Source organism: Coprococcus sp. AM14-16 (genome assembly GCF_003434675.1).
Classification (GTDB): domain Bacteria; phylum Bacillota; class Clostridia; order Lachnospirales; family Lachnospiraceae; genus Coprococcus; species Coprococcus aceti.
The window spans coordinates 288,358-519,043 of the sequence record NZ_QTLL01000002.1 but is presented as its reverse complement, the minus strand read 5'-3'; the positions used below and the strand labels follow the sequence as shown (position 1 = coordinate 519,043).

Annotated in this window: 179 protein-coding genes, 6 tRNA genes and 1 other annotated feature (2 of these 186 running past the window's edge); of the genes, 95 read left to right on the top strand and 90 right to left on the bottom strand. The window is 44.0% G+C overall.

All coding sequences use genetic code 11. The features are described 5' to 3' along the window. On the top strand, positions 1 to 59 hold the 3' end of the coding sequence (locus tag DW159_RS08360) for a CPBP family intramembrane glutamic endopeptidase (protein ID WP_117550006.1). The gene continues 724 nt to the left of window position 1, outside the view; 59 of the gene's 783 nt are visible here — the last part of the coding sequence; its start codon lies off the left edge, out of view; its stop codon occupies positions 57 to 59. Here the strand turns inward: DW159_RS08360 and DW159_RS08355 are convergent. The 11 genes from DW159_RS08355 to DW159_RS08305 all read right to left on the bottom strand — a co-directional run bounded on the left by DW159_RS08355 (position 42) and on the right by DW159_RS08305 (position 9,922). Further along, positions 42 to 659, bottom strand: a complete 618-nt coding sequence (locus DW159_RS08355; protein ID WP_015534489.1) for a histone methylation protein DOT1 — start codon at positions 657 to 659, stop codon at positions 42 to 44. The genes DW159_RS08360 and DW159_RS08355 overlap by 18 nt on opposite strands. A 10-nt stretch (positions 660 to 669) precedes the next feature. Further along, the gene (locus DW159_RS08350) at positions 670 to 1,092 is read right to left on the bottom strand and encodes a DUF1934 domain-containing protein (RefSeq protein ID WP_055280406.1); all 423 of its coding nucleotides are present in this window, start codon (positions 1,090 to 1,092) and stop codon (positions 670 to 672) included. A gap of 31 nt (positions 1,093 to 1,123) precedes the next feature. Continuing rightward, positions 1,124 to 2,176 carry a D-alanine--D-alanine ligase family protein gene (locus DW159_RS08345; protein WP_117550004.1) on the bottom strand — a complete coding sequence of 351 codons (1,053 nt, stop codon included), beginning with the start codon at positions 2,174 to 2,176 and terminating at the stop codon, positions 1,124 to 1,126. 87 nt (positions 2,177 to 2,263) lie between these two features. Next, positions 2,264 to 2,794 carry a hypothetical protein gene (locus DW159_RS08340; protein ID WP_242992647.1) on the bottom strand — a complete coding sequence of 177 codons (531 nt, stop codon included), beginning with the start codon at positions 2,792 to 2,794 and terminating at the stop codon, positions 2,264 to 2,266. Then, entirely contained in the window at positions 2,787 to 3,956 is a 1,170-nt protein-coding gene (locus DW159_RS08335) for a hypothetical protein (RefSeq protein ID WP_117550000.1), read from the bottom strand. The genes DW159_RS08340 and DW159_RS08335 overlap by 8 nt, the downstream gene beginning before the upstream one ends. 407 nt (positions 3,957 to 4,363) lie before the next feature. Then, entirely contained in the window at positions 4,364 to 5,854 is a 1,491-nt protein-coding gene (locus tag DW159_RS08330; protein ID WP_117549998.1) for a spore germination protein, read from the bottom strand. 151 nt (positions 5,855 to 6,005) lie between these two features. Then, positions 6,006 to 6,677 (bottom strand): GntR family transcriptional regulator, encoded by a 672-nt coding sequence (locus DW159_RS08325; protein ID WP_015534484.1) that lies wholly within the window; start codon positions 6,675 to 6,677, stop codon positions 6,006 to 6,008. Beyond that, positions 6,677 to 7,558: a 4-(cytidine 5'-diphospho)-2-C-methyl-D-erythritol kinase gene (gene ispE / locus DW159_RS08320; protein ID WP_117549996.1), complete on the bottom strand. Its 882-nt coding sequence runs from the start codon at positions 7,556 to 7,558 to the stop codon at positions 6,677 to 6,679. Before ispE ends, DW159_RS08325 begins: the two co-directional genes overlap by 1 nt. 47 nt (positions 7,559 to 7,605) lie before the next feature. After that, positions 7,606 to 8,169: a flavin reductase family protein gene (locus tag DW159_RS08315; RefSeq protein WP_015534482.1), complete on the bottom strand. Its 564-nt coding sequence runs from the start codon at positions 8,167 to 8,169 to the stop codon at positions 7,606 to 7,608. Between the two features lie 283 nt (positions 8,170 to 8,452). Continuing rightward, positions 8,453 to 8,929 (bottom strand): DUF4358 domain-containing protein, encoded by a 477-nt coding sequence (locus tag DW159_RS08310; protein WP_117549994.1) that lies wholly within the window; start codon positions 8,927 to 8,929, stop codon positions 8,453 to 8,455. Positions 8,930 to 8,944: 15 nt separating this feature from the next. Beyond that, positions 8,945 to 9,922, bottom strand: coding sequence for a hypothetical protein (locus DW159_RS08305; RefSeq protein ID WP_117549991.1), 978 nt, complete (start codon positions 9,920 to 9,922; stop codon positions 8,945 to 8,947). 218 nt (positions 9,923 to 10,140) lie between these two features. Here DW159_RS08305 and DW159_RS08300 point away from each other — a divergent pair, with 218 nt between their 5' ends. The 3 genes from DW159_RS08300 (at position 10,141) to DW159_RS08290 (ending at position 13,955) form a co-directional block, all read left to right on the top strand. Then, on the top strand, positions 10,141 to 11,145 hold the full coding sequence (locus DW159_RS08300; RefSeq protein ID WP_015534480.1) for an aldose 1-epimerase: 1,005 nt from the start codon (positions 10,141 to 10,143) through the stop codon (positions 11,143 to 11,145). A gap of 134 nt (positions 11,146 to 11,279) precedes the next feature. After that, positions 11,280 to 13,481 (top strand): InlB B-repeat-containing protein, encoded by a 2,202-nt coding sequence (locus tag DW159_RS08295; protein ID WP_117549989.1) that lies wholly within the window; start codon positions 11,280 to 11,282, stop codon positions 13,479 to 13,481. A gap of 243 nt (positions 13,482 to 13,724) precedes the next feature. Next, complete coding sequence (locus tag DW159_RS08290) at positions 13,725 to 13,955, top strand: substrate-binding domain-containing protein (protein ID WP_242992646.1); 231 nt, start codon at positions 13,725 to 13,727, stop codon at positions 13,953 to 13,955. Between the two features lie 93 nt (positions 13,956 to 14,048). On the opposite strand, the gene DW159_RS08285 is transcribed toward DW159_RS08290, so the two are convergent. Continuing rightward, positions 14,049 to 14,681 carry a nuclear transport factor 2 family protein gene (locus DW159_RS08285; protein WP_117549985.1) on the bottom strand — a complete coding sequence of 211 codons (633 nt, stop codon included), beginning with the start codon at positions 14,679 to 14,681 and terminating at the stop codon, positions 14,049 to 14,051. 270 nt (positions 14,682 to 14,951) lie between these two features. Between DW159_RS08285 and DW159_RS08280 the strand changes: the two genes are divergently transcribed. Further along, positions 14,952 to 17,435 (top strand): GH36-type glycosyl hydrolase domain-containing protein, encoded by a 2,484-nt coding sequence (locus DW159_RS08280; protein ID WP_055145855.1) that lies wholly within the window; start codon positions 14,952 to 14,954, stop codon positions 17,433 to 17,435. Between the two features lie 198 nt (positions 17,436 to 17,633). Here the strand turns inward: DW159_RS08280 and DW159_RS08275 are convergent, their stop codons facing one another. Together DW159_RS08275 and DW159_RS08270 are read right to left on the bottom strand one after the other, a co-directional pair. After that, a complete protein-coding gene (locus DW159_RS08275) occupies positions 17,634 to 18,395 on the bottom strand; it encodes a M23 family metallopeptidase (protein WP_117549984.1) in 762 nt (253 codons plus the stop codon). Positions 18,396 to 18,478: 83 nt separating this feature from the next. Further along, complete coding sequence (locus DW159_RS08270; RefSeq protein WP_242992645.1) at positions 18,479 to 19,429, bottom strand: SpoIID/LytB domain-containing protein; 951 nt, start codon at positions 19,427 to 19,429, stop codon at positions 18,479 to 18,481. Positions 19,430 to 19,690: 261 nt separating this feature from the next. Between DW159_RS08270 and DW159_RS08265 the strand changes: the two genes are divergently transcribed. Then, positions 19,691 to 19,906 (top strand): cold-shock protein, encoded by a 216-nt coding sequence (locus DW159_RS08265; RefSeq protein ID WP_015534471.1) that lies wholly within the window; start codon positions 19,691 to 19,693, stop codon positions 19,904 to 19,906. A 107-nt stretch (positions 19,907 to 20,013) separates the two neighbouring features. Here the strand turns inward: DW159_RS08265 and DW159_RS08260 are convergent, their stop codons facing one another. The 16 genes from DW159_RS08260 to DW159_RS08185 all read right to left on the bottom strand — a co-directional run bounded on the left by DW159_RS08260 (position 20,014) and on the right by DW159_RS08185 (position 48,644). Next, on the bottom strand, positions 20,014 to 21,090 hold the full coding sequence (locus DW159_RS08260) for a glycoside hydrolase family 5 protein (RefSeq protein WP_117549980.1): 1,077 nt from the start codon (positions 21,088 to 21,090) through the stop codon (positions 20,014 to 20,016). 153 nt (positions 21,091 to 21,243) lie between these two features. Further along, positions 21,244 to 23,685, bottom strand: coding sequence for a glycogen/starch/alpha-glucan phosphorylase (locus tag DW159_RS08255; RefSeq protein WP_117550562.1), 2,442 nt, complete (start codon positions 23,683 to 23,685; stop codon positions 21,244 to 21,246). 301 nt (positions 23,686 to 23,986) lie between these two features. After that, the gene (locus DW159_RS08250; protein ID WP_117549978.1) at positions 23,987 to 24,796 is read right to left on the bottom strand and encodes a J domain-containing protein; all 810 of its coding nucleotides are present in this window, start codon (positions 24,794 to 24,796) and stop codon (positions 23,987 to 23,989) included. A 3-nt stretch (positions 24,797 to 24,799) separates the two neighbouring features. Beyond that, on the bottom strand, positions 24,800 to 25,699 hold the full coding sequence (locus DW159_RS08245; protein ID WP_117549976.1) for a DUF5685 family protein: 900 nt from the start codon (positions 25,697 to 25,699) through the stop codon (positions 24,800 to 24,802). Positions 25,700 to 25,753: 54 nt separating this feature from the next. Continuing rightward, positions 25,754 to 26,149: a hypothetical protein gene (locus tag DW159_RS08240; protein WP_015534466.1), complete on the bottom strand. Its 396-nt coding sequence runs from the start codon at positions 26,147 to 26,149 to the stop codon at positions 25,754 to 25,756. Positions 26,150 to 26,174: 25 nt separating this feature from the next. Continuing rightward, complete coding sequence (gene dnaK, locus DW159_RS08235) at positions 26,175 to 27,935, bottom strand: molecular chaperone DnaK (protein ID WP_117549975.1); 1,761 nt, start codon at positions 27,933 to 27,935, stop codon at positions 26,175 to 26,177. A 203-nt stretch (positions 27,936 to 28,138) separates the two neighbouring features. Beyond that, the gene (locus tag DW159_RS08230) at positions 28,139 to 29,857 is read right to left on the bottom strand and encodes an alanine/glycine:cation symporter family protein (RefSeq protein WP_117549973.1); all 1,719 of its coding nucleotides are present in this window, start codon (positions 29,855 to 29,857) and stop codon (positions 28,139 to 28,141) included. Between the two features lie 195 nt (positions 29,858 to 30,052). After that, positions 30,053 to 31,258, bottom strand: coding sequence for a metallophosphoesterase (locus DW159_RS08225; protein ID WP_117549971.1), 1,206 nt, complete (start codon positions 31,256 to 31,258; stop codon positions 30,053 to 30,055). Between the two features lie 300 nt (positions 31,259 to 31,558). Further along, on the bottom strand, positions 31,559 to 34,729 hold the full coding sequence (gene ileS / locus DW159_RS08220; RefSeq protein WP_117549969.1) for an isoleucine--tRNA ligase: 3,171 nt from the start codon (positions 34,727 to 34,729) through the stop codon (positions 31,559 to 31,561). 646 nt (positions 34,730 to 35,375) lie between these two features. Then, the gene (locus DW159_RS13695) at positions 35,376 to 36,455 is read right to left on the bottom strand and encodes a hypothetical protein (RefSeq protein WP_187115861.1); all 1,080 of its coding nucleotides are present in this window, start codon (positions 36,453 to 36,455) and stop codon (positions 35,376 to 35,378) included. A gap of 252 nt (positions 36,456 to 36,707) precedes the next feature. Then, positions 36,708 to 42,008 carry a hypothetical protein gene (locus tag DW159_RS08210; protein ID WP_117549967.1) on the bottom strand — a complete coding sequence of 1,767 codons (5,301 nt, stop codon included), beginning with the start codon at positions 42,006 to 42,008 and terminating at the stop codon, positions 36,708 to 36,710. Between the two features lie 153 nt (positions 42,009 to 42,161). Next, positions 42,162 to 44,354 (bottom strand): alpha-galactosidase, encoded by a 2,193-nt coding sequence (locus DW159_RS08205; protein ID WP_117549965.1) that lies wholly within the window; start codon positions 44,352 to 44,354, stop codon positions 42,162 to 42,164. 73 nt (positions 44,355 to 44,427) lie between these two features. After that, a complete protein-coding gene (locus DW159_RS08200) occupies positions 44,428 to 45,132 on the bottom strand; it encodes a hypothetical protein (protein ID WP_055272033.1) in 705 nt (234 codons plus the stop codon). A 248-nt stretch (positions 45,133 to 45,380) separates the two neighbouring features. Beyond that, positions 45,381 to 46,223, bottom strand: a complete 843-nt coding sequence (locus DW159_RS08195) for a carbohydrate ABC transporter permease (RefSeq protein WP_117549963.1) — start codon at positions 46,221 to 46,223, stop codon at positions 45,381 to 45,383. A gap of 15 nt (positions 46,224 to 46,238) precedes the next feature. Further along, positions 46,239 to 47,225, bottom strand: coding sequence for a carbohydrate ABC transporter permease (locus tag DW159_RS08190; protein ID WP_015534456.1), 987 nt, complete (start codon positions 47,223 to 47,225; stop codon positions 46,239 to 46,241). A 117-nt stretch (positions 47,226 to 47,342) separates the two neighbouring features. Beyond that, the gene (locus DW159_RS08185; protein ID WP_242992644.1) at positions 47,343 to 48,644 is read right to left on the bottom strand and encodes an ABC transporter substrate-binding protein; all 1,302 of its coding nucleotides are present in this window, start codon (positions 48,642 to 48,644) and stop codon (positions 47,343 to 47,345) included. A 272-nt stretch (positions 48,645 to 48,916) separates the two neighbouring features. Here DW159_RS08185 and DW159_RS08180 point away from each other — a divergent pair, with 272 nt between their 5' ends. Beyond that, entirely contained in the window at positions 48,917 to 49,684 is a 768-nt protein-coding gene (locus DW159_RS08180; protein WP_022217363.1) for a YesL family protein, read from the top strand. Positions 49,685 to 49,779: 95 nt separating this feature from the next. Here DW159_RS08180 and DW159_RS08175 read toward each other — a convergent pair whose 3' ends face one another. From DW159_RS08175 to dnaA, 34 genes are all read right to left on the bottom strand, one after another. After that, a complete protein-coding gene (locus DW159_RS08175) occupies positions 49,780 to 50,703 on the bottom strand; it encodes an AraC family transcriptional regulator (RefSeq protein ID WP_117549961.1) in 924 nt (307 codons plus the stop codon). Between the two features lie 142 nt (positions 50,704 to 50,845). After that, positions 50,846 to 51,997, bottom strand: coding sequence for a YIP1 family protein (locus tag DW159_RS08170; protein ID WP_055145904.1), 1,152 nt, complete (start codon positions 51,995 to 51,997; stop codon positions 50,846 to 50,848). Between the two features lie 122 nt (positions 51,998 to 52,119). Beyond that, complete coding sequence (locus tag DW159_RS08165) at positions 52,120 to 52,335, bottom strand: hypothetical protein (protein WP_015534452.1); 216 nt, start codon at positions 52,333 to 52,335, stop codon at positions 52,120 to 52,122. Further along, the gene (locus tag DW159_RS08160; RefSeq protein WP_117549959.1) at positions 52,323 to 53,729 is read right to left on the bottom strand and encodes a hypothetical protein; all 1,407 of its coding nucleotides are present in this window, start codon (positions 53,727 to 53,729) and stop codon (positions 52,323 to 52,325) included. Before DW159_RS08160 ends, DW159_RS08165 begins: the two co-directional genes overlap by 13 nt. Positions 53,730 to 53,922: 193 nt before the next feature. After that, entirely contained in the window at positions 53,923 to 54,873 is a 951-nt protein-coding gene (locus tag DW159_RS08155; RefSeq protein WP_117549958.1) for a glycosyltransferase family 2 protein, read from the bottom strand. Beyond that, positions 54,870 to 56,570, bottom strand: coding sequence for a hypothetical protein (locus DW159_RS08150; RefSeq protein WP_117549956.1), 1,701 nt, complete (start codon positions 56,568 to 56,570; stop codon positions 54,870 to 54,872). The genes DW159_RS08155 and DW159_RS08150 overlap by 4 nt, the downstream gene beginning before the upstream one ends. Positions 56,571 to 56,724: 154 nt before the next feature. Further along, positions 56,725 to 58,476: a phospho-sugar mutase gene (locus tag DW159_RS08145; protein WP_117549954.1), complete on the bottom strand. Its 1,752-nt coding sequence runs from the start codon at positions 58,474 to 58,476 to the stop codon at positions 56,725 to 56,727. Between the two features lie 153 nt (positions 58,477 to 58,629). Next, positions 58,630 to 59,622, bottom strand: a complete 993-nt coding sequence (locus DW159_RS08140; RefSeq protein ID WP_242992643.1) for a hypothetical protein — start codon at positions 59,620 to 59,622, stop codon at positions 58,630 to 58,632. Positions 59,623 to 59,799: 177 nt separating this feature from the next. Then, positions 59,800 to 61,131: a CCA tRNA nucleotidyltransferase gene (locus DW159_RS08135; RefSeq protein ID WP_117549950.1), complete on the bottom strand. Its 1,332-nt coding sequence runs from the start codon at positions 61,129 to 61,131 to the stop codon at positions 59,800 to 59,802. Positions 61,132 to 61,222: 91 nt separating this feature from the next. Beyond that, positions 61,223 to 62,656: a proline--tRNA ligase gene (proS, locus tag DW159_RS08130; protein WP_117549948.1), complete on the bottom strand. Its 1,434-nt coding sequence runs from the start codon at positions 62,654 to 62,656 to the stop codon at positions 61,223 to 61,225. A gap of 143 nt (positions 62,657 to 62,799) precedes the next feature. Further along, positions 62,800 to 63,501 (bottom strand): RluA family pseudouridine synthase, encoded by a 702-nt coding sequence (locus DW159_RS08125; RefSeq protein ID WP_022217372.1) that lies wholly within the window; start codon positions 63,499 to 63,501, stop codon positions 62,800 to 62,802. Between the two features lie 211 nt (positions 63,502 to 63,712). Beyond that, the gene (locus tag DW159_RS08120) at positions 63,713 to 64,402 is read right to left on the bottom strand and encodes a response regulator transcription factor (RefSeq protein ID WP_022217373.1); all 690 of its coding nucleotides are present in this window, start codon (positions 64,400 to 64,402) and stop codon (positions 63,713 to 63,715) included. After that, positions 64,395 to 66,095: a sensor histidine kinase gene (locus tag DW159_RS08115; protein ID WP_117549946.1), complete on the bottom strand. Its 1,701-nt coding sequence runs from the start codon at positions 66,093 to 66,095 to the stop codon at positions 64,395 to 64,397. Before DW159_RS08115 ends, DW159_RS08120 begins: the two co-directional genes overlap by 8 nt. A gap of 67 nt (positions 66,096 to 66,162) precedes the next feature. After that, entirely contained in the window at positions 66,163 to 66,822 is a 660-nt protein-coding gene (locus tag DW159_RS08110; RefSeq protein WP_117549944.1) for a helix-turn-helix domain-containing protein, read from the bottom strand. Between the two features lie 236 nt (positions 66,823 to 67,058). Further along, a complete protein-coding gene (locus tag DW159_RS08105) occupies positions 67,059 to 67,934 on the bottom strand; it encodes a hypothetical protein (RefSeq protein WP_117549942.1) in 876 nt (291 codons plus the stop codon). 30 nt (positions 67,935 to 67,964) lie between these two features. Continuing rightward, positions 67,965 to 69,386 carry a L,D-transpeptidase family protein gene (locus DW159_RS08100; RefSeq protein WP_117549940.1) on the bottom strand — a complete coding sequence of 474 codons (1,422 nt, stop codon included), beginning with the start codon at positions 69,384 to 69,386 and terminating at the stop codon, positions 67,965 to 67,967. A gap of 30 nt (positions 69,387 to 69,416) precedes the next feature. Beyond that, entirely contained in the window at positions 69,417 to 70,613 is a 1,197-nt protein-coding gene (locus DW159_RS08095; protein WP_015534440.1) for an FtsW/RodA/SpoVE family cell cycle protein, read from the bottom strand. Positions 70,614 to 70,627: 14 nt separating this feature from the next. Further along, a complete protein-coding gene (locus DW159_RS08090; RefSeq protein ID WP_242992642.1) occupies positions 70,628 to 72,019 on the bottom strand; it encodes a hypothetical protein in 1,392 nt (463 codons plus the stop codon). Continuing rightward, entirely contained in the window at positions 72,000 to 72,323 is a 324-nt protein-coding gene (locus DW159_RS08085) for a hypothetical protein (protein ID WP_070098442.1), read from the bottom strand. The genes DW159_RS08090 and DW159_RS08085 overlap by 20 nt, the downstream gene beginning before the upstream one ends. Before the next feature lie 18 nt (positions 72,324 to 72,341). Then, on the bottom strand, positions 72,342 to 74,033 hold the full coding sequence (locus tag DW159_RS08080; protein ID WP_055272027.1) for a tetratricopeptide repeat protein: 1,692 nt from the start codon (positions 74,031 to 74,033) through the stop codon (positions 72,342 to 72,344). Positions 74,034 to 74,173: 140 nt separating this feature from the next. Continuing rightward, the gene (locus DW159_RS08075; protein ID WP_242992641.1) at positions 74,174 to 75,643 is read right to left on the bottom strand and encodes an FHA domain-containing protein; all 1,470 of its coding nucleotides are present in this window, start codon (positions 75,641 to 75,643) and stop codon (positions 74,174 to 74,176) included. 116 nt (positions 75,644 to 75,759) lie between these two features. After that, a tRNA-Cys gene (locus DW159_RS08070) sits at positions 75,760 to 75,830 on the bottom strand. A gap of 17 nt (positions 75,831 to 75,847) precedes the next feature. Continuing rightward, positions 75,848 to 75,919, bottom strand: a tRNA-Asn gene (locus DW159_RS08065). Positions 75,920 to 75,950: 31 nt separating this feature from the next. Beyond that, positions 75,951 to 76,038, bottom strand: a tRNA-Ser gene (locus DW159_RS08060). Positions 76,039 to 76,221: 183 nt separating this feature from the next. Continuing rightward, positions 76,222 to 77,490, bottom strand: a complete 1,269-nt coding sequence (locus DW159_RS08055) for a fibronectin type III domain-containing protein (RefSeq protein WP_117549938.1) — start codon at positions 77,488 to 77,490, stop codon at positions 76,222 to 76,224. A gap of 192 nt (positions 77,491 to 77,682) precedes the next feature. Continuing rightward, positions 77,683 to 78,279 carry a Fe-S-containing hydro-lyase gene (locus DW159_RS08050; RefSeq protein WP_055145942.1) on the bottom strand — a complete coding sequence of 199 codons (597 nt, stop codon included), beginning with the start codon at positions 78,277 to 78,279 and terminating at the stop codon, positions 77,683 to 77,685. 18 nt (positions 78,280 to 78,297) lie between these two features. Then, positions 78,298 to 79,140: a fumarate hydratase gene (locus DW159_RS08045; protein ID WP_055145945.1), complete on the bottom strand. Its 843-nt coding sequence runs from the start codon at positions 79,138 to 79,140 to the stop codon at positions 78,298 to 78,300. Positions 79,141 to 79,168: 28 nt separating this feature from the next. Further along, positions 79,169 to 79,444, bottom strand: coding sequence for a hypothetical protein (locus DW159_RS08040; RefSeq protein WP_015534433.1), 276 nt, complete (start codon positions 79,442 to 79,444; stop codon positions 79,169 to 79,171). A gap of 225 nt (positions 79,445 to 79,669) precedes the next feature. Next, positions 79,670 to 82,228 carry a DNA gyrase subunit A gene (gyrA, locus tag DW159_RS08035; RefSeq protein WP_117549936.1) on the bottom strand — a complete coding sequence of 853 codons (2,559 nt, stop codon included), beginning with the start codon at positions 82,226 to 82,228 and terminating at the stop codon, positions 79,670 to 79,672. A gap of 60 nt (positions 82,229 to 82,288) precedes the next feature. After that, the gene (gene gyrB, locus DW159_RS08030) at positions 82,289 to 84,208 is read right to left on the bottom strand and encodes a DNA topoisomerase (ATP-hydrolyzing) subunit B (protein WP_117549934.1); all 1,920 of its coding nucleotides are present in this window, start codon (positions 84,206 to 84,208) and stop codon (positions 82,289 to 82,291) included. 2 nt (positions 84,209 to 84,210) lie between these two features. Further along, positions 84,211 to 85,311: a DNA replication/repair protein RecF gene (recF, locus tag DW159_RS08025; RefSeq protein ID WP_055145954.1), complete on the bottom strand. Its 1,101-nt coding sequence runs from the start codon at positions 85,309 to 85,311 to the stop codon at positions 84,211 to 84,213. Positions 85,312 to 85,343: 32 nt separating this feature from the next. Continuing rightward, on the bottom strand, positions 85,344 to 85,553 hold the full coding sequence (locus DW159_RS08020; RefSeq protein ID WP_015534430.1) for an RNA-binding S4 domain-containing protein: 210 nt from the start codon (positions 85,551 to 85,553) through the stop codon (positions 85,344 to 85,346). Between the two features lie 14 nt (positions 85,554 to 85,567). Then, positions 85,568 to 86,674 carry a DNA polymerase III subunit beta gene (gene dnaN, locus DW159_RS08015; protein WP_022217382.1) on the bottom strand — a complete coding sequence of 369 codons (1,107 nt, stop codon included), beginning with the start codon at positions 86,672 to 86,674 and terminating at the stop codon, positions 85,568 to 85,570. A 398-nt stretch (positions 86,675 to 87,072) separates the two neighbouring features. After that, a complete protein-coding gene (gene dnaA / locus DW159_RS08010; RefSeq protein WP_022217383.1) occupies positions 87,073 to 88,440 on the bottom strand; it encodes a chromosomal replication initiator protein DnaA in 1,368 nt (455 codons plus the stop codon). 672 nt (positions 88,441 to 89,112) lie between these two features. Here dnaA and rpmH point away from each other — a divergent pair. The 8 genes from rpmH to rsmG all read left to right on the top strand — a co-directional run bounded on the left by rpmH (position 89,113) and on the right by rsmG (position 96,089). Further along, on the top strand, positions 89,113 to 89,247 hold the full coding sequence (gene rpmH / locus DW159_RS08005) for a 50S ribosomal protein L34 (RefSeq protein WP_004852723.1): 135 nt from the start codon (positions 89,113 to 89,115) through the stop codon (positions 89,245 to 89,247). Positions 89,248 to 89,324: 77 nt separating this feature from the next. After that, positions 89,325 to 89,666 carry a ribonuclease P protein component gene (gene rnpA, locus DW159_RS08000; RefSeq protein WP_117549932.1) on the top strand — a complete coding sequence of 114 codons (342 nt, stop codon included), beginning with the start codon at positions 89,325 to 89,327 and terminating at the stop codon, positions 89,664 to 89,666. A gap of 4 nt (positions 89,667 to 89,670) precedes the next feature. Then, a complete protein-coding gene (gene yidD / locus DW159_RS07995; RefSeq protein ID WP_022217385.1) occupies positions 89,671 to 89,883 on the top strand; it encodes a membrane protein insertion efficiency factor YidD in 213 nt (70 codons plus the stop codon). 11 nt (positions 89,884 to 89,894) lie between these two features. Further along, the gene (locus DW159_RS07990) at positions 89,895 to 91,229 is read left to right on the top strand and encodes a YidC/Oxa1 family membrane protein insertase (RefSeq protein WP_117549930.1); all 1,335 of its coding nucleotides are present in this window, start codon (positions 89,895 to 89,897) and stop codon (positions 91,227 to 91,229) included. After that, positions 91,229 to 91,855, top strand: coding sequence for an RNA-binding cell elongation regulator Jag/EloR (gene jag, locus DW159_RS07985; protein WP_022217387.1), 627 nt, complete (start codon positions 91,229 to 91,231; stop codon positions 91,853 to 91,855). The genes DW159_RS07990 and jag overlap by 1 nt, the downstream gene beginning before the upstream one ends. Positions 91,856 to 92,038: 183 nt before the next feature. Next, positions 92,039 to 93,418 carry a tRNA uridine-5-carboxymethylaminomethyl(34) synthesis GTPase MnmE gene (mnmE, locus tag DW159_RS07980; protein WP_117549928.1) on the top strand — a complete coding sequence of 460 codons (1,380 nt, stop codon included), beginning with the start codon at positions 92,039 to 92,041 and terminating at the stop codon, positions 93,416 to 93,418. Positions 93,419 to 93,455: 37 nt separating this feature from the next. After that, on the top strand, positions 93,456 to 95,336 hold the full coding sequence (gene mnmG / locus DW159_RS07975; RefSeq protein ID WP_117549926.1) for a tRNA uridine-5-carboxymethylaminomethyl(34) synthesis enzyme MnmG: 1,881 nt from the start codon (positions 93,456 to 93,458) through the stop codon (positions 95,334 to 95,336). A 45-nt stretch (positions 95,337 to 95,381) separates the two neighbouring features. Beyond that, positions 95,382 to 96,089 carry a 16S rRNA (guanine(527)-N(7))-methyltransferase RsmG gene (gene rsmG, locus DW159_RS07970; protein ID WP_117549924.1) on the top strand — a complete coding sequence of 236 codons (708 nt, stop codon included), beginning with the start codon at positions 95,382 to 95,384 and terminating at the stop codon, positions 96,087 to 96,089. 35 nt (positions 96,090 to 96,124) lie between these two features. On the opposite strand, the gene DW159_RS07965 is transcribed toward rsmG, so the two are convergent. From DW159_RS07965 to trmB, 10 genes are all read right to left on the bottom strand, one after another. Then, the gene (locus DW159_RS07965) at positions 96,125 to 97,087 is read right to left on the bottom strand and encodes a 3'-5' exonuclease (RefSeq protein WP_022217390.1); all 963 of its coding nucleotides are present in this window, start codon (positions 97,085 to 97,087) and stop codon (positions 96,125 to 96,127) included. 38 nt (positions 97,088 to 97,125) lie between these two features. Next, positions 97,126 to 97,199: transfer RNA gene (locus DW159_RS07960), tRNA-Arg, on the bottom strand. 37 nt (positions 97,200 to 97,236) lie between these two features. After that, positions 97,237 to 98,109, bottom strand: a complete 873-nt coding sequence (locus DW159_RS07955; RefSeq protein WP_015534425.1) for a DUF3881 family protein — start codon at positions 98,107 to 98,109, stop codon at positions 97,237 to 97,239. Between the two features lie 38 nt (positions 98,110 to 98,147). After that, entirely contained in the window at positions 98,148 to 99,440 is a 1,293-nt protein-coding gene (serS, locus tag DW159_RS07950; protein WP_055145972.1) for a serine--tRNA ligase, read from the bottom strand. A 256-nt stretch (positions 99,441 to 99,696) separates the two neighbouring features. Further along, positions 99,697 to 100,227: a DUF4446 family protein gene (locus DW159_RS07945; protein ID WP_022217392.1), complete on the bottom strand. Its 531-nt coding sequence runs from the start codon at positions 100,225 to 100,227 to the stop codon at positions 99,697 to 99,699. A gap of 49 nt (positions 100,228 to 100,276) precedes the next feature. Beyond that, on the bottom strand, positions 100,277 to 101,245 hold the full coding sequence (locus DW159_RS07940) for a ParB/RepB/Spo0J family partition protein (protein WP_022217393.1): 969 nt from the start codon (positions 101,243 to 101,245) through the stop codon (positions 100,277 to 100,279). Positions 101,246 to 101,257: 12 nt separating this feature from the next. Then, positions 101,258 to 102,028: a ParA family protein gene (locus tag DW159_RS07935; RefSeq protein WP_022217394.1), complete on the bottom strand. Its 771-nt coding sequence runs from the start codon at positions 102,026 to 102,028 to the stop codon at positions 101,258 to 101,260. A 1,352-nt stretch (positions 102,029 to 103,380) separates the two neighbouring features. Continuing rightward, positions 103,381 to 105,072: an arginine--tRNA ligase gene (argS, locus tag DW159_RS07930; RefSeq protein ID WP_055222373.1), complete on the bottom strand. Its 1,692-nt coding sequence runs from the start codon at positions 105,070 to 105,072 to the stop codon at positions 103,381 to 103,383. Positions 105,073 to 105,210: 138 nt separating this feature from the next. Then, positions 105,211 to 106,341, bottom strand: a complete 1,131-nt coding sequence (locus DW159_RS07925) for an ATP-binding protein (protein ID WP_117549922.1) — start codon at positions 106,339 to 106,341, stop codon at positions 105,211 to 105,213. 83 nt (positions 106,342 to 106,424) lie between these two features. After that, complete coding sequence (gene trmB / locus DW159_RS07920) at positions 106,425 to 107,072, bottom strand: tRNA (guanosine(46)-N7)-methyltransferase TrmB (RefSeq protein WP_015534422.1); 648 nt, start codon at positions 107,070 to 107,072, stop codon at positions 106,425 to 106,427. Positions 107,073 to 107,311: 239 nt separating this feature from the next. Here trmB and DW159_RS07915 point away from each other — a divergent pair. Both DW159_RS07915 and DW159_RS07910 read left to right on the top strand, forming a co-directional pair. Beyond that, a tRNA-Lys gene (locus tag DW159_RS07915) sits at positions 107,312 to 107,384 on the top strand. Positions 107,385 to 107,556: 172 nt separating this feature from the next. Then, positions 107,557 to 107,629: transfer RNA gene (locus DW159_RS07910), tRNA-Lys, on the top strand. Positions 107,630 to 107,727: 98 nt separating this feature from the next. Here DW159_RS07910 and DW159_RS07905 read toward each other — a convergent pair. Then, on the bottom strand, positions 107,728 to 108,642 hold the full coding sequence (locus tag DW159_RS07905) for a radical SAM protein (protein ID WP_117549920.1): 915 nt from the start codon (positions 108,640 to 108,642) through the stop codon (positions 107,728 to 107,730). Positions 108,643 to 108,691: 49 nt separating this feature from the next. After that, positions 108,692 to 109,537 (bottom strand): Mrp/NBP35 family ATP-binding protein, encoded by an 846-nt coding sequence (locus DW159_RS07900; RefSeq protein ID WP_022217397.1) that lies wholly within the window; start codon positions 109,535 to 109,537, stop codon positions 108,692 to 108,694. Between the two features lie 271 nt (positions 109,538 to 109,808). On the opposite strand from DW159_RS07900, the gene DW159_RS07895 reads away from it, so the two are divergent. The 6 genes from DW159_RS07895 (at position 109,809) to DW159_RS07870 (ending at position 117,113) form a co-directional block, all read left to right on the top strand. Further along, positions 109,809 to 111,323 carry an aminoacyl-histidine dipeptidase gene (locus DW159_RS07895; protein WP_117549918.1) on the top strand — a complete coding sequence of 505 codons (1,515 nt, stop codon included), beginning with the start codon at positions 109,809 to 109,811 and terminating at the stop codon, positions 111,321 to 111,323. A 35-nt stretch (positions 111,324 to 111,358) separates the two neighbouring features. Further along, positions 111,359 to 112,450, top strand: a complete 1,092-nt coding sequence (locus DW159_RS07890) for a PTS transporter subunit IIC (protein ID WP_055272015.1) — start codon at positions 111,359 to 111,361, stop codon at positions 112,448 to 112,450. Positions 112,451 to 112,844: 394 nt separating this feature from the next. Beyond that, complete coding sequence (locus DW159_RS07885; RefSeq protein ID WP_015534419.1) at positions 112,845 to 113,573, top strand: flavodoxin; 729 nt, start codon at positions 112,845 to 112,847, stop codon at positions 113,571 to 113,573. Between the two features lie 87 nt (positions 113,574 to 113,660). Continuing rightward, positions 113,661 to 114,524, top strand: coding sequence for an aldo/keto reductase (locus tag DW159_RS07880; protein WP_117549916.1), 864 nt, complete (start codon positions 113,661 to 113,663; stop codon positions 114,522 to 114,524). A 136-nt stretch (positions 114,525 to 114,660) separates the two neighbouring features. Further along, on the top strand, positions 114,661 to 115,503 hold the full coding sequence (locus DW159_RS07875) for a hypothetical protein (protein ID WP_022217400.1): 843 nt from the start codon (positions 114,661 to 114,663) through the stop codon (positions 115,501 to 115,503). A gap of 245 nt (positions 115,504 to 115,748) precedes the next feature. After that, complete coding sequence (locus tag DW159_RS07870; RefSeq protein WP_117550554.1) at positions 115,749 to 117,113, top strand: MATE family efflux transporter; 1,365 nt, start codon at positions 115,749 to 115,751, stop codon at positions 117,111 to 117,113. On the opposite strand, the gene DW159_RS07865 is transcribed toward DW159_RS07870, so the two are convergent. Further along, positions 117,079 to 118,458 (bottom strand): MATE family efflux transporter, encoded by a 1,380-nt coding sequence (locus DW159_RS07865; RefSeq protein WP_022217402.1) that lies wholly within the window; start codon positions 118,456 to 118,458, stop codon positions 117,079 to 117,081. The genes DW159_RS07870 and DW159_RS07865 overlap by 35 nt on opposite strands. A gap of 782 nt (positions 118,459 to 119,240) precedes the next feature. Here DW159_RS07865 and DW159_RS07860 point away from each other — a divergent pair. The 10 genes from DW159_RS07860 (at position 119,241) to DW159_RS07815 (ending at position 132,407) form a co-directional block, all read left to right on the top strand. Next, complete coding sequence (locus tag DW159_RS07860; protein WP_117549914.1) at positions 119,241 to 120,728, top strand: anthranilate synthase component I family protein; 1,488 nt, start codon at positions 119,241 to 119,243, stop codon at positions 120,726 to 120,728. 20 nt (positions 120,729 to 120,748) lie between these two features. Next, positions 120,749 to 121,315: an anthranilate synthase component II gene (locus DW159_RS07855; protein ID WP_117549912.1), complete on the top strand. Its 567-nt coding sequence runs from the start codon at positions 120,749 to 120,751 to the stop codon at positions 121,313 to 121,315. 28 nt (positions 121,316 to 121,343) lie between these two features. Further along, positions 121,344 to 122,357: an anthranilate phosphoribosyltransferase gene (gene trpD / locus DW159_RS07850; protein ID WP_117549910.1), complete on the top strand. Its 1,014-nt coding sequence runs from the start codon at positions 121,344 to 121,346 to the stop codon at positions 122,355 to 122,357. 49 nt (positions 122,358 to 122,406) lie between these two features. After that, a complete protein-coding gene (trpC, locus tag DW159_RS07845; RefSeq protein ID WP_117549908.1) occupies positions 122,407 to 123,291 on the top strand; it encodes an indole-3-glycerol phosphate synthase TrpC in 885 nt (294 codons plus the stop codon). Between the two features lie 147 nt (positions 123,292 to 123,438). Beyond that, positions 123,439 to 124,623, top strand: a complete 1,185-nt coding sequence (gene trpB / locus DW159_RS07840; RefSeq protein ID WP_117549907.1) for a tryptophan synthase subunit beta — start codon at positions 123,439 to 123,441, stop codon at positions 124,621 to 124,623. Beyond that, positions 124,616 to 125,386: a tryptophan synthase subunit alpha gene (trpA, locus tag DW159_RS07835; RefSeq protein WP_187115859.1), complete on the top strand. Its 771-nt coding sequence runs from the start codon at positions 124,616 to 124,618 to the stop codon at positions 125,384 to 125,386. The genes trpB and trpA overlap by 8 nt, the downstream gene beginning before the upstream one ends. A gap of 477 nt (positions 125,387 to 125,863) precedes the next feature. After that, a complete protein-coding gene (locus DW159_RS07830) occupies positions 125,864 to 126,238 on the top strand; it encodes a hypothetical protein (protein ID WP_117549905.1) in 375 nt (124 codons plus the stop codon). A 195-nt stretch (positions 126,239 to 126,433) separates the two neighbouring features. Continuing rightward, on the top strand, positions 126,434 to 128,422 hold the full coding sequence (gene uvrB, locus DW159_RS07825; protein WP_117549903.1) for an excinuclease ABC subunit UvrB: 1,989 nt from the start codon (positions 126,434 to 126,436) through the stop codon (positions 128,420 to 128,422). A gap of 126 nt (positions 128,423 to 128,548) precedes the next feature. After that, complete coding sequence (gene uvrA, locus DW159_RS07820) at positions 128,549 to 131,443, top strand: excinuclease ABC subunit UvrA (protein WP_117550550.1); 2,895 nt, start codon at positions 128,549 to 128,551, stop codon at positions 131,441 to 131,443. 40 nt (positions 131,444 to 131,483) lie between these two features. Then, positions 131,484 to 132,407 carry a hypothetical protein gene (locus tag DW159_RS07815; protein WP_147323110.1) on the top strand — a complete coding sequence of 308 codons (924 nt, stop codon included), beginning with the start codon at positions 131,484 to 131,486 and terminating at the stop codon, positions 132,405 to 132,407. 181 nt (positions 132,408 to 132,588) lie between these two features. Here the strand turns inward: DW159_RS07815 and fba are convergent, their stop codons facing one another. After that, the gene (gene fba, locus DW159_RS07810; protein ID WP_022058049.1) at positions 132,589 to 133,458 is read right to left on the bottom strand and encodes a class II fructose-1,6-bisphosphate aldolase; all 870 of its coding nucleotides are present in this window, start codon (positions 133,456 to 133,458) and stop codon (positions 132,589 to 132,591) included. A 338-nt stretch (positions 133,459 to 133,796) separates the two neighbouring features. Here fba and DW159_RS07805 point away from each other — a divergent pair, with 338 nt between their 5' ends. The 18 genes from DW159_RS07805 to DW159_RS07720 all read left to right on the top strand — a co-directional run bounded on the left by DW159_RS07805 (position 133,797) and on the right by DW159_RS07720 (position 161,212). After that, positions 133,797 to 136,448, top strand: coding sequence for an ABC transporter ATP-binding protein/permease (locus tag DW159_RS07805; RefSeq protein WP_117549899.1), 2,652 nt, complete (start codon positions 133,797 to 133,799; stop codon positions 136,446 to 136,448). Between the two features lie 405 nt (positions 136,449 to 136,853). Next, entirely contained in the window at positions 136,854 to 137,909 is a 1,056-nt protein-coding gene (locus DW159_RS07800) for an iron-containing alcohol dehydrogenase family protein (protein WP_117549897.1), read from the top strand. 110 nt (positions 137,910 to 138,019) lie between these two features. After that, positions 138,020 to 139,159: a rhomboid family intramembrane serine protease gene (locus tag DW159_RS07795; RefSeq protein ID WP_117549895.1), complete on the top strand. Its 1,140-nt coding sequence runs from the start codon at positions 138,020 to 138,022 to the stop codon at positions 139,157 to 139,159. A gap of 156 nt (positions 139,160 to 139,315) precedes the next feature. Then, positions 139,316 to 140,944: a hypothetical protein gene (locus DW159_RS07790; RefSeq protein ID WP_117549894.1), complete on the top strand. Its 1,629-nt coding sequence runs from the start codon at positions 139,316 to 139,318 to the stop codon at positions 140,942 to 140,944. Positions 140,945 to 140,974: 30 nt separating this feature from the next. Then, entirely contained in the window at positions 140,975 to 141,694 is a 720-nt protein-coding gene (locus tag DW159_RS07785; protein ID WP_117549891.1) for a DUF6063 family protein, read from the top strand. Beyond that, entirely contained in the window at positions 141,636 to 146,162 is a 4,527-nt protein-coding gene (locus DW159_RS07780) for a hypothetical protein (protein WP_242992640.1), read from the top strand. Before DW159_RS07785 ends, DW159_RS07780 begins: the two co-directional genes overlap by 59 nt. A gap of 138 nt (positions 146,163 to 146,300) precedes the next feature. Beyond that, positions 146,301 to 147,854, top strand: a complete 1,554-nt coding sequence (locus DW159_RS07775) for a DUF975 family protein (protein ID WP_117549887.1) — start codon at positions 146,301 to 146,303, stop codon at positions 147,852 to 147,854. Positions 147,855 to 147,901: 47 nt separating this feature from the next. Beyond that, the gene (locus DW159_RS07770) at positions 147,902 to 148,693 is read left to right on the top strand and encodes a TraX family protein (protein ID WP_117549885.1); all 792 of its coding nucleotides are present in this window, start codon (positions 147,902 to 147,904) and stop codon (positions 148,691 to 148,693) included. A 59-nt stretch (positions 148,694 to 148,752) separates the two neighbouring features. Beyond that, the gene (locus DW159_RS07765) at positions 148,753 to 149,364 is read left to right on the top strand and encodes a zinc-ribbon domain-containing protein (protein WP_015534396.1); all 612 of its coding nucleotides are present in this window, start codon (positions 148,753 to 148,755) and stop codon (positions 149,362 to 149,364) included. Between the two features lie 539 nt (positions 149,365 to 149,903). After that, positions 149,904 to 151,175: a substrate-binding domain-containing protein gene (locus DW159_RS07760; RefSeq protein ID WP_117549883.1), complete on the top strand. Its 1,272-nt coding sequence runs from the start codon at positions 149,904 to 149,906 to the stop codon at positions 151,173 to 151,175. 187 nt (positions 151,176 to 151,362) lie between these two features. Then, a complete protein-coding gene (locus tag DW159_RS07755; RefSeq protein ID WP_015534393.1) occupies positions 151,363 to 152,871 on the top strand; it encodes a sugar ABC transporter ATP-binding protein in 1,509 nt (502 codons plus the stop codon). Positions 152,872 to 152,888: 17 nt separating this feature from the next. Further along, positions 152,889 to 154,541: an ABC transporter permease subunit gene (locus tag DW159_RS07750; protein ID WP_117549881.1), complete on the top strand. Its 1,653-nt coding sequence runs from the start codon at positions 152,889 to 152,891 to the stop codon at positions 154,539 to 154,541. Positions 154,542 to 154,676: 135 nt separating this feature from the next. Then, a complete protein-coding gene (locus DW159_RS07745) occupies positions 154,677 to 154,913 on the top strand; it encodes a hypothetical protein (RefSeq protein ID WP_147323109.1) in 237 nt (78 codons plus the stop codon). 131 nt (positions 154,914 to 155,044) lie between these two features. Then, positions 155,045 to 156,652 (top strand): response regulator, encoded by a 1,608-nt coding sequence (locus DW159_RS07740; protein ID WP_117549877.1) that lies wholly within the window; start codon positions 155,045 to 155,047, stop codon positions 156,650 to 156,652. Positions 156,653 to 156,684: 32 nt separating this feature from the next. Continuing rightward, positions 156,685 to 158,589, top strand: coding sequence for a cache domain-containing sensor histidine kinase (locus DW159_RS07735; RefSeq protein WP_117549875.1), 1,905 nt, complete (start codon positions 156,685 to 156,687; stop codon positions 158,587 to 158,589). Then, complete coding sequence (locus DW159_RS07730; RefSeq protein ID WP_015534391.1) at positions 158,576 to 159,538, top strand: substrate-binding domain-containing protein; 963 nt, start codon at positions 158,576 to 158,578, stop codon at positions 159,536 to 159,538. The genes DW159_RS07735 and DW159_RS07730 overlap by 14 nt, the downstream gene beginning before the upstream one ends. Next, on the top strand, positions 159,531 to 160,571 hold the full coding sequence (locus DW159_RS07725; RefSeq protein WP_117549873.1) for a galactose ABC transporter substrate-binding protein: 1,041 nt from the start codon (positions 159,531 to 159,533) through the stop codon (positions 160,569 to 160,571). Before DW159_RS07730 ends, DW159_RS07725 begins: the two co-directional genes overlap by 8 nt. Positions 160,572 to 160,630: 59 nt before the next feature. Next, a complete protein-coding gene (locus DW159_RS07720; RefSeq protein ID WP_117549871.1) occupies positions 160,631 to 161,212 on the top strand; it encodes a DUF6553 family protein in 582 nt (193 codons plus the stop codon). A 104-nt stretch (positions 161,213 to 161,316) separates the two neighbouring features. On the opposite strand, the gene DW159_RS07715 is transcribed toward DW159_RS07720, so the two are convergent. Continuing rightward, positions 161,317 to 162,792 (bottom strand): PH domain-containing protein, encoded by a 1,476-nt coding sequence (locus tag DW159_RS07715; protein ID WP_117549869.1) that lies wholly within the window; start codon positions 162,790 to 162,792, stop codon positions 161,317 to 161,319. Next, a complete protein-coding gene (locus DW159_RS07710; protein ID WP_117549867.1) occupies positions 162,789 to 163,208 on the bottom strand; it encodes a GntR family transcriptional regulator in 420 nt (139 codons plus the stop codon). Before DW159_RS07710 ends, DW159_RS07715 begins: the two co-directional genes overlap by 4 nt. Before the next feature lie 490 nt (positions 163,209 to 163,698). Here DW159_RS07710 and DW159_RS07705 point away from each other — a divergent pair, with 490 nt between their 5' ends. The 7 genes from DW159_RS07705 to DW159_RS07675 all read left to right on the top strand — a co-directional run bounded on the left by DW159_RS07705 (position 163,699) and on the right by DW159_RS07675 (position 171,415). After that, the gene (locus tag DW159_RS07705; RefSeq protein ID WP_117549865.1) at positions 163,699 to 164,076 is read left to right on the top strand and encodes a hypothetical protein; all 378 of its coding nucleotides are present in this window, start codon (positions 163,699 to 163,701) and stop codon (positions 164,074 to 164,076) included. A gap of 13 nt (positions 164,077 to 164,089) precedes the next feature. After that, a complete protein-coding gene (locus tag DW159_RS07700; RefSeq protein ID WP_117549863.1) occupies positions 164,090 to 164,737 on the top strand; it encodes an alpha/beta hydrolase-fold protein in 648 nt (215 codons plus the stop codon). Positions 164,738 to 164,944: 207 nt separating this feature from the next. After that, positions 164,945 to 166,618 (top strand): hypothetical protein, encoded by a 1,674-nt coding sequence (locus tag DW159_RS07695; RefSeq protein WP_117549862.1) that lies wholly within the window; start codon positions 164,945 to 164,947, stop codon positions 166,616 to 166,618. Positions 166,619 to 166,755: 137 nt separating this feature from the next. After that, the gene (locus DW159_RS07690) at positions 166,756 to 167,376 is read left to right on the top strand and encodes a flavin reductase (protein WP_117549860.1); all 621 of its coding nucleotides are present in this window, start codon (positions 166,756 to 166,758) and stop codon (positions 167,374 to 167,376) included. Positions 167,377 to 167,518: 142 nt separating this feature from the next. After that, positions 167,519 to 168,412 (top strand): Fic family protein, encoded by an 894-nt coding sequence (locus DW159_RS07685; protein WP_117549858.1) that lies wholly within the window; start codon positions 167,519 to 167,521, stop codon positions 168,410 to 168,412. 16 nt (positions 168,413 to 168,428) lie between these two features. After that, positions 168,429 to 169,562, top strand: coding sequence for an alpha/beta hydrolase (locus DW159_RS07680; protein ID WP_117549856.1), 1,134 nt, complete (start codon positions 168,429 to 168,431; stop codon positions 169,560 to 169,562). 47 nt (positions 169,563 to 169,609) lie between these two features. After that, positions 169,610 to 169,851, top strand: a binding site (T-box leader). Between the two features lie 349 nt (positions 169,852 to 170,200). Continuing rightward, on the top strand, positions 170,201 to 171,415 hold the full coding sequence (locus DW159_RS07675; protein WP_055146066.1) for an aminotransferase class I/II-fold pyridoxal phosphate-dependent enzyme: 1,215 nt from the start codon (positions 170,201 to 170,203) through the stop codon (positions 171,413 to 171,415). A gap of 102 nt (positions 171,416 to 171,517) precedes the next feature. Here the strand turns inward: DW159_RS07675 and DW159_RS07670 are convergent, their stop codons facing one another. The 3 genes from DW159_RS07670 to DW159_RS07660 are packed head-to-tail and all read right to left on the bottom strand — an operon-like array spanning position 171,518 to position 174,139. Next, positions 171,518 to 172,819 carry a sensor histidine kinase gene (locus DW159_RS07670; protein ID WP_117549854.1) on the bottom strand — a complete coding sequence of 434 codons (1,302 nt, stop codon included), beginning with the start codon at positions 172,817 to 172,819 and terminating at the stop codon, positions 171,518 to 171,520. Between the two features lie 5 nt (positions 172,820 to 172,824). Continuing rightward, positions 172,825 to 173,568: a LytR/AlgR family response regulator transcription factor gene (locus DW159_RS07665; protein ID WP_117549852.1), complete on the bottom strand. Its 744-nt coding sequence runs from the start codon at positions 173,566 to 173,568 to the stop codon at positions 172,825 to 172,827. After that, on the bottom strand, positions 173,558 to 174,139 hold the full coding sequence (locus DW159_RS07660; RefSeq protein ID WP_117549850.1) for an accessory gene regulator ArgB-like protein: 582 nt from the start codon (positions 174,137 to 174,139) through the stop codon (positions 173,558 to 173,560). The genes DW159_RS07665 and DW159_RS07660 overlap by 11 nt, the downstream gene beginning before the upstream one ends. A gap of 239 nt (positions 174,140 to 174,378) precedes the next feature. Between DW159_RS07660 and DW159_RS13620 the strand changes: the two genes are divergently transcribed. From DW159_RS13620 to DW159_RS07640, 5 genes are all read left to right on the top strand, one after another. Beyond that, positions 174,379 to 174,528: a hypothetical protein gene (locus DW159_RS13620; RefSeq protein WP_158547594.1), complete on the top strand. Its 150-nt coding sequence runs from the start codon at positions 174,379 to 174,381 to the stop codon at positions 174,526 to 174,528. Positions 174,529 to 174,551: 23 nt separating this feature from the next. Continuing rightward, positions 174,552 to 174,869, top strand: a complete 318-nt coding sequence (locus DW159_RS07655) for a hypothetical protein (RefSeq protein WP_117549848.1) — start codon at positions 174,552 to 174,554, stop codon at positions 174,867 to 174,869. A 46-nt stretch (positions 174,870 to 174,915) separates the two neighbouring features. Beyond that, positions 174,916 to 177,678, top strand: coding sequence for an FtsX-like permease family protein (locus DW159_RS07650; protein ID WP_117549846.1), 2,763 nt, complete (start codon positions 174,916 to 174,918; stop codon positions 177,676 to 177,678). A gap of 8 nt (positions 177,679 to 177,686) precedes the next feature. Further along, positions 177,687 to 178,355, top strand: a complete 669-nt coding sequence (locus tag DW159_RS07645; protein WP_055271992.1) for an ABC transporter ATP-binding protein — start codon at positions 177,687 to 177,689, stop codon at positions 178,353 to 178,355. A gap of 1,078 nt (positions 178,356 to 179,433) precedes the next feature. After that, on the top strand, positions 179,434 to 184,068 hold the full coding sequence (locus DW159_RS07640; RefSeq protein WP_117549844.1) for a glycosyl hydrolase: 4,635 nt from the start codon (positions 179,434 to 179,436) through the stop codon (positions 184,066 to 184,068). Positions 184,069 to 184,163: 95 nt separating this feature from the next. Here DW159_RS07640 and DW159_RS07635 read toward each other — a convergent pair whose 3' ends face one another. Continuing rightward, complete coding sequence (locus DW159_RS07635) at positions 184,164 to 185,510, bottom strand: MATE family efflux transporter (protein ID WP_117549842.1); 1,347 nt, start codon at positions 185,508 to 185,510, stop codon at positions 184,164 to 184,166. 201 nt (positions 185,511 to 185,711) lie between these two features. Here DW159_RS07635 and DW159_RS07630 point away from each other — a divergent pair, with 201 nt between their 5' ends. The 12 genes from DW159_RS07630 to rsmI all read left to right on the top strand — a co-directional run bounded on the left by DW159_RS07630 (position 185,712) and on the right by rsmI (position 200,735). Beyond that, positions 185,712 to 187,106 carry a L,D-transpeptidase family protein gene (locus tag DW159_RS07630; protein WP_117549840.1) on the top strand — a complete coding sequence of 465 codons (1,395 nt, stop codon included), beginning with the start codon at positions 185,712 to 185,714 and terminating at the stop codon, positions 187,104 to 187,106. Positions 187,107 to 187,115: 9 nt separating this feature from the next. Then, positions 187,116 to 188,441, top strand: a complete 1,326-nt coding sequence (gene hflX / locus DW159_RS07625) for a GTPase HflX (protein ID WP_117549838.1) — start codon at positions 187,116 to 187,118, stop codon at positions 188,439 to 188,441. Positions 188,442 to 188,591: 150 nt separating this feature from the next. Next, the gene (locus tag DW159_RS13690) at positions 188,592 to 191,126 is read left to right on the top strand and encodes a hypothetical protein (RefSeq protein WP_187115858.1); all 2,535 of its coding nucleotides are present in this window, start codon (positions 188,592 to 188,594) and stop codon (positions 191,124 to 191,126) included. Positions 191,127 to 191,173: 47 nt separating this feature from the next. Continuing rightward, complete coding sequence (aroD, locus tag DW159_RS07615) at positions 191,174 to 191,944, top strand: type I 3-dehydroquinate dehydratase (RefSeq protein ID WP_117549836.1); 771 nt, start codon at positions 191,174 to 191,176, stop codon at positions 191,942 to 191,944. A 157-nt stretch (positions 191,945 to 192,101) separates the two neighbouring features. Then, entirely contained in the window at positions 192,102 to 193,148 is a 1,047-nt protein-coding gene (gene rsmH / locus DW159_RS07610; RefSeq protein ID WP_117549834.1) for a 16S rRNA (cytosine(1402)-N(4))-methyltransferase RsmH, read from the top strand. Between the two features lie 277 nt (positions 193,149 to 193,425). Then, entirely contained in the window at positions 193,426 to 194,454 is a 1,029-nt protein-coding gene (locus tag DW159_RS07605) for an aldo/keto reductase (RefSeq protein ID WP_117549832.1), read from the top strand. Between the two features lie 160 nt (positions 194,455 to 194,614). Then, positions 194,615 to 196,261, top strand: a complete 1,647-nt coding sequence (locus tag DW159_RS07600; RefSeq protein ID WP_158547593.1) for an aminotransferase class I/II-fold pyridoxal phosphate-dependent enzyme — start codon at positions 194,615 to 194,617, stop codon at positions 196,259 to 196,261. Between the two features lie 94 nt (positions 196,262 to 196,355). Next, positions 196,356 to 196,979 carry a dTMP kinase gene (gene tmk / locus DW159_RS07595; protein WP_055146089.1) on the top strand — a complete coding sequence of 208 codons (624 nt, stop codon included), beginning with the start codon at positions 196,356 to 196,358 and terminating at the stop codon, positions 196,977 to 196,979. Between the two features lie 69 nt (positions 196,980 to 197,048). Beyond that, positions 197,049 to 198,041 carry a DNA polymerase III subunit gene (locus DW159_RS07590; RefSeq protein WP_015534369.1) on the top strand — a complete coding sequence of 331 codons (993 nt, stop codon included), beginning with the start codon at positions 197,049 to 197,051 and terminating at the stop codon, positions 198,039 to 198,041. Next, positions 198,041 to 198,949 (top strand): PSP1 domain-containing protein, encoded by a 909-nt coding sequence (locus DW159_RS07585; RefSeq protein WP_015534368.1) that lies wholly within the window; start codon positions 198,041 to 198,043, stop codon positions 198,947 to 198,949. The genes DW159_RS07590 and DW159_RS07585 overlap by 1 nt, the downstream gene beginning before the upstream one ends. Then, entirely contained in the window at positions 198,924 to 199,817 is an 894-nt protein-coding gene (locus DW159_RS07580; protein WP_117549828.1) for a tRNA1(Val) (adenine(37)-N6)-methyltransferase, read from the top strand. The genes DW159_RS07585 and DW159_RS07580 overlap by 26 nt, the downstream gene beginning before the upstream one ends. A gap of 78 nt (positions 199,818 to 199,895) precedes the next feature. Further along, positions 199,896 to 200,735 carry a 16S rRNA (cytidine(1402)-2'-O)-methyltransferase gene (gene rsmI / locus DW159_RS07575; RefSeq protein ID WP_117549826.1) on the top strand — a complete coding sequence of 280 codons (840 nt, stop codon included), beginning with the start codon at positions 199,896 to 199,898 and terminating at the stop codon, positions 200,733 to 200,735. Between the two features lie 118 nt (positions 200,736 to 200,853). Here rsmI and DW159_RS07570 read toward each other — a convergent pair whose 3' ends face one another. Both DW159_RS07570 and alr read right to left on the bottom strand, forming a co-directional pair. Further along, positions 200,854 to 201,153: a helix-turn-helix transcriptional regulator gene (locus DW159_RS07570; protein ID WP_117549823.1), complete on the bottom strand. Its 300-nt coding sequence runs from the start codon at positions 201,151 to 201,153 to the stop codon at positions 200,854 to 200,856. 25 nt (positions 201,154 to 201,178) lie between these two features. After that, entirely contained in the window at positions 201,179 to 202,312 is a 1,134-nt protein-coding gene (gene alr, locus DW159_RS07565; protein WP_117549821.1) for an alanine racemase, read from the bottom strand. Between the two features lie 396 nt (positions 202,313 to 202,708). Here alr and mgtE point away from each other — a divergent pair, with 396 nt between their 5' ends. From mgtE to DW159_RS07530, 7 genes are all read left to right on the top strand, one after another. Then, complete coding sequence (mgtE, locus tag DW159_RS07560; RefSeq protein ID WP_022217442.1) at positions 202,709 to 204,103, top strand: magnesium transporter; 1,395 nt, start codon at positions 202,709 to 202,711, stop codon at positions 204,101 to 204,103. A gap of 147 nt (positions 204,104 to 204,250) precedes the next feature. Next, entirely contained in the window at positions 204,251 to 206,044 is a 1,794-nt protein-coding gene (iorA, locus tag DW159_RS07555; RefSeq protein WP_187115857.1) for an indolepyruvate ferredoxin oxidoreductase subunit alpha, read from the top strand. Further along, positions 206,037 to 206,609, top strand: coding sequence for an indolepyruvate oxidoreductase subunit beta (locus DW159_RS07550; protein ID WP_055222410.1), 573 nt, complete (start codon positions 206,037 to 206,039; stop codon positions 206,607 to 206,609). Before iorA ends, DW159_RS07550 begins: the two co-directional genes overlap by 8 nt. Positions 206,610 to 206,651: 42 nt before the next feature. Next, entirely contained in the window at positions 206,652 to 207,893 is a 1,242-nt protein-coding gene (locus DW159_RS07545) for a phenylacetate--CoA ligase family protein (protein ID WP_004852568.1), read from the top strand. Positions 207,894 to 207,918: 25 nt separating this feature from the next. Beyond that, positions 207,919 to 208,635 carry a prepilin peptidase gene (locus DW159_RS07540; protein ID WP_117549819.1) on the top strand — a complete coding sequence of 239 codons (717 nt, stop codon included), beginning with the start codon at positions 207,919 to 207,921 and terminating at the stop codon, positions 208,633 to 208,635. A gap of 212 nt (positions 208,636 to 208,847) precedes the next feature. Further along, a complete protein-coding gene (locus DW159_RS07535) occupies positions 208,848 to 210,482 on the top strand; it encodes a class I adenylate-forming enzyme family protein (RefSeq protein WP_015534358.1) in 1,635 nt (544 codons plus the stop codon). 45 nt (positions 210,483 to 210,527) lie between these two features. Continuing rightward, on the top strand, positions 210,528 to 211,784 hold the full coding sequence (locus DW159_RS07530; protein WP_117549817.1) for a diaminopimelate decarboxylase: 1,257 nt from the start codon (positions 210,528 to 210,530) through the stop codon (positions 211,782 to 211,784). Positions 211,785 to 211,874: 90 nt separating this feature from the next. Here DW159_RS07530 and DW159_RS07525 read toward each other — a convergent pair whose 3' ends face one another. The 3 genes from DW159_RS07525 to DW159_RS13615 are packed head-to-tail and all read right to left on the bottom strand — an operon-like array spanning position 211,875 to position 214,721. Then, complete coding sequence (locus tag DW159_RS07525) at positions 211,875 to 213,140, bottom strand: sensor histidine kinase (protein WP_117549815.1); 1,266 nt, start codon at positions 213,138 to 213,140, stop codon at positions 211,875 to 211,877. A 21-nt stretch (positions 213,141 to 213,161) separates the two neighbouring features. Beyond that, complete coding sequence (locus tag DW159_RS07520; protein ID WP_117549813.1) at positions 213,162 to 213,905, bottom strand: LytR/AlgR family response regulator transcription factor; 744 nt, start codon at positions 213,903 to 213,905, stop codon at positions 213,162 to 213,164. Between the two features lie 33 nt (positions 213,906 to 213,938). Beyond that, positions 213,939 to 214,721 (bottom strand): sensor histidine kinase, encoded by a 783-nt coding sequence (locus DW159_RS13615; RefSeq protein ID WP_158547592.1) that lies wholly within the window; start codon positions 214,719 to 214,721, stop codon positions 213,939 to 213,941. An 838-nt stretch (positions 214,722 to 215,559) separates the two neighbouring features. On the opposite strand from DW159_RS13615, the gene DW159_RS07510 reads away from it, so the two are divergent. The 6 genes from DW159_RS07510 (at position 215,560) to DW159_RS07485 (ending at position 219,924) form a co-directional block, all read left to right on the top strand. Beyond that, complete coding sequence (locus DW159_RS07510; protein WP_117549809.1) at positions 215,560 to 216,057, top strand: hypothetical protein; 498 nt, start codon at positions 215,560 to 215,562, stop codon at positions 216,055 to 216,057. A gap of 52 nt (positions 216,058 to 216,109) precedes the next feature. Further along, entirely contained in the window at positions 216,110 to 216,991 is an 882-nt protein-coding gene (locus DW159_RS07505; protein ID WP_238051178.1) for a hypothetical protein, read from the top strand. A 31-nt stretch (positions 216,992 to 217,022) separates the two neighbouring features. Continuing rightward, positions 217,023 to 217,580, top strand: a complete 558-nt coding sequence (locus tag DW159_RS07500) for a hypothetical protein (RefSeq protein WP_117549807.1) — start codon at positions 217,023 to 217,025, stop codon at positions 217,578 to 217,580. A 14-nt stretch (positions 217,581 to 217,594) separates the two neighbouring features. Then, entirely contained in the window at positions 217,595 to 218,386 is a 792-nt protein-coding gene (locus tag DW159_RS07495; protein ID WP_055271978.1) for a hypothetical protein, read from the top strand. Between the two features lie 61 nt (positions 218,387 to 218,447). After that, positions 218,448 to 219,278 (top strand): hypothetical protein, encoded by an 831-nt coding sequence (locus tag DW159_RS07490; RefSeq protein ID WP_117549805.1) that lies wholly within the window; start codon positions 218,448 to 218,450, stop codon positions 219,276 to 219,278. 13 nt (positions 219,279 to 219,291) lie between these two features. Then, positions 219,292 to 219,924: an ABC transporter ATP-binding protein gene (locus DW159_RS07485; RefSeq protein ID WP_055146125.1), complete on the top strand. Its 633-nt coding sequence runs from the start codon at positions 219,292 to 219,294 to the stop codon at positions 219,922 to 219,924. 126 nt (positions 219,925 to 220,050) lie between these two features. Here DW159_RS07485 and DW159_RS07480 read toward each other — a convergent pair whose 3' ends face one another. Beyond that, the gene (locus DW159_RS07480; RefSeq protein WP_015534342.1) at positions 220,051 to 220,569 is read right to left on the bottom strand and encodes a peptidylprolyl isomerase; all 519 of its coding nucleotides are present in this window, start codon (positions 220,567 to 220,569) and stop codon (positions 220,051 to 220,053) included. A 94-nt stretch (positions 220,570 to 220,663) separates the two neighbouring features. Between DW159_RS07480 and mltG the strand changes: the two genes are divergently transcribed. The 7 genes from mltG to DW159_RS07445 all read left to right on the top strand — a co-directional run. Next, the gene (gene mltG / locus DW159_RS07475; RefSeq protein WP_055146128.1) at positions 220,664 to 221,797 is read left to right on the top strand and encodes an endolytic transglycosylase MltG; all 1,134 of its coding nucleotides are present in this window, start codon (positions 220,664 to 220,666) and stop codon (positions 221,795 to 221,797) included. A gap of 157 nt (positions 221,798 to 221,954) precedes the next feature. Beyond that, a complete protein-coding gene (locus DW159_RS07470; protein ID WP_117549803.1) occupies positions 221,955 to 223,595 on the top strand; it encodes a DUF6382 domain-containing protein in 1,641 nt (546 codons plus the stop codon). A 116-nt stretch (positions 223,596 to 223,711) separates the two neighbouring features. Next, positions 223,712 to 225,610, top strand: coding sequence for an FHA domain-containing protein (locus DW159_RS07465; RefSeq protein ID WP_117549801.1), 1,899 nt, complete (start codon positions 223,712 to 223,714; stop codon positions 225,608 to 225,610). Between the two features lie 46 nt (positions 225,611 to 225,656). Further along, complete coding sequence (locus tag DW159_RS07460; protein WP_117549799.1) at positions 225,657 to 226,427, top strand: PP2C family protein-serine/threonine phosphatase; 771 nt, start codon at positions 225,657 to 225,659, stop codon at positions 226,425 to 226,427. 13 nt (positions 226,428 to 226,440) lie between these two features. Beyond that, complete coding sequence (locus tag DW159_RS07455) at positions 226,441 to 228,576, top strand: serine/threonine protein kinase (protein ID WP_117549797.1); 2,136 nt, start codon at positions 226,441 to 226,443, stop codon at positions 228,574 to 228,576. Between the two features lie 17 nt (positions 228,577 to 228,593). Then, complete coding sequence (locus DW159_RS07450; protein ID WP_117549795.1) at positions 228,594 to 229,355, top strand: hypothetical protein; 762 nt, start codon at positions 228,594 to 228,596, stop codon at positions 229,353 to 229,355. 12 nt (positions 229,356 to 229,367) lie between these two features. Next, positions 229,368 to 230,686, top strand: partial view of an Ig-like domain-containing protein gene (locus DW159_RS07445; RefSeq protein WP_117549793.1) — the start only. The gene runs 3,862 nt beyond the window's last position; 1,319 of the gene's 5,181 nt are visible here — the first part of the coding sequence; its start codon is at positions 229,368 to 229,370; the stop codon falls past the right edge of the window.

Here is a 230,686-nt window from a genome sequence, read left to right as displayed (position 1 = left end):
GCTTCATCGCCCTATATCTGCTGCTGCGCCGAAGTGGCAAATCACACAAAGTATCTTGACATGTGATACACATACACTTTTTCATCGGGATCCTCTTCGTATCCTGACAGCTTGATGATATTCTTCAACACAAAATACCTGCTGTCCCTCATGACTCTCTGATATTCAAATGTCGGGTAGTACAGCATCAGATATATATTTCTCGGTGCCCTGCGCACGGAATCTATTATATTGTCTATGACCTTCTTGAACACCTCCGGGGAAAATGGATTGAAGAAATAGAAATAATTATCTTCATCTGCAACCTCATACTCCTGCGCCGGAATGTTATAGAAGTTCATCCTGTCTTCCTGATCATAAAATCTGCTCTGATAACCCGCGGCATTTTCCAGAAGCTTCTCGTATATGTCAGCATCTGCCTCTATACCCGTGGCGCGGCAGTAATGCCTTGAGTTGCCATAGAACAACACACGCCCCAGTCCGCAGCCAAAATCAACAAGTGTATCCTCCGGCTCCATGGACACGGCATTGAACAGGGTCACAAGATCCCTGTAGTAAGTCGCCTGATATATATTATTCTCCTCTGTGGGCTGCTCCGCACCTATACACAGCGTCGTATCTATAGACAGAAAATCATCAAACGCCTTCTCGTCATCCATATATCTATCCTCACTCCACGGTTATCCTAAGTACATTAAACGATACACATTCATTGCCATAATCCATCACATACACCACGACCAGACCAAGCCCCTTTTCCGTCTCCACGAGCTGATAGCCTTCAGTGAGTATGCTTATATTCATCATACCAACCGGAGTGGAATAAAATGCCTCTCTGGTCTCTCCCGGTCTGAATGACATGGCAGCACTGACTTCGCCCTTCTTTGTCAGGTCAAGTCCTAATTTGTCAAACTTCAGCAGATTTCTCGCCGGTTTCTCAAGATCCTCATAATACTCATCGTATTTCAGGTAAAATACCCCGTCCTTCTCATGAAGGCTTCCCCTGGTAACAAGCTCTATGGGTTCAACATTGTTCTCTTCCCTGCTCGTCCTCTGCTCTCCAACTACTGTCACAGTAACATTCTTTACCATATAAACTTCCAATCTATGTAATTTTATAAATTTATCTCTCTTTTGCCATCTCAATAAGCGTTGTGACGAGAGTCTTTATATCGTATCCCTGAGCATTCCACAGCATTGGATACATGCTTATTCCTGTAAATCCAGGAAGTGTGTTGATCTCATTGAATACAACTCTGTTTGTTCCATTCTCAAGGAAGAAATCCACTCTGGAGAGTCCGAAGCCGTCAAGTGCTTTGAATATCTTCACAGCGTCTTCCCTTATCTCGTTCTCTGCTTCCTTAGGGATGTCGGCGCCGATAACCGTTCTCGACTCAGCATTGTTGTACTTTGCATCGAAATCGTAGAACTCAGCAGCGGCAAGTATCTCGCCAACTCCCGAAGCCTTAGTATTGTCCTTGTAACCGAGGACTCCGCACTCAAGCTCACGTCCAACTATCGTCTCCTCAACGAGGATCTTGTTGTCGTGCTTTACGGCCTCATTCAGCGCATACAGAAGGCTTGCTCTGTCAGTCGCCTTATTTACACCCTTTGATGATCCGGCCTTTGACGGCTTTACAAATACAGGGTAATCAAGCTCAGCCTCAACTCTGTCCATAGCACTGTCTATGTCGCTGAAATCCTCTGCAAGCACAGGTACAAATCTCGCCTGTGAAACACCGACGTGATCAACGATTATCTTCGTATAGAATTTATCCATGGATGCTGCCGATGCCAGAACGCCACATCCAACATATGGAATATCTGCCATCTCGAACAATCCCTGTATAGTTCCATCCTCGCCATACATACCGTGAAGTACAGGGAATATGACGTCCACCTTCTGGCGCTCCACACCTGCATCGGAAAAAACTATAAGCTCTCTTCTGGTGTCCGGTGAGATCACTGCTGTGACCTTGCTGTCATACCAGCTTCCATCCGCTATACTCTCTATATTATCTGCCTTTAACCATCTTCCATCCTTGGTAATGCCAACCAATGTCATATTATACTTTTCAAGATCAACCCCCTTGGCAACTGTCTGTACCGATATACATGAAACCTCATGCTCTGATGATCTTCCTCCAAATATTACAACCAAATTTTCCTTAGCCATGACATGTGCTCCTTATACTTTAATCCGCGGTGCACCCGGGGCACACCACAGGTCAAAGTATAACACCTGGGAATCAACTTTTCAACGTCACTTATCCCCCAGATCTATACATAATGTCTCATACATTCCGGGCGGACAGTCCTCCCCGGAATCGCCAAAATACTCATAAGAAAATCCAGAGTTTGCATCGGCATCCACGCCCCACGCATTTGCCGCGCTCTGGGCAATGTCATTTATATCCTCCATCGCCATGACAAGATTGTGGCGCATCTGTATATAACTCAGATTCTCATTGTAGTCGTCCCCAAGCCACATGCCGATCTGCTTCATGACTGTGTTGCCCACATAGCTCTCAAGCTCATCTCTCTCATCCTCAGACTTCATATCGCCATCATAATCGACCTTAAGCCTTATGACCCTTCCACTGTCATCCAGTGAATTGTTGTACATGACCGCATCCGCCATTATCTCCCTCGCCACCTTATCCTTATATTTCTTCACATAAGAAACCTGTCCAAATATCACACCGCCGACAATTCCTATGAGGACACCCAGTATGGCTGCCCTGAACATTCTCCACATAAACAATACCTCCTGATCATCTAAGTCTCTATTCACCTATCCCATCTCTCGCGTATGTCGCCAGACACTGGCCTTCATAGTGTGTCTTAAGATATTCATTTGTATTGTTATCCCCGGATTTCTCCAGTATATTCTGTTCTATCACCACAGTCACATAGCTTGTAGCAAATTCCTTCTCAAGTTCGGCTGCAGCCTCGTTCATTACCTGGGTATTCTCCGCTACTATATACTCCACATGACTCGTATCGAGGGACTTCGCATGACTCTCATTATAACTTCTGCAAGCATCGGCAAATGAACCGGCGTCCACCTGGTACACCCCCTCCTCGGTCAGGGAATCCTCATCGTCGTCCAGTCCTGTTATGACCAGACTGTACCTCAACCCGCCGTCGGCAGAATTCTCCGTACTGCGCTCTATGATGACCGCATTCACATAGTCCACATCCTCCACCGGCTTGTATTCACACCCACTCAATATACACGCCGTCAATAACACCGCCGCCAGTCCGGCAGATTTTTTTACAGGCCATTTCCCGGCAAGTGATGCCGCCGGCAATATTATCGACAGGGGTACATCCACCAGAATAAGATATCCAGAGATGATCTTTATACGGTCCTGCTGTCCGGGCAGCATCCCGGCCCACAGGCATACGGCAAATGCAAGGACTGCCCACAATGTCTTCCACAGCCATCTGTGCCGAACACCCAGTCTGTCCACAGCGCCCCATCCACCTATGACGTTTGGAACCAGTGCCATCACACCGAACACGATGACAAGGTAACACACCAGCATGAGCGGCCTGAGCTTCACTCCGCCAGGCAGTTCCATGGCTCCAACTATATATAGTATATTTTTCTCCTTAGCCATGAGCGCACCCGTGCCCAATGTACATATCACAATTATCGAACACATAATGCCTATTATGGTACTTGTGCCTACGGCTGCACACAACATTCCTCTTCGCCTCCGAATGACGTGTATATACACCAGCATCACCGTCTCCATAGCCGAGAATCCAAGAAAAAGCAGTCCTCCCCTAGCCATGACACGGCTTATGGTGAGATTCGCCCCGCCCTCGTCTCCTATCTCAGTCACAGTCTTAAGCACTGACAGATCAAGGTTACTCACAGAAGACAGAATGACCACAGCCCCCGCCGCGACAGCGAACCAGAACACGGACTCCGCAAACCTGACCATCCCCCTTGTGCCACGGCTACCCATATACAGACATGCAAGCAACAAGGGGATTGAGATAGCAATTACCGTGTATCTTTTCAACATCAACTGCCTGGAACACTCGGCAAGGACAAACAGCAGCAAGCCCATCCTAACGGCAGTTCTTGCCCCATAAATCAATGCAATAGTCCTATTTTTGACTTTACCGCTTTCGCTGTTCCCTCTCTCATCAATCTTCATGTATACAATATATAGTGCTATCACGTAAGCAAAAGCCATGCATAGCATCAAAAAAAGTGACAAAATCAGGCAATTTCTTCCAAAATATGAGGGTATTAATGTAGCCACAAAAGTTATCATCCCCGGCAAAACGAGCAAAGCCATCTTAAAAAAGGCAGAAAACGTCACATTATATTTATCATTCATATCTATTTTCTCTTTCTGACCAACCTGCGCCGCTCGTCAGGATTGCTCCATTTAGGTCTGTTGATCATTTTCTTTATAGGCGCGCGGACAACAAAGTCCTTATATCCCTCGCCAGTGTATCCACAGGTCACGACAGGGGACATATACGGCACGCCAAAGCTGTCCATGGATGCAAGATGAAACACGAGAACCAGCATCGCAAGGATAAATCCAAGTATTCCATAAAGTGCGCTGGTGATTATAATTACGAACTTAAGCAATCTGAAAACAGACGCAAACGCCTCATTCGGAATGGCAAATGAAGCTATAGCCGTGAGTGCCACAACTATCACAACCATGGTGCTGACTATCCCCGCCTCCACGGCTGACTGACCAACTATCAGACCGCCAACCACTCCTATCGTATTTCCAAGCTGGCTCGGCAGTCGTATCCCGGCCTCCCGGAGCAATTCAAACAAAAGCTCCATTATCAGCACTTCAACTACAACGGGGAACGATAGCTGGCTTCTCGCATCGGCTATCGCATACAGAAGCTTGTCGGGTATCAGCTCCCTGTGATAACAGGTGATCGCAATATAAAGTCCCGGTAGTCCCACCGCAATGAACGCTGCCACATACCTTATCATTCTGGCAAATGTCGCCACCGGCCATCTGTTATAATAATCGTCCGCCGTCTGAAACAGAGTGTTGATGGTGGCTGGAGCAATTATGACCTCAGGGGAATTGTCAAACACAACGACAACCCTGCCCTCCACCAGAGCCGCGGCCGCCTTGTCAGGTCTTGTGGTCGCCTGGTATATCGGAAATATCTCCTGCCATTTCTTCTCCATCAGATGTTCAGCCATACCGCTGTCAAACACCGCATCTATCTCATACTTATCGATGGTGTCCCTTATCTGCTGTACCAGCTCAGGCTCCGCTATATCTTCCATATAGAATATCCCGTACTCTGTTCTGGATCTGACGCCCATTGTCCCCTGTTCCAGCTTCAGATGTACGTCCTTGATCCTTCTCCTTATCAGAGCTGTGGATGTCCTAAAGTTCTCATTGAAGCTGTCCCTCGGCCCTCTCATTCCTCCCTCGGTGGAGCTTTCCTCTATACCTCTCACAGGGAAATGTTTCGATGACACTACTATTGCCTGATCGCTCCCGGATACAAATATGGCCGTATCCCCCCTGAGAACCGCCCTGACAACGTTGTCCATGTCACTTTCCTGGGTATAATCCGCCGTCTGACCCTCGCAGGAGATTATATGCTCCCACAGATCTGCCGTGTCTTTATTCCGCCATTCCCAGGTTATTGGTTTTATTAATGTGTTCTCAATCAACTCATGATCGCACAGTCCATCTATATACACCACGTATATTGCCGGATCATCTCCCCAGGCACAGCGGTCCAGATCAAACCTTCGCTCCACGATATCGCTCCAGTTACCGAACATTGTCTCAATTTGCGTGATGTTTTCGTCTATTTTTTTACTGATTGAAGCCATCGTCCGCCGTAAACACCTCCAACATACCGTTTATCTCCTGTAATCTATCTTGTCCAACGGATGTGTTTTTATTCAGACATACACATAAAAAGGCGGAACACGTTTTCACGCATTCCGCCTCTTATACAGGTATTTATTATTATGCATATTGTTATTTCTGTGCTATGACAACATTTGCGATCACGATCTGTTCCTGATCGTATATATGTATACGGGTTATCTCCTTGGCTTTCTCTTCATCCCTGGCTATTATCGCATTCATGAGAGCCTCATGCTCCGCTATAAGCTTGTCGTGATAGCTGAAATCCTTTACATACTCCACGCGGTATCTGTACACCTGCTCACGAAGACTCTGGGACATGCTGATCAGTCTCGGATTGTTCGTCATGTCCATTATAGTATTGTGAAATGCAACATCCGCATCTACTATCTCCGGGATTATCTTGGAGCTTACCGCTTTCTTGAAGTCGGCATAGGACTGCTTCAACCGCTCTTTTCCCTCGTCGTCTATCCTCTTGCAGGCAAGCCCTGCCGCAAGATCCTCAAGCGCCATCCTGATCTCAAGCGCATCGCTCAGATCCTTTGCCGTTATCCTGGCAACCTCTGCTCCCCTTCTCGGGATCATGACCACAAGCCCTTCAAGCTCAAGCATTCTCATGGCCTCCCTGACAGGGGTACGGCTTACGCCAAGCCTCTTCGCAAGAGTGACCTCCATAAGTCTCTCCCCCGGCTCAAACTCACCGTGAACTATAGCATTCCTCAAAGTCTTAAACACTACCTCTCGAAGAGGCAGGTACTCATCCATATTCAATCTAAGATCCATCACATACCTCTTCTTATGTTATACGGGCTGACGGCATACGCAGCCTGTATCTCGTCCTTTTCACGCAGCATATCTACTACCCTTTGTGCCAGTTCTTTATCCCTGTTGTCATATATTCCGAACACTGTCGGCCCACTGCCACTCATGAGCACTCCCATGGAATCGTTCTCCGCTATGAGCTTCTTGACTGAATCTATCACAGGATTTGCAGGTATCGTAACCGTCTCGAGCACATTTGCCATTCTGTCTGTTATTCCCTTCAGATCTCCGGTCTTGAGTGCATCCGCCATGCCATCGATATCTGGATGCTCCTCCAGCAGATCCACCTTCAGGTTCTGGTATACCCATTTTGTGGACACTCCGATCGCCGGCTTCGCTATGACGATCAGGCAGTCCGGCATAGGTGGAAGTGGTGTAAGGATCTCTCCTATTCCCTCCGAGAGTGCCGTACCCTGCATGATACAGTAAGGCACATCTGCGCCGAGCTTCACTCCATGTTCCATGAGCTGTTCATCGGAAAGGTTCAGTCCAAACAGCATATTCATCGCCTTGAGGGCTGCCGCTGCATCAGCGCTTCCCCCTGCCATTCCGGCTGCAACCGGTATGTGTTTATCCACGGTTACATGAACACCCTTGTCTATTCCATATATATCCTTCATCATCCGGCACGCCTTGTATATGATGTTATCCTTCACATCCGGCAGCTCCGACGAATCCGATGTTATAACGATCTCGTCTGTGGTGACATCGCAAAATGTCAGTTCATCCCTCAGATCGACCGTCTGCATGATCATTTTCACCTCATGATATCCATCCTCGCGTCTCCTGACCACGTCGAGACCGAGGTTTATCTTTCCATATGCCTTTAATGATATTTCCATTTTCTCTCCTGTCCGTGACATTTCCCCTGCAGCTTTTCAGCCTGCAATCACTTTTTTCTAACAGAATATCCAAATTTGCCGAGTTTGTCGCCAAGTGCAAAATACTCTCCATGTGAATATGCGACAAGTCCCGTGCTGTTGAGGTTGAATTTGCCGGTCTTATCCATGTATTCATCACTTATCTGGACTCCGACCACCTCAGCGATAAACATGTGGTGGGATCCAAGCTCAACTACCTGCTTTACCTTGCACTCTACGTTCACCGGACTCTCCTCTATAGCCGGGCATGACACATTCACGCCGTCACATGCATGGAGGTTCATCTCCTTGAATTTATCCACGTCTCTTCCTGACTTCACACCACAATAATCAGTTGCAAATGCCAGTTTCTCGGTGACGAGATTTATGGTAAATTCTCCTGTCTCCTTGATTATGTCGTAGGAATATCTCTCCGGACGCACCGATATGGACACCATTGCAGGATCGCTGCATATGGTACCGGCCCACGCTATCGTCACTATGTTTGGCTTCTCTCCCGGTCTCTGGCAGCTCACCATAACTGCCGGAACCGGATACAACATATTTCCTGGTTTCCAATTCTGTTTTGCCATTTCTATACCTCTTTCTCTATTGACCTTCAACTCATTTTCAGCCACTTTCAGTCACTGTGGCGCAACGCACCACAGTGCTGATATCTCAAGCTGTCAATTGTTCGTATTTTGTATATTGTATACATTATACATAATAATACATGCCAGTGCATAAAATTACAACCGCATACAGCGCTCTTTATTTATCTTATTTTATTGACAGCGGATTTATTACTATAATATGAATGATCTGTCCCGGTGTTACACAAGGAAATGCAGACAAAAAAAATGATCACCCAGAAGATCATTCCAGATAATCACTTATTATTCCCTGTGCCGTTTCGCTGTCATCGGACACCATGTATACCACAAATGTATCATGCACATACAGAACCGCATCATCAAGTCTGGCGGTCTCCGACGATTTGTAATCAAGGTACATCCGCAACTGTGAGTCGCGTCTTTTCTTCATGTCCGCCAGTATGCCCTGGGCATCGACCGTTGACGACGCCTGAAATACTGCGAGCTCCTCGGCGGTGGCTCCCGTTGACATGTACACTGCACTGTCCTGCACCTGAGCGCTGTCTATACCATAATATCTGAGCGCCGTCTCAGAGGAGACCTCCTCCACGGAATCCTCAAACTTCACGTTCTGCATGAGCATATCAGCCAGAGAGTGCACATCCGGCGTATCTGCCTCGTCGTCTCCATTTCCTGCGCATCCCGCAAGCGAACAGATCATCAGACAGCATGCAAACAAATATATTATTCTTTTTATCATATGCCTCCGTCTCCACTATCTTCTGACATACACGTTCTTTCTGATGTATTCCATCATCTTGAGACAATATTTCTTATTACAATGTTTTCCATCTATTCCCGCATCCTCCGGCAGAACACCATCCACAGACACGCTGTGAGCCACATCGAGATAGATCACCTGATCGTAGCTGCCACACATCTCCTGCATGAGAGAATTGAGCTTGTCCACACCCGGGTTGTTATACACCTGGTCTTTTGATGAAAGCTCCGCCGATACAGGAAGTACTGACATCACATATACATTTGCCGCAGGCTGTAACTGGGAGATCTGATCCAGTAAAGTCTTGTAGGCCGACATGTACCGCTTGTTATACCACGAAAGCTCCTCAAGCCCAAATGAAATGTATATATTCTCATAGCTCTTCATGCCAAGCATCTCGACAACCGTACACTGTTCTCCTGAATCGCAGGTGAACATCTTGGTATTAGCGACCTTCTCTATGTCCAAATTCTTCGCCACACACATATCCCAGTTGTCTACACCGCTGTACAGTCCCAGCGCCTCGGCTCTGGAATCACCTATGAGCAGAGATGTCGAGAAATACTGGTCATCCGTAGCATTCGCCGGCATGTATATATTGCTGTCATATTTGTCCGCTCCCTTGCCGCTCACATCAGGGTTGGTGTAATTGACAAATTGTACATACTGACCATTCCGCTGATCCGGAATGGCCGCATCCTCCGCAGTTGCCAGATACTGCTGTGCAGCCTCCTCCGTGTCACTGTATGACATATTCTGACTGCTGCTCTCACTTATATCTGCCGATGTTCCGCTCTCAGGCTGGAACTCCTCCTGACCGTTCACATTCTTTTTCAGGTTGCCCTGTCCAAGCGCAAATATCATTATGACTGCGACGATCACTCCTATTCCGCTCTCGACGAGTTTCATTCTGCGGTGATGCCGCTGTCTGTATATCTTTTTTCTATAATCAGTGTTATTATTCTTAGTCACCTTCGACCTCCGAATTAACTAACTTTCATGTCTTTCGCAAAATATCCTATGATAGTATAGCAATTAATGATAAAATAATCAAGAACGCCGCGTTTTGTGAACCTCATTGTTGCCATACAATTTTTTCCGTGTTACTATTTTACATAGGAAAGTTCACTGTTTTTGTGGATTTCAGCATACAACTTAAACACAACATATTTATAGAAGAGGAGAACACGATGAACACTACAGCACGTACAATAGACTACAAGGGCGAGACTTGTATTGAACTTATATCAGGCGATTACCGTGCACTGATCGCACCATTTAACGGAAGCAACATTATGAAGATGGAGAACACCGCTCTGGATATTGATATATTCAGGAACGATCCTTCCTTGACTCCTGCACAGCTCAAAGCAGCAGCAGAGATCTACGGAATGCCTACCCTGTATCTCCCTAACAGACTGTCACACGGCAACTTAAGAACCTCCGATGCTATGTATCATTTCCCATGCAATGATCCTCTCGGCAACCATCTCCACGGTTTCCTTCATCTCAGAAACCACAGCATAGAGAGCGTGTCAGTGGATGGAGACAAGGCCATCGGCAAGACTTCATATGTATATGATGAGAAGGATGAGTTTTTCGCTACATACCCTGTGAGCTTCAGAGCAGACTTCACATTCACTCTTGCTCCGGACGGTATGCACTACGAGTTCACACTCACCAACCTCTCCGACAAGCAGATGCCATACGGCGTATGTAACCACGTTGCATTCAAGGGGCCTTTCACAAGCACAGGAAAGGGCGAGGATGTACGTCTCTGTGTACCTGTTGGAGACAAATGGGAGCTTGATGAGCACGCTATCCCTACAGAGAAGAACCTTCCTATAACAGATTACGATCTCCAGTACAAGAACGGAACCATGGTACCTGTTCTGAAGGACATCGACAACGATCTCTACACAGCGGAGATGAACGAGCTGGACGGCAAGCCTTTCTACGGAGTATACGCAACTGATGTTGCCACAGGCAAGAAGGTCTGCTATGAGGTTGACGACACAATGAAGTTCTGGATCATGTGGAACGATCACGGCGACAAGGGTTACTTCTGTCCTGAGCCAATGAGCTGGAATATTGACGCTCCAAATCTCTCAGGAGCACCGGAGATCACAGGCTACACAGAGCTTGCTCCAGGCGAGTCCAAGACAGTAAAAGAAAGAATATTCACAATGGCATAAAACATGACATTTTCTATGGAACGGTCTCCCGGCGGAGGCCGTTCTTTCATATTATTAATTTTTCCCCTGTCTCGTTGTTTTTCTCCCCCCGGTATAATAAAATTATTATAATACCATATGCAAGGAGGGATTCTATGAAAAAGATACTTAGATTTTTACTGGTTTTCGCGGCAATGTTCTGTATGACATGCTTCACAGCATTTGCAGAAGATACCGACGATCCAGACACATACTATCTGGAGTTTGATGCAGCAGGAGGACAGTTATCGGGGGAGACTTCCACTGTGATAAGCAGCCCATCAGCAGAATTTACGACTGTTGACCTGTCAAAGTACAAGCCGGAGAAAGACGGCTTTACATTCACAGGATGGTACAACGACAAGACAAAGGTCACCAGCATTGACACATCATACTTCCAGTCTACAAACCGTATAAAGCTGACAGCGATGTACACCAAGGACAGCTTCTCCGGTTCAGGGCTCACCTTCACACTGAATGCAAATGGAGGCAAGCTCGGAGATGCGGACAGCGGAACATATGACTTTGATGTAGCAGGATCAGGATATGGCGTGGCACTGAACGACTACCCACCGACCCGTGAGGGCTATGAGTTCAAGGGCTGGAACACGAAGTCCGACGGATCAGGCAAGACCGTGAACATCATATACACCTCTTCCTTTGAGAAGGCGGCAGATAACGGATATGAGTATTCCGATACTGATGACTCATCGGCTAAAAGAAACCTGGTATTTTATGCGATGTGGAAATCAGACTCTGCTCCTACAGGCACCATCAGCATGGGCGATAAGAGCTGGAACGGTCTCCAGGATGTATCATCATTTGAGCAGTATTACAACAAGGCCCAGAAGGTTACCATCACCTGTGACAACAACTCCGACCCTTCCATCACAGTCGGCTACCTGATAAGCGACTCAGCTCTGTCATCGGACGATCTGGGTGCAGCAACATTTACCGAGTATAAGAAAGCATTTTCCATAAAGGACGAGGGCAAATATGTTGTATACGCAAAGCTTTCATCAGAGGACGGCAAAACAACATACTTATCCACAGATGGTTTCATCATCGACACACACGCGCCAAAGGTCACAGGAATCGCCGACGGAGAGACTTACTGCCTGTCAGCCGTGATGACCGTGAAGGAATCCCATCTGGCAAAGGTCACAGTGAACGGCGAGGAGAAACCCCTTGACGACGATCACTCACTTGCTCTGGAAGCCACAGATGGTGAGCAGACCATCATCGTATCCGACAAGGCGGGAAATGAAACCAAATTGACTGTAACAGTAAACAAGAAACACACCGCAGAAACCGACGACGGTGACTGCACGACACCTCAGAAATGCCGCTACTGCGGTGAGATCGTCGTGGAGGGCAAGAGCAGCCACGACCTCGGCAACTGGACAAGTGATGGCAACGGCAAAACCCACTCCCGCAAGTGCAAGAACAAGGGCTGTGGATATAAGGTCATCCAGGACTGCTCCGGCGGAACCGCAACCTGCCAGAAGAAGGCAGTGTGCTCTGTGTGCGGCAAGAGCTACGGCAAACTCAGCACAACGAACCACACAGACCTTAAGAAAACTGATTATGTAGCAGCAACCACCTCCAGCAAGGGCAATATAGAATACTGGTATTGCTCAGCCTGCAAGAAATATTTCAGCAACAAGGGCTGTACAAAGGAGATAAGCAAGGCTGACACAGTCATCGACAAGGCAGCACCCGAGATCATCGGCGGCAAGGGAAGCAAATGGAGCAAGGCCAGCAAGAACACTATCAAGTTCAGATCGAACGCTGAGTACGCTGACTTTGTCTGTGTCCTCATAGATGACAAGGAACTTGACCCTTCATATTACAACAAGAAAGAGGGAAGCATCATAATCGAGCTCAAGACGAGCTATCTTGAATCCCTCTCGGTCGGAAGCCACACCATAACCATCAGATCCAAGACCGGAGATGCTGTGACAACATTTACAGTGTCCAAGAAGAAGACTTCCACAACCACACAGACAACTACCAGAGCCACAACCGAGGCGACAACGGCAAGTACGACCGAGGTCACCACAGAGTATAGAAATACATTTACCCCTGTGACGACCGAGGCGACCACAACTGAGATATCCACGATAGAGCGTACCACAACCGAGACGACCACTGAGGTCACAACAGAAAAGAGCACACTCACCGTGGGCAGCTACTCTTCCACTGATAAGAGTAAGAGTAAGGTACATAACCTTCAGCTCATAATCCTTATAACAGTGCTTGCGACCATTCTAATCTCGTTTGTGATAATCATAATTTCAGGTATGAAGAAGAAATAATACCGAAAAGTTCAATAAGGCAGCACGTCAGAATAGTCAGCGGCATAGACTGAAGGTAGGTAACAGCATGAACATAAGAAACGACCGTGGCATCCATAAAAGACATCGCCCAGAGCGTCGGACCCATTCTTTACAGAACTGCTGCATGTCATAGAGAGTGAGATCCACAAGAACGGATGCATCCTGTCCAAGGCATGGTATCGGTCCATCTTCTCCGACGACAGGAGATGCAGGTATGAGAACGTGGATTCTGTAATCCGCAGGATGTGCGAGGAAGCCCAGTACACAACTCCGATGCTGACCACCGTGGAGATATCCAAGACGGACATGGGGCATTTCGCCCTGCAGCTTCTAATGGACAGCCTCAAGGGCGGTCACAAGGGAGTCGCAAGAATTGAGTTCCAGTGCAAGCTCATCAAGAGAGATAGCTGCACACTGGCAGAAGACAGCAAATGGTGCGAATATTACATTTAATATCCGCACCATTTGTCGTCTGTTCACGTATCCATGTCCATATATTCAGTTTCTGTATTCAATATCTGTATCCAGCAGTTGTCCTTCTCGTGACTACTCTGTCGTATCATCTGTAGTCGTATCTCCCGTAGTCATAACTGTTCCGCCGAGATACCACTCTCCATCCTTCTCATAACAAATGATATCCATGTCCAGATCATACGGTGAAGTCTGACCCTGGAATGTCATCATTATCGTTCCGGTAACCGGAATGACATAACCCTTTGATATACCTGCTTCCTTCTGGGTCTTTCCATATACAGTGCTGCTGACTGCCGCCAGATCGCCGGACTCTGCCACATGCCCATCACCCATGGTATAGCTGACTGTATATTCTATATTATTTTCCTTATAAGTCTGGAACACAGTGACCAGATCCTTTGACGAATCGCTGTCTATGGTATCAGGATCCATAACACTCTCCACCTTGTCAAGATCCGCCTCCTCAAGACCCTCCATGTAGGTCTTTATCAGTTCCTCGCTCTCTGATTTTCCGGTCATATTTTTTTTGACAACTATGTATATCACCACTACTATCACTGCTAACACGATCGCACCAAGCGCTATAAACAGCTTCTTTTTGCCTTCTTTTCTGCTCTCCTCCATAAGCTGTATATCACGCTCGTCCAGCTCCATATCATCCATTCCGCTTCCGCCTACATAATTCTTAGTTTCATTTTTTCCCATAGTAAATAACTCCTATACTGTTTTGATATTACACAGTATAACACAGCATAAGCATCAATTAATTACTCAAATACAGGAATTAATACATTTAGTAATTGTGCAATTTTCACTATAACTTTGTTGTGTTTTAAAGTCTTTTATTATATAATCAGAGTGTATGGCTGACTTTAAGGGAGAATTTAGCACAAGTCGATACAAAAGCGGCTTCAGGGGGGCTGGCATAGCCATCTGGAAGCCTTCACAAAACATTGGAAGGAAGGTATATGCTACATGAAATTTGGTTATTTTGATGATGCCAACAAGGAGTATGTCATCACATCTCCTAGAACTCCTTATCCTTGGATCAACTACCTTGGAACACAGGATTTCTTTTCACTGATCTCCAACACTGCAGGAGGTTACAGCTTCTACAAGGACGCTCGTCTTCGTAGAATCACAAGATATCGTTATAACAACGTGCCTATAGATATGGGCGGACGTTATTTCTATATCAACGACAATGGTACAATATGGAATCCGGGATGGTCACCGGTAAAGACAGAGCTTGACGAGTATCAGTGCCGTCATGGTATGGGATATACAATCATCACAGGTAAGAAGAATGACCTTAAGGCTGAGGTTACTTTCTTTGTTCCTCAGAACTACGCTGGAGAGGTTCAGCAGGTCGTTCTTACAAATGAAGGCTCAGAGGAGAAGACATTCTCATTCTTCTCATTTGAGGAGTGGTGTCTCTGGGATGCACAGGATGACTGCACCAACTTCCAGAGAAACTTCAGTACAGGTCGTGTAGAGGTTGTCGGATCAACTATCTACCACAAGACAGAGTACAGAGACAGACGTGACCACTTCGCATTCTACACAGTGAATGACGAGATCGATGGTTACGATACAGACAGAGATTCATTCATCGGACTTTACAACGGCTTCCACAACCCACAGGCTGTTGAGGCTGGCAAGTCAAATGATTCATTTGCTGATGGATGGTCACCTATCGCTTCACACTACAAGAAGATCACTCTTGCTCCAGGCGAGACAAAGACTCTTGTATTTATACTTGGATATGTTGAGATGCCTGTTGACCAGAAGTTCGAGGCAGACGGCAAGACTATCAATAAGGTAAAGGCTCTCGAGATGATCGAGAAGTACAACACTCCTGAGAAGGTTGCTGCAGGTCTTGAGGAGCTCAAGGAGCACTGGAACAGACTGTTGAGCATTCTCAACGTTAACACACCTGATGACAAGGTTAACCGTATGGTCAACATCTGGAATCAGTATCAGTGTATGGTTACATTCAACCTTTCACGTTCAGCTTCATACTTCGAGTCAGGTATCGGCCGTGGTATGGGATTCCGTGATTCCAACCAGGATGTGCTTGGATTTGTTCATCAGATCCCTGATCGTGCAAGAGAGAGAATCATCGATATAGCTTCAACACAGTTCCCAGACGGTGGATGCTACCATCAGTACCAGCCACTTACCAAGAAGGGTAACGCAGATATCGGTGGAGACTTCTCAGATGATCCATTATGGCTGATCCTTTCAGTTTCAGCTTATATCAAGGAAACTGGTGACTGGGGCATCCTTGACGAGATGGTTCCATATGACAACGATATGTCAATTGCAAAACCTATGCTTGACCACCTCAAGGTTTCATTCTACAAGATCGTAAACAACCTTGGACCACACGGACTTCCACTTGCAATGAGAGCTGACTGGAACGATTGTATCAACCTTTCATGCTTCTCAGATACACCAGGTGAGAGCTTCCAGACATACACCAACCCTAAGTTCGCTGCTGAGGGTGGATACTCAAAGGTTGCTGAGTCAGTTATGGTTGCTACACTCTTCACATATGCAGGTCCTAACTACGTTGCTATCCTTAAGCACCTTGGAATGGACGCTGAGGCTGATGCTGCTCAGGCTGAGATCGACAAGATGAAGGCCAACATCATGGAGTCAGCATGGGACGGCGACTGGTTCCTCAGAGCTTACGATGCAAACGGTGAGAAGATGGGATCCAAGGAGTGCGAGGAAGGTCAGATCTTCATCGAGCCACAGGGATTCGCTATCATGTCAGACATCGGTAAGGATCAGGGCTGCGACAAGAAGACTCTTGCTGCAATCGATGAGAGACTTAATACACAGCACGGACTTGTACTCAACAACCCAGCATTTACAAAGTATTACATCCAGTATGGTGAGATTTCTACATACCCAGGTGGATACAAGGAGAATGCCGGAATCTTCACACATAACAATGCATGGATCATCTGTGCTGCTGCTTACGCAGGTGCCGGTGATCAGGCATTTAAGTACTACTCAGAGATAGCTCCAGCTTTCACTGAGGAGACATCAGATATACACAAGACTGAGCCATATGTATACGGCCAGATGATCGGTGGTAAGGATGCCGGATCTGATATCGGCAAGCCGGGCAACCACTTCGGTCAGGGTAAGAACTCATGGCTGACTGGTACTGCTGCTTGGAACATGGTAGCTATATCACAGTACATCCTTGGTATCTCAGCAGACTTCGATGGTCTGAAGATCGATCCATCAATTCCTGCTGCATGGGATGGAATGACAGCTACACGTCAGTTCCGTGGTGCTACATACGACATCAAGGTTTCTAACCCAGATCACATCAACAAGGGCGTTAAGAGCGTACTCGTTGATGGCAACGCTATCGAGGGCAACGTTATCCCAGCATTTGGCGATGGCAAGACTCACTCAGTAGAGGTTGTAATGGGCTAATATAGACCGTGGATTATAAAGCACATTTAAGAAAATATACGTAAGTATATAGTGCAAAAGCCCCACAATATCTATTTTAGATATTGTGGGGCTCTTTTGTTTATATGGCCTATCTTCTTCATCCCGCCACGGGATTGTTGCAAAACGCTATGTTATCATCACAAAAGATACAACTTAGCAACCTGTCCAACCCTCCCTCTACTGTATAAGCAGCATTGGATCCACAGGATTGCCGTCCTTCTCGACTGCAAAATAGAGATTGCTTCCTTCCTCGCTGTAGAATCTGCTTGGCTCGCCAATGGTTCCCACTACCTGGCCGGCGTCCAGATGCTCGCCAAGTGCAACCTTCACATCCTGAAGCTGTCCAAGTGTCACGGTGTAGCCGTCTCCAAGCTCAAGCTTGACGTAATTGCCCAGCTCTGGGTTGCTTGAGACCTCCGCTACCTTGCTCTCATATACAGCCTTGACCTCATCGCCCGTCTGCGCCTCAATTACCATTGCAGGGCTGCACTTGTATTCCTTGAGTGTCTCAAAATACACTGTCATATCCATGCTGTAAGGAATTATCACATTGCCATTTATAGGCCATGATATGCTATCCTTTGGATCGTAATGCAGGCTGTCATTTGAAACTCCTGAAGCTCCAGTCTCAGCACTCTCACTCTCCGCTGTGGATGCAGCGGAATTCTCTATGGTATTATCCGTCTCAATATCTTTCTGCTCTGATGTACCTTCATCCGACACTCCGCTGTTCTTATCATTTTTCTTATCGTTCAAAGCTTCCTTAGCATCGGCTTCCGTCGTACTGTCATTCGGCGTATTCTGTCCTATTGTTATGGTCTTCTCCTTTGAATTGGTCTGTGCGTTATAAAGTCCGAGCACTGTCACAAGCACTGCCATGCCTGTGATGAGCGAGATATAAAATATATTCTTCTTTATGCCGCCCAAAAATTTCTTCATATTCATCACCTCATCTGTATCATGTCCACTTATTGGCACTTATATACAGATGATTTGAATGTGTAAATGTTTTTTATCAGCCTTTATTTTGCAATCTCTATTCCAGTATAATAATACCTGAGGATCTGATCATACTTCTCTCCATTTTCCGCCAATACAGACGCCCCATACAGTGACATTCCCAGAGAATCTCCAACGCCCACCGTTATGATCCTGTATCCATCCTTAACCTTATCTATGTGTATATTCGTCGAGGCAAGTCCCAGTTGTTCTTTGAAAACATCAGCCTCCAGCTCGCTCCCAAATACATTTATGGTCTGTGCAAATCCAGATTCTGTGGCTGTCATAACCTTGACCTCATCCGTCATATTGTCAGCGTCTATCCATTTTCTGAATATCTTCTGAAGCCTGTCCCCGCTGTATATCTCAGTGGTCGAAAAGTCCTCCGCCATCTGATCCACATCACTTGCCACCTGCCTGAGATACGGTATGTCATGCCCATATATTTCCTGTGCACTCACAGTATGCCCTGTACTTATCATATGATACGCCGGAAGTATTACCTCTCCACCGTATTTCATAACCTGTCCACCGGTCGCATACACCGCCTTCTCCGCCCTTCTCATTATCCCGGAGCACTCGCCTCCCCATTTCTTCTTGAGCTGCGATTCCGTATATCTTATCTCCCGGAGCTGGGACTCATTTATAAGATTCTTTGTCTGCCCCTGTGTGGCGGAATTCCTGTCATTTTCATCCATCTGGTAATAGATTCCGGTCCTAACCACAACTGCGACCGCCTTGAGCATTTCATCGCTCCATTTGTCACTCATCATTCCCGCCAGCGTCGATGCTGTATACTCTTCCACATCCACGAGGGAATACTCCCCATTATCATAAATACACACATTGCGTCCGCTTTTTGCCGATCCGTCAGTGTCATCTCCCCCAACCGCCTTGTCGTATATTCCTGATATTATGTAAGCAAGTGCCATAGCACACGCAATCCCTATAATGATCGTCTTTGCATTTCTCATTTCACCCTCCCGCATTTTTATACCTCTTATATATATATCGTTTTTACACTGCTCATATACCCTTTTTACTGAGAAATCTTAACGCAAATTTTAGTCGTATCGTTTATTGACAAATGCAACATGACATAATATGATAATAGCGTATTCAAGATTAACGGTTCGATTGCTATATAAGGTAAGCTTTTCTTTGGAGTATTCTCTATAAGGTATATTGTAGTGTTTTCATTGAGTACAAATTTTCATTTTTAGGAGGTACTCGTGATGAAGAACGGTACAGTTAAGTGGTTCAACGGAGAAAAGGGTTATGGATTCATCTCAGATGATGAGACAGGAAAGGACGTATTTGTTCATTTTTCAGCAATCAACTCTGATGGATATAAGACTCTTAACGAGGGACAGAAGGTTACATTTGACGTAGAGGCTGATCCTAAGGACGCTTCTAAGGAGAGAGCAACTAACGTAACAGTTGTAGCTTAATTCACATATAACCATTAACACAAGAACAGGCGCTATACAGATCTTTGATCTATATAGCGCCTGTTTTTTATTGCTTGTTAATATCACGGTTTCCTCACGGCTTCCCGTTACGCCCTGCTTCCGAGAGCCTTCTTGCGGGCTCTGTATTTCGCTCTGATATAACGGCCTGCCTCAGACAGTTCACTCGTCTTCCACCGGCTCGTCTTGCTCGTCCACGACGCCAGGAGGGATGCCGATTCATTCTTTTTGCTGAGACTCCAGCAGAAATAGCTGACATTCGCCTTGTTGAGTCTGGTCAGCCATTTGCCGGTGTAGGCTTTGCTTATGCCTCCATCGCCGCTTGCCGCGGACATTCCGAACTCTGTGACTATGACCGCTATCCCCTTCTTCCTTGCGTATGCAAGCTTCGCAGGAAGATACCGGTTGTGGCTCCACTCATTAGCATAGAAATGGAGTGAGTACATTATATTCTTGTAGCCCTTGATAGGGTTATCCGCAACCTCATTGTGTGTGCCATCCGAACCGAGCTGGGACCATGTCGGCGTTCCCACTACGATGATCGCCTTCTTGTCATACTTTCTTATGACCTTTATGACCTGGGACGCATATCGCTTGACGGTCTTCCAGTCGCAACCATTTGGCTCATTGCATATCTCATAAATGATATTTTTCTGTTTCTTATACTTCTTCGCCATAGTTGCAAAGAATCTTCTTGCCTCTGCAACCTGTGTCATAGGATTCCCGTCGTTGAGTATGTGCCAGTCGATGATCACATACATGCCGAGGTCGGTCGCATATTTCACGCCCTTGTATATCTGATTTCGAAGTGCCGCTTTGCTGCCGCCCGCGCAATAGCCGTTGTATTCAGATGTATACATGGCAAGTCTTACCGCATTAACTCCCCAGTCGTCTCTCAGAGTCTTGAACGCCGCCTTGTTCACATAAGGATATCCCACATCCCAGTTGATACCGTGTGTGCTGATTCCCCTGAGCTGGAATTTCTTGCCCTTGGCATCCACCAGATCTGCTCCCTTCACAGACAGTCTTCCATGTGTCGCCACCGGCGTCTTTACCTTCGTAGCTGCAAATGCATCACAGTTCGGCTGTACGGCAACCGCTGTAAATATCATTACAAATGCGAGCAGCAGAGCCGTGAGTCTGTGTCTCAATTTTCTACCTTTCATATGTTTATAGCCCCCTTTTCATCACAACGTAACATATATATCTATCATAACATAGGCGCGGATGTATTAACAGATGCAAAATAAAAACGGACACCATACGATCATTACCATATGATGCCCGTTTGTTATTTATTATTTCATTCTATCTGATAATTACTTATCAAGGGAAACCTTAACCTTCTTAAGCTTCCAGATCTCCTTTGCATACTCCTCGATAGTTCTGTCTGATGAGAACTTTCCAGCGCATGCTGTGTTGAGCATAGCCATCTTTGCCCAGCCCTTCTCATCCTGGTATGCCTTGTCAACCTTCTGCTGAGCCTCTGCATATGAATCGAAGTCCTTGAGGATGAAGTATACATCTTCCTTTGTGAGAGAATCATAGAGATCTCTGAATCTGTCCGGATCATCCTTTGCATAAGTGCCATCGATAAGCTGTGTGAGAACTCTTCTTACAGCCTGGTTGTTATTGTAGATATCCATTGGGTTGTAGCCGCCCTCGCGCTCATACTTCATAACCTCTTCTGCTGAGAGACCGAAGATAAATGCGTTCTCGATGCCAACTTCCTCAACAATCTCTACGTTTGCTCCGTCCATGGTTCCAAGTGTAGGTGCTCCGTTCAGCATGAACTTCATGTTACCTGTACCTGAAGCCTCTCTTGAAGCTGTTGAGATCTGCTCTGATACATCTGCTGCTGCGAAGATGATCTCGGCATTGGATACTCTGTAGTTCTCTATAAATACAACCTTGATCTTGCCATCGATTGAAGCATCGTTGTTGACAACATCTGCAACTGAGTTGATGAGCTTGATGATAAGCTTAGCTCTCTTATATCCTGCTGATGCCTTTGCTCCAAAGATGAATGTTCTTGGGTACATATCGAATTCTGGCTCTGTCTTCAGTCTGTTATACAGATGCATAACATGAAGGATGTTCAGGAGCTGTCTCTTGTACTCATGAAGTCTCTTAACCTGTACATCGAAGATTGAACGAGGATCTACATCCACATTGTTGTGCTCCTTGATGTACTTTGCAAGACGGATCTTGTTCTGGTACTTGATGTTCATAAACTCCTGCTGGCACTTCTCATCGTTCACATATACCTTAAGCTTCTTAAGGTGTGAAAGATTGGTTATCCACTCGTCACCGATCTTGTCTGTGATCCAGTTTGCAAGAAGTGGGTTAGCATGAAGCAGGAAACGTCTCTGAGTGATACCATTTGTCTTGTTGTTGAACTGCTCTGGTCTCATCTCATAGAAGTCTTTAAGCTCTCTCTCCTCAAGGATCTTGGTATGAAGAGCTGCAACACCGTTTACTGAGTAAGAACCTGCGATTGCAAGATGAGCCATCTTAACCTGGCCATCGTACAGAACTGCCATATTCTTAACCTTATCCTGGTTGCCCGGATACATCTCCTGGATCTTGAGAACGAATCTTCTGTTGATCTCCTCAACGATCTGGTAGATACGTGGAAGCAGTCTTGAGAACAGCTCGATAGGCCACTTCTCAAGTGCCTCTGCCATGATCGTATGGTTGGTGTATGCACATGTTCTTGTTGTAATATCCCATGCGTCATCCCACTCAAGGCCTTCCTCATCCATGAGGATTCTCATGAGCTCGGCAACTGCTACTGTTGGGTGTGTATCATTCATCTGGAATGTCACCTTCTCTGGCAGCTTGTGGATATCCTTGTTGAGCTCCTTGAACTTGAGGATTGCTCTCTGAACTGATGCTGAGATGAAGAAATACTGCTGTCTCAGTCTAAGTTCCTTACCTGCGTAATGATTGTCATTTGGATAGAGAACCTCAACGATAGTCTTTGCAAGGTTCTGCTGCTCTACTGCCTTCTCATACTCACCCTTGTCAAATGAGTCAAGGCAGAACTCCTGGATTGCCTCGGCATCCCAGATTCTAAGTGTATTTACAACGTTGTTGCCATAACCGATGACTGGAAGGTCATAAGGTACGGCACGAACTGACTGATATCCATCCTGTATAAAGTAGTTTCTGCCATTCTTGTTCTCAACTCTGACATATCCACCGAACTTAACTTCAACAGCGTACTCTGAACGCTTAACCTCGAATGGGTTGCCATCCTTGAGCCAGTCATCCGGCATCTCAACCTGATATCCATCCTTGATACCCTGCTTGAACATACCATACTTGTATCTGATACCACAACCGTATGCAGGATAACCAAGTGTTGCCAATGAATCAAGGAAACAAGCTGCAAGACGTCCGAGACCGCCATTACCCAGAGCGGCATCAGGCTCCTGATCCTCTATAAAGTTCAGGTCAAATCCTAACTCGTCAAGTGCTTCCTTAACTGCATCGTAGTAAGTCAAGTTGATAAGATTGTTACCGAGTGCTCTACCCATAAGGAACTCCATAGACAGATAATAAACTGTCTTGACGTTCTTCTTCTCATACTCCTTGTGTGTAGCAATCCATCTGTCAATGATGTCGTCCTTTACTGCGTAGCTGACTGCCTGGAATACCTGCTGTGGAGTAGCCTCCTCGATAGGCTTGCGGAAAAGGGTCTTTACGTTAGTAATGACTTCCTTCTTGAAGCCTTCCTTATCGAAATCTGCTAACATCTTCATCTGATTCATTCCCTCCTTGGATAAATAGATATAATTTTTTCCATTTTCACTGTTTCATTCTATCATCAACCTTTTTTTTTAACAATACATGAGAAAAAATTTGTTAAATAACACTATAAAATTAGACTATAGTCAAATAGAATTTGCAGTTTTTTTACATAAAAGGCGATAAATGTCTGATAATATCGAGATTAATTGGGGGTTCTTGCGTTTTCAATGATTACCAGAATATTGTAAATGCACCACGTATACGATATAAAACCCCTGGGAGAGGCAACTCCCAGGGGTTTTATATCTAACTTCGTCCGTATCCACTCGGCATGCAGCACACGCAAGGCATACCGCCCATGCAGCACGACATGAGAGCACATATGGTACAAAGGTTGTTGCAGAACTTTCCGCCGGTCGGCATATCCATTCCATACCCGGCACCTCTGTCCATGTACCACTGACGGCCGCTCTTGATGGACTCATACGCCTGGCGGTATTCCTGATTGCCCGGCTCAAGCTCCATTGCACGCTTCAGCATCTCCATGGCTCTTATCTGATTGCCAAGTCCGGCGTTGCACACGCCACTGTAATAGTGCCACTTGGCATCGTGATTCTCTATCTGATTGAGGACGTTCTTCGCCTCCTCATAGCTTCCGCTGTTCATATAGTTCTTCGCGGCCTGAAAATATCTGGAATCTTTATCATTCGGATCGTAGTCATTCTGTCTCTGATAGCCACCGAAACCAAATGGGCCAAATCCTCCGAAACCGCCAAATGGATCATCATACTGTCCGTAGCCTCCTGACGAACCGCCGTAAGAACTTCCACCATACGGACCATATGAACCGCCAGATCCATAACCGCCGCCGTAGCTCTGCGAGCTTCCAGTTCCATACCCACCAGCACCACCGTAACTTGCACGGTCAGCCTCGCCGCTCACTATGGACTTGTACGCCTGCTGTATCTCCTTGAACTTTTCCTCAGCCTCATCCTTGTGAGGATTGTTGATGTTCGCATCCGGATGATACTTCCGGCTCAGCCTTCTATATGCTTTTTTTACTTCTTCTTCGCTGGCACCTCTTTTGAGTCCCAGCACCTCGTAAGGATCTTTCATAATTTATTCCTCATCGCCGCATCTTCTATTTGTAGTCGAATAATATGCTTCCCATATTCCTGAGTATATTATGTTCCTGAGTATACCTACATTTTCAATAATAGGAAGCATCTCATACTCTTTTGCAAGTGGTGCCACCATCATCATCAGAACATCCTTCGTCCACTCTGCAAGCTCCTGCCATTTGTCCTGTTCTATGGTTTTATCCGCACCCACTGATTGTACCTCAACACCCAGCTCATGCGCAAGCCTGCACACGAATGGATTGTAATTTCCAGCACCTATATCCTTCTCTATATCGTCATACGCGTCCATTATGTAGACAAATTTGCCCAGATAATAGCCTATGGTGCGGAGATATGTTTCCCACTCATCATGTTTCGGGGCACATATCTCTGCCATTATATTGCCAAAATGCCCCGACAATGCGTCCATATCATCGGATCCCACCTCCTCCAGCTCGCTTATCGCCTTGAGGTTCTCCGCTATAACCTGGATCTTCTGTGGATAATCTTCCTTGAGCCTCCTGCCATTTTTCCCGGCGAGCAGCACATCCGCATACAGCTTCCGGGTAAACATATGCTCATCATCCCAGTCGTCTATGCATTTGTAATAGGTAAGTATCACGTTCATGTCCGCCACATAGTCCGTGTACTCGTTCTGTACATAAGTATGCTTCGATGTAGGGTGTGCGATACATCTTCTGCGGCCCGAAAGCTTCTCCGGTTCGTACAGTCCCGTCAGAAGAAGGACCAGAAATGTCATATCATAGCTGAGACTTATCTGTCCTCTCGCACCGTATCTGTCCTTCAGCGATTTGCACAGGCCACAGTAATACCTACGGTATTCATCGTATTCTTTCATCTTAAGCTCAGGCTGGTTCACCACTATATATCCAAACATCTCTCAATCTCCACACTGTATTTCAACTCAAAATATCTAAAGTCCGCATCATCACTAAGACTTCTTCACAAATCTGTTGCCGCACTTAGGGCATCTGATCTCTATCTTGCCCTTTCCCCTTGGAACTCTGATCATCTGCTGGCATTTGCTGCAGACAAATATCTTGTATTCCTTGCCGGCTTCCTTCTGTTTCTTCGCGCGCTTGAATATATTCCTCACGCCCGCGGTATGCTCCATGAACCATCTGTTCTGCGCCGCGCGCTTGTCATAGTTCTTGGACATGATCCTGACATATCCATATATGAACATGAGAAGTCCAAGGAAATAAAATATCCCTGTCTTGATAAATGCATCCAGCACCATAAATATCAATCCGCCCCAGGTAAGGAATGATGACAACTGATCGTTGCCGTACCTGGATCTCATAAATCTTATAAATTTGTCTTTCATAATTCACCATTCTCCTCGCAAATTCTTACATTGTCTCCAGCTTCTCTGCGGATTCCTGGAGCTGTCTGTAGGCTTCCTTCATCCTGCCCATCTCCACGTCATCTACATGATTCATGTCTGTTCGTGTCACAAGCTTTCTCAGATACTCGCAGTCGCTCTTGATCCGTTTCATTTCTTTTTTATCGAGCTGTGCGCCCTTGGTCTCAAGAAGATTCTCTACCTTATATACATACGCCTCGGCCTCGTTCATAATGTCTTTGAACTCTCTGGCTCCAGCCACATCATCCTCGTACTTCTTCGCATCCTCCCTTGCTCTGCGGATCTCCTCCTCCGAGAGGTTGGTGCTGGATGTGATCACTATCTGCTGTTCCACGCCCCTGCCAAGATCCTTAGCTGAAACCTTGAGGATACCATTTGCATCCATGTCAAATGTGACCTCGATCTGAGGAACGCCCGCCATGGCTCTCTTGATACCGCTGAGTCTAAAGTTGCCTAGCAGCTTGTTGTCCCTTGTGAAATGTCTCTCGCCCTGGTACACCTTGATCTCGACATCCCTCTGGAAATTGCCCGCCGTGGTAAATATCTTTGATGCCCTGGTCGGAATGGCAGAATTTCTCGGAATGATGACATTTGCCACGCCTCCAAGGGTCTCAATGGACAGCGAGAGAGGTGTCACATCCATGAGAAGAATGTCATTCACCTTGTTCGACACGGTGAGCTCGCCGCTGAGCTTGCTTCCCTGGACTGCTGCACCCATGGCAACGCACTCGTCCGGGTTCATATTCTTGGATGGTTCCCTGCCGGTTATGGCACGAACCTTATCCACAACCGCCGGTATACGGGTAGAGCCACCCACCAGCAGCACTTTGTCTATCTGATTTCTCGTTATGCCCGCATCGGATAATGCCTGGTTTACAGGTCCCGCCGTTCTCTCCACCAGATCATAGGTCAGCTCGTTGAACTGTTCCCTTGTTATCGTCATATCCAGATGCACCGGCTGATTCTTCACTGTCGATATAAATGGCAGATTGATGTGTGCAGTCTGCGCAAATGAGAGCTCCTTCTTGGCATTCTCACAGGCTTCCCTCACTCTCTGGGATGCCGTGATATCCTTCGCCAGATTGACCTTTGTCTCCTTTTTAAAGGTCTTGATGACGTAATCCAGCAATCTCTCATCAAAATCATCTCCGCCCAGATGATTGTCTCCCGCGGTGGCAAGAACCTCTATAACGCTGTCCCCTATCTCTATAACAGACACGTCAAATGTTCCTCCGCCCAGATCGTATACAAGTATCTTCTGCGCCTGTCCATTGTCAAGACCATAGGCGAGAGCCGCCGATGTAGGCTCATTTATGATTCGAAGCACATTCAGTCCCGCTATTCTTCCGGCGTCCTTTGTGGCCTGTCTCTGGCTGTCGTCAAAGTAAGCCGGAACTGTTATGACTGCATCAGATACCGGTCCGCCCAGATAACTCTCAGCATCGCTCTTCAGCTTTGCAAGTATGATGGCGGATATCTCCTGCGGCGAATAGTCCTTGCCGTCTATCCTCTTTCTGTATGTTGTTCCCATCGCTCTCTTGATGGATGTGATAGTTCTGTCCACATTCACAGTCATCTGTCTCCTGGCAGCCTCACCCACCAGTCTCTCTCCATTCTTTGTGATGGCTACTATGGAAGGTGTGGTCCTGCCGCCCTCCGAATTCGGTATGACAGTTGGCTGATCGCCCTCAAGCACTGCCACACAGCTGTTTGTTGTTCCCAGGTCTATTCCTACTACTCTGCTCATATATGTCAACCTCTCTGTAATGTTATTCTAATCTACTCATGGGGACGGAGGGGTCTGACACCTCCGTCCCCATATATTGTATATAATAACCATCACTTATGAACATAATTTGGACAAAAAATAAAGTAAGTATAAAGTTAGGTTAAGAGAGTATAAAAAAGGGGACGGAGGTTCCAGACCCCTCCGTCCCCGGACTTAATATTCTACTTTGATGCTTTCTCTGCCTTGATGACAGACTGGAATTCCTTCATATCCTTTGCGATCTCTCCGCTAAGTGCCAGCAGGCAGATAAGGTTCGGAATCGCCATGAGCGCATTCGCTATATCTGAGAAGTTCCATACAAGATCCAGCGATATCGTCGCGCCTACGTATACAACAAGTGAGAACACTATCCTGTATATCATATTGTACTTGTGCGACTTGAACAGGTACTCGAACGCCTTCTCTCCGTGATACTCCCATCCAAGGATCGTGGAGAATGCGAAGAGCACAATTCCTATAGTTACGAGCCAGCCTCCCACCTTGCCAAGCGCAGAGCCAAATGACAGGATCGTGAGAGCCGCACCCTTTATGACGGTTGAGCAGGCAAATGTCCCATTCTCAGCAAATGTGTAATGGTTTCCGGCTACATCAGTCCATGTACCGGTAAGACTTCCTATGGCGGCCCGACTCTCCTCCACCGCAAGCTCACTTGCAAGCTTTGTATTCTCATCCTTGTTCAGTTCATCGGATGGAAGAACTGAAAGCGTAAGGGTATTTGACGAATTGGATGTATCTGTCAAAATAAGCTGGTCATCTGCGAATTCATATGTATAGTCCGTCGTGGTAGTCTTGTTGTCAGAATCAACAGCCTCCACAGTGATCTCCGTTCCGCTCACCTGATAGCTGCCCTTTGTACTGTTCTCCGTGATCCCAAGCACACCCGACGATGCAATACAGAGACCTGTGATGGTACATACTACTATGGTATCCCAAAATGTACCTGTCATATTGATGTAACCCTGACGGACAGGATTGTCTGTTGTGGCAGCTGCCGCCGTGATGGCCGCAGAGCCCATTCCAGCTTCATTTGAGAATACTCCTCTGGCAACACCGAATCTCATGGCATTCATCATAGCTGCTGTGATCGTACCACACAGACCGCCACCGACTGCCTTGACTGAGAATGCCATCTTGAATATCATGGCAACTCCTGCCGGAAGATTCTGGATATTGATGATTATTACAATAAGTCCGGCTGCAACATAGAATATCGCCATCAAAGGAACAACAACTGATGACACCTTAGATATAGTCTTGATTCCTCCAACTATTATAAGAAGGGCAAAAACCGTAAGTATGATTCCTGTCACATATGTAGGCACGCTGAATGTGCTGCTAAGAGATTCAGATATGGAATTGGCCTGTGTCATATTTCCTATTCCAAATGATGCGATGACTGCAAAGAGTGCGAACAGCCAGCCCAGCATTGCGCCGAACTTCTTATGCTTGAATGCCTTCTTCATAGTGTACATAGGACCGCCGCTCATCTCGCCCTTGGCATTCACCTCACGATACTTGATAGCAAGCATACACTCTGAGAACTTGGATGTCAGACCAAATGCTGCGGATATCCACATCCACACCAGTGCTCCCGGACCTCCCGATACCATGGCCGTTGCAACACCAACGATATTTCCCGTTCCTATGGTTGCAGCAAGCGCGGTGGTCAGTGCCGAAAATGGTGACACGTCTCCGGTTCCTCTGCTCTTTGTCCTTGCCTCCTTGCTAAGTGTACTCTTCAGCGCATAGCCGAGGTTCCTCCAAGGAAGAAATCCTGTTCTGATCGTCAGAAATATTCCCGTTCCAACCAGAAGCACCAGCATGACCGGTCCCCAGACAAATCCATCCACCGCCGACACGATCTCATTTAACTTTTCCATACAACCGCCTCCTCTTTCCAGGTTATCCATATCATCCGACCCGGCACTCCCCTCATTTTTATCCCGAATCAGTTTATATACCCGTAAATTTACTGTATTTTTGCCACAAAGTCCAGAGTATTGTGGTGTTATGGTTATTTTCCTTTATTAATTAAGTTATGCGAGCGGTTGGCGAAATATTATGTGGTGTGGTGGTCATTTAAAATTCACCGTTATCGGGCATATCTCCGCCTTGGTTCCAACCCGCATATCTGGGCCAAACACACCGACTCCGGATGTCACTATGTTGTGCATGCCGTCAACGTTCAGGTAGCCGCAGGAATTTTCCCACATCATCGCCACAAGTATGTTGCCTGGGAACATTTGTCCGTCATGGGTGTGTCCACACAGATCCATATCCACACCTGCCGACGACAGCTCCTCCAGCTCCTTTGGCTCATGATCAAGGACTATGATAGGTTTTGATTTGTCCACATTTTTCGTGATCTCGTCTGCGGATGCTCTGTCTGTGACTCCACTTCCCGGTCTGTGGGCATCGCGGCGGCCATAGATATATATGGAATCGTTTATCAACACTCCCTCGTCGCGAAGAAGTGTGATTCCCGCTTTCTCTATAAACTCGTCCATCTCCGGGCTGCTGGTCTTCTCCTTCTGCCCGCCAAATGTAAATCCGGCAAGCACCTGCTCCTGTATATCGTGGTTGCCATAGCATGCATACACTCCATACTTTGATTTGATCCCCCGGAGTATTTTCTCAAGCTCCTCCGGCTGGTCAACGGCTTCCCATTCGTTGTCAAATATATCACCCGCTATCAGCACCAGATCTGCGTCCTGCTTATTTATAGAATTCACTATTCTTTGAACCTGCCTGACGCCTATGTTGTATCCAAGATGAAGATCTGCAACCAGCACTATCTTCATGGAATCCATCTTCTTACCATTCTCATCCCGTGCTTCCTTATTGATGGTCACATCATAAGGCGTCACCCGCACAAGTCTCGCATTTACCACTCCCCAGAATGATATACACATGATAAGTGTTGCGCACACACAGCCTACTATCCTGCGAACCCGCGGCACACATATCTTATCTTTGCTCACTCTGAATACATGAAGCAGTAGGAATCTTCCAAGCTCGGCTATCACTATGAAGAATATCATATAAAGCAGAACACCCAGCCAGTAATTTCCCACCAGCTTCATGCCACGTTTGAACCTTCCCTGTGGCAGGAAGAATGCGATCACCAGCGCCGACGCCAGAAATGCATATAGCACTATCGGGACTATCCAGCCCTTCTTGCCTTTGAGTTTCGGGAAATATGCCTGTACCCAGCCCTTTATTCTCCAGAACAAATATATATTTAACGCTATGTAAAAAGGTGCAATGAAAATTGCTATCATCTTTTTTCTCCTTTGTTTTTCTGACTGGCCAATATACATATTGACGGCAGTCCTTTGTACGATTTATTCATACAATAATATACTCCCAACACCACACATACACAAACTTAATAAATCGTAATTCCACCGTCATCCCCTAATATCCAAATATATTTAAAGAAAGTACAAAATTTTCCTAAATCACATAAAAATAGCCCGAAAGATACAAAATCTTTAAGATTTGTACCTTTCGGGCCGTATTCTCTTGATCAGGGATAATTTTTTCCAAAATGCCTGTTTTAAACCCTAATATTATATCCCTTAGTCGTTCTTCTTCACTCCAAGAGTTACCTTCTCGCCGTTGATGTTCCACTCCTTGGAATATCCATCAACAGAACCGGTTACGATCTCTGTTGCCATAACGTCACCGATGATAGCGTCTGCATTTGCTGCGATGATGTCATTTGCCTTCTGGCTTCCGTCTGCGTATACAGTGATCTTGTCCATAACCTCGAATCCAGCCTCTTTTCTCATAGTCTGAACCTTGGATACTATCTCACGGACAAATCCTTCCTCAAGAAGCTCCTCTGACAGGTTTGTGTCGATGACTACTGTCACACCGCCGTCTGCCTCAGATACGAAACCGTCCATCTGAGCCATGTCGATCAGAAGATCAGCCTCAGTGAGTACGATCTCCTCTCCGTCTGCCTCAAACTTCAGAGCGCCCTCTGCCTTGAGCTCTGCCATGGCTGCGTTGCCATCCAGTGCTGACAGATGCTCCTTGATCTTACCAAGGTGCTTGCCGTACTTAGGTCCGACTGTACGAAGCTGTGGCTTGAAGCTGTATGTTGTGTAAGCGCTTACATCATCATCGAACTCAACGTTCTTCACATTAAGCTCATCCTCGATGATAGCCTTCTCCTCACCGAAAAGCTTCTTGTCAGCCTTGACATACATCTTGCCGATTGGCTGTCTGTTCTTGATATTTGCTGTATTTCTTGCTGCACGTCCCAGAACAACGATCTTCAGGATCTCGTCCATAGCTACCTCGAGCTCTGGATCGATCATCTTCTCATCCACCTCAGGGAATGAGCACAGATGAACTGAAAGAGGTGCATCCTTGTCTATATTTCTAACCAGATTCTGGTAAATATCCTCTGCCATGAATGGGAGCATAGGAGCTACTGTCTGTGCTATAGTAACGAGCGCTGTGTAAAGTGTCATGTAAGCATTTACCTTGTCCTGCTCCATGCCCTTTGCCCAGTATCTCTCACGTCCACGACGGACATACCAGTTACTCATGTCATCCACGAACTCCTCAAGAACTCTTGTTGTCTCAGGGATCTTGTATGCGCCAAGGTTTGCGTCAACTGCCTTGACTGTTGAGTTCAGCTTGGACAGGAGCCACTTATCCATAAGTGACAACTTATCGTACTCTAGCTCATGCTCAAGTGGATTGAAGTTGTCTATATTTGCATAGAGTACATAGAACGCATATGTGTTCCACAGTGTACCCATGAACTTTCTCTGACACTCAACAACCGCATCCTCATGGAATCTGTTAGGAAGCCATGGTGCTGAATTGCTGTAGAAGTACCATCTGATGGCATCTGCGCCGTACTTGTTCAGAGCATCCATAGGATCTACCGCATTTCCCTTGGACTTACTCATCTTCTGTCCGTCCTTATCCTGGACATGTCCGAGAACGATTACGTTCTTAAACGGAGCCTTGTCGAACAGCAGTGTTGAGATCGCCATAAGTGAGTAGAACCATCCTCTTGTCTGGTCAACAGCCTCACTGATGAAGTCAGCAGGGAAGTGCTTCTCAAATATATCCTGATTCTCAAACGGATAGTGCCACTGTGCAAATGGCATTGATCCTGAATCGAACCAGCAATCAATAACCTCTGTAACTCTGTGCATCTGCTTGCCACACTCAGGACACTTGATGGTTACAGCGTCGATGAACGGACGGTGAAGCTCGATGTCCTCAGGGCAGTTGTCACTCATTGAGCGGAGCTCTTCCTTTGATCCGATGGCATGTCTGCAGCCGCACTCACACTCCCAGATGTTCAGCGGAGTACCCCAGTAACGGTTTCTTGAAAGTCCCCAGTCCTGAACGTTCTTCAGCCAGTCGCCGAAACGTCCCTTACCGATGCTCTCCGGGATCCAGTTTACAGTGTCATTATTCTTAACCAGCTTGTCTCTTACCGCTGTCATCTTGATGAACCATGTATCTCTTGCGTAGTAGATAAGTGGTGTGTCACATCTCCAGCAGTGTGGATACTCATGCTCGAACTTAGGCGCATCGAAAAGAAGTCCCCTTGCGTCCAGATCCTTCAGTACCTCAGGGTCTGCATCCTTTACGAACATTCCAGCAAATGGAGTCTCCTCAGTGAGATCACCCTTGCCATCTACAAACTGTACAAATGGAAGATCGTAGTTTCTTCCGACATTTGCATCGTCCTCACCAAATGCGGGTGCGATATGAACGATACCGGTACCATCTGTCATAGTTACATAAGTGTCACATGTGATGAAGTGGCCCTTCTTGTGCTGCTTCTCACATACAGGCTTTACGCACTCATAGAGTGGCTCATACTCCTTGTACTCAAGATCCTTACCGACATATGTCTCAAGAACCTCGTATGCAGGAACTGCTGCCTGATCGTCTGCTGCTTCCTTTGCAAGACCGCCGAGAACCTTGTCTGCAAGCGCCTGTGCAAGATAATATGTGTAGCCGTCTGCTGCCTTAACCTTCACGTATGTCTCATCTGGATTTACACAGAGTGCTACGTTTGAAGGAAGTGTCCAAGGTGTTGTTGTCCATGCGAGGAAATATGCATCCTCTCCGATAACCTTGAATCTTACTACTGCTGAACGCTCCTTGACTGTCTTGTATCCCTGTGCAACCTCATGGCTTGAAAGAGGTGTTCCACATCTTGGACAGTAAGGCACGATCTTGAAGCCCTTGTACAGAAGTCCCTGATCCCAGATCTTTTTCAGCGCCCACCACTCTGACTCGATGAAGTCATCATGGTATGTTACATATGGGTTGTCCATATCAGCCCAGAAACCGACCTTGCCTGAGAACTCTTCCCACATGCCCTTGTATTTCCATACGGACTCCTTACATTTCTGGATGAATGGCTCCAGTCCGTATTCCTCTATCTGTTCCTTGCCGTCGATTCCCAAGAGCTTCTCAACCTCGAGCTCAACAGGCAGACCGTGTGTATCCCATCCGGCCTTTCTGACTACGTTATGTCCCTTCATTGTCTGATATCTAGGGATCATATCCTTGATTACACGTGTAAGAACGTGTCCGATATGTGGCTTACCATTTGCTGTTGGAGGGCCATCATAGAATGTGTATGTTGGCAGATCCTTTGTCTCTTCAACACTCTTCTCAAATACCTGATTTTCTTTCCAGAAGTCCAATACCTTCTGCTCTCTGTTCACGAATTCCAGTTTAGTCGAAACCTTGTCGTACATGTCGTCTTTCCTTTCTGTGATAAATATAAAAAAGCCCTTCGTCGTAATCAGGACGAAGGGCTTTAAGTTCGTTATACCACCTATTACTTACATACTAACATATGCGCTCCCCTTAACGCAGGAAATACGTCAGAGCCTACTTGAGCAAATCTCTTTTGGTCTGCAACTCCAGAGTGATATTCCGAAAGTCTCTACTGTCACCGGGCTCGCACCGCCCCCGGCTCGCTGCTGATCTCGCAGACTCCGTACTGTCTCTGTCATCGTTTTTAACTTATATGATCCAGAAAACCGCCTGTATAAGCCATTTCTGAACCTATCCATTCATTAGTATAGCAAGTATTTGTGGTTTGTCAATCGCAATATGCGCAAATACTTTACTATTCTACTTCTTTATAACCACATTCTTTGTTGTGCTCCATGCCGAATAGTATGTCACTCTGCCGGACTTTCTGTATACGATATATCCACCAGCTCCATTATTAAGATACATATAAAAATTTCTTACGTTTTTTATATTATCACCATGCATATACAAATACAATTTGTTTTTTATGCATATTTACTATAAAACACGTTCGCATCTATCTAATATATACAAAAATCTCATGGACTGAGAAATCAATCCTCAATCCATGAGATTTATTTTCTAATATACGTAGAGATCATAGTCTACAAGATACCACTTACCGCCAGTCTTTATAACTGTGTATATGATCTCGCCATCTGATTCGTCAGTAGATCCTTTTATCTTGACATCAAGATCCACCTCGTAGCACTTGTCAACCGTCATGTCGACATCCAGCATGTCAAATGTATCATTTACATCCTTAAGCTTATCCTCGTCATATTCCTTCTCTGATCGGTCCTCGACCTTGATACTCTTGACCTTGCCTACCTCATCTACCATGTCGCTGACCTGCTCGTTGAATGTATCCTTGACATAGTCATCACTGCCTGTATAGCTTCTTATCCTGTTATACAGCTTGTAATATTCCTTGTCCATCAGATCAACCATGGCATCGGCATCGCCTTTTTCATAGGCTGTCACCAGCTTGTCTCCGACCTTCTTGGCACTTCTCTCACCGGGACCACCCGCCAGGATCAGAACAACGACTATTATCGCGATCAGGACTGCCGCTGCGATTCCGCCTATTATTGCTATAAGCTTCTTGTTCACCTTTTTGCCCGGCTCCATAACACCCGGAGTCATGCCCGGCTGCTGGCTGTACTGTGGCTGACCATACTGTGGCTGCCCAAATCCTCCATACTGTCCACCTGTCGACTGGACATTTCCACCAAACTGCTGACCCTGACCGTACTGCGGCTGACCATACTGTGGCTGTCCAAATCCTCCATACTGTCCACCTGTCGACTGGACATTTCCACCAAACTGCTGACCCTGACCGTACTGCGGCTGACCATACTGTGGCTGTCCAAATCCTCCATACTGTCCACCTGTCGACTGGACATTTCCACCAAACTGCTGACCCTGACCGTACTGCGGCTGACCATACTGTGGCTGTCCAAATCCTCCATACTGTCCGCCCATCGGCTGTCCAAATCCACCCGGCTGCTGATTCTGCTGTGGCTGACCTGGGTTCGGCTGCCCTTGTGCACTGTTCTGCACCGAAGAAAATGCGCTCACTCCCGGAGTCGTGAGGACAGTAGTTCCCTCGTCCTCATCGTCGTCCATATCATTAAATCCATTTACGTTATTCTCGTCCATTTTTCTCTCCTTATTCTGCTCATCCCTTTTGCTGCTCTGGAACAATAATGTTCCCATAGAATCATGGTAGCATTTTATATCTGCCATGTCCAACCAAAAACATCACATTATCTCAAATTTTACACTTTATTACCTGTTTTCTTTCGCTATTATGTAATAAAAGGCGTTATGATGATGAACACACAGAATAAAAAAACAATCCGCCACGGATACAGATTGTATCCATGACGGATTCTTCTATTTCTTTTGATATTATCTCTTCTTTATTACAACCGATTTCTTTCCACTCCATGCGGAATAGTAAACCTTACCATCAATCTTCTTAAAGCTTCGTACTCTGACATAATATCTCTTGCCCTTAGTAAGTCGTTTGATGGTCTTACTTGTAACTGAACCTCCGTTTACATTGGCCGTCTTTGCAGATTTAAACGATGCATTGTCTGCATACTGTATCTGATATCCGGTGGCCTTGACTGCCTTATTATATGTAACCTTGGCTGTTCCGGCCGATGCACTTGTGAATTTCTTCAGCTTCACGGCAGGTACATAACTTCCTGTCTTCTCGCCGCCAAATGCCGAATTGTATGTCACATCGCCAAATGTCTTATAAGTTCTTATCTTATATGTATACTTTACACCCACATTTTTAGCTGTGACGTCCACGAACGATGTTGTATCCGGATTCTGAACAACACCTGCTATCGTATATGCTTTTCCATTTACTCCTCTGTAAACAACATATCCCGATGCCGCTTTATACTTCTTCCAGCTCAACTTTATTCCATTTGCTGTGTTGTCAACGGACTCAACTTTTCTCACACCCATCTTGATGTCAAATGTGAGTGTCTTCTCCCCTTCATAGTCACCCTTGAATTTGATGACAACTTTGGCCTTGCCGATATTCTTGTTATTTGAATATGAAACGCTGTAATTTCCTGCGGCAACCTTTCTGCCCTTTGAGTCTTTGACCTCTACCGCAGGCTTCTTAGCTGTACCATCATACTCAACAGCGCTGTATGCAAGCCTGATACTCTTTATCCTGTATATACTCTGAGTTTCCTTGCTGGCTGACTTGCAGTTTTTGCACACATGCACCTTATATCCGTCACGGGTCTGTGATGCCTTTTTCTTAACCGTCCACACCGTCTGATAATCGTGAGGAACTGTGGTCTCATCGTCTATGATAGTATCCTTTTCTCCGCAGTTATTGTCACACTTTGCCGTCTTGGTTCCCTTCTGCGAACATGTGGCATTTCCATCTGACTCATACTTTGTGAAGCTGTGTCCTGTAGCAGGGATCACCTCGGTCTCATATATATCCTCATCCTCAATGTACCTTGTCTTCTCTCCGTTCTCAGTACATGTCGGAGTCTTGGTTATGATCCATCCCTCGTCATCTCCAGCCCCAAACTTCTGGGTCTTTGACTCAGCATATATCCACTCTGATGAACCCGTATTCTTATATCTGAGATCCAGGGTCACATCTGTGTATGTGTCATTTTTCACAACAGACATGATTCCCTGAATGGTATTTCCATATGCATCTGTCCATCTTCCGCTGACAAATGGTGTCTTCTGACTCTCATTATTTGCATATGTTATCTCTATATCTCCGGTTACACTGTATCCGTCCTCCGTCTTCTTCACCTTGCATCCTGATATGCTCACAGCGGAGATATCGTACTCGTTCTCTACCTCTGCCTCCACCTTCTCAGGAGTGATCGTCACGCTTCCTGTCTGCTGCGACGCAAGGCTGATCCTGAATGTATAACTGCGGTTCGCCTCAAATGTCCTATCTATAATGAGTTGTCCGCCGTTCCGTGAGTATGTCTTTTCCAGAACTCCATCAGCATAGATTCTGGTGTATACTGTATTATCTCCGCAGTCCACCGTAAATCTGTACTCTCCGGTCTCCGTTGGGATAAATTCATACTCGATGCCCTCTCCGTCATAGCTTATATCCGCTGTTATCTTCTGACCCGGTGTTATTTTTCCATTACCTGTCACATACGAATCGTGATATGTAAATGTTATCTGATCATCTTTCTCTCTCGCATAGAGTGCTATAATATAGCTTCCCTTTTTCAGAGAGAAAGCATCTCCACTGCTATATGTATCTGAAAAGCTGCCATCATCCTCAATGGTATATATACCCTTAAGCTCAAAGCCCTGTCTCTGAAGGGATACCACTCCATCTGACGCAATATCAAATCTGTACAGCTTTACATCCCCAGTGTTCTCAACACCTGAAAGCACCACAGGCTCATCTGATATCAGGTACTCCAGCTCATCCACATTCAGATCTACGACGTCAAATGATGCTCCCTGAACTTCACAATCGTCAGCCATTCCCCATATGGAAGGTATTATCTCATATAATCCGGTCTGTTCTGTTATCGTGTCGATGCTTAAATAGCTGCTCACCCTGCCGTTTTTCTTGATCGTAAAGCTTATATCATCGTCATCCGCGCCAAATGTTCTGGTACTTCCATCAGAATATGTGACAACGGTTTTTATGCTGCCCTTGATCTCATCAAATTTCCTCAGATATTCAGTCTTAGAAACGGTTGTGCTTACACTTACAGCCTTGACGATATCCTTCATTGTCACGCCGCATTTATTTACATTTTTTCCCGGATACACACATACATACAGATCCCCGCCTGCTGTGTCAAATCCCGCACTGCCAAATCCATCAGATGAATAAGCCACGTTGTTAGTCGTTATCTCTGTTCCATTTGCATCTAAAATCCTGATGCCATCGATCTTCTCATCAGCGGATACCACATACGAACCCGCCTGGGCACTTACCTTATATACATACACATATCTGTCGCCGGAAATATCCAGCGTCTTTGAGCCGTCCCATGTTCCAAGGCTCATGCTCTGTGCAGTCTTCACTGCAAATGGTATATCAACCGTATCCATGCCATCCGCACCAGCGATTGCAAGTTCAACCATGTATCTGCCAGTATCAACCCTGCTGCCAAAGCCTGCGATCTCGACATACTTTCCAGTTTTCTCGTTATATCTGTACCATGTACTCGTGATCAGCTCATTATCCTCGCTGTCACCGACACTGGCCTCTTTTACACTGCCATCATCATATACAAACTGGAGAGTCTCTCTATCCAGAAGGTTTTTGATACCTGATAATTTCATATCTGGAAGGAATTCATAGGTTCTGTTATCTCTCAGCTTCCATGAACTGATCTTTGAATTTGACAAAGTTTCTCCCCTTGTCACATTCATGCTCCAACTGGTCTGCGTATCTCCCCACTTGTCCTCTACTCCGCCATCGAGACAGATATAGTATGTATTGCCGCTCTCAAGTGCAGCCTCGCCATCCGATACACTAAGTTTCTTCAGATCATACATTGTCTCATCGTCAGCGTCGATCTTGCTGTAGATCTCCATACCGCCCACTGGGGCAAATGTATACCTGGCAGATATCGAAGGCTTAAACGTATAATATGCACTGCCATTCTCCGACAGACTTACCTGGTTAGATCCCTCCGCAAGACTTCCGGCAGCAACATCCTCTATATCCTTTATCTCTATGTCATATGCATAAGAGTCCTCACTATACAGTGTGTATATCCTAATCTGTGCCGCTCCGACAGGGCACTCATTTTCTATATCTGTAACTATCTCAGCACGTACCTCGTCTCCTCTGGAGGTTTCCACACTGTCCGAATCGTCAAACACCAGCTCCTCTGTTTTTCCGTCAGCATACGAGATCTTTACTCTGGTTCCATCTACATAACTGCTGATATCCTTATCGTAGCTGCCCATTCTGATGAAATCTGTGTTCTCGGGAACAGCAATCATATCTGTCACTTTCGGAATAAAGCTCAGTCTCACATTTGTCTTGGATGTAGATAACTCATTATACAGGCCTACGTAATAGGTGCTGCCTCCGGTAAGTTTTCCTGTAACCTCTACCGGGCCCTCATCACCGGACTCATATACACAATAAGGACTGTCGCTTTCTATTACCACACTTCCGTCAAATGGCATGACAAAACTGTAATAAGCCTTGTCATACTCATCCGTTCCGACACTCACATTGTTGACACCTTCGAAGAGCTGTCCTGCGCTCAGCTTGTCTATGGACACTACCTTAAGCACTGCCGTGCCGAGCAGCTCCTGATCTTCCTCAGCCGCATCATATCCCACAGCTACTTTGTACTCGCCCTCTGAAAGAGTTACACCTTTTTCATATTCGTACTCTTTCCAGTTATCATCAGATGACGAATAATATACTGTATATCTGTTTCCATTACTGTATCCACTTCCACCGGTCAGATCTATGCTTTCCGTGGACTTATCATTATACTTTATTGTACTGCTCGCACCATTCATGAAGCTTATCGGCGTTCCGGCTGCCCATTCGCTCTTTGCCAGCTTCAATGTCACCCCTGAAGGTGCCACATACTTCTTCGCCTTGAGCCTGACCTCATTCAATGTTTCATTGTCATCATCCGTTGTTCCTGAAAGTCTGACATAATAGGTCTTTCCCTTGACAAATGAATACCTGTCATTATCGGTCTCAACCACCGCCATGTCCGAATCATATACATCTATAAATGCAGTTGATGATTCATCTACTTCAAACACAAAGTCAGCAGTTGCAGATGGTATAAATCTGTAATACTCGTAACCGTCCACCCTGGTATCATATGCGTAGGTATCCGTCTCACTGATATTCCTTTTTCCTACAAAATATTCAGCAGGAGTCTGCACCTTTGCAGTGTACGAATCATATATCTTGGTCGACTGGTCCGGCTCACTATCCATTTTGTCTGTAAGCTGAACGGTATATGTACCGGCCGGAAGCTTTTCCGCATCCGCATACGATACCATATCCCCTGCATCGCCCTCATAATAATAATTTCCCTTGGAATCCTTCACCCACAGACTGTATGTAACTCCATCTATCTTACAGTCTGAGCCGCTGATACCTGAACTGCGCACCTTTCCACCGGAATAGGTTACCGTTGCGTACGCCGATGTTATGGAGTCTGGTGTTCCCTCCAGTATCGTTGTATTATCCGGCACCATTTTTATTGCCGCCACATCCGGAAGCTTTCTCACGCTTATATTTGCACTTTCGGAAACTGTATAAGAACGGGCATACTTAGACCCAAGAATGTATTTCTCCCCCGCAGTGCACTTGTATACCAGCCTGCAGCATCCACTGCCATCCTTTTTACCTGTAGCAAGGCGCTTACTCTTACTGTTATACAAGGTCTCCTGAAGCATCAGCCGTGACTGGCTTCCCTGCAATATTATCTCATAATATCCTGTCTCATCCGTGACAAATGATATTTTACTCTCCTTGCCATTAACTATGTTCACAACCCCATAGTCACCCTCAAGCTCTGAAATATCCTCTGTAGCTGCTGATATCTCAGCTTCATTCATCTGTACGGCATACGCTGTCATATTTGACAGTAAAGTCTGTGCCTGTGCAGTCGTCATCGGCATAGGACTGCACGACGACACCATGGCTACAGTTACAGCCGCAGCCATTATCCCCTTCAATTTCATATGTAACCTCCCTTTTTCTCCCATACATATTCAGCACATTTATGCCGAATATATAAGCACAAAAAATTACAGCCTCATATTATCATGAAGCTGTAATTTAATACAATATAATTAATATTTATGTATAAATAACACAATATCACTTATGCAATTTTACTTTCTAACCAGATGGATCTGGTAAGCATTGTACTCGCCGAACTTGAGTGGTACAGGAAGTCCTATCTGGTCAAGTCCCTGTCCGCTGTACTCTGCGCCAGTCTCCTCGTCAACATATGTGGCATCCGCATCAAGTCCCTTTACTCTGACAAAAGGTACAGGGGCATTGCAGAAGCTCTCCACCGTCACGATATTGACAAGGGTCTCTGACTTGTCCCTTGCGACAAATGACCATGCAGCTACACCTTTGCTCTTATCCGCATCCGTCAGTCTGTAGTAAAGTCCATTATGAAGAAGATCCCAGTACTTCTTGTAGTTTTCTACCTGAGCCTTTACCTCTTCCTTCTCCTCATCGCTGACCTTGTTCAGATCAAGCTCGTAGCCAAAGCTTCCTGCCATGGCAACAACGGCTCTTGTATTGAATGGAGTTGTCCTGCCTGTCTGATGATTTGGAACCGCTGATACGTGTGAACCAACCACCGATATAGGATATCCAAATGAAGTTCCATACTGTATGTCAAGTCTGCAGATGGCATCTGTATCATCACTGCACCAGATCTGTGGTGTGTAATACATCATTCCGGCATCAAATCTTCCACCGCCACCGCTGCAGCCCTCGATGAACATCTTTGGATATCTCGCCTGAAGTCTCTCCATGAAATCATATACACCGAGAACATACTTGTAGAGGATAGTTCCATTGTTCTGGATTCCCTCTGTCATGGAGTATACATTTAAGATGCTTCTGTTCATATCCATCTTTATATAATCAACATCTATCTTGTCAAGCACCGCTGTCAGCTGATTAAATATACAGTTTACGACCTCTTTTCTTGAGAAGTCCAGATTGAGCTGGCTTCTTCCCATGACAGGCTTTCTTCCAGGGATCACAAATGCATAATCTGGATGCTCCTTGAAAAGCTCGCTCTTCTCGGATACCATCTCAGGCTCGATCCAGATACCGAACTTCATGCCGAGATCCTTAACCCTCTTGACAACATCAGCCATAGGGCCGCCCATCTTATCCTCATTTACAAACCAGTCGCCGAGACCTGACTTGTCATCATTTCTCACACCGAACCAGCCGTCATCCAGAACCAGCATCTCAACGCCGAGCTCTGAAGCCTGCTTTGCTATATTAACTATATCATCACCGTTGAAGTCGAAGTATACTGCCTCCCAACTGTTGATGAGAATAGGTCTTCTCTTTGTCTTGTACTCGCCGCGGCAGATATTGTATCTCACAACATCATGCATCTTGTGTGACATGTCGGCAAATCCATCAGGTGTATATACCATAACTACCTCAGGTGCCACAAACTCACTCTCAGGATAGAGCACATACTCAAACATCTCATCCTGAACGCCCATGTTGAGTCTCACCTGATCTGTCTGATCCTTCTCAACCTCACAGTTGAAGCTTCCACTATAGAGAAGTGAGATTCCGTAGCAGTCGCCCGCATCTTCATTTGCATCCTTGCCTGCTATAACCACAAATGGGCTGTGCTGATGGCTTGATGTACCCCTTGTGCTTCCGATCTTCTTCACACCATGATTTATAGCTTCTCTCTCATACATGCGCTCCATAGCATGTCTTCCGTGGAAGTGGATGAGATCATAATCACCTGTCACAAAATCCAGGCTCACACTTGATGCCTTTGCCACAAATATATCCGCATCGCTTATATTTCTGACTATAGCTGATCTTGTGATCAGATCCTTATCCTTTATAATTCCATACAGAAGATCAACCTCCACTCCCACCTGAGGATCCTGAAGAACGATCTTAAGGGTCTCACCCTTCTCGCCGTCATTTGTGTAAGCAGCAGGAAGTCCCTTGAGACTATACTTACTGTCCATCACCTCATATGAAACATATCTGAGATCACATCCATGTATTCCCTCTATGTCCTTTATGTTGAATGCCGGAGTCCTGAAATCTCCGTTGCCGTAGCAGCTATATTCCAGTGGAATGTTGTCCAGAGAGAATTCTCTGTGCTCCTGTGCTTCATAAGGATTGCCTGAGAATCCTCTATCGTAATGAGTTATGACATATGACATATCCCCGTCCATTTTCTTGCCATAATACAGATGAGCCAGATACCCATAGTCAATCACCTTCATCTGATATGTAGTATTTTTGGTGTTCAATGTGAAAAGCTTTTTCTCTTCATTTATCAATATTGCCATGCCCAAGTCCTCCTTTTCGTGATCTCCAGTTTCTCTACAGCCAAATTTCATTTGACTGGTCTTTCCTCATAATTTATCTACAACCGGCTCCGCCGGATTGTATTCCAAGTTCCACCATGTAGTCCACAAATTTCTCCACATATCCATAATCCGCCGCATATGCTGACAATCCAATATATGCCTTGCCATCTGTGTACTCAGTAAGTCCTGCCGCCTTGTATCCTTCAGATACATCTATTCCGACAGGTATCTTCTTCCCCTCTTCATCCTCGTAATAAATTATCCTATCCTTATACTTATCATATATATCGCCGACCTTCTCATCCGACAGGTCTGCAAGTCTGCCGCTCTTCGCCAGACCTATGAGATTGTCATACTGGCACAAGACTGCCTGAGCAGTGTCCGCCTCAAGGTATGCCAGCACCTTCATATAGTAACTGTTCTTATAATCTGAGTTATTTGCCAGATTAAAAAATGCATTGTTGTCAAATGTAACCCTTCCCGGGAGATTTTCTTCCCCTACATACGACACAAATCCCTGTGTCAGCCTGCAGTCCTCTGAAACATCATCGTAGTTGTTCACAAGGACGACATCCAGTATCGGCTTGTCCTCCCTCGTTGCAAACACAACAGTGAAATACACTACAAGTCCCACGAGAACGACCGCACCGATTATCCAAAGCTTGTAATAATCCCAGATATATCCTATTTTTTTGCGTGTGGAGTCCATCTCTTTTATCTTCTGTTTTTCTTCTTCCGTGATTATCGGCTTTTTCATAGACGTCCTCCTTTTGTTTCGCACTTACGATATACTTTGGAGTGGACGCATGAGAGGCGCTCCGCGCGGCGTCCACGGCATCGTAAATACTTCGTATTTACGATATATTTTGGAACAGACGCATGGGAGGCGCTTCGCGCGGCGTCTGCAGCATCGTAAATACTTCGTATTTACGATATATTTCACAAGGGTGGCGTCATTAAGTGACGTCACCCTGTGAGCATATATAATATCTTCTTTAACTTTCTTTAGAGCTTTCCACCTGATGTTGCAATACCTTCTACGAACTGCTTCTGGAATATCAGGTATATAACGATCATTGGTATACATGATATAAGAGATGCAGCCATCAGCTGTGGATAATTGGACTGATACTGTCCCTGCATTGTTGCAAGAGCTGCTGAGAGCGGCATCTTGTTTGCACTGCTGTTTACAACCAGTGGCCACATCAGATCCTTGAATGCGAACACTGCTGTGAATATACCGAGGGCAACCATCGATGATCTTGCAAGCGGAGCCATGACGAACACGAATGTCTTTGGAATGTTACATCCGTCAAGTCTCGCTGCCTCCTCGAGATCTCCAGGAAGTCCCATGTAAGCCTGCTTGAGCAGGAAAGTACCGAACGCTGTTACAATTCCCGGGAATACCAGAGCAAACATTGTATTTGTCATGCCCATCTTACTGATCATCAGGAACTGTGGGATGATGAATATCTGTGAAGGAATCATCATCTGGAAAAGTATCAGAGAGAACATAAAGTCTCTGCCCTTGAACTTAAGTCTTGCAAATGCATATCCTGCGAGTGTTGCTGTGAGACATGCACATACAACTCTGAAGAATATGAGCAGTAATGTGTTCTTGTAAAGGACAAGGAAGTTCATGTTATTCCAAACAGTTGTGAACGCGTCTGTACGCCACTGTGATGGGAATATTACGAATGGACTTACCGAAGTTGCCTCTGTTACTGTCTTAAATGCTGTGAGTGTCATCCATACAAATGGCACTATCATAATAATTGAGAATATGATCAGAATGAGGTGAATCAATAATTTCTGCATTCTTCTCTTAAACTGTACGCCTCTTGTCATATCGATTCCCCCTTCCTAGTTATAATGAACCCACTTCTTCTGACCTATCATCTGGAATACTGTGAGTACCATGATGACTGCGAGAAGAAGAACTACTATTGCTGATCCATAACCCTTGTTACCATTCTGGAACGAATACTGGTAGAACAGATATACGATGGACTCTGTCTTCTTGAGGGCCGGATTGGAAATATCCATTACCATGTATACAAGGTCGAATACCTGAAGTGCTCCGATTACTCTTGTTACGAGTACGAAGAATACTGTAGGTGAGAGAAGTGGAAGAGTAATCTTGAAGAATGCTCTTACTCCTGATGCTCCGTCAATATCCGCTGCCTCGTAGTAATCCTTAGGTATCTCCTGAAGTCCTGCAAGGAACAGAACCATGTTGTAACCAATGATCGACCATACACCGATGATTGCAACTGAGATCCATGCGATCTTTGGATTGGATATCCACTCGATCTTTGTACCGAGGATGTGGTTTAACAGACCGAACTGTGAATTGTATAACCATCTCCATACCATGGCTACAGCTGCAGGTGCAACTACCATTGGCAGGAAGAATATTGCTCTGTATATTGTTCTTCCGTGCATCTTGCGATTCAGGAATACCGCAAGTATAAGTGCGATGGCGATTGAGAATGGAACCTCAATGATCGCATACTTGAATGTATTGAGAAGTGACTGCCATACCTCAGGGTCAGCAAACATCTTCTTGTAATTTGCAAATCCTGCAAATGATGAATCTCCGAATGAACCGACCTTGCAGAATGACTGATATATTGTCTGTACTATAGGCCATAAGTTAAGTACGATGATTCCTATCATTGTTGGGAGGATGAATGCCCAGCCCCATTTGCGCTGGTTTCTTTCCCATGTTGTTGACTTCTTTTTCTTGAACTCTTTATCTTCTGCTGCTGCCGGCTTAACTGTCTGTGTCTCTGTAGCCTGAATTATCTCAGCCGCTTTTTCTTCAACTTTCTTGTTGTTATCTGACATAAAATCCCTCCTCTTATTCATTTATATTGTAATTAACACCCCACCTGTTTCTGGTAAGCAATGGGCAGGACCTCCATCCTACCCACTGTTATGTTATCTTATAAATGCTCTGTAGGATTACTTGTCTTCCTCTGCGATGTACTCGTTCATCTGTGTTGCGAAGTCCTTACATGACTGCTCCATCTTTGATGTGTCTGCCCATGCATCTGCGAAGAATGTCTGTGCTGCCTGTGACCATACTGTTGAATTGTATGTGTAAGGTCTGAGTATAAGCTCATTTGTTACGCCTGGAACTGTTGACTCCTTTGTGATATCAAGGTAAGCGTTGAGGTTGAACTTGTCTGTGCAGTTAACCCACTTATCTGATGTGTTATTGTAAGCTGACATTGTTACACCAAGCTCAGCCTGCTTCTCCTGCATCTCCTTTGAACCTAACCACTCGATAAGCTTCCAACAGTCATCTGGTCTCTTTGTGTCTGCTGATGCAGCCCATCCAAGTCCGTTACAGATAGAAGTTCTCATACCTGTTGTCTTGTCGTATGGAAGAATTGCTACGTCACAGTTCTCAACGAGATACTCGTTGTCAAGGAATCCTGCTGTCATCCATGAACCCTGTGTGATCATTGCTACTGTACCTGACTGGAACATAACGTCTGTACCTGTCTCTGACATTGTTGTTGCCGGTGGGCAGCAATCCTTGAGGAGCTTTCCTACATAATCCATAGCCTTGATAGTGTTGGCATCGTCATATCCTGACTTTGTGTGATCGTCATTTACGATGTAACCGCCCATTGAGTAAACCATGTTGTAGTATGTGTCCTGATCGTTTGATGTGTTCATACAGAAACCGTACTGATCGCCATTAGTAAGCTTCTTAGCTGCATCATAGAGGTCATCCCATGTCCATGTCTCATCTGGATAAGAAAGTCCTGCATCATCAAACATCTTCTTGTTGTACCAGAGAGCGATTGTATCGTAATCCTTTGGTACTGCGTAATATGAGCCATCATATGTGTAGAGCTCTGTGATCTCTGACATGTAGTTGCTCATATCAACCTTATCGCTCTTCTCAATGTAGTCATCGAGCTTTAAGAGCTTGTTGTTCTTCATGTACATCTGTGAGTTGTTGGAGTGCATCCAGAATACATCCGGCATATCTCCACCTGATGCTCCAGCCTCAAGAAGTGTCCAGTATGAATCCCACTCCTTAACCTGTACATCAACCTTGATTCCTGTCTCTTCTGTGAAGAGATCACATATCTGCTGCAGACCCTTCTGCTGGTTGTTATCCCAGATAACTACCTCAAGTGCATCCTTGCTGCTACCCTTGCTTCCATCACCGCCACCACATGCGCACAGTGAAAATGCTGTTGCCGCTGCAAGCCCTACTGCTACTGCTTTCTTCATTGTTCTTCTCATAAAACCTTCCTCCTTAAAAAACGTTCTGTGTGCTTCCTATGATTGAATTATAAAATTTTGGTGAAGTTTTTTACATGGTAAAATGTCAAAATATCATGGGTTTTTGTCACAAATGTATATTTTTAAGTAGTTAAGTTCGCTGTTTTTGTGCTATTTTATGGTAAATTGTAGAATACATATGGTAAATTGTAAAATTCGCTATATATTGGCATACCTTTTTGTGCTATAGTTAAACAAACGATATTATCACTTTTTACATCAGGAGGATTTTTATGAACATTTTCAGCAGTGACGGCTGGTTTTCCAGATTTTTTGGAACGCTCGGCGATATTATAATAGTGAACATTCTATTCATATTGTGTAGTATTCCCATAGTCACCATGGGAGCTTCCATGAGCGCAATGTATTTCACTCTGTTAAAGAAGCAGAGGACAGGCGAAAATGGAGGTGTAGTGAAATTATTCTTCAAAGGCTTCAAGGATAATTTCAAACAGTCAACGATTTCATGGCTGCTATTCCTTCTTATATCATTTATATTCACTCTGGATTTCAACCTTTTTGGCAAGGGTGGTCCACAGGAGAACAAGCTCATGTACTACACCAGTGTCGTGCTTATGATATTGACTTGCTTCATCGCAATTTACCTGTTCCCTGTCATAAGTGCCTTTAAGAACACATTGAAGAACCTTCTCTTGCAGTCCATTTACCTGGCAGCCAAGAACTTCATATTTACAATAGTGATCATGGTTCTCTACACTCTGCCTGCATATGTTCTGCTATCCAGCACTCAGGTATTTATGGTAGGTATATTCGTGTTCATAGTCTGTGGCTTTGGCCTTATAGCATATGTATCATCATTCATGTTTTTGAAGGCATTCACCCCATATCTGGATGAGGTTACAAAGAAGTACACGGACGATGATCCTGCTTCATGGATGCACAGCGATGACCAGACATCTGAATCAGATGAGGATAATCCTGAATCCACAAAGGTTACCAAGAAGCTTATCGTTGACAATTCATATCATGGCAGACAGTAGTTTTTACCGTATATCGTAAATACAGCAAAGGCGGATGTGCGACAAATCGCACACCCGCCTTTTGCTTAATTCAAATTTTTTGATTCAATTATATCTTACAGCTTCGAAGCCTCATGTCCAAACTTGGCATCATTCGTCTCAAGCTCAACCTCAAGATTCCTGAATGACTTAGGACTCATTCCAAACTTCTGCTTGAATGCTTTGGAGAAAGAAAGAGAATCCTCATAACCACACTGATATGCGATTATATTGATCTGCTCCTTTGAAGATCTAAGCAGACTTGCAGCTTTCTCCAATCGGAAATTAATCAGATATTCCTGTGGTGATACACCCATCTCCTTCTTGAAGCTTCCTGTCAGATGACTTCTGCTTATTCCTATGAAATCAGCAATATCATCTATCTTGATCTTGTTCATATACTTCTCAGTGATGAAATCAACTGCCGCCTTGACGTATATCTTGCTTGGATACTCTACATTGTCATTCTCCTGCTGATCAGATGTATTATCCTCCATAATAGTAGCAAACAACATCATAAGCGCACTCTGTCTCTTCACCTCGTTTATACGTGTGATCTGGGAATATTCGAGCATCTTGTTGATACATTCTGTACATATGTCCATCTGCTCGATCTTTATGATAGGCGAATCTTTCTTATAGCCCATAGATTCTATAAAATCTTCAGCTCTGTAGCCATGAAATCCAACCCACATGTAACTCCATGGATCATCATCGTCAGCCCTGTAAGTAGTCTCCTCACCAGGTCTGATGATAAACGCCTGTCCAGGTCCCAGTTCATAAGTCTTCCCCGCAATTGTAAATGTACCCTTGCCCTTCTTTACCATATGGATAACATATGATTCTCTGACGTATGGACCAAACTTCCAGCCTTTTATACAATCCTCTCTGCCACAATAGTCCAGACTGATTGCGGTACCCCACATATAGGAGTTCGACAACTGTAGATCTTCCAGACAAGCAAAACCAACACTGTCAGTTAAACCAACCTTTCTTACCATAACCCGTCCTTTCCTTTACTATATCTTTGCCACCCTTTTATATAAGTTAACACCAAAAACACCTTTATATTTTAACAAAAGCAGACAAACCTGTCAATTTTCAGATCTGTCTGCTTCCTGTAAAATATCTATAAATTATGTCTTACCAGTGACGGTAACCAAATACTGTTGCAGCGTTCTTGAAGTAGCTGAGTACCTGCTCTGCACATGTTGCGCTGTCACTGAATATCTTTTCTGCGATGTTATCTATAACAGTGATGAGGAATACTGAGATAACTATAGCAGCGATAACTGCAAATATCTTTGAGTTGTCATTTGTCTCAAGGTTATCGAATAACGCATGAGCTGCGATCACGATTCCGCAAAGGCTTATTCCGAGGAAGAGTATGTATCCAAAGCCTCCGATGATTCCGCTGAGGAAATCAACCTTGTGGAAGAGTGCTGAGATGATCTCAAATATGATTCCTGCAACCATTGCTATTGCCTCATAAAGTGCAAATACACCAACGGCGTTAAGTGCTTTTCCAAATGTGATTCCACCCTTGAATATAATTCCTCCGGCGATAAATACCGCTGCTGTCATGATGACTGCTGCGATTATAGTGAAGAAGAACATGTAGAAGCCCTTTGCTATTGAATCGCCAAAGTCAAATCCCATTATGAGGAATCCGACAGTTACAAATATAAGTGAGAGGATGGCATTTACCCCTGCAAGTATTCCGCCAGGAACCATGTTGTCACTCTGAACCATCTCACCCGCTGTATCTGCAGGGCTCTTGAAAAGACCTATCACATTCTTGAGAAGATCATTTATCATATTGCCCGCTGCTGATGGCTTCTTCGGCTGTGGCTGTGCATAGCCCTGCTGGCCGTACATCTGCTGGTTCATCTGTGGCTGGCCGTAGCCCTGCTGACCATACATCTGCTGGTTCATCTGCTGACCGTAGCCCTGCTGATTGTATGCTCCCTGGTTCATCTGCTGGCCATAACCCTGCTGATTATACATCTGCTGGTTCATCTGCTGACCGTAGCCCTGCTGGTTGTATGCACCCTGCTGGTTCATCTGCTGGCCATAACCCTGCTGATTGTATGCACCCTGCTGGTTCATCTGCTGGCCATAGCCTTGCTGATTGTACACTCCCTGCTGACTCATCTGCGGCTGGCTGTAAGCCGCTGCCTGCTGATCTGCCTGTGGCTGGCTGTTCTCCGCCGCCTGCTGATTTGTCTGTGCCTGATCTGCCACCTGCTGTTCTCCCTGTGGCTGACCAAACTGCTGATCCTGATTCTCGTTCATTCCTGTTACCTCCAATTCCTTTCCCTATGTGAAAATATATCAAAAATATGATACCAAATCCCCCTGGTTTTGTCATCATATCATTGCTCTATAAACTTCTGTGCGATATCGAAGGATCTGACTCAATCCTTATAATATCCATCGAAATAGTTAATCGGGCTGTGGCTGTCATACTTTGCATGATACACAAATGTAGTATAATCAACATATTCCGCTTTCTTCTCCTCATTCTGTCCAATATTGTTGGATCTTACAAGAGCAGAAATCACTATGGATACCGTTAAGCATATCCCGCACACGATACCTATTGCAACATACAAAAATACTATCGAACCCATGTCTTATCCTGCCTTTCCTTCACGTATTCTATAGTGCCATAACTTCTGAATCTGTGAATATCTATCCTTGATCTGTGAAGCTTGTTGATCGCACGCCAGAAGCTCACCAAACTATATATAACTCCAGCCACATACGCGGAAAATACCATAAAGGCTCCACTTGAATCATCCACACCTGCACTTATCCTATACAGATCCGTCATAAGTCCCCCAACAAATACAGATACATATGTACACAGCACAACCATCACTGTCATAAGTATCGCTATGGATGCCCCAACCTTAAATCTGTTGGATGGGACATTTCCCACGACCTTGCCGGTCTGCCCATTCACCGCCACGGTATAGAGTATTCCCTGATAACGAAAAGTCATGAACCACGCTGGCAGCAATGCATACTCGATATCTGTCATCTTTATATCCGTTTTTTCCTCAGTAACCCGGGCGTTTTTCGGAACATCGCTCATCATCTCTTCCTTCACCGCATCATTGCTCTTTCTCTTTGCAACGGCTGCGATCTCGGCAGCTGGTACATCGTACCTGTCCGTGTAAAATCCGGACAGATATTCTGGGGAAAACGTCAAAGCCTTCTCTAAATCATAAGGCTCCAGTCTTGCCGAAATGTGATCATTCAATCTTCTTGTTGCATCACCAGGTACCCTTGGAACTGTACACTCACAATCTCTCATACAATTGTGTGTGACTGTTTTGTCTGCAGTTTTCTGTGCAACTGCTGCTATAGAACCAAAGCATTTTTCATAATTACTAACGCGCTCGCCTTTTTCATTCTCCTGAAATACATACTTGAGCTTTTTTCTAACATGATAAGATGCCAGCCAATATGGTATATATATTCCTCGTATCTTATCAATCTCAAATTTCTTTATCTCATCCGGAACAAACCACCCCTTACAGAACCTGTCACGTATAAGCTGTTCTGCTCTCTTCTGAGAAATTCCAAATGGAATAATAAGGTCCGGCTCCAGTTCATCCTTAACTCTGTCAACCAATATCATCGGCTGCCCACAATACGCACAGAAACTGGAAGTTTCCGTGGATTTCACCATAAGTCTTGCACCACAGGATGTACATTCATATAGATTCATATCCATATACCTTGGTGATTCATCATCCTTTCCAATATTGATCTCATCCAATGTGTATATCGTATCCGTGGCATCAGTTATGTATCTTTTTATTCTGGCAATCTTCTGAATTGCCTTATAGCTTCTCTTATCTACAAGCTCTCCATCCTCATTCCTGGTCATGGCAGAGTTTTCTTCTCCTATGCCTCTGCTGATCACCGAATCACACTGCGTACACTGCAGCTGCCTCGTCTTAGGATTCAGTACCACAACACCGCCGCAGGATGGACATTTTACTGTAAGATTCATTGCATGTTACCCCCATGTCTACCAAACATAAGCCCCATTTGACTAAAACAGTATCATCTAAATTATAAGCTATCAAGTAGTCAAATTACAACTATATGTACCTGTAACGGATGTAAATATTACATAAAACGTCTTATCATCCAAATAAAGCTGTATCATAACCATTCCATCACAATACAGCTTCATAATGTTATCAATTTATCTTATTCACGTCGTCTTTATTGGTGTCGGAAATTATATAATGTGGTCTGCTCTTGGTCTCCATATATGTCTTGGCGATATATTTACCCATTATTCCTATGCACAGGAACTGGAGTCCTGATATAAACAGTATGATGCACACAAGTGACGGCCATCCCGCAACAGGGTCTCCCCACACCAGCTTTCTTATGAAGAAGAACAGCATCATGACAAATGCGACAAATGTACAAAATATTCCAAATCCTGAAGCTATACTCATCGGCGCCTCGGAGAAGTTGATTATTCCGTCCAGTGCGTATTTGAAAAGCTTCCAGAAGTTCCACTTCGTCTCGCCCGCAACTCTCTCCACATTCTCGTATTCCAGCCATTTTGTCCTGAACCCGATCCAGCCAAATATTCCCTTGGAGAATCTGTTGTACTCGCACATCGACACGATGGCATCCTTCATCTCTGCCTTCATAAGCCTGAAATCCCTGGCGCCATCCACGACATCGGCGTCGGATATCTTGTTGATGATCTTGTAGAACATCCGCGCAAACCATGATCTTATCGGCGGCTCGCCCTTTCTGGTGACTCTTCTGGTCGCCACACTGTCATATTCTCCCTGCTCAAGTATACCGAGCATCTCCGGGAGCAGACTTGGCGGATCCTGCATGTCGGCATCCATCACCGCCACGTAATCCCCATCTGCATTGCAGAAGCCCGCATACATTGCAGCCTCCTTACCAAAGTTTCTGGAAAATGACAAATACTTGAAATAATCGTATTCCTCTGAGATCTTTTTCATGGTCTCAAGAGTCTTATCCGACGAACCATCATTAACCATAAGAACCTCAAAATCATACTGCCTGAGTTCCTGTCTCACCTTGTCCAGCTCCCCTGCAAATATCGGAAGAGCCTGCTCTTCGTTATAGCATGGAATTATCAAGCTAACTTTTTTCATTTTGTTTCACCTGCTTTAAATTTATAAATTCGTATTCCTGAAAATCTGTATTCTATAGATTTCTTTGTATACTTTGTTATCTCTGCTATTTTCTCAGTCATCTTGTGTATCTTTTTCTTTTCAAATTTTGGATCATTGATGACCGCCACATATATCTCATCGCCACAGTCCTCCACCAGGTCTGCGATGCTGTCTATATCATCCTCATACACATACCTGCATCTTCCCATCTGGGAAAATACGTTCATTCCCGCGTACACGTTGTTCCATTTGCCATCTCCGTGACACAGTATGATACAGTCCTGTCCCTTCATCTCCTCCATGGCTGTGCTCCAGTCGCTGTAGCCCATGTACTGCCAGTCTATACCCTTTACAGCTATACTGCCTGCACATAATACCAGGCATATGACAGCGGTTACAACTGCACATCTCTTCCTGGTTATTACTGGAACCAGCTTCATCATACACCATATCATAAACACAGCCACTATAGGAAGTGCCGAGTAGATATATCTTGCATTTACAAGCTCGGACCCCTGTATTCCCACAAATGCAAGAACGGCGTCAGCCACGATAACTCCCGCCAATAACAGTGAGCGTGACTCTATCCTTCCTGTTCTGTCCGCATCTATATCTCTCCTGTGTATACATACTCTGTAGGATAATCCATCATTTTCCCTGACCAAGGATATCTTTATATCCACAAATGAAAGCACTATCCTTGCCACGATGAGCACCAGTGCCACAAGTACGATCAGCGGAAGCAGTCCTGCAAAATACGACCTGTTTATATAACTGATATAATATAAGAATTTGTGACCGGAAAGTCCTATCAGATTATCGGTAGCATAGCTTCCCCTGTAACCAAATATGTGCTTTATCGTTGCGGGAAATACCGCTATTGCCGCACCAAGTCCAGCAACAAGACTAAAGCCATACACAAACATCTGCTTTACCTTTCGCATATACAGCAGGTATATACATACACACAATCCAAGTCCGGCAACATAGAAGTAGAAATAATAGTGTGTGAGTCCGCCGAACATGACCGCCAGTGCCAGCAATATAAAATACGGCACGGTCATCTTCTTTTTATGTCTCAGTATATATACATGAACCGCCGTCAGCAGCAATACATTCAAGGTCTGAAGAAGATACATCCGTATGAGCATACAGTTGCTTATGCCCACCGATGATACGCCCCACAGAGCTGCCGCCATCAGTCCATACCATCTGTTTCCAAGCAGATATGCCGCCACATACAACAGAAGAATATCCACAAATATCAGGAGTATGAGGTTGAGCACTATTCCCGGAACTGCACTGTATCCCGCTCCTTTGAAAAAGTAGCACACCGTATGCAGCAGCATATAATATACCGGCGGGTGGACATCATTTTCCTGATTTCTGTATGCCGCACTGTAGTTGAATGAATCATCGTTATAATTCATATAGTTTTCAAAATATGACCCCGTCACCCACTCATCAAGTGGCGTGTTGTCCTCTCCCGGATGGAGAAAAGTCTTGTCCGTGGAGTTTGCAAGGCCATAGCTGTACACCTCATCACAAAACAGATACTGTCTCTTAAGCCCGTAGTGGATGCACAGTCCATACTGCAGTAACACCAGCACTATGCATGCGATCCAGAAATACCGATTTGTCCTGATTTCTTTATTTTTCTTTACACTCTCTGTCATAATCTATTCTCCCACTGTCTTTGCCCATATAATAAGAGCAGTTTACCTCCTTTGTATACTTAATTTATTTTAAAATAAAAAACGGACTGCTACATTGTGACCGTATATTATACGTCACTGTAACAATCCGTTTGTTTATGATTATTTTTCTTTATTACTTTTCAAGTATATCATAGATAAGATCCATGACCTTGTCACCAAATGCTGCTGACTCCTTCTGTGCCTCATCGTATGATGAACCCTTTACTCCGTAGTAGAACTTGATCTTTGGCTCAGTTCCTGAAGGTCTTACTGCAAGCCATGCATCGTTCTCAAGCTCATAGTAGAGTACATTTGCATTAGGGAAACCGGTAGGCTTAACCTCGCCTGTCTCGATGTTTCTTATATACTCAAGACGATAGTCACGAACTACCTTTGTCTTGTAGCCTGCAACATCCTCAGGTACATTTGCACGGAGGATATTCATGATGTGTCCGATCTTCTTAGATCCCTCAACACCCTTGAGTGTTACGGTCTTGATGTCATCTACATAATATCCGTACTTCTCGTACATATCCATCATTGCATCCCAAAGAGTCTTGCCCTGACCCTTGTAGTAAGCTGCTGCCTCGCAGAGAGCCATAGTTGCAACAACGGCATCCTTGTCTCTTGCGTGGGTTCCGATCAGGCATCCGTAGCTCTCCTCGAATCCGAAGAGGTATGTTCCCTTGCCTGTCTGCTCAAATCTGAGGATCTCACGGCCAATGTTCTTGAAACCTGTGAAACACTCGATGAGATCTGTTCCATAATACTTTGCTATAGCATCTACCATGTTGGTAGTAACGATAGTCTTGATGATTGCTCCGTCTGCTGGAAGGCTGCCATTCTTCTCCTTCATCTGGCTCACCTCATACTCGCAGAGTAAGCTTCCTGACATGTTACCTGTGAATACCTTGTACTCACCTGTCTTGGAATCCTTGGCGTAGCATCCGAGTCTGTCGGCATCAGGGTCTGTTGCCAGAACGAGATCTGCATCGACCTCCTTTGCCAGCTTGAGTGCCAGTGCAAATGCTTCCTTTGCCTCTGGGTTTGGATACTCAACTGTTGGGAAATCTCCATCCGGAAGCTCCTGCTCAGGAACCACGTACACATTCTCAAATCCGATCTCCTTGAGAATCCTTCTTACAGGGATGTTGCCTGTTCCGTGAAGTGGTGTGTACACGATCTTGATATCCTTGCCATACTTGTCAATTGCATCCTGATTGAGGATGAGCTTCTTGAGCTCGCCCATGTATGCGTCATCAACCTCTGAACCGATAGTTACAAGAAGCCCCTTCTTCTTTGCCTCTACCATGTCCATGGTCTTTGTATCTGCGAAATCTGTGATGGCCTTTACCTCGGCCATGATTCCCTGGTCATGAGGTGGTGTGATCTGTGCGCCATCCTCCCAGTATACCTTATATCCATTGTACTCTGGTGGGTTGTGTGATGCTGTTACATTGATACCAGCTACACAGTCCAGATATCTCACTGCAAATGAAAGCTCAGGTGTCGGTCTGAGTGACTCGAATCTGTAAGCCTTTATGCCATTTGCTGCCAGGCAGAGAGCTGCCTCCATAGAGAACTCAGGTGACATTCTTCTTGAATCATAAGCTATTGCCACACCTTTGTCCTGCTTGCCCGCCTTGATGATGTAGTTTGCAAGTCCCTGTGTAGCCTTGCGCACTACATATATGTTCATTCTGTTAGTACCAGCTCCGATGATGCCTCGAAGTCCGGCTGTTCCAAATACAAGATCACAATAGAATCTTTCTTCTATCTCTTTCTCGTCGTCCTTGATCGCTAAGAGCTCATCCTTGGTTTCCTGACCAAACAAAGGATTGTTCACCCACTGCTCATACACGTCCTTGTAATTATAATCGCTCATCATTTTGCCTCCTGTGAAATCTATTGCTTTATGTTACCCATAGAGCATCCTACAAATGGAAAACACACACACGAAAAAACCATCTGTAAAATACATCACAATTCAGTATCACGTGTCTAACTCAATTATTATCCACGCCCCAACATTATACTCTTAATTTGTCAGCTTGTGAAGTCCATAGGTATCGTTAATTTCACTCAAAATTTTGAGCTTTTCTTGGTCATCTTCGATAACTTTTTGGAGTTTTTCCATCAAAACCGGGGATATGTAGCTCTTTCTGGTGTTCATATACCGGTTACTTATCTTCCAGAACTTCTCCGGGAAACTGTACATAAGATATATGAATTCATAATCCTCATGTTCAAGATAATTGATCTGACTGTACGCACTCAGAATGTCCTTCGCCATGGTGATATCATACCTGTTCTTCTCCATGGCTTTGCGGAGAAACTGGTACAGATCCATGAGCTGGTATCCCACATGGAACCGGTCAAAATTTATGGTTGCTATGTATCCATCACAGAACATCACGCTGTGATAATTATACGAGCCGTGACAATAGCCAAGCCATTTGTCGTTGTATGTGAAATTATCCTGAAACAGCGACAGGCACTTCTCTGCCTGGCTGTAAAAATAATCAAATGTCTTTATGTACATCATCTCAAAGTCATTCTTCAGGGTTCTCCTGCTGACAAAATTTCTTATCCTGCGAAGCTCATTTACCTTTCTATCCAGATTTCCCGGAGTTTTTTTTGTGTATGACGTATTCTCCTCCATGTACAGTTCCCTTCCGGCTCTGTGAAACCACGCCAGATTTATAACTGCTTTCTCAAGATCCCTTATGCTTGATGCATTACACTCCCGCCCTTGGAAATATTCCCTGCACACAAATGGATTTCCATACCTGTCGCAGGTCACCAGCTCGTCTTCTCTGTTGGCCACGACCCGGTCTATATTACAGAAGCCCTTTTCATATATCTTATCCTTGAATTCCTTCTCCTGCTGAAGCCTCTCGTCAGTTCCATTCAGGGATGACACCTGTCTGACCCCCTTGTCCGTCATCAGGATCACAGCACCTCTTCCTCTGCCCGTTCCCTGTACTTCCATATCGTATGCTTCATACACTTCACCCATTTTTTCAGCCAAATAAAAACCCCCTCCTACAACTGTCGCTCACTTTATAGCAATAATAACCTGCTAAATTATTGTATGAGGGGCTGTTAAGATTCATTCTTAAGTTATTATATTTTACCGGATTTTTTTACGACTGTTATCGCATCATCCAATAATTCTTTTTTATATGATATGGGAAATACATACTCCTTACATCATTTTGACCTGTTCAATAAGATATTCCCTGTCGTTCTTCTCCGGGTCTTCTATAACCATATCCAGCAGTTTCTGAAGTATCTCGCCCATCTGAGGTCCCGGCTTTATTCCCATCTTTATGAGGTCTCCGCCATTTACCTTGAGGTCCTTGATCCTGACGCAGTCAGCATCTGCCACGATCTCTTCATATTTCTTCTCAAGCTCCGCAAGCTGGCTCTGTCTCTCCTCCAGCTTGTAATCGCTCTGGGCAGCCATATCGGCTTTCTTGATCTCGATTATATATGGGAAGAAATCCTTTCCAACCTCTCCGAGAAGCTTCCTGATGGTATTCTTCTTCGGAACGCAGCCCATGCCAAAGTCATGCCATCTCACCAGCTTGCACACGTCCTTGATGGTATTGTTGTCAAACTTCAGTCTTCTGAGAACCGCCTCCGCCAGTGGAACTCCCGCGATCTGGTGGTCGTAAAAGTGATCTGTTCCATTCTCGTCCACAGTGTGTGTGGATGGCTTGCCTATATCGTGGAGAAGTGCCGCCCATCTCATGGTTACATCAGCTCTTATATTCTTAACCGCCTCAATGGAGTGTACACCCACATTGTATCTGTGATACTGGTTGTTCTGTGGCTGCTCCATCATCTTGTCAAATTCAGGAAGGATATATGCAGTGATCCCTGTAACATAGGCCTCGAGCAGCTTGTCCGGGTGATCTGATACAAGGAGCTTTGTGAGCTCCACCCTGATCCTCTCCGCACTTATATCCTTGAGGTACTGTGCCTGGATGATCATGGCCTTTCGGGTATCCCTCTCTATGTCAAATCCAAGCTGTCCCGCAAATCTTATGGCTCTGAGTATCCTAAGTGCATCCTCATCGAATCTGTCCCTTGCCACACCGACAGCCCTTATAACCTTGTCATTCAGATCCTGCACACCGCCAAACATATCTATTATGCCCTTGCTGTGGCTGTACGCCATGGCATTTATGGTGAAGTCTCTTCTCTTCAGATCCTCCTCAAGGCTGGCTGTGAACTCCACCTGATCCGGTCTCCTGTGATCACTGTACTCTCCATCTATCCTGTACGTCGTGACCTCATAGCCTTCCTTGCCCATCATGACTGTTACGGTTCCATGCTCTATTCCTGTATCTACGGTTCGCCTGAATATCTCCTTGACCTGCTCAGGTCTGGCAGATGTGGTGATATCCCAGTCCCCCGGCTCTCTTCCGAGTATGCTGTCTCTCACGCAGCCGCCGACTATATAGGCCTCATAGCCTGCTGCCTCAAGACCCTCTATAACTTTATTTGCTCCCTCTGGAATGTCTATTCTCATATATCTTCTCTCCGCATCTTTATATCTGTAAAATAATAACTTCTCCAGCAAAATGCTGAAGAAGTTATTATACATGATTATTATCTATATTTTAGTATGCTCTTCCGAAGTATACCATCTTCTTGGCCGGCTTGCCGCAGTGTACACATACATCTGAAAGATGCTCCTGTGCAAATGGCATACATCTTGTGGATGCTCCTGTCTCATCCTTGATAGCCTCCTCACAAGCTGTCTCGCCGCACCACATAGCCTTTACAAAGCCCTGCTCGTTGTCGATGATATTCTTGAACTCATCCCAGTTAAGAGCTGCATGTGTATGTGAATCTCTGTGAGCCTTTGCTCTCTCGAACATATCCTTCTGGATAGTCCCAAGAAGCTCTCCAACCTTTGTATCTATCTCATCAAGTGATACTGTGATCTTCTCTCTTGTGTCACGGCGTACCAGAACTGCCTGATTGGCCTCGATATCCTTTGGTCCGATCTCAACTCTGATAGGAATACCTCTCATCTCCTGCTCTGAGAACTTCCAGCCTGGGCTCTTGTCGCTGTCATCGACCTTTACTCTGAATGCTCCAAGCTTCTCACGGAGCTCTGCTGCCTTCTCAAGCACTCCTGCTTTCTTCTGCATGATAGGAATGATCATGACCTGAGTTGGAGCAACCTTTGGAGGAAGTACAAGACCTGAATTGTCTCCGTGAACCATGATGATGGCTCCGATAAGTCTTGTTGTCATACCCCATGATGTCTGATGAACATACTTGAGCTTGTTGTCCTTGTCTGTAAACTGTATTCCAAATGCCTTGGCAAATCCGTCTCCGAAGTTATGGCTTGTTCCTGACTGGAGCGCCTTGCCATCGTGCATAAGTGCCTCTATTGTGTATGTTGCCTCTGCTCCTGCGAACTTCTCCTTCTCTGTCTTCTGTCCACGGATAACAGGCATAGCCAGTACATCCTCACAGAAGTCTGCATACAGATTCAGCATCTGTATTGTTCTTGCCTCAGCCTCCTCGGCTGTTGCATGTGCAGTGTGTCCCTCCTGCCACAGGAACTCTCTTGAACGAAGGAATGGTCTTGTCTCCTTCTCCCAACGCATAACTGAACACCACTGATTATATACCCTTGGCAGATCACGATATGACTGGATATCATTCTTGTAGAAATCACAGAACAGAGTCTCTGATGTAGGTCTTACACACATACGCTCTGTGAGTGGATTGAGTCCGCCATAAGTAACCCATGCTACCTCAGGTGCAAATCCCTCAACGTGATCCTTCTCCTTCTCAAGAAGGCTCTCTGGAATAAGCATAGGCATGTACACATTCTCCACACCTGTAGCCTTGAATCTCTCATCAAGCTGCTTCTGTATAAGCTCCCAGATTGCATATCCTGCGGGCTTGATAGCCATACATCCCTTCACGTTGGTATATGCGATAAGTCCTGCCTTGAGGACAACGTCAGTATACCACTGTGCAAAATCTTCATCCATGGAAGTAATAGCTTCAACCATCTTCTTATCGTTTGCCATCTTATTTATCTCCTTAATTCTAAAACATTCTATATCTGCTGCATAGCTGAACTACCTAATGCATACACTCTTTAATCTACAAAATTTCAGGACGTATGTCAACACGAAACATGCCAACATCCGCCCTGTAAATACCATTTTAACTAAAACTCATCCAGATCCAGAATGGCAAATGCTCCGCCCTCCGGCTCATGCTTGAACACCATGTGTTCCCCTGTTGTCGGATGGTCAAATTCCAATCTGGACGCGTGAAGTCCTATTTCTTTATATTTCTTCTTCGTCTTCTGGAACTTAGGGTTGTACTTCGTGTCACCCCATATTCCGCACTTTCTCTTCGCAAACTGAGCCCTGATCTGATGATGTCTTCCAGTTATGAGTTCAACAAGTATATATGACAGAACTCCCTCGTCCGTATCCATGACATCCAGCACCTCATATTCCAACTCGGAATACTTTGCTCCAGGTGTGTCCTTGTCCACGACCTTTGTCACATTGTCCTTAGTATCGTGAAGAAGATAATCCTTCAAAACTCCCTGGTCATTTGGAAGCTCACCAGTGAGGATCGCCTGATAATACTTCATCATAGAACCATCCTCGCTCTGCTTTGAGAGATTTGCAGCCGCCTCAGGAGTCTTGGCAAATACCATAACTCCGCCTACAGGCCTGTCCAGTCTGTGTATAGGCACAAGATATGGCTCCTCTTTTCTGTTCTCCTTCTCGTATATCCTGAGCTTGAGCATACTCACCATGCTCTCTGAATTGGTCTTGTCCGGCTGAGTTGGCACACCACATGGCTTTACAGCCACGATTATATCATTATCCTCATGTAAAATGTTTAATTTCATTTGTTTTCTCCTCATTCGCCATCTGGGGCTTATTATAATTGTGATAAGAAAGCCTTACGATTACTTCGCCACTTCGTGGCTCTCGTAATCGCACATTCATTCGCATTCCTGCCTATCGGCATACATGCTCATGAATATCTGCCCATCCGATGAACATGCAGCGTTTCATGCAAGCATGAACGCTGCATGTTCGCCGTCTGGGGCTTTCTTATCACATCCTAAACCTATAGCCCACGCCCCACACAGTCTCTATGTACTGTGGATTCGATGTGTCAAATTCAATCTTCTCTCTGATCTTCTTGATATGAACAGTAACCGTGGCTATATCTCCTATGCTGTCCATATTCCATATCTTGCTGAACAGCTCATCCTTGGAAAATACCTTGTTTGGGTTGCTGGCAAGGAAGCACAGTATATCGAACTCCTTATTCGTAAATACCTTCTCCTCGTTATCAACATACACTCTTCTGTCCGTCTTGTCTATCTTAAGACCTCTGATCTCGATGACGTCATTCTTGAGTGCCGTTGAACCAACAAGTCTCTCGTATCTGGATATGTGCGCCTTGACTCTTGCCACCAGCTCACTTGGACTGAATGGCTTTGTGACATAGTCGTCAACTCCCAGACCAAGACCTCTGATCTTGTCTATATCATTCTTCTTGGCTGTTACCATGATGATCGGAATATCCTTCTTCTCCCTTATCTGTCGGCATATCTCAAATCCATCCACCTCAGGGAGCATGAGATCCAGAAGGATAAGACTGTATTCCTCATCCAATGCCTTCTCAAGACCCTTAAGTCCATTTGTCTCTATCTCTACCTCGAAATCATTGAGCTCCAGATAATCTCTCTCAAGCTCTGCAATACTAAGCTCATCTTCTATGATCAATATCTTACTCATCTGTATCTCTCCTTTTCTTTAGTGAATTTATGATCTGCAATGATCCTTTTCTCTGACCATCCTTTTTCTGATTGTCTTTTCTCTGATCATCTTTTTTCTGTGTATCCTTTTTTACATTTGCCTGCTGTTCACCGCTGGCGTCAGAAGTATCACCCTCGATCTCCTCAACCTTTGGAATATACTTCTTCAGGGTAAATACTATCGTTGTTCCGACACCAAGCTGGCTTGTGGCATATATGTTGCCGCCGTGCTCCTCAACGATCTTCTTGCATATAGCAAGTCCAAGACCACTTCCGCCTCTTGACTGTCTTGCGCTGTCAGCTCTGTACATTCTGTCAAATATATGAGGCAGACTCTCTGAATCTATTCCACGGCCATTGTCGCTTATGGATACCTTAACCTCCGCGTCATTGTCATATATGTTGATATCTATCTGTCCATATTCCTTATCGGTATACTTGATAGCATTTGTAATTATGTTGTTGATGACCCTCTTGAGCTGGTCAGGATCAACTATGACCTTCACATCGTCATCACAATAGTTCTTGTATGTGAGCGTCATGTTCTTGGAAAGGAGCGTCGTATATACCTCCTCCATACAGTCATCAAAATAATCCTTCACCGATACCCTGTGGAACTCATATGGTATGGCGTTGTTGTTGATATTCGTATACAGTGAAAGCTCATTGATGAGGCTGTCCATCTCATTTGCCTTGCTGTATATCATCTTCAGATATCTCTCCTGCTTCTCAGGGGTATCTGCAACTCCATCCATGATTCCCTCCACATAACCCTTGATGGTCGTGATAGGAGTACGGAGATCGTGTGATATATTGCTTATGAGCTGCCTGTTCTCTTCCTCATATCTCATCTTCGCCTTGGTAAAGTCTGACAGTTTCTGTCTCATATCCTCAAATGACTCACAGAGCTCACCAACCTCATCGACTCTGTTATCGCCAAAGTCTATCTTCTCGTCAAGGTTGCCTGAGCCCATACGCTCTGCTGCCTCCTTGAGCTTGACAAGAGGATTCACAAACTGCTGGTATACAAGGAATGCCACGACACCGCTCAGGAGCATCATCATTAGAACCATCAGTATGGAATAACCCATGATGGTTCCCCTGAACTTCGCCATATAATTACCATAGTATGTGAGCATGTAAATATCTACCTGACTTCCATCCAGCACATATGATACCTGGTTGCACAGATAGAATGACGGCTGGGTTATGAGATATTCCTGAACCTTTATATCACTGTTATTTCCGGTATCAATCGAATCACCATCTATCGCATTGATATTCGAACTGTTATCATTTCTCTTTAACTGCTCCTTCAGGCTCTCAGAAAAAGGATCAACGGAACTATATATGTACTCTCCATCCTTCTTCACTGCTATATGAGTATTTAATACCGAGCTCTTTTCATCCAGTGCATCTGCATTATCCTGGGTTGTATAGTATGAAGGATTCTTCTTCACCTTGCTTATAACTTCCTCACGCAATGTGGACAGAGATTTGTACACATCATTGACCGGATCGTCCTCCGAATATAAAAGCTGCAGTGAGTGATTTCGGCCATAAGTTCCAGTGATAAAATATCGCCCTATGATAGCCGTACCTATAACCATGGACAATATCGCTGCTATCCATATAAAAATTATCGCTATCTTAACTTTCTTAGTAATCTTCATTCGTGTTAACTCCCATCTTACTAGCGCTAATTATAGCATTAATCCCTATTGTTAGTGTGTGAAGTTTTTATAAACTCTCTCTCTGTTTTCTTCTGAAAATGCCCTTTTTCTTCCTCTTTATCTCCGTTGCCGCAACCTCCTGTCTGGTCTGCTGAAGTTCTCTTATGGTGGCGTCAAGCTTTCTGTATCTCGCTTCCTCCTGATCCTCCTTCTCCTTCATCAGCACATCCATCTGTTTTACCACGTCATCGGACACCGCAGCGGACACTGACTGTGTTATCACCTTAAGGTTGTCCTTTATGGAGTTGCTGATTATCTTGTCCATGATATTCTGGAATTGTGCCATCTTGAAATCAACTATTCTTGAATCATCCCCCACATCGCTGCTCACCCTTATGGTTTCTATGGTCTTCTTCTCTGTATTTTCACTCTCTGCGATAAGCTCCGTCACCGCATCATCCGCATTTTTTTCCTCTGTGCTCTCTCCCTCGTCAAGAAGTTCATACATTCTGTGAACCATATCCTTTATCGCCTTGAGCTGTATCCCCTTATCCTTCAAAGTCTTAACCCTCTGAAGTATCTTTACATCCTTCTCACTGTAGCACCTGTGACCCATGTCATTTCTCTTGATATCGATCTCAAGCTCTTCCTCCCAATACCTAAGCACATGTGACTCAACCTCAACCTTGGCTGCTGCCTCACTTATACTGTAAACTCTCTCTGTCATCGTGTATATCTCCTCCTTGTCTCAGATCAGGTCCTGTCTTAAGTTATTTCCTGTCCTGATACAATTCTAAGGACTTTAATACACAGTCTCAACGCGAATCGTCCTCTAAATTTTCCCACTATACTCCCATACTTATCACATTCTGAACTTATTCGTGGCAAATAGAACTTTTTCAGTATTTTAAACAGAAAAATCCCCTGCACATATCAGTTGCCCTTATGTGCAGGGGGTAAATATCAGTTATTTATTTTTGTGATGACAAACTGTCCGTCATCGTTCAATATAAAATGTACATTTTTATAATTTGTTCCGATTACATATTCGGAACCGTCGTTAGTTTTTCTCAGATTATCCAGCGCATTCTCATCGTTCAGAGCCTTCATGAGTATATCTGTGAACAGGTCTTTTTTGCTTATATTCAACAGCTCATTTTCATTTGCTATGGACTGTCCACCACTTGTCTCCTGAGGATATAAAACCATATCCTTCATGGTCTCAAGATCTTCATCATTGAACACCTTCACGATCTTCTCAGCAAATGCTCTGCTGTCCGTCTCTATCTGCTGCTGGACATCAGCCCTGTCCGTATATCTGTTCTCAAATACTATATGTGACAGCACTTCATTGAGTACCTCATCACTGGCTGTGACGTATATATATAGCGAATAGTTAATTGTTCCATCGCTCCAGAAAGCTATACGTCCGGGAGTCAGAGTGTAATAAGTAGCACTGTATCCCTGGATGTTGCCGGTTATCATGTCACCATTGCTGGTGTTCTCAACGCCCGCCAGATCGTACATCTCGTATTTGCAGGAGCCTCTGAGTTCAACCTTCACTCCGCTGTACCTGAAACTCACGATACCTATGTCACCGGATATCTTGTACTTCACATCCGTTATCTCGGAACTGTTCTTATCCACATCGAGATACACTCCTATCTGAGTCATATTCTCCGCGGATTCAACATCACCGCTCTTTATCTGGATACCGGTACTCTCCTCCTGACCGTCATCCACCTTCCCGCATCCCATGCAGATACCTGCAAAACAGATGACCGCAATCATAAATAATATATATTTTCTGCCCATGTCCATCCACGACGCTTTTTTCATATATCTATTCTCTCCACATTGAACACGATATTACCACGCTATTTCCTTATGACATCCGTTCTCTCTACACTTGTATGCCATGGTTGGATCTGTAGGATCCCATGTATGGCTGTAATCAAGCTGAACTGATGTAGGCTTAGGGAACGGGCCGCTCTTATTGCTCTCGAATATAGTTACCTTTGTTCCAAGATCGCAGTTGTCATATATCCACTTTGCATCTCCTGCCTTAAGTCTTATACATCCGTGTGAGCATGTCGTTCCGAGCATGTTATAAGCGCTGACTGATAATGTGGTAGGATCCTCCTCTCCGTAATACACAGAGTGGAACAGTATATCACCTGTTATAAGTGTATCCCACTGTCCATAACATGGTCCCATCAGTGTCCACCATCTTCCCTTTGCAGGTGTATAGAATGTTCCAAGAGGTGTTGTGTCACCGCCTGAACATACAAATGCCTTTACCGGAATGATATATCCCTTGTTGCCATCCTTTGCATATACAGTCACAACATTTGTGGTCTTGTTGACCTTTATCTCATAGGAATCCTGTTTTCCGAGGATCTTATCAACATCTGTGAGTCTCTTGCCACCTCTGTTGAAATAGAACTTATATCCATTCGCATATGCCCACTTGCTTCTGTACATGGCACCGCTCTTACTGAAGTAATAGTATGCTCCATCCACATATCTGTATCCGGTGAGTAATGTTCCCTTGACGCTTACGAAGTAACGCTTGCCGTTGTAATATTTCCAGCCTCTGCCCTTCACCAGTGCACCATTCTTGTCGAACAGATACAGCTTGCCATTTACCTTCTTAGGTCCTTTGTATGCAACACCTGAAGCGCTGTAATACTGTCTGTTTCCAAGCTTTGTAGTATACCATCCTGTATATGGCTTTCCATTGGAACCAAATCTGTATGTCACGCCATTTATCTTTCTGACACCCTCCGCAAGATAACCATTACTTGAGAAATTATAGTAATACTTGCTATTCTTTACCTTATGTGCACCCTTATAGGCTTTTCCATCAGAACCAAAGTAATACTTCTTACCCTTTATTTTCTTCCAGGTATTCACCAGTGCCTTGCCATTTGTTCTGAAGTAATAGTAATTATTCTGGATCTTGTTAAGACCTCTCACCATGCGGCCATATCTGTTAAAATAATATTTGTCGCCCTTGTATGTAAGGAACTTGCTCTTTAACGCCTTGCCGTTCTCATCGTAATAATATGTCTTACCGTTCTTGGTATACCAGCCCTTCTTATTCTTCACAGTGGCAGTTGCATCCGTCAATGTCGCAACACTCTCTCCGGCATCAGCCTGAGTCTCCGCAGCGTACACCGTGTACTGTCCGCCGACCCTGCTTTCTGACAGATTTGAGATTCCTGTCGCACAAGTTGACAACAATACTGCTGCCATTGTCAAAAACGCAATTTTTCTAAACTTTACCATATACTACCTCTCTTATTCCTCACATGGATTTTATTCATTCAAATGCTTCTGATACACTCTTCTCGTCTGCTGCCTTCTGATTCCTATACACATACCACACTCGACCATGGTCATGAGAAGTGCGGAACCTCCCGAGCTTATGAAAGGAAGAGTAACACCTGTATTCGGAATTACATTTGTCGCAACGCTTACGTTGATCACTATCTGGCATACAAGGTGTACCATCACACCTATGACCATCATGCTTCCAAATACGTTCGATGACTCTTTAACTATAACATACATCTGGTATAACAGATAGCCATACAGAAGAAATAACATGATTGCTCCTGCCACACCAAGTTCCTCGCAGATTATCGCGAAGATCATATCATTCTGGGCCTCCGGTATAGCCGAAAGCTTCTGTGTTCCATTTCCAAGTCCCTTGCCGAAGAAAGATCCGCTTCCTATGGCATACAGCGACTGTATGACCTGATATCCTGCACTCTTCTCATATTTTTCTGTGTACAGCCATCCCAGGATTCGCTTTGCACGGAAGTTGTCATTTGACAGAAGTTCTTCCTCCGTAGGCAGGTAGCTCGTGGCTACCTTCACATAGACCACCGCCACCACCACAGCTATCAGCAATATTCCCAAATGCAGTTTCCAGTTCTTGCTGGCTATAAATGTTGAACAGTAACATATTCCAAGAACGACCAGACACGAACTCAGGTTTGTGGATATGACGAGCAAAAGTCCCGCCTGGAGTCCCACAAGCACCCACAGTATTATGACAGTCTGCCACTTATGCATCTCTCTCCATTTGCTGCTTATAAATGAAGCTATGAATATGATCATGAGAGTCTTCACTATATCAGCGATCTGGATTCTGAATGGTATGTGAGGGATCTGGATCCATCTCGTCGCACCATTTACATTTACTCCCAATGGCGTGAGAAGCAAAAATGTCAGTATCAATGACAGAAAATATGCAGGCCATGTAAGCTTCTTATACAGACCGTATGGGAAAAACGCCAATCCCCATATTGCCAATGCTCCGAAAACGATAAACACCAACTGGCTTCTGAAATTGCTGGCAGCCGTACCGTAACTGGATGCGCTGAATATCATTATCAGTCCAAATGCCAGAAGGAACGTTATAGCAATTATCATCTTATATATGGTTCCCGATGTATATCTGCTTTTTTCTTTGCCCGTGGAGTTATCCACAACTGATGTATCACTCATATACAAATCTCCATCTATCTGTTCATTATCTCTTTTATAAATTTATACGCACTTATCACATCTGTGTCAAATATATCCAGGCTGTCCCTGTATTCCGGTTTGTCTATGGCTCCCGGATCACATCCGATATGCATGCTTCCGTCACTGTCGCCACTCCACGCCAGATCAATGCTCTCTCCCTTTTTATATCCGGTTATATCCGCGTTCTTTCTGAACACGGCATCTCCAACCTGTATACCAAGAACCGCATCACTTCCCGACAATCTGAGTTCCACCGATGCACTTATGCTGACAGGCTTCACGGAATCCATGAGATCGGCTGCCGATATATCCACATCAAACACCACTCCTGTCTCTCCGTCACTGCTCACATCCCTCTTTTTTATCACAAGATGGTTGTCAGAATTGTCAGTAACAGTGAACTCATACGACTGTGCTGTATATTTGTCTCCGTAAAATGTCAGCGACATGCTCATATCCCTGTCGGACACATGATCCGCATACAGCTTGACCAGCTCATTTTTACTGTTCACAGCAAAATAGAGCGTGATATCCCTGCCGTCTAACATTTCATCCACAAATTGCTTTATATCATGTACCAATTCTGCCGTATTGTCAATGGTATCTATCTCCGGTATGTATTTGTCAAGCATGTCATACACTTCCTGAAGATCTATATCATGTGTGCCAAAACAGTCGTCCAGATAACTGTAGAAATCATCCACATTGAAGATGACAGAATAAACCTTGCAGTCCTGGGTTCTGTCTCCCGTGACCACAGTCTGTTTTCCCTCACTCGTACCCTCCATATTGAAGAAATACTTAAGTGTCTTCTGGATAATATCTGTCTGGATATCGTCACCATTGATGTCCGTATAATTATTTGCAGCCATCCTCATACAATTCTCATAAGCAGTGCCAAATGAGTATACTGTGTCGCTGTCTATCCCGAGCAGTGATACCACCTGAGAATTGCTCATGTTCGTGATGAGATTGTCAGCGTACTGTATTCTGATTGCCATATCATCTATATATATGAGAGAAGTCCTCTTATTTGCATAGAGCTTGAATGTCTTGTCATCAACTCCTGCCTCCGCAAGAAAATTGTGATCCGAAGCACTTCTCTTCAGCGATATGTCAACGCTGTGATCAGAATTATCCTCAAATGAAAAGCTCTGACTGCCATTTATCATGTTCATACCCATGTCAAATGTGCCATACTGCTGATTCATCTCCGACTCTCTGGAAGAATTGATGGTATTTACCATGGCCTCCACAAGCTTTATCTGAGGTTTTCTCATAAGATGAAAAAAAATAATTGCAACAACTGCTGCCACCAGAATGATGACAGTCGCTGTTATTCCAATTATTCTTTTAAGTAGTTTATTATTGTTTTTTTTGTGCATATGCATCATGATTTTCATTCAACCAGGCTATGGCCTCACACAATCCTTCCTCGGAAAAATCAAACTGCTTCGATCCCTTCTGTTCATCCGGTGTGACCTCAAAACAGAATGGCTCCGGCCATATAAATGCCGTGAGTACAGTCTTTGTCTCCTTCGGTGCATCTTCCTCTGTCTGATCTTTTTCACCCTCCGGCTCAATCTCCACAACATCCTTCTGTATCATGTAACGGATACCCTTGTCACTGCCCTTAAAAGGCCGCAACTTGTAGAATTCCAGAGCCAGCAATTCAGGTCTGTTTATCACATATATCACCCTGTCTCTTTACTTTATTGTGAACGGATATACCTCTATGATCTTCTTGGTCGTCTCGTTCTGAAGATACAGATATGTTACACCCTTAGGTGCGCTGTCACCTGATATCTTGACCCATGTTGACCAGCCGTCAACCACAGGATCTGAGAATGTTATGACGTCAGACTTGTTTCCATCCGCATACACAACGTATCCCGATATCTTCATAGAGTCATCACCGTCAAATCCAAATGACGTATGAATATATATATCTGATCCATCCTTTGTCTTGATGCTGTTAGATCCCTTATCAAGATCTTTTTCACTGCTGTTTACAAATGATTCTATATTCCACTTCACAAGCTCTGAATACAGCTTCTGAGCCTTCTCGTTGCCGTCGTATCTGAGTTCTCCGAGATACGTCATTGTAGTCTCATTGGCTGCGTTCTTATTTGCATTTGCAAATGCAAGCTTTCCATTTGCTATCTTCTTGGACACATCAGTCTTGACTACCTTCTCATAGTAATCAACTGACTTCTTGTATTCCTTGTCCTTGTATGCCTGGGCTCCAAGTGCCTGATAACACTTGTCTTTCTCAGCTACACAGTCCTTGTAATCCTTGTCAACCTTATCATAGCTCTTGATGGCATTCTCGTAATCCTTGTTCTTGTAATACTGCTCTGCCTTCTTGTATGTACACTCACTGGCCTTGTTCTTGTAGTCATCAAATTCTGACTTCATGTACATATCATACGCATCGTCATATTTGCCGCTGTCGAGCAGCTCTGATGCCTTGTTGTAATAGCACTTTGCAAGAAGAGTCTGGGAATCGCTGTACTCCTCTATGGTTGACAGAATACTGATGGCGTCATCGTACTTCTTGGCTGTTATAAGTGCCTCCGCCTTCTTATATGTACACTCGATAACCTTGTCCGATGCATCCTTGTATGAGCCTGCATTGTTGAATGCATCTATGGCTGCATCGTAGGATGCCGCATTCATCTGATCCATTCCCGCATTGTAATAACACTGATAAGCCTTATCAAATGCGTCATCGCTGCTGAAACTCTCCTCGTCACCGTCAGATGACTTGCTGTAGTTCTCTGCAGCCTTTCTGCTATTGCCTGACTTCTTATAATATTCAGCCGCCTCAAGGTTCTTGCCTTCTTTTTCAAGACCCTCGGCATACTCATAATAAGCGTCTCCGTTTGCCTTTGTATAGGAATCCTTGAATTTTCCAAGATCCTTATACAGTGTCACGGCCTCTTCAACCTTTCCCTGGTCCATGAGGTCGTTGGCCTCGTTATACTTTCTAAACTTTGGAACAAATATAAATGCAAAGACGCCTATAGCGATGACGATAGCCACTGGTATAGCTATGAGTGCGGCCTTTGCACCCTTGCTCATACCCTTCTTCTCGCCCTTTTTCTTTATCATTATATCGGCGCCTTCCTGTGGCATTATCTGAGGTTGTGGCATTCCCATCTGAGGCTGCTGCGGTGGCACAGGATTACCCTGTGGCTGCTGCATCATCTGAGGCATGCCCTGTGTTCCGCCTGTCAGGACAGTTGTGCTGTCATCGTCCTCATCGACGTCCGGCTCACTTGTAAGCACAGTTGTGCTGTCGTCAACTTCCGGCTCTATCAAAGGAAATTCTTTTCCACAGACAGGACACTTTCTTACGTTCTCCCCCAATTCACAACCACAATTATCACAATACATATCTCTTCCTCCATCTTGAACTCCAGCCATGCAAAATTTGCCTTCGGCAAATGGCTGGAGCTACATGTCAAGTTTTCATAGAAAACTTGACACATCCCTTACGGATCAACCTGATTTATTACATTTATCGAACTTCATATTTAAGAATTTATCCTGAATATGAACTCCTCATTTGAAAGCCTTATCACACTGTTATCAGGGATAGTCACATCAACATTGCTGTACACCTGAGTTCCGTTCAGAAATGTATGGTTTGTTGAGTTGTTATCTCTCAGATAATGTGTTCCATTGATACTGGTGATATAGGCATGTCTTCTACTTATAGACTTGTTTCCTGTTACCTTATAGTCAACACCCTGATCAGCCTTGCCAATACAGAATACCTGTTTATTAATCTGAACGCTCTCACCCGTAGTCTTTCTGGTGAGGGTCGGCTTGCTGCCTGTGACAAGTGTTCTGTTGCTGAACAGTGTTGTAGGTGGCTCCTCATCCGGCTGCTCGCTGAGTCTCTTGGCTTCCTCCGCCTTGAGCTTTGCAAGGCCTGCCTGTCTCTTAGCCTCCTCAGCATTCTTGCGGGCTGCAAATTCTGCCTGCATTCTAGCCTCCTCAGCATGCATCTCCTGCTCTCTGGCACGTCTTATCTCATCTGCATACTGCGATGAAACCTTCTCTGCCCTGATTCGCTCCTCCTCGGCATTCCTGAACATTTCTTCAGCCTTAAGCCTCTCACTGTCATCGGAATTGCCCTGATATGAGTACATATCCTGAGCTGTGAGTACCGCTGTCTGCTCATAATCCTTTGCCTCAGCAGTGACCTTCTGTCTCCATATCTCGGCTTCGACCCTTGCCGCCTCGGCCTTCATACGGGTCTCCTCTGCCTGTCTGGCAACTTCCGCCTGATACTTTGCTTCCTCTATCTGTCTCTTTACCTCATTCTCGGCCTGCATTCTTGCCTCTTCAGCCTTTCTGGCTGCCTCCTCGGCTTTGTGGATTGCAAGCTCTTTATTATTCTCATTTGAAGTGAGTACCTTACTCTTGCCCTTTTCACCCTGTATTATAAGGAGCTGACTTGATGCTCTGAGATCTGACACAAATTCATTGAAATGAAATGCATCAAACTCCCTGTGATCGTTGAAATAATCAACTATCTGGTTAGCACATTCTATGGCTGGTGTGTGTGCATAGACAAATCCTGACAAGATGCTCTTCACGAACTCCCCAATGTCCTTCTTGTCAAATTTGCTTTCAAGTGGAAGATACAGAAGCTGTATGGAGAAGTCACTAAATCTCACATACATATAATTCGTATCCCACACTACCTTCTCAAGTGCTAGTCCATTCTGTATGACTGACACAAGCTGCTTGCTTATGCTGAATATGTATTCCACCATTTCATCCCTGAAAACCGGTTTCTGCATTATCTGACTAAGACTCATATCCCCATCTATTGAGAATTCGAGTTTTCTTTCCCCCTTAACAAACACTTCCCTGCACATGCTTGTGTTGCCTGCAAAAGGCACATTATAGGCATTCATTTCATATTTGCTAATAGGAGTAACCTGATCAAGTTTGTATTCAATTTTTATTGAATCTTTTAAAATTTGAGTCATACCCCACCTCCTACTATTTCAATAGCCAATATACCTCTACAGTATAACAGACAAAAAAAGCATATTCAAGGTTACAAAAAAAGGAAGATATATATTACATATATCTTCCGCTTGAGAGGTGCGAGCCGGATTTGAACCGGCGATGACGGTGTTGCAGACCGGGGCCTTACCACTTGGCTATCGCACCATATTATTTAATTAAAGCTCCCCGAGTAGGGCTCGAACCTACAACCCCTCGGTTAACAGCCGAGTGCTCTACCATTGAGCTATCGAGGAATAACGTCATAAGCATCTCCAAAAAAGGAAACGCAGAAGGAGGGATTTGAACCCTCGCGCCGCGCAAACGGCCTACACCCTTAGCAGGGGCGCCTCTTCAGCCACTTGAGTACTTCTGCAAAATGCCTAAATAAAAATCTCCTACCAAAGAGTATTTAATTTTTGACGCTTGTTTATAATACCAAACCTGGCAGTGAATGTCAAGGAGTTTTTACAAGAAAATAATAAGCCTAAAATCGACAAAAAAGGCGGATACTTTTTGTATCCGCCCTCTTATCGTTTTGTAGATGTTTCTTACTATCTTATCTATAGTAGTAACTGCATCTTATATACTCACAAGCCTGTCCTCTGTAGGTCTTTCCTCCTACCTTGACAACAGGGATAACATATACTCCAAATGTAGAATATGCCTTAAGACCTCTTATTGTATAAGAGCTGCTCTTAGCACTTACCTTTTTCTTTATCCATTTTGCATTTGAAGCGTATGGATTCTTTGTATAGTATACAAGATAATACTTTGTATTTGCTACTTTCTTCCATTTAACCTTTGCAGAAGTGCTGCTTACAGAAGTTACATTATTCTTCTTTACACATGCCTGAGGTATGATCGTCTTGAATGATGACCAGTCACTCCAGCACTTAGCACCACCATTTGCCTCTTTGTATGCACGGATTCTTACCTTGAATCCCTTGTTGTTGATTGCCTTACGAACCCTTGCGTTGTTGATCTTAACGCTAGTCTTTGTTGTAGCCTTTGTTGTGTATAATCTGGTCTTTCCGTTGAGAGAGTAGATCTGAACCTGATATCCTGTAGGATAGTCATAGTTTGGATTTGCCTTCCATCCGATTGTTATTACATTTCCTCTCTTAGCTGGGCTCCATATAAGAGTTCCTGCCTTTGCATCGGCAACATACTGTGGGTTAACAGGTGCTGAGTAGAGTGTACCTGTTGACTGTCCATAACCAAGTGCTATGTAGTTTGACTCTGATCTCTTATATGAATATACATAATATCCACTATAATGTGTTCCGGCCTTTGCAGGTACAGTTGCCTTGTTTGTAGTAACATTATACTGAGCCTCAACCTTTGAACCGCTGATCTTGGCAACTACATATCCTGTTACACCTGAAACGCTGTTCCACTGTAAACCGATCTTATTCTTTGTGCCTGAAGTCTGCTTTATTGACTTGTAATCTACGCTCTCAGGAGTTGTTATGACCTGAAGAGGATCTGACTGTCCAACAAGCTGCTTGTTGACATATGTCTGAACTATTACATAGTATGCTCTGCCGGCCTGAAGATTGTAAATATACTTCTTATTTGATGTTGAAGTATAAGAACTTAATGCCTGATATCCTGAAGATCTGTCCTGGGATAAATACACTAAGTATTCCTCTCCATAATTACCGCTCCACTGAACTGTGACACTTGTCTTGGTATCATCTGTCTGCTGAAGATTTGTTACTGCTTTTCCTGATGCTGCCGATGCTGTTATTGTCATTGCAAAGAGCATGATTGACATGATTGCAAGGATCAATAACGATCTGTTGAAAACTTTTTCTCTTCTCATTAAATCTCTCCTTTTTCTTCTTTCCCTTGTTAATACAACAATTAATTTAATATGAGACTAACTCATATTAAAATTTTACAAGTTTAATATATTTTAGTCAACATTATTGTGACTGTAATATTCAACAATTATTTTGTGCATTTTTGCTAATTCATTGTTGAGATTCTGTATACTTTTTATTTTATTCCTGTATTATTTATTCTGCTCAAGATAATCCTTTACCGCTGTTTCATACAGGTTGTGTCCCTCTGAATCTATAACCACAATAGCTGGGAAATTCTCCACTGTCATCTTCCTTATAGCCTCTGTTCCGAGATCATCGTATGCGATCACCTCGGATTTCTTGATACATTTGGAGAGAAGCGCTCCTGCACCGCCAACGGCTGCCAGATACACAGCCTTGTTGTCTATTATTGCCTGTATAACCTCCGGGCTTCTCTTTCCCTTTCCTATCATTCCACACAGGCCCTTGCTGAGAATGAGTGGAGTGTATTTGTCCATTCTGCTGCTGGTTGTCGGTCCCGCCGATCCTATGACCTGTCCAGGCTTTGCCGGTGTCGGTCCGAGATAATATATCACATTGCCGTTAAGGTCTATAGGAACTATGCCCTTCTCGTATAACTCAGTTCCACTGGCGTCCACGCATCCTGATTCCATGATGGAATCATACATTCTCTTGTGTGCGGCATCTCTGGCACTGTACACTATTCCATCTATATATACATAATCCCCTGCCTTGAGGGTCTTTACCTCTTCTCTGTCAAATGGTGCCTTTATATGTCTATCCATGATGAACCTAACCTCCTCCTATAATACTCTCGTAACGTGTCTGTTCACATGACAGCACATATTAACTGCCAGTGGCATTCCGGCTATGTGAGTGGCATATGTCTCTATGTTCACAGCCAGTGCCGTGGTTTTTCCTCCAAGACCGCCAGGTCCTATTCCAGTGTTGTTGATCATCTCCAGAAGCTCACTCTCTATCCTTGCTATATGCTCTCTGTCTGAGTGAACTCCGACCTTTCTTGTAAGAGCCTTCTTTGCAAGCTTCGCAGCGAGCTCAAAGTCTCCTCCAAGACCCACACCTACAAATACGGGAGGACATGCATTTGGTCCTGCATCCTTTACAGCCTGAAGAACAGCAGCTTTCACACCCTCTTCTCCATCTGCCGGCTTGAGCATGTACACCTTGCTCATATTCTCGCTTCCAAATCCCTTTGGAGCTATAGTTATCTCTATTTTATCTCCCGGAACTATATCATAATGTATAATCGCCGGGGTATTATCCTTTGTATTTTCTCTGATAAGAGGATCCTTTACCACTGATTTTCTCAGGTATCCGTCAGTGTATCCCTGTCTCACACCTTCGTTTATGGCATCAGTTATGTTCATTCCTTCTATATGTACATCCTGTCCAACATTCACAAAGAAAACAGCCATTCCCGTATCCTGACAGATAGGAATATCATTCTCCTTTGCTATATCCAGATTCTCACACAACTGTCCAAGTATCTGCTTTCCGAGTGGACTGTCCTCAGATTCTACTGAATCCCTGACCGCCTTCTCCATATCCTCAGACAGATTTACATTTGCTTCGATGCACATCTCCCTTACATTTCTGGTAATCTCTTCTGCTGCAATAACTCTCATCTCTTCACCGCCATTTTATAAATTTGCTTTAATCATCCAGGAACGTATCATCGTTCTTTTTGTAGTTTGGATCTCTCCTGTTCATGATGAATTTGTATATATACAACACCACTGTAAATATCGCAACAACTATGATCATCGCCGCCAATATATATATGATGTTCATTATACTGTAAGAAAGTTCAGACGCCTTCTCGGAGCTCTGGAATATCTTGTCCAGTTTTCCTTCCGTTGTTGCCTCTGTAACCGTAGATGCAGCCGTTGTAGCTGCCGATGCCACCACCTGTATCACATTCGCCGTCATGCCTTTTACCCCCAATAAATTTGTTGTATTTTCCCATAATTCCAATCTCTTTATAATAACCTTCAAAATCCTGCGTTCAGGATTATTTTCTCCCAATGTGTAATCCAAGATAAGTATATCATAACGGCTATTTGCACACAATCTGTAAACATCCATGGACATAAAAAAAGATGTACTGTCTTGCATATTACAACACAGTACATCTATCTTTATTTGTAATTATAATTACTCCTCTGAATTACTCTCGGCATCATTCTCCGTATCGTTCTCTACATTCTCTGATACTTCATTTTCTGCTGATTCTGGATTCTCTGAGTCCTCTGCCTCTTCATCCTCATCACTTCTTGCAAGCTTTGCAACAGATGCCACAAATGTGTTGCCATCCTTGCCTATATTCATAAGCTTGACACCTGAGGTTATTCTTCCTATTACAGTTATATCTGAACAATGCATTCTGATCATGATTCCCTCATTGGTCATCATCATGATATCATGATCATTTGTCACAGCCTTTGCGCTGACGATGTCACCGGTCTTCTCGGTTATCCTGTAACACTTGACACCCTTACCGCCTCTCATCTGAGGGGCAAATTCTGACAGTTCAGTTCTCTTACCCATACCCTTTGTGGTTACGAAGAGAATCTCATCTCCCTGAACATCAAGCTGCATTGCTATGACTTCATCTCCCTCGTCACATCTTATTCCACGTACACCCATGGATGTACGTCCTGTATCACGGACACATTCCTCGTTGAATCTGATACACATACCCTTGGCAGTTACAAGAAATACATCATTCTCACCGCTCGTTGCCTTAACCTCTATGAGTTCATCTCCCTCATTCAGTGTTATGGCTGCCAGACCGGTCTTTCTTATATTCTCAAATGCCTCTATCTTGGTCTTCTTTACAATACCATTCTTTGTAGCCATCATAAGATACTTCTTGTCAAATCCGGCTATAGGAATTATGGCTGTTACCTTCTCACCAGGAAGAAGCTGAAGAAGGTTGACTATCGCAACACCCCTTGCATTACGTCCCGACTCAGGTATCTCGTATCCCTTCATTCTGTATACTCTTCCCATATTGGTGAAGAACATTATGAAGTTGTGGGTATTAGTAAGGAATATCTCATCGATTATATCGTTGTCGATGGTGTTCATTCCCTTGATACCCTTGCCGCCTCTGTTCTGTACCTTGAAGGTATCCTTTGGCATTCTCTTGATATATCCGAGCTTTGTCATGGAGATAACTATCTCTTCTCTCTTGATAAGCTCCTCATCTGTTATATCATCTGAATATGCAGTTATGGATGTTCTTCTCTCATCACCGTACTTGTCAGCTATCGCTGCAAGCTCAGTCTTGATAACTCCGAGAAGCTTATTCTCATCTGCAAGTATCTCCTTGTACTCAGCTATCTTCGCAATAAGCTCATTGTACTCGTTCTCGATCTTCTCTCTTTCCAGACCTGTCAGAGCACGGAGTCTCATATCAACGATTGCTCCGGCCTGTGCCTCGGAAAGTCCAAATCTTTCGATCAGCTTTGCCTTAGCCTCTCCAACATTCTTTGAATTTCTGATGATCGTGATGACCTCATCTATGTTGTCCAGTGCTATGAGATAACCCTGTAATATGTGGGCTCTCTCCTCAGCCTTGTTCAGATCATACTTTGTTCTTCTTGTGACAACATCCTCCTGATGCTTCAGGTAGTATGTGAGCATGTCCTTGATGTTGAGTATCTTAGGTACTCCATCCACCAGAGCCAGCATGATACATCCAAATGTATCCTGGAGCTGTGTGTGCTTGAAGAGCTGGTTGAGTATTACGTTGGCATTGACATCCTTTCTAAGCTCAATGACAACTCTCATTCCCTCTCTTGAAGACTCATCTCTTATATCTGTGATTCCATCGATTCTCTTGTTCTTGACAAGATCGACCATATTCTTTATAAGAAGTGATTTATTTACCATATATGGTAGTTCGGTTACAACAATGCGGTGCTTTCCGTTGTTCATTGTTTCGATTTCTGTGATTGCACGTACTTTTATCTTGCCTCGACCTGTTCTATATGCATCGTTTATTCCCTGTCTGCCCAGTATCTGTGCGCCTGTAGGGAAATCCGGACCCTTTACTATGTCCATGATCTCATCTATCTCTGTCTCACGTCCTTCTTCCACTCTGTTATCGATGATCTTTATGGCTGCATCGATAGTTTCCTTTAAATTATGTGGTGGAATATTGGTAGCCATACCTACTGCGATACCTGATGTACCATTCACCAATAGGTTAGGATAACGTGATGGTAGTACCACAGGTTCTTTCTCTGTACCATCAAAGTTAGGTGTGAAATCAACTGTATCTTTGTTGATATCTGCCATCATTTCCATGGATATCTTGGAAAGTCTTGCCTCTGTATATCGCATGGCAGCGGCATGGTCACCGTCGACCGATCCAAAGTTTCCATGTCCATCCACAAGTGGATATCTGGTATTCCACTCCTGAGCCAGCTTTACAAGTGCCTCGTATATTGAACTGTCTCCATGTGGATGATATTTACCCATTGTATCACCGACGATACGGGCACATTTACGGTGTGGCTTATCAGGTCCATTGTTAAGTTCTATCATAGAATGAAGTATTCTTCGCTGAACAGGTTTAAGACCATCTCTTACATCAGGAAGAGCTCTGGCAGCGATAACGCTCATGGCATAATCTATATATGAACGCTCCATTGTTTTTTTCAGACCAACTTCATCTATTTTATCAAAAATCTTATCGTCATCCATTTTTTGATTTCCTTTCTCTCGATATTGGTTATGTTTTGTCACATTTATTTAATCAATATACTATATATCGAGATTCTTTACATACTTGGCATTTGTCTCTATAAACTCACGACGTGGTTCAACCTTATCTCCCATGAGTACATTGAATGTCATATCGATCTCTGACTCATCGTCATCATCAATTGCCACTCTGAGAAGAATTCGTTTTTCTGGATCCATGGTTGTCTCCCAGAGCTGTTCTGCATCCATCTCTCCAAGTCCCTTGTATCGCTGTATCTTGTTGTTCTGATCTCTTCCGACTTCATCAAGTATACTGTTCAGCTCATCATCACTGTACGCATACCATACCTTCTTGTTCTTCTCCAGCTTGTAAAGTGGTGGCTGTGCCAGATATACATGACCCTTTCTGATAAGATCAGGCATGAATCTGTAGAAGAATGTGAGGAGAAGAGTTGCTATATGAGCTCCATCCACATCGGCATCGGTCATGATGATGATCTTGTTATATCTGAGCTTCTCTATATTGAAGTTCTCATGGATACCTGTTCCAAATGCGGTGATCATGGCTTTGATCTCTTCATTTCCAAGGATTCTGTCTATTCTTGCCTTCTCAACATTAAGGATCTTACCTCTGAGTGGAAGTATGGCCTGTGTTGCTCTTGATCTCGCTGTCTTAGCTGAACCACCGGCGGAATCTCCCTCGACTATGTATATCTCACAGTTCTTTGGATCCTTGTCTGAACAATCCGCAAGCTTTCCAGGAAGTGCCATGTTGTCTGAAAGATTTGCCTTCCTTGCAACATCCCTTGCCTTTCTTGCAGCTATTCTGGCTCTCTGTGCAACAGCCGCTTTATTCACAATTATCTTAGCAATCTGCGGATTCTGCTCAAGATAATATGTAAGCTGCTCAGTTACAACACTCTCAACTGCAGGTCTTGCCTCTGAATTACCAAGCTTCTGCTTTGTCTGACCCTCGAACTGAGGATCACTTATCTTGATAGATACGATGGCTGCAAGTCCCTCTCTCAGATCATCACCCGAGAGATTGTCATCCTTATCCTTGATAATATTATTCTTTCTTGCATAATCATTGAACACCTTTGTTATGGCTGACTTAAATCCTGTCAGATGTGTTCCACCCTCAGGTGTGTTGATGTTATTTACAAAGCTGTATGTGGATTCATTGTATGAATCATTGTGCTGAAGTGCCACTTCAACACTTATTCCATCTCTGACTCCCTCACAGTAGATTACCTCATTGTACAGAGGATCTCTGTGTCTGTTCAGATATGTTACAAACTCCTTTATACCACCCTCATAGTGGAATGATCTTACCTTCTCAGGAATAAGTCTCTTGTCTGTAAGACTTATCTTCAGGCCCTTTGTAAGGAATGCCATCTCACGAAGTCTGTTTCTCAGTATATCGTAATCGTATATGTTATCTTCAAATATTGTATGATCCGGCAGGAATGTAACCTTTGTTCCTGATACTCCCTCAGGTGCTTCACCTATAACCTGAAGCTTGTACATAACCTTGCCCTTCTCATATCTCTGCTTGTACACCTTGCCATCTCTGGTAATCTCGACTTCAAGCCATGTTGAAAGTGCATTTACAACTGATGCACCAACACCGTGAAGTCCTCCGGATACCTTATATCCTCCACCGCCGAACTTTCCGCCGGCATGAAGTATGGTAAATACCACCTCAACAGCAGGTATTCCCTGCTTTTTATGTATTCCAACAGGAATTCCTCGTCCATCATCCACTACGGTGATGGAGTTATCCTCATTTATATACACCTGAATGTGGGTACAATATCCTGCCAGAGCCTCATCTACAGAATTATCAACTATCTCGTATACAAGATGGTGAAGTCCAGTGGAGGATGTACTTCCTATGTACATACCAGGTCTCTTTCTGACTGCTTCCAGTCCCTCCAGAACCTGTATCTGTTCAGCTCCATAATTATCATTTTCCATTGTCATGCTTCCTCCGTTCTTACTCTGGTGGCCGTTCCCTCCACCACGCTATAAACATTGTTGATTATTACCTGCTCTTTAACAAAATCATCATATCCCGTACAGGTTATGATAGTCTGTATATCTTTTATCTCTTCTATCAATGCATCACGTCTGCTGGTGTCCAGCTCGCTCATGACATCGTCCAGAAGCAATATCGGATTATCATTGATTATCCTTTTTACAAGTTTTATCTCCGCCATCTTGAGTGACAGGGCAACTGTTCTCTGCTGTCCCTGTGAACCATATTTTCTGGCGTCTATTCCATTTATGAGAAAACTTATATCATCTCTGTGTGGACCAGACTGTGTACTTGAATATCTGATATCCATCTCAGTCTTTTCCTGAAGTGTCTCATCGAATTTATCTTCATCGACATTGCACTCATACACTATCTCCAGCTTTTCCTTGCCCGATGTGAGATGACTGTGGATCTCCCCAATTATCTCATTCATCATGTCGATAAAATTTCTTCTCTCTTTTATTATCCTCGACCCATAGTCCACAAGCTGCATATTCCACACATCCAGTGTATCCATGAGACTTCTGTTATGATAAATCTGCTTTAACAGATTATTTCGCTGATTGAGTATCCTGTTATATGATGCCAGATTCTGATAATACAATCTGCTTATCTGACACAATTCAAGATCCATGAACCTTCTCCTCTCGGCTGGTCCATTTTTAATGATAGTCAGATCTTCAGGTGAAAAGAATATGACATTGAGAAGACCATATAATTCCGTGGCCCTCCTTATGGGTATGCCATCGATCGCCACTCCCTTATTTTTGCTCTTTCGAAGATGCATATCTATCTTGTGCGATATGTCTTTCTTGTTGACAAATAATCTTATATGGCTCTCATCTTCACCTATCTTTATGATATCTTTATCCTGCGTATTTTTTCTGTGTGACTTCGTAGTCGCTGCCATGTATATGGATTCAAGTATATTTGTCTTGCCCTGGGCGTTATCGCCGTACAGGATATTCGTATTTTTTCCAAATTCTACTTTCACATTACTGTAATTTCTGTAATTACTCAGCTCTATCGACTCTATATACATAACCTTCACCATCTGCAAGATGGCGACCACAATTATTTCTGAATACTTATCTTATCACCATCAAATTCTACTTCATCACCATCATAAAGCTTTCTTCCACGTCTGGTCTCTATCTCACCGTTAACCACAACCAGTCCCTGAACTATGACCTCCTTTGCGTCAACTCCTGACTCCACCAGACCGGCAGCCTTAAGCGCCTGTCCAAGCTTTATGAACTCATCTCTTAACTTGATTATCTCCATATTCTCACCCCTTCTTACTCTTCGTTGATTCCCATAGGAAGGATAAGGTAGATATATGTCTCTGCATCATCCTTGATAACACATGGAGATTTTGTATTGTTGAAATAAATAGTTACATTCTCATCGTCAATTACTCTGAGTGCATCTATTATAAGCTTTGGATTAAATCCAATGACAAGATTGTTACCTTCCTTCTCGATATCTATCTCCTCATTCAGAGAACCGATGAGAGAACTAATCTTGAGACCGAGAGTTCTGTCATCAATGCTGAGTCTGATAGGCTTCTTGTCTGAATCCTTTATAAGAAGAGTTGCTCTGTCCAAACTGTCAAGGAACTCTCTCTTGTTTATCTTCATCTTGATCTGATAATCAACTGAGAGCATATGGCTTATTCTGAAATACTCGCCCTCTATCAGTCTTGAAACAACCTTTGTATTGTCAAACTCAAATAATATATTGTTGTCAGTGAAATAAATATTTACAGGATCATCAACTCCACCGTTCATGATCTTGCTTATGTCGCTGAGGGATTTTCCTGGAACTACAACCTTAATGTCTGAATTATCTCCCTTGAGCTCTATATATCTGATGGATATTCTGTGTCCATCCAGAGAAACCACGCTGAGCTTATTGTTTGATACCTCAAATAACTCACCGGTCATAAGCTTATTGTTCTCATTATCTGATATAGAGAATATTGTCTGATTGATAACCTCTCTCAGCGCAAACTGGGATATGGTTATGAACTTATCCTTTGATACAACAGGAAGATTGGAGAAATCCTCTCCTGACTTTCCAGGTATGTTGAACTCAAGTCTCTCACACTTGATAAGTGTCTTGCTGTCCTTATCACTCTCTATAGTTATGTCGCTGTCAGGAAGCTTTCTTATGAAATCTGAGAAAAGCTTTGCCTCGAGTGCAACCTTTCCATCCTCTATAACAGTACCGTCAACATAACTTTCTATTCCTATCTCCATGTCATTAGCTGTGAGCTTGATAACACCGCCTGCAGCTTCAACCAGGATACAAGACAGTATCGGATGGGTCGTCTTGTTTGAGACAGCCTTTGATACGATATTTATACCCTGAAGTAAGTTAGATTTTCTTATGGAAATTTTCATTTTAAGTGTGATCTCCTTTCATGTCCAAATATAATGATCATCAAAATATGATATGTGTGTATAACTTCAAATAACAACAAACAGCGCGAGCGCTTAACTATAAATATATTAAGATAATTAGTAGTATCAGTAGTAGTGATTTTGATAATGTTGAAAGTGTATCAAGCCCTTACAAATCAAGGCTTTGAGAATTATGTGTCCATGTTACTAATCAATTTTAACCTGTTCATAAACTGACCATTTACCAACATGTCAAAATCAGGTTCATTTGACGTAAGAACAATTCTCAAACACATAACAACATGTAACAAACATCAAATAACAATATACAATCACGTTATGTTTGTAAGGTTATAAACAAATTAGTGAGTTTATAAGATAAAAATGTGGATAACTTGCTATTTTTGTGGATTAAGCTTCTTTATTATGACGTCAACCATCTCGGCAAATTCAGGATCCTTCTCAATCTTATCTTCAACCTTCTGTATATTGCTGTGCACGGTGGAGTGATCCTTTCCTCCAAATGCATCTCCTATACTCTTCAGACCCTTGTCCGTGTACTTTCTGCACAGGTACATGGATATCTGACGGGCAGTGGCTATATCCTGGCTTCTCTTCGTGGATACGATGTCACTGACTGATATATTCGTATGCTCTGAAACCGTGTTGATAATGAGCTCAGGTGTTATGGTCACCTTGGAATCCTTGGATATGAAATCCTTGAGGACGTTCTTGGCAAGTTCCTCAGTGATCTTGATATCTCCGAGCTCTGAATATACGCTGAGCTTGTTGAGCGCACCCTCAAGCTCACGTACGTTGTAGGTTATATTGTTGGCGATATACTCAAATATCTCCTCGCTGATGATATCGGTAAGTCCCTTTATCTCAGCCTTGTTCTTGAGGATAGCCATACGTGTCTCGTAATCAGGAGCGTGGATGTCGATAGGAACACCCCACTCAAATCTTGATCTGAATCTCTCATCCAGAGTCTTGATCTCCTTTGGTGGCTTATCCGACGACAGGATTATCTGCTTACCTTCGTCATGAAGAGCGTTGAAGGTGTCAAAGAATTCCTGCTGCGTACTTGCCTTACCAATCAGGTACTGGATATCATCGATCAGAAGAACATCCACTGTTCTGTATTTGTTCCTGAATTCTTCAGTTTTATTCTTGGAGATTGCTTCTATGATCTCATTTGTGAATTTGTTCGATGGCACATAGAGAACCTTCATATTACTATTGTGTTGGAGTATATAGTGGGCTATGGACTGCATAAGATGAGTCTTGCCCAGTCCTGATCCTCCATACAGGAAAAGTGGATTGAACTTGTCCTGTCCAGGTGAATCGGCAACTGCCAGACATGTTGCGTGAGCGTGCTTGTTACTCTCACCAACAATAAAGTTCTCAAATGTGTAGTCAGGTCTGAGATTGCTCTTGGCAATGGCATCGTTGTAGTCCTCTGAATATGTAGGGGACTTTTCATCCTTTCTCATCTGACTCTCGAGTGTGAATATAACCTGAATTGAATCGTCCTGAAAGAGCTCTCTGAGAACTGTTTCAAGATATATATCAAATAATTTTCTCTTGAGAAATTCTACGCCTCTCTGTCCGTAATCCTCGTCCAGAGTGAAATAGACCTTGTTATCCTCAACTGAATATATCTTGAGAGGTTCGATCCATGTATGGATCATGATATGGGAAATTCCATGTTCATTTTCAAGTATATTCAAAATGTCATTCCACTTGGCTAATATTAAGTCCTTCATCGTAAAAAACCTTCCTCAAAAAAATAATTCTTCCTATTATTAATAACACTATTACATTTTATAATAAATGCACCCCTATTTCAAGCATATTAAGGTTAAAAACAAGATAAATTGCCTTTATTTTGATTTTACATGCTTATACGGTTAGGTACACGTATTTGGGGGTAAAATCAAAATAAACGAGAATAAGGGGCAAAAAAATAAAAAAGTTAATAAAAAATCTTATTTGTGTATAATCCACATGGAATGTTGATAACTTTGTTACATAAGTTTCATAATAATTATTATTTTCAAACTTATGTAAATATAAAAAAATGACTGTTTTATATTTGTGAACATCACAAACAGCGATAAATACTGGGTTTTTTAGAATTAAACCCACAAAAGTAAAAAGTTATCAACAAGTTACCAACAAATTGTGGATAACATTATGTAAAGCGACTGGTAACAAAAATTAAATGCTTACAAAAATGTGATTAATCTATGAAACCACAACATTTTGTGATTAATATTAATGTATCCACCTAATTAATCCAGAACGATTCGTCACCTTTATCAAATAGTGGCTGAAATCCTTATAAAATATAGGAAAAACGGCAAAAAAGGCTTGACTCACATTACCTATTTATTTATAATAGGCAAGTAAATTTGTAAAGAAGGAGGTGTTTTGTAATGAAGATGACATTCCAGCCTAAGAAGAGACAGAGATCTAAGGTTCATGGCTTTAGAAAGAGAATGAGTACTGCTAATGGCAGAAAGGTACTGGCCGCTAGAAGAGCTAAGGGAAGAAAGAAATTATCAGCGTAAGGTCACATGGTTGTGACCTTTTTTTATAGGGTCACAGCAACAGTTTTTCTAATAATCAAAGTTTCGGTGGTTACACAATGAGTAAGATGATTACATTAAAAAACAGCAGAGAGTTTGGCAGTGTGTACAGCACAAAGAATTCGGTAGCCAATAAATATTTAGTTATGTATCTGAGAAGCAACGGCTTGGATTACAACAGACTCGGAATCTCTGTTAGTAAGAAAGTTGGTAACAGTGTGGTAAGACACAGGGTAACCAGATTGATTAGAGAAGCTTACCGATTAAACAGAGCAAATATTGATGTTGGCTATGACATAGTGATAGTAGCCAGACCGTCATCAAAGGACAAGAAATGTCAGGACATTGAGAGTGCTTTGATGCATTTGTGTGGGTTAAAGAAGATAAACCACATAGGGTAAAGAAATGAAAAAAATATTTATTGGTTTAATCAAATTTTACAGGAAGTATTTGTCACCGCTTAAGGGACATGCTACCTGCAAGTATTTTCCTACTTGTTCGCAGTATGCAATTGAGGCTATCGAAAAGTATGGAGTTTTAAAAGGTGGTCTCCTTGCAGTATGGAGGATACTTAGATGCAATCCTTTTTCAAAAGGAGGATATGATCCAGTTCCATAAAGGAGAAAATTATGTTTCTAACAAGAGAAGATGGTATGATACTCGGACCAGTTTGTTGGCTGCTCGGTAAGATATTCAATTGGATTTACATGTTCGTTGGATTTATTGGAAGCCATATGGGATTCACATACGTCAATCTCAGTGTGTGCGTTATTTTGTTCACATTTGTACTGAGAGGCGCGCTGTTCCCATTATATTTCAAGCAGCAGAGATCAAGTAAGATCATGAGTTTCATCCAGCCTGAGATTGCCAAGGCAACAAAGAAATATAAAGGCAAGACTGATCAGGACTCAATGATGAAGCAGCAGCAGGAAACTCAGAAGATCCAGAAGAAATATGGCGTCAGTATGGCATCAGGATGTCTGACTTCACTTATACAGTTACCTATATTTTACGGTCTGTACAGAGTTATCCAGAATATACCTGCGTATGTTCCATCAATGACAAAGACCTACGGAAAGATTGTAGAGATACTGAGTACCAAGACAGATTATGTCAAGGCTATAAGTGATGTAGCAGGTGAATCGAAGGTAAGCACAGTTACAATGGCATTGAAACAGATGGGTGATGACCCTACAAAGAATCAGATCATTGATGTGCTTGATAAGTTTTCTAAGAGTGATTGGGATAAGCTGATAGCTAATCTTGATCTTACAGGTAATGCTACTCTCACAAGCTATGTTGATCAGTTCCACAATATGAACCAGTTCCTGTTTGGACTGAATATTGCAGATGCACCGGGATGGAAGCTTTCAATAGCTTTGGTGGTTCCTATCGTTTCTGCTCTCATGCAGTTCTTACAGACAAAGATATCCATGAAGTCATCACAGAATAGCAACATGGATAGCAATCAGCAGACAGCCAACAACATGATGAAGGGTATGATGTACTACATGCCTATCATGTCACTTATATTCTGTATAACTCTTCCTATAGCTATCGGTCTTTACTGGATAGTTGGTTCTGTTATTATGATAATATCTCAGCTTATAGTTGATGCTTATTATAATCATCAGGACAAGGATGAGCTGCTTGCAAAGTGTGCCGAGAAGGCTGCCAAGAAGCAGGCAAAGAAGAAGAACCCTGATAAGAAATCTTTCTATGAGAGAATGATGGATGCTCAGAATGGTAACGTTCCAACAGAGAACAGTCAGTCAGAGAATATAAATAAGATGGCTTCTTCAAGACTTAAGAGTTATGTTAATCCTGCACATTCAGTGAATGTTGACAGTGATGATGTAACCCGCAGAGAAAATGTAAACTATAAACCAGGCAGTATAGGAGCTAAGGCGAATATAATGCTTAAGTACCAGAACAATAGCAACGATAAGGGAGGAAATAAATAATGGAATTCTTAGAATTCAAAGGTAAGACCAAAGATGAAGCCCTTATGCAGGCCAGTGTTGAACTTGGAGTCCCTAGTACAGATCTTGAGTATGAAGTTATCAGCGAAGAGACAAAGGGATTTCTTGGTATAGGTTCAAAGCCTTGTATCATAAAGGCAAGAAAAAAGAAGACATTCCTGGACGATGTTAAGGAGTACCTTGACAGCCTGTTCAAGGCTATGGATATCCAGACAGAGATCCAGATGGATTTTGATGAGGAAGAGAATGTTCTGTCTATCAATCTTGAGGGACCAGAGATGGGAATTTTGATTGGAAAGCGTGGACAGACTCTAGATGCTCTTCAGTATATTATTACACTTGCTATCAATAAGAAGAGCGAGTCACGTATCAGAGTTAAGCTCGATACAGAGAACTACAGAGCAAGAAGAAAAGAGACACTTGAGAATCTTGCCAAGAATATAGCATTCAAGGTTAAGAGATCAAAGAGATCATTTGCTCTTGAGCCAATGAATCCTTATGAGAGAAGAATAATCCATGCTACTCTTCAGAACGACAAGTATGTAGCAACCAGAAGCGAGGGCGAGGAGCCATATCGTAAGGTTATTGTATATCTCAAGAAGAAATAATAGTCACGCTGATGCGTGTAAAGATCATCGCAATATTTTATGGTGACAGGAAAGAGATCATTTGAGAAAATGGTCTCTTTTTTGTTGCAGTTTAGTCTTTTTATATGGAAAATGAATTGGTAATGTTGTACACTACATAGATAGGTTGTTTAATCACGGTGAAAGGAAAAGTGTAAGACAGATATGTTCAAGGAAGATACCATTGCAGCTATAACCACCGGTATGAGTAATGCCGGAGTTGGAATAATAAGGATCAGCGGAGACAGGGCATGTGAGATAACAGACATGTTGTTCCGCGCTGCAAATAAAAACAAAAAAGCGGTAAATATGAAATCTTACACTGCTGCATTTGGTGGTGTGTATGAGGATGACAGAATGATAGATGAGGCTATACTTCTGGTCATGAAGGCTCCCCATACGTACACATGTGAGGATGTGTGTGAACTTCAGTGTCACGGAGGTATAGTAGTTCTCCGAAAGATACTTGATCTGGTAATAAAATGTGGTGCAAGGGCAGCCGAACCTGGAGAATTTACAAAGAGAGCATTCCTCGGTGGAAGGATAGATCTGTCACAGGCAGAATCCGTTATGGATATAATAAATGCAAAGAATGACTTTGCAGCCAGAACGTCTGTGGAGCAGCTTCAGGGAAGACTTAGGGATAAGATCATTGATATGAGAGAACAGATTCTGTACAATGTGGCGTTTATTGAATCTGCTTTGGATGATCCTGAACACTACAGTCTGGATGGTTTTCCACAAAAGTTAGAAATAATTGTGGATAACCTTGTAGATAGTGTGGATAACCTTTTGACAACATTTGACAATGGAAAAGTGTTGTCTGAGGGAATAAATACGGTTATTGTTGGTAAACCGAATGCGGGTAAGTCTTCGCTGATGAATATGTTTGTGGGCGAAGAAAGGGCGATTGTAACAGATATGGCCGGCACAACCAGGGATACGCTCAGTGAAGTGATAAATGTAAGAGGTATAACTCTGAACATAGTTGACACTGCGGGAATAAGAGATACAGATGATGTAGTTGAGAAGATAGGTGTGGATAAGGCATTAGAGTCTGTGGATAAAGCTGATCTTGTGCTCTATGTGGTAGACAGTTCAATTGACCTGGATGAGAACGATCACAGGATCATGTCCAGAATACAGGATAAGAATGTTGTTGTGATACTCAACAAATCTGATCTGGAAAAGAAGATAGACGAATCGGATATTAAGAAATATATAGATGCAGATATAATTCAGTTGTCAGCACTGACCGGTGATGGAAGTGAAGAATTGTATGAGCTTCTGAACAGGATGTTTTTTGAGGGTACACTGACATATAATGATCAGCTTTATATCACTAATACCCGACACAAAAATGAACTTGTGTGCACCAAAAATGCACTGTTAAAGGTTAAAGAAAGCATAGATATGGGAATGGAGGAAGACTTTTTCTCCATTGATCTCATGGATGCGTATGAACATCTCGGTTTGATAATAGGTGAAACTGCCAGAGATGATCTGGCTGATAAGATATTTAAGGAATTCTGTATGGGAAAATAGATTGCAGGATATAAGGTACTGGAAGGAGGACATTTGTATGCCTGTTTTGAATGAAGAATATGATGTGGTAGTTGTGGGGGCAGGACATGCAGGATGTGAGGCAGCTCTTGCAAGTGCAAGACTTGGTCTGAATACTATTATTTTTACGGTGAGTATGGACAGTGTGGCCATGATGCCATGTAATCCGAATGTAGGAGGAAGCTCTAAGGGACATCTGGTAAGGGAAATAGATGCACTTGGTGGAGAGATGGGCAAGAATATAGACAAGACGTATATTCAGTCAAAGATGCTCAATGCGTCTAAGGGTCCGGCGGTTCACTCTCTTCGTGCCCAGGCAGACAAGGCAAATTATTCCAGAACCATGAAGCACACCCTTGAGAATACAGATAATCTCACATTGAGACAGGCAGAGGTGTCGGAAATTATCATCGAGGATAATGTGGTTAAGGGTGTAAAGACATATTCGGGAGCAACTTATTTTGCAAAGGCTGTGGTTCTGTGTACAGGAACATACCTCAAGGCGAGATGTATATACGGAGATGTCGTATATCACACCGGACCTAATGGACTTATGGCAGCTAATTATTTGTCAGATTCCATGAAGAATGCAGGGATAGAGATAAGAAGATTCAAGACGGGAACCCCTGCCAGACTGGATAAAAGAACGATAGATTTTTCTCAGATGGAGGAACAGAAGGGCGATGAGAAGATAGTTCCATTCTCATTTACAAATACTGAGGCGGATATAAGACGTGATCAAATATCATGCTGGCTCTGTTACACAAATGAGAAGACACATGAGATAATCAGAGATAATATAGACAGATCACCTCTGTTTTCAGGCGTGATCGAGGGTACAGGACCAAGATACTGCCCTTCTATTGAGGATAAGGTTACGAAATTCCCTGATAAGACCAGACATCAGATATTTATTGAGCCTGAGGGTGAATATACGAATGAGATGTATATGGGTGGAATGAGCAGCTCTCTTCCTGAGGATGTTCAGTATGAGATGATACACAGCATGAAGGGGCTGGAGAATGCAAAGATAATAAGGAATGCTTATGCCATCGAGTATGATTGTATAAATGCCATTAACTTAAAACCTTCTCTGGAGTTTAAGAGTGTATCAGGACTTTTTGGTGCCGGCCAGATAAATGGAAGTTCAGGATATGAGGAGGCTGCAGCCCAGGGTATAATGGCAGGAATCAATGCTGCCAGAAAAGTACAGGGCAAGGAAGCGGTGGTTCTTGACAGATCACAGGCATATATAGGAGTTCTTATAGATGATCTTGTCACAAAAGAGACATCGGAGCCATACAGAATGATGACATCCAGAGCTGAGTACAGACTTCTTCTCAGACAGGATAACGCTGATCTGAGACTCACGGAGATCGGACATGAGATCGGTCTTATAGATGACAAGAGATATGCTGCATTTACAAAGAAGAGACAACAGATAATGGATGAGATACAGAGACTTGAGAGCACCATGGTTGGAGCAAATTCAACCATACAGAAGTTCCTTGAGGATCTTGGAAGTACAGGACTTAAGACTGCTGCATCTCTTGCAGAACTTATAAGAAGACCGGAACTGTCATATGAGGCGATTGAACCAATAGATGAGGGAAGAACCAAACTTCCGGATGATGTTATAGAACAGATAAATATAACCATAAAATATCAGGGATATATAGACAGACAGAATCAGCAGGTAAATCAGTTTAAGAAGCTGGAGAAGAAAAAGCTGCCGGCAGATATTGACTATAATGATATATCAAATCTCAGGATCGAGGCCAGACAGAAGCTGTCTCTCATCAGACCTGAAAATATTGGACAGGCGTCAAGAATATCAGGAGTTTCTCCGGCTGATATATCAGTATTGCTGGTGTATCTCAAGATGAAGGGTAGAGACTAAACTGGTATAGAAGTTATTCAGAATAATTTGTTGAAGGAGAACAATATGGACAGATTAAATTCCATAACAAAACAGTTTGGTCTGGAATTGAGTGATAAGCAGATAGAACAATTTTCAAAATATTATGATATTCTGGTTGAGTGGAATAAGGTAATGAATCTTACAGCCATAACTGAGAAGGAAGATGTAATAATAAAGCATTTTGCTGACAGTCTGCTTCTTTCAAAGTATAAAGATCTTCATGAGAATATTGACGTTATAGATGTTGGTACAGGTGCAGGATTTCCGGGAATTCCTCTGAAGATTGCTTTTCCAGAGCTGAATATAACACTTATGGATTCGTTGAATAAGAGATTAAAATTCCTCGATGAAGTTATAGATGAACTTGGACTGCAGGATATCCACACTGTTCATTCAAGAGCAGAGGATGGAGGCAGGGATGAGATACATAGAGAAAAATATGATCTGGCTGTATCCAGGGCAGTTGCCAATCTTGCAACTCTGTCGGAATGGTGTATTCCATTTGTCAAGCCGGGTGGATATTTTGTATCTTATAAGTCAAATGCTTTGCCGGAAGAGATGCGGGATGGAAAGAAAGCAATCAGGATTCTTGGGGGACAGGTCGAGAACATATTTAATACGAATATACCGGAGACCAATAACCAGAGAAGCTTTGTGTTTGTAAAGAAGATTGCAAATACAGACAACAAATACCCGAGAAAAGCGGGAGCTGCTAAAAAGCCAATAGCATAAAAAAATAAAACAGCCTCAAATGGCTGTTTTATTTTTTAGTTTGAAGATTTCATATGTCTTTTTTCTTTTCTTTTTTCACGAATATCTTCCTGTTTTTGTTTAATTGCCTCTATACCCTGTTTGTCGATAGGTTTTATTGTCTTGTGAACATAATAGTTATTGTTTACAGATTTGAATTTTATCTTGCCACAAAAATAACCATGCATCCAGCATTTTCCAACACACATGTACGATGATGGACTATTTGCAAACCAGTCAATATGTGTCTTGACCTTCTTGCTGCATTTGTAACAACGAATCTGAGTTACTTTTTCATCGTCCAGTGCTGCATGTTTATTTCTGAAACCCCTTGAGATATATTCGTACTGGTTATTATGAGATACTTCAATCTCTTCTTCTTTATTCTTAGGTGTTATATAGAGATCAAAGCTGTAAAGCTGATTTATATTCTTGGCTTTCATCTCTTTCATAACAAGTGCGGTGTATCTTGCATCGTTGAGAGCTGTGTGAAATGGTTCATTTTCTGGAATATTCATCTCACTGACCGCTTTTTCAAGTTTACTCATACTCTGAGGTATTCCTGAGGTATTCGTAACGCTTGCATATATACTTTGGAGATTCAGAAACTTAAGTGGCCTAGGAAGCTTGTCCATATAATAAAAGTCCATATTAGTCTGAAGCTCTGTGAGGTCCATAGGTCCCCATGTGCAGAATATGTAATCTTTTCCACACCAGTCAAGAAATTCTGAACAGACTTCCTTGAATCCTCTTCCGAGACTCAGGTCATCCTCATCATAGTTCAGAATTGTTCTGATCTTTGAATGTAATTTCTTATAAATTTTTGGTTTGATAAGACTTGAGTATTCGTCAATGATGTTGAGATTCTTATCTACCTTAACGGCACCAATCTCTATAATTTCAAAAGGCATACGTGGGTGTTCACCCATATGCCCATTGTAGCTTTGATTCCATTCAAGATCCATAACAATATAATTCATAGTCATGTCCCTTTAGAAAATTTATTAGTGAAAAATAGTGCACCTGACGGGATTCGAACCCACGACCTTCCGCTTAGGAGGCGGACGCTCTATCCTGCTGAGCTACAGATGCACATCAATTATAAGTGTAACATTTATAGAGTTTATAGTCAAGGATTAACTATATGCCCCTGAAGCCACACATCACCCTTGAATCTTCTTCCCGGAGCAGGTTCACCCAGAAGATGGTTTTTGTTGATCGCTACGGTAAATGTCAGATCATTGCTTTCTACATCAATCAGATATATCGATTCATTTGTATAGCTGTTGGTTGTCTCGATATATGATGTGATAGTTCCTATAACTGCGTAGTGATCAGTCTCAATACCGACAGGCATGAAGCTTGATTTCACTATGGACAGAACATCCTCTTTGTGAGTCCTTCTTCCAATAGTGTTATAGGTGTCCATATCTTCAAGAGTAAGACTTTCTATTGCGTCCGGATCACCCTTCTTTGCAGCCTCGATGAGTTTACTTCTCTTTGCATTGCCGTAGGATGTATTTTTATCACTGTGATCATCCACATCAAGAATGATCATACCATTTACTGACAGACCGGAAAAATACGCCTTTGAAAAGTACTTGTTTGATCTGTTCATCCACAATGATTTTTCATAGTCTGCTATGTTGGTTATGAAGAAAATAAGAGTCATTCCAAGACTGAAATCACTGCTAACACCGGCATATGCTCTCTTGTCAGAATATTTCTCAACGTATATATTTTCGTCATCGGTCAAAAGCTTTGATGTGACGTAAGGAAAATAATACTCAATGGATATTGAGCCATCCTTTGACATTTCACCTACAAGCGATATTCCAAATCTCTCCCCAAAGTCTTTGCTGAATTGTACAAGACAGGTGTCAGCACTTATAGTTGATATAAATTTCCTGTCAGGCGATTCAAGGATCTGCCTGTATATAGGTTCAAGCTGCTGTCTGTTTTTTATGTTAGTAAAGCCTATAGATGGAAGAAAACTATGCATTCCGACACCTCCCTTGTTGTATGTTTTTATTTATATTATTACTTTCCTGTCTTCTCAAGATACTCTTTTCCACCCATGTATGGACGAAGCTTCTCTGGAATTCTGACTCTTCCGTCAGCCTGGAGATTGTTCTCAAGGAAAGCGATAAGCATTCTTGGTGGAGCAACAACTGTATTGTTGAGTGTATGAGCGAGATACTTCTTGCCATCCTCGCCCTTTACTCTGATCTGAAGTCTTCTTGCCTGTGCATCGCCAAGGTTTGAACAGCTTCCAACCTCGAAGTATTTCTTCTGACGAGGTGACCATGCCTCAACATCTACAGACTTAACCTTGAGATCTGCAAGATCTCCAGAACAACACTCAAGTGTTCTTACAGGGATATCCATTGATCTGAAGAGATCAACTGTGTTCTGCCACAGCTTGTCAAACCACATCTTGCTGTCCTCAGGCTTACATACAACGATCATTTCCTGCTTCTCAAACTGATGGATTCTGTATACACCTCTCTCCTCAATTCCGTGAGCACCCTTCTCTTTTCTGAAGCAAGGTGAGTAGCTTGTAAGAGTCTTTGGAAGCTCATCCTCAGGAATTATAGTGTCGATGAACTTACCGATCATTGAGTGCTCTGAAGTTCCGATGAGATACAGATCCTCACCCTCAATCTTATACATCATGGCATCCATCTCAGCAAAGCTCATAACACCTGTGACAACGTTGCTTCTGATCATGAAAGGTGGAATACAATATGTGAATCCTCTGTCTATCATGAAATCTCTTGCGTATGAGATAATAGCAGAGTGAAGTCTTGCTATGTCGCCCATGAGATAGTAGAAGCCGTTTCCTGCAACTTTTCTTGCTGAATCGAGGTCAATTCCTCCAAGTGCCTCCATGATATCTGCATGATAAGGAATCTCAAAGTCAGGAACAACAGGCTCTCCATACTTCTGAACCTCTACATTCTCTGAGTCATCCTTTCCTATAGGAACTGATGGATCAATGATGTTAGGAATTATCATCATGATCTTCTTAACTTTCTCCTTGAGCTCAGGCTCTAAAGCTTCAAGCTCCTTGAGTCTTGCTGATGTCTCAGCAACCTGCTTCTTAACTTCCTCAGCCTCTTCCTTCTTTCCCTGAGCCATAAGAGCACCGATCTGCTTTGCTATTGCATTCTTGTTTGCTCTGAGTGTATCAGCTTCCTGCTGAGCAGCACGAGCCTGTTTGTCAAGCTCTATTACTTCATCGACAAGTGGAAGTTTGTCATTCTGGAATTTATTCTTTATATTCTGTTTTACTACGTCTGGGTTTTCTCTTAAGAATTTAATATCAATCATGATATCCTCCTATTAAATATATAAATTTATTTGAAAATATATTATAATAATGTAGCTACATAATATATTTTCATGTTTTTGTTTCTTTTTATTTTCTTGTTTATTTTATAAATCTTGTTCTTATCGTTTTAGCGATTTTACGTTTTATACGCTTTTGTATTTTATATACTTTTGTGCTTTATAAGCTTTTCTATTTTATGTGTTTTATACACATTTGTACGTTGCATGTTTTGTATAATATTTTTTTGAAATATGGTTATTTTAGTTTGTTTTCAGCTATTTCATCCTCGAGGGTTTTAGCTCGTTCAATAGCCTCTTTTTCCTCTTCTGACAGTGCAACATATGCTTCGCCACCTATGATCTCTTTTGCATAGTTAAAACAGCCTTCTCTGGTATGCATACAGTTGAGTACGACACCATTGTTCTCTGTATCCAGAAGAGCAAGTGCAAAACTTAGATTACCACCCATTCCTTCAAATGCATTATACTTTACAAGACCAATTTTACTGACACATGCTGAAAGATGACTCTGTATTTCCTTATGTTCCTTTGTGAGTCGCTTGGAATTGTTTTTTACAGCATCCATCTCAGCGAATCTTTTCATGATAATATCTTCAAGATCACCTGCCTGAGTTCCGCTCAACAGCCTTTTTATCTGTTTGTTTCTATTTTTAATATTGCCCATCAATATGAATAATAGTACAAACAAGGCTATTATGAGAACCAGCATACCAATTAGTATGTAGGCAGGATCAATACCTATTTTTTGTAATATGGAACTTTCCATTATAATATTGTCCTTCCTTGATTGTGCATATGTATGATGCAGATGGTTACTACATCATTTCTTTATTGATTGAGTAAAGCATCTCTGTTATTCGGTCAAGCTCGTCCTGAGAATAGTAGTTTATCTCAATTTTGCCTTTGTCGTTATTAGATGCCTTGATAGCTATCTTTGCACCTAAAATTGACTTTAATTTGTTCTCTATATCAGAATAGAAGACGGATAAATCCTTTTGAGGCTTCTGTTTTTCCTCTTTTTCCGGCTTTTTCTCCAGAATTGCCTTTACATATGCCTCTGTTTCTCTAACACTGAGCTTCTGATCGTATACAATTGCAGCCGTTTCGTACTGTAATTTAGGATCTTCTATAGGAATAAGTGCTCTGGCATGTCCTGTTGATATCATATTATACATGACCATCTGTCTTACATCCTCGCAAAGCTTCAGAAGTCGGAGAGAATTGGTTATTGTTGATCTGCTTTTTGATACTCTCTCTGCAACTTCTTCCTGCTTGAGATTATATTCCGATATAAGAGCTTCGTAAGCCTCAGCTTCTTCAATTGGATTCAGATCCTCTCTCTGAATATTCTCTATAAGAGAAATCTCCATTATTTCTTTGTCAGTATAATCACGTATAACTACAGGAACTTCCTTTATTCCTGCCATTCTGGCAGCTCTCCAACGTCTTTCACCTGCAATTATCTCATAATAATCGCCTTTTTTAGTGACAATCAGAGGCTCAAGAACACCATATTTCTTAATGGAATCAGATAATTCCTGTAATGCTTCTTCATCAAACTGCTTTCTTGGCTGTGACTTATTTGGCTCAATGAGATTGATCTTAATCTTCTGTTCAACCTCTTTTACAACTTCCTTCACAACCTCTTTGGTTACTGTTTTTACCTCTTTACTTGTGTTTTCAGAGGAGTTTTGCTGATTATTTCTACTTCGGGACGGCTTTGAAGCCTCTGAAGTGCCTAAAAGGTCGTTCAAACCTCTTCCTAAACCTTTTTTCTGTGCCATATTAGCCCTCCATTATCTATAGTAGTCATTTTCTATAACTTCATCTGCCAACATCATATAATGCTCAGCTCCGGCTGATCTTGGATCATACTCAATTATTGGCATTCCGTAACTTGGCGCTTCAGCAAGTCTGACATTTCTCGGTATAACTGTGTTGTATATGTGTTGTTTGAGGTTTTCTTTTACATTTTCAACGACCTGAACTGATAAATTGGTTCTTGAGTCAAACATTGTAAATACAACACCTTCTATAGTAAGAAGTCTGTTCAGATTTTTTCTTATCAGTTCGATAGTGTATACCAACTGTGAGAGACCATCCAGTGCGAAAAATTCACATTGAATAGGTACAAGTACCGTATTTGCTGCTGTAAGAGCATTTACAGTAAGCATTCCAAGTGCAGGAGGACAATCAATGATAACGTAATCAAATTTGTTCTTTACCTTCTTGATATGTGTCTTAAGAATGTGCTGCATATCCTCCATTCCGACAAATTCAACCTCAGCACCTGCCAGTTCTCTGTTGGCAGGAATGAGATTAAGACCAGGATATACGTTTATGAGCATACATTCTCCTATGTTGCACTCATTTCTCAACATATCATAGACTGTGTATTCAAGAGAATCCCTGTCTACACCTAATCCACTTGTCATATTACCCTGTGGATCCATATCAACGGCCAGAACTTTTTTACCCTTTGCTGCCAGACATGCGGCAAGGTTTATGGCTGTTGTTGTCTTGCCAACGCCACCTTTCTGGTTAGCAATCGCTATAATTCTGCCCATTTTGTCTCCTTTTCATTCAAAAAAAGAATGTTTCACGTGAAACATTGTTGTTTGCTTATTTAATATAGATAAAATATGATGATATTTTATATTATAAATAGTGCTTGTCTATTATAGCACTTATAAAGTGCTAATTCTACAAAATACAGAAAAAATATGATGTTTAATAAAATGTTTCACGTGAAACATTCTATTATCTAATGAATGGATAATATCGTATACAAAGTGGCAATTAAACTGTGTAAAATCTGATAAATAGTGTGTGCATGTTTTGTATTCGTTATATGGGTAAAGTTTCACGTGAAACATTTTATAATTGAATTAATGGTTAAAAAGGTAAGTAAAGTATTGACTATGCTTGAAAGTTCTGGAAATTCTTTGAAAAAATCAGAATAATAGACAAAAAAGTACAATTATTATATGTGGATTACTTAGACATATAAATATTATATGTAATGATGAAAATGTTTCACGTGAAACATGAATATTATCAAATAAATCAGAAAAGTAGTTCATGGAGTGATAATTGAGTCGTAAAATACTTTGTAATAATGTAAATGAATAATAAGGTAGCAGAAACGACAAACAAGATGTAAAAGATTTATAAGTGTAGAAAACAAATGCATGCGATATCTGAAGTTTGAGTTGAAATACATTTATCATAAAGTTTCACGTGAAACATTCAAATATATATAATATTAAAGCAAAATTAAATATACAAAGGATCTATTTATTGAAATTATTTAAATCACCATATAATTTAGTATTTAACAGCTTTAAAGATTCTGTATTCATAAAAACGCAATGTAGAATATAGAAGTATATAAAGGAATAGAACAGAAGAGATTATATAATACGTAATATGGTTAGAAATATGATTTTGTTATTTTAATAAACAATTTCTTCACAAAGAGAACTGTAAAACTTAGAAAAACAAGAGAAGAATACCTAAAAATATTCAGATATAAGAAAAAATACCTGAAGTAAAGATATTCAGAACAAAATTATCTAGGATAATAATTTCTGAACAATGATGTCTGGAAGATAGTGTTTAGAAGACAATATTCAGAATGAAATATTCAGAATGATAATACTCAGAACGATAATACTCAGAACGATAATACTCAGAACGATAATATCCAGAACAATGACAGCCAGATAAGAATATTCAGAACAGAAATATCATGAGTAATATTATTTAGAGAAAAGTATCAAAAACAATAATATCTATGACAATATAATTTAAAATGGTTCCTGGAGATATATGAGAAAAAGAGAATGTTTCACGTGAAACATTCTCTTTTTCTTTAACCAGGTTATATGGTCATATATTAATATAGAAGAAACACTGATTACATTGCCTCTGGAGCTTCGATTCCAAGGAGGTTAAGTGCTTCAGATATTGTATTCTTAGTGAGATATGTGAGCATAACTCTTGCATTCTTGAGCTCAACATCATCTACATTGATTCTTGTTGAGTTATAGAACTTGTTAAATGCCTGAGCAACATCAACTGCATATCTTGCTACAACAGATGGCTCATACTTATCAGCAGCATCCTTGATCACAGATGGGAATCTGTTGATCTCTTTTAATAACTCTATGGCATCCTGCTCTGTAATGAGACTGTAGTTAACCGGTTTTGATGGATCGAATGACTCAGCAAGTCTTACAACGCTGCAGCATCTTGCATGTGTATACTGAACATAAGGACCTGTCTCACCATCAAAGTTGAGAACCTTATCCCAGCTAAATGATACATCCTTGATTCTCTGGTTATATAAGTCATTGAAAAGAACAGCACCAACACCAACTTTCTTGGCTACATCCTCCTTGTTTGGAAGATTTGGGCTCTTTTCGGTGATTATCTCAAGACTCTTTGCAATGGCATCCTTCAGAATATCCTCTGCGTATATGATATTACCGCTTCTGGTAGAAAGCTTTGCTCCCTCAAGACTTACAAGACCATAAGGAATGTGAACAAGCTGATCCTTTGCCCATTCGTTTCCAAGAAGCTCAACTACCTTGAATACCTGTGCAAAATGAAGTTTCTGCTCCTGACCGGTTACATATAAGCACTTTGAGAAGTGATATGTGTCTTTTCTATAGAATATAGCAGCAAGATCTCTTGTTGCGTATATTGAGCTTCCGTCTTTCTTGGTTATGATACATGGAGCCATATCGTAATCTGAGAGATCAACGATCATAGCACCTTCGCTCTCCTTCAGAAGACCGGCAGCCTTAACCTTGTCCACAACAGCCTGGCACTTGTCTCTATAGAAACTCTCTCCAAGATAGTAGTCGAAATCCATTCCGAGGAGGTTGTATGTTCTCTTGTATTCAACAAGACTTATATCCTTGAACCACTGCCATATGCTGAGTGCTTCCTCGTCTCCATTTTCCATCTTGTTGAACCATGCTCTTGCCTCGTCAACAAGCTCTGGATTCTTGTCAGCCTCTTCATGGAACTTCACATACAGCTTCATGAGCTCTGAGATTCCATCCTTCTCAACAGCTTCCTTTGAACCCCATGCCTTGTAAGCTACGATAAGCTTACCAAACTGTGTGCCCCAATCGCCAAGGTGATTTATTCTTACAACATTGTATCCAAGCTTGGAATGAATCTTGTAAAGAGAGTTACCGATTATTGTAGTTCTGAGATGGCCAACGTGGAAATTCTTTGCAACGTTAGGAGATGAGTAGTCAATACATATGGTCTGTCCCTCGCCTATATCGGATTTGCCGAAGTCATCTGTGTTGGCTGCCTCTATCATTGTCTTTACAAATACATCTTTCTTGATATAGAAGTTCAGGTATGCACCTGCTACATCGATCTTCTCGATGAAATCTACATCTCCTATGGCTTCCTTTATATCGGCTGCAATCATATTTGGGGCTTTTCTGAGCACCTTTGCCAGTCTGAAGCAAGGAAATGCAAAATCACCCATATCAGGGCGTGGTGGAATCTCGATTGAAGCAATGATATCTGACATTTCGATTCCTTCTACGTTATTTGAGATAAGCTGTGCAATTTTTTCTTTCATGATAATGTTCCTTTTATGTTTATTTTATTCGAAATATATATGTGTTGATAAAACAACATATACACAATATAACACTTTGTTACTTTAAGATATCCAACCTGTAAACTAAGTAATATATGTCTTTCAACAGATACGTTATTATTCAAGTGGAATAGTAAATCTTACATTTGTTCCGGTTTTTGAATCTCCATCGATCTTCAGAGTTCCATTTAACAGATATATGATCTCCTTGATTCTGTGGAGACTGCTGTACCATGGACTGTTGGTATCATAATTGTTGTCTATACCCACGCCATTGTCGTTGATATATACATCTATGAGCTTACTGCTCAGATATATCTTGATTGAAACCTTGTTGGCATTTGAATGAACAAATATGTTGTCCATAATATCTTTAGTTATTGATAAAAGATATGTAGCTACAATACCTGGAATATTCATGGCATAATCAGCACAGTTGATGTCGTATGATATGCCACATTCAGGATGTTCATCCCTGTAACCCTGGAAGAGTTTCTCAAGATGATTCCATACAGGCTCTTCGCTGTCTGATTCTCCAGAGAGAGAATTGGCAAGTTCATCTACATGGTCGGCAAGTTTTGCCGTTGATGAGGTGAGCTCTTCGAGTGTGACCTTAGCTCTGTTGATATCTGATCTTATAAGCCAGGACAGTACATCCAGCTTGTGTGAATTGGAGTCAAGAACATCTGTGATGTCAGATTGAATCCTGTCCGCAAGCTGTTTTTTCTCATATTGGTACAATCTGAGGATATTTTTTCCGTGATCCGCTGCTGTCAGGGAATCAGTATCTGGTCCGTCTGTTTCTGTTGTATCTTCATTATTAATAGTAGATACTTCCTCAGTCATCTCCGTCAGAAGATCATCTATATGTCTGTTGGAGGTGGATAGATCAGTTATACGCTTCTTAAGCAATGCGGTTTCTTCTTCGTCCTCTTTGATCTGAAGATGAAGAGTCTGCTGCATATCCTGAAGCTCCTTTAACTGAAGCTCTATCTGAGTAGCCTTTTCCTGCTGTGAGGTGGTGTCTACTGAGAATGGTGAAAATACATTGTGACCAGTGCTTGTCTTGAAGGAGTATACATCTAATGTCTTTATAAGCTGGTCTATCTTTGCCTTGAGTTCAAAATCTTCAGTTTTGAGTGACTGAACCTGCTCAAGCTTGCTGATATATGAATCATTAAAGAAATTCAACAGATCCTGATTGGTCTTGCGCACCAATTTGAGACTTTCTATAGAAGATGTATCCATGATGAAACTCCTTTCCATAAATTTGCTGTAATCTTCATTGTAGTATACCAAAAACTGTGTGTCAACAAATGCAAAATCAACGTTTATTTCTTTTCTCTGTATGCGACGAGTCTGTTGATAGGTGTTCCCATTGCTGAGAATTTGGTCTCATACTCGGTCATGATGTTGCCTTCGTTGTATTCTGAATTGTGAAGGTCATATGTGTAGTTCTCAAGGATCCATCCTGCCTCGGGAACCTGTTCCAGAGAGAAATCAAAGAGTCCTCTGTTATCAGTCTTAAATATAACTCTTCCCTCAGGGGCGAGGAGCTGATCATACAGACCAAGAAAATGTGTAGATGTGAGACGTCTCTTGGCATGCCTGTCCTTTGGCCATGGGTCCGAGAAATTGAGATATATTCTATCTACTTCATTTGTATCGAATACGTCAGTTATATATTCGGCATCCATTCTTATAAAGTAGAGATTCGTCATCTCAGGTTCAAGCTCTCTTTTCTCAAGGGCACGCACCAGGACACTTGAATACTTCTCTATGCCTATGTAATTGATATCAGGATTGCGTCTTGCAAGCTCCATGATAAACTGTCCCTTGCCCATGCCTATCTCAATATGTATAGGGTTATCGTTGTCAAATAACTCATGCCAATGCCCCTTCATGCCTGTTTCATTGTGCACTACATAGTCATTTGCTGCGATAGTCTCTCTTGATCCTTTTACATTTCTCAGTCTCATAGTAATCTCCATCTATTTATTGTAAAAATCTTCTTTTTATTGAAAAAGTCATACCTTATAATAATAACATAGGCGAAAATGATATTCAAACAATATATATAACTGGTAATTTTGGTATGGGATAGGAGCAGAGTAATACCGAACAAATAAAAATGAAAAAAGTTGAAAAAAACACTTGCATTATAAAAAGAACTAATGTATACTCTAATCTGTTGTGACGAACACAACATAATAAATACGGGCCGCTAGCTCATTTGGTAGAGCACCTGACTCTTAATCAGGGTGTGCGGGGTTCGAGCCCCCGGCGGCCCACTACAAGGTGGATTGACTGCAATATAATTGTGGCTGGTCCATTTTTTTGTCACTCAGTTTGAAATCATTTGCTGGATGTCAGAAAAGTTGAAAAAAATGAGAAAAACACTTGCATTATTCTCAGAACTGATATATAATCTATTCTGTTGTGACGAACATAACAAATAAATACGGGCCGCTAGCTCATTTGGTAGAGCACCTGACTCTTAATCAGGGTGTGCGGGGTTCGAGCCCCCGGCGGCCCACTACAAGATGGATTGACTGCAATATGTTGTGGCTGGTCCATTTTTTTGTGCAAAAATCCATGGTCTTTTATTTATTTCCTTATTTGAAGATGTGTGGGTTACACGCCTTCGTTATCGAATGCTGGAATGAAGCTCTCTTTTGCTGTCTCACCCTCCTGTATAAATCCATTTTCAACGCCGATATCAATGGCATAATCCACAAGCTCATCGTATTCAGAAGGAGTTATAGTTTTGCCAAGTTCTGGAAATCTATTCTCAATTCCCGGCATAGGGGTGTACTGGTTCATGATGCTTATATATATTGAATCTTTGTATGTGTTATATAGATATGTGATTATTGACTTGGAATCATCCAGATGATCAGGAAGCTGCAGATGACGGACGATAACACCTCTCTGCATAATTCCGTCGTCATCAAAGCGGGTCTGGTCTCCTCCGCATTGTCTGACCATCTCAGATATGGAGGCTTTGGCATGTTCAGGATAGTCTGGAGCATTACTGTATTTTGCGGACAGATCCGGTGACATGAATTTGAAATCAGGAAGATACACGTCTATATAGCCATCAAGTAGCTGTATCATCTCGGCCGTTTCATAACCACTGCAGTTATATACAAATGGAAGCTTGAAGTTCCGTGATCTCGCCATGTCTATAGCTGATATGATCTGTGGTATATAGTGATCCGGTGTGACAAGATTGATGTTGTTGGCACCCTTATCCTGAAGCTCAAAGAAAATGTTGCACAGCCTTGATATGGATATATTCTTGCCAGCCTTGCCTCCGGATATGGCTTTATTCTGGCAGAAGCAGCATCCAAGTGCACATCCGGAGAAGAATACGGCACCTGAACCGTTCTCTCCGGATATACATGGCTCTTCCCACATGTGTAGCGCTGCACGGCTCACCCTGACTGTGTCTGTCATATGGCAGGCACCTGTGTGACCGGATGTACGGTCTACACCGCATTTTCTTGGACACAATATGCAGTTGTTCAGGATGTGCCGGATATCCATATTATTTACCTCCAAAATAGATGATAATTGTTATTAACTGACAGGTGAATTAGTATTTGTCAGGGTCAAATGTGCTTATGAGATCAGCAAATTCCTGAAGATCAGCATTTGCTTCCATGTGCTCTATCTCACCCCTATCCATAAGCCCCGCAAGGGAAGGATTGATAGGCAGACGGATCGCGTGCCCTATATACAGGTCTCTTATGACCTGCTCAAGCTGGCTCTTGCCAAATATATAGTGCTTGTTATTGCAGTCAGGACAAATGAAATATGACATATTCTCTATCATACCAATGACAGGGATATTCATGCTGTCTGCCATGTGAACAGCCTTTCCAACGATGACAGATACGAGATCCTGAGGGGTGGTAACTACCACAACTCCATCTATAGGGATGGACTGGAATATGGTAAGTGGCACGTCGCCGGTTCCAGGAGGACAGTCGATGAACATATAGTCTATGTCTCCCCAGATGATGTCTGAGTAGAACTGCTTGACTGTTCCCGCTATGATAGGTCCTCTCCAGAGGACAGGTGTTGTCTCGTCGTCCAGAAGAAGATTCACAGACATGATCTTGATTCCTGTTTCCGTCTCATCGGGATACAGGAAATCTCCTTCTGCCTCTGGTGTCTTATGTACGCCAAATGCCTTTGGAATAGAAGGTCCTGTGATATCTGCGTCAAGTATGGCTGTCTTGTAACCCATGCGCTGCATGAGAACGGCGAGCTGACAGGTTACTGAGGATTTGCCGACTCCTCCTTTGCCGCTGACCACGGCAATAATATGCTTTATATGCGAACCTGGATGTGGCTCTATGATAAGACTCTGTGGTTCTGTTCTGCTGGAACAGCTCTGGCCACAGGTACTGCAGTTGTGTGTACAATTCTCTGACATGATACTCTCCAATCTACTGCACATGGATGTCTGTGCAATCTGTGTTGTATGCTAAGTTACGCATTTGATTAATATATATCATTAAGAGGTTACAAAGTCAACGAATGCAGGTACTATGAAATTTGAGAGGTGAGTTGAAATTGACGGGTGTCAAATATATAATCAGAGACATGATAGTATACGGATTGTAGAGTTGAAATGAAATACCTGATAGAAAGTATTCTAATAAAGTAATTAGGCATGAAAAATACTATAAAAAGGAGAATATAGCATGGGAGTTTTATCAAATATCGAACCATATGGAGTTTTTCGTTTTTTTGAGGAGATATGTGGGATTCCACACGGATCGTCGGATACAAAGAAGATAAGTGATTATCTGGTGAAGTTTGCCATAGACAAAAATCTGAGATATATACAGGATGAGAGCAACAATGTGATCATATTCAAGGACGGAACTGCCGGGTATGAGGACAGTGCCCCTGTCATGCTACAGGGACATATGGATATGGTCTGTGAGAAAGATGTTGACTGTGATATTGATTTTGAGCGGGACGGACTGAGACTAGTGCTTGAGGACGGAGTGATATCCGCTGATGGAACCACCCTTGGCGGAGATGACGGGATAGCTGTGGCATTTGCACTGGCTATACTGGATGCCGACGATATACCACATCCACCGATTGAGTGTGTATTTACGGTTGATGAGGAGATAGGAATGCTGGGAGCTGCGGCGATTGACTGTAGTCCACTTAAGTCACGGATCATGCTCAATCTGGATTCTGAGGATGAGGGGTATCTGCTGGTGTCATGTGCCGGAGGTGCGTGTGCTACGTGCCATATTCCGGTTGAATATGAGAATGCAGAAGATGATCATTCAGTTGTGAAAATTATTGTAGAGGGTCTTACCGGTGGACATTCCGGCGTGGAGATCATAAAACAGAGGGCAAATGCCGACAAGCAGCTTGCAAGACTTCTATATAATATAGGAAGGGATGTTCCATACAGACTGATATCTATACAGGGCGGTCTTAAGGACAATGCAATACCTAACAAGGCGAAGGCATATGTGGGTATTGATCCGGAGGATGTGGATAACTTTGTAAAATCTGCGGAAAAGAATGAGAATATTCTGAGGCATGAATTTGGAAATACTGATCCAGAGCTTATAGTGAAAGTAGAAACGGATCTGTCAGATGATCTGGGTTCATATAATAACGCGGATGATGTGCAGAACGATATGTATGGTAGAACCATGATCAACAGAGTTATGACAGAAAAGTCATCGGATATAGTTATCAGGAGTCTTATGATGATGCCAAATGGAATTCAGAAGATGAGCAATGATGTAGAAGGGCTTGTGCAGACATCGCTGAATCTTGGAATATTGAATACAACTGAGGATGAGGTCACAGCAAGCTTTTCAGTAAGAAGCAGTGTACAGTCTGAAAAGGAAAATCTGATAGATCAGCTCCGATGTGTATCTGTCTCGGCTGGTGGAAGTCTGGAAGTGCAGGGGGATTATCCTGCATGGGAGTACAGACATGATTCTCCTCTCAGAGATATTATGGTGGATGTGTTTGAAGAGCAGTATGGAAGAAAGCCTGTTATACAGGCGATTCACGCCGGAGTGGAGTGTGGACTTTTCGCTGGCAAGATGCCGGGTCTGGACTGCGTATCATTTGGCCCGGATATGAAAAATATCCATACCAGCAGAGAGTCTATGGATGTTGCCAGTGTACAGAGAACATGGAGGTATACACTGGGTATACTTGAGAAATTGAAGTAATTGACAGCAATATAATTCCAATAAGGAGAAGAATGATGGAAAAGGTAAAAGGATTCTTGAAGAAGAAGGACATTGTGTTCAGTGTCAAGAGATACGGAATAGATGCCCTGGGTGCCATGGCACAGGGATTGTTCTGTACTCTGCTGATCGGAACTATATTGAACACACTTGGCAATCAGTTTGGTGTAGGATTTCTCAAAGCGGTTGTTGCGACCGTGAATGGGACAGATTATACAGTTGGCGGTCTCGCTTCTGCGATGGCAGGGCCGGCGATGGCGGTGGCTATAGGATATGCTCTTAAGGCACCACAGCTCGTATTGTTCTCACTGATAACAGTTGGATTTGCGGCAAATGCCTTGGGCGGCGCAGGAGGCCCGCTGGCAGTTTATTTTATTGCAGTTATTGCAACTGAACTTGGAAAGGTTGTCTCAAAGGAGACAAAGATTGACATACTGGTGACACCTCTGGTTACCATCGGAAGTGGTGTGGCTGTGTCTGCACTTCTTGCACCTACACTCGGTGCCATAGCCATGAAGGTCGGAGATCTCATCATGCTGGCTACAAACCTTCAGCCGTTCTGGATGGGTATTGCGGTATCAGTTCTCGTCGGTGTGGCACTTACACTTCCGATATCATCCGCTGCGATATGTGCGGCATTCGGACTTACAGGTCTGGCCGGCGGTGCTGCTGTGGCGGGATGTTGTGCGCAGATGGTTGGATTTGCAGTTATGTCATTCAGAGAGAATAAATGGGGTGGCCTTGTTTCACAGGGAATCGGAACATCAATGCTCCAGATGGGTAACATCATCAAGAATCCGAGAATCTGGATCGCACCTATAGTTACCTCTGCGATCACAGGTCCTCTTGCAACATGTCTGTTCAAGCTTCAGATGAATGGAACTCCTGTATCATCAGGTATGGGTACATGTGGTCTGGTTGGACAGATCGGAGTATACACAGGCTGGATGAATGATATCGAGGCGGGAAGCAAGACAGCGGTCACAGCTATGGACTGGGTTGGTCTGATCCTAATCTCATTTGTACTTCCTGCAGTTCTCTGCCCGCTCATCAACATGGTGGTGAGAAAACTCGGCTGGGTTAAGGATGGAGATATGACTTTATCATAAAGATTGGCTGAAATCCGGTGGAAGAAAATTATCTCAAAATTGTTTCCATCAGGCAGATTACAACAGAAAAGATACAATATTTTCGCAAATAAGATTGAAATTGGCTCGAAAGATACAAATTTACAGATTTTGTGTCTTTCGGGCCTTTTTATATGGAAAAGGAGATAATATTTTCCTAAAATGGGTGATTCAGAAGGAAAAAGATACAAAATATATGGTGCTTGATTTGTGGAGTGAAAATACAGCAAAAATGAGCAGACGATAGAAAAATCAAGAATACAAAAAAGTCCTTGCCTTGAAGTGAACTCCAAAGAGTATTATTAGATATGTCAGAGAAACAGTTCCTGACGTTTTTCGAAAATATGGTAGTTAAAACAGACAGGAGGACGCTTTAATGAAGAAATTAGGAGCATTTTTAGTGTGTGCTGTTATGGCTTTTGGACTTGTTGGATGCGGAAGTGGTGACAGCACAGAAAGTAAAAGTACCACACAGGCAGAAACCCAGACAGAGGTTGTTACGGATGCGGTCAATGAGGCCGATACAAGCAACGACAACGCTGACTCTACGGTATCAGAGGAACAGACCAGCGAGGAAAGCAGCGCTGATGAGACAGACAATGTTGACACAGAGACAGGTAAGACTCTGGTGATCTATTTTTCAGCAACTGGAAATACAAAAGATGCTGCAGAATATATAGCGGCAGAGACAGGAGCAGATATATTTGAGATCACCCCGGCCCAGGAGTATACATCGGATGATCTGAACTACAATGATGACAGCAGCAGGGTATCAAAGGAACACAATGACGAAAGCCTCAGGGATGTGGAGCTTACCACCACTGAAGTTCCTGGCTGGGAATCGTATGATACGGTATTTGTAGGTTATCCTATATGGTGGGGAACGTCTGCATGGCCGGTAGATTCATTTGTCAAGGCAAATGACTTCACTGGCAAGACTGTATATCCGTTCTGCACATCGGCGAGCTCAGGACTGGGAAGCAGTGCAGATGATCTGGCTTCTGAGGCAGGAAGCGGAGACTGGAAGGATGGTCAGAGATTCTCGTCGGGTGTGACACAGCAGGATGTGGCCGACTGGATAAGCGGGCTCGGCCTTGGACAGTAATGTGTCAGATAAGTAACTGAACAGATGTAATAAACATAGCTGGAAATAATTTGAAATTGAAATAAAAAGAAACAGGAGGATATAAAAATGTTAAAAGAAACTTACACACTTAACAATGGAGTAGCAATTCCAAAGCTTGGACTTGGAACATGGTTCATCGACGATGACAAGATAGCAGATGCCGTGAGGGAGGCCGTAAAGATAGGTTACAGACATATTGACACTGCACAGGCATACGGCAATGAGCGCGGAGTAGGCGAAGGAGTTAGAACCTGTGGTATTCCAAGAGAAGAACTGTTCGTAGTCTCAAAGGTTGCGGCTGAGCACAAGACATATGAGGAGGCCAAGGCGGGAATCGATGGAACGCTTGAGAAGATGGGACTTGACTATCTCGATATGATGATCATTCACAGCCCACAGCCTTGGGTAAAGGTAAATCAGAGCGATGACAGATACGTGGAGGGCAACAGAGCAGCATGGAGAGCACTTGAGGAGGCATACAAGGAAGGCAAGCTCAAGGCTATTGGTATATCCAATTTCCAGATCGGTGATATCGAGAGCCTTATGGAGACTGCTGAGATCAAGCCTATGGTCAACCAGATACTTCTTCACATCAGCAATACTCCGATAGAACTGGTGGATTACTGTCAGAAGAACGATATACTTGTTGAGGCTTATTCACCTATCGCACATGGTGAGATACTCAATCAGCCTGAGATCAAGGCTATGGCGGACAAGTATGGTGTGACTGTTCCACAGCTCTGCATCAGATATACTATCCAGCTCGGAACAATTTCACTGCCAAAGACGGCCAATCCAGAGCACATGAAGAGCAATACAGAGGTCGATTTCGAGATAAGTGCAGAGGATATGGAGGCTCTTAAGAATTTCAAGAAGATCGAGAGCTATGGAGCGAGCAGTGGTTTTCCTGTATATGGTGGACGTATATAATAAAGAAAAGTTCATAGCTATAGTGGACAGCCGTCAGGTTTGTATAGTTTGCAATCATAAATATCTTGCATAATATAATAGTTACCTTATAATAGAGATGTTGCTAATTTTATACATTTAGGAGGAAATGAACAATATGAAAAAGGGAACAAGTTATATTGTAGTGGCTGCAATGATGATGGGATTGATGCTGACAGGCTGTGGGGGCAATGACAATTCTGTAACTAAGGCTACAACTGAAGCTGAGACAGAAGCAGCAACAGAGGAGCAGGATACTGAAACACAGGACACTGCAGATGATACTGAGGACAGTTCGGTCGCCATTGATGAGGAGGACACAGAGGAAGATACAGAGGACAGTGAAGAGGCAGAAGCTGATCCTTCAATAGTAGGTGTATACACCAAGAATGGTTATGAGAATTCGTATTTTGGATTTAAGATCAACCTTGAAGGAAGCTATGGAATTCAGACAAGAGGTTCATTACTGACTGCCACCGATATCTCTGAGGTTGTGGAGGATTCCAATAGCGATGAGACTGTACAGAGGGCATTGGATAATCTGGACAATAGCTTTACGGTAGGAAACGATTATGCATTCTGTGCAAATGATGGTACACACTATATTCTGCTCAAAATAAAGTCCCCTAAGGGTGGTGGAAATTACGGTTATGATGTGTGGGCTGATGAGAATACAGTAGCAAAGGCAACTGTTGCTCAGATGGATACTGTTATTACATCTACAGCAAGTAGAATTGGCGCTGAAGCAAGCAATATTGAGACTGATTATTCCAAGTGTACAGTATTTGGCGAAGAGCACTACATATGTACAGCAACGGCTGATATGTCTGGAACTGAGTACTCTCTGACAAATGTAATAGTAAGATCAGATGACGGAAAGTATACGATGATAATAGCTATAGAGACACTTGGTGACAGAAATTATCAGGATATTCTGGATAACATGTTCAGTCCATTATAAATTTTACAACTTTACTTTTTCAAAAACAAAAAGTATAATACACATCGAAAGCGAGTGGCAAAGATTGCGTAAATCCAGTTTTGTCACTCGCTTTTTATGTGTATATATAATAATTTTCTAGTGTGTAGCTATTCAGCGTAAGTCCAACTAACTTAGGCGGTAGCTGCTTTTTTTGTTCAGGGAAAGGAGTTTGAAGAGTGGAAGAAATAGATAAGAACAAAGAGGAAAACAGAGAGAGAAATAAGATGAAAGATATGCCAGTTGGAAAGCTGATGATCCAGATGGGTATTCCTATGATTCTTTCCATGGCGCTTCAGGCGGTGTACAACATCGTAGACAGCGCATTTGTGGGAAATATGAAGGTGGGAAGTGAGGCTGCGTTAAATGCCCTCACGCTGGTATTTCCGGTGCAGATGCTCATGGTTGCTCTGGGCATAGGCACGGGAGTCGGCACAAATGCGTTTATTGCCAGAACCCTTGGTCAGGGTGATAAGGAAAGAGCTGCCAAGGTGGCTGGCAACAGTCTGTTTCTCGGTGCTGTAATATATGTGGTGTGTTTGTTATTTGGAATATTGGGAGTGAGGACTTATATAGTCTCACAGACTATGGACACGCAGGTCACAGAGATGGCTGTGGATTATCTAAGAATATGCTGTGTGTATTCATTTGGAATAATATTCTTCTCGTTGTTTGAGAAGCTGCTTCAGGCAACTGGCAGATCCATGTATTCAACGATAGGTCAGGTGATGGGAGCTGTCATAAACATCATACTTGATCCGCTTCTCATATACGGAGTGGGACCATTTCCTGAGATGGGTGTCAGAGGAGCCGCCTATGCGACTATTATAGGTCAGATAGCGTCTGCGGTTCTGCTGTGCGTGTTCCATCTGAGACTTAATAAGGAATTTGAACATGGATGTGCATACATGAAGCCTGACTGGAGAATCATCCGGGGAATATATGCCATAGGACTCCCGGCCATCATAGCCCAGGCACTTATGTCCATCATGGTATACGCGCTGAATCTCATTCTCAAGTTTAACCAGTCGGCGCAGACTGCATATGGTCTGTTCTACAAGGTTCAGCAGTTTGTGCTGTTTCTCGCATTTGGACTCAGGGATGCGATCACCCCGATCACGGCATACAGCTATGGAATGGGTGACAGAAAGAGGATAAATGATGCGATTAAGTATGGAATAATCTACACAATAGTGCTGATGGTGTTTGGAATGGCTGTGACAGAGCTGTTTCCAGCTGCATTTGCCGGACTTTTTAATGCGGGACAGTCCAGAGTGTATTTTATAGACGCCATGAGGATAATCTCCCTAAGTTTCGTATTTGCCGGGGTAAATGTTGCATTTCAGGGAATATATCAGGCCCTTGAAGGCGGTGTGGAATCGCTTGTGATATCGCTGCTCAGACAGTTGATAATCATCCTGCCGCTTGCCGGAGCATTTGCGGCTCTGGTCAGAGGCGGTCAGGCGGATGTATCACTGATATGGTGGGCATTCCCGATCACGGAGATCGTGTCGTGCGTGGTGGGCATGGTGTTGCTGAGAAGGAAAATGAGGAGGGTTACTTCTTCCCTGCACCTTTCATCATTGACTTAAATGTCAGCATGAATGTTGCGCCGCATGAGAATGCGGACACTATGTCGCTGATAGGCTCGGCGTAGTAAATACTCATGACTGAGTGCGTGCAGTATGGCAGGATGATCGCGAGTGGGATTATCAGTATGACCTTTCTCAGCAGTGCAAATATAAGGGATTTGCCTGCTTGTCCCATGGATATGAAGGACTGCTGACATCCGTTCTGTATGCCAAAGAACATCATTCCGAATATGTATATCGGAAGAACTTTTGCACAGAGTGCTTTGAGGGATTCATCCGAGGTAAATATTCCGGCTGCCACGGACGGAAACAGGAATGCGGCCCCAGCCAGGACAAATGACACTATGATGGACATGGTTATCAGTATGGTACATGTCTTCTTCACTCTGTCCACGTTGCCCTTGCCGTAGTTGTAGCTGATGATGGGCTGGACTCCCTGGGAGAAACCGCTCATCGGGATAAATATAATCTGCATGATACTTTGGAGTATGGTGAATGATCCCACGTACAGGTCATCGCCGTACTTCTGGAGCCCGTGAGTGAACACGATGGTTATAAGGCTCTCCGTGACCTGCATGATAAATGGTGACACACCGAGAGCTGCAATTGACAGGATCAGCTTGCCTTGTGGACGCATCATCTGCGCTGATATGCGAAGACTAGCCTTGTCGGATGTCAGAAATCTGATAACCCATGCCGCACTTATCGCCTGGGATATGACGGTCGCTATGGCCGCACCCTTGATTCCGAGGTTCAGTGCAAATATGAATATCGGATCGAGGATGATGTTGAATATGGCTCCTATGAGCACAGAAAACATGGCGGTCTTTGACTGTCCCTGGGCTGTGATAAATGTGTTCAGTCCGGTGGTGATCATGACAAATATAGTGCCTATAAGGTAAATGCTCAGATAGTCATCGGCATGTGGATAGGTGGCATCGCTGGCACCGAAGAAATACAGAAGCGGTTTCTTCAATGTGTAGATGACAGCCATAACAATAACTGTAAATATGATGAGCAGGGTTACGCCATTTGACAGGATGCGCTGTGCCTTGTCCCTGTCGCCTTTACCGAGAGCAATGGAAGCCAGAGGTGCTCCGCCCGCGCCCACGAACACGCTGAATGCACTTACAAGGGTGATGATCGGGAGACACAGTCCGATTCCGGTGAGGGATGCTGCGCCTACCTCGGGGATATGTCCTATGTATATTCTGTCCACTATGTTGTATAAGAGATTGATGAGCTGCGCCACAAATGTTGGAATGCCCATGGAGAGCATAAGTTTAAATATCGGCGCCGTGCCCATCCTCTCTTCAGAATTTGAAGAAATTGTACTTGTGTTCATAACTGCTCCTTAATGTTGATAACTTTTCGAATTTTTCGGAAAAGATTATATTTTGAATAGATGTGTTCTCTATTATAATGCCTAATGTATAGAATATTTCAGTTAGATGGGGTAGTCAATCAACAAATAATAAAGAAAGTATAAAATAAATGATAAGTGGAAAAAGTCCAGCAAATATGCGGGAAACAGTAAAAAGCGAGTGAAAATATAACAAAAACTTGAAAAATTATTCTTGACAAATTTACTAGGAAAGCGCATTATGGTTACAGATATAAGATAAACCGTTGATCAAGAGGAGTAGCGGCATATAACATGTTCAGAGAGTTGCAGGTGGTGTGATTGCAGCGATGGGAGTGCAGGTGAATGGACTTGTGAGGGCAAACCGAAAGATTTGAGATTCAAGTAGGGGAGACGGAGACCTACCGTTATAGAAGGTACATATATGATTGTATATGGTCGAGGGCATCGATATATATAAATATATATAAATTATTTATATATATTTTTTTTTATTTATTGATGAAATTAGGTGGCACCGCAGGAGATTAGATTTCTTGTCCTAATGTTTGTAGGATAAGGAATTTTTTTTATGTCCTGTGGTTTTTTTTATTTTCATAAGGAGGGACCCGCATAAGCGGGAGGAATCCTAAAAAGGAAACGCACTGATGTGCGAGTAGGTCATCAAGCTACGCTTGACGACATGTTGTGAAGCACGCAGACGCCGCGCGAAGCGCCTTTCATGCGTCTGCTCATAATGGATTAATTGGCAAGGAGGATGAGACATGATAAGACCAGAACTTAACGAGGCAAAGAAATATGCGGCAGACGGATATAGGATGGTTCCGGTGTGCTGTGAGATGTTATCGGATGTGATCACACCTATCAACTTACTCAGAAAGCTGAAAGCGGCAAATGAGCACTGTTACATACTTGAGAGCGTGGAGAATCAGGAGGTGTGGGGACGGTACACATTTCTTGGTTACAATCCAAAGCTTGATGTCACATGCATGAATGGGCACATACAGCTCAAGGATATAGATGGAAATGTGATAAAGAAAGCGGATGACATTCATCCTGAGGGATTCATAAGAGAGATACTTAAGGATTACAGGAGTCCGAAGATAGAAGGACTTCCAACATTTACAGGCGGGTTTGTCGGTTACTTCTCATATGATTATATAAAGTACAGTGAGAAGAAGCTTGTGATCGATGCCGATGACGATGAGGAATTTCAGGATCTGGATCTCATGCTCTTTGACAAGGTCATAGCATTTGACAATTTCAAGTCAAAGCTGATCCTCATTGCAAATGCTGACACGTCCGATATAGAAGCCGGATATGCAAAGGCACTTGCTGACATAGAAGATATGAAGAAGCTAATCCTCGATGGAGAGATGGCTGAGATAGAGCCGGTTAAGATGAAGAGTGATTTCAAGCCTCTGTTCAATAAAGAAAAATATTGCAGCATGGTCGAGAGGGCAAAGAGGTACATATTCGAGGGAGATATCTTCCAGGTGGTTCTGTCAAACAGACTTGAGGCTGAGATGGAGGGTTCACTGTTCAATACATACAGGGTTCTCAGAAGCACAAATCCTTCTCCGTATATGTTCTACTTCAGCGGCGACCAGATAGAGGTTGCGGGCGCATCACCTGAGACACTGGTAAAGCTTGAGAATGGTGTGCTCCACACATTTCCTCTTGCTGGAACGAGACCGAGGGGAAAGACAAAGGAAGAGGATATGAGACTTGAGGCCGGACTTATGGCGGATGAGAAGGAGCTGGCGGAGCACAATATGCTGGTGGATCTCGGAAGAAATGATCTTGGTAAGATAAGCAAGTTCGGAACTGTTGAGGTTGAGCAGTACATGAAGGTTCAGAGGTACTCACATGTAATGCATATCGGGTCAACGGTCAAAGGAGAGATCGATGACAGCAGGTATGATGAGCTGTCAGCCGTAGATGCGGTACTTCCAGCAGGAACCCTCTCGGGAGCACCGAAGATCAGGGCGTGTCAGATCATCAACGAGCTGGAGGACAACAAGAGAGGAATATATGGTGGAGCCATAGGATACATAGATTTCACAGGGAATCTTGATACATGTATAGCCATAAGGATCGCATACAAAAAGGGTGACAAGGTATTTGTCAGATCCGGAGCAGGAATCGTGGCGGATAGTGTTCCGGCAAATGAGTTCCAGGAATGTATCAACAAGGCAAAGGCAGTTACAACAGCACTCACAATGAGCGCTTTTCATGCGCATGCACAATAAATACAAGGAGGACAAAACAAATGACAATACTTATAGATAATTATGACAGCTTCTCCTACAACCTGTATCAGCTTGTGGGGGCAATAAATCCGGATATAAAGGTCATAAGAAATGATGAGTTCACCTGTGAGGAGATCGAGGCGATGAATCCGGATCACATAATCATCTCACCGGGTCCCGGAAGACCTTCGGATGCGGGAATGTGTGAGGATGCGGTGAGATATTTTGCAGGAAAAGTACCAATCCTTGGCGTGTGTCTCGGACATCAGGCGATTTGTGAGACATATGGTGCGACAGTCACATATGCAAAGAAACTTATGCATGGAAAGATGTCGCTGGTTGATGTGAATCTGAACTGCAGATTGTTCAGAGGACTTCAGAGCAAGATACAGGTTGCCAGATATCATTCACTGGCAGCAGACGATGAGAATTTCCCAGAATGTCTGGAGGTCACAGCAAGAACGGAGGATGGAGGGATCATGGCAGTAAAACACAGGGATCACGAGGTATACGGAGTTCAGTTCCATCCGGAGTCGATATTGACACCGAAGGGCAAGATAATGCTCAGGAATTTTTTAGAGATATAAAATGATATAAAATAAGGAGGATATGGCGATGATACAGGAAACTCTTAAGAAGGCAGCAGCAGGACAGGATCTTACATACGATGAGGCATATGCCAGCATGGATGAAATATTCAGCGGCCAGGTGCCGGGAGAGACAACGGCTGGATATCTCACAGCGCTTCATATGAAGGGCGAGACACTTGATGAGATAACAGCCAGTGCAAATGGAATGAGAGACCATGCGGAGTCTCTTCCACATGACGGAATAGATGTTCTTGAGATCGTGGGAACAGGTGGGGATTGTGCGAATTCATTTAACATATCGACAACGAGTGGTATAGTTGCAGCGGCGGCCGGAGTACCGATCGCAAAGCACGGCAACAGAAGCGTATCGAGCAAGAGTGGAGCAGCGGATGTACTTGAGGCTCTTGGTGTAAATATCTCCATATCACCTGAAAAGATGGGCAAGGTTCTTGCTGAGTGCAACATGAGCTTTATGTTTGCCCAGGTATATCACAAGGCGATGAAATATGCAGGCCCGGTCAGAAAGGCACTTGGAATACCGACAGTATTCAATATCCTTGGACCTCTCACCAACCCAGCAAAGGCTCAGATGCAGATCATGGGAGTATACAAGGAGGAGCTTGTTGATCAGATGGCTCCTGTACTTGTTGGTCTTGGCGTAAAACGGGGACTTGTCGTATACGGACAGGATTGTCTGGATGAGATCTCCATGAGCGCACCTACAACTGTAGCAGAGATCAAAGATGGCGAGATCACAAAGTATGAGATCAAGCCAGAGGATTTCGGATTTGAGAGGTGCAGTAAGGAGGATCTGGTGGGCGGCGATCCTGAGGAAAATGCACAGATCACCCGCGATATCCTGTCAGGTAAGATTACTGGAGCCAAGAGAAATGCAGTTGTACTGAACGCAGCAGCTTGTATCTACATTGCAGGCAAGGCAGACTCCATAGCAGACGGAATAAAGGTGGCAGAGGACGTGATCGACAGTGGCAAGGCTGCTGAGACGCTTGATGCATTTGTAAGACTGACAAATGAGTAGATAAGCTTCATCGCAGACTATGATAGAAGGTTACATAGAGAGGTAAGAGATGATATTAGATGAGATAGCGGAAAAGACAAAGGAACGTGTGGCGGAGCAGAAGAAAAAAGTTCCTCTTGAGGAGATGAAGAGACAGGCACTTGATATAGTTGCCAGAGAGACGGATAACGGCAGCAGCCCATATAGTAAGTTCCCATTTAGGGATAATCTGGCAGCGGATGGAATATCGTTTATCTGTGAGGTCAAGAAGGCATCGCCTTCCAAGGGGCTTATCGCACCTGACTTTCCCTATGTTGAGATCGCAAAGGAATATGAGGCGGCTGGTGCTTCAGCCATATCGGTGCTCACTGAGCCGTTTTATTTCCAGGGAAGCAATCAGTTCCTGATGGATATAAAGAAGGAGGTAAATATACCGCTGCTGAGGAAGGATTTTACAGTTGACGAGTATATGATATATGAGGCAAAGGTCATAGGAGCCTCGGCGGTGCTTTTGATTTGCGCAATACTGGATGACGAGCAGCTTGGATTATACCTGCAGCTTGCGCATGAACTTGGGATGTCGGCTCTGGTTGAGGCTCACGATGAGGATGAGGTCAGACGGGCGATAGCCTGCGGAGCCGGCATCATCGGGGTGAACAACAGAGACCTCAGAACATTTACGGTGGACATCATGAACAGTGTTCGTCTTAGAAAGCTGATACCGGATACGGTGCCAGCCACCCATATGGGGACGGAGGTACCTGTCACTGGTACAGGAGCTGCGGCTGACACTTTAGCACCCCAGAAGATGGTGTATGTGTCTGAGAGTGGAATCAAGGCAAAAGAGGACATAGACAGGCTCAAGGCAAATGGAACTGATGCGGTGCTCATAGGTGAGACATTTATGAGAAGTCCCGACAAGAAGAAGTTGTTTGCGGAACTGAAGGGCGAGTAAGAAGTATTCAGGCTCATCTGAAAAATTAATGTAGAGAACGAAATACAATATGTTTGCTTGCTATATTATATAGAAGAAACACAATACAAAGGTGTAGAAATTACATTTGAAAATATATCTGAGAAGACAAAACAGGAGGAAAAACATATGTCAAAAGGCAGATTTGGCGTTCACGGCGGCCAGTACATTCCAGAGACTCTGATGAATGCGATGCTGGAGCTGGAGGAGGCTTACAAGAAATATAAGGATGATCCGGAGTTCAACAGAGAACTCACAGAGATGCTCAACGAGTATGCGGGAAGACCCAGCAGACTTTACTATGCGGAGAGAATGACAAAGGATCTGGGCGGAGCGAAGATATACCTCAAGAGAGAGGATCTGAACCACACAGGAGCGCACAAGATCAACAACGTAATCGGACAGATGCTCCTTGCTAAGAGAATGGGCAAGACAAGGGTTATTGCGGAGACCGGTGCCGGACAGCATGGAGTTGCAACAGCTACAGTTGCAGCCATGATGGGCATGGAGTGCGATATATATATGGGTGAGGAGGACACGATCAGACAGGCTCTCAACGTGTACAGAATGAGACTCTTAGGAGCAAAGGTTCATCCGGTAAAGACCGGAACAGCCACACTGAAGGATGCTGTATCTGAGGCGTTCCGTGAGTGGACAAGCAGAATTGATGACACGCACTATGTACTCGGCTCAGTCATGGGACCATATCCTTTCCCTGAGATCGTTCGTGATTTCCAGGCTGTGATCAGTAAAGAGATCAAGGCACAGCTCATGGAGAAGGAGGGAAGACTTCCTGATGTTGTCATGGCATGTGTGGGCGGCGGTTCAAATGCCATCGGAGCTTTCTATGATTTTATACCTGACGAGAGCGTCAGGCTGATCGGCTGTGAGGCAGCAGGCAGAGGCGTTGATACATTCGAGACTGCGGCAACTATCGCAACCGGAAAGCTTGGAATATTCCACGGCATGAAGTCCTACTTCTGTCAGGATGAATTTGGACAGATCGCCCCAGTTTATTCGATCTCAGCGGGACTTGACTATCCGGGAATCGGACCTGAGCACGCATATCTTCATGACATCGGACGTGCAGAGTATGTGGCGATCACAGATGACGAGGCTGTGGATGCATTTGAGTATCTGTCAAGAATCGAGGGAATCATCCCTGCGATAGAGAGCGCACACGCTGTGGCTTACGCCATGAAGCTGGCACCTACAATGGACAAGGATAAGATAATAGTGATCAATGTATCAGGACGCGGCGACAAGGATGTTGCAGCCATCGCAAGATACAGAGGGGAGGATCTTCATGAGTAATATAGCAAAAGCATTTGAGCATGGAAAAGCATTTATACCATTTGTGACATGTGGCGATCCGTCGCTGGATGTGACAGAGGAGGTAGTATACGCAATGGTAGAGGCCGGTGCAGACCTTATAGAACTGGGAATCCCATTCTCAGACCCGACAGCCGAGGGTCCGGTCATTCAGGGCGCAAATATAAGAGCGCTTGCAGGCGGCGTGACGACAGACAATGTATTTGATCTTGTGAGAAAGCTCCGCAAGAAGGTGACAATACCTATGGTGTTCATGACATATGCAAATGTCGTGTTCTCGTACGGTTCGGAGAGATTCATCAGCACATGCAGGGAGATTGGCATAGACGGTCTGATCCTTCCTGACATTCCTTACGAGGAGAAGGGCGAGTTTGATGGAATCTGCAAGCAGTATGATGTGGATCTCATTTCACTCATCGCACCTACATCCCATGAGAGAATATCCATGATCGCAAATGATGCGAGTGGATTTGTATATTGCGTGTCATCACTCGGTGTAACCGGAACCAGAACCAAGATCACCACAGACATAGGAGCAATGGTCGATCTGGTGAAGAAGGCGAAGGACATCCCTTGCGCTGTAGGTTTCGGAATATCCACACCTGAGCAGGCAAAGCAGATGGCGGAGAAGTCAGACGGTGTCATCGTCGGTTCAGCCATCGTCAAGCTGTGTGCCCAGTACGGCAAGGACTGTGTGCCTTATGTGAGAGATTATGTGAAGAGCATGAAAGATGCGATAAGGTAGGAAATTATAGATACTAATTGGGGTATGCATTTGTGGATGCATATTTAAGAGAGTCGGAGAAATCTGGCTCTCTTGTGTTTTATAGATATATTTATAAATATGTTGACACCACAATTAGTTTTTGATATAACATATACATCAGCGATTGCTGATATCCATAATGAAAATTGAATAAATCATATTTTAAGTAGAAGAGTTTGAAAACATGATGAGTAGCAAGTGCTACAAGTCTGCAATCATGACTCTTTTTTTGTTGCCTTTTGGGCATGGGGCAGATTTCAAATGAAAACTGAATATGCATCTGCCTGGTATCCGGGGCAGCAAAGAATACGGACACAGCGACTGTCGTCGGCTGAAAAATGACAGACCGGGGAGCGGGCACTGATAAGGTGTGAGCTGGTAAAGCTTCAGATAACACATTGACAACATTTTGTAGATTTATTTTAGGTTTATTTTTTCATTATGGAGGTAACGATTATGAGATATTCATTTACAGAAAAGACATCACACAGACAGCAGGAGACAGCATACATGCTTTATATGATCATCGGCAGCTATTTTCACAGATGCAGCTGCAGATCAAAGGCGTTGGAGGAGAATCTATTCCTTCATTATAAAGAGATGCCGGTAAAGCGTCAGGAAGAGAAAGAGTGGCAGATTATCAGAGTCAGCGAGGGCGTGCTTGGCGAATGTCTTGCCAGCATGGCGCAGATGAACGCGGAGGTATTCATCTCAAAGACAGATGAAATGTATGTGTTGAGATTCTATACTGGCTTTGAGGATATTGTGGTAACTGTTGATGATAAGGGACGCTATGATATAAGTCTGGTGGAGGATGAAATGGTGGCGTAGTGGTGATGTGTATAGCGTGAACAGAATGGTTAACTGGTGTATGATGGTGGTTGTCCGGGGTATAAATAAACTTGGACAGCTGTCATGTTTTTGCTTGATATAAGAACTAATGTTCGATATAATATAGGCAGGCTTTAGCCTGGGTGCTGCCATGAGAAGGTGGCAGTTTGTGTAAAGAATTTTGAGGAGATTTTTATGGATCATTTTGAATTGGTATCGGAATACAAGCCCACCGGAGATCAGCCGGAGGCAATAGAAAAATTGGTAAAGGGTTTTCAGGAAGGTAATCAGTTTGAGACGCTGCTGGGTGTAACCGGATCTGGTAAGACTTTTACCATGGCGAATGTCATACAGCAGCTTAATAAGCCAACACTGATACTTGCACATAACAAGACTCTGGCGGCGCAGCTTTATGGGGAGATGAAAGAATTTTTCCCGAACAATGCGGTGGAGTATTTTGTATCATACTACGATTATTATCAGCCGGAAGCATATGTGGCGTCTACGGATACTTATATTGCAAAGGATTCGTCTATTAATGACGATATTGACCGGATGAGACATAGCGCCACAGCAGCACTCATAGACAGAAAAGATGTCATAGTGGTTGCATCTGTATCGTGTATATATGGCATCGGTGATCCGGACGAGTACAGGAATCAGATGTTGTCGTTCAGAGTTGGCATGATAAAGGACAGAGATCAGGTCATCGATGAACTGACAGATATACAGTATGACAGGAATGACATGGATCTGCAGAGAGGCACATTCAGAGTGCGTGGGGATGTACTTGAGATAATTCCTGTGTCAACATTTGACGATGGAATAAGGATAGAATTCTTCGGGGATGAGATAGACAGGATCACAGAGTTTGATCCGCTCACCGGAGAGGGAAAGAGAGATCTGACATATACATGCCTGTTTCCGGCATCTCACTATGTGGTTGGACAGGAGAAGATGGAGAAGGCTCTGAAGAGGATAGAGGCGGAGCTCAAGGACAGAGTTGCTTACTTCAAGTCAAAGGATAAACTCATCGAGGCACAGCGTATCGAGGAGAGAACTAACTTTGATATGGAGATGATGAGAGAGACTGGATTTTGCTCTGGTATAGAGAACTATTCCGGTCCGCTGGCTGGAAGATCAGCCGGAGAGACGCCGAGCACACTGCTGGATTTCTTTGATGATGACTTTCTTCTTATTATAGATGAGTCACATATGACGGTGCCTCAGGTCGGTGCGATGTATTCTGGAGACCGTTCCCGTAAAATGAATCTGGTGGACTATGGATTCAGATTGCCATCGGCACTTGACAACAGACCACTCAACTTCTCGGAATTTGAGCAGAAGATTGATCAGGTCATGTTCGTATCTGCCACACCGGGCAAATACGAGGAGGAGCACCAGATGCTTATGGCTGAACAGATCATCAGACCTACAGGACTTCTTGATCCGCCGGTTGAGGTCAGACCGGTGGAAGGTCAGATAGATGATCTGCTGAAAGAGGTTCGCAAGGAGACCGAGCAGGGACACAAGGTACTTGTGACAACACTTACCAAGCGTATGGCTGAAGATCTCACCAGCTATATGAGGGACAATGATATAAAGGTAAAATATCTGCACTCGGATATAGACACCATGGAGAGAGTTGAGATAGTGAGAGATCTCCGCCTTGGAGTATTTGATGTGCTTGTTGGAATCAACCTTCTGAGAGAGGGTCTTGATATACCGGAGATCACTCTGGTGGCAATACTTGACGCTGATAAGGAAGGTTTCCTGCGATCGGAGACATCACTCATCCAGACCATAGGAAGAGCAGCCCGAAATGTGGATGGACATGTCATCATGTATGCGGATACTATCACGGGTTCTATGAAGTATGCCCTCGATGAGACGAGCAGACGTCGTGAGATACAGCAGAAGTATAATGAGGAACATGGAATAACCCCTAAGACTATAGAGAAGAGCATAAGGGATCTCATAACCATAGAGGTGAAGAAGGAGGAACTTCCAGAGGAGGATAAGGACGCTGAGTCCATGACGAAGAAGGAGCTTCAGAAGGTTATCGCCAAGCTGACCAAGAAGATGAATATGGCGGCAGCAGACCTCAACTTTGAGGTGGCGGCAGAGATCAGGGATCAGCTCAAGGTGTATAAGGAGGCACTGAGAGATTATGATAAAGAATAGATGGATGCAGGGTAGATAATTAAGATATAACAAATATAAATAATAAAGAGAAAAGGTTAGATCAAGATGGAAGACAATAAGAATTATGAACGTGGTGAGCATTTGGAGAATATAACGGATGCGAGCATGAAAGATGATGATTATTTCAACGCCAGCAGGAATATTGACAGGAAGTATATTACTATTGAGGGCGCACGTGAAAATAATCTGAAAAATATCAATGTCAAGATTCCAAGGGACAAATTTGTTGTCGTGACAGGACTTTCGGGATCAGGTAAGTCTTCACTGGCATTTGACACGATATATGCGGAGGGACAGAGACGATACATGGAGTCGCTGTCCTCCTATGCGAGACAGTTCCTTGGACAGGCTGAGAAGCCGGACGTGGATAAGATAGAGGGACTTTCCCCTGCAATCTCCATAGATCAGAAGTCAACAAACAGAAATCCCCGATCCACAGTTGGCACTGTCACTGAGATATACGACTATTTCAGACTTCTATATGCCAGAGTGGGAATACCACACTGCCCGAACTGTGGTAAGGTCATAAGCAGACAGACGGTTGACCAGATGGTGGATGAGATCATGAAGCTACCTGAGAGGACAAAGTTCATGGTGCTTGCGCCTGTGGTCAGAGGCCGAAAGGGAGAGCATGTAAAGCTGCTGGAGAAGGCAAAGAAGAGCGGATTTGTCAGAGTGGTTGTCGATGGCAGCATGTATGAGCTGTCGGAGGAGATAAAGCTCGATAAGAACAAGAAGCACAGTATAGATATAGTTGTTGATCGTCTGGTTGTAAGACAGGATGTGGAGAGGCGACTCACAGATTCCATAGAGACCGCACTTCAGCTTGCAGAGGGGCTTATGAAGATTGAGGTGATCGGGGAGAGGGATGAGAATGGTGTTCAGAAGGAGAATACCATTATCAATTTCTCAGACAGTTTTTCATGCCCGGATTGCGGAATCAGCATAGATGAGATAGAGCCGAGAAGCTTTTCGTTCAACAATCCATTTGGCGCATGCCCGACATGTGCAGGTCTTGGCTTCAAGATGGAATTTGATCCGGATCTTATGATACCCGATCAGAGTTTGTCGATAAATGATGGAGCCATTGTGGTTCTGGGATGGCAGTCGTGCAATGATGGCAAGAGCTATTCAAATGCAATACTCAAGGCACTCAGTGCGGAGTATGGATTCTCTCTTGATACGCCATTTCAGGATTATCCACAGGATATAAAAGATCTCTTATTATATGGAAAGAACTCACGACCGGTTAAGGTGCATTATAAAGGACAGCGCGGGGAGGGAGTGTATGATATAACATTTGAGGGACTCATAAAGAGTGTTGCCAGAAGATACAGGGAGACATCTGCGGAGTCCACAAAGGCCGAGTATGAGACATTCATGACTGTAACTCCGTGTGAGGTCTGTGGTGGTAAGAGACTTAAACCGACAGCCCTTGCTGTTACAGTTGGAGATAAGAATATTGCTGAACTTACAGAGCTTCCTATCACAGAACTTGCAAAGTTTATGAAGGATCTGGAACTCACTGACAGACAGAAGATGATAGGTGCGGCCATACTCAAGGAGATCAGGTCGAGACTGCATTTCCTTATAGATGTGGGCCTTGACTATCTGTGCCTGAGCAGAGGTACAAGTACGCTCTCAGGTGGAGAGGCACAGAGAATTAGACTTGCCACACAGATAGGTTCAGGTCTGGTCGGAGTTGCATATATTCTGGATGAGCCAAGTATCGGACTTCATCAGAGGGACAATGACAAGTTGATCGCAGCGCTCAAGAATCTGAGAGACCTTGGAAATACACTGATAGTTGTAGAGCACGACGAGGACACTATGAGGGCGGCGGATCACATTATAGATATAGGACCGGGAGCCGGTGCAAATGGTGGATATGTGGTAGCTGAGGGTACGGCTGAAGACATTATGAAATGTGAGAATTCTATCACCGGTGACTACTTAAGCGGCAGGAAGAAGATAGAGGTTCCGGATGTGAGGAGAAAGCCAACCGGATGGCTCACTGTCAAGAATGCTTATGAGAACAATCTCAAGCATATAGATGTGGACATACCACTTGGAATCATGACATGTGTGACGGGTGTGTCTGGTTCAGGAAAGAGTTCTCTGGTAAATGAGATCCTGTACAAGAAACTTGCGAGAAGACTCAATAAAAGCAGGGTTAAGGCAGGAAAGCATGACCATATCATCGGTTATGATGCTTTGGACAAGATCATAAATATAGACCAGTCACCTATAGGTAGAACGCCGAGATCCAATCCGGCTACCTACACAGGTACATTTGATCTGATAAGGGATCTGTTTGCCGGAACCAAGGATGCCAAGGCAAGAGGTTACGGCAAGGGAAGATTCAGCTTCAATGTATCTGGTGGACGATGTGAGGCGTGTCGTGGAGATGGAATAATCAAGATAGAGATGCACTTCCTGCCAGATATATATGTGCCATGTGAGGTGTGCGGAGGAAAGAGATACAACAGGGAGACCCTGGAGGTCAAATACAAGGGTAAGAGTATCAATGAAGTTCTCGATATGACTGTTGATGAGGCATGTGAGTTCTTTGCAAATGTTCCGAGAATACTCAGGAAGATAGAAACGTTGCGAGATGTGGGACTAGGATATATCAGGCTTGGACAGCCATCCACCACTCTGTCGGGCGGAGAGGCGCAGAGAATCAAGCTTGCAACCGAGTTGTCAAGGCGTGGAACAGGAAAGACAATATATGTACTTGATGAGCCAACCACGGGACTTCATTTTGCTGATGTGCACAGACTTGTGGATATACTCAGAAGGCTCAGCGAGGGCGGCAACACAGTTGTGGTTATCGAACATAATCTTGACGTTATCAAGACCGCAGATTATATTATTGACATGGGACCTGAAGGAGGTGCTGGCGGTGGAACGGTTATTGCCAGAGGAACTCCAGAGGAAGTTGCGAAGATACCTCAGTCCTATACAGGACAGTATCTGAAGAGGTATCTCGATATGTAAGGGATGTGTCGAATAATTACATCGGAGGTAGATGACGAACATGGATGAACAGAATAGAGTAGAAGATATTGACAGAGTTGATGGCGGGTCGACTTCTGAGCAGAAAAAGGCTATGATGGCTGAGAATAGTCAGGCACAGAATGGTCAGGGTGTGCAGTCAGTTCAAGCACCATATAGTCAGGTAGCACAGCCAGCTCAGTCACTGTATCAGCATATGCCACAGTATGGCCAGCCGGTGCAGCAGTCATACCAGCCACAGTCGCAGTACGGTCAGCCAGCCCAGCAGCCATATCAGCCACAGTCACAGTATAGCCAGGGAGCACAGCCAGTCCAGCAGCCATATCAGCCACAGTCACAGTATAGCCAGGGAGCACAGCCAATGCAGACACCATACCAGCAGATGCCGCAGTATGGTCAGCCAACCCAGCAGCCATACCAGCCACAGTCGCAGTACGGCCATCCGGTACAGCCAACGCCATACAACAACCCTATGGGATATATGGGATATGAGAACAGGCAGAACATACCTGATGATGTGAAGAAGGGATCCACACATGTACCTAATATGTTAAACCTGATCGGCATTATCATGGCTGTTGTATCAGTATTTATTCCTTATGCTTATATGGGGACAGATGCCAGAAGCATAGTTGGAGTGTTTGGGATAAATGTACTGTCAATGCTTGTTGTGGCGGTAGTTATTATAGCAGACGTGATCTGTGCATTTATCAACAAGGCAGGCTGTTATATAGCAGACCTTGTTATATCTATAGTTGTTGGCGGAATATTGATATTTGAATTTGTTCTGTCATTGATAGATCTTGGAAAGCTAGATGCAGCGGCAAATGCAAGACTCGGAGTCGGTGCATGGATCAGCGTGGCAGCGGCACTTTTCATGCTGATATCAGTTCCTATATGGTGGACAATCAGCAGGAAGAAGGATAAGGCAGAGAAGCAAGATTAGAATTTAGAAATTTATATTAGTGAAGATAAAAAATAATATAAAAGAAAAATAAGTAAGAATAAGAACCCCATCATGGCTTGTACAAGCTGTGATGGGGTTCCTTTAAGTTTACGCGAGCGATACTTGTCCGAAAGTTGTCGAACAGTTTATCGTTACATTTGTTAATTGTTCTGTTAAAGAATTAGTCGTTAGCCTTACCAACTGATCCGAAGAGTTCCATCTTCTCCTTAACAGTAGCCTTGATAGCCTCGAAACCAGGAGCGAGAAGCTTTCTAGGATCAAATCCCTTGCCCTCAAGATCCTTACCAGCCTCGATGTACTTTCTTGTAGCATCTGCGAATGATAACTGGCACTCTGTGTTAACGTTGATCTTTGAAACGCCAAGTGAAATAGCCTTCTTGATCATGTCAGCTGGGATACCTGTACCACCGTGAAGAACTAATGGCATAACGCCTGTCTTCTGCTGGATAGCATCAAGGGTCTCAAAGCTAAGTCCCTTCCAGTTAGCTGGGTACTTACCATGGATGTTACCGATACCAGCAGCAAGCATATCAACGCCGAGATCAGCGATAGTCTTGCACTCCGCTGGATCAGCGCACTCGCCCATACCAATAACTCCGTCTTCCTCACCACCGATAGAACCAACCTCACACTCGATTGAGAGGCCAAGCTGATGAGCTACGTTAACGAGCTCTGTTGACTTAGCAAGGTTCTCCTCGAATGGATAGTGTGAACCATCGAACATGATTGAAGTAAATCCAGCCTTAACACACTTGTAGCATCCTTCGTATGTTCCGTGATCAAGGTGAAGAGCTACAGGAACTGTGATTCCAAGTGACTCATCCATAGCCTTAACCATTGCTGCAACTGTCTCAAATCCTGTCATATACTTTCCAGCGCCCTCTGAAACACCAAGGATAACAGGTGACTGAAGCTCCTGAGCTGTGAGGAGAACAGCCTTTGTCCACTCAAGGTTGTTGATGTTGAACTGACCTACTGCGTAGTGACCAGCCTTAGCTTTCTTTAACATTTCTGTTGCTGAAACTAACATTTGTAAAATCCTCCGTAAAATTATATTTGGATACAATGTACCCACTTACGCTGATTATACCCCATATAATAAGAAAATAAAAGAATTTTTAGCCAAAAGTTCAACATATAGTTAGTTTGAACTTATCGATAGAAATGAAAAAAATAAAACATTTATAAAGAATAGTCCGCCTTAATTGCATTGAAAAAAATTAAATGCTATGATTTGCCAGTAATAATGACAAATATATAAAAGTGTAATGCATATAGAACATAATACGTTATGTGTATGCACACAGACGTGGCGCAAAGTACCTTACTATGCTTTTGCACAATATAATCTTAAAAAGGGAGGACGTAATGCTTCAGCTTAAGAATATCGTGAAGGATTATCACACTGGTGATGAAGTTGTTCAGGCACTTAAGGGTGTATCTGTGAACTTTAGGAGAAATGAGTTCGTGTCCATACTTGGCCAGTCGGGTTGTGGAAAGACAACGCTTCTGAACATAGTGGGCGGACTGGATCAGTACACCAGTGGAGATCTGGTTATCAATGGCAAGTCGACAAAGGATTTCAAGTCAAGAGACTGGGATTCATATAGAAACAATTCAGTCGGATTTGTATTCCAGAGCTACAATCTGATACCGCATCAGTCGGTACTGTCAAATGTAGAGCTTGCGCTTACTTTGTCTGGAGTATCAAAGGCAGAGAGAAGAAAGAGAGCGAAGGAGGTTTTGGAGAGGGTTGGTCTGGGAAATCAGATTCACAAGAAACCAAACCAGATGTCCGGTGGACAGATGCAGAGAGTTGCCATCGCCAGAGCACTCATAAACGATCCGGATATTCTGTTGGCGGATGAGCCAACGGGTGCACTTGACACAGAGACAAGTGTTCAGATCATGGAACTGCTCAAGGAGATAGCCAAGGACAAGCTGGTTATTATGGTCACGCACAACCCGGAGTTGGCACAGCAGTATTCAACAAGAATCGTAAAGCTCCTCGATGGAAATATAATAGATGACTCCAATCCATTCTCAGATGAGGATGAAGCAAAGGAGGATGACGGAAGTTATGAACCTAGAAAGACATCAATGAGTATGTTCACAGCGTTCTCGCTGAGTCTGAACAACCTCATGACCAAGAAAGGAAGGACATTCTTAACAGCATTTGCCGGAAGTATAGGAATCATAGGAATAGCACTTATATTGTCGCTATCGTCTGGATTCCAGAAGTACATAAACGATGTACAGGAGGAGACACTTGCCACATATCCAGTGCAGATAACGAAGAAAGCGATGGATTACAATGAGCTGCTCTCAAAGATGGTAGGTAACAACGAGGAGAATTCAGATCACAATCACGCTGGCGAGGACAAGATATATTCGGGAGATATCATGGGAGACATGCTCGTGTCCATGGTGTCAGATGTGAAGGAGAACGACCTTGAGTCATTTAAGAATTATATAGAAGACGATGCAAACGGCTTCACCAAGTATACAAGTGATATAACATACACATATGATACACCATTATATGTGTTTAACGAGAACAGTGCAAATGGCGGTGTTGCCCAGGTAAATCCAAGCACCACAATGGCAGATATGGGATTTGGAGGTATGGCGGAGGCACAGGAGTCAACGGCAGATTTCATGTCGGCGTTTAGTTACGGCTCATCATCAATGGACATGTGGACACAGATGCTTGACAATGACACTCTGCTTAAGCAGCAGTACGATGTACTGGCAGGACACTGGCCTGAGAACAAGAACGAGGTTGTACTTGTCGTCGACAAGAACAATGAGATAAGTGATTTTACACTGTATACTCTTGGACTTAGGGATTCAAAGGAACTGAGCGATATGGTTTCAACCATACTTGCTGGCGGAGAGGCACCGGAGCTTGAGCAGATGGTGTTTACATACGATGACCTTCTTAATCTCAAGTTTAAGGTTGTGCTTCCGGGCAATCTGTACAAGAAGAATGATGATGGAACATACACAGATATGAGTTCTGATGCTGATTTTCTGAAGTCTGCAGTGGCTGGGGGCCTTGAAGTAAAGGTGTCGGCAGTAATCAGGGCTTCGGATAAAGCGTATGCAACTACCATGCAGCCGGGATATATAGGTTACACATCGGAGCTTGCCAATTACATAGTTTCAGAGAACGAGAAGACAGATGTACTCAAGGCTCAGATGGATAATCCTGATACTGACATATTTACAGGAATGCCATTTTCAGATGGCAAGGAACTGACAGCGGATGATGTGGATATGGATTCTGTTATGCAGCAGCTTATGGCTTCAGGTCAGGTTACTGAGGACATGCAGGCACAGATGACGTCCATGACCAAGGATCAGCTCTTCGATATGCTCAAGGGTTACGGTTTCTTCCAGGAGTCAACATCTACTTATGAGGATAACATGTCAAAGCTTGGATATGCAGAGCTTGCAAAGCCGGCTTCCATCAACCTCTACTGTGCAGAATTTGCGGATAAGGACGAGATAACAAAGCTCATAGACAAGTACAATGCGGATTATCCTGACAAGGAGATCACATACACTGATTATATTGGAATCATGCTGTCATCGGTGACCAAGATCATCAACGCGATAACCTATGTACTCATTGCATTTGTGGCTATATCATTGATAGTTTCATCCATCATGATCGGAATAATCACATATATCTCAGTTCTTGAGAGAACAAAGGAGATTGGTATTCTGCGAAGCATAGGAGCTTCAAAGAAGGATATCTCAAGAGTGTTCAATGCGGAGACATTTATCATAGGTCTCTTCTCAGGACTCATAGGAATCGGCGTGACGGTGCTGATCAATATACCGATCAGTAAGGTGATAGAGAGTTATATCAACGTTGCCGGTGTATCGGCGCTTCCTTGGAAGGGTGGAGTGATGCTGGTAATCATCAGCGTTATACTGACATTGATCGGAGGACTTATCCCATCGAGACTTGCAGCTAAGAAGGATCCTGTTATAGCGCTCAGAAGTGAGTAATTATAAATTATCTGAATACAAAAAGAAAAGGCTGCCATCTCTGGCAGTCTCTTCTTTTTGTATTAAAAGGGAGTGACTGCAACTACATTATGTGAGGGGAGGGTGTTGCAGTCGTTTATGAAAAAGGGGATTGTAAACAACTCGCTTACGCTCTCGCTGTTTACAGTTAATAATATACCGAGAAAATGTGTTCTAATTTTGGAGAAGTTGTGTAGAAAATGTGTTTTTCGGGTAAAAATATGAAGATGCTGTAAGAAATTTAAAGGATATGAAAACAGCATAAGGCAGACACGGCTAGAAATTAGAAAGGTAAGTAAAGGTATGAGACAAAATGTGTATTGTCTTGTTTATTTTTGCTGATCATATAATGTATAATGGTAGAAATGTATTTAGGAGGATAAACAGATGGCAGGAAGTCATATAGCAATACCAACCATTCTTAAGATCGGAAAGGGAACCCTGAATGATCTGGGCAAATATATAAGTGCTTCCGGGATGAAGAATGCTGTTATTTATTTTGGAAATGGACTCATAGACATGTTTGGACAGCAGGTCATGGATTCTCTGAAGAAAGAAAATGTGACAGTTGTGGAGTACAGAGAGCTGGATTCCACCAATATAGAGGATATAATCAAGCTGGCATTTGATATAGATGCGAAGGCCCAGGTGATCGTGGGTATCGGCGGAGGAAAGGTTATTGATGTGGCAAAGTATGCGGCATATCTCAGAAAGCTTCCTTTTATAAGTATTCCGACATCGGCATCATCGGATGGTTTCTCAAGCGCCAGCGCATCACTTATGGTAAATGGACGGCGTACATCGGTGCCTGCAAGGATGGCATACGGAATCATAGCGGATACGGAGATCATTAAGTCTGCACCGGAGAGATTCCTTTACTCAGGAATCGGCGACATGGTATCCAAGATCACATCTCTCTATGACTGGCTTTTCGAGTCAGACCTTGGATATTCAGAGATGAATGATTTCGCGGTTATGATCGCGAAGAAGGCAGTGAACAGTTTCGTCAGAACACCATTTGAGACGATCAAGGATGATCTCTTCCTGAAGGAGCTTCTCGATTCCCTTGCCATGAGCGGTGTTGCTAATGAGATTGCAGGCGGAAGCACACCGACATCCGGAAGCGAACACCTGATTTCACATGCACTTGACAAGATGCTTGAACAGCCACAGCTTCATGGAATCCAGGTGGGAATTGCCACATATATCATGGCGGTCGTTCAGGATCACAGATATGTCAGGGTAAATGCTATATTTGAGAAGACCGGTTTCTGGGATTATGTAGCTACACTTGATCTCAAGAGAGAAGATTTCGCAAAGGCGATAGACATGGCACCACAGATAAAGCCTCACAGACACACATACCTTCATGAGGAGAAGTACAGAGAACTTGCCAAGAAGGTTCTGTATGGGGACGAGGTTCTTAAGAGAGTATTCGACTAAGAAAAAAGGTGTGAAGAATGGTACTGCAAGGTGGAAAAACAGTGTATCGTGTAAAACAATGAACAGTATGTGGATGCCAGCCGTGGGGGGCATTGTCAGGAGAGTATTATATGGAAGAAAACAATTTCGGCTATGGCTTTGAACATGATGACTATGGGAGATTTGAGCAGGATATTGACCAGGACACAGCATATGTGATCAGACCTGAGCAGATGGGCGGTGGAGCTTCCCCGCAGCCACAGATAAAGAGGACGATCCCTATAGTTACGATTGCATTGATAGTGGCAAATGTCATAGCTGGCATCATGTGCATCGGTGTGGACAATTACTCCAGAACCGGTGGACTCAACTATCAGTACGTGAAGCTGAATGGCGAGTATGGACGACTTATATCGGCGATGTTCCTGCATTCTGGCTTTGATCATCTCTTTGGCAATATGTTTGCACTATATATGTTTGGCTCCACGGTGGAGAGAAAACTTGGCTCCCTGAGGACGACTATCATATACTTTGTATCAGGAATTGTTGCCGGGATCATATCCATGAATGTGTATCATATGACTGATCCTGACAGAATGCATTTCTCTATAGGAGCATCAGGGGCGGTGTTCGGAATCATATGTGCTGCTGTGTTCCTGACATTCATGGGCAACAGGAAAGCAAGCAGAAAAGATATGATGATATCCATAGTTGTTGTGGTCATATATGCTCTGTATACAAATGAGAAGAATATAGATATCTATGCGCATGTGGGTGGTGCGATCGTGGGAGGAATCCTTGCATTTGTACTGAATATCAAGCGGTGGGAGAAGTTTAGGGAGAACAAATTCTGCAAGCTTTTGGCAGTCATACTCACATTGTCCATGTGCGTGACAGGTATCGGTGAGGCGGGGATCGGCAAAGATGCAGCCGATATTCCGGATAAGAGGATAGATTATATAAAGGAACAGAAGATATTCCCGGATGGAGACACAACCTATGGGGATGGTCTGGATGCCTATTGCAGCGATGAACACTGGCAGGCATTTGTCGCGACGGACGGAAGTCAGATAGTGCAGTTTGAAGGGAATGCCACATATAAGGGGCAGCAGGTGACGGTCACAGTCCAGTTTCAGATAGAGGGTGACTGCGAGGGCTATCAGCCGGGATATGTCGGGCTGAATGATGTGGGACAGAACAGTGAGAGTGCCACGGAATTCATGTTGACAGTGTGTGGAAGATCGATAAATGAGCTGAAGTACGGAAGATAAATATCGTTGTGTGAACAAATGTGTCATGGTATACTAAATCTGTGTGTCCATATGCGGATAGAGAAGATATGTGTCTCAGAATATGGGCAGATATATCAGGAAAAGTATATGGTATAAGATCTATTATAATCAGGAAAGTACAGAGATAGAGAAAACATGGCACTCAAATACGTGATGATAAATGACATAATTGAAGAACATAATGCAAGAATGCAGAATCTGAGGAAATATTACCCGTTTTTTGTTCTGGCTGAGACCACATTTGCGCAGTATAAGGAAGGTCGTTATGCACAGCTGGACATGGGTTATATAACCATGGCGATTCTGCGTTTTTTTATTCAGGAGAACAGCTTCAATGAGCGTGAAGTGTCATACGATGAATATGAGGAATTCATGGGGCAGCTCCTTGACCGTGATTTCGATGTGGAGATTGCGGGAGATGACAGGGCTGACCTGATAATGTATATATTTGACAAGATCAAGAACGACGGAAGAGCATTTGAATTCACGTTCTATGATCCGGGAAAGAAGCAGCGCAAGACGGGACGAGTGAAGCTGATAGACAGCCATATAGTGGATGGCAAGGTCCTGTATTTCATCACTGCGGATGGAATCGAATTCTATCTGGACACCAAGGAGATCAAGGACGAGAGCAAGATCAACGTGCAGCAGCTTCTTCTGGAAAAGATGATCGTTGGAGAGAACTTCCGTGGCGGTATCGAGGTCGTGCGCAGGATCAATAGCGAGGTGAACAGGCTGATCCGCGAGAAGGATGAGATAGTAAATCTTCTGTCCATCGACGTGTTCAAGGGCGCGGAGGAGTACGAGAATTATATGAAGACCGTCGGCAAATGGTTCGCTGACGAGCAGAAGCTCTTTGCCAAGAACAAAGCTCTGGTGGACAAAGCGATCACTAAGGCGAGCTATGATAATATGGGCAAGGGCAACCTGAAAGCTATGGAGGAGATAAGCCAGCTTGAGCTTGAACTCAAGAGGACCATCATCAAGCACGGAAGTCTGATAAGCAACACAATGGAGCTGCAGAACATATCGGACAATATTATACACAAGGCAAAGCTTCAGAAGCTGAGACCTGCATTTGACTTTGCGGGACAGCTTCAGAGCATCATAAAAGTTGACAGACCGGATAAGATGCTCACTATACTTGCGCCTCTCTTTGCTCCGAGGATCGTGAAAACGTTCAGCATGACATCCATAGATCACATGCTCACGCTGAAGTCCGAGGACAATGCGAAGACCACAAAGGTGAAGAAGGAGCAGCTTGATCCGAACTTCCGTTACGAAGATGAACTGCTCGATGAACAGATAAGTGCCAACTTCACAAAGCTGTTCCACGAACTTCTTGACCAGCTGAACAAATGGGGACACCTGAGTCTCAAGGAATTCAATGGAATACTTGAAGTTAAGTTTGGAAAAGAAATCTACGACAACAAAGATTACTATTCCTTCCTCACACACCTGGCACAGAAGGACAGGTACAGTGTGGATGAGATACTGGCAAAGCCGGACACTATGCTGGAGGGAATGCTGGTAGATCACATAGAGAGAATAAAAACTGGCAAAGGTATTGCTATTTTGCAGAATCAGACCGATGGTGATATGGGGCATGGCGGTTCTGGTCTCTCCCGTGAGATGTATGCACCGGAACTCACACTGGATGCGTTCAGAGGCATGACATTTACACTGGAATTCCATCCAGACGAAGAGATACAGATTGGCGAGGACATGTACGTTACGGGAATTCAGTTTAACAAAACCAGCTGAGAGTGATTGTACGGAGAATAGGAGAAAAAGATGGAAAGTAAGAATCTGGACAAGGCGATAGAGATATATTCCAAGTTAATATCAGGTGAGGAGATCTGCAAGAAGCATCCCGACAACGGCCCGCTGTACGATGAATTCTACGGCAATGCCGAGGTGTACGACATCGTCATGAATATGATGAAGAAGATGAACCTGTCACTGTACGAGTACAATGACAGCTTGTATATAACAGCCGGAGAGGGCAACAGGGTATTTGGCTATACGAATGACGACATGAAGAAGCTTCTGGGACTTCGTCTGAACAAGGAGCTCTATCTGTGTTACTTCATTATGTATATGACACTTCTCTATTTTTACAAGGATTCATCCAGCTATCAGTTCAGGGAGTATGTGAAGTCAGAGAACATTATAGATGAGACAAGCAAATATCTTGCGGACATAACGAAGAAGCTTGATGTTCTGTCAACTGATGAGGTGGAGCAGGACAGCTTCAAGGCGATAGCGCTTCTGTGGGATGAGCTCCCGGCGGTGACGGGCAATCAGGAGGGCGACAGCGCCAGGGCGTCCAAGGCATCCCGGGCGGGTTATGTGAAGCTGGTGTTCAACTTCATGTTGGCCCAGCGGTTATTTGTGGAGAATGCGGACAGGTACTATCCGACAGACAGGATGAAGGCTTTGTCGGAGAACTATTTTGAGGAATACAGAGGACGGCTGTATCAGCTGCTTGGAGGTGAAGAAGAGGATGCCTAGTATCAACAGGATAAGGGTCAACAATGTAAAATATAACTTTGGTACACAGCAGTATGATGACTTCACCATGAGAATGTATGGCAAGAACACGCTGTATGATCTGGCAAATGGAGGAGGAAAGAGTATTCTCATGCTTCTGCTCCTTCAGAACCTGATACCGAACTGTACTCTGGATGAGAAGCAGCCTGTGGAGAAGCTTTTCCGTGCGGGCGGCGGCAACACAGTCATCCATTCGCTGATCGAGTGGAAGCTTGACGAGGCGGATATAAAGGATGGCTACAGATACATGACCACCGGATTCTGTGCCAGAAAGGCGAAGGATGCTGCGGATGCCGGGGAGGTACAGAAGGACACTGCATCCATAGAGTATTTTAATTACTGCATTTTCTACAGGGAATATAACAAGAATGACATAGTGAACCTTCCTTTGTCGGAGGGTAATGAGAGGATCACATTCAACGGTTTAAAGACATATCTCAAGGATCTCGGACACAGGGATATGAGTCTGGAGGTCAGGGTATTTGACAAGAAGGGCGAGTACCAGAGATTTATAAGCGGCTATGGTCTCCACGAGAGCCACTGGGAAATCATACGTGGAATCAACAAGACAGAGGGGCACGTAAGAACGTATTTTGAGACAAATTACAGGACCACAAGGAAGGTAGTGGAGGATCTGCTTATAGAGGAGATCATAGAGAAGGCATTTGCCACAAAGACAGGACGAAACGGTGAGGAAGACACCATGGCAGAGACTCTTCTCGACATCAAGGACAAGCTGAACGTTCTGGCACAGAGAAAGCGTGACATAGCCAACTATGACCACCAGATAGAATTGATAAATGTGCTCGAGGGCAAGGTGAACTCATGCATAGATCTCTACGAGGACAACGACAGGATATGTAAGGGCCTGGCCGATGTGTATGCCACAGGAAGGGCGTGTACACAGGAGGGCGACACCCATATGGAGGAGCTGGCGAAGGCAAAGGCTGACGCCGGGGAGCAGATGGAACAGCAGAACAAGCGTCTGGCAAATCTCAGGGTCACCAGGGATTATCTGCGCCTTGAGGACATGAACCGCAAGATGAATGACACTGTCACGCAGATAGAGGACAATGAGAAGAAGCTTGCGGAGCTGAAAAACCAGATCGGCTACAAGGAGAGTGTAAATGACTACCTTGTATACAGGGAGAACAAGCGACAGTACGAAGAGAGCAGACTGATAGTCGACAATATAAGAAACAACATCGGATCATCCAGTGAGAAGATGGCGGTGTATGCGTACAACAGACGCATCCGTGATGAGAAGAAGCTTGCAGAGCTCATGGCGGCAAGGGAAGAGGCCCAGACCAGCTATGATCACGCACTTGAGGAGGCGGAGTACTGCAGAAAGGTCATGAGGGAGGGCGAGATCGCCCAGGCGGTGGCGGAGAATAATATCGCTGATGCCACAGCCAAGATTGATGAGATAAGTGCCCGCATAAGTGAGCTGGCTGCATCGGTCAACCTGCTCGTAGTGGGTGATGTGAAGGATATGATGAACAAGGCTCAGGAGGAGTCTGACAGGATACTTGCTGAGATGACAGAGTTGGAGATAGCCATAGCAGATGGCAGGACAAAGCTGTACGATGACAGATACAGACTGACGACTGTGCAGGCTGAGTATGATGCGCTGGAGAGAAGCTGCGAGGATGCAAGGCTTGACGCCGAGGCGTACAGGCAGTCGGGAAGCCAGCTCGACAGCATCATGGCAGTATACTCTGTGGAGAATCCACAGGATATAACAGGTGTTATAAATGACAGGATTAGGGGCACCATAACAGAGACGATCAAGCGCCAGCAGGAGATCGACAGACTGACAAAGCTTGCGAAATGCTATGAGGATGGCAGACCATTTCCGCCGTCGGAGGGTGCTGAGACTGTGATAAACTACATCTTCACCAGACATGGGCTCATGGCCATGCATGGTGCGGATTATCTGTCGGCACTCCCGGGTGATACAAAGGAGGAGCTGCTTCAGGCAAATCCATACCTGCCGTACAGTGTTGTGACAAAGGGATTTGATAGTCTGGAGGACGATATAAATCTCGGTTCGATAGACACCGGCAGCGAATGTGTAATGGTGTACGATATGGATAAGCTTTCAGACTCAGCGATAGTTCCCGCCGAGAACATGCTTATCATAGGAAGAGACAGGAAATATTTCATGTCTAAGGACTCCATAGAGGACGCCAGAAAGGCAAATGCTGATAAGATAGCAGGTCTCACGGAGGAGATCAGTCTGATAAATGAGAAGCTTGCGACTTATCAGGAGGATCTTGCATTTGTCACAAGGCTTGTGGATGCGAGATATACAGGTGCCGAGGACAGGGAGAGAGAGCTGAACCAGGCACTGCTCGATAAGAAGGATGAGCTTGAGGAGCTTAAGACATCGATCAAGGTTACAGAGACGGAGCTTAAGAATAACACCGAGAGATATGGAGACCTGCAGCAGAGTCAGCAGAAGGAATCTGACAGAAGACAGACATTTGTCATGATAGAGCAGCTGTCGGATCTTGCAAGACCGGAGGAGCAGAGACTTGCCGAGTATAAGCAGAGGAAGTCTGACCTTGTGGCAAAGCTGTCAGGACTTCAGAGCGATGTGCTGAAGTGGTCGACGACGGTTGGAGAGACTGAGTCAAAGCTTGCGGGGCTTACAAGGAATATAGAGGATATCCAGTACAAGTGGACGGAGTATTTCGAACCGTATCTGCCGAAGTCTGAGAATGCGGGAGTTGCTGAAAATACAGATGGTGCAGGCGTGGCTGCTGCGGCATGGCAGGACGGAATACCGGAGGAATACAAGGAGACTTTGGACATTTCAGATGAACGGCTTGAACAGGAATTTATGGCTATGCTGGCGGTTTCAAAGGAGCATGCGCCGGATCTTGAGGACAAGAAGAAGCTCATGGATGCGCTGAAGAAGTCAATGGACAGAATACAGAAGACCATAGAGAAGAGAGGCTTTGACATGGCGGTATTTGCCGGGGCAGGAGAGCTCTATCCGACGTCAGAGGACCATCTCAGGGAGATGGACGATGAGCTGGCAAGGCTCACACTGATAGAGGCGTCGCTGATGCAGCAGCAGAAGGCTGACCAGAAGGCGTATAGCAAGCTTGAGGGAAGCATAGAGTATGCGATAGAGAACATCAATAGAACATACGGTGATGGCAGCTATGTGCGTGAGGAGATATCTGCAGCCGATGCAGATACAGCCATAGCCAATGGAGATGCGGTGCTTGCGGATATGAACCGCATATTCAAAGAAGCTGAGAAGGCGTACAGCGATTACTATAAGCAGTATGGTTTCATGGTGGATCTGTATAAGGACGTAAAGAGGATCATCGATACCAACGATATAGATGTCTCAGGTGGAAATGTGCTTGATGAGGACATGGATACCCTCAGACAGTTATTTGAGACAAGCCTCATGAAGTACGACAGGAGCATGAAAGCCCTTGACCGCGCAAAGAATGAGATCATGAGATTCAAGGGACAGACGGCGGATACACTAGTGGAGATGGGAGTATTCGAGATGGCCAATACGATCAGGCAGGATGTGCAGGTTCCGGATACCTACAGTCAGGCAAAGGAGCTTCTGGCAAATCTTCTTCAGATCATTGAGTTCATCAAGCTGGAGAAGGAGCGTGTTGAGAAGGGCATCGAGGATATGGTTGCCATTAAGGAGAACTTCGAGAACCAGTGTGTACAGAGATGTATGGATGTGAAGACTGAGCTTGAGAAGCTTCCAAAGCTGTCACGTATCACGGTGGGCGATGATGTGATCAAGATGGTCGATCTAACTATACCTTATGTGAAGGATGAATTTGTGAAGCAAAGGATGTCTGACTATATAGATGACATAGTGAAGGGTGCGGATGCCTACGAGGATGAACGAAAGAGGATCAAGTACATCCGTGACTGTCTGGGACTCAAGAAGCTGTTCGGTGTCATGGTCACAGATATGAATGCGATCAGACTTAACCTCTACAAGAGAGAGAGGATAAAGGAACAGAGCCGTTACCTCAGATATGAGGAGGCTGTTGGAAGTACGGGACAGTCTCAGGGAATCTACATCCAGTTTCTGGTTGCTGTCATCAACTACATTGCCGGAATGTACAGTCTGGCACCTGAGGAGTCGATACAGTCCAAGACTATATTTATCGATAACCCATTTGGTGCAGCAAAAGATATATATATTTGGGAGCCTATATTTGCCATGCTGGCAGCTAATCATGTGCAGCTCATCGTACCTGCCCGTGGCGCGACACCGGCCATCACCGGACGCTTTGACGTGAACTATATCCTGGGACAGCAGATGGTGGGCGGAAAGCAGCAAACGGTAGTGGTGGACTACACCAGCAAGACGGATCAGGAGGAGCTGGAATATCAGGAACTTTCCTATGAACAGGCGACCTTCGACTTCATCTAGGGGGGCTGTGGAATGGCTTGACCGGTTTCATATTCCCCTGATAGGCAATATGAAACCATCAAGCCATAATTCAGGTTACGGGTTTTGCAGATATATGTTGTTGAATTACTTTAAATATTAGCTTGGGAGGAACTATAGATGGATTGGAACAGGAAACAGCTTAGAAAGGGAGCGTGGAACACGGTATTTAAACGTGGACTTATGGCTTGGATGGCTATGGTCGCTGTGTGTTTTGTATTCTCTTATCTTGGGGTAGATGATTCTTCACAGACAAAGTTCGTGAAGGGTATAGATCAGGTGCTCGGGCAGGAGACAGAGCATGAGGCGGACAATGTGACCATACTCAAGGAATATGTGAAGAATATGCCGATGGTTGAGCATATGTCGGAGAAAAAAGCAGAGACAGTTGCCCGGATGATAGATTCGGTGACGGTGAAACAGACTTGGATCATCAAGCTTTTAGGCGCCAATACGGCATACGTGAAGAGAAATCCCGGCGAGGTCATAGTGATGCTCCTGATATCTGCTCTTATCATGGCTGTTGTCCATTTCTTTATACAGAGTGCGGCGATAGTGGGCAAATGCCGTTATGCCATGGAGTGCAGATACAGTGACAAGGTGTCCATCAACCGAATGTTTGCACCTTTCCACAGACATTATTTACTCAGACTTATGTGGGTCATGTTCTGTTACAATGTTGTTATGACACTCTGGTGGCTCACGATAATCGGTGGTGTGTACAAGTATTATCAGTATAGGATGGTTCCATATCTCCTGGCGGAGAATCCAAGACTCAAGTGGAGAGATGCGAAGAACATGTCAAGGGAGATGACGAGAGGCTATAAGTGGAAAATGTTCCTGACGGATCTGTCATGCATCCACGTGTGGATGATCAAGGCTATACCGGTTGCAGGACTTCTGGTAGCATTACCGTTCCAGATGGAGCTTGATGTGGAGATGTACTTCTGGTTCAGACAGAATATAGGTGTGGAAAATTTTGTCGAGGAAGCATTCAATGCTGCACCATATAACAAAAAGGTTATCGAGGCTGCTTATCAGTCGGCAGGAGACGCGGGAGTTGCTGAGGTATGGACCAAGCCGGTCTATATTCTCCAGGATGTCGCGGTTGAGGTTCCTGAGGGAATGAAGGTGAAGAGTGAATACAGTCTTAGGGATTTCATTTTCTTCTTCTTTGTGTTCTGTTTTATAGGATGGCTGTGGGAGGTCTTGCTCTATATAGTTATGGATCATGTTCTTGTAAACCGCGGAACCATGTATGGACCATGGCTGCCCGTGTACGGAGTCGGTGGCGTTGCTATCATATTCCTGCTTGACCGCTTCAAGGCAGATAAAGCAAAGCTGTTTGCTATGGCGATGGTGGTATGTGGAATCATAGAATTTATAGCGAGCTGGGCACTGGATTTCTTCTTTAACTCACAGTATTGGGACTACAAGAACGAGTTCCTTAATGTAAATGGAAGAATATGTCTGGTAGGGCTTCTTGCGTTTGGCATGGGAAGTCTGTTTGGAGTGTATATAGCGGCACCGAAGCTCAGTGAATTTCTGAATTCCAAGAGCAAAAAAGTGCAGAACATTATATGTATCACATTGTCGGTATTGTTTATCATAGATCTGATATGCTGCGCCATATTCGGATTTAACAAGGGCGAAGGAGTTGGCGGCACATTATAAAGAGAAGGAACCAATATGACGAAGTCATATAAAAAGGAGGAACCAATATGACGGATATACAGAATGGTAAAATGATTGATCCGGGGAAACAGTCCTGGAATATAAAGGCAGGAGTATTCAGCTCCTGTATGCTGCATATCATTGCGATGGCATGCATGCTCAGTGATCACATGTGGGCAACGTTGTTTCCGTATGTGGATATACTTACGTGCATAGGAAGAATAGCATTTCCGATATTTGCGTTCATGATAGTTGAGGGATTTTACCATACCAGTAATTTCCGCAGATATCTGTGCAGAATGCTGATATTTGCGGTGATATCTGAAGTTCCATTTGATCTTGTGTCCGGAGACAGTGTCCTGTATCTGTTTCATCAGAATGTACTTTGGACATTTCTCATAGGATTACTGCTGATAGCATTGATAGACAAGGTAAGGAAAACGGGCAAGGTATGGCTGTGGATCCCGGTTGCGGTTGTTGTGACACTTGTGGGATATGTGATAGGAACGATCACCATGGTTGATTTCTATGGAGCGGGAGTTGTCATGGTTATAATGTTCTATCTGTTCCGGGGCAAGGAACCATGGAAATTGATAGCACAGCTCGTGTGTATGTATTATATCAATGCACAGCTGCTTAGTGGATATTGTTATACGTTTAGTATAGCGGGACATAGCTTTGAATTCCCGCAGCAGGCGTTTGCGCTAATCGCATTGCCGGTGATATGGCTATACAATGGAAAATTGGGATACCATAAGAAGTGGTTTAAATACTTCTGTTATGCATTTTATCCGGGACACTTGCTTGTATTGTACATAATCTGGCAGATGGTGATGTAGACATTGTATGAGCAGAGAATCGGTGGTTTTTGCAGATATTGGGGAAAAGGAGAAATAAGATGAATGCAGCTCATAAGATAGTGGTTTTGGTTGGCAGTATATTCCTTGCTGTCGGTGTTTTCGTGGGAATTATATTTGCAATTGTGGCGGAGCCTGGCAAATTCCCCCTGGCTATGCTGAGCCTTCCGGGAAGTTTCTTACTGATCGGTGGGGGAATGGACATAGTGGTGGCGATATTGGTTCACAACAAGAAGATGATAGTGAAAAAGGGCGTGAGGTATCCTGCAAAGATATATGGATACACGGAGAATACTTCTGTCAGGGTGAACAATACATATATGATGGACACAATCGTGCATTATTTTGACAGCTACCATGTTGAGCGGGAGGCTATAATACCAACGGGATTCACAAGGGGTGCCGGCATGTACCCGATAGGTCTGACGATAGATATATTTGAGTACAACGGCAAATACGGCTATGATCCGGATTCAGTAAGGGATGAGAGGCTTCCTGGTGAGGAAGAGCTCATGGACGACAAGCCGGTGGCACCGGATAAGCTGAGACTTGTGGCGGTCAGATGCCCGAATTGTGGTTCGAGTTTCCGTGCAGCGACTGGATATTCCAGCAAATGTCCTTATTGTGGAAATTACTTGAATGTGAATATGTAAGCCTGAAAAAGAGCGTGGGTGAGTCGAACCCACGCTCTTTTTTGCTTGCGTGGATTATTGTACATGACCATGTTTTAGCATGAATTGCTCATCGCCATAAATGTGCAGTGATGCGAGAGGCATGTGCTATGTGAGGAAGGCAGCTTGCTTTTATGACTATGCGCAAAACAGATGGAAAACAACCAAAAGATAAAAACAAGCTGTTATAGGAAGTGCCACTAAAACGCCGCTAAGCCACCGTATAGAATATGTCATCACAGACCATCCCGCCCTCCAAACTTGCCGGTGACAGGTGAAAATTGCCCAGTAAAGCAAGCTAAACCATCACTATTAAGTCAAAAATATCCTAATATATAACCATTAAACAACCGCTATTGTTAAAAATATCTATAAAAATTTCAATAAATCGCAAAATTTTGCTAATTAATCCAAAAATATTCTATTCTTTCAAAACCCCTGTCAAATTATAATGAATACAGTCAATGAGGCAAGACGAAAAAATAAAACACACAAAGCCAAAACACAGGAGGGAACGTAATATGAGAAAAAGAAGAATTTTAGCTGTAGCAGCAGCTGCAACACTTGCATTATCAATGGTAGGATGTGGATCAGGCGGAAGCTCAAGTGGCGGAAGTTCAAGCAGCGGAGTAGCAAACAAGGACAAGCCACTTTGCTGGTTCAACCGTCAGCCATCCAACAGCTCAACAGGAGAGCTTGACAAGGATGCCCTTAGCTACAACAAGGACACATATTATGTAGGATTTGATGCTAATCAGGGTGCTGAGCTTCAGGGACAGATGGTTCTTGATTACATCAAGGCAAACGCAGCAACGATCGATCGTAACGGTGATGGAGTCATCGGATATGTACTTGCAATCGGTGATATCGGACACAATGATTCAATCGCGCGTACAAGAGGTGTTCGTTCAGCACTTGGCACAGGAGTTGATGCAAGCGGAGCAGTTGATTCAACACCAGCCGGAACAAACGTAGATGGTAAGGCAACAGTAGTACAGGATGCTAAGCTTGATGTAGATGGCAAGACATATACGATCAGAGAGCTTGCATCACAGGAGATGAAGAACTCAGCAGGAGCTACATGGGATGCAGCTACAGCTGGTAATGCAATAGGAACATGGACAGCTTCATTTGGTGATCAGATCGATGTAGTTGTTTCAAATAACGATGGTATGGGAATGTCAATGTTCAATGCCTGGGCAAAGGACGCAAAGGTTCCTACATTTGGATACGATGCTAACAGCGATGCAGTTGCAGCAATTGCAGAGGGCTACGGCGGAACAATTTCACAGCATGCAGATGTTCAGGCTTACCTGACACTGAGAGTTCTCCGTAACGCACTTGATGGTGTAGATGTTGATACTGGTATCGGTACAGCAGACGAGGCTGGAAACCAGCTTGAGGAAGGTGTTGACTACAGATACAGCGCAGACGAGAGATCATACTACGCACTGAATGTGGCAGTAACAGCAGACAACTATCAGGATTTCACAGATTCAACAAAGGTTTATGACAAGGTTTCAAAGCAGCTTGACTCAAGCAAGAGCCCAAGCAAGAAGGTATGGCTTGATATCTACAACGCTTCAGATAACTTCCTGAGCTCAACATACCAGCCACTTCTTCAGAACTACGATGACCTTCTTAACCTGAATGTAGATTACATCGGTGGTGATGGACAGACAGAGTCTAACATCACAAACCGTCTTGGTAACCCAGGCGAGTATGATGCATTTGCAATCAACATGGTTAAGACAGACAATGCAGCATCATACACATCAATTCTCTCTAAGTAATATAAGTTACCTGGATGATTGATCAATAGGAAATGATTTAACTCAGAGGGGTGTCAGACTAAACATTTGATACCCTTCTTTTACTAAGAGCATGTATCAAGTTTTCTATGAAAACTTGATATGTAGCATCAGTCCTCGCCGAAGGCGACTATTAATGGGCTGATGTTCAATGAAAGGAAGTAGAGATATGGCAGAAGATAAGAATAAATACATCTTATCGATTCAAGGCATGAGCAAATCATTCGGCAGAAACAAGGTCCTTAACCATATTAATTTGAATGTTAAACCTGGTTCGATCATGGGACTTATGGGTGAGAATGGTGCCGGTAAATCGACAATGATGAAGTGTCTCTTCGGAACCTATCAGAAGGACGAAGGCACAATAATATTAGATGGAAAAGAAGTAAATTTTTCTGGCCCTAAGGATGCACTCGAGAATGGAGTTGCGATGGTTCATCAGGAATTAAATCAGTGTCTTGAGAGAAGCGTTGTTGACAACCTGTTCCTTGGACGTTATCCAAAGAACTCTCTTGGAGTCATCGATGAGGGCCGTATGAAGAAGGAAGCTTCAGACTTGTTCAGAAAGCTGGGTATAACGGTCAATCTTACACAGCCGATGAAGAGAATGTCAGTTTCCCAGAGACAGATGTGTGAGATCGCAAAGGCTATCTCGTACAATTCCAAGGTAATCGTACTTGATGAGCCTACATCATCGCTGACAGCACCTGAGGTTGCAAAGCTTTTCAAGATGATGAGACAGCTCAAGGAGCAGGGAATTTCCCTGATCTACATCTCACATAAGATGGATGAGATATTCGAGATCTGTGATCAGATATCAGTTCTCCGAGACGGTAGTCTGGTCATGACAAAGGACAGCAAGGACACCAACATGAACGAGCTTATATCAGCCATGGTTGGTCGTTCACTTGATAACAGATTCCCGCCGGTCGACAATACGCCGGGTGAGACGATCCTCTCAGTGCAGGGACTCTCCACAAAGTATGCACCGAAGCTCCAGAACATCACATTTGATGTGAAGAAGGGTGAGATATTCGGTCTATATGGTCTGGTTGGTGCAGGCCGTACAGAGCTCCTGGAAACAATTTTTGGTATTCGTACAAGAGCAGCAGGAAATGTAATGTATGGTGGCAAGATCATGAACTTCACTGGTCCAAAGGATGCTATGGATCACGGATTTGCCCTTATCACTGAGGAGAGAAAGGCAAATGGCCTTTTCCTCAAGGCAGATATCACCTTCAATACCACCATTGCAAATATGAACCACTACAAGAGCGGCGTGGCACTGTCACATGACAGCATGGTTCGTGCCACAGCTGAGGAGATCAAGGTCATGCACACCAAGTGTATGGGACCTGACGATATGATAGCCAACCTGTCCGGTGGTAATCAGCAGAAGGTTATCTTCGGAAAATGGCTTGAGCGTTCACCAAATGTATTCATGATGGATGATCCTACAAGAGGTATCGATGTAGGAGCTAAGTATGAAATATATGAACTTATAATCAACATGGCAAAGCAGGGCAAGACTATCATAGTTGTCTCCTCTGAGATGCCGGAGATCCTGGGTATCACAAACCGTATAGGTGTTATGTCAAATGGACACCTTGCCGGAATTGTAAATACCAAGGAGACTAATCAGGAAGAATTGTTAAGACTTAGTGCTAAATATTTGTAATAGAGAGGAGCATGGATATGGCAGATAAAAATATGATCCTTTCGGCTGATGCAGAGGAAAAACTCCTCAAGCCGATTGATGAATATGTTGGAAAGATACAGGCTCAGATCGATGAACTTCGAGTTGATGGATCTGACAAGGTTCGTAGTTTGAAGAACCATATAGCTATCGCAAAGGAAGATAAGAATTTATCAAAGGATGAAAAGGATAGCATAATCGCAAAGGATAAGGCAGCTCTGGAGAAGGCAAAGGCAGTTGAGGCAGCCAACAAAGATAAGGTTGCAAAGCTCATCGCCGATGCAGAGGGATACCTTAAGGAGCACTATGACAGCGAGTACTACAGCAAGGTAGTGGCAAGCTGCGAGGCTGAGAAGGCAGCAGAAAATGAGTCCTATGAGAGAGTAAAGGCAACACTCAAGACAGAGCATGAGCAGACACTTGCAAAGCTCTCTGATTCGGAAGAGATCAAGGACGAGAAATATGTATACAAGAACAAGCTCTTTGATGCACAGATGACACATGAGTCAAGACTTCAGGAGATCAAGGACAGAAAGCATGATGCATTTTCACACAAGTATCATCTGATAGATCTTCTTAGAATGTCCAAGTACACATTCATGCAGAGCAGAGCACAGAAATTTGAGAATTACAAGTACACATTCAATACAACACAGTTCCTTTACAAGAATGGTCTGTATATAGTAATCGTGTTGATATTCATTGCACTTTGTATCATCACTCCGATTGTGAAGAACACACAGCTCCTCACAGTTACCAATATACTGAATATACTTCAGCAGGCATCACCTAGAATGTTCCTGGCACTCGGTGTTGCGGGACTTATCCTCCTGACTGGTACCGATCTTTCGATTGGACGTATGGTTGGTATGGGTATGGTTACAGCTACCATTATCATGCACAACGGTGCAAATACAGGTGGTGTGTTCGGACACATATTTGATTTCTCAAGTATGCCGGTTGTAGGAAAAGCATTATTTGCACTTGTTGCATGTATTATCCTCACAACAGTATTCTCAAGTATTGCAGGTTTCTTCATGGCGAAGTACAAGATGCATCCGTTCATCTCAACAATGGCGAACATGCTGATAATCTTCGGACTTGTAACATATGCGACAAAGGGTGTTTCATTTGGTGCTATTGATTCAGCAATACCAAATATGTTCATCCCAACAATAGGAAACTTCCCAACTATTATCATTTGGGCAATAGTTGCTGTAGTTGTAGTATGGTTCATCTGGAACAAGACTACATTTGGTAAGAATCTGTACGCTGTAGGTGGAAACCCAGAGGCAGCAGCAGTTTCAGGTATATCAGTTTTCAAGGTAACACTTGGCGCATTCATCCTTGCCGGTATCCTTTACGGATTCGGATCATGGCTTGAGTGTAACAGAATGGTTGGTTCAGGTAGTGCAGCTTATGGACAGGGCTGGGATATGGACGCCATAGCAGCCTGCGTTGTTGGTGGTGTTTCATTCACAGGTGGTATCGGTAAGATCTCCGGTGTTGTAACTGGTGTTCTTATCTTCACATCACTTACCTACTCACTTACTATTCTTGGTATTGATACAAACCTTCAGTTCATATTCGAAGGTATCATCATCCTTGCCGCTGTAACTCTTGACTGTCTCAAGTATGTACAGAAGAAGTAAGGAACAACAAATTTAACTCTCACAAAACCTTTATATAAAAAGCCGCTCGGATCGTCTACAGGATGGATTGAGCGGTTTTTTTCATAAGGAGGGGCATGCATAAAAGTGGCAGGCGCATGCAAGGAAGGCTGGCCTGTGGAGATATTTATATATTGTAAAATCTTGGGCGAGTGTTCCGCTTCCTTCGCTCTATTTTCCTGTAAGGGTTATATGGGGGGAGTTACAATTTTATCCTACAGCAGCTATTTTGTTGAAGATAGGGAAAATATTCCAGATTACGGGAGGGCAAGATGTTCAGCCGTAAACAAGCTGGATCCTCAGCTGGAAACAGGCAAGGCTTCGAGTCACGGACAGGTGAGGAAAATTCCTTGACGGTATAGATGAAGAAATAATGAAATAATAATAAAAGTACAGATATTCTCTGCGGTATTTGATATAATTACATTGCTGGAAAAGACCGGTGAACCGGGTGGCATTTGATATATAGAAAGGATTTCTGTTAGATGGATAAATACAAGGTTATCCTTGTCGATGACGAGGAAGAGGTTATAGATGTTATAGAGAGAAAGATCCACTGGGATATGCTTGGGTTTGATGTTGTGGGAAGTGCCAACAATGGTGTGAAGGCTCTTGAACTGGTGGAGAAGCTGCAGCCGGATGTGGTCATAACGGATATTAAGATGCCATATATGGACGGTCTTGAGCTGTCCAGACGACTCAACAATGATTATCAGAATATACACATCATCATATTCACAGGGTTTGATGAGTTTGAGTATGCCAAGGAGGCGGTGCACCTTGAGATAGAGGAGTACATGCTCAAGCCTATAAATGCATTAGAACTCTCGGATTGTCTGAAGAGGGTCAAGAACTCTCTGGACAAGGAGAGGGAGGAAAAGCTGAATGTAGAGAAGCTTGCAAATTATTTCAATGCATCTCTGCCTGTTCTTCAGACAAATCTGTTTGTATCACTGATAGAGGGCAGAGTGAGCGAGTCGGATTATGAGAAATTCCTTGCAGCATACCAGATCGATATGAAGGGACCGCTTTATTGCTGCGCGGTTTTTCATACATCGGAGCATCACGTTCCAGATGGAATGAACCCGCTTCTGTTGTCAATGTCAGTGGAACAGCAGATCAAGGACAGAATTGCTGATACATGGAAATGCAAGGTATTTACATACTTGGGCAACACAGTGCTCATCATCGAGATAGCCTCAGAGGATGCCATGGCAGAGCTGACGGATGCCTGCGACAGATTCTGCAGATGGGCTTACCGAGTCATGGGGGCAGTGGTGACTGCCGGTATTGGCAGAGTGTGCGACAGTCTTCTGAATATCAACAATTCATATGAGGGTGCCAGGGAAGCTGTATCATATAGGGTTTTATACGGAACCCAGAGGGCTATAAACATTGCTGAGATCGCACCGAAGGAGCAGAAGGCAGCAGTACAGTATGAAGATGCAAATATGCATGAACTTATCAAGTCAATATATCTTGGCAAAAGAGATGCCATTGAGGGTGCAGTACATGATGAGATAGAGAAACTGCACAGATCTGCACAGACCATGAACAGGTACAAGCTGACGCTCATGGAGATGGTAGGAACATTCTACAGATTCTGCGCAAATAATTTTATAGATTTTGACAATTTTTCAGGTGGAATCAGTAACCCATATGAGAAGGTTCCGGAGATGGATGAAGTTACCCTCACAGCATGGCTCATAGACACATCGATGGCGATCGGCGAGGAATTGAAAAATGCCAGAAATAACACATCCAGAAGAATGGTAACGGATGCCCAGAATATGATAGTTGACAGGTATATGGAGCCTGATCTGTCGCTGGATACGGTGTGCTCAGAGCTTGGTGTGTCCAATTCGTATTTTTCATCGGTGTTCAAGAAGGAGACAGGCAAGGCATTTATCTCGTATCTGACGGATTACAGGATGGATCACGCAGCCAATCTCATACTTGAGACAAATGAGAAGAGCTATAAGATAGCAGAGCAGGTTGGATATCAGGATGCAAATTACTTTAGCTATGTGTTCAAGAAGAGATTTGGAATGTCGCCATCAAAGTACAGAACTGAACATGCGGGGAATAAGTAGAGCAGAGAAAGTATAAGGGGAGTAGAATTGTTTTGAAGATTAGAGAGAAAAAGGATGCTCAGGGCAAAAAGCAGAAAAATAAATATTCTCTGCGCACGAGGCTGCGAGGCTGGTTTCATCATGGCAGATTTATAGGATTTGACATACAATCAATAATCATGGCGGTGCTCACAGGACTGACGATAACCACAACTGTTGTTATGGGGTTTCTTATTTACAATAGATTCAAGCTTGCGATAAAGCAGACTGCAGTGTCAAATGCAGAAAGCATGATAGAGAGTACTGTGGATAAAGTGGATACAGACCTGGCAGGTATCAGACAGATATCTAATGGAGTGAATTATAACATTATCCAGGAATATGACATCTCCAGTCAGGAGTTCAGCAGACAGTTCAGCCTTTTATATGAGGTGAATGTTGACAAAGTGCAGAGTATGGCGTTGTACGACAATTCCGGGAAGCTTATTGCTGCGGAGCCGGTTGCAGTGCAGAAGGATAAGGTTAATGTGGAGGAACAGGAATGGTACAAGAATGCATCTGAAGATATAGAGAATATGCACTTTTCTACACCTCATATACAAGATCTGTTTCAAGATGGCGCCAACAGGTATTATTGGGTCATATCCCTCAGCCGTTCTGTTGATATCAATGATGGAGATAAGCCGGTAAACGGCGTGCTTCTGATAGATATGAAGTATTCCGTGATCGAGGAGGCTCTTTCAAGGATCAATGATTCTTCAAGTGAGACTTATTATTATCTGTGCAACCGTGACGGAGATATCATATACCATCCGCGAAGAGCAGAGATAGACAGAGGCTTTTTCACAGAGGAAAGTACAGAGGCAGCGGTATACGATGACGGTACATATGAGATCAAGATGACGGGTGGCACAGAAAATGTTGTTGTCAGCAGTATAGCCTACACTGGATGGAAGATCATAGGAGTTGTCCCGGAAAGTGTTCAGACTGCCAGCATCAATCAGTACAGATATTACATCATAACTACGGTTGTGATATTGCTTATGATGCTCTTGTGGGTGAACAGGATCATAACAAAGAAAATCTCAAAGCCTATACTTAAGCTGAATGAATCAGTAAAGTCATATGAGACAGGTGGAACCACGGATATATATATTGGAGGATCTTCCGAGATAAGACATCTGGGATATTCGGTCAAGAAATCCTATGAGCAGATAGAGATTCTGATGCAGGAGATAATCAGACAGCAGAATGAGCGGAGAAAGAGTGAGATGGATGCGCTCCAGAGTCAGATCAATCCGCATTTCCTGTATAATACACTGGAGTCCATAACATGGATGGTGGAGGCGAACAGAAATACAGATGCAGTATTTATGATATCTGAGCTTGCAAAGCTGCTGAGGATAAGTCTGTCAAAAGGCAGAACTGTCATAAGGATAGCGGACGAGATCCAGCACAGCACGAGTTACATGAACATACAGAAGGTAAGATATAAAGAAAGATTTGCTACAGAATTTATCATAGACGAAGAGATAAATGACTATTGTACAGTTAAACTTATCGTGCAGCCAATCCTGGAAAATGCAATATACTACGGTGTGGGCAACATGGATGAGGACGATGGAGGCAAGATAACTGTCCGCGGTGAGAAGAAGGGCAATGACATCTACATTTCAGTTGAGGATAATGGCATGGGTATGTCGGAGGATGTTGTCCGGAACATCCTTGTGGACAACAATAAGGTGCCAAAGCATGGCTCCGGAGTGGGTGTTATCAATGTTCACTCCAGGATAAAGCTGATGTTTGGCAGCGAATATGGATTAAAGGTGTACAGTGAGCCGGACGAGGGAACAAAGGTTGTCATTCACATTCCAGCCATTCCTTACACGGAGGAGAACAGAGAGAGACTTGAGAGGCAGGATTTTGGAAGGGGGATGGCGACAGATGAAGAAGAGTAAGATAACATTCCTGATCGCGGAGCTGTTTTTGGTTGTAATAGCCGGATTCTTTATACACCAGATATTCCGGGAAAATGTACCTCAGAAAAGAGTAGCGGTCATACTTTCAAATTCCGGTGATAAGAGGTGGGATGGACTTATAAATGGACTTAAACAATCAGCAAATGTCAATGATGTCCATCTTATCATATGCAACACCGATGATATCGAGTCAGCCCAGGATGAGAAGGAACTCATAGATGAACAGCTTGAAAATGATGTAGATGCATTCATAATTTGTCCTGCACCGGGCGAGGATACATCGGATATGCTGGGACAGCTTGGCGATGTACCATTTGTACTTATAACCCAGGATGCATACAGTGAAGATGGCGCCTCGGGATTTGTCACGATAAAACCTGATAACTACAAGATAGGATATACCCTTGGAGAACAGATCAGGGCAAATGATGCGGACGGACTCCGTGGCAAAAGCATAGGCATTATAACCGGATATTCCCAGACAGAGGGAAGTGTGAGCGGAAAAGCAGGACTTATGGATGCGATAGAAGGAACCGGATGCGAGGTGAGCTGGGTGTACAGCCGATGTGGCAATCAGAACATATGTGACATTGTGGATATTCTGGGAAAGGTGGACTACATGGTTGTGATGGACACATATGCGATCGATGAGATAGGAGAGAATGCGGATAATGGTATGTACAATGGCGCCCAGATATATGGAATGGGGACCAGCGTAAAATCTGTGGCGCTGCTTGATGCGGGCAAGATAAAGTGCCTTGTTATTCCGGATGGATACGGTGTTGGCTATGCCAGTGTGACAGAGGTAGTAAAAGGTCTGAACAGCAGGTTGTATACGATGAAGAGTCGGGAGGAGGGCATAAAGATAATATACAGTGACGATTTGTTCTCCGATGATGTAGAGAGGTTTTTATATTCATATGAGTAGACAGAAACGAAGAAAAATATATGTGCTTTTGCTGGCAGCTGCGATGATAGTCTCGCTTATGGGCTGCGGCAGCAGCAATAAAAAATCAAACAAAACCATGAGAGTCGGGGTGGTCACTTATACAGCAGATGATCCATTCATAAATGCCATGATTGAAAAGGTGAAATTTCAGCTTAACACTATGGAGACCACAAACATGAATGTGATAGTATCGGTGAGAAGTGGTGATAATGATCAGCGTGAGCAGGATGAGATAGTTGATGAGATGATAGATGCAGGCTGCGATGTGCTGTGTGTAAATCTTGTGGACAGAACCGCACCGGCAAATATTATCAAGTCAGCAAGGCAGAGTGATATACCAGTGATCTTTTTCAACAGAGAGCCGGTGCGTGATGACTTGATGCAGTGGGAAAAGCTCTACTATGTTGGCTGTGACGCAAAAGAATCCGGTGATATGCAGGGTGAGATTGCGGCAAATTATATAAAGAAGCACAGCGAAGTGGATCGCAACGGTGATGGCAAGATACAGTATGTTCTTCTGGAGGGGGAGGCCGGACATCAGGATGCCATAAGCAGAACCGACTGTTCGGTGAAGACCATCATGGATAAGGGAGTGGATCTTGAGAAGCTCAGTTATCAGTTTGCAGACTGGAACAGAGGTCAGGCGGAGAACAGAATGACTCAGCTTATAAGTCAGTATGGCAGTCAGATAGAGCTTGTCATATCCAACAATGATGAGATGGCACTGGGCGCAGTTGAGGCGTACGATAACTCAAGTATAAGCCGGGACAAATGGCCTGTGATCTTTGGAATAGACGGACTTGATGATGCTCTCCAGGCGATAAAGCAGGGAAACATGCAGGGAACAGTTTATAATGACAAGGAGGCCCAGGCGGGAGAGATAGCGCGGTTGGCAGTTGATCTCTTCAAGGGAAACAGCATTGATGATCATAATCTTGAAGAGGGCAAATATTACGTGTCGCCTTACTGGAAGGTCGATGTTGACAGCGTGGATGATTTCCTGCACAGATAAGGGTAACCGACTGATACGTGAATAAAAAATTGTGAATTAAATATTCGGGAAGGATACATATGGAAAATAGCTGGATAGAAGAATTTTACAAAGAGACGGATGCAGATAAGAGACTTGAACTGCTGGAGAATAACAGCACGGATATGGATGGTGACAGCGCCGGTTCGTCTACTGTCTTCCGTCAGAGATTGTGGACGGCGAGATATGGCAAGAGAAAGCCGAAGAATGATGCATTTGTGGGCTGCCTTATGGAGCTCAAATACATATCGGAGGGCGGTTCTGTTGACATCGGAGGTCAGAAAAAGAAACAGGCTGTGGAGATCATAAGCAAGCTCTGCCTGTTCGACGCAGACAGGAGAAGTGCCGAGGAACAGGAGATACTGCTTTATGAGCTCAAGAATGCGTTTCTCAAGTTCATCGAGGTGAGCAGAGGCGGCAGAGGTTTCACATCCATAGCATTTGGCATGGGGCAGCTCTCGGATGAGGGGGTGGCGAAGAAGATCGCAGATCAGATAAGCTCCATCGCATTTGACGCACCGCATATGCTGCACATGGACAAGGAATTTGCCATACTTCAGAGTGCCGCACTGGCGGCGTTCAGGCAGGAGTATCCTAACAGGGAGCATTTCTTAAGAAAATGATAGCGTAGACGGAATGGCTATGTGTGAACAGATCAAAAGACCATCATGTATTTAGTGTTAAAATGCATGATGGTCTTATCTATTGTACCTGTTTTGGCGTTATCTCATGAATGTATGGATTCGAAGATAGAATATGTATCATCAGAATCCCTGGTGTTCAGAAATATCACTTCGTCCCTCGTCTTTATCATGATGATGGGATAACTGTCTGCGTATACATACAGCTCACATTTGCCGTAGGTGCTGCTCTTGAAATGGCCGATCAGGTATTCATCGGTGGCACCTCCGTTTGTGCGAACAAAATCATCGTCTGGCAGTTCATTCAGAAGCTGAACCTCCTCTATGTCATCAAAATATATCTCCGATGAGTATATGGCAGCAGACACTGTGAGTTTGTTGGAGTCAAGATGAGTGTCGATATGCACGTTTATGAATGGCACAAGCGCACCTATCGTCCAGACAATGCAGGCGGTGATAATGATACATGTAAGTCCTGTAAAAATCTTTGCGCTCCTGGTGGCATAGTTAAATGTATAATTTCCACTCTGCAATCTGTTCTGAACCAGCACATGCGGGTCGGAAGGATTGTAGTAATATCCGGTTTTCCAGTATTCGTCGTCATCCACGTAGAGAGGCTGGGTGTCGGCGGCCAAGAGTTCACGTTTTCTGCTTTGTGCCATGAGGAGAGGTGCAAACAATCCGATGGCAGCAAGAGTCTGGACAAATATATAGACATAGAGTGCGGAGCTGCACAGCGAGACATTTACAAGCGCACCCTTGAAATTCAGGATATCAGAAAGCGAAATTTGCTGGGACTTACTGGCTGATGATATGCAATGAATCAGGGTGTCAATAGTGATATATACCCATGCGACAGCATTTGTTGCCGAAAGAATCAGCATTGCTAGTCCCTTGTATATCTTCATGGTTCTGTTGACGGTCTGGTTGAGCTGGGTATCCGAGCTGTACACAGTTCGCTCGTGCCGGTTTACATATATGTGGAATATCATGGATGTAAGTGACATCAGGACGGAGCAGAGTCCCATTATTATCATTGTGGTTGATATGACCGCACTTTTCCCTATCACAAATGGCACTAGGCAAATGAGCTCCACAAGGATTATTATTCCATGATAATTGAAACTGATCTCACTTTTGCCGATCTGGGTTGACACATTTGTATCAATGTAGCGTTTTCTTTTCTGAGCAGGGATTATCCAGTCATTTTTCATCTTTAGGGCATACATTTTCCTGTGCGCGGAGTTGTTTGCATATGTTATAAGGAAACAGAATGCGATCATCCAGATAGTGTATGCCAGTACGAATATAATGATCTCCCAGAACACGACAAAGCACAGGGATGTTCCAAGGATGAGATTTATCCAGATAATCCGGTTCATCTTACGTCTGGCAGCAGCAACAATATTCAGGACGGTTTCGTCTTCACTGTGTTCCTTTGGAATGTGGACACCCAGGAGCATTCCCTCGGTATACGAATAATTACTTGTATATACGAACTTCATTATGAGCAGTATGAAGAAGTTCATAAACAGGAAGATGATAAATAATGCTATGCTCATAAGCGGCTCCTTTCTGTTATTTTAGTGGATATTTGGATTGGAGAAGACTTCATTTTGGAATATACTTCATCGCACAACTTGAGGAAATCATTCCGGTTCATTCCGGTTATGCTTGCCTCGGCGGACAGAAGTTCCAACTCAGATTCCAGCTTGTCACGGAACTCGGCGTCCATATTGATATTTTCTGATACAAATGCTCCAAGCCTTCTGTCAGTTCTGATATATCCCTCGTTTTTGAGTATCTGGTATGTCTTATTCACAGTCATTGTGTTCACACCGGCATCCGCCGCAAGCTGTCTTACAGTGGGAAGCTTTTCGCCTGGATGTATCTCGCCTTTGCCGATTCCCTTTACTATCTGATTGCGCAGCTGTACATATATGGGTGTGTCACTGCTCATGTCAAGCTCTATGATCATGTGGTGTCCCTCCTTTTTTGTATTATCTGTATTATAATATATAATACAGACTCCGCAATAAGTCAACTATGAGAAACCGCCGTATAAATAAAAATCATCCGTGAGTAAGTTGATTACCCACAGATGATCCTTATATCTTGTTAAATTTTATTTTTGTGTAGCTGATTTTTGCAGTTCCAATAAACGTTCATTTGAAATGGTATGAAAATACGAGTTCAATACTTTTGAATAGTTTATAGTTATTTAATTGTATTTCTAAAATCAGCGTGTTATATTTCGTTTATCATGTTATGTGTAATTCAGAAATTGATCTTTGCAGTACTTCACTGCGATTATCACAAAATAATTCAAATTAATATGGAGACGGTAGAGGTGTGTTGCCGCTCAGGTTTTGCTATAGTATAATTATAAAAAATATGGCTATAAATTCATGCAACTATCCTCTATTGGTTTCTTTACTTTTCATAGAAACAAGAGGAGGAAGGTTTGTATGGGAGAAAAGGATATAACAGAAAAGATACTGGCAGATTATAATGATGTATTTGCAGATATAGTAAATGTATTGTTGTTCGGTGGAAAAACAATTGTTGACGACGAGGTGTTAAAGCTCATGAGCGTATTGACGCAGGACGAAAGATTTGAACAGGCGCAGGCTAACGGAAATAAAGGAGGTTTAAAAAATATGTGTGAAGTACTTGATAGGGCGGAAGCCAGAGGAGAAGAAAGAGGAATATCTATAGGCGAGGCGCGAGGAGAATTAAAGGGTGCAGTGAGGGCATATTTGGATGTGAAGGTTCCTATAGAAGAGATAGCGAAGAAACTGAACATATCAGTGGAGAAAGTCCAGAAGATAGCCGACACATTATAGGAGATGAACATATATGCAGTTACACACACTTATATCTTCGGAAAATGGTCCGATCATCCTCTGGGTCATGTACCCACACAGGGGAGATGAACTGGAGCACACAGCGGATTCTATCAGAGAACTGGTGGGAGAAGAACATTTTACACTTGTTGCGATACAGATAGATGACTGGAACAGGGATCTCTCACCGTGGAGATCGGATGAGGTCGATGGATCATTTGCCGGAGAGGCGGGACGGACACTGGATTATATAGAACAGCAGGTCGTACCGCAGTTGGATATTCAAAGCCAGGCGAACAGACCTCTTTATATCATGGGATATTCGCTTGCCGGGCTTTTTGCACTTTGGGCAATGTATCAGACGGATATATTTGCCGGATGTGCCACGTGTTCGGGCTCAATGTGGTATCCGGGATTTGTGGAATATGTAAACAGCCAGCCAACACTTGCGAATAAACGTATATACATCAGCCTAGGCGGCAAAGAATCGCGGACATCCGACAGGCTGATGTCAACTGTGGCGGATCGGACAAAGGAGATTTGCGAACTTCTCAAAAAAGACAATGATGTTATATATGAGGTAAATCCAGGTGGACATTTTGCCGATTCCGGGAAGAGGCTGGCGAAGGCTGTGAAGTGGATAGAGAAGGCAAAAGGATAACAAAAAGTACAGGAGAGCACATATATACAATCGTTCACTGGCAGAACGATACGAGGCATAACATATACCGGATAGATATATATTTTTATCGGAATAGATGATAATATATGGGGCAGACATATGGAGTAGATAGATTAATGGCAGACACGATCCGGTAAGTATATGCAGCGAAAAATCAGATCGTGGTAAGCCGGAAAGAAGGGCAGCATGGGTAAACAGACAAAGAAAAAGAAAAGCATAGGAGCGGCAAAGGAGATATTTGCAAAGCCCCCAGGAAGGCTCGGCAAATGGAATGTGATAGCATTTGTCGTGCTGGTCATAGGAGAGCTTATATACTATTATGCGGCAACACCGGCGATCAACATACAGAGTACAAGTTTCTGGGTGTGGATGGTCATTTCAGTTGCGCTTGTTGGCTTTTGTACGCTTGATTTCACGGTGGAGAGTAATGATACCAGAAGTGTCGCAACGAAAGCAACGAAACCGGCAGCATGGATAGTAGTAATAATGATAGTGGTCGGACTCATTATGGTGGCGGCGTCATCCAAGCTGTTTTGTGCATCAAAGTATGCAAGTCTCATCAATATAGAGGATGGGGACTTCCAGACGGATATCCCGGAGAGCAGGCAGATAAATGACATTGCACTGATGGATACAAGCACAGCGAGGATCATAGGTGAGAGAGCCGTCGGTTCACTCTCGGATGTGGTCAGCCAGTATGAGGTCAGCGGCAATTACAGCACTATAGATTACAATGGCGCGCCGATGAAGGTCGCAGCACTCAACTATGCGGGATTCATCAAATATATGAACAACAGGAAGAACGGAATCCCGGGTTATGTTCTTGTGGATCCTGTAAAGAATGAGGCACACTATATACAGACTGAAAAGCCTATAGTGTATTCACCTTCAGCGTATTTCAACAAGAACCTGTACAGACATGTCCAGATGGCTTATCCGACATATATATTTGAAGGTTTCTATCTGGAGCTCAATGACGATGGCAATCCATATTACATCTGTCCGGTTCTTGAGTCGCATGCAGGACTCTTCGGTGCAAAGGATGTAAAGGGCGTGGTTATATGCGATCCGTGTACGGGCGATACAGAGTACCATGAAGTCAGTGATGTTCCACACTGGGTGGACCGTGTATATGATGGCGACCTGGTGTGCCAGAAATACGACTGGTACGGCGAGCTCTCAGGCGGCTACTGGAACAGCGTATTTGGCAATAAGGGCTGCAAGAGGACTACGGATGATTATGGTTACAAGGTTATGGACGGCGATGTGTGGGTATATACAGGTGTCACATCGGTAAATGGTGACGAGTCCAACATAGGATTTGCTCTGATGAATCTCCGGACAGGAGAGAGCAAATATTATAAGGTGGCAGGTGCAGAGGAATACTCAGCCATGTCATCGGCAGAGGGACAGGTACAGCATCTTGGTTATAAGGCATCCTTCCCATCACTCATCAATATCAGCGGAATACCAACCTACATCATGGTCTTAAAGGACAACGGTGGCCTGGTAAAGATGTATGCGCTTGTCGATGTGGAGAAGTACAATATTGTAGCTACAGGCACTACCCAGAAGGACGCACTTGCGGCATACAACAAGCTGCTGGCAGAGAACGGACTTAAGAGTACGCAGAGCATGACGGACGATATACCAAACAGACAGATCACGGTAGCTGATATCAAATATATCAACATGGATGAGACGACATATGTGTATATCACGGATGAAAATGGCAATGTATACAAGCAGGATTTCTCAGAGAACGAGGAACTGATATTTATACAGAGCGGGGATAAAATAAAAGTATTTTATCAGGAATCAGCCAACGGAATAAATGACATAATATCTGTTGAGAGATAGATTTATTCACTAAATAAAGGCTCTCCCTGTGATAAACAGGGGGAGCTTTTTGCATGATAATGTGGTATTATAGAAATATCTTATTGAGAATAAATCTATATAACTGATTAATTATGATTGACAAGGAGGTTATTATCATGGATAAAAAGGCGATTTACAGTTTATCATACGGGATTTTCATGTTGTCCACAAAGCTGGGCGACAAGGCAAATGGCTGCATCATCAACACCTGTATACAGGTGGCGAACAATCCAACGCGGGTTGCGATATCGGTTCTCAACACGAATTACACATGTGATCTGCTCAAGGAGAGTGGTGTGTTTGCCCTCAGTGTACTTGACGAGCAGTGTACATTTGACTCGATAAAGCACTTCGGTTTCCAGTCGGGAAGAGATGTGGACAAGTTCGAGAGCATAAAGATGCCGGAGGATATCAATGGAATTCCATACATGGGTTGGTATGCATGTGCAGTAATCAGCGGCAAGGTTGTTGAGAGTCACGATCTCGGAACACACACGTTGTTCATCGCGGAGGTGGTTGATGCAAAGATGCTGTCAGACAAGGCTCCTCTCACATATGCTGATTATCAGGCACATGTAAAGCCAAAGGCAGACAAGCCTCCTAAGACAGATAAGAAGATAGTGGGATGGCGCTGCAAGATATGTAACTATGTATATGAAGGAAGTGAGCTCCCGGCAGATTATGTATGTCCTCTGTGTGGACACGGAGCAGACGACTTTGAACCTATATATGAGTAATGTAAGATATGCCGTTATCGGCAAGAAATGAACGGTTTCAAATCTTGAAAAAGTTGATTTCTTGCCGGTAACGGCATATACTATCTATATACAAAACACTGTGCAGATGATAAAAGCCCATTGCGTAAAAGGAGGGATTTTCATGGGTTATATTTCAGTTGCAGAGACTGCAAAAAAATGGAATGTGTCAGAACGAACCGTTAGAAATTACTGCGCTCATGATAAGATTCCTGGGGCTTTTCTGACGGGAAAGACGTGGAATATACCGGATTCTGCGCAGAAACCAATGCGTCAATCTGCGGGAGAAGAGAACCGGGATCTGCTGACTGTGCTGAGAGAAGAGAAAAAAAATGGAATTAAAGGTGGCATTTATCATAAGATACAGGTGGATTTCACTTACAATTCCAATCATATAGAGGGCAACATGCTCAGTCATGATCAGACACGGTATATATATGAGACAAATACTATAGGCGTGAGTGATCAGGCGATAAATGTTGACGATATAGTCGAGACGACCAACCATTTCAGGTGTATAGATCTGGTGATCGATGATGCAAAGAACTTATTAAGTGAGAAAATGATAAAGGAGCTGCATTTGATTCTAAAGAATGGAACTCAGGACTCACGAAAAGAATGGCTTGCGGTGGGAGATTACAAGAAAGTTCCGAATGAGGTGGGCGGTCATGATACGGCTTTGCCGGAAGAAGTTCCAGAGAAAATGAAAAATCTCCTTGCAAGATACCGCAAGCTCAATGAAAAGACACTAGATGATATTCTGGATTTTCACCATGAATTTGAAAGTATTCATCCGTTTCAAGATGGCAATGGCAGGGTTGGCAGGCTGATATTGTTCAAGGAGTGTCTGAAATATGATATAATTCCATTTATCATAGATGAAGATCTCAAATGGTATTATTATAGAGGACTTTCAGAATGGAATAGAGAAAGAGGGTATCTGCGGGATACCTGCCTTACTGCGCAGGATAAGTTTAAAAAGTACCTGGACTATTTCAGGATACAGCACAGAGATTAAAATAATGGAGGAAATTATGGACAGAGAAAGAATGATGAAGAACGTAGCAGAGATATTCAGCCGAGGTGCGGTGGACAAGAATCTTCCGGCATGGGTAAATATGCGTCACGCCTGGAAAGCAAGTGATGCGGCGAGAGACAGAGGGCTTGAATATCCGGCAAATGTTGTACAGATAAAGAATCTGGATTACAAAAAGGAGCTTGATGAGGTCCGTTTCAATGAGCTGATTGAAACATGGGACAAAGGTGTAGAGAGGAACATTATATTCTTTGCCGATTCCGGGGATGCCGCAGACGTGGATTCTGCAAGCTATACATCCAACAGCTACATGGATCTCTGCGTTCCAATATCGTATATGACAGATGAAAACAGAAAATATCCGGTGATAGTGAGCGTGCATGGCGGAGGCTGGTTCTATGGTGACAAGGAACTGTACAGCCACTATAGCTGCCTTCTTGCGGAGCACGGGTATGTGGTGGTGAACTTCAACTATAGATTGTCACCGCAGAACAAATATCCTGCTGCTATAGAGGATGTGGCGTATCTCATTCGGTATATCCATGAGAATGCGCAGACACTTGGAATAGACATGGACAATCTCTACATGGTCGGTGATTCGGCGGGGGCACAGCTCACGGCAAATTATTGCATCATAGCATCAAACAGCGATTACAGGGCAAAGCTTGATTTCTTCACATATGACCTACTGCCTAAGAAGGTATGCCTTAACTGTGGTGCATACAAGATGGCAGAAAGAAATGACAATATATCCGCATGGTATCTGAGAAATGATGTGGATGATGACCAGAATAGTGACGGAAAAACAAGTTCACACGACAAAGCTGAAAAATGTGAAAGTAAGAAAATAAGCCAGGCATATGCTGTGGCTGAGGAACAATACAAGCTGTTTATGGATCAGCTTGATTATGTAAATGCTGAGTTTCCGGAGGCGTATCTCATGTACAGTGTAAATGATGATCTGGCATCACATACAAAAGCGTTGGATGAGGTGCTGAACAAAGTTGGAGTTGCACATATCACAAAAGCGTATGGACAGAACAATCCTGATAGCGGCCATGTATTCCATATGAATATGTACAATCCAGAGGGAATACTCTGTAACGAGGATGAGTGTGCATTTATGAAATAAAAAAACTGTTTGACAACACGACATCAGAATGCTATCCTAAAAATCAGATAAAGGCAAAGACAGGAAGGAGTACTTAAGTCACTGTCACTTCAGAGAGTAGGCGTTTGGTGCGAGCCTATAGGACACCTTAAGGAAGCAGTCCCCGAGCTGTGACCGCGAAAGTTTTCCGGGTAGTGGTCAACGGAAGGTTCCACGTTATAGGAACAACGATAGTGATGGCTGTCGGCTGAGAGCAGGAATAAGTTCCTGAATTTAGGTGGTAACACGGACAAGAAAGTTCGCCCTAAGCATATTATAAGTATGCTTAGGGCTTTTATTTTGCGTTTTCAGGGTGACAAGCGGCTGCGATGCGCGAGCTTGCTCGCGGGCATCGGCAGACAATTGTCACCCGCGCGCGACATGAAACACGAAGCCCGGTAGGGCGGAGTGTGAATGTCGTGCAGAGATTACGGGAGCATCGAAGATGCGGAGTAATCTCGAAGAAAACGCAAAGGAAAGCCGGAAAGCAAGCGGCTGCGATGCGCGAGCTTGCACGCAGGCATCGAAGATGCGGAGTAATCTCGAAGAAAACGCAAGTTAAACCAACAATCAGCAAACACAGACAACAAGGGATCAAGAGATATAAAGGAGTGTGTATCATGAGAAAATTCGAAAAATCATCAAAGCTTGACAATGTGTGTTACGACATAAGAGGTCCTGTTATGGACGAGGCAAACAGAATGGTGGCTGAAGGGGTAAATGTCCTTAAACTGAACATAGGAAATCCTGCACCGCACGGACTTATGGCACCTGATGAAGTTGTAAGGGATATGGCATATAACCTCAGAGATACCGAGGGATATTCGGATTCAAAGGGACTTTTTTCTGCAAGAAAGGCGATCATGCAGTATTGCCAGCTGAAGAATATTCCAAATGTAGGAATCGATGACATATATACAGGAAATGGAGTCAGCGAACTTATCACCATGTCCATGCAGGGATTGCTGGATTCTGGTGATGAGATACTTGTTCCAATGCCAGACTATCCATTGTGGACGGCGTCTGTCAACCTGGCAGGAGGAACAGCGGTTCATTATCTCTGCGATGAGCAGTCCAACTGGTATCCGGATATAGAAGATATCAAGAAGAAGATAACCTCAAGAACAAAAGGAATCGTAGTCATCAACCCTAACAACCCTACAGGAGCTCTCTATCCAAAGGAGGTTCTTGAGCAGATAGTTCAGGTTGCAAGGGAGAATGAGCTTATCCTTTTTGCTGATGAGATATATGACAGACTTGTCATGGATGATAAAGAGCATGTGGCTCTGGCTTCACTGGCACCTGACCTTTTCACGATAAGTTTTAACGGACTGAGCAAGTCACACCGAGTTGCAGGTTACAGAGTGGGCTGGATGTGTCTGTGTGGAAACAAGAGCAATGTGAAGGGATACATAGAGGGACTTAACCTCCTGTCATCCATGAGACTTTGCTCGAATGTTCCTGCCCAAAGTATAGTTCAGACCTGTCTTGGAGGCTACCAGAGTGCAGATGAGCTGCTTCTGCCTGGAGGAAGGATCTATGATCAGAGAGAGTATATTTATAAAGCACTCTGCGATATACCGGGAATAAGTGTGGTTAAGCCGGAGGCAGCGTTCTACATATTCCCGAAACTTGACAAGGAGAAGTTCAACATCACAAATGATGAACAGTTCGCTCTTGATCTTTTGAGGGATAAGCACATCCTCGTCACATGTGGAACGGGATTTAACTGGAAGGATCCGGATCACTTCAGAATAGTATATCTTCCGAATATGGAGATACTCAAGGCAGCAACAGCAAAGCTGGCTGATTTCCTGAGCTATTACCACCAGTAAAAGAAATTATATAACAAGGCTGTATCTGAGAAGCTGCCAGTGGCATGTATTTTAGAAATATGAATACATATGTGCTATTGCAATACAGATACAGTCTTGTTTTTATATTATTTGGTTGAGTGGAATGATGCAAGTTACAGCATATAAGCAGTTTTGCGGGTCTATTATGCAGAAACCATTATATTTTTCTACAGAATTTTTTACATTTTTCAGACCATATCCATGGATAAAGTCAAAATCATTGTCTGAAGAATGTTTTTTCGAAGCATTATAAGAATTTTCAACATAAATGGTGAATGTATTTCTTATAGTTTGTAGCTTGACTGTAATTACCGCATTTTCAACATCATTACATGCGGTTATGGCATTGTCGAAAAGATTACCTAAAACTATAGTCAGGTCATAATCTGTAAGAGGTATCTGAGTAGTACTCAGTTTTATACTTGTATCAAGAGTTATATGGTATTTGTCAGCCACTTCTTTCAGGTTACTCACAAATGAATCTATTACCAGGTTGCCTGTGTTTATAGAACAGTATCTGGATTTGAGATCGTTTAAAGTATCATTAGTATAAGGAATGACTGCGTCATAATTTTTATTTTTTATACAATTTTGTATATATATAAAGTGTTTATTTGTATCATGCATAAAACTGCGGAGACTTTTATAAGCCTCTCCAAGTTGAACGTATTTGTTTTGTTGGAATTCAATCTGTCTTGATAATTGTTCTGTTTGCGCTTGTAATTCTTCCTTTTTAGATATTTCATTGATCAGGAAGAAATTAACAATATTTATAGTAAGCAGTAAATTTATAAGATTGCTATAAGCTCGAGGATTTGTCTTGTTAAAGGCAAATATATCAGGGGTTATTAAAATTATGAGAGATATGACAGGAATTACCACAATAGCTGAAATATCAATAATTGACAGTGATATATGAATCTTTCTAAATATAATTGTAACAAGCAGAACAAATATGAGACAATAAAAATCAGAAAGAGAAAAAACAGAATTGAAAACGGCAACAGGGATTGTGTCGTTTTCAATATTTGTTGCAAGAAAGCGATTTATAGTTGAATATGACATATTTTCGCATAGCATAGTAATTGTCACAAAGGAAATAGATGTAAATAATCTTGATGTGATTGTGGCAGTAAATAAAAGTGAAAGAATGGTAGTTAATAAAAAGGAAAGAGAAACTCTCATAACAGTTGCTTTCATGGATACATCTCCGGAAAGTGGGAGAACAATAATATTTTGTAGCATTTCAACTCCCCAGATTATAAAAATACCAAAAATAAAGTTATAATTAAATCGTCTTTTGTCGTTGAATATAACATAAAAAAATATATACATATCTGCACTGTATAAAAGCGTTGGCATAATATCAAAAATAATGTCCATTGTATTTACCCTTTCATATCTGAGATGATTTGCTTTGCAAAAAAAGTTCTGAATTTTTTTAGGTTTCTTCTAGAAATATTGATTACGTCTCCATTATCAAGACCTAACAACTTATCGTTAAAGTGGGTTATATGCTTTGTATTTACCAGAGTGCTTTGATTGGTTAAAATAAATCCATGTTCAGCAAGAGAGGTTGCCAATGATGATAACGCTCCACGACCAATTATTTGAGAATCGCGTAGTGTATAAATAAGATGGAGTTTTTGGCTCTTGCTTGTACGAATGTAGATTACATCATTCACATTTACAAGAAGTTTTTCATTATATGTATCTACTACTATGCGTATATTGTTCTTGCTTTGCATATATGTTAAAAGGTCAGACATAATATTTTGAAAAATATTGTAGAAAACAGGTTTTATAAGATATTGAAAAGGATGAACCTGAAAGCTATCATGCATATAGCTTGGATATGAAGTCACAAATACAATGTATACATCATCTGAATATTTTTTCCTTATATGTTTGGAAATCTCTAAACCATCCATATTTGGCATATCAATGTCAAGAAATACAATGTTGTATTTGTTTGTTTCAAATGAAGACAAAAATTTAGAACTGTCTGTAAAAGTGTGAATTTCACAGTCGATATCAAATTGTATTTGATATGAAATCAAGTATTTTTTTATTGAATAAATTGATGATACTTCATCGTCACAAATTGCTATATTAATATTTTTAAGAGACATTTTTTATATTCCTTATATATCCTGCAAGTAAACTTAATGTACATATTAATACACACAATGTAATAGTTTGTGTATGCTGATTGGATTTATTGTACCATAATATAAGTTGGATTCCACATATTAATATTACGGTAATCCTGGCTTTCTTTTGTAGACTGATTTTGTCTGAGATGTTAAATCTTTTATTTTCTGTATCAACAGGTGAAACTATCATAATTATGGCAATGCAGACAAAAAATATGATTGCTTGAATAGTTTCTGAATGTTCAAATGATAATTGTGGAAATAATACCACAATTATCATGATTCCATATGACAAGATGGTGCACCGCAAAGGTGTTGATGCGTGATAGCCACCTGCAAAATAGCGCAATGGCATAGTTATTATTATGAATAGAACAGATGTAATTAATCTATGAAAAATAATCCCTGTGGCAAGTGTTATAAGGTCAAAAATAATTTCTTCAAATACACATGAGAAAAGGTAGGAATATATATTTCTTTCTTTATCTGTAATTATTTTTTCTTTGATAAGGTAATTAGAAATCTTCAAACATATATAATTAATCATAAAATACTCTCCCTAATATTGATATCAAATGAGTAAAGTTAATGATAGCACGAGTGACGTATGTAGCAATAGGAATGGAGTAAACGGTCAAAATTAAGGAGTATGTGGTAATAAATTACCGTTCACTCCTTAATTTTGACCAATTAGTCCATTTTGAAAAAATAGTCGAAAAATGCATTTATAATAACCTTATAAACATAGTTGTCGATTGTATAGCAGTAGAAAGGAGGATATGTATTGTGAGAAAATTACTTGTCAAGGCAGGAAGATTATTATGTGCATGCTCAGTGGTAATATCCCCACTTGTTGTGGAAGGATGCAAGACTAGATATTATCAGCCGAAGGAGCCGGATGGCTTAGAAGAGTTTGCTAAAAAAAGTAGACAATAATTTGAATTTAGGAGGATATGCATATGAGGATGTTTAAGAGAATGATTGTATGCGTGATGACAGCGGTAATGACGATATCATGTATGCCTGGGGTGAGTGCACTTGCGGGGGAGAGCGAGACCACAATGGCAGAAGAGCTAGCTGTAGAAAATAATAGTGTTGCAAGAGCGGTTGCATCATATTATTATGACTATGATTGCACTAGTTATACTAAAGTAGGACATGTAACAACGGCAGGTACAACTATGACACTGATATATAATGCTTCAACGAAAGGAAAAGTGAAAATAACAGTAAAGGATTCCAGTGGAAATATTAAAAAGAATGTACTAAAAATATAGCTCCGTCAAAATCTGACGGAGCTAATTGTGTATAGCGGGGGGACATATGAAAACAAACTTATTTCTGATAACAAAATACTGGAGATATCATAAAAAGCAGTTTGCGAGCATGCTTACCTCGATAGTGATATTAACGGCTTTCCTGTTGATTGCACTTTTGATGGAGAGAACAGAATGTAGACGGCAGTATGATGACAAGCTGCGGGGAAGTAGTAAGACATTTTACCTGTATAGCAATCTTGGCAGTGATGCATATGAGGAGATGTCACAAGACAAAAGGGTCAGCATGATCGGGCGTACGGCTATATGTGGAAAGCTGGGAAATGACAAAACACAGTATACATATGGTACATATATTGACGATACGGCAGAGGAGCTTGAGTATGTAAAGCTTTCGTCGGGAAGATTCCCTGAAAAAACCGGGGAGGCAGCAGTGTACGATTATGTGTTGGAGGATATGTTTTTTACTGTTGATCCTGACTCGTATGTTGGAAAGGAAGTAACATTTGACAGTTATGATTTGGATGATACATATCTGTTGAGAACAGGTAGACATGTGGGACAGATTACGTTTACTATCACAGGTGTATTGTGTACAGACAGCAGAAGAGATCTTAAGGAGAACAGAGTAGACTGGGGATCTGACCTTTCGGAAGTACAGATGCCAACTATATATCTGTGGCGGGATGACTGTGATTTGGATGAGAATACATTCGTATATACTGCTGTCTCACTGTATGGTGATGACGAGATAACAGAGCAGTCGGAGAGCGCTATGGAAGAGTTTGCGCAGGATTATTATGACAAAACTGGAATATGGCCAAGATCCGGCCGCAGCAGATCGGCTGCAGAAGATATCTGCAACATTACCCTTGGAAACGAGAAGCTTAACAGCGAAAGTTATCTGTCGGACTCTGTCCAGGGAATACTATATTTCAGTGTTATTGCTGTGATCTTGTCGGCTATATCCCTGTTTGGCGTGATGATAACTGTTATGAGCGAGAGGCAGAAATCCCTGGATATCGTGAGAGATATAGGAGCCAGCCGGATGAAAGTGGCTTGGATACATATATTGGAATGGGGAATCCTGCTGGTTTCAGGAGTGATATGCGGTGGAGTCGTTGGAATCACTGTATATGAGGTCATACTCGAGATTCAAAGTCGTTTTCTGAGGCTGCCTAAATTGCGCGGTTATACAGTGGAGTGGTGTGTACAGCAGATTACAGAAAATCCATTTGTAATCTCTGTTGTGTGTGCAACAGGTACATTTACTCTTGGATATTTACTTTTTTATATATACCTTCATATAAAATCAAGAAGACTTATAAGAAGAGATCGTGTGAGATCATTCGGGAGAATCAAATCGGTGGTTTCCGGTATTCCATTTGCAAATATAATGCAGATGTTGTCTGTTGCCCTGATCCTGTTTGCGGCGGTGATGTGCTACGCATTCTGCTCTATGGACGGCAAGGGAAAAGGATATTTTCACAATGATGATCTGGACAGAGACACATATTATACATATGGACAATTGGATATGGAAACCAGTGATGTAGATATATGCCTTTATGATCAGGGGTCGGGGATTACTGGTGGAGTATTGCTTACAGATACAGGACTTACTGAGGATGGGCGCAAGAGCATTGCGGATATGAACGAAGTAAAGTCAATAGAGAGTTTCTCCACAAACGATGGCTTTGATATATTTTATGATAGAAATGACGAGGATATTCCGGATGGATTGTGGCAGGCGGAGGTCCAGTTTCCGGAAGATACAGAAGAATTCTATCATGCAGACGATAGATTTTATTTCAACGTTCCAGCGATATGGCTGGATGATAACGGAATGAGAAAGCTGGATAAATATGTAAAAGAGGGGTCAATAGGTACCCATGAAAATGGTGTGGCGTGTGTTGAATATGAATATGACGGAATGACCGCGGAGTCGCCATATAAGATAGGCGATGTAATGCATACAATGACAGTGAACGGAAAAGGCGAATACAAGGAGACTGTTGAAATCGTGGATGCGATAATCGTGATTCCGGAGACCACAAAGGAGAGCGATCCGATATTGTATGCAGGTCTTGGCAGAGCTTCACAGTATGGATATGCAATAGTGGCCTCACAGGACACAGCAGTCAGTATTGGGATGTTTAAGACATGTTATGACGTTACATATATATCTCTAAGCAACAGGGGAGATATTGATAGAGTTGTATCCAGGTTTGCTGACATATTGGACTCTTCAATGGAACTCAGGATACGAACGATAGATGAGTGTGATAAGGAGTATCGTGAGGCATATATATCACAGTATGCGAGCACAATATGTCTGTTCTTTATTCTTCTTATCATGGCGGCATGGGGATATTGGGAACTTGTCACCATGCGTTACCAGAATGGCAGGCGGAACGTGGCGATCATGCGGGCTCTTGGAATGGAGAAGCACTCATGGAACATGACGTTTATATGGTATAACATAAGAAATGCCCTGGTATCATGTGCTGTCGGAGCCGGTATGGTGTATGGCATGAGATGGCTTTTGCGCTACAAGTACGAACAGGCGCTAAACATGTTCAACTGGCCGGAGACAGATTTATGGAACGTCGATGCAGATGTTATAAAAGAGGTAACGAGACTCCAGCATGTATTTCTATTTGACAGCGAGATATTTGTTGTCCCTGTGGGAAGAGCGTTGGTACTGATAGGAACATTCCTTGTTGTGATTTCGACGATTATTACGGTGCTGGTCATTCATAAGAAGAAATCGGAAGAGATAATTGATGATCTGGCTGAAAAAGAGTAAGGGGGACGATGCATATGATTCAGATAAAGGATTTAAATAAGACGTATGGTGAAGGAACAAATGCTGTTCATGCACTTCGCAACTGTAATGTGGAATTTGAGTATGGAAAATTTACGGCGATTATAGGAACATCAGGCAGTGGAAAGTCAACATTGCTGCATCTGATGGGCGGACTGGATACAAAGGCAGAAGGAGAGATATTCTATGATGATGAAGATATACTCAGATATTCAGATGCACAGCTTGCAAAATTCCGCAGAAAAAATATAGGTTTCGTATTCCAGTTCTTCAATCTGGTGCCAGAGCTGACAGCAAAGGAAAATATATTCCTGCCAATGATGATAGATAAGGTTAAGGTAGATGAGGAGTACTTTGATAAGCTTACTGAAAAACTTGGAATTTCAGAGAGACTGACACATTATCCGTCACAGTTGTCCGGTGGACAGCAGCAGAGGGTTGCGATAGCCAGAGCGCTCATACACAAACCAAAAGTGTTGCTCTGCGATGAACCTACCGGAAATCTGGACTCTCAATCAGGAAAAGAAGTCCTGAGACTGCTTAGAGAACTGCAGAGTGAAGATGGACAGACTATAATTATGGTTACTCACGATGGAAATATAGCAGATCAGGCCGATCGTATCGTAAGGATAGAAGATGGACAGATAAAATGTGTATAATATTCACACAATTATATACATAAAAGACAAGTTGATGGTAAAACGCAACAACAATGACAATAAAATTAATAAATTGTCAAAAAATATGTTGACGATTTGCCTTGCATCATGTATAATAAAGGTACATTAAAGAACGGCCATTTGAAAAAGATACAGATGGCACACCATAGATTGTCACCCGTGACACGTAACATGTACGAAGTTATCTCAGAGATTTATAGAATCGTGAAAAAGACTTTACACATGGTGCGCAGGAAACAGAGATCCGTGGTACAAGTTCACGAAAGGAGGAGGTTCCGTTGGAGACAATTGAAGAACATTTTTATCATGATGGTAACTCAGAACTGGGAAGTTGTTTCCACACGAGATGCCTTTAAGATAAATCTTGAATCAGTCCACATGCAGATGCTGTATATAGCATGATTGAAGTGCCAGGACGCAGGTATTTGATACCAGATTTGATCCATCGTGATTGTTCAAAACACAAGATATGAGTGGTGTTTCAAGGGCATCAGGTCATATCACATACCGCAAGACCAGTGCTTATAAGAGGTTGGTACATATACAAGTTCATGCAGTGCATGTTATGAGTAGATGCAATTCGTACCCTGATAGTTGATATTCCGGTAAGTTTAATCTCTAGGCACAACGAATTTTTTCATAGATATTTATAATATAGTGGAAGAATCAATGGCATGTGTGGAAACATTCAGATATTTTGATTAGATACTTCAATATTTAAAAAATGAATAAACTAATATAAAGCCAGTTGGTATTATGCCAGCTGGCTTTTTTATGTATTAATTACAACGTGTGTTAAACCACTGATTACCCGCTCTGCGAGCAGTAACAATCCGTGCGGTAACAAGAAACTAATATTAATTGCAAATAACTTAAATTATTGACTAATATGACGTGCAAAAGCAATAAAAAACAACTTAAATATTCGGTAATTAATGACATGTTCAACAATTAAAAAATGAGTTAATATAAGTATATGTATAAATATTAATCACGAATTAGGCTGTTCGTGGTGAGTAAAGTGGAGGAATATCACAAAAAAGAAAGGGTAAGGAATATGGTGAGATTTAGAACAAGACTTGTTGCTGTGACATGTGCAGTTGCAATGGTTGGCTCATTCTGGGGAAGTGCAGGGGCAATAGTCTCAGCTGATGCATCAGAGCCGTCTGCGGAAATGGCGTGGAGCATCACTACAGACAAACTGGTATTTGACACTGGCGCAGATGCCAAGTGGACAGATAAAATTTATGCCAGCAATGATGAAGGTACATACCCAGAGTTAGGCAGGATCGATGATGTGTCTGTGGGTAAAAAGGCTGTGCTCACGGCAAATGTAACACTTAATGGAGATTTTTCAGGATTGGATGGTGCGGAGGCTGCTGACGGAACGTATAATGTGATCCAGCTTTCCTGTGCAATCAAGACTGGCGATGGATGGACATACACCAAGTCTGATGATTATCCATTCCTTAAAGCGGAAAATTTTACAGATGGCAAGACACAGGTATCATTTGCATTTGATGTGGAGGATACAGGAGCTGTGAACGAGATAATATTCCAGTACAATTCAAACTCTGCATATACTGGAACAATATCAATATCTGATGTAGAGATTCAGAGTGATGATTCAGGAGAGGAGCCTGATGGTGGAGAAGAGCCAGGTGGCGGATCATCAGCAACAGGAAATGTGACAGGTGTGGCAGCACCTTCGATCACAGACAATACAGTATGGAGCAGTTCAGATGCAGTTCTCACATTTGACGCTGTTTCAGATAAGACATGGAAAGATAAAGCGTATGCCAGCAATGACAGCGCTACATATGCCGACATGGCGAGAATAGAGGGGGCAACTGTAGGTGAAAAGGCGAAACTCACAGCGACAGTTTCTCTCGACGGCGATATATCAGGCCTTGATGGTGCCGAGGCATCAGATGGATCGTACAATGCGATCCAGCTTGCATGTGCCATCAAGACAGGCGATAGCTGGACATATGTCAAGTCAGATGACTATCCATTTTTAAAGAGTGAGAACCTTACAGATGGCAAGTGCAGCGTAGAGTTCAACTTTAACGGAGTGGATGCAGGCGATGTTCAGGAGATCGTATTCCAGTACAATGCAAACTCAGCATTTACAGGAAAGGTTCTCATCGGCGGCGTTGCAGTTGACAAGGTAGAGAGTGGCAAGAAGCCGACAACATCAGAGACTGAGGTTGGAAATTTTGCAGATGCAAGCCTTGTGTTTGACACAGCGAGCGATGCAAAGTGGACAGACAAGGCATTTGCCAGCAATGATACAGGAAGCTATACAGATATTCCTACAGTAGACAATGTCAAAGTTGGAGCAAAGGCAAAGCTCACAGCTACAGTTACACTTGATGCAGATGCAACGGGACTTGATGGTGCCGAGGCGTCAGACGGGTCATATAACGCGATACAGCTTGCATGTGCCATGAAGACAGGCGACAGCTGGGATTACGTCAAGTCAGGCGACTATCCGTTCATCAAGGCTGAGAACTTTGTCGATGGCAAGTGCGATATATCATTTGCATTTGATGTATCAGAGGTGGGAAATGTGCAGGAGATCGTATTCCAGTACAATTCCAACTCAGCATATGCTGGCAAGATCACAATAAGCAACGTTAAGGTACTTGATGTTAAGGAGAGCAGCGGCGGACTTGAGCAGAGAGATCCTGCTGTGATCTCAGATCTCTCATCGGCTGAGGATTATGACAAGTGGAGCACAGAGGCCGGATATGCATACAAGCACGGCGATGCAGCCAACAAGGCAGGTACTGCCACACCTGACATATCATATGACAGTGCAAATGAGAGACTTAAGGTTTCTGTTGACTACTCAGCAGATTCAACTTCCTCCTGGAGTGAGGCAAAGGTTAAGTGTGTTCCTACAAAGGCTATGGATGTGAGCCAGTACAACCAGCTCAGTGTGGATATCATCTACCCGGCAAAGCTCAAGGGAAGCAAGATCAAGTTTTTTGCAAATGGAATAATAAATAAAGATACAACCATTGACGATGATGCAGAGGATATCGGCGATGGATTAAAGAAGGCTACAGTTACTATGGGATTTACTCCGACAGATAAACCACTCACAGATGTGACAATAGGAATCATAGGAAGCAGCACAAGCTTCAAGGGCAATGTATATCTTGATAATCTTGTTCTGTCACAGGCAGATACAACAAAGAATTTTGTTGAGATAACAGAGACTCCTGGTGCTGGTTCACCAGCGGATCTTTCACAGATGCCATCATCAGTTAGAGTGAGTGATGCGAATGCTGCAGACAGTGCAAAGGCACTTGCGGCATACCTGAATACGCTCATGAACAGCGATCAGGTTCTGTTCGGACATCAGAATGATGTGAGCAGAAGCGTAAATCCACAGGCGTCACTCGGTGATGTATATGATGTGACTGGACAGGTCAGCGGTGTGTTCGGAATCGACTCACTGGCAGTTACAGGCTCGGAGGCAGGCGGTTCAGACGTGGCTTCGGCACTGGCAAACTCAGTGGCATACAGCAAGACTGCAGCGGCAAATGGTGCGATCGTGTCATTGTCAATGCATATGCCAAACTTCTCCAGCTCCAAGATAGTGAAGAACTCGGATGGAACATACAGTTTCTACGGATGTGATTTCTCAGAGTCCAAGGATCTGTCAAATGACATAGTAAAGCAGATTCTCCCAGGTGGAGAGTACAATGAGGTATTTACAGCTTACCTCGATGTGATCGCAGACTACGCATCACAGCTTCAGGCTGCAGGAATACCTATCATGATCAGACCATTCCACGAGAATACAGGAAGCTGGTTCTGGTGGGGATCAATGAACACAGCTGAGACATACAAGTCTCTCTACAGATATACCAAGGATTACATGGAGCAGAGCGGTGTACACAACCTTCTCTGGGTATACTCGCCAAACGGACCTATCACATCAGAGGCAGCTTACATGTCATACTATCCAGGCGATGAGTATGTAGATATCCTTGCATTTGACTACTACAACGATTACAATTCGTATCCTGCAGCTGCAGACAATTCTTTCTTTGACAGTCTTGATACAACATGTAATATCGTGTCATCAATAGCTGCAAAGAGGGGCAAGATACCAGCCATCGCTGAGTGCGGTGTCAGAGTCATGAAGAAGGATGGTTCAGACAACGAGGGACTTCTCGTAAAGGGTAATCCGGTTGGAACAGAGGCTTCAGGAAAGAACTGGTATCAGGAAGTCAACGACATTGCGAAGAAGAACAACATGCCATACTACCTCGTATGGGCCAACTTCGGAGACAGCAACTTCTATGTACCATACAAGTATGACGACACACATGGACAGGAGCTTATAAATGACTTCATAAAGTACTACAACGACGACTCATCAATATTTGGTGGCGATACAGGATTCTACAGTAACATGGGAACCCTTGCAGGAGTATCTGCAAATACATACACGGGCCAGATGGGTTACATGGTATATCCATTTGACAGAGATACCATCCTCAAGGCGACAACACTCAAGGCTGGTGTTAAGAATGCATCAAAGGTTCAGTTCATTATCAACAATCCTGATACAGGTGTTAAGCTTACACTCAACGCTGAGGCTGGAGCCGAGATTGCCGCTGCAGGATCAGAGCCAGCACTTTACACGGCTGATCTTACAGAGAAGAATCTCAGCAAGCTTGGAAAGACAGATACAGCAACCATCACACTCCTGGCAGATGGCGAGCAGCTCGCACAGCTGTCACACATAAGCCTTGGAAAGGCCAAGGATAAGGCTCCTGTAAATGTCATCGAGGACTTCGAGTACTATTCAGGAAGCGACGGACTTCTGGATTCCACATACACATCTAACTCAGCCGCAGGATGCAGCTCAAGCTTTGTTCTTGACAAGACTCATAAGAACGGTGGCACATACGGCGGTGCGTTCAAGTATAAGCTTGAGACAAATGGATCAGAGGTGTGGACAGGAAGGATCAAGTCAGAGCTTACAAACAATGATTTCTCAAAGTATAATGCGCTTGAGATGTGGGTACAGCCGGACGGTATGGGACAGAAACTTGTGATCCAGATCACAGATGGAAGCGGCGAGGAATTTGAGGTATACCTCACAGATTTCGTAAAGGGAACAAAGGCACAGTATGTTACTATTCCATTCAGCTCATTCAAGGGTAAGAAGGGTGGTACACTCGATGCATCGGATATAGTCAAATTTGCTGTATGGTGCAACTCGATCGTGCCGGAGGATCACACTGGCAAGTGGACAGTTGACTCAACTATCTACTTTGATGGAATCCAGGCAGTGAAGCTCACAGATGATATGCTCAAGAAGAATCCAGTGGACAAGAATGGACTTATCATAACAGATAAGTCACTGGTTAAGAAGGATGAGGCAGATCCGGGTAAGGCCAATCCAACAACAGAGGCTCCAACCACAGAGAATCCAACCACAGAGGATCAGACTACCGAGGCTCCAACAACTGAGAAGCCTGGCAATGACGACAAGACAACTGAGGCTACCACAGCAGCAACAACGGATGGAAGCACAGGTGGAAATGGACAGAACGTGGTAAATACAGGAGATAAGTCACCTGTAGACGTAATGTTTGCGATAATGATAGCATCACTTATCATGGCTGGTGCAGGCTATATCGTTATCAAAAAGGATAAGAAGTAATACTCATTTTAGCCATACAAAGAGCCCCACTGTCGGCGGTGATGAAGACCACCGGCAGTGGGGCTTTATTTGTTGGTTTATATTTGTATGCAATATCAGTTTGCAGCACGTCTCTTCTCAACAAGCTTCTCAACAGGGGTTGTGAGATACATTATGGAGAGCATCAGTGTACAGCAGAACCAGATGATAGGCTCTGTGATGGTAACTCCGAGATATCCAAGTCTTGGAGTGAGGATCATAACCGCAAGTACCTTGCCGATCAGCTCTATAGTGGATGACATGACCGGAACGATCTTCCTGCCCATTCCCTGCATTGCACATCTCAGGACGAACAGAGGACCAAGTACATAGAAGCACGTCACGCCGATCCTTACATATCTCACGGCCGGATCTATGATGGCACTGGCAGATGTACCTGCAACCAGCTTTATAAGTGCCGGGCTGAGCAGCCAGCCGAATATTATCATGACAGTGGTTATGATCGTGTTTATGATGATCGCAGCCCTCACACCCTGATGTACCCGGTCGTATCTGCCTGCGCCCATATTCTGGCTTACATATGTCGTCACGGCATTTCCTACTATATATAACATGAACATGAGGATATCAAATATCTTTCTTGCCGCTGTGTGGGCGGTTACTATATCAGTTCCGAGTCCATTGATGGCTCTCTGGAGTATGACCGTTCCGATGTTCACTATACAGCTCATAAATCCCATGGCAAGTGCGGACTGTATGAGGTCTGCCCGATCACTCTTCTCTACGGAGTATTCATCCTTCTCCGGAATCAGATGCTTTGCCTTCACAAGTATATAGATCAGGGCAAGTATGCCCGCCAGCGCCTGTGATATATCGGTGGCGATGGCTGCACCCCGTACTCCCATGTCAAATGCCCTTATAAACATAAGATCCAGAACGATATTGAGTACAACTGATATACCGAGGAATATAAGAGGCGTCTTGCTGTCTCCGACTGCACGCAGTATGTTGGCGCACAGATTATATAATGAACAGAATATAATTCCAACGATTATGATTATAACGTAGCTTGCTGCCATATCCAGTATGTCGTCCGGTGTTTTGAGAAGTACCAGGATAGGCCTTATAAATATGAGACTCAGAACGGTCAGGACAATGGATGCCAGCAGTGTCATGATGGCCGATGCACCGATACATCTTCTCATATTGTGATAGTCCTTTGCACCATAGTATTTGGCTATAGGGATGGCAAGTCCCATGGTTCCGCTGTTGAGGAAGCCTATTATCATATTCGAAATGACTGAGGTTGCGCCAACCGCGGCGAGTGCCTGTGAGCTTACGTAGTTGCCCACGATGGCTGAGTCTGTAAAACTGTATAACTGCTGTGCGATCTGTCCCAGTATCATAGGAACAGCAAATAACCATATGACTTTCATTGGTTTTCCGACTGTCAGATCTTTCATATATAATAACCCTCCTTATTTTTTTGCGCCTGATATTCGATTGTACAACAGTTCGCGATAAAGTCAATGTGGTTTTTGCTTAATTTTAAAGAAAAATGTTTTATTTTGTTATATAAAATGTTATGTTAAAGTGTAACGATTAAAAATTGCTTGATTGTGCATACTAACATTTGACATATATTATAGAAAGAAATGGAAAATATGGAAAAGAATAACATACAAAAAAATAAGCGTAACAGGAAGAGACATGCGGAGCTCGAGAGAATGGCGTTATACGCAGTGGGCGTCATTCTGCTGGGACTGGTCATAGGCCTTGCTGTGAAAAACTACAGACTTAAGAGTAAACTGGATAATCGTAATGAAAAGGACTCGGTTGTCACAGGAACATCGACGGACAGTGATAATACGAATGGCGATGCCTCAGCAGCAACAACAGAAAAGGCTGCGGAACTCAAGGTTCAGGGAACTGTGGAATGTACAGACATAGCGGTTCCGGAGACGGAGCAGGAAGAGAATTATAATGGTGAGGATCTGGCGGACAATGGCTGTCCGTATGCCATCAAGATAAACAGACAGGAAAATATAGTTACTATATACAAGCTGGACGCTGCTGGATATTACACCGTTCCGGTTAAAGCCATGCGCTGTTCGGTATCACCGGTGGGAGAAACTCCAGTCGGACTGTTCAACATACAGCTAAAGTGGGACTGGCTTGCACTGTTTGACAACTGTTATGGCCAGTATGTGTCACAGATAGACGGTGACACTCTGTTCCATTCCGTACCATATCTTGACACCACAAAGGATTCTCTTGAGACATGGGAATTCAACAAGCTTGGAACAGGGGCATCACTGGGATGCGTCAGACTGTGTGTTGCAGATACCAAATGGATATACGAGAACTGTGAGGCCGGAACATATGTGGATATATTTGACAGTAATTACTATGGACCACTTGGAAGACCTGTGCCGGTGACCAGACTGGATAACACTGATGAGACCGGATGGGACCCGACAGACATGGTTGAGGAGAATCCGACCGCAGGAACAGCCGTGATATACGGTGCGGAGAGCCACAGCATAAACCAGGGCGAGAACTATGACACAATGGCGGGAATATGGGCCTTCAATTCACAGCGTGAGGATGTAACGGACCAGTTGAAGGTTGAGGGAACCGTGGACAATATGAAGCTGGGGAAATATACAGTAAAGTACAGCTTTACAGATCAGGGCAAGGAGATATGGAAGAGTATCGAGATAACAGTGGAGGATGATGAAGCCCCTGTTATAACAAGGGTTCCTGTGGAGATAAAGCTGGAGAGTTACAATGGACAGGCTGATGAGCTTGCAGAGCTTGTTGCATCTTATGTGAACGCACAGGATGGTGATACACTGATAAGGACAGGAGTGGCCACAGATGGCAATGGCAAGACTCTGGATGGACAGGCACTCACAAGTCTTGGACAGGACGTTATATGCGTGGCTGTTAACAAGATGGAGTCTAAGGCGGGCAGCTATACAGTTGTGTGCTGTGCGCAGGACAGCAGCGGTAACAGATCATCCTATCACACAGTCACAGTCACCGTTGAAAAGTAGAGGTGGATCATGGCAGACAGGAAAAGTACGATTTATGATCTCGAAGCAGAGAAGATAAAGGAAAAGATAATCATATTTGCCGCCGATACAGGTGGATATACACAGAAAGAGGTCTCACTGGAGATACAGGCATCCCTGGACGAGCTCACGGAGCTCATAGACACAGCCGGAGCCGAGGTCGTGGGACGACTGGTGCAGAACAGGGACCGCATTGCAAATGACCTGTATCTGGGAAGAGGAAAGGTTGAGGAGCTCAGGGAGATGATATATGAGCTGGGCGCCACAGGAGTGTGCTGTGATGACGAGCTGTCACCGGCACAGTTGATGAACCTTCAGGACGCACTGGACATAAAGGTTATGGACAGGACAATGGTCATTCTCGATATATTTGCAGCACATGCTGGAAGCTACGAGGGCAAGCTGCAGGTGGAACTTGCACAGCTCAAGTTCAGAGCCACCAGACTTGTTGGAATGAGAGATTCGCTGTCGAGACTGGGCGGCGGAATCGGAACGAGAGGACCCGGAGAGAAGAAGCTGGAGATAGACAGACGAGTCATAAGGGACAGGATCTCCAGACTGAAGGCGGAGCTCAGGAACGTTGAATCTCAGAGAAGCCAGCAGAGAAAGCAGAGACAGAGGAGCGCTGTGCCGGTTGTGGGCATAGTCGGATACACAAATGCGGGCAAGTCGACCCTGCTGAATGCACTCACGGGGGCAGGAGTATTACAGGAAGACAAATTATTTGCGACCCTTGATCCTACGACAAGAGGATACAAGCTGCCGGGCGGACAGAATATACTGCTCACCGATACGGTCGGTTTTATAAGGAAGCTGCCGCATCATCTGGTCGAGGCTTTTGGCTCCACTCTGGAGGAGGCAAAATACTGTGATGTCATCCTTCATGTTGTGGACGCATCGGATGAAAACTGGGATAAGAACATAGAGACGGTGTACAGCACATTAAAGCAGCTCAAGATAGAAGAGAACTCGGGAAAACCTGTGATAACTGTATTCAACAAGATAGACAGAATATCAAAGGATGATCTGGTGGGTGTGCGCGATCTGAGAGCGGACAAGACTCTGTATATCTCGGCTGCCACGGGACAGGGACTCCCGGAGCTTGCCAGTGCGATAGAGGAAATACTCAGAAATCAGAAGTCATATATAAGGCATACATTTGCATATTCTGAAGCAGGACTCACAGGACTTATCCACAAATATGGTGAGATCCAGACAGAGGAATATCTGGACGATGGCATATTTATAGAAGCTTATGTTCCAAAGTCAATACTTGGAAAACTTGGACTCAGTTTCGACGATGAAGCTGATTTTTAGTGCCGGCAATGTGGCGTATCAGGCGTTAACGTGCCATTTCACATTGCTTACATAATATGAAGAGATAATAAAAAATGTTTACATTTTATAAGTATTTGTGTAAATTTACAGAGGAAGGATAATGGTTATTCACACAGAAAGGGAGATATTATGAGTGATAATAACATGAATCAGATGCCGGACGGAATGAATCCTAACGGCGCCGATGGTCCACAGCCATCACAGAATCAGCAGGGCGATGCGGGTCAGCAGTATAGCGCAGACCAGCAGTATGCAGGACAGTACGGTCAGCAGCAGTACGATGCAAACCAGCAGTACGCAGCAGATCAGCAGTACGCAGGACAGTACGGCCAGCAGCAGTATGGAGCGAACCAGCAGTACGCAGGACAGTACGGTCAGCAGCAGTATGGAGCGAACCAGCAGTACGCAGGACAGTACGGCCAGCAGCAGTATGGAGCAAACCAGCAGTACGCAGGACAGTACGGCCAGCAGCAGTATGCAGGACAGTATGGCCAGCAGCAGTACGATGCAAATCAGCAGTTTGCGGGTCAGCAGTTTGCAGATCAGTACGGTCAGCAGATGAATGCACAGCAGAGTGTATATGATCAGACCGTGAACATGTATGGTGATCAGGCGCACAAGCCTGAGTCTCCAAAGAAGAGAAAGGGTATCAAGATAGCCATAATAGCAGTTGTGGCAGCGCTTGTTATCATAGCAGCACTTGTTGTTGTATTCTTCGTGTTCATCAAGAAGAGCCCTAAGGATGCGGTCAAGGATGCGATGGAGAACACAGCAAAGGAACTTGAGAACAATAATATTGCAGGTATCGTCGGAGCAGATGACATAGATGTCGACAAGCTGGACGTTCAGTCAGATTTTACCATCGACAAGGTTGCCGGAGATGGTCAGCTCGACGGTTCAACATTTACATTTGACGCAAGCACAGCCAAGAGCGACGGACAGAACAGCTTCAAGCTTGGTTCTTCCATGACACTGGCAGGCGAGACAGTCAGTGCGGATGTTGTAATGATCGGTCAGACGCTCTATATGTCATGTCCTGATCTCTTTACCAAGACATTTTCATTTGACATGAACAGTGTTATGGCAGAGCTCGACAGCAAGGATGCGGGAGCCGGCGGTTCAGTTGACAGCGAGGCTCTTCAGAAGATCATAGATGAGGATCTCAAGCCGGCTGCAGATAAGCTTGCAGAGTCCATAACATATGAGAAGGTCGGCAAGGATGAGTTTACAAATGCAAATGGCAAGACCATCAAGGCAGACCACTACACAGTGACAATCACAACAGACGCTATAGATGAGTTCTCACAGGCACTGGTTGACTGTCTGAACAAGTACATGGACAGCAATCTGTCAGATGATATGATGGATCAGATGGGTGTTACAAAGGATCAGCTCAAGCAGTCCATCGGCACTATTCCATCTCTGGTCAGCGCAGTAATGACAAAGGATGCCGTTGCAAATGTATACGTAGAAAACGACAAGGTGATCCGTGTTGACTGGGATTATGATCTTGCAGCAGCAGGCGTTAAGATTTCATTCACAGCAGATTACATGGGTGACGGAAATGTCACATCAGATGCTGTAACAAAGATAGCACTTACATACGGTTCAGATGTAAATATAGAGCTCAAGAGTGAGTCAAAGACTGACACATCAGGAGATAAGATATCAACTGACAAGAAGTACACATTATCAGCAATGAGCGGCGGAGAGAGCCAGGAGTTCACAGGAAATGTGACATCAGACTATGACAAGAACAGCGGTAAGATGAGTGGAAGCATATCTGTTGATGTACAGGGTGAGACTGCTCAGGCTGTATTTGAGGGTGTCCTTGCAGATGTCAAGAAGGGCGAGTCATTCAGCATAAATGATGCAAAGCTCACAGTTACAGTATCAGGCGAGGATGTTCTTCAGTGCTCAGGAAATCTCAAGGTAGCAGAGAAGGACAACAAGATAGAGGCTCCTGCAGCAGGAGATGTGGTTGATTACTCAGTTCTCAACAGTGATGATGTAGATCAGTACATCAACATGGATAAGATGGAAAAGATCGTATCAGCATGGAGCGAGATATTTGACTCAGTAAGTGTTGACGGCAGACTTGACGGAAAGTTCGGCACCGACTCAAAGGATACTGAGGAGGAAGAGCCTGAGACAACAGAGGCAGCTACAACAGAGGAAGCAACCACAGAGAAGTCAAATGACAGCACAGAGGAGAAAGACCTTTCAAAGGTTACATTAAGCCTTGGCGATAAGTCAGTAAAGATCAATGATCCAAAGGGATACGAGAGAAGCTATGCTTCAGAGTATACCATATCTTATAATGATGAGAAGGGCGATGTATATGCAAGCTATTCTACATATACACACTATTCAGCAAGTGATCTTGTGAAGAACATGAAGGATACTTACACAGAGTATTACAACGATGAGAACTCCAAGGTCAACGAGATGACAGATGGCACAGTGAAGGCAAAGGATGGCACAGAGGTAACATATCTTGTGATACAGCTCACATCATATGATATGGACAGAACAGAGGTGCTGTTGGTATATCCTACAGGCGAGGATGTAGTCACATGTTCTATCAGCTACTGGGATAAGGTCGACAAGGTTGACGCGCAGAAGCTGTGTGAGACATTCATGGATGCAATTGAGATAAAGTAATAGCTGTACAGCGTGCAGGGAAAATGTGAAAAAGGCAGGAGGCAGTGATGAAGGTCGTTAATGTGAAGAATGTGGCGATAGGAGAGGGAATGACTAAGATCTGTGTACCTCTGGTAGCTCCGACGGATTATGATGTGGACTATCAGTTGAGGATCATAGCGAAGTCGGAACCAGACATGGTGGAATTCAGAGCGGATATGTACGAGAAGTGCTTTGACAGAGAGGCACTTATGAAGACTCTGGCGAAGATCCATGATAAGCTGGGGCAGTTCCCTATTATATTTACATTCCGAACAAAGGGCGAGGGTGGCTGCATGGAGGCAACACTCAGCCAGTATCACGACCTTCTTATTGACGCTATAGACAGTGGATATATAGACATCGTGGATATAGAATATTTCTCCGACATGGAGATTGTGGATGAAGTCATAGCGGAGGCTCATTCCAAGGGCGTGTATGTCATAGTGTCTAATCATGATTTCAAGACTACTATACCTATGGAACAGATAGTTGACAGATTTAAGTCCATCATATTCACAGGTGCAGATATAGCCAAGATAGCCATGATGCCTGAGGAGGGATCGCAGGTCGTAGATATGATGCAGGCTGCAAAGGAACTGCAGGATAGAGGAAATCAGACGCCTCTCATAGTTATATCCATGGGCGAGCTCGGCGTGGAGACGAGAACCACAGGCGAGATGTATGGCAATACAGTATCATTTGCCACGGCGGGAATACCTTCCGCTCCGGGACAGATATCTGTGGATGCACTCAGGAGCCAGCTCACCATGATACATCACATTATAGCTGGTAAATAATAATAATTATATGATGCTATTATTCTGGAAGTCACGGATGAATGCCGTGGCTTCCATTTTTTTAGTGTTGTGTGGCTTGTTTCGCAGATATATGGTATTATGACATAAATGTTCCGGGGCCTTGTATGGCAGACGGCGGCTAAGGAGATAAGAATATATGGAAGAAAAGATACACAAGAGGAGAGTGCACTACAGTGGCACCCATCCGAAGAGGTTTGAGGAGAAATACAAGGAGCACGATCCTGAAAAATATGCGGATACGATAGAGAAAGTCATAAGCAAGGGAAGTACCCCGGCAGGGATGCACATTTCAATATGTGTAAATGAGATACTGGATTTCCTTCAGATACAGCCGGGACAGCAGGGGCTTGATGCGACACTGGGCTATGGTGGTCACACAAGGCGTATGCTTGAGAAGCTTCAGGGAAAAGGTCATATGTATGCACTGGATGTTGATCCTATAGAGATAGTGAAGACGAAGCAGAGACTGTTTGAAGCTGGATACGGAGAGGATATACTCACGATAAAGCAGACAAATTTCAGGAATATCGACCAGGTGGCAGAGGAGGCCGGGGGATTTGATTTTATCCTTGCGGATCTCGGAGTGTCTTCCATGCAGATAGACAATCCAGACAGGGGATTCACATACAAGTTTGATGGACCACTTGATCTGAGGCTTGATCCGGAGAAGGGTGAGTCGGCGGCGGAGCGTCTACGGGAGGTTTCGTATGAGGAACTCGTTGGGATGTTCCAGGAGAACTCGGACGAGCCTTATGCGGAGGAGATCGCTACGGTCATCATGAAGAGAAACCGAACTAAGAATTATGTGGAGACCACCACGCAGATGAAGGATGCAATCGAGGAGGCATTGGCATTTGTGCCGGAGAAGGACAGAAAAGAGGCTGTAAAGAAATCCTGTCAGAGGTGTTTTCAGGCTCTGCGAATAGATGTGAACAGTGAGTTTGAGGTTTTGTATGATTTCCTTGACAAGCTGCCGGATGCGCTCAGACCTGGTGGAAAAGTGGCGATACTGACATTCCATTCAGGTGAGGACAGACTGGTAAAGAGAGCGTTCAAGGCGGGAGCGAAGGCTGGTGTTTACAGCGAAGTCAGCAAGGATGTCATCAGACCGTCAGCGGAGGAGTGCGCCCGCAATCCGAGAGCAAGATCGACGAAGATGAGATGGGCTGTAAAAGCAGAATAAAGGACACAGAAAGGCGACATCGTCTGTATATCATGATGGCACTTTTTCGGTATTGATAAGCTCCCAGTAAATGCGTAACAGGCATACGGAGGATAGTAAAAATGTCCGTGATAATTTAGGTAGGACATTTATAGAAATCATAATAAAATTTTCATATATAATACAAAAATATTCATATTTTTTTGATGTAATCGGTATGATATACTTCAAAATGTAGTGATAACTTGCATATATAAAAAGAAACCATCGTAAGGATAATTTTAAGAGAGGTATCAATATGGGAGATTATAAGGCAGCAGAGAATAGATATAAGAATGTTGAAGGTACAGGATTTTACAGACATTGCGGAAAGAGCGGTCTCATGATGCCGCCTCTGGCACTTGGTCTCTGGCACAACTTTGGAACAAATGACGATTATGAGAATATGAAGAAGATGTGCTTTACCGCATTTGACAACGGAATAACACATTTTGATATAGCAAACAACTATGGCCCGGTGTACGGAAGTGCGGAGGAAAACTTTGGAAAGATACTCAGAGAGGAACTGGGTGCGTACAGGGATGAGCTGATAATCAGTACGAAGGCCGGATTCGATATGTGGGAAGGCCCTTACGGCAACTGGGGCAGCAGAAAATATCTCATAGCAAGTCTTGACCAGAGCCTTAAAAGACTTGGCATCCCATATGTGGATATATTCTATCATCACAGAATGGATCCGAACACTCCACTCGAGGAGACCATGGGAGCAATGGCGCAGATAGTGAAGAGTGGAAAGGCACTTTATGTCGGACTCTCCAACTATGACGGACCTACCATGGCAAAGGCGGAGCGCATACTTGATGAGCTTCATGTGCCATTTGTGATAAATCAGAACAGATACAGCATACTGGACAGATCTGTCGAGAACAATGGGCTTTTGAAGCAGACATACGCATCAGGCAAGGGACTCATATGCTTCTCGCCTCTGGCACAGGGAATGCTGACAGACAGATACCTGAAGGACATGCCGGCGGACAGCAGGGCTGTGAAGGACGGAAGATTCCTTCATGAGGATCAGGTGCTTGAAACTAGACCTCTCCTCAACCAGTTAAATGAGATCGCAGCCGGATATGATATGAAGCTATCAGAGCTTGCCATAGCATGGCTGCTGAACAAGCCGGAGGTCACAACAGTGCTGATCGGTGCTTCAAAGCCTGAGCAGATCATCAGCAATCTCAAGGCTGCTGAAAAGCAGGCACATACAGTCATGACCGATGACGAATTACAGAAGATCGAGGATGCCGTTGCAGCATTTGGAAGATCATAAAATAGGCAAAACTTTCTTTTCATACCCCTCGCAGGAGAAGCCGGATAGAGCTTCTCCTGTTTTTTATATCTGTGCAGACGTTGGGAGAAGTCTGTGCTGTTACAAATACATAAAAGTATGGTATTATATCACACAGAATCTATGTTACGGAGAAAAACTGGTGAAGGAATATATAAATGAAGCACTTGAAAAATATATAGAGAAGGGTACATACCCGTGGCACATGCCTGGGCACAAGAGACAGCCGATAGAAGCCGTCCAAAATGTTGATAACATTTCAAAATCCCGGGAAAACTTCTGGAACGGGGTGTATGCACATGATTTCACTGAGGCTAAAGATCTTGACGACATGCATGAGCCGGAGATGTTCATAGCGGACAGTATTGCCGAGATGAAGAAGGTGTATGGAACATTTGCAACATATATGCTGGTGAACGGTTCCACATCCGGACTTATGACAGCTATACACGCCACCTGTCACAGGGGAGACGTGATACTTGCGGCAAGAAACTGCCACAAGGCGGTGTACAACGCTATCTGTATGTTGGAGCTTGAGCCCGAGTATATAGTGCCGGATTATGTGAGTATGAGCTGGCCTGACGGTGTGGGTCAGAATGAAGTCGGAGCAATATCGAATGGAATGTCAGATGATGGAGAAGATGACTGCGAAATATCGGAAATGATGGCTCCAGGCGATGAAGATGATCGTGAAATGTCAGAGAGGACAGACATACTGGGTGACATATCGCCGGATAAGCTGGAGCTTGCTCTTAAGGAATTGGTAGCAGATGGCAGAAAGCCAAGAGCGGTGATAATCACATCGCCGACATATGAGGGTGTCATATCTGATATAAGGACCATAGCCGGGATAGTACACAGGTATGGAATATATCTCATTGTGGACGAGGCACAGGGAGCACATCTGAACTTCATGGAAGGACATGAGACCGCCATGCAGCAGGGCGCGGATATTGTCATCGAGAGCCTGCACAAGACCATGCCTGCACTTACCCAGACATCGCTCCTTCATGTGATGAATCCGAAACTTGATGAGAGAGTCAGGAGATATCTGCAGATATTCCAGACATCATCACCTTCGTATATATTTATGCAGAGCATGGAGAAGGCAGTTGCATTTGGCGCAAATAACAGAGATGAATTTGCCAGGTATGGGCGGAGGCTTGAGGCATTTGCCGGGAAATGTGATGGGCTCAGAAATATACGGCTGTTCAGACCTGATGCTTCCTCAGTGAAAAATGATGAGATCTGTAATGCGTGTAAAGTGTTCGACCATGATGAGGGCAGACTGGTATTTGTCGTGAGACCGGGAACTGTAGACGAGTCGGGACAGAAATTTACAGGGGTTATGCTTGCTGAAATTCTGGCGGACAGGTATGGGCTGATTGTTGAGATGGCATCGGTGAGTTATGTCATTTGTATATCATCTGTTGTGGACAGTGCAGACAGTTATGATATACTATTTAATGCGGTGGCTGAGATAGACGGGAACCTTGGCTATGAGCCGGATAAAACAGACCGGCAGGAGCTGGATATCATATCCGGCAGAAGGTCAGCTATGCCGCCGGGAACCGCGTGGGACAGATCAGTGGAGAGCGTGCCGATTAAGGGTGCGGCTGGAAAGGTGTCGGGGGCATTTGTATATGCATATCCGCCGGGAATACCTGTGCTGGCGCCGGGAGAGGTTGTTGACCGGCAGGCAGTGAACGGAATAAAGTCCATGATAGACAGCGGACTTAATGTGGCAGGAGTCAATGACGGTTATATCAAAGTGCTGTGCGGAGAATGATATGTAGCATTATGATCTGGAAGGTTTGATAAGAATCACAATATAAATATGAAAGGTGTACATGTGCAGGAACAGCATATGGCAGGGTTAGGATATGAAAGGAATATTTATAACTATAGAGGGCCCGGACGGAGCGGGCAAGACCACACAGAGGGAGCTGCTTAAGGAATATCTGGAGAAGAAAGGCTATGACGTGCTGATAACCAGAGATCCGGGGGGAAATCCCATAAGTGAGGCGATCCGCGAGGTTATATTGAACAAGGATTTTACAGAGATGGGATATATGACTGAGTTGCTTCTGTATGCTTCGGCGAGAGCACAGCTTGTGAAAGAGAATATCAAGCCTGCACTGGATGCCGGTCAGGCGGTGATTGCAGACAGATTTGTGGACTCATCCGCTGTGTATCAGGGAATCGGAAGAGGACTCGGAGTTGACACGGTGTATAAGGTAAATGAATTTGCACTTCAGGGAATCATGCCGGATATGACATTCCTCATGGATCTTGACGCCCAGGAGGGAATATCCAGAAAGAAGAACCAGGCTGAACTTGACAGAATGGAGAATGAAAAAATGGAGTTCCATCAGAAGGTCGTGGATGGATACCGCATGCTTGCGGATATGCACACTGAGAGAATAGTGAAGATAGACGCTACTTTACCTATTGATGAGATTCATGGTATAATAGTAGGGTATGTAGAGAAGAAACTTAATCTTTAATATATTTTGATTTTGGAGAAGGTCAGAATAGACATACAGAAACAATTAATTGTAAGGGGGTTGGTATATATGATAGATTTCACAGACATAATCGGACATGAGGACATAATACGCCACTTCAAGAGCAGCATTGAGCTGGGTAAGATATCCCAGGGCTACATCATCAATGGCGAGACAGGAAGTGGAAAAAAGACCCTTACCAGGGCGTTGGTCAAGACTCTCCAGTGTGAGGAGGGCGGTACAGAGCCATGTAATCATTGTAAGTCATGTCTTCAGTGTGAGACGGGAAATCAGCCTGATATCGTGTGGGTGACCCACGACAAGCCAAATGTGATCTCGGTTGAAGAGATACGTGATCAGGTGAATTCTGATATTGATATCAAGCCTTATAGCAGCAGATATAAGATATATGTTATAGAGGATGCACAGCTTCTGAATGTGAATGCACAGAACGCTTTGTTAAAGACGATCGAGGAAGCTCCGTCCTATGCAATAATCATACTGCTCACCAACAATCTTGATAAGATGCTTCAGACTATACAGTCCAGATGTATAGTGCTGAATGTGAAGCCTGTCAGAGAACATGATATACTTGATTATCTCATGAACGAGCTCAAGCTGGACAAGCAGAAGGCTGACTTCTGTATGGATTTTGCCCAGGGCAATCTGGGAAAGGCCATCAGGCTTGCAACTAGTGATGAGTACAAGGAGATCAAGGAAAATGTGGTGAAGTTCATGAGACATATAAGTGATATGTCGGTTGATGACATGATATTTGCCATTAAGAATATGGAGCTGTACAAGCTCAAGGTAAGTGACTACATCGATCTGATGATGATGTGGTACAGGGACATTCTTATGCTCAAGGTGTCCAATAACCCGGGCCGGTTGATGTTCAAGGAGTATTATTCTGATATAAGAAAGCAGTCTTCACACATCAGCTATGAGGGTATAGAAAAGGTACTCAAGTCTATGGACAAGGCCAAGGTCAGACTTGAGGCGAATGTCAGCTTTGACATTGTCATGGAGCTTATGCTCCTAACCATGAAGGAGAATTGTTAATGAAAGAGATTATAGGAGTTCGTTTCAGACCAAACGGTAAGATATATTATTTTGATCCACAGAACTTTGAGGTCGAGGCCGGCAGTTTTGTCATTGTCGAGACCGCAAGGGGTGTGGAGTACGGCAAAGTGGTTCTGGGAAGACGAGAGGTAGAAGAGGGCAAGATAACGGCGTCACTCAAGCCAATCATAAGAATTGCCACAGAGGATGACACCAGAAGATACGAGGATAACAAGAAGAAGAGCAAGAGAGCATTTGGCATATGTCTTGAGAAGATCGCAAAGCATAAGCTGGACATGAAGCTCATCGAGGCTGAGTATACATTTGACAACAATAAGGTGCTGTTCTACTTCACAGCAGACAGGAGAATCGATTTCCGAGAGCTGGTAAAGGATCTTGCGTCGGTGTTCAAGACAAGAATAGAGCTCAGACAGATCGGTGTCCGCGATGAGACCAAGATGGTTGGCGGAATCGGCATATGTGGAAGGGAGCTCTGCTGTAACAAGCATTTGTCGGAGTTCGTTCCAGTATCAATCAAGATGGCAAAGGAGCAGAACCTGTCACTGAATCCTACTAAGATATCCGGTGTGTGCGGAAGACTTATGTGCTGTCTGAAGCATGAGCAGGACACTTACGAGTATCTGAATGAGAAGCTTCCGAATGTAGGAGATTTCGTCAGGACCATAGATGGCAATAAGGGCGAGGTAATGTCAGTGAACGTTCTCCGACAGAAGGTTAAGATCGTGGTGACAGACAAGGATGACAACAAGGAAGTTATGGAGTATCCTGTGGCTGAACTCAAGTTCAAGCCTAAGAGAAGAAAGAATTCAGAGAGACTCAGCGCTGAGGAGTACAAGGCACTTGAGGCATTGGAGGACAAGGGTGGAAAGTCCAAATTTGACGATTAAACCGGATGTGGTTATAAAACCTGATGAGAGGATAGATGATCTGCAGTGCAGAGGATATCAGATCATACAGAACAGCGGGATGTTCTGTTTTGGAATGGACGCTGTGCTGCTTGCAAATTATGTGCGATTTAAGAGGAAGGGCAGATATTTGGATCTCGGGACAGGAACAGGTATCATACCTATACTTCTTGCTGCAAAGGAATATGGAGAAGGGACTCTTACCCGGAAGGAGAGGCTGGCTGTTTTGGACGCTATTGACCGTAAGATAGCGTCTGATCATCCGGAAATAAAACGAGGATTGACGGATGCTAAGCCTGCTGATAATGCACGTTTTATAGGTATAGAACTCCAGACTGAATGCGCGGACATGGCGGCAAGGAGCGTGAGCCTCAATGGGCTTGACGGTTTAGTGCGAATAGATAACGGAGATATAAAGGAGGTCTCTTGTAACTACAAGAAGGCCTCCTTTGACATAGTGACCTCAAATCCGCCATACATAAAGGGCAGTCACGGTCTGGAGAATCCGGATGCTCCGAAGAACATAGCGAGACATGAGGTTCATGTGACATTGGATCAGGTGGTGGCTGCGGCAGAGTATGCCCTTAAACCCGGCGGAAGCTTTTATATGATACACAAGCCGTTCAGGCTGGCTGAGATATTTGAATGCCTGCATGAGCACAGGCTTGAGCCAAAGAGGATGCAGCTTGTACATCCATACATAGATAAGGAGCCAAACATGGTCATAGTGGAGGCCGTCAAGGGTGGCAACTCCATGATCAAGATCGATCCGCCTATGATAGTCTACAAAGCTCCGGGAGTGTACACGGAGCAGCTGCTTGCGACGTATGAAGGCAGTGCAAAGCGGTAACAGGCAACGGCTGCAGCATGAAAGTGAAAAATGTTGTAAACACCCTAATGTACATATTACAGATAGTGAGGTTTATATATGGCAGGCAAATTATATCTGGTGGCAACACCTATAGGCAATCTTGAGGATATGACATACAGGGCTGTCAGGGTTCTTTCCGAGGTGGATGTGATAGCGGCGGAGGATACAAGAAACAGTATCAAGCTGCTCAATCATTTCGAGATCAAGACTCCGATGACAAGCTATCATGAATACAACAAATACGATAAGGCAAAGGTTCTCGTTGAGAAAATGCAGCAGGGACAAAGCGTTGCAGTTATCACTGATGCCGGAACTCCGGGTATATCTGATCCCGGGGAGGAGCTTGTGAGACAGGCTCTTGCCGCAGGGCTTGAGGTTACACCGGTGCCGGGGGCGTGCGCATGCATATCGGCACTCATCAGCTCCGGACTTTCGACCAGAAGATTCGCATTTGAGGCGTTTCTTCCATATGACAAGAAGGACAGGACGAGGGTTCTCGAGGAGATGAAGCGTGAGACGAGGACAATGGTGATGTATGAGGCCCCTCACAAGCTGAAGAAAACTTTGGCGGAACTCATGGAGACACTCGGTGACAGGCATATAACACTTGCCAGAGAGATCACCAAGAAACATGAGACGATAGAACCAATGATGCTTTCACAGGCGATAGCCCGCTACGAGGAGGAAGATCCAAGAGGAGAATTCGTTATCGTGATAGAGGGGCTTGATGTGAAGAAACTTGAGGAGGAGAAGAAGAACTTGTTCGAGGCTATGTCCGTGGAGGAACATGTTCAGACGTACGTTGATCAGGGCATGTCCAAGAAAGATGCGATCAAGCAGGCGGCTGTTGACCGCGGAGTCCCTAAGAGGGATGTGTATAATGCTGTGATGAAATAGGAATAAGAGAATAGATAAAGGATCGACATCCAGCTCGAAGGAAGAGTAGGTTGAACACAAAAGATGGGGGCTTTTTTGCTTTTTAAAAGTCCCCTTTATTTCAGATTTATCTCCACCTTTAAAACCCAAGGTGTGCAATAAATGTTCCAATAGCATAACCTGTGCCATATATCATAAGTGCGATCAGGCCTATAATCATTATCCTTCTTATCAATATCTGGATTTTGGTTCCGTGATTCATCCAATTCTTGAAATCATTTCCGTTCGTTTTCATAAACAGCCTTGTCATCTCAGGATATGCCTTATCATTTTCCCATTTGGAAATCGATTGCCGGGACACATCTAAAACCTCTGCAAGCTCTTCCTGGGATAGATTATTTTTATTTCGCAATTCATACAATCGTTCTCCAAAAGTCATACCTTCTCCTCCGTGGCGCTGCCGATCAGATATCCCCATTTATATACACCCTCGGAACCCTCACCGATATGTTGCACACGATCACATCCACATTCGTGTCAAGCATATTTGCCATGTCCTCGATGGACATGCCCTCACCGAGAAGGGTTACAGTGTCGCCGCGCTGTACATCCGGGATGTCTGTGACGTCCGCCATGCACTGATCCATACATACGCGTCCGATGATCGGTGCCTCATGACCATTTATGATGACCTTGCCCTTGTTGGACAGGTAACGGCTATAGCCGTCCGCAAAACCTACCGGAAGTGTTGCGATCTTTGTAGGTCTTTCGGTAACAAACGTTCCGCCGTAGCCAACCTCGGATCCGGCAGGAACCTCCTTCACCATGGCAACGTATGTGTACCAGCTGAGGATCTCCTGAAGTCCTGAATTCTTCCAGTCAAAATCATCAGAAGGAGTGAGACCATAGAGGATATCACCGCATCTGACTGCGTCGAGCTGTGCCTCAGGCAGCATCAGTATGGCAGGGCTGTTGGCTACGTGGTGCTTTGGTATGACAACCCCCATCTTCTCAAGTTCATTTACGGCGTGGAGATATAGGTCAAGCTGCTTTCTTGCACTTGTGTGATCCCCCTCATCTGCCCTTGCAAAATGTGTAAATATACCTGTTACGTTCAGGTCCTCCATCTCGCAGATCTTCTTTATAGTGTCAAATGATTCCTGACATACCGGGAATCCTATTCGGTTCATACCGGTGTTCAGCTTTATCTGGACATTCTGTTTCTTGCCGGCTCTTCTTGCAGCGGCAGCCATGTTCTCAGCACCCTCCATTGAAAAGACAGTGAGATCAAGGTCGTACTTTGCGGCCTCGTCCAGCATGTCATCCGCTGTATCGCCGAGGATAAGGATAGGCTCTGTGGCACCTGCGTCCCTGAGCATCTTTCCCTCTTCCCAGATAGCGACGGCGTAGCTGTCTATGCCACACTCTTTAAGAGTCGGGTAAAGTCCTGCAATACCGTGGCGGTATCCATCGCCCTTCATGACAGCGATAAATTCAACACCCGGTTTCAGTCTTGATTTTATGTTGGCAATATTGCTCCTGAGCTTTGCCAGATCTATAACTGCTGCAGTTCTTCCTGCAAATGGTCTGTTATTCATAGTCATTCTCCTGTTTTACAACTGTCAAATTATAGTAACCATGTAATTATATTTTTATTTGTTGAATGAGTCAACATGTGTGTTATGATGTTGTCAAAAGCCACGCAGAATATATATTTTACAAAGCTTATGTTTATTTCTGTTTGGTGTCATGTTATTATACCTAAAAGGAAAAAACAAAGGAGGCGAAAAATATGGACAGTTGTGATAGTCATGGTCGAAGTACATATAACGATGAAACAGACCCGGATTATCTTCAGGTGTCTGTATAAGCGCTTTTTATATATGGTCTAAGTCTGTCCATCGTTAAAGAATGTCGCAACAAAGCAGTAGAGTTTGCGTAGCATTTGCTACGATGGTTTTTTATGCCCTTTTTAGGGAGAATGGAGGCTTAGAATGACGAAAGAGATATTAAAGGAATCAACATTTGCGCAGGATATCGTAACGATAATAAGAAGTGGTTATGACCGAGAACAGCTTGTTGACAGGCTGAAGGATTACCACGAGAAGGACATTGCACAGAGTCTGGAGCTGCTGACAAATGAGGAGAGAAAATCCCTGTATGACAGTCTTGATCCGGAATGGATATCCAACATTTTTTCATATATAGAGGAACCGGAGGAGTATATACAGGAGCTGGGTATAGGCAGGCTGGCAGAAGTCATAAATGAGATGGATTCGGACGACGCTGTCGATCTTCTGGAGGATGTGGATGAGAAAGTCAAGAATCAGCTGCGTCCGATACTTGACGAGGATCTGAAGGCGGATATCCGTCTCATAAATTCCTACGATGATGATGAGATAGGAAGTCTTATAACCAACAATTATATAAGCATATCGAGAAATCTGACCATACGTCAGGCCATGCACGAGCTTGTACAGCAGGCGGGAGAAAAAGACAATATATCAACACTCTACGTGGTTGACGACGAGGGAAGGTTCTGCGGCGCCATAGATCTGAAGGATCTCATAATTGCCAGAGAGCATGATGAGCTGGACGATATAATCATTGATTCCTATCCGTATCTGATAGATCATGAGAAGATATCGGAGTGCATAGAAGATATCAAAGATTATGCGGAGGATTCCCTCCCTGTGCTGAACGGCGAAAAAAAGATAATCGGTATCCTTACTGCACAGGATGTCATAGAGGCAGTGGACGATGAAATGGGTGATGACTATGCCAAGCTGGCAGGTCTGACTGCGGAGGAAGATCTGAAGGAGACAACATTTGAAAGCATGAAAAAGCGCATGCCGTGGCTCATCATACTGCTGTTTCTGGGCATGGGAGTGTCCACGGTTGTCGGAGCATTTGAAGGTGTGGTGGCGGTGTTGCCGATCGTCATGTGTTTTCAGTCTCTGATTCTGGATATGGCGGGCAATGTCGGCACGCAGTCCCTTGCGGTGACGATCCGTGTGCTCATGGATGAGAATCTGACAGGAAAGGAAAAAATGTCGCTCGTGGTCAAGGAGATGAGAGTTGGATTTGGAAACGGCCTGATCCTAGGAGCGTTGTCATTGATCTTCCTTGGGGTATATATCGGTGTGTTCAAAGGTTTCACTATGGGAAAAGCGTTCATGATATCTGGCTGTGTTGGTGTATCACTGCTAGTGGCAATGGTAATATCAAGTCTGGTTGGAACCCTTGTACCTATGTTCTTTCACAAGATCAAGGTTGATCCGGCAGTGGCATCCGGCCCGCTCATCACCACGGTAAATGATCTTGTGGCGGTTATCACATACTATGGACTTGCGTGGCTGCTGCTCATACAGTGCATGCAAATTGTATAGAGATATATAGCAGAAAATATTCGGGGCAGCACCACTTTATAACAGTAAAGTGGTGCTGCCCCGAATATTTGTTGTCATTGAAAGCTGTGGAGGGTATAATATCGAAATATAAGAGAATTTATAAATGACTTGGAAGGTAGTATTGTTATGAGAAAAGAATATGTTATGGGTAACGGGGCCATAGCCCTCGGTGCACTTGCGGCGGGTCTGAACCTTGTGGCGGGATATCCGGGAACCCCGTCTTCGGAGATACTGGAGACAGTAGCAAAATACCCGCACGACGGAGTCCATGTGGAGTGGTCGGTAAATGAGAAGGCGGCCATGGAGGTTGCCGCCAGTGCATCATACAGTGGAGCGAGAACGCTTGTGACCATGAAACAGGTGGGTCTAAACGTGGCATCGGATCCGCTTATGTCGCTGGCGTATGTCGGAATAAAGGGCGGAATGGTCATTGTGTCTGCGGATGATCCGGGACCGATATCGTCACAGACGGAGCAGGATACGAGGATGTTTGCAGACTTTTGCAGGATCCCGGTATTTGACCCGTCGACTCCTGAGGAGGCATATCAGATGATACAGGATGCATTTGACTACTCGGAGAAATACAAGACTCCGGTTCTGTTCAGACCGACAACCAGAGTGTGTCATGCATATGCATCCATAGAGGTAAAAGACGAGTGGAAGGCAAAGGAATATGAGGGATTTGTAAAGGATTCAAAGAAATGGGTTATATTCCCGAGATTGTCATTTGCCAATCATGCCATGATAGAAAAAAGAAATGTAGAGATTGGGGACGACTTCGGCAGCTACTCCATGAATACAGTGGAGGGATGCGGCAGCAAGGCGGTATTTGCTTCGGGAATCAGCTACTGCTATGCAAAGGAGACACTCAAGAACGTGCCTGATGTGAAGCTGGTCCGTATAGCAACCCCACATCCGTTCCCTGAACAGTTCGTGAAGAATGCGCTGGATGGGGTGACTGAGGTCATGTGCCTTGAGGAGCTAAGCCCATACATAGAGAATCAGATATTACGCCTTGCAGGCAAATACCATATGGATATAGATGTCAGAGGAAAGCAGACCGGTGATGTGCCGGCGAGCGGAGAGCTTTCTACCAACAAGGCTGCAGACATCCTGTGCGATTTTCTGGGACTTGAGAAGACTTCCCAGGTGGATGTGTCAGATGCACCGGAGCTTCCTGTGAGACCGCCTGTGCTGTGTGCGGGATGCCCTCACAGAGCGTCATTCTATGCGGTAAAGAAGGCGATGGCCGGCAGAAAGAGTTATTTCTGCGGAGATATCGGATGCTATACACTTGGAAATGCCATGCCGCTTGACATGGTTGACACCTGTCTGTGCATGGGTGCCGGAATCACCATGGCGCAGGGCTTCCACTGGGTGGATGAAGACGGCGTGTGCTTTGCATTTGTGGGAGATTCCACATTCTTCGCGTCTGGTATGACCGGCGTGGTAAATGCAGTGTACAATGATGCAAATATGATCCTGTGCGTGCTGGACAATTCGACCACAGCCATGACGGGACACCAGCCACATCCGGGAACAGGACGCAATATGATGGGCCAGTTCGTGGACAAGGTGAGTATACAGAAGGTTCTTGAAGGAATCGGAGTGAAGAAGATAGTCACTGTTGATCCGCTTGATCTTGAGGCGAGCGTGGCAGCAGTTAAGGAGTGTGCGGATATCAGAGGTGTCAAAGCGATCATTTTCAAGTCGCCATGTATAGCCATCACCAAGCCGTCTGGCAAGATGGAGATATTCGAAAAGTGTATACAGTGTAAGAAATGTATCAGAGAGATAGGCTGCCCTGCGATAATCCTGAAGGATGCTAAGGTGGCGATAGATGAAAGCCTGTGTACGGGATGCGGTCTTTGTTCACAGATCTGTCCGGTGGGGGCGATAGGAGGTGCTTGCAATGAATAAAGATATTCTGGTCTGCGGAGTAGGCGGACAGGGAACGGTTCTTGCGTCCAAGCTCATCGCATCGGCTTATATGGCAAAGGGCGAGACGGTACATTCGGCGGAGACCATAGGAATGGCGCAGAGAGGCGGAAGTGTCACGAGCCATGTGAGGATCGGTGAGGCGTATTCGCCACTCATAGCCCAGGGCGGTGCTGACATTATACTTGCGTTTGAGCCTGCAGAGGCGGTGCGCAATCTGGCTTATCTGAAAAAGGGAGGAATCGTCATCACCAACAACGTCCCGGTGAAACCGGCGACTGACTCGCTCATGAATTCAGGCTACGAGGCGCAGCCGATGCTTGACTACCTGAAGGATAAATGCGATTGTATAGTCATGGATGGCGCGGCGATAAGCCGTGAATTTGGTTCGGCAAAGTTCTACAACATAGCACTTCTTGGAGTTGCAGCAGCCAGCGGCAGACTTGGACTTGACGAGGCGGATATCATTTCAGCTATTGAGAATGGAGTGAATCCGAAGTTTGTAGAGGTGAACAAGAAAGTATTTGAATATGCGATGAAGATGTAGTTGGCGATGGGCTGACCGAAGGGAAAAAGGAGAGTAAAAATTATGAAGTTAAATGACACACAGCTCAGTCAGGTGGACGCTCAGATAAAGAGACTTGTAAAGACTGACAGCTATTATGGTAAGAAGTACAGAGAACTTGGTATAACAGATGTGACAAGTCAGGAGGCATTTGAGGAGCTTCCGTTTTCAAGCAAGGATGATCTGAGAAATGCTTATCCACTGGGAATACAGGCTGTTCCGGATGAGGAAGTGGTACGTATCCATTCATCTTCAGGAACAACAGGAAAGCCGGTTATCATACCTTATACAGCAAAGGATGTCGATGACTGGGCAACCATGTTCGCAAGATGCTACGAGACAGCAGGAGTGACAAAGAAAGACCGGGTACATATCACACCGGGATATGGTCTGTGGACAGCCGGAATAGGATTTCAGGCAGGCGCGGAGAAGCTTGGTGCCATGGTGATTCCTATGGGTCCTGGAAATACTGACAAACAGTTACAGATGATGATCGATCTTGAAAGTACAGTTCTCACAGCAACATCATCATACGCACTTCTTCTTGCCGAGGAGATAGATAAGAGAGGGCTTAAGGATAAGATACATTTGAAAAAGGGCGTATTTGGCTCAGAACGCTGGAGTGAGAAGAAGAGAAAGTATATAAAAGAGAAGCTTGGAATAGAGCTGTATGATATATATGGACTTACAGAGATCTATGGACCTGGTATCGGAATAAGCTGCGATGCCCAGAATGGAATGCACTATTGGGATGATTATGTTTATATAGAGATAATAGATCCGAAGACCGGAAAGACTCTCCCTGACGGAGAGGAGGGAGAGATAGTTATCACTACTCTGGTTAAGGAGGGGGCTCCGCTCATCCGTTTCAGGACACACGATATATCAAGGATCATTCCGGGTGAGTGTCCATGCGGAAGAAAGCATCCTAGACTGGATATCATCAAGGGCAGAAGTGATGATATGTTCAAGGTACACGGCGTAAATATGTTCCCAAGTCAGGTTGAGGAGCTGCTTGCACTTGTGGATGGAGTCCCAAGTGAGTACACCATAAATATAGCCCATGACGAGCCTGCCAATAAGGATATCATGCTGGTTACAGTTGAGGCCGAGGGACGTGTAGATTTTGAGCAGACAGGACGTCAGATCAGAGATCTGTTCAAGTCAAGGATCGGAGTTACACCGAAGATTACTGTTGTCCCTGTTGGAACGCTGCCTAGAAGTGAGAAGAAGACACAGCGTGTCATCGACCATCGTGAGCAGTGATATTTTTAGAAGGGATTTTATATTTATGAATTCAATCAATATAGCAGCTTGTATAGTTGCGTTTTTACTTGGGGTGGTGCTTTTCACTCTGGCAAATGAGATCATACTCAAGCTGCCTGACAACGAGAATATATTTAAGGGAAAGCCGAAGAGCTTTGAGAAGTTTTCTCCGAGATGTCTGTTCATACAGATCCTTGGTGGGGTGTTCGGAGTGCTTATGGTGTGGCAGTTTGATGTGAGCCTTGAGGCGGTTACGGTATTCCTGTTCTTTGGACTGCTGACTATCATCACATTCATAGACGCTGATACCATGGAGATACCATTTGTGCTGAATGTATGCATACTGGTGCTTGGAGTTATATCCATATTCACGAGAGGTGGATTTTCACTGACAGGCGGAGATCTCTCTCTTGTGAGCAGACTTATTGGAATGCTTTGCGTGAGTCTTCCTCTGTTCCTGATAGTGCTGGTTATACCGGATGGATTTGGCGGAGGAGATATCAAGCTCATGTTTGCCGCAGGATTCTTCCTTGGCTGGAAGGCAACCGTCATAGCATTCTTCATCGGACTTATCATTGGTGGATGCCAGGGCGTGATACTTCTTGCAAGGCGTAAGAAAGGCAAGGACGATCATTTCGCATTTGGCCCGGCGCTCAGCGTTGGCCTGATGATTGCGACATTTGTGGGATCACAGATGATGAACAGCTATATCAATATGATCAAGGCATCATTCTACGCGTAGAGTGATGAATCCATGAAAAAGAAATAGTGCTGGTGTATAAGTGATAAAAAACTTATACATCAGCACTATTTTTTATGATAGTATTCAAATGTAATTGCCTATTGTATATTTTCCATGTGAGGGATATACTGTAAAGAGCGTGCAATTTAACGCGTTAAAGCTTTTAATTGAGAAAGAAGAGCAATTATTAAGAGAGGTTAGGAGTTACGATTATGCCAATCACAGATTACTTAGAGAGAAATGCCAGAGAATATGGAAATGATGTCGCTCTGGTAGAGATAAATCCTGATGTGCAGGAGACGAGAAGGGTTACATGGAGGGAGTATGAGCTCATAGAGTCGAATCCTACATGCCAGTACAGAAGAGAGATCACATGGAGCGTGTTCAACGAGAAGGCAAACAGATTTGCCAATCTACTGGTATCACGCGGAATCCAGAAGGGAGACAAGGTAGGTATCCTCATGATGAACTGCCTTGAGTGGCTTCCAATATATTTCGGAGTATTGAAGACAGGAGCCATAGTGGTTCCGTTCAACTTCAGATACGATGCGGAGGAGATCAAATACTGTGTAGAGCTTGCAGATGTTGACGTGCTTGTATTTGGCCCTGAGTTCATCGGACGTATAGAGGCTGTCGTTGACGAGATAGCTGAGAAGAGAATCCTCTTCTATGTGGGCGGCAATTGTCCTACATTTGCAGAGGACTATGACAAGCTGACATCCAACTGCTCAAGTGTATTCGAGAAGAGGGACATCAAGGACAGTGATGATGCGGCTATATATTTCTCATCTGGAACAACAGGATTCCCAAAGGCTATTCTGCACAACCATGAGAGCCTGATGCATGCGGCAAAGGTCGAGAATGTACATCACGGACAGACAAAGGATGATGTGTTCCTGTGTATTCCGCCACTGTACCACACAGGTGCCAAGATGCACTGGTTTGGAAGTCTGATAGTGGGCGGAAAGGCAGTTCTGCTCAAGGGAGTAAGCGCCAAGACTATACTTCAGACGGTAAGCGACGAGAAGTGTACTATAGTATGGCTTCTGGTGCCATGGGCTCAGGATATACTGCTTGCCATAGAGAACGGCGATGTACATCTTGAAGATTATGAGCTGTCACAGTGGAGACTGATGCACATTGGAGCACAGCCGGTACCACAGAGTCTTATAAAGAAATGGAAAGAGATATTCCCTAACCATCAGTACGACACGAACTATGGTCTTTCAGAGTCCATCGGACCGGGCGCTGTACATTTGGGAGTTGAGAACATACATAAGGTCGGAGCTATAGGCGTGCCGGGTTATGGCTGGCAGGCGAAGATCGTGAACGAGGACGGAACAGAGGTCGAGCAGGGCGCAGTCGGCGAGCTTATCCTCAAGGGACCTGGTGTCATGACCTGCTACTACAAGAATCCGAAGGCGACAGAGGAGTGCCTGAAGGACGGCTGGCTGTACACAGGAGATATGGCTATGCAGGACGAAGATGGATTTATTTATCTTGTAGATAGAAAGAAAGATGTTATAATCAGTGGTGGAGAGAATATCTACCCTGTACAGATAGAGAACTTCCTCAGCAAATACGAGAAGATCAAGGACGTTGCGGTCATTGGTATCGCAGATGCCCGTCTCGGAGAGATCACAGCGGCGATCATAGAGGTAAAGGATGGCATGACCTGCACAGAGGAAGAGATCAACGAGTTCTGTAAAGAACTTCCAAGATACAAGAGACCAAGGAAGATCATATTTGAGCACGTTCCGAGAAATGCTACAGGTAAGATAGAAAAGCCACTTCTCCGTAAGATGCACAAGAGTGAGAACCTTGTTGCAGCGGAGAACAACGCATAATATGCAGGATACTTGCCATAATACAGCACAGAAAGGACAAAAAAGATGAAGACACCATTTATTACAAAGGCAAAGGCAGAGGAGATCATCAGGGAGATCCCTACACCGTTTCACATTTACGATGAAGAAGGAATCAGAGAGAATGCGCGAAAGCTTTATAAGGCGTTTTCATGGAATAAAGGATTCAAGGAGTATTTCGCTGTAAAGGCTACTCCAAACCCAACGATACTCAAGATCCTCAAGGAAGAGGGCTGCGGAACAGACTGTTCATCACTGACAGAGCTTATGATGTCAGACAAGATGGGATTTAAGGGCGATGAGATCATGTTCTCATCCAATGACACTCCTGCCGAAGAATTCGTGCTTGCGAAGAAGCTTAACGCAACCATCAATCTTGACGATTTCACACACATTGATTTCCTGGAGAAGTCAGCAGGAATTCCAGAGAAGATCTGCTGCAGATTCAACCCGGGCGGAAAGTTCTCCATATCAACCACCATCATGGACAACCCTGGTGATGCAAAGTATGGTATGACCAAGGATCAGATCATCGAGGCATACAAGATCCTCAAGGCAAAGGGCGTGAAGAGATTTGGAATGCATGCCTTCCTTGCCAGCAATACAGTGACAAATGAATATTATCCAACACTTGCAAAGATCCTGTTCGAGACAGCAGTTGAGATCAAGGAGAAGACAGGTGTAAAGCTTGACTTCATCAATCTTTCAGGCGGAGTAGGAATCCCATACACACCTGACAAGGAGCCAAATGACATCATGGTCATCGGCGAGGGTGTAAGAAAGGTATACGAGGAGGTTCTCGTACCTGCAGGAATGGGTGATGTTGCTATCTTCACAGAGCTTGGACGTTTCATGCTGGCACCTTATGGACACCTTGTTACAACAGCTATCCATGAGAAGCACACACACAAGGAGTACATCGGCGTAGACGCATGTGCAGTCAACCTCATGAGACCTGCCATGTACGGTGCATACCATCACATCACAGTCCTCGGCAAAGAGAATGAGCCGTGTGATCACAAGTATGATGTGACAGGTTCACTGTGTGAGAACAATGACAAGTTCGCTATAGACAGAATGCTTCCGAAAATCGACATGGGAGATATCCTTGTCATCCACGACACCGGAGCACATGGCTTTGCCATGGGCTACAACTACAACGGCAAGCTGAAGTCAGCAGAGGTTCTGCTCAGACCGGACGGCTCATTCAAACTCATCCGCCGTGCAGAGACACCTGAGGATTACTTCGCAACCATCAAGGATTTCTGGGATGTAGAGCTGTAACAGGCAGATCATAGATAAGCATAGAAAACCGGCAGTATATCAGTTGAAGCTCAACTGTATACTGCCGGTTTTCTAGGTGCATGAGCTGCGTTACACTGTCACCTCGAAGCAAATATAATTCTGTCCGGATATGGTTCGGTTATCCAGACATATCTTTCCCTCATATTCATCCACAAGTTTTTTCATGTTCGGAAGACCATATCCGTGATGCTGTTTGTCGATGGTCTTGGTTGTGTAGCCGTAGGTAAACATATTTCTTCTAAGATCAGAGCTCAACACAGGACCTTTGTTCATGGTACTTATGATGATCTGGTTCTGACTGCTGTCAAGAGACAGGGTGGCAGATCCCGGAACATCTACAGCCTCCAGAGCATTGTCTATTAATATTCCAAGTATACGTATGATCTCATATTCGGGCATACAGCTTTTCAACGTATGCTGTCTGACTATCACATTCAGAGTCTTTCCGTTCTTTTCAGCATTGATCATCTTGCTATATATAAAACCGGCGACAACAGACAGATTGATGCGAAGCAGCTCAGACTCACGGTATTCAGATACCATATTGTCCGAATAGTTTATCAGGGCATTTTTCAGAGACTCATAATCCCTATAGGTGTATGGAAGCATTCTGACTGCCATCAGATGGTTATCAAAGTCGTGCTGTTTGCTTCGCAGATCCTTTATCAGATCAGCCATCATAGGCTGATAGGTTTTAAAGCATTCCAGGTCGTGCTGCTGCTTTCCTATGGTTCGCTGCTGTCCCAGAATGATGATATCCGAGAGAATGACCACAACCGCAAAGCATGATATCACAGGTATATACACCGAGGTGTCGATGGTGCTGAATTTGTACAGCCCAGTCTCAATCATATACACAACGTACAAATGAATAGACAGGAATTTGATAATTCCACTGCCGCCCATGAAGGTTTGGAACACACGGTTCATAGGCGCATATCTGCACAGAGCCACTGAGATCAGAAATGAAAATACAGCACAGGAAATGGACAGGTATATCTCATTGTTCACACCCAGACGTGTCATACCCATGATGATAATGTCCTCAAGAAAAGCCGCATACAGATATTCAAGAATATACGCCATCAATACATAAAAATATCTGGTCTTCATAATATACAACAGCATGAGATAGGACAGCAGGCATAATGCCAGCCATCCAAATGCATTTGGGAAAATTAAGGAAACTGCATTCCCGAGTATAAGGTAAGCAGCCATTCCAATAATTGGGTGGCGCATATCCCGGAATTTTCTTCCGATGAGGGCAGATATAAAAATAACATCCTTCATTGTTTCCAATGTAAAGCATAGGAGATCAATTATAGAATTCGGCATTTCAAATACTCCTTATCATTGCTAAGCCTGTTCAACGTGTTTGTGCGCAGTTGTGGAAGCCTTAAGTCTGTGACCAAACTCTGTGGCATATTTGCGGCCAACCGGTATCCATTGATAGTCCGGTGTGTCAAGCGATACCATGGCGGTAACCTTGTCGTAGGTATCCACATGATGAAGGTTTACGATAAAGCTCTTGTGGCAGCGCGCAAAATACGATGGAAGAGAGTCCGCAAATACAGAGAGTCGTGTTCCTGTGGATATAAATAGTCCGGTGGTTGTGTGGACATGCATGTTTCGCAGCTCGGATTTAATGTATAGTATATTGTCTGGTCTGATCCTGGCAAGTACACCATCTCTGTCGGTAAGCTCTATTGGTTCCTCCCTGATCAGAGAAAGGTTCAGAAGCTTGGAGACAGATTCTATCAGATCCTGCTGTGAGTAGGGCTTGACCAGATAATCGTAGCAGTTGGTCTTGTGGATCGCTCTGGGAGCTTCGTTTACAAGAGCTGTCACGTACAAAATAGGAGTTGTCTGATAACGCGGATTCCTCCGCAATTGTTCTCCCAGCGTTATTCCGTCCTTATCCGGGTCGGCGCCAAGCTGTATATCCAGCAGAAAAAGCTGGATGCTGTGCGAATCTGCCAGAGCCAGAGCAGCATCATAGCAGGCGGCCTTCAGACATTCTATGTCGGGGAAGGTTTCTTCTATTATTTCCGCCAGACCATTTAATTGTGCCACATTGTCTTCAACTACCAAAGCTCTCATTGTAAAAGACTCCTTCCTTCTATGTGTTGTATTTTAAACCATTACTTCAAAACGCACCAGAGTATCATCCAGAAGATAATCGTTTTCCAGATATATTTTTCCATTATATTTAAATACCAGACGCCTGAGATTGTAAAGACCAAGACCGTGCTTCTGACGATCACAGGTCTTGGTGGTATAGCCTGCCGTGAAAAGCTTTGCTCTGATCTCGGGTGTTAGCAGAGGACCCCTGTTCAGAGTGGTGATGATGATCCTGCCGTCACGGCTATCCAGGTGCAGAGTCATACTATCGTGCTCAGATATGGCCTCCAGTGCATTGTCGATGAGTATTCCCAGAACCCTGACCAGCTCATATTCAGGCATCCGGCTCTCGAGCAGATAGCTGTGAACGACAATATTCAGCTTTTTGTGCGCCTTTTCTGCCTGCTTTTGTTTGCTGTATATAAACCCGGCGATCACGAACATGTTGATTTTCAGAAGCTCGGTGGTTCTGTATTCGGATATAACCTCATCTGAACTGCTGATAAGAGCCTCCTTTAATGAACTGTAGTCGGTGTGCGTATATGGAAGCATTCGAATACCGGTCAATATATTGTCAAAGTCATGCTGCTTTCCCGTGACGTCCTCAATCAGATCATCCATCATAGGCTGATAGATGTTGTAATTTGCCAGATCGTGCTGCTGCTTGCTGATGATCTGTTGCTGGCTGAGGATTACTATGTCGGTGATGAGTACTATCACGGTGAAAAATGAGATGAGGGGGATATATATGATTGTGTTAAATGTGCTGTATTTACGCAGTCCCAGCTCAAGCATGATTATCAGAAAAACATGTATTACAAGGTACTTGGATAAAAATTTGCCATTAATCAACTGAGAGTAGAAGCTATGGAATGGAAGTAGCCTGCATATAGCACAAGCAATAGAAAAAGTAATCAGGGAGCCTGCGATGGAGGAGGCTATCTGATTATTAAAATTCACTCTGTAAAATAACAGAATTATAGAATTTTGAATAAGAAGGATAAAAGTGTGTGATATGACGAAGGCAATTAGAGAATTAAATATAGTCGTATTTAAGATAAAAAGAGTCGTTAAATAGGCTAGTGAACATAAGATGATCCACCCAAGCGCACCTGGAAACAGGGATGAAAAAAAGGTTCCCAAACAAAAGTATAAAATTGCACTTATCACAGGATGTCGCATTTCTTTTATATGTACTCCGGCAATGGATGAGAGCAAGATGAGATCATATAAAATTTCAATAATATAACAAAAAGAGTCTACGATATGATGTATCATGGCAACCTCCATAAAGATAATATATTTGAAACATTATACAAAGCCAATTTATACCGCGTCAATTGTCGTTTATGACATGATAGATACCGTTCATGACAAATTAAGTAAAATATATTGCAATCTAAGTAGTTGTATGATAAAAGAAAAGTGGAGGTGGTCGAATAGATAATCTAAACAACAAGCTGGGAATATTATTAACACAGATCCTGCTGGGCAGAAAATACAGAAGCGATGAGGATCGTGGTATAGCAGGTGTGCTGATAATTGGAGCGGTGAGTCTTGGGGTGAAATCTTACAATAACTATATTGTATGGATATGGTTGTTGCAGATAATTAATAGGAGAGACAAAAGGTTATGAAGAAGTCAATGAAAACAAAGCTTGCGATGTTTGCTGTCGCAGGCGCAATGGCGGTGTCAGGAACAGTGGGAATTGCAGCACCGGCTAAGGCTGAGAATGTACATACAAATAATGCAGGTACAGTGGTTACATGCAAAGAATCATATTCTAATACAGATAACGAGCTGTTTACTTTTAGCAACAATAACAGCGGATATGGTTATAGTTCGTACAGACGTAAATATAATAAGACAAAGGTTTATGTATATCCAACAGTAGGACCAAAGCTCAGTTACACAGTAATGGGCTCGCATTCATCAAAAGGGACAAACCCAATAGTAAAATCTGATACGCATATTATTCCGCTTGGAATTGAGGCGAGTATCACAAACATGGTAAACGAAAAAGGCTATGCCTATGCAGGCTTGAGGATGCACAGGACAGTCAAAGCACAGACTGATTCAAAGGGCTGGTGGAGTCCGGATTCCACAAGAAATTACACTATTTATGACTGATTAAAGCAGTGACATAAGACGGATGGCAAAGGCAGAGTTGGGAGGAGTAGAAGTGAAGAAGAAAAGATATCTTGTGATGACAGTGGCAGCAGTGCTGATCATGGCAGCAGTGGCAGCTTCGGCGTATGTGCTCCAGAAAAAACGGGAAACCCCAGAGGACAGAGCGTTAAGGAAGTCGTCTGAGGCGGCATCTGAAGAGACAGACAGCGAAGCTTCGGGAAACAAGACCGGAGAGAAAATAAGTGAAAAAGAAGGTGTGGGTGATAACGTGCTGATGTCAGGAGCGGTGAAGATAGAGCTGCTGTCGGCTGATGTATACACAGGTGACGAGATAACAACAGAGGATAAATATCCGGTTGAATATTTTCGCAGTGAGACTCTGCCGGAGCCTGAGTCGGAGGAGGAGATAACAGACTGGGATGCTCTGTATGAGGAGGCTCCGGGATACAAGGAATTTCAGGAGTCGGCAGGGGATGCGTATACTCCTGAGGAGTGTGAGGAGATAACTGCACAGTATCAGGATGTGATAGATAAGCATACGCAGACTGTGGTAAAGACCAATAAGCTGTATTTTATTAAGTGCAGACTGACGAATACCGGGGATGCGGTTGTGAAGAATGTGTTCCCATACGACATTGTGGAGAGGATTCCCGGTGAGAGTGAGGTTTCGTTCGTAGAAGGAATGGTATACTTTGACAAATCAGTCCACACAGAGGGCGATGACAGAGCCAGTTGGTACTATCTATACAGACTGGAAGGACACGAGACAATGGAATGTACGATTGGACTTGTTGTGCCACAGGAGCCGGAGGATGGCGTGAAATATTATTATGGACAGGTGATCACAGGATATTTTACGTACAATCCGGCGGATCTTCCGGATTTTGTGGATCTGGATGCACTCCCAAAGCCGGAAGCGGATGACAAGCCATGAGGTGGGAATCAGATTTTGTGGAGGTATATGCATGAGGAGAGGTGTTCTGATGGCATTGGGTGTTGTGAGCTTGTGTGCAGTCACCTTGTGGTGCGGAAGAATATACAGCGTTAACAGGGCGTACAGTGATGACACCAGAGTTGTAGAAGCGGCTGAGAATGTATCGGTGGATGGATTGCTTATAAAATGCAGGGAGACCCGCATATACAGTATAGATGAGTATAAAGCACGTTTTAATGTGGACAGTGTGGATGTGCTGAGCCCGGAGGATCGGTTTATCTGTACACGCCTGAATGTAGATAATACAACTGAAGAACCGATCGATTGGGATACTGTGATGGCGGCGACTGAGTGTGGCTTTGAGTCACAGACATGGTGCAGTTCGGTGAATTTGTATTCTGGCCGGGAACTGAATACGTTTACAAGTAATGATCTGGAGCCCGGAATGAATCAGGATATATGGTATGTGACAAGTCTGGCGCGGGTGTCATTTAGCAGGGATACGTGGGATAACCTGGAGCGGGAGAGCTTCTATTATGTACTCACCCTTGAACCTGATAAGCTGATGATCAGACTGGATATTGAATGAAGTGGTGTTGAGATATGAGAGTATTAAGATTTGAAATGACCAGAGCGTTCAGAAATAAGTGGCTTGCAGTAAGCATAGCTCTGGGAACGTTGATTGGGCTGGCGGACATATGGCTTAATGTCAGCCAGTATGGATTTAACAGAGGCAGGGCTTTGATCCAGACATGGATCGGGACAGACTATCAGTTTGCATACAACAGCTTGTTTTACGTACTGCTGCCACTGATTGCGTGTTTTCCGTATGCGGGGTCGTGTTATCAGGATCAAAAAACCGGATATGAAAGCAGTATATGTATTAAGACGTCCCGCTTAAGCTATATGATTGCAAAGGAAGCGGCTGTGGCGGCTTCGGGAGCGGCAGCCGTGGCGTGCCCGCTGCTCATAGCCATGTTCATTGCTGCGGGGATATATCCGGATAAAAGACCGGAAAAACTGACATTTTTGTATGCAGGAATTATAGACTGCCACATGTTCCCGAGAATATTTGCAGAGCATCCTGTGTGCTATGCGTTGCTGTTTACGCTGCTCGATGCAGTGTTTGGAGGGATAACAGGTCTTGTGGCTATGTGCTTTGCGAGGTGGTGCGGGAGCAGATTTTCAACGATAATGGCTCCGTTCGCATTGTATGTATTTACCGGTGTGATGTTTGAGGGACGTGGGATTGGAACCTGGTCAGCCATGCAGATGGTCAATCCACTGCAGAATGTGGTTACATACAGGTACCAGATGGTGACGATGTATGCTGCGGTGAGTGCAGCGGCACTCGTTCTTATATACATATGGCACAGAAGAAGGGATATTCTATGAAAGAAGGAAATACAGATAAAAAAGGAATGTATGTGGTGGACAGATATGAGGTGATGCGGAAATGAGGACTCTGAGACTTCTCGGAAGAGATATGGAAAATGGAATATTAAGGAGATGTGTTCTTTTTATACTGCCGTTACTGTTTGCGGTGTCGCAGACACGTGAGCTCCACGCATATCTTATCGAGCTTGCAGATGGGAATATCCTGTTGACCAACGGAACATTTGCGGACTATCTTCTGTTTGCGATGAAGGGGATGGAGGTGTATTACTTTGATCCAAGGAGCGTATTTTACATACCGATATACTGGTTTGCGTTCCAGATAGGCCTGGCCTATTTCCTGGCATATTATTCCAGTGATGATTTTGCCGCAAATGCGAGAGTGGTGTGCCTTGCGTCCGGAAGCAGAAGAAGCTGGTGGGTCAGCAAGCTCATATACTGTACGGTGGCTGTGGTAATGTATTTTGCTGTATGTGTGCTGACGATATATTTAATGGCGGCGGCATATGGGGCAGATATGACCATGGATATGACGGCGGCGCTGACAACACGGCTGTATCCTCCGCAGACATACAATCTTAGTGCCGCAGATCTGCTTCTGATAACATTATTTATACCGATGCTGGTAACGCTGGGGATAAGCCAGCTTCAGGTACTGGCGGGTTTTATAATCACGCCGGTCATCAGCTTTGCAGCGGTGTGTGGAGTGTATGTTCTGTCGGCATACTATACTGTATGGTATCTGTCGGGAAATTATACGATGTGGCAGAGAGTGTCATATGTAGTGGCAGATGGGGTTAATCCCATGAGTGGAGTGGTGCTTGCGGCTGGTATGCTGATCACTGCATTTGCAGGAGGAATCGTGTATTTTGATAATAAGGATATAATCTGATAGGAGAATACATATGAGCGAGATAAGGATAGAAAATCTGAATAAGAAGATAAAGGGTTCAGTTATACTTAATGATATCAGTCTGACCATGACTCCGGGCAGGATATATGGACTCCGTGGAAAGAATGGCTGTGGCAAGACAATGCTTATGAGAGCTATATGTGGTCTGCTCATACCTGATGGAGGACACATATATATAGATGATGAAGAGCTCCACAGGGACATAAAGTTTCCACGGAGTATAGGTGCTCTGATAGAGAATCCGTCATTTCTGCCTCAGTACACAGGCTTCAGGAACCTCAGGCTTCTGGCAAAGCTCATGGGAGGGATCAGTGATGACGATGTCAGATATGCCATAGAGAGGACAGGTCTTGATCCGGATGATAAGAGGGTATACAGAAAGTATTCCCTTGGAATGAAGCAGAAGCTTGGCATAGCAAATGCAATCATGGGAGAGCCGGATGTCATAGTGCTGGATGAACCTATCAACGCACTTGATGAAGAGTCTGTAGATAACATAAAGAAGGAGCTGCTGAAGCTGCGTGATGGAGGAAGTCTTATAATCACTGCCTGCCACGACAGGGAGGAGCTGGAATATCTGTGCGATGAGATATATGAGATGAAAGATGGAAGGATAGTACAATAAATGAACATAAAAAAACATCTGCTGCGAACTCCTGTATACCTGGGATCGCAGGGCAGATGTTTATTTTTTTGTAAGAAGAATTATAAGTGTTTTCAAAAACTGCTATATGGGTTATAATACTTTCAATTAAGCCTTTACAGGTTCAGGATAATCAACACCGAAGGTCTCGACTGTTACAGTCTTCATCTTCTGTTCCTGACGAGGCTTGTCATTGTAGTCAGTTGGCACATTTGCAATCTTGTCTACGATGTCAAGTCCCTCGATAACCTTACCGAAGGCAGCGTAAGCACCGTCCAGATGAGGAGATGTCTTATGCATGATAAAGAACTGTGAACCTGCTGAGTCAGGCATCATGGAACGGGCCATTGACAGCACTCCGGGAGTGTGAGCCAGATCGTTCTTGAATCCGTTCTGTGAGAATTCACCTTTGATTGAGTATCCAGGACCGCCGATGCCGATTCCCTGAGGGTCTCCACCCTGTATCATGAAGCCTTTTATTACACGATGGAAGATTATTCCGTCATAGAAGCCTTTCTTGATCAGTGAGATGAAGTTGTTTACAGTGTTTGGAGCAATGTCAGGATAGAGTTCTGCTTTCATGACATCGCCATTTTCCATAGTGATAGTAACTATTGGATTTGCCATGTATATCATTCCTTTCTTGGTATAAGATAGGGTAATGATAACATCAGTTAACAGAACAGGCAAATGAAATTTGCAGATACAGAAGGAGAAAGAGATGGATTGGAGAAACATAGCAAGACCCGTTATTATAATAGCGCTGGCGGTATGTCTGGTGCTGTTCGGGGTATACAAGGTTAAGGAGACGTATACCGGATTTATGCAGGAATACGAGGGCACCTACAGTGCCGGCGGCGGAGAGAAGATCGAGGTTACCATACCTGAGGATACATCTGTCAAGGAGGCAGCATCTATACTTAAAGATGCGGGGCTTATAAAGTATAAGCTTGCATTCCAGCTCAGAATGACCGGCTCGCAGTACAGCCACAGTCTTCAGCCGGGTACTTACACACTCACAACAGGTATGTCGACATTGGATATGATAAAGACTCTGTGTTACGTGGAGTCGACCAGAGAGGTAAAATATACACTGACAGTTCCTGAGGGATTTACGGTTGAACAGATCGCTGACAGATGCGAGGAGCTGGGCTTCTGCTCTGCAAAGGAGTTCCTTGAGGCGTGCAAGTCGGGAGAGTTTGAGTATCCGTTTGAGATACCTTCATCGGAAGTCAAGTACGCATTACAGGGCTTCCTGTTCCCTGCTACTTACGACATATATGCAGATATGACTCCAAAGGAGCTCATACAGGACATGATAGACAAGTTTAACAGCATTTACACAGATGACTTCAGGAAGAAGGCAGAGGAGCTTGGATATACAGATTTTGAGGTTCTCACCATGGCTTCCATAGTTGAGAAGGAGTGTAAGCTGGATTCAGACAGAGCGATGGTTGCGGGAGTATTTATCAACAGATTGAATGATGACATGCCTCTTCAGGTAGATCCATCTGTTCTCTATGTTGTGACTGACGGTCAGTACAATCAGGCAGAACTGTCATATGATGATCTGGAGGTTGATTCACCGTACAATACCTACAAGTACACAGGACTTCCTGTCGGCCCTATATGTAATCCGGGCGAGGCATCCATAGAGGGTGTCCTGAATGCGGTTAAGCATGATTACTACTACTACCTGACATCAGATGAGAGCCAGGGAGCATGTATCTTTAATAAGACATACGAGGGACATCTTGCTGACATAGAAAAGGCTGATGCAGCCAAGGCGGAAAAGGAAGCTGCAGAGGGTGATGGATCAGAAGATGGCTCCGATGAAAGCACTGATTCAGAGTAAAAAAATATAGACAAAATTATATAGCGAAAATTATCTAAAAGGGTATAAACTGCTTGCGATATATAGACTTTTTATATATAATAAAGGAGTATGTACCCTTTTGGGTTTTTATGCATCTAGTTATGCGCTTATGGAGGTGCGATAGGAGGAATATTTGATGAGGAAAATAAGTTTCAAGGTAAGAAATATCGGCTCTGAGAAATATTTGTCATATATTCTGAATGATGATTGTGAGTTTGACGAGGAGTTATTGGATTATCTGGAGGAGAACCGGATTCCTGAGCTCATTGATATCATTTATGAAGAGGATGATGAGAACGATTATCTTACATATAACGTTACAGGCAGGACAACGGTTGACGCACTCCTTTCGAATACGGTAAATGCTGAGAAGATATTGGGGATAATCAGAGGGGTAGCTTCTGGTATAGTTAATTTACGTGATCTTGGAATACCGGCATCATATGTGGTTCTTCACAAGGACTTTACATATGTTAATCCGGTTACATACGATGTTGGAATGTTATGTGTTCCAGTTGAGTCAGAAGCCAATATCAATGCCGAATTCAGGATGTTCGCAAAGGACTTGCTGACGAGCGTTATTTATGATGACAGTGAGGATTGCAACTATGTGGCAAAGCTTCTCAATCTGTTGAATGCAGACAAGTTCACAGTGAGAAACTTCTATGCACAGCTCACAGAGCTTATGGAGTCTGCAGGAATGCAGGTGGAGGAGAACTTCGTTGATATAGGATCAGATATGTCGGTTTCACAGTCTTCAGTTGACACGGTGGAATCTGATACAAGTATGGATGATCTGCCTGAGTTTGAGGACGTATCATTTGGCGATGATGAGGAAGACGAGCTTGATGAGGTAGAGGAGATCAGCGACGAGGCGGCCGCAGCGAATGCAATATTCAAGGATCTTGATTTTGATTCGGATGAGACGAAGAAAGAGAATGTATCAAGCGAGATAGATATGTCGGTATTTGATGACAGCGTTCTTGAGGAGCTCGAGTTAGATGAGAGCCTTGATGAGGAAGAAGAGGACGACGAGGAGGGCATGACAGAGGCTCTCACATCAGATATGGCAGTACATGAGCCATCAGGACTTACAGAGGTTGCAAAGGCTGCCGATGGAGTTACGGAGGTTGAGCTTGACAAGAAGGATGAGCAGAAGCCGGTTCTGATATCTACGGACGAGCCTATGGATAATCCACCTGTTGTTAAGAATATCAAGATCAACCGTGCGAAGATCATACAGAAGGCGGTTGCTGAGACAGAGGAAGCTCAGATAGATAACCCTACAGAACAGATAGTTGCACCACAGTTCATGAACGGTGACCAGCCGGAGCCTGAGACGAATATGGATCCGGTGAAGGAGAAGGCAGAGGAGCCTGAGCAGAAGGGCACAGGAAGCACTGTTGAGCTGACCGGAGGAATGAACGTAGTTAAGGATACCGAACCTGAGAAGGCAGCGGTTAACAAGAACGCTCCAAAGGCTATGCCATATATAGTCCGTGTCAACACAGGCGAGCGAGTTATGGTCAACAAGGCTGTGTTCAAGATAGGAAAGGCGGCAAGAGGTGTTGATTACCATGTCGGTGGTAATGGGGCCATCAGCAAGGTACATGTCATCATCTACCAGAGAGAGGATGGATGTTATCTGAAGGATAACAAGGCGACAAATGGCACATATCTCAACGGAGCGCGCCTGGATGAGAATGCAGAGCAGAAGCTTTCAAACGATGCCATGATAAGCATCGGTGGAGAGGACTTTATCTTCAAATTAAGTTAATATACACCACCCACGATGTGGGATAAGAGCAGGTAGCAATACCTGCTTTTGGTGTTTGAATGAAGGAATAATTTTTGACGGAAAATATGCGGATTTAGACGAAAGGGATTGAAAAAATGAACAGAGAAAAGGTTGTTGTAGTTCCGGCGGGGGAAACTTACAGAGTGAGTTACAGTCTGGATATCAGTGATGTGATAGATGCTAAAGTGTATGATATGAGCAGAAGCGGATCTATGCCTGAGATGGCACCGTGTGACATGCAGGAGAATGCCGGAGTCAGGGTGTTCAATTATCAGATCGATGACAAGAAGCCTCTTGCGGAGATACTGAGACAGGAGATGAACAAGAAGGAGATACTCACACTTCTGTACAACATTCTGCATGCACTGGAGATGTTTGGTAAGAATATGGTTTCGCTCAGCTATGTTGCAAGGGACGAGCAGTGTGTATTTGTATCGCCTGAGACATACGATGTCTGCTTTATTGTCGCTCCGGTACAGAAGGAAGTGACAGATCTCAACGATGTCAGAGCATTTGTGAAGTCGGTGATAGTTGATGCGAGATACTCAGAGAATGACAATGACAATTACGTAGCACGCCTTATAAACTGTGCGAATATGAGAGGTACATTTTCAAACTCGGACATGAAGAACGAGGTTAAGGCGATGCTTGCAGAAGCAGGCATAGACGCTGCTGAGATAGACAGAATGAAGGAGCTTTCCACAAATGCTCCAAAGGGTGGCAACAGCCACATACTTCGAGGTGAGTCACCTAAGGTGAGCAGACTCGAGGTTATGAGAAATAATGCGAGAATGAATGGATATGCACAGCCGATGGGACCAAACGGCCAGATGCCAAACGGAATGCCACCGATGGGAATGCCACAGATGGGAATGCCACCGATGGGACCGAACGGCCCGATGGGATCAAATGGTCAGATGCCGAATGGCAAGGTTCCGAACGGAATGCCGCCAATGGGCATGATGCCGATGGAACCAAACGGTCCGATGCCAAACGGCTCAATGGGACCAAATGGCCAGGTGCCAAACGGAATGCCACCGATGGGCATGCCGCCAATGGGGCCGAATGGCCAGGTGCCAAACGGCCCAATGGGACCGAATGGACAGGCACCGAACGGAATGCCACCGATGGGCATGCCGCCAATGGGACCGAATGGCCAGGTGCCAAACGGAATGCCACCGATGGGCATGCCGCCAATGGGACCGAATGACCCAATACCAAACGGCCCAATGGGACCAAATGGAATGCCACCGGTAGGCGTGCCACCGATGGAGGAGCCAATTAAGCCTGAGGTGGCTGGAGCACAGCCGCAGAGTGATAAAACGGAGAATGATGAGGCGGTTGAAGCAGAAGCACAGGATGCCAAGCCGGAGGTTGTAGAGCCTGTTGTGACAGAGCCGCAGGATGTCAAGCCTGAGCCAGCAGAGCCGGTTGAAACACAGCCACAGGAGATAAAGCCAATACCTCCAATGCAGGGCAACCCATTTGGAGGAAACCCGATTCCACCAATGCCACAGGCGCAGCCAATGCCGCAGATGCAGCCGGTGCCACCAATGCCACAGATGCAGCCGGTACCACCAATGCCGCAGATGCAGCCGGTGCCACCAATGCCGCAGATGCAGCCGGTACCACCAATGCCACAGACACCACCGATGCCACAGGCACAGCCAGTGCAGGGCAATCCATTTGATGGAGCACCGGCACCATATTTCCTTAGGGTGAAGACGGGCGAGAGAATAAGCTTGGACAAGGCAGAGTTCAAGATCGGACATAAGGCAAGACTTGTGGACTATGCGATTACTGACAATTCAGCTATAAGCAGAGTTCATTGTGTCATCACCAAGAGAAATGGAGTGTGCTTCATCAGGGATAACAAGTCTACAAATGGTACATTTGTGAACGGAGAGGAATTGAAGGCGGGCGAAGAAAAGTTCCTGACGAACAATGCGATCGTTATACTCGGGGATGAGGAGCTTGTCTATCACATTAGATAGAATATCCGCAACGAAAGTTGAGACATAAATATTGGGAGGAATGTATATGGGGTTTAGCGCAGTATACAATACAGACGTAGGAATAAAGAAAAAGACAAATCAGGATTCGCTGGCGATCAAGATAGCGGATACTCCAAATGGACAGGTCGTGTTCTCCCTCGTATGTGATGGCATGGGAGGTCTGGCAAAGGGAGAGGTTGCCAGCAAGGAAGTCATAACAGCTTTCTGCAACTGGTTTGACACACAGTTTGTTGAGATGGTTGACAACAACAGCTTTAGTGAAGAGCTGCTGAGATACCAGTGGATAAGACTTGCCGTGGAGCAGAATGAGAAGATCAAGGCGTATGGCGAGCAGAATGGATTTATGCTTGGTACGACCATTTCTGCGATCCTCATATACAGAGGAATGTACTACATTCTCCATGTTGGAGACAGCCGAGTGTATGAGATCACTTCAGGGATAAGGCAGCTTACCGCAGATCAGACGCTTGTTGCAAGGGAGATCGCAGCGGGAAGACTTACACCGGAGCAGGCGGAGACGGACAGCAGACGAAGCGTACTTCTCCAGTGTATCGGAGCTTCACCTGTGGTGGAACCGGATTTCGTAGTTGGGCAGGCAGCTTCCGGAGCGCATTACATGCTGTGTTCTGATGGATTCAGACATAAGATAACGCCTCAGGAGATGATAGAGAGACTTGGCCCGGGAACATGCGTCGACGAGGCGAAGATGAAGGAGGGCTGTGAGTTCCTCACAGAGCTTGTGAAGTACAGAAAAGAAACGGATAATGTAACAGTAGTGCTTATTAAATCGGAGTAATGGGGATCGATATATGACAGAGTTAGGAACGGTATTAGACGGAAAATACGAAATACTTAAAAAAGTCGGTCAGGGTGGTATGTCAATAGTTTATCTTGCCATGGATAACCGACTTAATAAACAGTGGGCTGTAAAGGAGATCAAGAATGATGGCTCCAAGAGTACAGCCACACTCTTAAAGGGATTGGAGCGAGAAGCAAATATCCTCAAGGATGTGGATCATCCGGTACTGCCACGAATCGTTGATATCATCAATGAGAATGGCACGATCTACGTTGTCATGGACTTCGTAGAAGGACGTCCACTCAGCGATGTGCTCAAGGCGGAGGGAGCACAGCCACAGGAAAAGGTAATCGAATGGGGCAGGGCGCTTGCCAGTGCACTTGACTACCTGCATTCCATGAATCCGCCGATCATATACAGAGATATGAAGCCTTCAAATGTCATGCTGAAGCCGGATGGCTCGGTAAAGCTTATCGACTTTGGAACGGCTAAGGAATACATAGTGGAGAACAATGCGGATACCACGGCTCTTGGAACAAGAGGCTATGCGGCACCGGAGCAGTTCGGTGATGCGCAGGGACATGGAATCTACAACACGGATGCAAGAACAGATATTTACAATCTGGGAGCAACGCTCTATCACCTTGTTACCGGCAAGAATCCATGTGAGCCTCCTTACGAGATAAAGCCTATCAGACAGTGGAATCCGATGCTCTCATCAGGATTTGAGAGAATTATACAGACGTGCTGTCAGCCGAGTCCTGAGGACAGATATCAGTCCTGTTCAGAACTGCTGTATGCGCTGGATCACTACAACGAGCTCGACGATGCATACAAGGCAAAGGCAAAGCATAAGATAGCAGCGTTCTCAGTGGTTGCGGGATTATCGATACTCTCAGCGTGCTGTGCTGTGATAGGCGGAGTAAAGAAAGGCCAGCTCAAGGATCTTGATTACAACAACAAGGTCAACGAGGCGAGGGATGCAGTCGACGAGGGCGATTACAACAAGGCATTTGAGTGCTATAAGGCGGCTGTCGACATAGACCCAACCGCATCGGATGCCTATATAGGCTACATGGAGACATATGCTTACTATTATACAGAGGACGATGGAAACACTTCGGCCAACACCGAGACGGCGGCAGAAAAGGGAATAAGACTTGCACTTAAGAACAAGGACGAGATAAAGGACGACGTAAAGTTCAAGATAGCCATGTTGTATTACGACGAGGTCAAGGACTACAGTGCGGCCAAGAAATATTTCAATATGGTTGATGAGAGCAAGGACTTCCCGGATCAGGCAAAGCAGGCAAAGTATTACGCTGCGATATGTGACAGCAAGATAAACAAGTCTGCAAGCTTTGATACGAACAAGGAAAATATATTTGCATTCCAGGATTACAACAGTGACAACATAGATGACACCAATCCTGACAAATACACCAATTACCTCAACATAGCTTACATATATCTTGGCGAGATATCCAATGATCCGGAGCTTGCGAACAGAATAGAGGTGCTGATGGATGAGGCGATGAAGAACCTGGACGACAACGCAGAGGTGCTGAACAGCCAGTTCCCGGCGGACAGAGGCGTAAAATACTACAATGGCCAGTATTCAGGAGTTATGTACTCGGTATATACAGAACTTGCCGAGAATGCGGATGATGCGGGCCAGCAGTTACATTATTACAACTCTGCGGCGAACAGTGCAGCGCTTTATCTGAACAGTCTGGATATAGAGGGCGAGAATGCGACAGAGACATCCAAGAAAGCATATTCAGAATACTCGGTGAACGAGGCTGAGACTTATATCAAGATGGCAGAGAACAGCGGCGATGACAGCTACTATGATGAGGCAGAGAGAATATATGGCAACGCTGAGACTACACTTGGAACCGATGACAACGCAGCGGTCGTGTACGTAAGCCATCTGAGCTATCTGGTCGATAGATATTCGAATAAATTTGGAAGCGATTCGGCATCATGGAATGCCAGTGCCACAAGGGCTGTGAGGAAAGTGTACGAGAACGGTAACAAAGTTCCGGCACTTGCAAATGGTCTTAAGCAGGGATGGCAGTCGTTATCCAATGACCTGACAGTTAAGAGCATAGTAAATGGCAGTTCAAGGTCAACGAGCGAGTAAGGGAGGAGTGAAAGGTTATGGCAACAGTTTATAATGTAATGTTATATGGCGGCCTGGCACTTGCGATCGTATTCGCTATTGTGGCGGTGGTACTGTTCTTTGTGTTAAAGATACCGAAGGCGGTGGGAATTGCCACAGGCTCAACAGCCCGTAAGAAGATCGATGAGATCAAGGAGAAGGGCTATGAGAGTGTACAGGGAGGCGGTGCCTCCAAACAGGAGGCGATCAAGAACCATACATCCAGAATTTCGGTAAGGGATGTAAAGTCAACTGCAGCCGAAAAACATTCTGAAAAGGGAATGGCAAATTACGAGAAAGCGATAGCTGATCTCGGGAAAAAGAGACTGGAGGATGAAGGCGAGACTGCAACTGATATTCTCCGCGATGATGCCGAGGAGGCAACAGATATTCTGAGGGAAGACGAAGAGAATCTTGATATCAATGGCAGCAGCTTTGAGGAGGCGACAGACATCCTCAGAGAAGATGCGGATGAGGAAGCAACGGATGTACTCAGAAATGACGAGGCAGACGAGGAAGCAACGGACATACTCAGAAGCGATGACGCAGACGAGGAAGCAACGGACATACTCAGAAGCGATGAGGCGGACGAGGAAGCAACGGACATACTCAGAAGCGATGACGCAGACGAGGAAGCAACGGACGTACTTAGAAGCGATGACGCAGATGATTCCACAGCCGTTCTTCAGGGAGGACGCGCAGCGAGCTCGGTAAGAATGATAAAGAATGTAATTATAGTACATTCCGATGAAGAGATATAGGAGGAGAGGGACATGAAAAAGGTTATGCAGAATAAATCACTTTTGCATCGACTGATCGCGCTTACGATGGCGGTAGTTATGACACTCACTCTTGTGGCGATCGATTCACATTTTCATTTGTTTGCGGAGGAGGAAGATATACAGACCATAGATGTAACGGCCATTGTAAAGGGCGATAAGGCGGATATGGTGTATGGCTTCAAGGATTTTGACAAGGCAATAAAGTTCAAGATCAAGTCCGACAAAGTTGACGGAATCGACAGTAGCAAGTTAGGAGTGGCTGTTTACAAAGGAGCTACAGCGGACGATAAGATCGCTACAGCCACAGATGCAGCAGGAAAGCTTGTCACATTTGATAATGTGTATGAGCTGAAGAATGACACAGCAGTACAGAAGATAGCTATTTACTATTATACAGGTACTGATGAGAGCGGTGATTTCGAGCTGCTTGGAACCATAAAGGTTGCCGTGGATAAGCAGGCACCTACAATATCGGTTGAGGCTGATGATAACTACAACCTTCACAACAAGGTGAGCGATGGCTATTATCTCCTGAACCTCACAAGCAGTGATGCCGACAGAACATTTGTGATAGACGCCAAGGATACCACAGATGCAGCAGAGGAAAATGCCACAGGAATAGACTATGTGGAGTATTCATCAGACAATGGAAAGACCTGGAGCAAGACTGAGAGCACATCCCAGTTTGTTGCACCTGATAAGAGTGGAACATACAAGTTCAGAGCGGTCGATGTTGCAGGAAACAAGTCAGAGGAGACCAGTGTTATCGTCAAGAAGCTCAACGGAGCTCCTGTCATAACAAGTGTTACCCCTGAGATCATACAGAAGAACGGAGTGGATTACAGATTCCCTCAGCTCAAGGTAGATGATGCTTATAAGTTCACTGTACAGGTGAAGAAGGTTACAGTCGGCAGTGATAACACTGAGATAGATGACGTGAGCCTGTACTACGAGCTTACGGGTGCAGCTTCAGCAGTGGAGTGCACAGGCAAAAAGGCTGTGTCCGGCGGATATGAATATGAATTCGAGATAAGTGCACAGTGGTTCAAGAAGGACAATGCAGACAATGCAAAGAAGCTTGTCATTTACGCCAAGGAGAACGAGTTTGGCAATAACTCAGTCGGCGCAGATGAGGATGGCGACATTGTATTTGTAAAGGAAGGAAAGCCTGAACTCACAGTTACAGGCGGTTCCACAAGCTATGTGAAATCCACAAAGCTGACAGTGAAGGCAACTGGAGAGTATTCTTACATAGACACCGTGTCATACAGCGTGGATGGCAAGAAGGAAACGATACTTGAAAAAGGAAA

Excerpts from the sequence above, each read along its gene's own strand:
- iorA (WP_187115857.1), top strand. The coding sequence starts at position 204,251 with ATGAGAAAAGAATATGTTATGGGTAACGGGGCCATAGCCCTCGGTGCA.
- DW159_RS07635 (WP_117549842.1), bottom strand. The coding sequence starts at position 185,510 with ATGAAAGATCTGACAGTCGGAAAACCAATGAAAGTCATATGGTTATTT.
- dnaA (WP_022217383.1), bottom strand. The coding sequence starts at position 88,440 with ATGAAGGACTTAATATTAGCCAAGTGGAATGACATTTTGAATATACTT.
- DW159_RS08280 (WP_055145855.1), top strand. The coding sequence starts at position 14,952 with ATGAAATTTGGTTATTTTGATGATGCCAACAAGGAGTATGTCATCACA.
- rpmH (WP_004852723.1), top strand. The coding sequence starts at position 89,113 with ATGAAGATGACATTCCAGCCTAAGAAGAGACAGAGATCTAAGGTTCAT.
- DW159_RS07885 (WP_015534419.1), top strand. The coding sequence starts at position 112,845 with ATGAAGAAATTAGGAGCATTTTTAGTGTGTGCTGTTATGGCTTTTGGA.
- DW159_RS08110 (WP_117549944.1), bottom strand. The coding sequence starts at position 66,822 with ATGACAGAGAGAGTTTACAGTATAAGTGAGGCAGCAGCCAAGGTTGAG.
- DW159_RS07740 (WP_117549877.1), top strand. The coding sequence starts at position 155,045 with ATGGATAAATACAAGGTTATCCTTGTCGATGACGAGGAAGAGGTTATA.
- DW159_RS07940 (WP_022217393.1), bottom strand. The coding sequence starts at position 101,245 with ATGGCACAGAAAAAAGGTTTAGGAAGAGGTTTGAACGACCTTTTAGGC.
- DW159_RS07590 (WP_015534369.1), top strand. The coding sequence starts at position 197,049 with ATGATAGATTTCACAGACATAATCGGACATGAGGACATAATACGCCAC.
- DW159_RS07650 (WP_117549846.1), top strand. The coding sequence starts at position 174,916 with ATGAAAACAAACTTATTTCTGATAACAAAATACTGGAGATATCATAAA.
- DW159_RS07465 (WP_117549801.1), top strand. The coding sequence starts at position 223,712 with ATGAACAGAGAAAAGGTTGTTGTAGTTCCGGCGGGGGAAACTTACAGA.
- yidD (WP_022217385.1), top strand. The coding sequence starts at position 89,671 with ATGAAAAAAATATTTATTGGTTTAATCAAATTTTACAGGAAGTATTTG.
- DW159_RS07765 (WP_015534396.1), top strand. The coding sequence starts at position 148,753 with ATGAATGCAGCTCATAAGATAGTGGTTTTGGTTGGCAGTATATTCCTT.
- DW159_RS07875 (WP_022217400.1), top strand. The coding sequence starts at position 114,661 with ATGAAAAAGGGAACAAGTTATATTGTAGTGGCTGCAATGATGATGGGA.
- DW159_RS08180 (WP_022217363.1), top strand. The coding sequence starts at position 48,917 with ATGAACATTTTCAGCAGTGACGGCTGGTTTTCCAGATTTTTTGGAACG.
- DW159_RS07660 (WP_117549850.1), bottom strand. The coding sequence starts at position 174,139 with ATGATTAATTATATATGTTTGAAGATTTCTAATTACCTTATCAAAGAA.
- DW159_RS08210 (WP_117549967.1), bottom strand. The coding sequence starts at position 42,008 with ATGAAATTGAAGGGGATAATGGCTGCGGCTGTAACTGTAGCCATGGTG.
- DW159_RS08310 (WP_117549994.1), bottom strand. The coding sequence starts at position 8,929 with ATGATAAAAAGAATAATATATTTGTTTGCATGCTGTCTGATGATCTGT.
- DW159_RS08355 (WP_015534489.1), bottom strand. The coding sequence starts at position 659 with ATGGATGACGAGAAGGCGTTTGATGATTTTCTGTCTATAGATACGACG.
- DW159_RS08040 (WP_015534433.1), bottom strand. The coding sequence starts at position 79,444 with ATGACGGCGAATGTGATACAGGTGGTGGCATCGGCAGCTACAACGGCT.
- dnaN (WP_022217382.1), bottom strand. The coding sequence starts at position 86,674 with ATGAAAATTTCCATAAGAAAATCTAACTTACTTCAGGGTATAAATATC.
- DW159_RS07945 (WP_022217392.1), bottom strand. The coding sequence starts at position 100,227 with ATGGAAAGTTCCATATTACAAAAAATAGGTATTGATCCTGCCTACATA.
- DW159_RS07665 (WP_117549852.1), bottom strand. The coding sequence starts at position 173,568 with ATGTCTCTTAAAAATATTAATATAGCAATTTGTGACGATGAAGTATCA.
- DW159_RS08160 (WP_117549959.1), bottom strand. The coding sequence starts at position 53,729 with ATGAATCTTACAGTAAAATGTCCATCCTGCGGCGGTGTTGTGGTACTG.
- DW159_RS08020 (WP_015534430.1), bottom strand. The coding sequence starts at position 85,553 with ATGGAGATAATCAAGTTAAGAGATGAGTTCATAAAGCTTGGACAGGCG.
- DW159_RS07485 (WP_055146125.1), top strand. The coding sequence starts at position 219,292 with ATGAGCGAGATAAGGATAGAAAATCTGAATAAGAAGATAAAGGGTTCA.
- DW159_RS07460 (WP_117549799.1), top strand. The coding sequence starts at position 225,657 with ATGGGGTTTAGCGCAGTATACAATACAGACGTAGGAATAAAGAAAAAG.
- DW159_RS07685 (WP_117549858.1), top strand. The coding sequence starts at position 167,519 with ATGGGTTATATTTCAGTTGCAGAGACTGCAAAAAAATGGAATGTGTCA.
- DW159_RS08205 (WP_117549965.1), bottom strand. The coding sequence starts at position 44,354 with ATGGCAATATTGATAAATGAAGAGAAAAAGCTTTTCACATTGAACACC.
- DW159_RS07470 (WP_117549803.1), top strand. The coding sequence starts at position 221,955 with ATGAGGAAAATAAGTTTCAAGGTAAGAAATATCGGCTCTGAGAAATAT.
- DW159_RS08255 (WP_117550562.1), bottom strand. The coding sequence starts at position 23,685 with ATGTTAGCAGATTTCGATAAGGAAGGCTTCAAGAAGGAAGTCATTACT.
- DW159_RS08245 (WP_117549976.1), bottom strand. The coding sequence starts at position 25,699 with ATGTTTGGATATATAGTGGTGAACCAGCCTGAGCTTAAGATGAAAGAA.
- DW159_RS07630 (WP_117549840.1), top strand. The coding sequence starts at position 185,712 with ATGGAAAAGAATAACATACAAAAAAATAAGCGTAACAGGAAGAGACAT.
- DW159_RS07490 (WP_117549805.1), top strand. The coding sequence starts at position 218,448 with ATGAGGACTCTGAGACTTCTCGGAAGAGATATGGAAAATGGAATATTA.
- DW159_RS08170 (WP_055145904.1), bottom strand. The coding sequence starts at position 51,997 with ATGAACGAGAATCAGGATCAGCAGTTTGGTCAGCCACAGGGAGAACAG.
- DW159_RS07530 (WP_117549817.1), top strand. The coding sequence starts at position 210,528 with ATGAAGACACCATTTATTACAAAGGCAAAGGCAGAGGAGATCATCAGG.
- DW159_RS08055 (WP_117549938.1), bottom strand. The coding sequence starts at position 77,490 with ATGAGAAGAGAAAAAGTTTTCAACAGATCGTTATTGATCCTTGCAATC.
- rsmH (WP_117549834.1), top strand. The coding sequence starts at position 192,102 with ATGGAAGAAAAGATACACAAGAGGAGAGTGCACTACAGTGGCACCCAT.
- DW159_RS08315 (WP_015534482.1), bottom strand. The coding sequence starts at position 8,169 with ATGGCAAAACAGAATTGGAAACCAGGAAATATGTTGTATCCGGTTCCG.
- rsmI (WP_117549826.1), top strand. The coding sequence starts at position 199,896 with ATGGCAGGCAAATTATATCTGGTGGCAACACCTATAGGCAATCTTGAG.
- DW159_RS07905 (WP_117549920.1), bottom strand. The coding sequence starts at position 108,642 with ATGGATATCCGGCACATCCTGAACAACTGCATATTGTGTCCAAGAAAA.
- DW159_RS07785 (WP_117549891.1), top strand. The coding sequence starts at position 140,975 with ATGGAAAGTAAGAATCTGGACAAGGCGATAGAGATATATTCCAAGTTA.
- DW159_RS07770 (WP_117549885.1), top strand. The coding sequence starts at position 147,902 with ATGACGGATATACAGAATGGTAAAATGATTGATCCGGGGAAACAGTCC.
- dnaK (WP_117549975.1), bottom strand. The coding sequence starts at position 27,935 with ATGAGCAGAGTAGTAGGAATAGACCTGGGAACAACAAACAGCTGTGTG.
- DW159_RS07870 (WP_117550554.1), top strand. The coding sequence starts at position 115,749 with ATGAAAGATATGCCAGTTGGAAAGCTGATGATCCAGATGGGTATTCCT.
- DW159_RS07965 (WP_022217390.1), bottom strand. The coding sequence starts at position 97,087 with ATGAATTATATTGTTATGGATCTTGAATGGAATCAAAGCTACAATGGG.
- DW159_RS07550 (WP_055222410.1), top strand. The coding sequence starts at position 206,037 with ATGAATAAAGATATTCTGGTCTGCGGAGTAGGCGGACAGGGAACGGTT.
- DW159_RS07855 (WP_117549912.1), top strand. The coding sequence starts at position 120,749 with ATGACAATACTTATAGATAATTATGACAGCTTCTCCTACAACCTGTAT.
- DW159_RS07715 (WP_117549869.1), bottom strand. The coding sequence starts at position 162,792 with ATGAGCATAGCATTATTTATCATCTTCCTGTTTATGAACTTCTTCATA.
- DW159_RS07800 (WP_117549897.1), top strand. The coding sequence starts at position 136,854 with ATGGCAGGAAGTCATATAGCAATACCAACCATTCTTAAGATCGGAAAG.
- DW159_RS07455 (WP_117549797.1), top strand. The coding sequence starts at position 226,441 with ATGACAGAGTTAGGAACGGTATTAGACGGAAAATACGAAATACTTAAA.
- uvrA (WP_117550550.1), top strand. The coding sequence starts at position 128,549 with ATGAAAGATGATGATTATTTCAACGCCAGCAGGAATATTGACAGGAAG.
- DW159_RS07510 (WP_117549809.1), top strand. The coding sequence starts at position 215,560 with ATGAAGAAGTCAATGAAAACAAAGCTTGCGATGTTTGCTGTCGCAGGC.
- DW159_RS08225 (WP_117549971.1), bottom strand. The coding sequence starts at position 31,258 with ATGATAGCAATTTTCATTGCACCTTTTTACATAGCGTTAAATATATAT.
- DW159_RS08200 (WP_055272033.1), bottom strand. The coding sequence starts at position 45,132 with ATGAAAAAGCCGATAATCACGGAAGAAGAAAAACAGAAGATAAAAGAG.
- DW159_RS07525 (WP_117549815.1), bottom strand. The coding sequence starts at position 213,140 with ATGCCGAATTCTATAATTGATCTCCTATGCTTTACATTGGAAACAATG.
- hflX (WP_117549838.1), top strand. The coding sequence starts at position 187,116 with ATGGCAGACAGGAAAAGTACGATTTATGATCTCGAAGCAGAGAAGATA.
- DW159_RS08285 (WP_117549985.1), bottom strand. The coding sequence starts at position 14,681 with ATGGGAAAAAATGAAACTAAGAATTATGTAGGCGGAAGCGGAATGGAT.
- mnmG (WP_117549926.1), top strand. The coding sequence starts at position 93,456 with ATGCCTGTTTTGAATGAAGAATATGATGTGGTAGTTGTGGGGGCAGGA.
- DW159_RS08195 (WP_117549963.1), bottom strand. The coding sequence starts at position 46,223 with ATGACAAGAGGCGTACAGTTTAAGAGAAGAATGCAGAAATTATTGATT.
- DW159_RS07990 (WP_117549930.1), top strand. The coding sequence starts at position 89,895 with ATGTTTCTAACAAGAGAAGATGGTATGATACTCGGACCAGTTTGTTGG.
- DW159_RS07675 (WP_055146066.1), top strand. The coding sequence starts at position 170,201 with ATGAGAAAATTCGAAAAATCATCAAAGCTTGACAATGTGTGTTACGAC.
- trpC (WP_117549908.1), top strand. The coding sequence starts at position 122,407 with ATGATATTAGATGAGATAGCGGAAAAGACAAAGGAACGTGTGGCGGAG.
- DW159_RS08050 (WP_055145942.1), bottom strand. The coding sequence starts at position 78,279 with ATGGATAGACATATAAAGGCACCATTTGACAGAGAAGAGGTAAAGACC.
- DW159_RS08045 (WP_055145945.1), bottom strand. The coding sequence starts at position 79,140 with ATGAGAGTTATTGCAGCAGAAGAGATTACCAGAAATGTAAGGGAGATG.
- trpB (WP_117549907.1), top strand. The coding sequence starts at position 123,439 with ATGTCAAAAGGCAGATTTGGCGTTCACGGCGGCCAGTACATTCCAGAG.
- DW159_RS07655 (WP_117549848.1), top strand. The coding sequence starts at position 174,552 with ATGAGGATGTTTAAGAGAATGATTGTATGCGTGATGACAGCGGTAATG.
- DW159_RS08175 (WP_117549961.1), bottom strand. The coding sequence starts at position 50,703 with ATGGTAAGAAAGGTTGGTTTAACTGACAGTGTTGGTTTTGCTTGTCTG.
- DW159_RS07775 (WP_117549887.1), top strand. The coding sequence starts at position 146,301 with ATGGATTGGAACAGGAAACAGCTTAGAAAGGGAGCGTGGAACACGGTA.
- uvrB (WP_117549903.1), top strand. The coding sequence starts at position 126,434 with ATGGATCATTTTGAATTGGTATCGGAATACAAGCCCACCGGAGATCAG.
- mnmE (WP_117549928.1), top strand. The coding sequence starts at position 92,039 with ATGTTCAAGGAAGATACCATTGCAGCTATAACCACCGGTATGAGTAAT.
- trpD (WP_117549910.1), top strand. The coding sequence starts at position 121,344 with ATGATACAGGAAACTCTTAAGAAGGCAGCAGCAGGACAGGATCTTACA.
- DW159_RS07680 (WP_117549856.1), top strand. The coding sequence starts at position 168,429 with ATGGACAGAGAAAGAATGATGAAGAACGTAGCAGAGATATTCAGCCGA.
- DW159_RS07695 (WP_117549862.1), top strand. The coding sequence starts at position 164,945 with ATGGGTAAACAGACAAAGAAAAAGAAAAGCATAGGAGCGGCAAAGGAG.
- DW159_RS07640 (WP_117549844.1), top strand. The coding sequence starts at position 179,434 with ATGGTGAGATTTAGAACAAGACTTGTTGCTGTGACATGTGCAGTTGCA.
- trpA (WP_187115859.1), top strand. The coding sequence starts at position 124,616 with ATGAGTAATATAGCAAAAGCATTTGAGCATGGAAAAGCATTTATACCA.
- DW159_RS08075 (WP_242992641.1), bottom strand. The coding sequence starts at position 75,643 with ATGACTCAAATTTTAAAAGATTCAATAAAAATTGAATACAAACTTGAT.
- DW159_RS07805 (WP_117549899.1), top strand. The coding sequence starts at position 133,797 with ATGCTTCAGCTTAAGAATATCGTGAAGGATTATCACACTGGTGATGAA.
- DW159_RS07935 (WP_022217394.1), bottom strand. The coding sequence starts at position 102,028 with ATGGGCAGAATTATAGCGATTGCTAACCAGAAAGGTGGCGTTGGCAAG.
- DW159_RS08295 (WP_117549989.1), top strand. The coding sequence starts at position 11,280 with ATGAAAAAGATACTTAGATTTTTACTGGTTTTCGCGGCAATGTTCTGT.
- DW159_RS07725 (WP_117549873.1), top strand. The coding sequence starts at position 159,531 with ATGAGTAGACAGAAACGAAGAAAAATATATGTGCTTTTGCTGGCAGCT.
- DW159_RS07720 (WP_117549871.1), top strand. The coding sequence starts at position 160,631 with ATGGAAAATAGCTGGATAGAAGAATTTTACAAAGAGACGGATGCAGAT.
- DW159_RS08155 (WP_117549958.1), bottom strand. The coding sequence starts at position 54,873 with ATGAAAAAAGTTAGCTTGATAATTCCATGCTATAACGAAGAGCAGGCT.
- DW159_RS08325 (WP_015534484.1), bottom strand. The coding sequence starts at position 6,677 with ATGGATCTTAGATTGAATATGGATGAGTACCTGCCTCTTCGAGAGGTA.
- serS (WP_055145972.1), bottom strand. The coding sequence starts at position 99,440 with ATGATTGATATTAAATTCTTAAGAGAAAACCCAGACGTAGTAAAACAG.
- fba (WP_022058049.1), bottom strand. The coding sequence starts at position 133,458 with ATGTTAGTTTCAGCAACAGAAATGTTAAAGAAAGCTAAGGCTGGTCAC.
- proS (WP_117549948.1), bottom strand. The coding sequence starts at position 62,656 with ATGGCAAACGATAAGAAGATGGTTGAAGCTATTACTTCCATGGATGAA.
- DW159_RS08230 (WP_117549973.1), bottom strand. The coding sequence starts at position 29,857 with ATGGAAAAGTTAAATGAGATCGTGTCGGCGGTGGATGGATTTGTCTGG.
- DW159_RS07750 (WP_117549881.1), top strand. The coding sequence starts at position 152,889 with ATGGCAGATAAAAATATGATCCTTTCGGCTGATGCAGAGGAAAAACTC.
- rsmG (WP_117549924.1), top strand. The coding sequence starts at position 95,382 with ATGGACAGATTAAATTCCATAACAAAACAGTTTGGTCTGGAATTGAGT.
- DW159_RS08330 (WP_117549998.1), bottom strand. The coding sequence starts at position 5,854 with ATGGCTTCAATCAGTAAAAAAATAGACGAAAACATCACGCAAATTGAG.
- DW159_RS07605 (WP_117549832.1), top strand. The coding sequence starts at position 193,426 with ATGGGAGATTATAAGGCAGCAGAGAATAGATATAAGAATGTTGAAGGT.
- DW159_RS08275 (WP_117549984.1), bottom strand. The coding sequence starts at position 18,395 with ATGAAGAAATTTTTGGGCGGCATAAAGAAGAATATATTTTATATCTCG.
- DW159_RS07795 (WP_117549895.1), top strand. The coding sequence starts at position 138,020 with ATGGAAGAAAACAATTTCGGCTATGGCTTTGAACATGATGACTATGGG.
- DW159_RS07815 (WP_147323110.1), top strand. The coding sequence starts at position 131,484 with ATGGATGAACAGAATAGAGTAGAAGATATTGACAGAGTTGATGGCGGG.
- DW159_RS07790 (WP_117549894.1), top strand. The coding sequence starts at position 139,316 with ATGGCACTCAAATACGTGATGATAAATGACATAATTGAAGAACATAAT.
- DW159_RS07880 (WP_117549916.1), top strand. The coding sequence starts at position 113,661 with ATGTTAAAAGAAACTTACACACTTAACAATGGAGTAGCAATTCCAAAG.
- DW159_RS08260 (WP_117549980.1), bottom strand. The coding sequence starts at position 21,090 with ATGAAAGGTAGAAAATTGAGACACAGACTCACGGCTCTGCTGCTCGCA.
- DW159_RS08090 (WP_242992642.1), bottom strand. The coding sequence starts at position 72,019 with ATGCACAAAAAAAACAATAATAAACTACTTAAAAGAATAATTGGAATA.
- DW159_RS13695 (WP_187115861.1), bottom strand. The coding sequence starts at position 36,455 with ATGGACGAGAATAACGTAAATGGATTTAATGATATGGACGACGATGAG.
- DW159_RS07705 (WP_117549865.1), top strand. The coding sequence starts at position 163,699 with ATGGGAGAAAAGGATATAACAGAAAAGATACTGGCAGATTATAATGAT.
- gyrB (WP_117549934.1), bottom strand. The coding sequence starts at position 84,208 with ATGGAAAATGATAATTATGGAGCTGAACAGATACAGGTTCTGGAGGGA.
- DW159_RS07730 (WP_015534391.1), top strand. The coding sequence starts at position 158,576 with ATGAAGAAGAGTAAGATAACATTCCTGATCGCGGAGCTGTTTTTGGTT.
- DW159_RS08345 (WP_117550004.1), bottom strand. The coding sequence starts at position 2,176 with ATGGCTAAGGAAAATTTGGTTGTAATATTTGGAGGAAGATCATCAGAG.
- DW159_RS08190 (WP_015534456.1), bottom strand. The coding sequence starts at position 47,225 with ATGTCAGATAACAACAAGAAAGTTGAAGAAAAAGCGGCTGAGATAATT.
- DW159_RS13690 (WP_187115858.1), top strand. The coding sequence starts at position 188,592 with ATGAGTGATAATAACATGAATCAGATGCCGGACGGAATGAATCCTAAC.
- aroD (WP_117549836.1), top strand. The coding sequence starts at position 191,174 with ATGAAGGTCGTTAATGTGAAGAATGTGGCGATAGGAGAGGGAATGACT.
- DW159_RS08165 (WP_015534452.1), bottom strand. The coding sequence starts at position 52,335 with ATGGGTTCGATAGTATTTTTGTATGTTGCAATAGGTATCGTGTGCGGG.
- DW159_RS07710 (WP_117549867.1), bottom strand. The coding sequence starts at position 163,208 with ATGATCATAGAGCTTGACATGAGCAGTGACACACCCATATATGTACAG.
- DW159_RS07585 (WP_015534368.1), top strand. The coding sequence starts at position 198,041 with ATGAAAGAGATTATAGGAGTTCGTTTCAGACCAAACGGTAAGATATAT.
- DW159_RS08105 (WP_117549942.1), bottom strand. The coding sequence starts at position 67,934 with ATGAAAAAAGCGTCGTGGATGGACATGGGCAGAAAATATATATTATTT.
- DW159_RS08240 (WP_015534466.1), bottom strand. The coding sequence starts at position 26,149 with ATGAAAGACAAATTTATAAGATTTATGAGATCCAGGTACGGCAACGAT.
- argS (WP_055222373.1), bottom strand. The coding sequence starts at position 105,072 with ATGAAAGAAAAAATTGCACAGCTTATCTCAAATAACGTAGAAGGAATC.
- DW159_RS07500 (WP_117549807.1), top strand. The coding sequence starts at position 217,023 with ATGAGGAGAGGTGTTCTGATGGCATTGGGTGTTGTGAGCTTGTGTGCA.
- DW159_RS07545 (WP_004852568.1), top strand. The coding sequence starts at position 206,652 with ATGAAGTTAAATGACACACAGCTCAGTCAGGTGGACGCTCAGATAAAG.
- DW159_RS07645 (WP_055271992.1), top strand. The coding sequence starts at position 177,687 with ATGCATATGATTCAGATAAAGGATTTAAATAAGACGTATGGTGAAGGA.
- DW159_RS07480 (WP_015534342.1), bottom strand. The coding sequence starts at position 220,569 with ATGGCAAATCCAATAGTTACTATCACTATGGAAAATGGCGATGTCATG.
- DW159_RS13615 (WP_158547592.1), bottom strand. The coding sequence starts at position 214,721 with ATGCTTGAGCTGGGACTGCGTAAATACAGCACATTTAACACAATCATA.
- DW159_RS07865 (WP_022217402.1), bottom strand. The coding sequence starts at position 118,458 with ATGAACACAAGTACAATTTCTTCAAATTCTGAAGAGAGGATGGGCACG.
- DW159_RS07890 (WP_055272015.1), top strand. The coding sequence starts at position 111,359 with ATGGAAAAGGTAAAAGGATTCTTGAAGAAGAAGGACATTGTGTTCAGT.
- DW159_RS07690 (WP_117549860.1), top strand. The coding sequence starts at position 166,756 with ATGGATAAAAAGGCGATTTACAGTTTATCATACGGGATTTTCATGTTG.
- ileS (WP_117549969.1), bottom strand. The coding sequence starts at position 34,729 with ATGTACGACAAGGTTTCGACTAAACTGGAATTCGTGAACAGAGAGCAG.
- DW159_RS08185 (WP_242992644.1), bottom strand. The coding sequence starts at position 48,644 with ATGAGAAGAACAATGAAGAAAGCAGTAGCAGTAGGGCTTGCAGCGGCA.
- DW159_RS07520 (WP_117549813.1), bottom strand. The coding sequence starts at position 213,905 with ATGAGAGCTTTGGTAGTTGAAGACAATGTGGCACAATTAAATGGTCTG.
- DW159_RS07535 (WP_015534358.1), top strand. The coding sequence starts at position 208,848 with ATGCCAATCACAGATTACTTAGAGAGAAATGCCAGAGAATATGGAAAT.
- DW159_RS07955 (WP_015534425.1), bottom strand. The coding sequence starts at position 98,109 with ATGCATAGTTTTCTTCCATCTATAGGCTTTACTAACATAAAAAACAGA.
- mgtE (WP_022217442.1), top strand. The coding sequence starts at position 202,709 with ATGACGAAAGAGATATTAAAGGAATCAACATTTGCGCAGGATATCGTA.
- DW159_RS08100 (WP_117549940.1), bottom strand. The coding sequence starts at position 69,386 with ATGGTAAAGTTTAGAAAAATTGCGTTTTTGACAATGGCAGCAGTATTG.
- DW159_RS07925 (WP_117549922.1), bottom strand. The coding sequence starts at position 106,341 with ATGGATACATCTTCTATAGAAAGTCTCAAATTGGTGCGCAAGACCAAT.
- DW159_RS07860 (WP_117549914.1), top strand. The coding sequence starts at position 119,241 with ATGATAAGACCAGAACTTAACGAGGCAAAGAAATATGCGGCAGACGGA.
- DW159_RS08135 (WP_117549950.1), bottom strand. The coding sequence starts at position 61,131 with ATGAGAATAGACATTCCAGAGGGAGCAAATAAAGTTATAGAGGGTCTT.
- DW159_RS07495 (WP_055271978.1), top strand. The coding sequence starts at position 217,595 with ATGAGAGTATTAAGATTTGAAATGACCAGAGCGTTCAGAAATAAGTGG.
- DW159_RS07900 (WP_022217397.1), bottom strand. The coding sequence starts at position 109,537 with ATGTCAGAGAATTGTACACACAACTGCAGTACCTGTGGCCAGAGCTGT.
- DW159_RS08145 (WP_117549954.1), bottom strand. The coding sequence starts at position 58,476 with ATGAGCGATTATAATTACAAGGACGTGTATGAGCAGTGGGTGAACAAT.
- DW159_RS07755 (WP_015534393.1), top strand. The coding sequence starts at position 151,363 with ATGGCAGAAGATAAGAATAAATACATCTTATCGATTCAAGGCATGAGC.
- DW159_RS08150 (WP_117549956.1), bottom strand. The coding sequence starts at position 56,570 with ATGACAGAGAGTGTAAAGAAAAATAAAGAAATCAGGACAAATCGGTAT.
- DW159_RS08115 (WP_117549946.1), bottom strand. The coding sequence starts at position 66,095 with ATGAAGATTACTAAGAAAGTTAAGATAGCGATAATTTTTATATGGATA.
- recF (WP_055145954.1), bottom strand. The coding sequence starts at position 85,311 with ATGTATATAGAGTCGATAGAGCTGAGTAATTACAGAAATTACAGTAAT.
- mltG (WP_055146128.1), top strand. The coding sequence starts at position 220,664 with ATGGATTGGAGAAACATAGCAAGACCCGTTATTATAATAGCGCTGGCG.
- DW159_RS08265 (WP_015534471.1), top strand. The coding sequence starts at position 19,691 with ATGAAGAACGGTACAGTTAAGTGGTTCAACGGAGAAAAGGGTTATGGA.
- gyrA (WP_117549936.1), bottom strand. The coding sequence starts at position 82,228 with ATGGATGACGATAAGATTTTTGATAAAATAGATGAAGTTGGTCTGAAA.
- DW159_RS07895 (WP_117549918.1), top strand. The coding sequence starts at position 109,809 with ATGGGAGTTTTATCAAATATCGAACCATATGGAGTTTTTCGTTTTTTT.
- DW159_RS07670 (WP_117549854.1), bottom strand. The coding sequence starts at position 172,819 with ATGGACATTATTTTTGATATTATGCCAACGCTTTTATACAGTGCAGAT.
- DW159_RS08080 (WP_055272027.1), bottom strand. The coding sequence starts at position 74,033 with ATGTATTGTGATAATTGTGGTTGTGAATTGGGGGAGAACGTAAGAAAG.
- DW159_RS07540 (WP_117549819.1), top strand. The coding sequence starts at position 207,919 with ATGAATTCAATCAATATAGCAGCTTGTATAGTTGCGTTTTTACTTGGG.
- DW159_RS08335 (WP_117550000.1), bottom strand. The coding sequence starts at position 3,956 with ATGGTCAGGTTTGCGGAGTCCGTGTTCTGGTTCGCTGTCGCGGCGGGG.
- DW159_RS07760 (WP_117549883.1), top strand. The coding sequence starts at position 149,904 with ATGAGAAAAAGAAGAATTTTAGCTGTAGCAGCAGCTGCAACACTTGCA.
- ispE (WP_117549996.1), bottom strand. The coding sequence starts at position 7,558 with ATGGAAATATCATTAAAGGCATATGGAAAGATAAACCTCGGTCTCGAC.
- DW159_RS08300 (WP_015534480.1), top strand. The coding sequence starts at position 10,141 with ATGAACACTACAGCACGTACAATAGACTACAAGGGCGAGACTTGTATT.
- DW159_RS07700 (WP_117549863.1), top strand. The coding sequence starts at position 164,090 with ATGCAGTTACACACACTTATATCTTCGGAAAATGGTCCGATCATCCTC.
- rnpA (WP_117549932.1), top strand. The coding sequence starts at position 89,325 with ATGAGTAAGATGATTACATTAAAAAACAGCAGAGAGTTTGGCAGTGTG.
- trmB (WP_015534422.1), bottom strand. The coding sequence starts at position 107,072 with ATGAGACTGAGAAATGTAAAAGGATCAAGAGAGACTATCGCAGCAAAT.
- DW159_RS08350 (WP_055280406.1), bottom strand. The coding sequence starts at position 1,092 with ATGGTAAAGAATGTTACTGTGACAGTAGTTGGAGAGCAGAGGACGAGC.
- DW159_RS08120 (WP_022217373.1), bottom strand. The coding sequence starts at position 64,402 with ATGAGTAAGATATTGATCATAGAAGATGAGCTTAGTATTGCAGAGCTT.
- DW159_RS07830 (WP_117549905.1), top strand. The coding sequence starts at position 125,864 with ATGAGATATTCATTTACAGAAAAGACATCACACAGACAGCAGGAGACA.
- jag (WP_022217387.1), top strand. The coding sequence starts at position 91,229 with ATGGAATTCTTAGAATTCAAAGGTAAGACCAAAGATGAAGCCCTTATG.
- DW159_RS08270 (WP_242992645.1), bottom strand. The coding sequence starts at position 19,429 with ATGAGAAATGCAAAGACGATCATTATAGGGATTGCGTGTGCTATGGCA.
- alr (WP_117549821.1), bottom strand. The coding sequence starts at position 202,312 with ATGAATAACAGACCATTTGCAGGAAGAACTGCAGCAGTTATAGATCTG.
- DW159_RS07570 (WP_117549823.1), bottom strand. The coding sequence starts at position 201,153 with ATGACTTTTGGAGAACGATTGTATGAATTGCGAAATAAAAATAATCTA.
- DW159_RS07450 (WP_117549795.1), top strand. The coding sequence starts at position 228,594 with ATGGCAACAGTTTATAATGTAATGTTATATGGCGGCCTGGCACTTGCG.
- DW159_RS08095 (WP_015534440.1), bottom strand. The coding sequence starts at position 70,613 with ATGAGTGATACATCAGTTGTGGATAACTCCACGGGCAAAGAAAAAAGC.
- tmk (WP_055146089.1), top strand. The coding sequence starts at position 196,356 with ATGAAAGGAATATTTATAACTATAGAGGGCCCGGACGGAGCGGGCAAG.
- DW159_RS08250 (WP_117549978.1), bottom strand. The coding sequence starts at position 24,796 with ATGAAAGATCCTTACGAGGTGCTGGGACTCAAAAGAGGTGCCAGCGAA.
- DW159_RS08125 (WP_022217372.1), bottom strand. The coding sequence starts at position 63,501 with ATGAAATTAAACATTTTACATGAGGATAATGATATAATCGTGGCTGTA.